Here is a 224,655-nt window from a genome sequence, read left to right as displayed (position 1 = left end):
ACGCGTGCGATTGAACAGCTTATTCCAGCTGACGGCTGGGAACATGACGAATTGGATGGTAACGCGGACGCACATATTCGAACTATGTTGCTTTCTCAGAGCGCCACTGTCCCTGTGACAAACGGCTCACTCGATTTTGGTCGCTGGCAATCCGTCCTGTTCGTTGAGTGTGACGGTCCGCGAACCCGATCGATCGACGTATCTCTCCACTGAGACTGTGTCAACAATACTCTCGATCGGCTTTTTACACTCCCCACAAACAGTGCTGTATGAGCGACCTTCGTATTCTCTTGACGAACGATGACGGGATCGACAGCCCCGGACTTACCTCATTGTATGATGAACTGAGTACGATTGCTGATGTCACTGCCGTCGCACCGGCAACCAATCAGAGCGGTGTCGGTCGATCAAGAACTGGCATTGGACACGGCGAACCAACGGTAACCATTGAGGAACATGAACTCGGGTATGCGATCGGCGGAACGCCTGCAGACTGCACCGCCGTTGGCCTCCGAGAACTCTGTAATCCGGATGCACTCGACGTTGTTGTCTCTGGCTGCAACGTTGGTCCAAACGTTGGCTCGTATATCATGGGCCACTCGGGAACTGTTGGTGCGGCTGTCGAAGCTGCATTTCTTGGCGTGCCGTCGATCGCAGTCTCAGCGTACGATTACGAGCGTTTCTTCCCAAACACTAACGATTACAGTGCACCCGCAGTTGCGACTAGGCGGATTGTCACAGAAGCGATCGAGCACGACCTCTTTTCAACGGTTGACGTGCTGAATCTCAATACCCGTGTAGATACTGAAACGACGCTCCGATCGACACAGCCGCTTGCAGACTATGATACCGCGATTGAGGCTAATGGTGATGGCGTTGGTGATTTTACGAATACGTATTGGGCTGCAAAACCGGTCGGCCCCGATGGGCTTCCTGAATTGGATACCTACAAAAATGTCTACCCGGAATGGAGCGATCGGGCAGCAGTTGTTGACGGCGTCTCAAGCGTGACACCACTGAGACTCCCACAAATTCCTGCCGATGGGAAGACGATCGCTGACGTTGTCACCGCATATAATAACGCAATTTAGCGGCTTATCCGAACGGCCCCATTCCGCCAAGACCACCGCCGCCACCGCCTTTTTGCATCTTCTTCATCATCCGCTGCATGTCTCCATCGCCCATTCCTTTAAATTGATTGAGCGTCTGGTCCATCATCTTATGCTGGCTCAAGAGCTCACGAACGGTTTCTTCCTCAGTGCCGGAGCCACGTGCAATCCGCTCAATCTGCGCTGACGTGACTGATTGTGGGTTCTCCATCTCTTCGTCAGTCATCGAGTCCATGATGACCTCGAACTGGCGCATTCGGTCTTGGGTGGTGTCCATGGCGTCATCCGGCAGCTGATCCATAATCCCACCACCAAATCCAGGGATCATATCGAGGACCTGATCGAGCGGTCCCATTCGGTTCATGGCCTCCATCTGTTTTTTCATGTCTTTGAGCGTGAAGCTCCCTTTCATGATATCTTCCGGATCCCAGTCTTCATCCTCGGCCTGCGTTTCCGCCATGGCTCGCTCTACACGCTCAGAGAGCTGTTTGAGATCGCCCATTCCAAGCAGCCGTGAGATGAAGCCGTTTGGCTCGAATCGCTCGATATCCTGTACGGTTTCACCAGTTCCGAGGAATGCGATCGACGACTCCGTCTCGTTCACTGCGGTAAGCGCCCCACCACCTTTTGCGGTTCCGTCCAGTTTGGTGATGATGACACCACCGACTCCAATCGACTCTTCGAACTCTTGGGCCTGTTGCTTTGCACCCTGCCCGATCGCTGCATCCAGTACAAGCAGACTTAGATCAGGGTCAACGACAGTGTCGATCTCCTCAATTTCGTCGATGAGATCGGATTCTAAGGCGTGTCGTCCAGCAGTGTCCACAATGTGAACCTCTGCATCGGCTGTCGCTTCGAGTCCCTCCCGTGCGATCTCCACTGGATCATTCCCATCGGGGTCGCCGTAGAAATCAACCTCCGCACGCTCACACATCTGCTTTGCCTGATCGTATGCGCCAGGACGGAAGGTGTCGGTCTGGATCACTGCCGGGCGTAGCCCCTTCTTTGAGAACCACCATGCGATCTTTGCGGCAGTTGTCGTTTTTCCGGATCCTTGCAATCCTGCAAGCATGATCGTCTGTGACTCCAGCGGAATCTCCGTTGAGTCACCAACGAGGCCAACCATCTCCTCGTAGACAATCTTCAGAACTTGGTCCCGTGCGGTCGTGCCTGCGACCGGTTCTTCATTCAGCGCACGATCTTTGATGCTGTCGGAGAGTCCCATCACCAAGCCTACATCAACATCAGCTTGCAAGAGCGATCGTTGAATCTGTTTAACGACCTCGTCGACATCCGCTTTGTCGATACGGGATTTCCCTCGGAGGTCGTCGAGAGTTCCGCGGAGGGAACTCCCAAGATCGTCAAGTACCATTTGGTCTTTCTACGCGGCCGAATTGGTAAAGCCTTGTTCGTCCGCCATCGAGGTATCCGGGGCGTTGGCCTCTCATCGAATAGGAATTCGATATGCTGATTTATTAGCGGACGACATAGCTACAGTTGATGACTGACCGATCCCGGTTCGATCGACGAGATGTACTACAGCTAACCGGTGCAGGATTGCTCACGTTCTCGCTTGCGGGCTGCACAGCAAGTGAAGCTGGAAGCGGCGAAGAGAGCGTTCCGCGTGGTGCCTCTAGTGACGATGATGCTGACGACAACGGTAACGGCAATGGTGACAGTGACGAGGCCGACGAGAGCGAAAATGGAGACGGTGAAGAGGACGTCGAACTTGTCGACGAGGAACCAGACTACGATGGCTGGTTTGACGACGTTGACAACTATGATGGTACACTTGATTTCACTGGAGAGGACACTGTCGAGGTAGTTGTTGGTGCTGGAGATGATGGGCTGTTATACGACCCTGCAGCGATCGAGATTGACGCTGGAACCACTGTCGTCTTCGAATGGACCGGCAACGGTGGCGATCACAATGTTGCTGCCAGTGACGATTCTTTCGAGAGCGAACTTGTTGGTGACGAGGGCCACACCTTTGAACACACATTCGATGACGAAGGCACATACACCTATCTCTGCACGCCGCACGAAGCGCTTGGAATGAAAGGTGCAGTCAACGTCGTCTAACGACCCGTTTCATCTACCTTATTATTTGTTTTAAATTGGTTGAGTGACACTGACCAATCATACGTGTTGTATCTGAGCGTTGGCGTTGTGTTCGGTGGCACGATATCGTACTGCTCAAGCATTGTTTGAAGTCCCGATCGGCCACCGAAGTCACCACGATACCAGAGACACAGCCGTGGTAATCGAGCGACATTTGTCTTTGGATCATACGTCACCTCCTGTTCAAGATACGATCGTGTTGCGACGTCTAGCTCGTCCGCAATCGAAGACGCCGTGTACGCGATGATTGGCGGACAGCTCACGGCACCACAGTTGATCGCAAAGTGGATTCTGTAGTCCCGGGTTTCGAGTGCCCACTCCGAAACAACATCTCTGTAGAACGGCCACCCGAGATAGCCGAGCCCAAGGCTCCACTGCTCACTCCGGATAATCCCATGTTCGATCTCGTCTAAACTTAGCTCAACACCGCCGATCGTGATGAATTGATCGCCAAAGAATGCCCGCTTTTTATGTAATCGCGTTCGATCGGCACGGAGCGCGAGCTGCACAAACGCATTGTAGATGTTGATCCAAAATGTTCGTGCTGCATCTTGATTATCGGTGAGCCCATCAATTGTCTCGCGATCGTATGTTTCCAACTCGTCGACGAGCCAGTCGGTCTCTTCGCGCTTTCGAACTGCCGCAAGGAGCCGATTCGATCGCTCTGCAAGCGACTGCGGATCGGTTGGATCTAACACTCCAGGGCCACGAATAGATGTCACTACGAACTCTACGTGATACGCTCTGAAAAAGTATCGCAGCGGGATTACTCGTCGCCAAGGAGGCGCTCGACTAGGAGCTCTGGGTCGAACCGCTCAATATCATTGTAGTCTTGTCCAACACCGAGGAACAGGATTGGTTTTCCAGTGACGTATGCGATCGAAATTGCGGCACCACCGGAGGAATCTGCATCTGCTTTCGTTAGTACTGTGCCATCAATCGCGGCTGCCTCATTGAACTTCTTGGCTCGCTGGACTGCGTCTTGTCCCGCAACCGCCTCATCGACAAACAGCGTCATATCCGGATCGACTACCCGATCGATTTTTGCCAACTGAGACATCAGATCGTCGCTCGTATGAAGCCGTCCTGCTGTATCACCAAGGACGATATCGATATCGTTTGATTCAGCATATTTAACCCCGTCATACAGCACTGCTGCTGGATCGCCACCCTGTTCGTGAGAGATCAGCTTTCGACCGAGATTATCTGCATGGGATTTGATCTGCTCGTTTGCACCTGCACGATAGGTATCACCGTTTGCAAGCACGACTGAGTAGCCTTGGTTTCCAAGGTATTCTGAGAGTTTTGCGATACTTGTTGTCTTTCCAACGCCGTTGACACCAGTGAACACGATCGTCACCGGTTTGTCTGCATCTGCAATGCGCTGATCGAAATCGAACTGTCCGACGCTGATAACATCCAACAAGGCATCCTTGAGCGCCTCTTCGACGAGTTCACCAGTTGTGTCGACCTGCTTTCGCGTCTCGCCGATCATCTTCTCACGGATTGTCTCAAGCATCTCCTCTGCAACACTCATCTCAACGTCGCTTTGAATGAGTGCCATCTCAAGCTCCCAGAGCGGGTCTTCGAGATCCTCTTCCTCGATGATGATCTTCCCAGTTGCAAACGCTGCCGCGCGCTTGAACGCGCTCGGCCCTGAGCTATCTTCACTGTCGCCGGATTCAGCATCCGTCTGCGTTGGCTCAGACGCCGGTTCTGGTTCCAGCTCTGGCTCTGGCTCCGGTTCTGACCCAGATCCTGTCTTTCCAGTTTCAGTGGCTGGTTCTGCCGTAGCGTCTACGGGTTCATCCGCTTCTGGCTCCAGCGCTGGCTCTGTTTTTGGTTCAGATTCGGTCTCAGATCCGGCTTCGACTTCGGCTTCAGATTTCTCTTCTGCCGTCTCCTCAACGTTCTTCCGGAACTTGTTCAGCTTGTCTTTCAGTCCGTCAAACACGGTTTACTCGTCCTGGTCTTCCTGTAGCTGTTGCATCTGCTGCATCTGCTGTTGCTGCATCTGCTGTTGCATCTGTTGGGCCTGCTGTTCGATCTGTGCGCTCTCCTGCTCGAGCTCGTCAATCTCGGATTCAACATCTGCGATCCGATCGTCCAGCGCATCCTGTTTCCGATGGAGCGTTTCGATCGCACCACCTTGGGCCTGCTCTGCAGCGTAGCCGCCACCGAGGCTCACGACAATCTCGTCAATGTCATCGACTTCTGCGCGGACGTATGCGCCACCGCCAAGCGGCACCTGCACGGTTGAGCCGCTTTCGAGGGTGTTGATCGCTTCGACTGCCTCGTCGATCTCCGACTGCTCGGTACGGAGGCCCTCAATATCTGTTTGCAATTCTTCGATTTCGGCGTCGATCGCTTGCAGCTCTTGGGACAACTGTTGAAGCTGCTGTTGACCACCGCCACCCATCATGCTGCGGACACACCCGTTATTTCGATCTGGGTTCGTTTGAGACCGTGCTCACTTCCGATCTGCGAAAGCACGTGCTCTTTTGCAACGTTTTCGTTTACTGCTTCGATCTCTTTCGTGAATTCCTGGAACCCACCACGGGCTTGGAACTTTCCGTTGACTGTAAATTGACTCATGTACGGCAAATGGGGTACAGAGCGGGAAGTATCTTCCTACTCTGTGCTGGTGTGAAAGCTATTCACATCCGTAGACGTCCATCAAAAAAGCGGTAGACTACTCGAGGTAGCCGAGTGTATCTTCGATCCGACCAAGCTCAGGGCCTGTCGTATCTTGGCCAACAATATAGCCGTTGTCGTTTGCAACTAACCCAGAGCCAATCAGTGGCCCACCGTAGTTGATTGTTCCAAGATCGGCGTACACATCAAGATGCTCTTCAAGAGCCTCAAGCTCTGGTTCTCGGGCTTTCGGATGGCATAGCACACCGCTGTTTGTAGCGACTGCAGCGGTTCCAACCGTCTTTACATCGCCAATATCTCCTCGGAGCACTGGGACATCGAGTGCATTCTTCACTGTCAGGACTGCTTCCCGCGTCAGGTCTGGATGGACATATGCGCCGTAATCATTCGCAAGCACGACGTTTCCTGCTGCGTTGATTCTCCCGGGGAGTTCGTGCACCTCAAGTCCCGTTTCATCCTCGATTGTCTCCATCTCGGTCGACGCGACGCGACTGGAGACGAGGAGGCCATTTTCGTTACCGACGGCTAACGCCCCGACTGTTCCGGAGCCACCGATCGTTGTTGGGACTGCATCGACCGAAAGCTCGTCGGCCATCTCCTCGATTACCTCGTCATCAATGTCCCGCCGGACGAGTAGACAGTCGTTGGTTGTCCGAGCAAACACACCGACGTACGATGAACCGGAAACGGAAGCACGTAACACGATTTAATTTATGCAGATTCTGCTTCGACGACTGCTTCGCCGTCCTCAACGAACCGTGCCGCACGGACACGGAGTTTGCTTGGCGGGTTCTGACGGCCGCGTTCCCAAACTGCCTCGTTGATCGATGGATCAAGGCGGACGTCGCCCTCCTCAACGGAGAAGTGTTTCGCGAGATGTTCGCGGATAATTCTCATTGCTGCGTCTGCGCGCTGTTGGATTGGCTTCTTTTTTGCGTCACGAAGCGGAACCGTTACAACACGTTCTTCGAAGTCGCTTGTACTCATTGTTCTTACTCGTCAGTGTCGCTTTGCCGCCAGTTACGCCGTTTTGGATTTCGTGTTACCTTCATGTCGGTCTTGAGCATGACCCACGTTGGGACACGCGTGTTCTGACGCTCGAGTTTTGCCAGACGTTTCTTTTTGGCCTTCGATTTTTTACCCATAGTGGGATATCCTACCCGCGGCCGGCTTAAAATCCTGTCCATCCCGTCTTAGCCGCGTCAGCCAAACACATGATCTCCTAACTCACTCCAGAATCATGGTTAGAACTTCTCTAATAACGATTCATAGAATCTGCTATCCTTCGCCTCTCCAGCAAGTTTCTCGACAATGAGCTCCGGTGTCGATCGCGCTAAATGATCCTTCTTCGGCGATCGATCGACCTGTAGCTCTCCATCAACCAGCCCTTTTGCGCGGATTCCATCGACGGCGATTGATACTGCTGCTGCATCCTGTATCTCCCCCGCAAGGTGGGAGACAAACACCGCAGTCGTATCTGTCTCGGTGAGTGCCTCAAGAATCCCCGCAATTATTTTTGCAGATGCACCGGGCTCAGTAATACTTTCCAGTTCATCAACAAGTACGAGCCGCCCGTCTGCACCATCAACCAACGAGCCAAAGTCACGAAGTGTTGATTCGAAAGCGCCTGCATCTAGTGTCCCTTGTGATTTTGCGTAGTAGTGTAGTTCGCTGAACCGTTGGATCTCTGCTCGCGCTGCGGGTACTGGCATCCCCATGTGCGCAAAGATCACAACCAAGCCGACCAAATCAAGTGTCGATGTCTTTCCACCTGAATTAACGCCAGAAAGGAGTGTTACGCCGGACACACTGTAATCAACCGGCTCGACATTGGTAAATTCGACATCAAGCAGTGGTGATCTACCTGCTTCAATTGTGAATCCACCGGTCGCTGTTACCGTTGGAAGAACGCAATCATAGTCGCGCGCAAACGTTGCAATTGCCTGCTCAACATCGATCTCAAGTGCCGCCCTGACAAGCTCCTCTACTGGCTCTTGAAGCGTCGCGAGTTCCGCTGCAAGCGTCGCTTTGAGTTTGTTCGCCCGACGATCGCGCTCTGCTGTTAATTCTGTTCGGAACCGACTGACGGCATCTTCACGATAGGTAACTGGGAACGTTGGTTCGCCGCCAAAGATCTGTTCTACGAACTCAGCCTCACCCTCATCCAACTGTAAGGCTGTTACCAACTCATAGCGTGCCTTTTCAATTGCAGCATCATACTCATCAGACAGCTCTCGTGCAAGCAGCGAATCGACTCGTGCACCCTGTTCGACTAGGGAGAGGAAATCTTGGCCTTGTATTGTGACGTCTTGCTTTTTGATCGCATCTCGGAGATGATTGTCTGCAACCGTGGTTGCGGTTCCTACTGCCGCATCAAGATCATCGACAGCCACATTCAATCGCGTCAGTTCTTCATCTCCGACGATCGTCCCGTCATCATGTACTCGAGAAAGCACATCTGCGAGTGTTTCGAGATCACACGCCGGCTCCATTCCCGTGATCCGATGTACTGCTGCTGCGGCTTCCAATCGACTGCGGTTGACTGCAAAAAATGCTAAGAGTCGCTCTGGTGCAACAAGTTCGGGTTGGTCAAGCGCTGCTGGCTCGACCGTCACATCACCGCTCCAATCAAGCCCTGCAAACTGCTCATCAAGGACGATGACCGTCGAGTATGACCGAGCAAGCTCGTCGATCGATCGTGCATCCTCCGCTGTTTCAACGGATATCTCCGGATAGCGCCGCTTTGCTTCGGCATACCGCTCACCATCACCCGTTGCTAGACATCGATCGCGGATACGAAGCCCTGTCGGGTCGGCTAACGGCTCTACACCCTGTAACGCGTCTCGGACTGCGTCCGATGGCTCACGCTCCATCGCTGTCTCAACGATTGCCTGTGCTTCGTCAATTCGGGACTGTACGCCACTGGGATAGAAGGTCTCTAATCGCTTTTTACCGTAGCGCGTCACCGCTCGCTCTTGAAGCAGTGAGAGCGCATCACCGTACAGTGATTTTGCCCGATCGGTCGCAAGAAATCCACCCGGGTCGTCATGCCGTCGTCTAATTGCTCCACGCGCAATGAGTGCTGCCCGGCCTTCAGAAATGCCACGGACGCGAGAGAGTGCAAGGACATCCCCTGTCTCAATAATCGTTTCCGGATCGTCTACTGCGGCAAGTGCGTCTGCGGTTTTCGATCCAATCCCGGGGATCGATTCGAGTTCCATTCGATTCTGAGTAGTTCGGGGTATCCCCAAAAGCTTGTGGGTATCTCACAGTTTGCACAGCTATACAATGCGCTTTTCTCATCCGCCCACCAACGACGGGCATGAACGCCACCGAGAAAGCAGCCGCCGTACGCGATGATCTTGCCGATCGGGACGGAGTTCTCATCGCATTTTCGGGCGGTGTTGACTCAAGTGTGGTTGCTGCACTGGCACACGACGTACTCGGGGACAATGCCGTTGCGTGCACTGCAAAAAGCGAGACGCTCCCAGAAGCAGAACTGGAAGATGCAGTATCCGTCGCAGCGGAAATTGGTATCTCACACGAGATTGTCGAGTTTTCTGAATTAGAAAATCCAGACTTCGTCGTGAATGACGCCGATCGGTGTTACCACTGCCGAACAATGCGGCTCGGAAAAATGTATGACGCCGCTCACGATCTCGGTATTGAGACGGTTTGTGATGGTACTAATGCATCTGACCCGGGTGAAGGCCACAGACCCGGGCTTCGTGCTGTTGAAGAACTTGAGATACGGTCACCCCTGCTTGAACACAATATCTCGAAAGACGAAGTGCGGGAAATCGCGGACGAGTACGCGCTGTCTGTTGCGGACAAACCATCGATGGCATGTCTCTCTTCTCGCATTCCAACCGGTCTCTCCGTCACAAAAGAACGGCTCTCCCGTGTTGAGAAAGCAGAGCGCATCCTTCGGACGTGGGGGTTCTCTCAGTTCCGTGTCCGAGATCATGATGGTCTCGCTCGCATTGAAATTGCTCGCGAGGAGTTCGCCGCCGCGCTCAACCCGGACTTTGTTGATGCTGCAAGAGAACACCTTTCTAAGGTCGGCTTCGATCATGTTACACTCGATCTGCATGGATACGAGACCGGTAGCGTAAGCCCTGCAAACGATGCATATAGTGAGCAAGAGGCAATCGATAACGTGTTTTCCCAAGAGTATCCAACACACTGAGCGTGATTCCTCTGTATAGTGAGTATTGTCAGTAAATGAATCACTCCAACACAGTCAAATAGGTTGCTGTATTTTACTCCCTGTGAACGATACGGGTGCGGGATCTGATCGCGTTACATTTTCTATCTCTGACAGTACTGTCACAATCAAGGATACACTTGGCGGCGGCTCATTACAGGTGGACGCTGACGGATTATCCACGGTCCAACCTGCGCTGACCGATCGGTTTTTATTCCCTGTTGATAATGCGATCTCGTTTGAGACGGAGAAACTTACATTCCAGTCACAAACCACAATTCGACTACGTGACGAGTACGGTGATGATCTTGGTTCGTTCTCTACGACTCCACGAGATCTCTCAAGAGGGACATATTGCCTCGATATTACTGCTGACATCAAAATCTATATCCGAGTCTGTGATGGTGCATTTTCAGCAGCATTCGCTGGTGGGTATCACTCTGATACTGAGTTCACAGTCACGTTCGACACTTCGACCAATATTGTACTTGGCGCTCGATCAAATCATACACTACCTGAGGCAACGATTACTGTTCCCGATTCACCTGAGTCGTTGGCTCGTGTACTCCCGTATCTTGGATCTTCAATTAAAGAATTCTCACCTGAACGATCCTGGCCGTCACTACGAGGGCATCCACCGCAAATAGAACATGGGTCTGAAATCTATATCCCTGAGCACCTCTCCAAACCGGACACCGGTATCCGAGTCACTGTCAAACCGTCGTATGCAGACTTATATCGCGTTACACCACTTGTATATTATTTCGGGGCCGACCTCGAACTTGGTGACGAGCCAGCACTGCATCTTGACCTAGGTTACGCTGAACCATTGGAAACACCCACACATTCGCTCACAGAAACTGTCAATCGACTACTGTCCAGCTGTTTCTATTTGGATACTATAACTCGAATCGGTGGATACTATTCACTTCCTCGACAGGAGTATGAGTACGTTGCAGAGAAACTTCCATTCTATCCAGAGAACCTCTCTGAGTTGACCCTCTCTGAACAACTTATGGAGTACTTAGAAGTTCCGTTCGATACTCTTGAACCATATCTTCCAAAGTGGCCTCTATCTGCTACGCTTCGAGAAGGCCCGGATGATATGGAACTATTACCATATTTGTGTAATGACCTCGCAAATATTCGTGTCGGCCAGAATTTAGATGCTTATACATCATCAAAATACAACAAATCATCTATTCATGGAACCACAGTCTCCCCTGCGACTGGAAAAACGCTTCTAACGACTGATTCCTATCGTACTGGGCTCTCATACACTGCAGTTGATCCGTCCGAATTTTCAGCCGTATTCGTGTTTACAGATACACACCGCGCAGAAACCCTTGAACAACTGTTTAGCACCGCACCAAACAGGTTCTCTGCCTTATTGGATAATCGTCGCACTATTATTACAGCACCAACCGTGGCTCAACTTCAGCGTGTTTTTCAGTCGGATGCTGATCTCATATATATTGATCATCCAATCTCAGATGGACTCGTACGATGCTCAGATGGGACTGTAGATCTATCATCAATAACTAGTGAACTACCTTCTGTCATTTCAGTTGTCAATGATACTGATCTCCAAAACCTCAGACAGCTGAACCATGTTGGTTTGCTTTGTGGAATGTCATTTAATCGACATCCGGATGTTGTTGACTTATTTTCAATGAGTGTGTTAATAGCCGCTGGTATCTCTGTCTCTCAAGTTGCTTCAAGCATTCCCGTCTCTTCTCAATTAATTGGAGCTACTACTCAACAGATTGTGCTCCAACCTGATGGAAGAGTTCCTGCAGAATTTGACCTTTCTCCAATCACAGACGACCTATTTGAACTTACAACAACGTCTTCGTTCACTAATCACCATCCGATTGGATCCGTCAAAATATTTGACCAATTCTTTGAGGAAGGCTCGTTCCAACTGATGGGAACTATCGCTTCGAAAACAGTAGCACTCTCGAACGAAGAGATACTACATATCCTTTCGGAATCACCGACCTCCACGTTCGCAAATATACCTATTTATTACCCGTACGATCTCTCCGTAGAATTTATTGAGCATGCAACACATTTTAAACAGAATGATATTCCGTCACTTGATATCTTGCACGAATGACTCTGTTATTATTTTGTAACATTTTCAGAAATAATTGATGTCTTTCCATTCTCTGAATTGACATCTAACTCATTGATCGCACAGTTTCCTTGCTCTTGCTCTGTCACAGTTGCGATGATGTCTAATCCGTTGAGCCATCCCATAATCAGGTACAGCGTTCCACCATGCGTCACGACAACTACTGTTTCATCTTCACTAAGAGAGTCCACAAGCCGATCGAACGCAGCCAACACACGGTCGCGTTGATCCAATAAGCTCTCACCGCTCTCCGGCCGAGCTGTTGCTGCCGTATAGCCCACCTCTGTCAACGCAAACTCCGGATAACCCAGAAATAACGCCCGATAATCAAGTCCTTGTAACGACCCAAAATCTCGTTCACGCCATGCGGAATCTGGCTCAACCGCAACGCCTGTTTCACGGGCGATCGGTCTTGCTGTTTCGAGCGTTCGTCGTAAATCCGAACTGATGAGCCGATCGACGCTGTATCGTTCGGCAAGCGCTGTTGCAAGCGTGGTTGCTTGTTCATGGCCGCGACCGCTCAGCGGGACTGGTGCCCATCCCTGAACTCGTCCGTCTGCGTTCCATGTTGTCTCTCCGTGTCGAACTAGCACGATCGTCGCCATACACTGTCTTCTCATGATATCGGTGTAATCTTTGCTCTACCGACGAGAGATTGAGTATGACTCCCGAGCCTATCTCAATCACCGTCTATTCCCGAGAGAACTGTCACCTGTGTGATGAGGCCAAACAGACGATCGAGCGGATCAGCGACGACACAAACACTGACATCTCGCTCACCGAAATTGATGTTGACACGGACCCAGCGCTCCAATCGGAGTACGGTGAGCGGGTTCCGTATATCTGTATCGACGATCGACCTGCCTACAAATTTCGTGTCGATGAAGCCGATCTGTATGATCGGTTTGAAAACGAGGGGGAGACAAAGACAGACTGATCGCTCTATCGGCTAATTCCCGGTCCACCGAAGGAGCGCGAGCGTGATCTCAAAGAGGGCAATCATCGTTAATGCGATAATGATTGGTGCCATTCCTGTTGGATCGACAGCAGTGAACGTGAATGCAACTCCCACGAACAACCCCCAGAAGATGAGCCGTTTGTCTTCGAGCCATTTTCGCGTCACAAGGCCCATCATAATTGCAAGCATGATGAATAGCGGGATCTGGAAAATCACGGCCATGTAGCCCATCAACGCAAGCATCATTGCAAACGTCTCTCGGAGGCCAAATGCAACTGCTGCTGCATCCTCTGTGTAGACGGTAAAGTAGCTAAAAATAAACGGTAAGATTATGAAATGTGCAAAGAGCACGCCAACAATCCCGAGAACGAGGCTCGTCGGGACTGATGCAAGGTAGTATTTCCGTTCATTCCGATAGAGCCCAGGCTTCATGAATCGGTATGTCTGATACACGAACACCGGGAGCCCAACCAACAACCCTGCAAGGCCTGCTACCTTCAGTTTTGTAAGAATAAACTCCAACGGGCCGTAAATTCGAGGAGCATTCACATTTGGCTGTGGGATGTGTGTGCCCCATAGGTAATTGATTGTATCTCCTGCCCATGGATATGTGATCAACATCGCAACCCCACCAAACGCGAAGACGACACCGAGACGCCGCATCATCTCATCAATGTGATCTGCGAGCGGCATCTCCTCATCTTCGTCGGGAGCTTCAAATAACTCTTCGTCGACGTCATCTGAACCTCCGGTTTCGGTTCCCGAATCGATCTCGCTTCCAACACCAACAGATGCTGTAGACCCACCGTCTGTTGATGTTTCTTCAGCGTCTACCTCCTCTTCGACATCTTCTGTGTCTTCGGAATCTTCTGGCTGGTCGGTTTCGTTTGTATCCCTTTCTGTGTTCGTACCGTTCACATCGATATCCCTTGCAGCCAGACCCACGTCGTCGTCACTCTCTCTACCTTCGGTGACTGTTTCCTCGCTTGTCTCTTCCGAGGAAGGCTGCTCCGACGAATCGTCGGATGAACGCTCTTTTCGATCACGATCGGTCGATTCGTCGTGGGGTGAGCGTTCCGACTTCTCTCCCATTCACTAGTGAATCATTCGTGATCCGTTATAGGCCTTTTCGGATTGATCTACGCTGATAACAATTCGAATACCATGCGACCCGAGAGAAAAAGTTGATAACAACGAGTCGGCTTTTTTCACATATGTCTAGCGCGCTCGGCGAAGATACACAGCAAACATTGCTGGAAGGTCGTGATACATTGTACGCGATCCTTCGATCCGCCCAGAAGGATCTTCAGAAAGTCTTCGTCGCATTTCTTATTGGATTTCTCGTTACGTTCTGGACGCTCCGAACGTACATTTGGGACTGGCTCAAAGCCATCACAGAATCTCGGATGCGCGCCGAGGTTGGACAGAGTTTCGAAATCATTGCGACAACACCGTTCGACGTTATCCTCTTGCAAGCAAAGATCGGACTTGTAGTTGGTATCTTTGTCGCACTTCCGGTTTTGTTGTACTTTTCGCGGGATGCCCTGAGAGAGCGAGGCTACTGGCCACAAGCACCGATTCCGCGTTGGAAGCTATTTTCAATTGGTGGATTTGCGATCTTGCTGTTCCTCGGCGGTGCTGCGTACGGCTTTAATGTCTTCTTCCCGTTCATGTTCGGCTTCCTTGCGGAGTTCGGTTTTGATGCCGGATTTGAACCGACGTATTCGATCGTCATGTGGACCGAGTTTATCGTTCTTTTGACAGTCTCCTTCGGGCTTGCTGCGCAGATGCCGCTATTCATTACCGCACTCTCATACGCGGAAATTGTTCCGTATGAAACGTTCCGAGACAAATGGCGACATGCTGTGCTCGGTATTTTCATCTTCGGTGCGTTCTTTTCGCCACCAGATCCGTTTACACAGATCATGTGGGCGGTTCCGTTGATCGTTTTGTACGGACTCAGCCTCTATCTCGCCAAGATTGTTGTCACCGCAAAACGCGGGAGCGAGCGGATTGATGTCAAGGCTGCAATCCGAGCACATTGGAACGTCCTTATCGGACTATTTGCGACCGGAATGGCTGTGGTCTACGGCTACCACGAATACGGTGGTCGAACCGCAACGAATGATCTCTTAGCCCGCGTTGGGAGCGACTACCGTATTCTCCCTCCTGACGCTGGCTTTGCATCCGCGGAAATTTCGTTGCTCATCTACGGTGCACTCCTCGGGTTGATATTCGCCCTCTTTGGTGTTGCTTACTACGTCTACGTTGCACTCGATGCCGCAACCCGAAGTCCAGAGAGTAACCTCGGTGACCCAACCGCGCTTGATCTGACAACGCTTGATGCTGCAGGTATCCAGGCTGCGCCCCCGGAAGCGTTTGCTTCACTCTCTGAAAATGAAGCGATGGGGTATGCATCCCAAGCACTGGAGAATGACGACACGGAGAAAGCACAAGCGATTATCGATCGGTTCGACGAAACTGAAGATCTCCGTGAGGATTCCAGTGACGAAAACGCGGACGGAGAGGGAGGTACCGCAGAAGAGACATCCGGCGAGTCTGAGAGCATCAGCGATCGAACCTCACGGGCAAGCGACACGTTCCTTGGTGAGTTTACCGACGGCGAGACCGACTCGGACGATATTGGCGGCTACTACAAAGATATCGTCTTTATTTTCGACAGCCTCCGATCGCGATCATTCCGTATCGTCGGAACATTCCTGCTCGCAATGGGTGGTATCTTTGCGTGGCTCTATGTGGGTGGACTTCGCGACGTCCGAGAGGACTTTTTCAGCCGGATGCCGGCCGAAGTAGTCTCCGGCGGCGATGGGACACATCCTGGGTTCGAACAAGGAACCGCAGTGCTGCTTGAGGGTTCTCCCGGTGACGCCGTTTCAGTTATTACGCTGCATCCGGTTGAGGCACTGATATTTATGGTCAAGTTCTCGGTGCTTGTTGCAATCTTTGTTACACTGCCTGTTATCGCGTACTATGCGTGGCCATCGCTCAGAGAGCTTGGGTTTGTCCGTGGCCATCAGCGATCGGTCTACATTTGGACTGGCGCACTTACGGCAGGGATGGTCGGTGGCTTTGCACTAGGATACTCGATTATCGCCCCGGTGACAATCTCGTTCCTCGCAGCTGATGCGCTCGCAGCGAACATGATTATCAGCTATCGGATTAACGACTTCATGTGGCTGATCATTTTCACCACGCTCGGCATTGGGTTCCTTGCGGATATCCCAATCATGATGGTACTTCTGAACAGTGCTGGTGTGCCGTACCGATCGATGCGAAAGCGCTGGCGTGAGGTCTTTATTACCATGCTGACATTCGCTGCGGTGTTTACGCCAGCGGACATCATGACCATGTTCCTTGTGACGATCCCGCTCTTGTTCGCGTATGCGGTAGGGCTGGGTGTGCTGTTCTTCATCACCTTCGGTGGCCGGCGCGACCTTGCGCCGCCGGCGGAGATCCTGGCCTGAGTGATGAACTGAGACAATAAAATAAAAAGAGCAGTTATTACACTACGATCCCCGATGTATGAGGGTGATACTGTCAAATTTGCTCTCAAGGCCTCCTGTAAGCCATTCGGCCTGTTCTACGGTGTGGTCTAGGTGATAATACATAAGAGCCAACATTCCTTCTTCCAGGACAAAATTCTCCTCAGATGAGGTGATTGGTTTTTGTTGAGTCGGCACAACGAGCGATAATCCAACCATAGAACCAGTATATCCGTTTGCTTCCACTTGTGTTCCTCTAAACAAGTCACTCGATTTGATTTCCCCATATTTCATCAGAACTCTAACAACTACCCATGTCTCGTCGTCTCGTCCCAGAGCGTCCAACAGTTCTTCTGCCCCTGTTCTCTCTGTTTCCATTCCGTCCGTTATCACCCCGTACATCCAATACTCGAGTTCAATTGAATCTTGAGTTGTGAGTCCGAGGCAACCGGTCGTTGATAGTGGTAGCATCAATCCTACACCTCGTAACACATCTCGTCGATCGTGGAGGGGCATACCATATCCATATACACAGATTGTGTAAAATTATCTATGATTGATATATACCAGTATATATCTGCGGTTTTTGGCTCCACAATTAACGGCTGTTTATAAACATGATCGCTGTCTTGTATCTTACTTGCTTTTGAGGGGAAGCAAATCTCTGAGAGATGGTGGCTTCGCTGAGGCCCTATTTTAGTATTTCCCTGCGTTCGATCGTTGGTAGCGTCCGATCGACTGGCATGACTGGGCCCACGTATTTCCGCTGCTCCGATCTCCGATTATTCTGCCCAGTTTCCACGCCTCAAAAAGAGTTGCCAGAATAAATAACAGCGAGAACGGAGCTACTGATCGCGTCGTCCAGTGACCGTTCCAACAATCCCTTTCAACGTATCAAGCGGTGCGGCGCTTCCAGCGACAATCTGGAGCATGTAGAGCGCTCCGATTGCGGCGACTCCACCCAACTGGACCAGCTGTTCTGGATAGACCATCACAACAATACCAAGCACGAAGAACGCCACCCGGAGCCCGTATTTTGGAGCTCGTCCAAAGGCGAATCGGTAATTAATTCCGTGGATGATCGAGATTGCCCCAACAAGTGCGAGCGCTCCTGCAGAGAGTGATGCGTAGTTGAACACTCCCGACACGATTTCCGGATGGTAAATAAAGGCGAATGGCAGGACGAAAAGCGGTGCCGAGATTTTTAATGCTTCCCGACAGCTTGTCCAAAAGCCTCCGCCGGAGATACCACATGTCACAGCCACACAGGTTGCGATTGGCGGCGTTAACCCTGCTAAGATCGCTGCGTAGAACACGAAGAAGTGTGATGCGAAGTCAGGGATAAAGAACTGATTGATCAGTGTTGGTGCGATCAGCAGTGCAACGATCGTGTATGCTGCAGTCGTTGGCATACCGAGGCCAAGTAGAATACAAATGATCATTGCAAGGATGACTGCAATCAGCAGTACACCACCGGAAAGCTCGATGAGTGTGAGCGAAATTGCGGTTGGAACACCGGTTGTCTGTAGAATATCAACAACACCGTTGATCGACGCGAGAATGATCGCCACCGGTGCTAAGACAATAACTCCCTCTCTCGCACCATCGAGCGTCTGTTTGATGGTGTCGATGAATGCGGTAATGATGCTTTCTCGATTGAGTGCTGCAGAAATAATTGGAATTCCAATCCCAAATAGGATCATCGATACCGAGGTGTAGAGTGCAGCCGTCATCACGGTCCACTGAAGCACGCCGAGAATGAAGATCAAGACTGCTAGCGGAACTCCATATTTGATCGCCTCGAGAACGATTTGTTGTGTCGGTAGTGGATCGCCAATCAATCCAGACATCGATGGATCTTCGATCTGTGGCGCTGCAACGTAGTGCACTGCAATAACGATCGAGACAACCAAGATGAATGCAGGGATCAGTCCTGCAATAATCACGTCAACGTAGGAGACGCCAGTGATCAGCGATGCCATGACGAATGCACCTGCACCCATCACTGGTGGAAGCACCTGCCCAGCAGTTGATGCAACCGACTCAATACCACCTGCAGTTTCCGGCTCGATACCGGCTTCTTTCATGAGTGGGATGGTAAATGAGCCAGTCATGCCTGCATTTGCCGTTTGGCTCCCGTTTACCGATCCAATCACTGCACTCGCGACAACTGCTGTTTGTGCGATTCCCGAATCAATGTATTTTGCCGATCGAACTGCAAGCCGAAGAATAAGATCAAATGCACCATACGCCTTCAGCAATCCGGCATACAAGAGGAACAGTGCAATCCATGCTGCGACAAGCCGGTTAAGGAACCCGAAGAATCCATCTACACTCACGACGAGAATACGGAGTATACGGGTTCCTGAAAGGCCAGGGTGATTTAGCGCTCCTGGTGCGAACATCCCAAACAGTCCGTATCCAATCCCTGCAAGAACCACCACAAGGAACGTCATTCCGAACGCTCGCCACGTAAGGAAAATCATTGCAGCCGTAAATGCAACTGCCATAACCAGTTCCGGCTGTGTTGCCCGGCCAACCGAATCAATTGCTACTGCTTGATAATTCGTGTATAGATACGCACAGGTGACAGTTGCAATTACTGCCGAGGAAAGCAGACCAAACAGATCGAGGTAGTTCCTGTTGTTGATTGGATCTGCAAGTTGCGAAATGACATATAACACGAGAATGCCACCCAAGAATGCAACCCCAAATTGCCCCCGTGGAATCAACTGTGTGCTTGAGTACCACATCACGCTCAACCAGAATGGTAATGACCCGTGAAGTAGTGCAAACCGAAGTCGATCGTCGACGGTTGAGGAGAGTTTCAAGATCCCCCCAACGAATACCGCCAACCCAAGCGCAACAATCACCGCTTGTATGGTACCTGGAAGGAACTGAGGTAATATCCAAAAGTTGAATATCCAAAATCCAACTGCAGCGACAAGTAACGTAAGCTGTTTGCGACCTCTACTTCCCTCTGCAAGAACCAGTGACTCGGAATCTGCGAGCAGTTGCTCATCATCTGTACTATCTGAACCGGGCGATACAGCCGTTTCTTTAGTTGTGTCTACCATCCGTCTGCGTCCCTAAATAAAGATTATTTGTTACTTATTCTGCTTCGCCACGAGTCCAGGAGTCGTCCCAAACGCCTTCATCTTCGAAGAAGTCTGCAACCCCTTCATGGATTTCAAGCTCCGGGATGACTGTCTCTGTCATAACCTCTGGCGAGTATTCGAGCGTTGTTGGGTCTGCCTCACGGAGCGTCTCCTCGTGTTCTATTGCAAGGCGGCAGACTTCACGGGTTGCCTCCGCAGGGATCTCTGGACTAAATGCCCACTGGCCTGCAAGGGCCCATCCTGCTGAGGTATCTGTGATTGCGTCTACATCCTGTTGGTAGCCGTACGGCTCGAAATCCTCGAGAAGGATTGCTCCAGGATGGTCATCAATCGTCTGAATAAAGTCATCATCAACCTCAATCAGGTTGAGGCGTTCATTACTTCGAACATCGACCTCTTGACACCAGCTCGCAAGGTCAACACCGTTTGAACCGTAGAGACAGAGTGCATCTACTCGGTCTTCCTCAACTGCACCTGGAATGTCATCTGTATCTACATTAGAGATCTCGTTTTGATCCCACATGTCAGCTTCACGAATAACATCCTCCGTCAGGAGGCGTGTACCGAAGCCAGGCTGGATTGGATAGATCGTATATCCACCCTCTCGAATATCCTCCGTGGATTCAATACCACTCCCTTCGAGTGCAACCCAGTGCATCTCCAACGAAGTAAACTGAAATCCTTGGTGGGGCAGACTCTCAACAGGCTCATCTCCGAACGGTCCTGAATCATTCAGCGCCTGTGACAACGAGTTGTTGTCAACACCCATCGCAGGAATCTGTCCTTCATCATACTCATACAGATTTGCAGTCCATCCATCTGTCTGCTGGACTGAAATCTCGACAATGTCGCTGTGCTGGCTCGCTGCTCGCGCGAGCGCCTGGCCAGCCTGTTGTGTAGAGGAACCCGAAGACGTTCCACCAATCGTGATGGTCGTCGTTCCATCATCGTCATCGCCTGTACAACCAGCTAACCCGATAACCCCCAGCGTCGCTGCGCCCTTGAGCATATCGCGCCGTGATGGCATGTCACCTGTAGGCATACGTATCCATCATATTCTTTCGTTGGTATAAGGGTGTCGCAGTTGATGAGATATTCCGCAACTAAACCCCTGTTTCAGCCGCTGTTCTCGCAAAAATTTCCAACTCACATTTTAATAAATAATTATATTGGCATTTATATCCCAATCTCATTCAGTCTCCCAGCGGTGGGTTGTCGCAAAATCGTGCATGATATTTCCGCTTGATTTTTTTGCTCGGGATCGGTAACGCTCCAGTTGTTCTCTGTACTGTGGGTCAGCAACCGCAATCATTTCCTCAGCACGCTCACGCGGACTTAACCCACGCAGGTCAGCAACACCGTGTTCGGTGACAACCACAGATAGATCATGTTCGGTATGATCCACGTGTGGTGTCATCGGCACGATCTTTGAGATGTCTCCACCTGCTGCGGTGGATGGAAGCGCAATAATGCCTAGACGGCAGTTCCGATTGAAGTCTCCCCCACCACCAATGCCATTAATCACATGTGTCCCATTGATATGCGTTGCATTTGCATTTCCGTACAGATCTACCTCGACTGCACTATTAATTCCGACAACACCAAATCGCTCGATGAGCGCCGCATTGTTCGAGATGTCTGCCGGTCGGAGCACAACATCCGTGGCATATCGATCGATATCCGCAAACAGCCGCTCCTGCCCATCCAGAGACAGCGCCAACGATGTCGCACTTGCCCCAGTAAGCAGTCCGCTATCGATGCTATCGAGCAGCCCATCTTGGAACACCTCTCCGAAGTAGATCACATCACGATCACCGAACTCGATCTCATCTAACGCTCCCATTAATGCATTGCCCATGCTGCCGACGCCAAACTGTAGATGGACGCGCTCTTTGAGCATTGGATTTCGTTCGAGTTCCGCCTCAAGGAACGATCCGAGATTCGCTGCAATCTGTAGGTCAACAGCGGTTGGATCGCGGAACTCGTAGGGAGTATCCGATCGATCGGTCTCGACAACTGCAATGAGCTTCTCGCTCGGGAACTCGATCTTTGGCGTTCCGATCCGATCGATCGGCCCACCAAGCGGAATTGGTGCTCGATCCGGTGGCAACGCCCGCGTGTACACATCGTGTACCTGTGCCAGCTCGATCGGTTGGGCATGATTTACTTCAACAATTAGTGCATCAGCGGCTGCAACAAACGCTGGTGTATTTCCGATTGAGGTTGAGGGGATCAACCAGTCTTCGCCGACCGCAACGGCCTCAACAATCGCAACATCCGGCTCACCAAAATCACCAAGCCGGACTTCATCGCCCACGCGAGAGATGTGTCGATCGTGGAACGCAACGGTCCCCTCGTTGATTGCATCGCGTACTTTGCGTCGGGTCTGGAATGGGTATCTTCGTGCGAGCTTACCTGCCTCGACGAGTGCATCATCAACTTCCGCACCAACACCACCACCGCTGATGACTGTGAGTTCCATCTCTCGATCATCCGCTGCGATCGATCGTGTCACGGATTTCGGGTAGCCAACACCACCAAAGCCACTGACCGGAATGACGGCATCCGTCGGGACGAGTGCTGCGGCTTTGTCCGCAGTACTGCGTGGAACCGCACCCTGAATCCGCCCATCTTGTGGGTCGAAACTCATTCGTCTGTTGGTGTTTGCGTTGTGTCCGGCTGCACACCAATTCCTTCCGGCCATCCAGGTGGCTGTGCGGCTGATGGCTCTGCATACGCTCGTTTGAGTACCATCGGTGTCCGCTCGAGCGAGAGCACCTTTGTTCCGTCTTGGTTGTATGCTCGCAGCTCCGTGGTCACAATCCCGACATGATCACGCGAACTACTCTCACGCTTTTTGATCACTTCGCTCTCTGCAAAAATCGTATCTCCATGATACACCGGTGCATGATGGCGAATCGTATCATAACCAAGGTTGGCGGTTGCGTTCACCGAAACATCAATTACGCTCATTCCAACGGCAAGTGCAATAACGAACGTTCCATCCACAAGCCGCTCGCCAAACTCCGTCTCCGCTGCATATGCTTCGTTGAAATGCATCGGATTGAGATTCATTGTGATGTTCGTCATCCACACATTGTCGGTTTCGGTAACGGTTCGGCCAAACGGATGTTTGTAGATATCTCCGACGCTGAAATCTTCGTAGTAGCGTCCGTGCCATCCCTCAACGAGCTGTTTTTTTGTATTGTTTTCGTCAGTCATTGTTTTTTTTAGTATGATCGTGGAAGCCCAAGGACGTTCTCCCCAAGGTAGTTGAGTGCCAGTTCCTGTGTTATCGGAACCAGTCGTGTCAGCCGCGCTTCTCGGAAGTATCGCTCAACGTCATATTCGCGATCGACACCTCTGCCACCGTGAACTTGAACAGCTGCATCTGCGGCTGCAAAGGCTGCTTCTGCGGAGAGGTACTTTGCAGTATTTGCCTGTGCGCCGACCGTTTTTCGATCGGCATCCGTCTGCTGGGCCGCATTGAATGTCACCTGTTTTGCACCCTGGATCTGTGCATAGGCATCTGCAAGCGGGTGTTGAAGGCCCTGATTCTGCCCAATTTTTCGACCGAACACCTCTCGTTCATTCGCATACTCGACGCCTTTTTCAATCGCTAACTCGCCCAACCCAACACACTCTGCAGCGATTACAAGCCGCTCTTCGTTCAATCCATCCAACACGTGGTAGAACCCCCGTCCTTCCTCTCCAATGAGATTCGACGCCGGAATCCGGAGGTCATCGTATGTTACGCGGAACGAATGGACAACGCCGCTTACGGTCTTGTCAATCTCTTCGAGTTCGATCGATCCGTTCTCACGACCGGCTTCAATATCAACTAAAAACAGCGACACGCCCTGCGTTTTTTTCTCCACATCTTCGCGCGGGGTTGTGCGCGCTGCGAGTACAAGATAGTCGCTCACGTCGATCCGAGAGGTCCACAACTTCTCGCCGTTGACAACGTATTCGTCTCCATCACGAACCGCCTCGGTTGTCATTGCGGTTGAGTCAGATCCCGCCTTTGGTTCGGTTAAACTGAAACATTGGATCCAAGCGTCACCACTTGCCACCCGTGGAAGCAGGTCTTGTTTCATCTCTTCGCTCGCGTATGCAACAAGCGGTGAGGAGTTGTAGATTGCCGCATGAACGGTCTGTGCACCGCTAAACCCTGCCCCGCTTGCAGCAATCTCGTTCATCATGACAACGGTTTCTTCGGTTCCAAGGCCTTTGCCACCGTACTCTTCGGGGACAAGCGTTCCAAGCCACCCTTCTGCCGCGAGTGTCTCAACAAAATCAAACGGATACTCTCCCTCTGCATCTTTCTGTCGCCAATACGCCTCGTCAAAATCCGAACACAGCGCGCTAATCTCTGTTCGAACCGACTCTTGTGTTTCGGTCAGTGAAATGTTATTTCGCCACTGCGTAACCATCATTTATAATAATCATGGTACTGTGATTTAGGCGGTTGGGTCCGAACAAAGGTTTCCGAGAAACCGATCGCGTGCTCACCGACAGATGCCGTACAGTGATTCGGTAACGGTCTCCCGATCGCTGTTTGAAAGCTCCTGGCAGACCGTGATTGCAGCCTGTTGCGTTTCTCTATCGATCGCGGCAGCAGTCGCTAACTCTTCAAATTTAGCAACAGTCTCGTCCCATGTGAGTGGGTTTTCCGGCTCTCCACGAGCGTATTCGGTGAACCGTTCATAGCTGTCTGTCTCCGTCTCGATCGTCACCCCCGCAGCCCAAACTTCCGGGAACCGAGATCGGGTCCGATCGGTTGTTGTGACGGACACGGTATCCATCAACTCCTTTCGGGATGGTGAATCAAGGGTGGACTGAGCCTCACGGAACGCTGCAAGCCCAACATCCCGCCCTGAAAGCGCCAACGCGGCGGCGAACGGCATACTGAACTGGCAGTCGACAAAGTTCTGCGGTCGCTGTTTTCTGTCGATTGGATCGCCAGTTAGTGTCACACCTGCTGCAGGAAGATCAACTGAAACAGCCGTGACGGTCGCCGGATCGATATTGTGTGTTGTTGCGAGCTCGATGAGTGCATCAATTGCGGCGTGCATATACCGACAGCAAGGGTATGGCTTCAACGCGGTCTCTAAGACCGCATCACCGGTCTGAATGTCATCAAGGATCGATGGAATCGGATCATCAGTATACCCAGCAAAGAACCCGTGTGTTCCTTCAATTGGTTTCTCGGAGCCACGGAAGCCGGATGCTGCAAGCGAGACTGCCTCGATCGCACGGCTCGCCGCAAGCCCCGGATGGAGCCGTTTGTTCCATGCACCGTTTTCCAAAAATTGGAGCGATCCAGCAACCTGGCTTCCGTTGATCCCAAACGCGGAGGTGAGCTCTTCAACTGATACCCCCCACAACCGACCAGCCGCAGCTGTTGCACCGAACGTTCCACACGTTGCCGTGATGTGGAAGCCACGACCATAGTGGCCGTCTGGATTGACCGCTTCACCCATTCGGCAGGCAACATCGTAGCCGACAGCGATCGCTGTCGTTAGCTCACTCGCCGAGGAGTTTGTTGCCTCTGCTGCGGCCATCGCAGCAGCAATAACTGGCGCTGCGGGGTGAGAGGATGAAGAACGGTGTGTATCATCAAAATCAAGACTATGTGCGTAGGTTCCGTTGAGCAGCGCAGCCCGATCGGGCGCAACCCGCTCGCCTGTTGGCAGCACCGTTGCACGGCCATCACCTGTCGCGCCGTTGCTCGATCCTGTGTCCCCTGTAAGCGCCTGCATGCCTGCAGTGACGCTCTCGGTTGAGCCTGCGATCGCTTCCCCACCGACCACAAGGCCAAGCCAATCAAGGGTTACCTTCCCGATTGTATCCGTCACCTCCGGTGTTAGCTCCGCAGGCGTGGTTTCAACTGCATGAGCTGCAAGCCTGGCTGCAATTGAGGGTTCGCTCATGGGAACGCACCCCGTGACCAGCCACCATCGAGCGCAAGCGTTTCGCCAGTTATGTAGCTCGATTCATCGCTTGCAAGGAAGGCAACTGCATCCCCTAACTCACCGGGCTCGCCAAGGCGTCGAACGGGAAGCTCAGCGGACCGCATTGCTTCCGCTTCGGCAACGCTCACACCCTCTTTTTCTGCTAGGTACTCGATTTTCTCGACCAACCGGTCAGTCATTATTCCCCGCGGACGCACACAGTTCACGCGCACCCCATCCGGTCCATACTCGTTTGCGAGACTTTTTGAGAGGCCATAGATGCCGGGACGAAGCGAAGCCTGAAACACGTCGCCTGCTTTTGGCTCCGCTGCTGTTGCAGAGACGATATTGACGATTGACCCACCGTCATCTGCGGTGAGATGGGGAAGCGCTGTTTTGAGCGTGAGGAACGTACTCCGCAGCACACGCTCATACACCGCGTCGAACTCTGACACACTCGTCTCTGCGATCGGCTGAACTGATGGCCCGCCGTGATTCGTCACCAGCACATCCAAGCCACCGAGCAGTTCAACGGCGGTTTCGACTGCCGTGACGATCCCGTCCTCGTCAGCTAAATCACACACTGTCGTCTGTACACGCCCTTTCTCTACACCTGTTACATTGCAGATTGATTCACGGGCTGCAGCGAGGTTTGCTTCGCTCCGTGAGGTAATCACCACCGTTGCGCCACCGGCAACAAGCGCTTCAGCGGCCGCCCGACCAAGCCCCTTACTTGCAGCGGTGAGCAGACATCGTGTTCCGTCTAGTTCTGGTGGCATTATTTTGCAACCGTTACTGGGAGGTCGCTCCGGAGAATAACGCCCTGTGTTACGCTCCCGAAGAGTGCTTTGCCAACCGGCGATCGTTCTCGACCTGCAATAACAATCATATCTACGTCTTCATCGGCAGCCACCTCGAGAATGCAGTCTACCGGCTCGCCTGTTGCCGTTCCAACACGCGTCGAGAATCCAGCCTCCGTCAGTGACTCATACGCCTCCTCGACCGACGCTGGCGTCCCCTGTATTTCAGCAAGTGACTGATTAATTTCGTCGATAACACTCCCTCCTGCTTCATCCCCTGGCGAGTCGATCGGTTCGTGTACATGCAAGAGTATGACTTCAACGTCATGCCCTCGTGGCAGGGATTGCACTGTATTGATTTGTCGTTTCGCTCGCTCTTTGTCGCTATCTACCGGTAGCAAGATTCGATACATACGTCGTAGATATATCGTGATTATATATCAAAGATGTGTCCGCGGCGACTCTGTGTGTAATACCAGTACTTTACACTGACGTTCTCAAGACATGTACTATGGACGTTATTCATACCGCGCTTTGGGTCTCAGATATTGACCGGACGATCGAGTACTACACCGAAGGCTTGGGGCTTGAGCACAATTGGGAGTTCACAAGCGACGGTGTTCGCAATGTCTACCTTGGTGGCGCACACGGCGAACTCCAGTGCAAATACGATCCTGATGGGGAGTACGAAACTGGGGGTGGCGGTGGTGTGGATCATATTGCGATTGGTGTCGAAAGCACTGATGAGGCTTTTGAACAACTAATCGAGCGCGAAGATCCACCAGTACATGAGCCACCAACGACACTGGAACAGATCTCTCGCCGTGTGGCATTCGTTGAAGACCCTGACGGCTATGTTGTCGAACTGGTTGAGCGCCTCGATTAAGTCGTGTCGTCAGGTGTCCAGTCACCGCCAACCCGATCGACTCCCATCAGCTGCTCTCCGGGATGTTCGGTGAATGCAACCTTGAGGTTTGGCTCTGGGACATCCCACTCCGCATGGAGATAGTTCATCGCGGCGAGTCCGAACGATCGTTTCATCTCAAACGATCGCCCCGATCGAATGTCCGCATCAAGGAAGGCGAGCGGTCCATCAACGGCCCGACCGATCGAAAGCGACTCCGCTGGGTGCGATCGAACAACAACGGCAACGTGACCTGCGGTTGTCTCCATCTCTTCAACGTACAATTGTGTGAGCATCTTGGTGCAGTTTCTGCGTTCTTGTTCCGTTAGATCGTAGGTTGTGTCAAGCTGAAGAAGCGGCATACTCTCTCTGGTTTGGCTGTGCACATGAGAATTTTCCTGACGGCAATAGCGATTATTCGACTGCTGCAGCGGTTCGTGTAACAGGTGGTTCAGTTCGGATAACGTAAATGATGAACCCGATCGCCAAACAACCAAACCCAGCAAGCAACAACCACGAGGCTTGATAGCCGTATATATCTGCCAGATAGCCAAATGCAGGTGGTGCAACAAGCGCACCTGATGTGAGCGACAACTGTCCACCACCAGTTGCGCTTCCCATCTCATCCGGCCCGACGAGCGTTGCCATACAAGAGTAGTAGACGCCGGTAAACCCAAGCACAAAAAAGCCAAGTCCAATGAGTGCGGCTGTTGCCGTAAGCACGGTATCACTGAACGCAACAACAACAAAGAGTATCACGCCAGCGATCGTTTGAATGAGCAGGATCGCGCCGATCGATTTTCGCGGCTCACCGGGCAGTACGTCACTGAGCCATCCAGTAAGAACACGACCAACGCTTCCAGACACTTGCAAGAGTGCAAGCACAACACCGCCATAGGCAACCGTCGCCCCGATCGACTCATCAATAAATAGAATTGTGTAGCCGGTTGTTGTGAACAGTCCTGCACCCAAAAAGAAGCCTGCAATGGTGAGCGATCGGTACGGTTTGTTCCGTGCTAATCCACCAAAATCGGGATATGATGCAGCGCCACTGCCGCCGCCATCTCGGTAGAATCCGAAGAAGAGCACTGCAGCAAGCAGCCCAAAAATCGCTGCGGTGATGAACCCTGCTTGCCAGAACAGTATCCCTGCAATCCACGTCACAAGCAACGCACTAATGCCGGAGCCTGCGGTGACACCGACCTGTTTGATACCCATTGCAAGGTTCTGTCGCCCGGCTGCAACGTTATCGAAGATTGCTTTGTTTGTCCCGGGCATCGCTGTGCCGTACAACGACCCAAGCAGAAATGCCGCAAGCAGTAACGCGGGGTATGACCATGCAACGGTCACTAACAGCGCCCCAACCGAGAGCCCAAGGATTCCAACGGTGAGCGTTCGACGCTCTCCGAACCGATCGGTCATCGCTCCAAGCGGTAACAAAAACACCGCATAACCAAGCGTGAGCGAGGTGACAACTAATCCAACCGCAAATCCAGAGAGTTGGAACTCATCTCGAAAAAACGGTGTCGCGGCAAAGACGGAGTAGTAGATGATGCTGGCGGCAACCTGCCAAAACAGAATCATCGAAACAAGACGCCACGTTGCCATCTATGTCACATCGCTTTGGCCACGTTGAAAGTAGTGGGTATCCCGGCAAACCATGACTGGCCTGTGTCGATCATATCGTTGATATATTCGCAGGATAATCCCTCAGTATGGCCAAAATAAGCGTTGAAATTCCAGACGAACTCTTAGCTGACCTCGATCGCCATGTGGGTGAGGACGGAAAATTCGTGAATCGGAGCGAAGCAGTCCGCGCATCGATCCGCAAGACGCTTGATCTGCTTGATGAGATTGATGAACGACACGGCCGCCTCCCGGACGACGTTGAACCGTAGACGAATGAGTAACGAGCACGCTACCCTTGTATTCGGACAGATCACGCTAATCGCGCTGTTTGTCACCGCGCTTGTCACTGCGCAGCTGACTGCGGCGAAACTGCTTGCATTTTCACTCCCGGTTGAGCTACCAGTTGTTGGTGCGTCCATCATTCTGCCCGGTGCAGCACTCGCATACGCGATAACATTCTTCGCATCTGATTGCTATGCTGAGCTGTACGGTCGTCGTTCCGCACAGATCATGGTCAACGTCGCATTTGCGATGAACTTTGTTGTGCTTGCGCTTGTCTGGTCAACGATCGCTGCACCGGGTGCAGACCCTGAGTTTGCAGCCCTTTTTGAGGAGGCGCTCGCACCGGCGGGAAACATTGTTCTTGGGAGTTTGCTTGCGTATATTGTGAGCCAAAACTATGATGTAATTGTCTTTCATCGGATCCGCGACGCAACAGACGGTGCGTACCTGTGGCTCCGAAATATTGTCTCGACGGGAACGAGCCAAGCGATCGACACCGTAATTTTCGTTTCGGTTGCGTTTATCGTCGCACCACAACTGCTTGGCGTTGGATTTGCGCTTCCATGGAGCGAGGTGATTGCACTCATTATCGGTCAGTATCTGCTCAAACTTGTGATTGCAGTTGCTGACACACCGTTTGTGTATGCAGTTGTTTCGGCGCTTCGATCGAAAACACCCTCAGCGTACAATTAGCGCTTCTCAATCACGTCCGCGAACGCAAACCGTGGCTTTACGTCGGTAATTCGAACGGTATGCGTCTCTCCGGTTTCCGTTTCGGGGACAAATACGGTAAAGTCCTCAACTTTCGCAATCCCGTCGCCTTCGCTTCCAACATCAATAATTTCGACCGCAATTTCATCTCCCGACCGAACCGGTGCGGTCAGGTAATGCTTTCCAACGAGATACAGCTCCGAAGATGAGTCACGGGAAGCATCCGGCTTAATCCGGCGAACATAGCGGAACTCGTTTTTCATGTCGTCTTCGAGCGCTTTGAGATCTTGTCCTTCGAACACCTTCACGGCGAGATCGCCACCAGTGCCAAGAAGCTCCATTGCCACTTCGAATGCTTGTCGTGCGAGATAGACCGATCGGGCATGATCCAGATTATACTCGCCAGTCATGTTCGGTGCCATATCCGAAAGGACAACATCAGCGCCGCTGTCACCGACCCGCTCTTTGAGCGCCGCTTTCGTCTCATCAACGGTCATGTCGCCCTTAATCGTGGTGACGGTGTGGGCATCGACATCTTTGATGCGTTGGAGATCGACACCGACGACCTTTCCGTGATCGCCAACTCGCTCAGCCGCAACTTCAAGCCATCCACCCGGTGCAGCACCAAGGTCAACAACCGTGTTTCCCGGGCCAAACAGTCCTGCATCCTCGTCAAGCTGTTTGAGTTTGTAGGCTGCCCGACTCCGGTAGCCCTCCTGTTTTGCTTTATTATAATAGTGATCGCGTCGTCCCATTGCCCCCGAATTTGCGGCGGAGCCGGTTAGCCGCTTCGCTCCATATACCCGTCTGTGAGGCGCTCACACGCGTTATGACAATCTTCCCTGATATCGATCGGAGCCTTCGATCGGTTCTATCGTAAACCCAAGGCGCTCGTAAAACGGCGTTACCTTCTCAGCGAACTCCGCAGAGAGCGTCTGAAACCGATCGGCACCATACCCAATAAGTGATCGACCAACACCATTCCCACGTCGCTGTGGATGGACCGCGATCGCGACAACGTGACCGCCTGCGGGTGTATCACGGAACACGGCTGTTCCGATGATCCGATCGTGTCGGAGCGCAACACAGACGACGTCCGTCTCCGATTCGATCGCTTCTCGAACCGCTTCCGGAGTGATTTCAAGCAGCGCACCCTCTATCAGCCTGAGTACCGCAACAACATCCTCCTGCGTCGCAGCTCTTGTTTGTGTCTCTGTCACACCGTACCTGCCGCCTGTGCAATCTCCGCTAAGAGCGCATCGATGCTTGGCCGATCGGCCGGTGCCGTCCCAACATAGGTGTACATGCTCCGTGGCTCGTCACGGAGATCAACAATGACCGCTTCTGGCATTCGGCCAATGAGGTTATGCAGGTTCCCAAGGAAGCCGAACCGAACTGGCTGCCCGTAGGCATCGGAGACGGTTGTATCCTCATCTGCAATGATCGGAAACGGAAGATCATAGCTTTCGGCCCATTCTCGGGCCCGCTCTACCGGCTCTGGAAGGACTGAAACCACTTCAGCATCCAACTGTTGGAACTCATCGTATCGATCGGCTACTGCTTGAACCTGCTTACGACAGTTGCCACAGAAATGGTCACGCTGGAACAACAACACTGCAAACGAGGCGTCAAGTGCGGAGAGCGAGAGTGGATTTGGTCCGTTGCCACCGTTTGGGAGCGCAAATTCCAGGGCAGCGCCGGAGATTTCTGTACTCATACCTGCTTTTTGTCTTTCTGATGGAAAAACCCATGCCAGGTGTGTACTCGCGTTGTCAGGCCCTTTGCGAGCCGCCCTTGATTAACCGAAGAATGGTCACGTGATCAACGGTGACTCGCTGGTCCTCAGGGACTGGCGTTCCGTCGACAAGCACGGTGACTTCTTGTGGACTCCACCCCGTTTCGCGGACAAGGTCTGCATACGTTGTCTCCGCATCCACTGTGAGCTCATGTGTGTCCTCACCAACAACATCCACCGTGACATCCATATGGGGAGTGTTTCTGCTGCGCACTAAAGCCGGTCGATTTCACCGATCGGCACCGTGTCTCGGGGAGTTTATGCACCGCCGAATCCCAACAGAAAGTATGACCGACGCTGAGGGAACACAAACTCCTGGACGGGAAATTTGGATCGAAAAATATCGTCCACAGACGCTTGCGGAAATCTCCGGTCAAGAAAAGATCATTGAGCGCTTACAGAGCTACATAAACCAGCAAGAACTACCGCATCTTCTGTTTTCAGGGCCTGCCGGCGTTGGAAAAACGACCGCAGCGACCGCGATCGCTCGTGAGCTCTACGCCGACAACTGGCGGGGAAACTTCCTCGAACTCAACGCGTCCGACGAGCGTGGAATTGATGTTGTCCGCGATCGAATCAAAAACTTCGCCCGTGCGTCTTTCGGCGGATTCGATTATCGAATTATTTTCCTTGATGAGGCAGACTCGCTTACAAGCGATGCCCAATCTGCGCTTCGTCGGACAATGGAGCAGTTCTCGGATAATACTCGATTTATTCTCTCCTGTAACTACTCGTCGAAAATTATCGATCCGATTCAATCTCGATGTGCTGTCTTCCGCTTTGCACCGCTCTCCGATGCAGCAGTTGGCCAGCAGATTGACCGTATTGCGGAGTCCGAATCGATCGAACTCACTGCGGATGGCCGAGAGGCACTCATTTACGCTGCAAGCGGAGATATGCGCCGAGGGATTAATTCGCTACAAGCAGCCGCGACAACCGGAGAAATTGTTGATGAAGAAGCAGTGTATGCAATCACTTCGACTGCGCGCCCAGAAGTCATTGAGGCAATGGTGACTGATGCGATTGCGGGCGATTTCTCAAAATCCCGATCGACGCTTGATACGCTGTTGACTGAGACAGGGATGGCTGGCGGTGATGTAATTGACCAACTGCACCGATCGGTGTGGGAGTTCGATCTTACTGAGCGGCAAGCGGTTCGACTCATGGAGCGAATCGGTGAGGCGGATTATCGAATTACAGAGGGTGCGAACGAACAAGTGCAACTAGAGGCGCTGCTCGCATCGCTCGCATTAGATGCATAAAAAGCGCCAATTCGCGACCCTTTTGGATCCGCCGTTCATATTTGTACGTATATGTCGTTGTCTCGCCGATCGCTGCTTCGCCGATCGTTTGCGTTTGCATCCCTTCCTGCACTAACCGCTACTGCCGGTTGTCTTGGTGGCCGTGTCGGTGATGTCTCCGGTGAGGTTGCGAGTAATGAAACCGCTGTAACTGTCACTGAGCACCAATCGTGGGCGTCTGGGACGCTGTTTCGCTACCGCGGAGCGCTCACCGTTCGTGGCTCGCTCACAAACGAAACCAGCGACGGGATCGACACACCAACGGTGACGACCGCATTTTACGGCGCTGGAGAGGAACCGATCGACGAGCAGGAGGCGCAGATACGGTTTCCGTCTGGCGAGGTTGCACCTGGTGAAACGGTTGGCGAGCAGCTTGATGCTGGTCAGACTGTTGAGTTCGTAGTCTCATTCGAACCCCCAGATGGTTCGCTCAGTCGGTATGAAATACGCGTTTTGTGACCGAAACCGATTAGCATCGATCGATCGAAAAATACGGTATGCTCTTGATTCTGTCTGATACACACAGTATAGATGGTCACCGTCTGACGGATCATCTCCGTAAGCAGGTTGCGGAGGCCGAAATGGTCGTTCATGCGGGTGACTTCATGCGTGCGTCTGTGCTTGATTCGTTTCTCTCCGTCAATGGCTCATTTTATGGCGTCTACGGCAACAACGACGATGCAGCGATTCGATCACGACTCCCTTCAGCACGAACAATCGAATACAATGGGTTTCAGTTTGCGGTGACACATACACGTCGCGGCGGTGAGACTGCGCTTACCATGTTTGGCCGAGAACGGAACGCTGACGCGGTTATTTTTGGACACAGTCACAAGCCGACATTCGAGCGGTCTGGGCTCCTCCCGCTCATCAATCCCGGCAGCCACGCGCAGCCACGTGGATACCGGCCAGGGTATGCAACGCTTGAACCGATGGGTGATGCACTCGCCGGAGGAATTCACACGCCTGATGGAGAGACGTTCGTTGAGTTTACAATCGAACCGTAGTGTTCCGAACGCCGAAACGCCTTTTATTGTCGCGGTGAAACGGCGGGTATGGTACTTGATCGTCTCGATCCGGTGTTCGTCGGGATCCTTGTTGTCTTACTGCTGTTCTTCTTCTTCGGGTACTTACTCGCCCGACGAACCGTGTTGGGGCTTCGCGAGGGGTATAAAAAAGGGCAAGAGTGACCTTCATACCGTATCGACAACGCTGGGTAGAATCGAATCCCCAATATATTGTGACTACTGATATCTGTATATGCTGTTACTAACTGCACCATGACCGGAATTGAAACGATTCTGACGTTTATTGTTGCAGCGATCGCGAGCCTCTTTATGACGTGGGCAATCGGCGCAGGATCATCGGGATCAACCCCATTTGCACCTGCGGTCGGCGCAAACGCAATTTCTGTGATGCGCGCGGGACTGATTGTCGGTGTCTTGGGGTTTCTCGGCGCGGTCTTACAGGGTGCGAATGTTACTGAAGCGGTTGGGGCAGAGCTCATCGGTGGTGTTACACTCTCCGCAACTGCTGCGATTATTGGGCTAATTACAGCCGCGGTGTTGGTTGCGATCGGTGTGTTTGCGGGCTATCCGATCGCAACCGCGTTCACCGTGACCGGTGCGATCGTGGGTGTCGGTATTGCAATGGGTGGTGATCCAGCATGGGTAAAATACGGTGAAATTCTCACCCTCTGGACACTGACGCCATTTGTCGGTGGTGGGATTGCGTACGCAACTGCACGTTTGCTTCGGGATGAGAGCATCCCTGAGCGACTACTTACTGCTGGGCTTGCAGGGATAATTGGTGTCATTATTGCCAATATTGGCTTTGCATTTCTTGGTCCATCAGATGGGCAAGGGTCAGTTGCTGGAACGCTCGGACCTGGCCTCGGTTTTTCTACACTCTTTGGTTTCGATGTTGGACGAATTGTGCTCACGCTTGCGATCGCAGCGATCGCTGCGGCTCTCTTGTGGCTTGATTTGGGTCGTAATCGGGAAGTCGGCCAGCGCCATTTCCTCCTTGTGTTGGGTGCGCTTGTCGCCTTCTCTGCTGGTGGGAGCCAGGTTGGCCTTGCGATCGGCCCACTTGTCCCACTGATAGGTGAAACATCAATCCCACTTATTGCACTCCTCGTTGGGGGTGGGTTTGGGTTGCTCCTTGGATCGTGGACTGGCGCACCTCGAATGATCAAGGCGATTGCGCAAGATTACGCATCGATGGGGCCACGCCGGTCGATCGCTGCCCTCATTCCATCGTTTGCGATCGCACAGGTTGCGGTTGCATTCGGTATTCCAGTCTCGTTCAACCAAATTATTGTGAGCGCGATCGTTGGCAGTGGACTTGCCGCTGGTGATGCGGGTGTGAGCCAGAAAAAGATGGTCTATACCGTATTAGCGTGGATTGGGTCGCTTATTCTCTCGTTTGTCATCGCGTTCGGTGTCTATTCGCTCATCACGCTGTTTTAGCCGCGCCTATGATTCGTCGACACCGTTCGATGCTTCGACCTCCTGTTCATCCAGTGGGTACTCTTCTGTCACGGTGACACGCGCTTTCAGAATCCGTGTATTATCGACTTCCTCGATTTCAATAATAATCCCATTGTATTCGAAGGTCTCACCCTCTTCAACAAGTCTGCCTGCCCGGTTGAATATGAACCCTGCAAGCGTCTCGAACTCCTCTCCCTCTGGGAGTTCGATCTCAAGAATCTCGTTTACCTCATCAATGTTTGTCTCACCGCGAATGATCGAGGTCTGTTCATCGATAACCTCGAATGCTTCCTCTTCGTCACCTTCGAGAATATCTCCGACAATTTCTTCGACCATATCCTCAAGGGTGACAAGCCCCTCCGTCGTTCCGAACTCATCAATCACGATTACCATCTGGAGCCGATTCTCTTGCATCTCCGTTAGCAGCTCATCAACGTTCTTTGACTCCGGAACGTGCAGTGTTGGCTTCACAACATTCATGATCTCACCGTTTCCTTCACCGTAGTACTGTTCGCGAACGAGATCACGGATATTCACGATTCCAACAACGTTGTCGAGATTTCCGTCATACACCGGCACGCGGACATGATCATATGTCACACAGGTTTCGATCGCTTCCTCAAGCGTTGAATCGACCTCAACAGCGGTCACATCAAGCCGGGGGGTCATGACCTCTTTTGCAATCGTCGAATTAAATCGAAAGATCCGGTTGAGCATTTCACGCTCTTCCTCTTCGATGACGCCCTCTCTTTCACCTGTTTCGATGATGTCTTGGATCTCATCACGTGTGACGTACGGAGATTCGATCGCAGTATCACTTCCGGTGAGTTTGTTGACGACCCGCGTAAGCCGATCGAATATGATAACTAACGGATACAGTGCGTACTCCGAGTATTTGAGCGGCTTCGAGATTCGCAGTGCCCATGATTCAGTGTGTTCAACAGCATAGGACTTCGGCGCGCTTTCACCGAACAGCAACACGATTGCGGTAATCCCAAACGTCGCTGCTACAACGGCCTGTCCTTGGCTCAGATAGATTGCAAACAGTGTCGTTGCGATCGATGACATTGCGATATTGACAATGTTGTTTCCAACAAGAATCGTCACCAAAAGACGGTGCGGATTGTCTTTGAGCGCTTTGACTGTATCTGCGTGCTTCACGCCCTCTTCGACCATCGAGTCGATGCGATGCTGCGGGAGCGAAAAGAATGCGATTTCAGAAGAGGAGAAGAATCCGGATAGTGCAATCAGCACGACGATCGACGCCGCCCCCATTATGGTCAACGTTCTATCATCAATATTGACACCCAGTGACTGCAACTGGATTGCGGTATCAGCCAGCCAGAGAAGCGTCGGTAAGAGCGACAAACCCATGTACCATAAACAGTTTCCCGCGGCTGAAATTAAGGATTGCCCTCGTGACCGACAATAAACGCCCTGTTTGTCTTCATTGTTATCGTAGACGAAGCGATTAGGTGTGTTCCCTTCCAATAGCCGGGTATGTCTACAGACGAGCCGTCGATTACGTTGTATCGACTTCAGGCGTGTCCCTACTGTGAACGTGTCGTTCGTACACTTGAACAGTATAATCTCACCTACCGATCGCGATTTGTCGAACCGATGCACTCGGATCGAAACGTTGTCAAACGTATCAGCGGCAAACGATCCGTGCCCGCAATCGTTGACACAGATACCGGTGTGACAATGTCCGAAAGCGGAAATATCGTTACCTATCTCGACCGAACCTACGGAAACGGAGGTGAGAACTGATGGTTGAGTTTGACGTTGTCGAGTTCGAGCCTGCAGATGCCCCTACGGCTGGTGAGGTTGCGCCTGACTTCACACGCCCGCTCGTCAACGACGAATATTGGGAGAATACGTCGCTTTCTGCGGTCACGGCAGATGGACCGACACTCCTTGTCTTCTACTCAATGAACGGTGCGTTCCCCGCAACCTACGTCTGGAACGAACTCCGCGATCGTGAGTGGAGCGATCTCCTCTCTGTTGTCGGTATCACAATTTCGACGCCGTACGACCACAAATCATTCCTTGACGATCGAAATCTCACGGATGTCTCGCTCTTTTCGGATCCCTCAAATGAGGTTGCAGCCGACTATGGGGTCGCCCATGATCTCGATGGAATGGCTGGTGTGAGCGAACCACGGCTCTCGTTCTTTTTGCTTTCCGAGGATCGAACGATCGAACACTCATGGATTGCATCCGAGTGGCCTGAATTCCCGGACTATGATGAGCTGGAAGCGGAACTCAAAGACGCACTATAACGAGCACACTGACAAACGCTACGCTTTTTCAGCCGAGAGAGTTAGAAACCCCTAATGGATTCAGAAGACACCCTTCCGTCTTCACTTCGCGCTGGGGCGGCCGCACTCACCGAGGGGGAGGCTGTTGTGTACCCCACCGAAACCGTCTATGGATTAGGTGTAGACGCGAGCAACGCTGCTGCGGTTGAAACGGTGTTTACGATTAAAAACCGGCCACACGACAAGCCGCTCTCGATCGGCGTTCCTGATCTTTCGACCGCCGAACAGTGGGCACGGCTAACCGACCGTGATCGAGCATTCATCGATCGGTTTCTCCCCGGTCCAGCAACCGTTGTCGTTGAACGGAACCCTGATCTGCCTGATGCACTCACGGACGGTGGCGATCGGATTGGTATCCGTATTCCCGACCACCCCATTGCACTTGAGCTGCTGGAACTGGTCAAGCCGCTCCCTGTCACCGCAACAAGCGCAAATAAAAGTGGGAAACCAAGTATTCGAAAGCCAACCGCGCTCCCACAGTCAATCCGTGAGCAGGTCGCGGTTGTGATTGATGGTGGAGAGACACCCGGCGGTGCAAGTACTGTTGTCGATGTGAGTCAGGGCGTTATTCATCGTCGTGGAGCTGATGCTGATGCGATCGAGGCGTGGCTCGCGGAATCATCGTTGTGATCCGTTGGTAAAACCATACAGCTACAACTCACTCGATAGTATGTGGGTGCATGTCACGAAATACACTCACTAACACGGCCATCTTTTCGCTCCTCGTTCCAGGGACTGTTGCTGGTGCAATTCCGCATCTGTTGGCAACATACGATCGTGAAAGTACGATTTTTTCTCACCCACTTGTTCGCGTGTGTGGTCGGCTACTGTTTGCGATCGGGCTCCTGTTGTATCTTTACACCGCATGGCTGTTTGTGAAAGATGGAGATGGAACTCCGTCTCCAACACATGAGACAACCGAACTCGTAACGTCTGGCATATATCAGTACACCAGAAATCCGATGTACATTGCGGTACTGTTATTGATTGGAGGCCAAGCCGTTCGGTATCGATCGGTCCATATCTGTTGGTGGCTCCTTGTTTGTGCACTGGGATTCCATCGACGAGTCATCGAGTATGAAGAGCCACACCTTTTCGAACTGCACGGTGAGGCGTATGAACAGTACTGTGAGACCGTTCCTCGATGGCTCCCGACCCCGTCAGAAGCCAAGCAGTGACGCCAGCGATCGGGTTTTGACCCCACACCGATCTCGATATCTACAGGAGTGACACCGATCGTCATCCACTCGTGGCGGCGGGCCGTCCATCGATCGAACTGTTCGGAGCACCCGGCGATAGGTCGCTGCGCGCCGTGTTGTTAGCGTAACCGTTCGCACGACTCCGTATGCAGGATACTCAACAAGCGCATACTCAATTGGTCTCTCTCGCTCCCACGAGAGTGCGTACGCTGCGGCAACTGCCCGAACCGACTGTGGCTCCCATACACCTGTTTCCGGTGGCTTTCCGGGCGATGCAAGCGTCGGAAGTGGGTGATCACAGAGGTCCTGCGTATCCGGCTCAAGAACCTTCGTGATTCGCCCATGACAATCCCGACCCTCCACAAACACAGCCGTCTGAGATGGCTCCGCGATCGCCGGCCAATACGCTCGTGTCGATAGCGATTCGACCCGATCAAGGTATACGTGTGGTTCCACGTCGATCGGCTCCGATCGGAGCGCCGCTGCATCTTGTTCGTGAAGCGTGTTGTAGCGATGACACAGTTGCTGTCTCCGCTTGGATTCGTCCGGACGTGACCAATCCTCCTCTTTGCGGGCATAGTACAACTGCCGAGGACAGTATGCTGCTCGTGCAAGCGAACTAAAACTAACACTCACCCTCCCACGCTCACTTTTATTACTACAATCACTGTCCGAGGACACAACACGCAGTCGCCACGTGTTTACATATAAAATTACGGCTAGAATGAGACGTCCGTTTCGAGATCTTCTGTCGCGTCTCTCAGTCCATCCTCGCGTGCCGTTCGAGCATGCGACTGCTCAAGATCGGAGTCAGTGAGCAGCTCGCGGAACTCGTCACGGAACCGATCGTTTGCACGCGTAGACTCGATATCGGCTGTTGCGACCGCAACATAGTGAGTAACGGTTTCGATATCCCTCTCCAATTCAGCTGCACATTCTTCGATCGTTCGATCTTCAACCAGCAGCCTTCGGAGCGTTGCAAGTTTAAATGGTGCATCCCGATCGCTGTCTCGAACTAAGTGCAGATCCATTCGTGCAGTGAAAACCTCCGCTTGCTCTGTACTGATTGCGTCCGCAATTTCAGTATCCGTTTGCTCATCGTAGTAGCCTCGAACAACGGCCTCAATGTCGTCGTCTGAGAGAGTTGATTCAAACGTGTAGCGATCGCGCATCATCGAAATGAGCGCTGGGACACGTTCGCTTGCAGCTTTTCGTTCGTCAGTAAGCGACCCTGGTGTCTCTTCTTGATTCTCAGTCACCGTCTCCGAACCAGTTGTATTAATGAAGAGATCTCGTAACTCAGCCGTCTTCTCGTCCATGGTTGCGTACTCACATCGTCGGAGTACAAAAATCTGCCCCCGCTCCTCAGTAGCTGGTGGGTAACCCGTCGTAAACCAAATAGTTCAAGAGGGTTAACGAGAGAACTGTGTCAATGGCAACCCAGACGGACTCTGTCGACCTTGTGGGCGATGAGGTTACTGCAAACATTGCTCGTGCAGCCCTCTTTGCTGCATTGATGGGTGGATTTGCATACGTTTCGTTTCCGAATCCGCTTGCAGTCGGTGTTCCTGTGACGCTTCAAGTACTCGGTGTCTTTCTCGCTGGAATCATGCTTGGGCCTGTTTGGGGCGCAGTTGCAATGATTCTCTATCTCGCTGCTGGTGCTGTCGGCGCACCGGTGTTCTCCGGTGGCGCTGCTGGGCTCGGGTTTCTCATTGGCAGTCCGACGCTTGGCTACTTGTGGTCGTACCCAATCGCTGCCGCAGTAATTGGTCTTGTTGTTCACCGAGGCGTCGATATCCGTGACTATGCAGCGGTCTCAATGCCAATTCTCGTTGGTGCAATGGTTGCAGGAACGACGATTATCTACGCGATTGGGACGATCGGCTTTGCAGTGGTCCAAAGCGTCTCACTCTATGAGGCATTCCTCATTTCTGCGGTTGCATTCATTCCATTTGAGGCACTCAAGATCGCTGCTGCGGTTGGGATTATAAAAAGCGATGCGATCGCTGCTGCCTAATTAATGATCGAGGTGCAATCGCTCACACAGCAGTTCGGTGAGACAACTGCTGTTGATACTGTCTCGCTCACAATCAACGACGGCGAGTTTGTGCTTATTACCGGTCCAAACGGCTCCGGAAAAACGACGCTTGTTCGACATTTCAATGGGCTTCGAACGCCAACTAGCGGTACTGTTCAGGTGAACGCAATGCCAGTTTCCGAAGACGTGGTGGCTGCTCGAACCGCGGTTGGCATGGTTTTTCAACATCCACAAGATGGGTTTGTTGCCGCAACGATCGGCGCAGATGTTGCATTCGGCCCGGAAAACTTGGGACTCTCTCACGACGAGATCAATCGCCGTGTGACAAACGCACTTGCAGCAGTCAATCTTTCGGACCGTGAACCAGACCGTATTGACTCGCTTTCCGGGGGAGAGATGGCTCGCGTTGGTATTGCTGGCGCACTTGCAATGGAACCGGACCATCTCGTGCTTGATGAACCATTCACTGGGCTTGACGAGCCGGCACGCCAGTCCGTCCTCGAACATCTCAAGACACTCTCAGAACGTGGGACAAGCGTTATTGTCGTTACTCACGATCTTCGAGACCTGATTGACTGTTGCGATCGAGTTATCGCAATGAATGCAGGCGCTGTTGCGATCGACTGCCCATCTACTGACGCTCGCGACGCGCTTTCGGATGCGGCTGTGTATGTGCCGCCAGTATCAGAACCAGAAGGAGAATCAGAGCCAGAATCATTATGATCGGCTACCGATCGGGACAGACGCTGTTTCATCGGCTTGATCCTCGATCGAAGCTCCTCTTTCAGATCGCGTTTGCGGTCGTTGCGTTTGCATACACAACACCACGTGGGCTCGTTGCGCTCACTCTTGTTGCCGCTGTTGTTGCACTGGCAGCGTCAATCTCTGTACGCCAAACACTCTGGTCGGTTCGGTTTCTCTTCCCGTTCCTCCTTGGGGCACCACTTATTGCGTCTCTTTCGGTCTTTCCACTCGAATTCACCCCTGCTGACGCTGTTGAGCCGGCGCTTTCCAGCTATCGTATCGTACTGATTTTCATCGTCTCTGCAGCATACGTCCGAACAACCCCAATCCGCGACTCTCGTGCGGCAATCCAACGGACGATTCCAGGCAAACCAGGGGCACTGCTTGGGGTTGGTGTTTCGCTTGTCTTCCGCTATCTCCCAATCCTTCGAACTGAACTGCTGTCGATCAGAGACGCGGAAGCGGCCAGACTTGGTTCTGAACGCCCGCTTCGATCGCGAATTGAACTGTTCACAACGGCTGCAGTCCGCCGATCGTTTGCGCATGCCGATCGGCTTTCGCTTGCGCTCTCGACTCGATGTTTTGCATGGAATCCGACACTTCCACGGCTCGTATTTACAAAACTTGATATCCCGATACTCCTGCTTTCGATCGTTTTTCTCAGTTTACCAGTTGTACTCCGGTGAACCAAATACGCCAACAACCGCATGAGTGCCCCATGGTTAGTGGGAAGATTTAACAGGATTGTATTCAGGTGATTAAGTATGATAGTTTTCCAAGCAGCGACCCGGGAGACGTTTTGGCTGATCGGGTCAACGGGCAAGGCGGTGTTTTACTACCTTGCGGCAGTCGCCATTCTTGTCTTTTTATACGGCGTGTATGCGCGGTTTATGAGATACACACAGGGAAGTGATGATCCGCTCGATCGACTGGGCGATCTCGGTACGCGGCTACGCACTGCGACGAAACTGGTTGCGACGAACGAGAAGCAGTTTGATCGGGATATCTACGCAGGTATCATGCATACGTTCATTCTCTGGGGGTTCCTCGTCCTTGTCGTTGCGACCGCGATCCTTGGGTTCGATATTGATCTGTATCGTCCACTCATGGGTGAGTCGTTCTGGGTTGGTGACTTCTATTTGGCGTACCAGTTCGTTGTTGATGCCTTCGGACTTCTGTTTGTGATTGGCGTAGGGATGGCGATCTATCGCCGCTATGTCGTTCACAACCACCGTCTGTGGGGTAAACACACCTCCTTAGAAGACGATCTCTTCGTCTGGGCGCTCTTTTTGCTCGGTGTTGGTGGCTTCCTCGTTCAAGCAATCTCGATGGTTGGACAGCCACAGCGTGCAACTGAGACGGTCAGTTTTGTTGGCTTTGCGATGGCTGAAGGCTTCCGTGCGATCGGTATGGATGCTGCACTGGCTGCCACACTGTATCCGTGGGTCTGGTGGCATCACTCACTGCTTGCGTTTGCATTCATCGCATGGATTCCGTACGCAAAACCGTTCCACATGATCTCCTCGTTCGGAAATATCGTGGTTCGTGATGAGAAGGCAGGCGCTCGGCTCCCGAGTGTTCCTGCAGACCTTGATCACGTTAATGCGGAATCAATTGATGATTTCACATGGAAAGAACTCCTTGACCAAGATGCCTGTACCAAATGTGGTCGCTGCTCGTCTGCCTGTCCAGCAAAGGCATCCGGTCGCCCGCTTGATCCACGAGATGTGATTCTCGATCTCAAAAGCTACCGTGAAGGATTAGATAATGGCGCAGAGCCAACACCAATTATCGCAGACGGCGGCAATTCGGTCATTGCCGCAGAGACGATGGAGTCATGTATGGCATGTATGGCGTGTATGGATGCCTGTCCGGTTGAGATTGAGCACCTCTCAAGCTTCACTCGGATGAATCGCCAACTCACTGACGAGGGCGCAATTAAGTCGAGCATGCAGGATGTCTTCGGGAATCTCATGCAGAAAGGCAATACATTCGGCGAGGCACCACGGAAACGGGCTGACTGGGCAGCCGAACTTGAGTTTGATATCCCAGATGCCCGCGAGACGTCGGTTGAGTATCTCTGGTACGTCGGTGATTATCCAAGCTACGATGAGCGAAATAAAAAGGTCGCTCGATCGCTCGCAACCCTTTTTGAGGCCGCTGGCGTCTCCTTTGGGATTCTATTTGACGATGAAAAATACGATGGTAATGACATCCGTCGCGTTGGTGAAGAGTTCCTCTATCTCGAACTTGCCGGCCACCACGTGGAGTCGTTTGAGGCGTGCGAGTTCGATCAGATCGTCTGTACCGACCCACACTCGTATAACACGATGAAAAATGAGTATCCAGAGATCGACTTTGCCGAGTTCGCTGATGACCCAATTATGCCGTTCGAGTATGACGAGTACTGGAATGCGGACGGAGACATACAGGTGTTACATTGGACGCAGGTTGTTGAACAGCTTGTTTCGGATGGTCGGCTTGGCCTTTCCGGCACGGAGCTAGATTATACTGTTACCTACCACGATCCGTGTCACTTGGGCCGCTACAATGACGAGTATGAGGCGCCACGCGCCCTGATCCGTGCAACCGGTGCAGAGCTTTATGAGATGCCGCGAAGCCACGACGACTCGTTCTGTTGTGGCGGTGGCGGTGGTGGTCTCTGGATGGATCTCGAAGAAGATGTCAAACCAAGCGAGGAACGCCTTAGAGAAGCGCTTGAGGACACCGAGGCTGGCGATCGCATTGAGAAGTTTGTCGTTGCATGTCCAATGTGTACAACGATGTTTGAAGATGGTCGTAAAACAGGCAACTTCGAAGACGCGATCGAGATCGTCGATATTGCAGAGCTACTGATAGAGGCGCTTGACGTCTCAGGATCGATCGAAACTGTGTCCCAATCTCAAACCGACTCCGACGATAGCTCCCCGCCTGCAACAGCAGACTAACGATACTGACACGGACTGTTATCTTCGAACGCGAACGCTCCCATCGCTTGTAACGCCGACGGTTAATGGTTGTTTTACTTCCCGACCGTCGATCGCACCTCCTGCAGCATCACTAACGACTTTCATCAGGTCTGGTGCAGTGTAGTTGACTTTGACACCTGCGGCATCACAGGCATCATACACCAACTTTGGCACATCATACAGATCGGTACCAGTGTCGATTGCGAGCCTCACGGGCGCGGACAACGCTTCGGCGAATGCAATCGTTTCATGTGCTTTTTGAATGTTTTCTCGCGCACTTGATTCAATACTTGAGACATTTGCACGGGATGTCCCAAGCATTCGTGCGATCGTCTGCTGCTTTGCACCCTGTTCGCGGAGTGCAAGCACTTCTGCCTGTCTTTTTGTTAATACATTTGTCTCCGGGTTAAATCCGATCTCAGAGAGCAATTCGCTTACCGTGTCTATATCTGTCTCAACCGATCGGTCTTCCCCGCCATCTCCCATACCCGCCCTATGAGATACACGCTGAAAAAGCTACAGTCCCGACTGTCCATTGGTCTCGCGGATATCCGCGATTGATGTTACTTGCCCCAGAAGTTCTCTCGACTTCCGAGCGCCTCACCACGCCGCCCTCGACCTCGACCTCGGCCCCGGCCACGGTTTTCGTCTCGACCCTGGTATCCTGTGGTCCCATCGGACTCGTCTTCCGCTTCGTCCTCCTCTTCCAGCGGGAGCCGCTCAACAATTGTCTTCGCCCGCGCGTGACTCGATTTTACCTGGTCGATACGGACTTTTGCACGGGCATCTGGAAGAATGCCGTCAACAAACACAATAAATCCATCTTCGGTTCGACCAACACCGGCACCGCTTTCATGGATATCTGTAACCGTCACAACAACCTCTTCACCGGCCTTTACCGGTTGTTGTTTCAGTTCGTGTATTGGTCGCTCATAGTGCTGACACCATTCTGCGCCACCTCGATCGCCGTAATGTTGACACCCCATTCCGTTGATTCGCTCTGAAAACTCCGGGCAGTCATCTGCCAATGGACACTCTGGCATGGAAAATGATACTCACGGGGTTGTCTTTACCTTTCCGTCTACGGCTGTTCGACAACTGCTCACATTACACGTGATACACCCGATGACGAGAGATATATTCCGTTAGACATCTAATTGATATCATGACCACCCGCGCTCCAGAACTGGCGCTTATTGTTGGGCTTGTTCTCGGTGGAACCATGTTTGCGACGGCCCTAGTGTTCAGCGGGAGCCTTTATCAAGCAGTGCTTGCAGGTGCTGTGCTCTGTTATCCGTTTGCGGCATATGCCGTTGTTCACGATGATGAGCCGACAACGGTGTTATTTCCACAACCAATTTTGATCGGTGGCGCAATTGCTGGGTTGCTTGTGTTACTTGATGTTGGACGTGTTGGAACACCACGTGCAATTATGTACGGCGCTTCGCTTGCGCTTCTCGTATTTCTCCCTGTTGCAGCATACAGCGTGGTATACGGGAGGGCACCCGTTTCTGCAGGTGTTGGGTTTGTTTCGACACTCATTCTTGGAGCCACGCTTCTTTGGGTTAATCCACTTGTTGGCGGCTCCCCATACGGTGCGATCGGCGGCGGCCTCTTGTTACTCTCCGGAATCCTTTACGCACACCACACTGGACCGATTTTCACTCCAACAACCAGAAAACAGCTTGTTATCGGCGGCATGCTTCTTGGCGGGTCGCTCCTTGTTGCTGGCTTTGTGCTGGCGTCTGTCCTTGCAACATGGGTTGCCTCAGCAATCGCTGCAATCGTTGCTCCCGCGGTCGGCTATGCGATTACGATCGATGCGGTTTGATCACAAAAACTCCCGAACTTCCGAGTACCACATATCGTGATGGTCAACCGCCTCGATCGCTTCTGCAATATCTACGGCAATTGCATGCCAGCACCGTTGTGCTGGATCTTGCTGGTCTAAATTGTATGATGAGTCCTTACACATACACCGACCCTCCTCGACGACATACTCATCACTGAATCCAACGACAACCGTAAAATCACGATATCGTTTCACTCGCTCTTCGGAAACCGCTTCGATCGCTTGTCGGCCACGATCGCCGTGTGCAGTCAAAATCGCCGACACAGCCTCCGGCGTCAGCGCTTTCTCCTCAATAAGTGGCGCTAACCACGGCTTTGTGTCGACCATATTCGTTCGTTGTTGTGCAGGTGGCAAAATACGTTCGATACGACGAACAAACCACGAACGGTGGCCTTTTCGCAGCGCATCGTCCAGATGTGATATGCGCATTGCGGAAGGTGGCCTTGAAATTACTGTGGCCGACGCACGAGATGGAGCACAAGATGGCAGCGGCGACAGCGTCTTTTTTAATCCTACACAGGAACTCAATCGGGATATTACGGTTGCTGTCCTTCGAGCATACCGCGATCGTGAACCACGTGCAGAGACATACCTTGATGCGATGGCTGCATCGGGCATTCGTGGTGTTCGTGCCGCAAACGAAGGCTACAGCGTTACCTGTGCGGATATTGATGTTGACGCGATCGACCTCGCAAAAGAGAATCTTGCTGGAAACGGATTTGATGGCGAAGCGATTCACCGAGACGTCAACGCAGTGCTCCACGACGGCTACTATGACATTGTTGACATCGATCCGTTTGGAACTCCAATGCCATTTGCGGACGCTGCGTTTGCAAATACCAGAGATCTTGTCTGTGTTACTGCAACTGACACTGCCCCACTCTGTGGGGCCCATCAAAAAAGTGGGATTCGAAAATATAGTTCGCTTCCGCAGAACACCGACTACCACCCGGAGATGGGTCTTCGGATCCTACTTGGTGCGCTCATCAGAACTGCGGCCCGATATGATACCGCAGCGACACCGATCTTGTCGCACGTAAGCCGCCACTACGTCCGGACGTATCTTGAGTTGGATAACCGGGCAACTCGTGCCGATCGAGCGATCGAACAGCTCGGCTTCATTCATCACTGCGAAGACTGCCTCGAGCGTGACCACGAATATGGGCTCTTTCCACAGTCAGTCCCCGAACACTGCCCACACTGTGACAGCAACCGGACACTCACTGCTGGACCACTCTGGCTCGGCCCAACCGCAGAAGCTGCGTTTGCTGGTGTCGTTCGATCGCATCTTAGCGAAGAGATGGGCACATACAAACGCGCACATCGGCTCTTAGAGACGATCGAAGGCGAAATTAACACACCAACACACTACGATCAACATAAACTCTGTGAGCTATGGGGCGTCCCAGCAAACAGTATGGACGAGTTTATTTCTGCGCTCCACGATGCAGGATATGACGCAAGCAACGCACACTACAGCGGAACGGCATTCAAATGCCCAGAGACGATTAAGACGATTGAGGCTGCTGCGGCACCAGAAAAAGACTGAGTAAGCAGTTGTTACCGCTTCGTCGGGTACGGAAAGACCCGGGTGCTTTTTTGTGGTACACACAAAACGTATGTCGTGTCAGTCGAGCGACCCTCTCTCTCCCCAGTTGATCTGCTCAAAACGATCGTTGATACTGCGGGTAATGCCCAGATTACGTTCCTTGCAGCGAGCGTCGCATACTACGCGTTTGTTTCGCTTATCCCCTCGCTGCTTTTGTTATTGATTCTTGCCTCTGCGATCGGTGGCGAGGCGTTTGCCACACAGCTACTTGAACTCACACAGGATTTCCTCACTCCAGCAGGACAGGAAGTGATTGAGGGGGCAATCGAAAACGCAGCTGGACGCGGTGGCGCAACAATCGTGAGCTTTGCTGTCTTAGCGTGGGGTACGCTCAAAGTATTTCGTGCGCTTGATACAGCATTTTTGACCGTGTACGGCCAGACAGAGACTGCCTCATTCATCGGTCAACTCCGTGACGCTGCAGTCTCTGCATTTTCGATCGGTGTCGGCATTGCGAGCATGCTTGTTATCGGTGCAGTCGTCGCTGCAGTTCCATTGGGTCCATTTAGTCGGATTGTTGGGATTGCCATCCTTCCACTCCTTTTGATTGGTGTCTTCCTTCCGATGTACCGGCAGTTCCCAAATCCACCAATCACTTTTAAAGAGGCACTGCCGGGGGCTGCGTTTGCAGCAATTGGCTGGACTGCTCTGCAGGCTGGATTTCAAATATACGCCGCAGGAGCGGCTCAGTATCAGGTGTACGGCGTTATTGGTGCAATCTTATTACTTGTCACCTGGCTCTACATTGCTGCAGTACTGATTATATTTGGCGCAGTGGTCAATGCAGTGCTCGCTGGAAATCGAAGCCTAGATGATTTTGATGACGATCACACATCTGGTACAATTTCTGCATCGGACCGGCAACTACAACAGGGACCGCTGCGACAATCAGAATACATGGCGAGCGAGCGAACGGACCGCGACTCGACGACTGGTGTAGGGGACCGATCGAGGCCGGACGATGAGCAGGATCGCGAATCGGTTTCTCCAGCCGGTGCACCAGATATCTCGGAACTGAACGAACAACTCTCTGAACTCCGCGCCGACCTTGATTCGTTTGAGTCAGATATTAATAACCGGACTATCAAAAAGCCGGAGGTCGAATCCGAGCTCAAAGGATACGTCCGAAAACGAATGCGTCGTGGACACGCCCGCGGTTGGGGACCGTACCTTGTGTTACTGTACGGTACGGCAATGACGCTTGGTGCATTCTACTACTTACAGAGTGACTGGGTTGCGATCCTCGCAATGCTCATTATTTTCCTCTCAACGCTTGGGCTGTACGTCATCTTTGTCGTTGTTGGTGTTGGATTGAACCTCGCTGGCGGTCCGGGCAGAATCCTTGATTTTGTCCGCGATCGACGCAACTAATTTCTGCGCTCACTGTCGCACTGTATGCTTCAATATACCGTCCTGTTTCATGTTGCCAGCAGTGTTCCCGAGGTACTGATCCCCGTTTTTGTTCTCATTACGCTATTGGGTGACGCTGTGCTTTTGTTTGCAGTGTTGTCGGTACTCTACTGGCTTGCTCCTGAGTCGATTCCTGACGCACGCCGAATCGCAATCACGATTGTTGGTCTTGCGGTTGCTGCACTTGCGGTGACACTGACAATTAAATCGGTTACTGCAGTTCCACGGCCTCCAACAGTTCCGGAGGCGCCTCTGTGGTTGCCTGAGTTTGCAACGACACTAATCCGCTCGGAAACGGCAATTGATGGATATGGCTTTCCCAGCGGTCATGCGATCGCTGCAACGGTTTTTTACGGTGGGTTTGCGCTACTGCTTCGCGTCTGGACACGTCGCCGGCGGTGGCTTGCTGCGGGAGCGTTTATTTTTGCAGTCGGTCTCTCCAGGGTTGTGATCCAAGTTCACAATCCGATTGACGTCGTTGCGGGTATTGGACTCGGCGTTGTACTGCTTGTATTCACTGCTCAGTTTGTTCTGCAGCCTGATCGATCGCTCTCACCGATGCCGTTGTTTATTCTTGCGGGGGCTATTGCAGTTGCTGGATTGGTTGTTTCAACATCCCAAGGACATCCGCGTGAAGCGACACAGGCTGCAGTGTCGATCGGGACCGCTCTTGGGGGTGTTCTTGTATGGATGCGCTACGGTACTCAGGCGGTGTTTGCACCACCGCTCCGGCTCCGTGAACTTGCGATCGTATTGCCACTCACCGGTGGATTATGGATTACTGCATACAGTGTTTCGCTCCCGATCGTTGTGACAATCTTCCTGAGCGCTGCCGCAATTGGCTGTATTATATTGGCACCGCTATTTGCTGGGTGGGTTCAAAAAAATCCGGTATCTTCGAATGTCGATGCGTGAATAGTAGTACGCCGAGTTCGTTCTGTGTTAGAACGTTTCGAGGTATCGATCGAGCTCCCACTGGGAGACTTCGATGATGTAGTCTTCAAACTCGGATTTCTTTGCTTCGACAAACTTCGGTCCGATGTGCTCACCAAGCGCACCGTAGATAACTTCGTCTTCCTCGAGTGCGTCGACTGCCTCACCGAGGTTCGTTGGAAGGGTCTCAATGCCGTATTCTTCGCGTTTCTCCTCATCGAAGTCGTAGATGTTCTCACGGACTGGATCCGGTGCTTCGAGATCATTCTCAATACCCTCAAGACCAGCGTGAATGAGCGCGGCGAATGCAAGGTATGCGTTACACGATGGGTCAGGGAAGCGAGCCTCAATACGGCTTGCTGCTGGCACACGTGCGGCTGGTTTACGGATCAGTGCTGAACGGTTACGATCGGACCATGCAATGTACACCGGTGCTTCGTATCCTGGAACAAGCCGTTTGTAGCTGTTCACTGTTGGGTTTGAAATTGCGGTGATCGCTGGTGCGTGCTCAAGGATTCCTGCAAGGAACGAGTGTGCGGTCTCGCTCAGGTTGAACTCATCATCATCGTCATGGAATGCGTTGTTGCCATCCTCATCAAACAGCGAGATGTGGGTGTGCATTCCTGAGCCGTTGATGCGGGCGATCGGCTTTGGCATGAACGTTGCGTGTAGATCGTGCTGTGCGGCGATCGCACGAACCACGGTTCGGAAGGTTCCGACGTTGTCTGCGGTTGCAAGGGCATCGTCGTAGGTGAAGTTGATCTCGTGCTGTCCCTGTGCCACTTCGTGGTGGCTTGCCTCAATCTCGAAGCCCATCGATTCGAGACCGTAGATGATGTCACGACGGACATCCTGTGCGAGGTCTTTTGGTGCGAGATCAAAGTACCCACCTGCATCGTTTGTTTTCGTTGTTGCACGCCCATCCTCATCCTCTTCGAAGAGGAAGAACTCCGGCTCCGGTGCCGCGTTGACCGTGTATCCCATCTCTTCTGCGCGTTTGAGCGTCTTTTTGAGGATATATCGTGGGTCACCCTCGAACGGCTCGCCTGTTGAGGTGTTGATTACATCACAAATAAGACGTGCTGCGGCGCTGTCTTCCTTTTTCCTCCATGGGAGAATCGCAAACGTTTCTGGGTCCGGTTTGAGACGCATATCGGACTCTTGGATACGAACGAACCCTTCGATTGAGGATCCGTCGAAATAGATCCCCTCAGTAAATGCTTTCTCTGCCTGACGTGCTGGGACAGAGACGTTTTTCACCGTACCGAGAATATCTGTGAATTGTAGCCGAAGGAAGTCGACTCCTTCTTCTTCAATTTTGTCAACTACTTCCTGCTCTTTAGCGGACAATCCACCATCAGTTACGATGTTTTCTTCCGTCATGTTCTGAACATTCCCAAAGAATACTGCCAGTATAAAGACCTTATCGCTTAGTGCAATAACCCCGAGTCTTGCTCAGAATTGGATATTCGTAAAATTCTAATGCCCCCAGTGTGACCTGAAGTGTAATGACGTACGAAAACCTGGACGCCAAGTTGATCAATGCACTGTTAGGCAATGGGCGAGCAAGTCTCAGAAGCCTTGGTGAAGAACTCGATGTTTCTGTCACAACCGTTTCAAATCATCTACGTGATCTTGAATCGGAGGGTGTTGTCAGAGGATATACACCGATCGTTGATTATGGTGCACTTGGATACGATGTCACGGCAATTATTCAGCTCAAAGTTGAGGGAAGTGCACTTCCAGAGATTACAGACCGGCTCCGTGAACAGAAACAGATGATCAGTGTCTACGAGGTGACGGGTGATTACGATATTATTGCGATCGGTAAATTCACAGACACCGACGGGATGAACGATCAAATCAAAGAGCTGCTAACTGATGTTGATATCCGCGAGTCGAACACAAGCGTCGTGCTCAATGCGGTTGCGGAGAATCAGCAGTTCGAACTCGACGCCACCGAGTAATTCTCGTTCAATTCGCTTAGAACTCGTCTTCGAACACAAACGTTCCGTTCCGTTGGACGACCTCGCCATCTACCTCGATGGTTGAGTCTTCGCTCATATCGACAATCATGTCAACATGCTCTGCAGACTCGTTAAGTTCATTCTCCTCACTAACCGTCTCTGGGTATGCGGCACCAACTGCCATGTGGACGGTGTCACCCATCTTCTCATCAAAGAGCATGTTGTAGGTGAACTGATCGATCGCTCGATTCATTCCAATTCCAAGCTCACCAAGATAGCGTGCACCATCATCAGTCTCTAAGATACCTGTGAGCAACGCTTCATTTCGTTCTGCGCTATGGGAGACAACTTGCCCATCCTCAAATGTTAGGCGGACACCTTCGATCTCACGCCCGTAGCGATAGAGTGGCAGATCAAAGTACACCGATCCGCTCACGCTCTCTTTGACTGGCGCAGTAAACACCTCTCCACCAGGGAGGTTCTTTTCACCGTAGTCGTTAAGCGTCGAATTTCCAGCAACAGACATCGTCAGGTCGGTCTCCTCACCCGCGGTGATTCTGACCTCATCTGCAGGGTCAAGAACCTCGACCATATTCGCTTGGAACTCCCGTTGTGTGTCCCAGTCGAGAGACACCGCATCCCAGACGAAATTTTCGTAGCCTTCGGTGCTCATTCCAGCTAGTTGTGCGTGACCGCTTGTCGGATACTGCGTGAGACACCAGCGTTTTGAGAGCCGCTCTTTCTGTACTGGCTTCATCGCACGGCGATAGGCTGCATTTGTCTCTGGCGGGACGTCACTTGACTCTGTTACATTCGACCCACCACGTGCAATAATAAACGCATCCGCATCCTCGTAGAATGAAAGTTGGTGCGCTGGTGTTTCGAACTCCTCGCTTGAGCGCAAATAGCCTCGATCGGCACGCCCCGAATTAGCAATCCAGATTGGATTGGCTCCGATATCTCCACACTGTTCATACAGTGCCACTGCGAGGTCTTCTGCTTCCGGAGGGAGTTGAATAACAACGTTGTCGCCAGCTTGCAGCGAGACCGAATGTTCGACGATCGTTTCCGCGTGCTCGCGGATTCGTGGATCCATGCCAAAGAGTGGCGAATACTGCCGTGAAGTCCTTTCGATCCCATCCCTCAGTTGCCCATAGTTCCGGGACCGCTGGCTATTTGCACCCACCAAGAGTGCACTCTGTATGATTGACCTTCGCAGTGATACGGTTACCAAGCCAAGCGATGAAATGCGCGACGCAGCTCGAAACGCCGATGTTGGCGATGATGTCTATCGCGACGATCCAACAGTAAACCAACTCGAAGCTGCAGCCGCCGCCGCAGTCGGCATGGAAGCCGCACTGTTTGTCCCATCAGGAACGATGGGCAATCAGATCGCAGTGCGTGTCCACACAGAGCGTGGTAATGAACTGCTTTTAGATTCAGAGTCTCACATCTACCGCTGGGAGCTTGCTGGTGCTGCACAGCTTGCACAGGTACAAACACGAATTATTGACTCAGGCGACCGTTGTGTCCCAACGCCTGCACAGATTCACGACAACTACGTAGCAGAGGATCTCCACCGTCCGGGGACTGGCCTTCTCACGCTCGAAAACACACACAACTACCGTGGTGGTACTGCGGTCCCAAAAGATGCGATCGATGCTGCAGCAACTGCGGCACACGAACTCGATGTCCCTGTCCATCTTGACGGTGCTCGATTGTTCAATGCTGCTGTTGCCCTTGAGACACCTGCTCCAGACCTGCTTGAGCACGTCGACACGGTTATGTTCTGTCTCTCGAAGGGACTGGGCGCACCGATCGGTTCCATCCTTGCTGGCCCACAATCATTCATTGATCAGGCCCGACGAACGCGAAAACTGCTTGGTGGTGGGATGCGGCAAGCAGGGATCATCGCTGCACCAGGACTGCTCGCGCTTGAGAACATCGACCGGCTCGGAGACGATCACAAACGAGCAACCCGCCTCGCAGCAGGGCTTGATGAAATCGCGGGACTCGCAGTTCCAACACCGGATACGAATATTGTTGTCGTTGACAGCAGCGATGCAGACCTCTCTGCGTCGGAGTTCGTTGCTGAGTGTGCTGGTGTGGATGTGTTGGGTGGTGCTTTTAACGAATACATCACACGGTTCTGTACCAACTGGGACGTAACTGATGCCGATATTGATGTAGCAATTGACCGAATTGATTCGGTTCTTCACTAACGGTTTGTTCTCGTTACTGAAGATGTATCTTCGGTGCCGTTTGACGCTGAAACGTCGGTAACAAATTCAAATCGTGCACCACCAACGTCTCCCGTATGAACGGTACAGTCCCAGCCATGTGCATCTGCAATACGCTCTGTGATGGCAAGGCCGAGTCCAGTTCCATCCTCCATCGTTGTGTATCCGGTCTCAAATATTCGTTCGATACTTTCTTGACCGATTCCAGGTCCATCGTCAGCAACGTAGAATCCACGTTCATTATCGATCGGCCCAATCGTCACTTTGGTTGTAGGACCTGCGTGTTCGATTGCATTCCGAAACAGATTCTCAAAGAGCTCTAATAGCCGCCCTCGATCGGCTTTAAGTGTGATTGTTTCGTCGATTTCCAACACTGCCTCTTTTGTATCGACGTTGTCCCACGCTTGGTTTGCGATTGAGAACAGATCGAGCGTGGTCTGTTCTTGGATCTCCGTACCTTTCCGTGCTAATAACAAAAGGTCTCCCACCAGTGTATCCATCCGATTAATTGCATCACTCACTTGCATAAGATATGCATCCTCGCCAGTCTCGCGCGCAAGTTCGAGATAGCCCGACGCAACATTGATCGGGTTTCGGAGGTCATGGCTTACAATACTTGCAAACTCATCGAGCTGCTTGTTTTGTGCTGTGAGCTCTTGTTCTCGCTCTTTTTGTGTTGTGAGGTCGGTGTAGATTGCATATCCATTGACATTTTCCGCATCGAGTTGAAGCGGAACAACGTGTAATAAAAAGTATCGCGAACCATCTGCAGCGATTCGCTCAACCTCCACTCGAACATTGTCACCGGCTTGCAACCGTCTATTTAGCCGGTCTGCCTCTGCCTGTTTTAACGGGTCATCTGTCGGCAGTATGAATTCGTCCAAACTCTTTCCAAGAACGGTTGTTTCCTCATATCCAAATACCCGCTCAAATGCGGTATTGACCCGTTTGATAATTGGCTCACCATGGCGATACTCGAATGCAACGCCTGCATCTGGGATGTTTTCAAACAGCGTTGCGAGTCGATCGCGTTCGGCGTTCCGTTTTTGTTCGGCAAGAATCCTGTCGAGCGTCTCTCGAACATGTGATGCTAACAACTCACCGAGCTCTTTATCTCGATCTGTGAACGCATCTGGATCGGTTGAAACTGCTTGAAAGACGCCAAACTCTCCAATCGGGATGCTTATTCCTGATCGATACTCCGCCTTCTGTGGATTTGACTTTGTATCTGTTGCGAGATCGCTCACCACTCTTGATTCACTGTTCCGATAACACCACCCGCATAGTCCCTCGGAAATATGCATTGGTGCTGCATCATCTGGCTGTGCATTTGTGGAGTACGCACGTGGGGTCAGGTACTCGCCATCGACATCCATCACAACGCATCGGTCGAACGAAAGAATTCGCTCTGCAATATCGACCATTGTCTCAAATGCATCCTGCTCCTCAATAACCGTTGCAAGCGTTGTTGCGCCTTCTTGTAGATTCTCGGTCCTTCGTCGGCTCTCCCGAAGTTCGCTTTCTGACTCAATGCGTGAGAGTGTGCCAACCGCATACGTTGCAAGGAGTTCTGCGAGTTCAAGATCACGTTGTGTGAAGCTATGGGTCTCAGCACCAATGACTTGCAGTACACCATACTTTCCAATAGGGACGCTAATGCCCGATCGGTACCGCTGGCGCGCGGGGGTTGCCGATGATTCGGCCCCTAAGTCGTGGATAAGTGTCGATTTCTTAGTTCTGTATGTTTCGCCAAGCTGGCCATATTTTAGTGGCCGTGGGCCAACCTCCTTGCTCACTGAAAACTTTGGAATGAACATCTCATTCTCAACAATTCCAAGATAACAGTCTTCGAACTCAAGCACGCGGTTTGCAACCTCACCAATACGCGTGTAGACCTCTTCGTGTGTCTCGGCAGTTATTAGCTCAGTTGCCGCTTCGTGGAGGCGATCGATCCGGGACTGTTCGTCCCGCTGATTCCGTACTGCAACTCGAACCTGTTCTACAGCCATTTCGATCTGAGACGGTCGTATCAGTGCATCAACTCGGTATGATTGACCGATCGAATCCACAGACTCATCCCCACAGTAGACGACTGGTGTATCCACGGTTGTCGTAAGCAATTCAGTCGTCACAATACAGTCTGCCTCGACGATTGTTGCCCTGTTTGCTGGTGGTGTTTTTGTCTTGACAGTAAATGCTGGTGACAGCGTTGTCTCAAGTGCCTCCTGAAGGTCTTCTGTTGTGAGTAGCAAGACATTCTGGATCCTGTCAGACATTCAGTGTTACCTACTGGCAGAAAGAATGTAAACCACTGTAATAACAGTTACGCCGCCGAGCATCATTTGACAGGCTTGGCTCGAAAGTTCTTTAGACGGTCATGAGCCAACTGTTGAGTAATGAGTTCACTAGAGGAGGAATACCGCCTCGATTATTTTGCGGAGGAAGGCTTCGAACGGAAGGAGTGTTCCTCCTGTGGGGCACACTTTTGGACACGCGACCACAGTCGGGAACTGTGTGGAGAGCCACCGTGTGAAGATTACAGTTTCATTGACAATCCCGGATTCGATGAGGAGTTTACGCTCACTGAGATGCGCGAAAAATTCCTCTCATACTTTGAGGGACACGATCACGCGCGCATTGATCCGTATCCCGTTGCTGCGAACCGGTGGCGCGACGATGTTCTTCTGACACAAGCATCGATCTATGATTTCCAGCCGCTCGTTACATCCGGACAGACTCCACCACCGGCAAATCCCCTAACGATTTCACAGCCGTGTATTCGGATGCAGGATATCGACAACGTGGGCAAAACCGGCCGTCACACAATGGCGTTCGAAATGATGGCGCATCACGCGTTCAACACGCGCGAAGACGCAAATAAAGAGTACGCCTACGAGGGCGAGGTGTACTGGAAAGACGAAACCGTCGAATACTGTGATGGATTCTTTGAGTCACTTGGTGCAAACCTTGATGAAATTATTTACATCGAGGATCCATGGGTTGGTGGCGGTAACGCCGGGCCTGCGATCGAAGTCATCTACAAAGGTGCCGAACTCGCTACACTCGTTTTCATGTGCATGGAGAAGGACCCTGATGGCGAGTATGAGATGAAAGATGGTAACCGCTACTCCTTCATGGACACCTACATCGTCGACACCGGCTACGGGCTCGAACGATGGACGTGGATGAGTCAAGGAACGCCAACCGTTTATGAAGCGGTCTATCCGGATACGATCGCATTCCTCAAAGAACACGCTGGGATCGAACACACCGACGAACAGGAAGCATTGATCCATCGTGCTGCAAAGCTCGCTGGCCGGATGGACATTGATGAGGCCGAAGATATGGAATCTGCGCGCAGTGAGATCGCCGATCGGCTCGATGTTCCAACCGAAGAGCTTGAGACGCTCATGGAGCCGCTCGAAGATATCTATGCGATCGCCGATCACTGTCGGACTCTCGCGTACATGTTTGGTGATGGGATTGTCCCATCAAACGTTGCAACTGGATACCTTGCACGAATGGTCCTCCGCCGCATGAAGCGGCTTGTTGACAATGTTGGCGTTGATGCGCCGCTTGATGAACTTGTAGATATGCAAGCAGAGCGACTCGGTTACGAAAACCGAGATACAATCCGCGACATTGTCCGTACCGAGGAGAGAAAATACAAAAAGACGCTCGAACGTGGCGGTCGAAAAGTCGAACAGCTTGCAGATGAGTATGCAAGCAGCGACGAGCCAATTCCTATCTCGGAACTGATTGAACTGTACGACTCACACGGCATCCAACCGGACATGGTCGAAGAGATCGCAACCGATCGAGGCGCAATCGTCTCAATTCCGGATGACTTCTACTCGCTTGTCGCCTCCCGCCATGATGATGTTACCAACGCAGGAGATACTGCCGAGGAGGACGAGCGACTTGTTGACCTCCCAAAAACCGAGAAACTCTACTACGATAATCAACAGCGGACCGAATTTGAAGCCATTGTGCTTGATGTTTTCGAGCGCGATGAGGGGTACGATGTTGTCCTCGATCAATCAATGTTCTACCCAGAAGGTGGTGGACAGCCAGCCGATCATGGGACGTTGACCACTGATGATGTCACCGCAGAAGTACTCGACGTTCAGATTCGCGATGACGTGATTCTACATCACACCGATCGCGACCCTGGGAAGGGTGAGTTTGTCCGTGGACAGATCGATATCGATCGTCGCCGCCGCCTCATGCGCCACCACACTGCCACACATATTATTGGACATGCCACCCGACAGGTTTTAGGAGATCACATTCGTCAGGCTGGCGCACAAAAAGGTACTGCAAGCTCACGGATGGATGTTCGCCACTACGAGCGAATCACTCGTCAGGAAGTCAAACAGATCGAGCACATTGCAAATCAACTCGTGATGGAAAATATCTCCGTCAAACAGGAGTGGCCACATCGAAACGAGGCTGAAAAAGCGCATGGATTCGATCTCTACCAGGGTGGAATTCCACCGGGAGCAAACATCCGCTTGATTCATGTCGGTGACGACGTGCAGGCATGTGGAGGCACACACGTCAGCCGAACTGGTGAGATTGGGACAATCAAAGTGCTCAAAACGGAGCCCGTACAAGACGGAGTCGAACGAATTGTCTTTGCGGCTGGCGAGGCTGCCATCGAGGCGACGCAACGAACTGAAGACGCACTCTATGACGCCGCAGACGTGCTTGACGTAACACCACTCGACGTCCCAGAGACTGCAGAGCGGTTTTTCACCGAGTGGAAAGAACGGGGCAAAGAGATCGATCGACTCACAGAAGAGCTCGCAGAGGCCCGTGCAGCCGCAGGTGCCGACGAAATCTCGATCGATGGTGTCCCAGTCGTCATCCAGCGCGTTGACAGCGATCCAGGAGAGCTTCGAGCGATGGCAAATGCGATCGTCGACGATGGGACTGTCGCTGTGCTTGGTTCCGGCGCTGGCGGCAGTGCACAGTTTGTTGTTGGCGCACCTGCTGATTCCGGTGTGAACGCTGGTGAGGTTGTTGGGCAACTTGCAGGCAAAGTGGGCGGAGGCGGTGGCGGCCCAGCCGACTTTGCACAAGGCGGGGGCCCAGACGTTGATGCACTCGATGAGACACTCGAAAGTGCTGAATCAGTCCTCAAACAGCTCCTAAACGCTTGAAACGGACACAGGTACCAATAATTTCCGAAGTCGACATACACTAACCACTGAACAACTAACCGCAACTGTGCCGACTGTCAACGTCTCAGACGCAGAGATTTATTATGAAGCAAGTGGTGACGCTGCGGAGACCGTCGTCTTTCTTGGTGAAATTGGTTTTGGTGCATGGGCGTGGGGATGGCAGTATCGTGCATTGACCGGGCCGTATCAGACAATTGTGTTTGACACACGCGGGTGTGGTCAATCGCAAACACACACAACGGAGTTCGATTTTGAGACGCTCGTCTCGGACCTTGTCTCGGTTCTTCGTGCAACAGACACTCGATCTGCACATCTTATTGGGTGTGGCCTTGGTGGGGCCGTTGCACTTATCGCTGCTAAGACAACAAACCGGGCCAAAACACTCACACTCATTGGAACCGCAGCAACCGGATCGGAGCTACCACTGTCGCGACTCGCTGCGGATCCACAGGACCACGCCGCACTCAGGGACTCAACAACCACCGCAGTATCTGCCGCTTTTGCGGACGAACAGCCGACTGTTATTGAGCAGATTATCGAGTGGCGATCGAGCGAAGATGCCTCACTCAAACAGTGGAGTGCACTTGCAGAAACGTGCTCTGCGTACGATGCAACACCATTGTACGAATGTACTGTCCCATCGCTTGTCTTGCATGGGGAAGTTGACCAGATTGTACCGCTTGAAGCCGCCAATGCGCTTGCGGACGGCCTCCCACGTAGTGAGTTGATTCCGATCGACAGTGCAGGACATCTTCCACAGATCGAACACTCTCGTGTCGTAAACGATCATATTCTTGGCTTTCTTGACGAACAGATTGAGGACGGATACTATTGACTAGAGATCGGCAGAAGTCGTTTCCGGCGCAAAGCACTTTATACCGGGGTACATATCCGTTGGTAATGACTAATTTGCGATTTGCACTATTGAATGCTGCCCACGATGGAGCCGACACGCGTCGAAACTTCCGTCGTGAACTAGATGCCGATCTTGTCGAATTTCATGCACCGGAAGGAGAACTCCCAACACACTTTGCATATGATGCGGTTGTCGTGACCGGCTCTCGATCGTCAGTCTACTGGGATGAGCCATGGATCGAGCAGCTCATCGACTACGTTAGTGATGCTGCAGCACGTGACATTCCAGTTCTTGGCGTCTGTTACGGGCATCAAGTGCTTGCAGAGGCGCTCGGTGGCGCTGTTGACGCAATGGGCGAGTTCGAGATTGGATACAATACAGTTGAGAAAGTCGCTGAGGACTCTCTTTTAAACGGTATCACTCGCGAGTTTACTGTCTTTACGACGCACGGCGACGCCGTTGTCGAACTGCCGCCGGATGCAACACTGCTCGCAGAGAACGAGTACGGAATTCATGCATTTAGAAAGGGTCACTGTTACGGTGTCCAGTTCCACCCAGAGTACGATCGCAACACAGCAGAGTCGGTTACCAAAGGGAAAGAAGAGCGAATTGGGTCCGATCGGGTCGCATCCGTGCTTGAAACCATCACTGCAGAGAACTACAACAAAGCCTGTGAGGTAAAATCGCTATTTGAGAACTTCACTGCGTATGTTCGTGAGTTACAGACAACCCATGCTGATACTGAAGCGACTGCCTGATTGAATAGTTTCCATGAGGCGTGTTAACTTCAGCCACACTTTTATATGACAAGCGAGTAGCTGTCGATGATGAGATGACGCCATCTACGCACGATCACACACCTGCACTCAGTTACTCACGCGAGGATGCGTGGTTGTTGCACGCAGCGCTGCTTTCATACCTCGATCGCGAAGCAGCATCTGGTCGTGATACAACACCAATCGCTCAGCTACTAATTTCGATCGAAACAGGACAATCAAAGTTTGATCGACATGAGCTGAAAATACTCCGAGATGCGCTTGTTTCACATATTACAGAGGCATCACCCCACGAACAGGCTAGATCTCGCGAACTCCTTTGCCAAATCAATAGCATACTGCGCACATAGTCCCTAAACACAACCGCAGAGATGTGTGCTTAAATAGCTCACACACGCAGTGAGTAACTAATGGGAATTGATCCAAACTTCGACACCAATCAACCAAAAGCGACCGCGGATGATTTTGCGGCGATGGAGGATGCAGGTGTTGAGTTCGATGACGAGATTGATGTCTGGGGGCTTATTGACCCGCCAGAGAAACTCGGTATTCACGGGACACACGTTGCGGTCGACTATGACATCTGTATCGCGGATGGTGCTTGTCTGGAAAACTGTCCGGTTGACGTATTCACATGGGTTGACACGCCAGACCATCCAGAGAGTGATACAAAAGTCGAACCAACCCGTGAAGATCAGTGTATTGACTGTATGCTCTGCGTCGATATCTGTCCTGTCGATGCGATCGATGTTGACGCGAGCCGGAAATAACGAGCCGCTACCGGACTACCAGACTTCGATCGATCCATTCTTGATATCCTCAACGCAGCCGCGGCAATCCGGATGCTCGCTATCATAACAGGCTGGTTTTCCATCAGTGTCGATCGGAACTGCACGTCGCTCCGCATGCCGACGACAGACGATCTTTGATCGGCCACGTTCATCAGCGGGGAGTGAATCTGCGGGGCCTGGCTGTGACTCGCCTGTGGCTTTCCCGTCTCGGTAGGCGTGTTTTGCTTCTTCGTAGCTGCGGCCCGCCTGTCGAAGCCGCTCGCGAAGAAACTCGCCAATCCGATCACTCATACTCGATGTTTGTCAGCGATCGCTATATGTCCGTTGGCTGCCTTTCGACAGCCGACTGGTGTTCACTTTCGCTCCGGTGACGGAATGTTTTATATGATTAAGAACCAACCTCCGTATGTCTCCCATCGAAAAACAACGTGGAGGCAGTGAGACCATGTCAGAATTGCGGACACACGCCGAAGAGATTGCGGAACAGTTCTCCGATCACCTAGAGATAACAGTAGACGACGTTGAGTCACAACTTGAGAATCTCGTTACACAGTACAAGGTTCCAGCTAATGAGGCTCGACGGAGCGTCATCAATAATTACCTTGATGAGGCTGGCCTCGATCGGGATGAAATTAGCCAAGGTGGTGCAAGCGAAATACTCGTTAACGATATCGACGAAGACGAACAGTGGGTCGATCTCACTGTCAAGCTTGTTGATCTCTGGGAGCCAGGTAGCGATGCCATCTCACAAGTTGGACTGATTGGCGATGAATCTGGAACAATCAAGTTCGTCTCCTTTGCCACCTCGGAACTCCCAAAGTTGGAAGAAGGCGCCGTATATAAGCTTGGAAACGTCGTTACTGATGAATACCAAGGGAATTATTCGGTGAAACTTAATCGGACAACCACCATCACCGAGCTTGATGAAGAGATCGAAGTAGGTGATAACAGTGCATCTGTGGAAGGCGCACTCGTTGATATCCAGTCGGGATCTGGGCTTATCAAACGCTGCCCACAAGAGGAGTGTACTCGAGTTCTACAGAACGGACGCTGTTCTGAGCACGGAAGCGTTGACGGAGAGTTTGACCTTCGAATCAAAGCAGTCTTAGATGACGGTGTAACGGTTCATGAAATCATCTTCAATCGCGAGCGAACCGAGGAACTCACTGGACTTACGCTCGAAGAGGCCAAAACAATGGCAATGGATGCACTTGACACGTCTGTCGTTGCCGACGAGATCCGTGGTGACCTTCTTGGACGATACTACCGCGTCACCGGCCCAACGTATGGCCGATACATACTTGCAAACGAGTTCGAACAGCTCGGCGCACCTGCCGATCTTGAATCCATCCTTATCAAAGCGAGGTCGATGTAAATGAGTTCAAACCAATCTTCCGATTCCGTCCCCACCCGTGAAGTTGCTCGCCGTGTATTTGCCCGTGAATTCAACGACGCAAGCTACACGTTCAAAGAATCCGATGACGAGCGTGCACCACTGTACTTGTTGTTGCCGACTGGTGAACGAGCAAACCGCGTTCTCGTTGTTGGAACACTCACTGAAACCGAAGACGTTGGTGACGAAAGTGAATACTGGCGTGGTCGCATTGTCGATCCAACAGGGACATTCTTTGTGTACGCAGGACAGTATCAACCAGAGGCAGCAAACACGCTCCGTGATCTCGAGACTCCTGCATACGTCTCGATTGTCGGGAAACCACGAACCTACGAAACTGATGATGGAACGGTCAACGTCTCACTGCGTCCGGAGTCGATCACTGCTGTTGATGCAGGCACACGCGATCGCTGGGTTGCAGAGACCGCACAACAGACGCTTGAACGAATCCAACACCTAGACGACGAAGGCAACGAGTACGGCCGGATGGCAAAAGAGCAGTACGACCTCCCACCCGATGAGTACCGTACAACGGCACTTTCTGCGCTCGAAAGCCTTGACGAAAGTGACTCAAGTCCAGATACACCAACACAGTCGACCGAATCTGTATCGGACCCGCAGTAGATCGGCTCTGTCTGACAAATAATTAAGTAACAGCAGCATATATCTAACTTCCAACAACATGGGCAACAAAAACAAGACAATCTCTTTTCGCGTCAACGAAGATACGTTTGAGACACTTCGATCGATCGCCGAAGAGCGCGACCTCTCACTTTCGGCTGTGTTTCGAGACTATGTCGATTCGCTTGTTGCACACGACGGTCGTGTCAATGTTGTCCCAGAGAATGAACTCCATCGTGACGGAGACGAGGAACCATTCCCACCAACTGTTGAGGTACCAAAGAGCTTCATCCGCGAGCATGAACGGCTCGAGCTTGAGGCCGACCATCTCAGAGAGCAACTTGATGAACACAAAGCATACGTAAACTATCTGCATCAACAGCTCTCTGCCGAAGCCGAAGACGAAGATGTAATCTTTTTAGAAGAGTTAGACGCCGAAACTGACGAGCAACCATACAGACTTGGATAGCGATCGCCTGCAGAGCTATCCTGTGAGATCGCGCTTTGCTTGTCGTGCTCGTTCTTGCATTTCGAGATTACTCTCTACGTCTGCAAGCGTTTCAACTGCTTCGAGCGTCCGTACGGACTGATCGAGAAACGAGAGGATATCGCCAGAATACGCGTACAACAGATACTCATCACCCATTACGTCCACGATTGCGTCCGGTCCAAGCCCCTGTGCTCGCAGTTCGAGCAAATAGTTGATAAACTTCCGTTCGGGACAGCCACAGTAGGGATTTGACTGACAATCACAGTCTAAGAAATCTTCTGCGAAATCCAGCACACGGTCGCGAGTCGCACTGTCGAGTTTCGCCAGCCCATCTCCTGTAAAGAGCACATCGAGCGTTGCACCGGCAAACGCGCTCTTTGGGAAGTTTGCCTCTACCTGCGAAGAGAGCTGTCTGTGATTTTTAATATAGATCTTGTCTGTGATCGCCACGAGTTACCAACTGTAGTTGGTCAAATACCAAAAAAGTCGCGCTCCGGACGATCGACACGATCGACACGATCGGAGCTGTTCAGGAGTGTGATACGCATACGCATCGCCGATCGGAGTCGTAACGTATTTGACTTTCAGCACGGTAGGATCAATTGCGTGTCCGGATTGGGGTAATGGTTATCCTTCAGCCTTGTGGAGGCTGAGACGTGGGTTCAATTCTCGCATCCGGACTCAATAACTCAGAGTAATATTGTTACAAACTTTGAGGGTATCTAAACCATCTAGTTACATATTCTAGTATTGCTAGTATGGCTCACCACTGTCCTACGTGTACTCGATCATTTGGTTCACGTCGAGGCCTAGCCGTTCATCACGCTAGTGCTCACGACGAAAAATTACCAAACAATGTTTGCCAATGGTGCGATTCAGACTTCTATTCACCACATCAAAAACGATATTGCTCCGATGAGTGTCGGAGATCGGTGCCAAGAAGCGGTAAGCACGCTCCAAACTATCAGGGTGCAAAAGAAACAGCCACATGTGAGATCTGCGCTAGTGAGTTTGATTACTATCCTTCTGAAAAAAAGGGACTCTACTGTTCGACGTGCGTTGAAACCGAGAATTGGCGGAACACTCCTGATTTGAGTGGTGAACACAATGGTAAATGGAACGGCGGCAAGCTCAAACTCGAGTGTGAGACCTGTGGCGTCCCTGTTCATCGCTATCCAAGCAATGTGGGCGAACATGGTGTCTTTTGTGGTACTGAGTGCCGATCGGCCTGGCTTTCAGAGCACTACACCGGCGAAAATCATCCACACTGGCGTGGTGGATCTTCGGGGACCAGCGCTTACGGACCGGGATGGGCAAAAATGCGCCGCAGAGCCCTCGAACGCGATGCGTATACCTGCCAACACTGCGGCACGACAAAAGAGGAACTTGGGCGAAATCCGGATGTTCACCACATCATTCCCGTTCGGGCGTTTGTTGAGATGCCGGTGATGATGGTCGAAGATGCACACTATCTTGAAAATCTCGTTTCACTATGTATTCTGTGTCACAGAAAAGCAGAGTTTGGAAAAATAAGTCAAAAAGAGCTCAAAGCGGCCTGCGTATAACGCTGTTATCTAATCGAGGTTATTGACGGATCGTCACGACGGATGAGCGATGCGCTTCCACCCGACTGAATAATATTGAATGCGGTCATCAGATCGGTTCGCGACACAATCCCAACTAATTCACCGTTCACGCTGATCACCGGTAAGCGACCAACGTTTGATTCTTGCATTGTTCGAAGCGCCAACATTGCATCTGCATCCGGTGTGACGCTTGTGATGTCTCTACTCATAATCTCTTCAACGAGGTATGCATCACGCTCGACGTCACGAACGCTTCGCGCATCTTCGAGTGCAACCATTCCAACCAGCTCACCATCTTGGAGTACTGGGTAGCCAGTGTGGCGCTCTTGGAACATTCGGTTCATCAGCTCCGAAACCGAGGTTCGGCGATCGACCGTTTTGAGCTGCTCTTTCGGCGTCATAATATCGCGAACGGTGACGTCTTGGAAGGCTGCTTTGAGGGTCGACTGCTGTGCTTCACCTGATGCAGCCATGTAGATGAATAGTGCAAGAAGGATGAGGAATAGTTGGAATGTAAACAGCCCAAAAATACCCATCAAGAACGCAAACACTTTGCCAACTTCTGCGGCCTGCTGCGTTGCTTTTGCGTGTGGCTGATTCCGTGCAAGAAGTGCCCGAAGCACTCGGCCACCATCCATTGGGAACCCTGGAAGCATGTTAAACACCGCAAGTGCAATGTTCATGAACGCCAAGTAACCAAGCACGAACTGCACTTCTGCAAGGCTGTCTGGTGTCACGACAAACGCAGCATATGATACAAGACCGACGAGAACACTCACGATCGGCCCTGCGATCGCAATATTGAACTCCTGTTTCCAATCTTCGGGCATCTCTTTAAAACTTGCAACACCGCCAAGGAGCCAGAGTGTGATCGACTCAATTTCAAGATCATACCGGAGCGCAGTGAGTGAGTGTCCGAACTCGTGAAGAAGGACGCCAAAAAATAACCCGAGCGCCGCTGCAGTGCCTAGAATCCATGGCGTGTTTCCTGTGGTCAACACTGCAGCGTCAAGAGTTCCCCCAAGCACCTGATTGATAAGTAGCGTTGTTTGTTCAACACTCCCACCGATGATCCACGCAAAAATCGGGAGGATCAATAGAAACGTCCAATTGAGTTGAATCGGAATCCCGAATGCGCTTCCGATTCGAATGCCACGCATAGCTACACCTACTCAGTCCAGAATATTAAACTCGGACATGTTTCTCCCGCTGTACGATCTTGCCGTGGAGCATTTCACAGTCAGCACTAAGTTTGGCCTCACCAAACGTCCGTCTATGAGCAATGGAAACACACCTGTAATTAAATCCGGTGATTCGATCGAATACACGCCCGTGAATGCTGCTTCTGGCCTCTCAAAAGGTGTCTTACTTGATGAGCGTGATGGTGCTCCTCACTTTGCACTTCGACGCTTCACTCTTGCGGCACAAAGCGAGGTTCCAGCGCATACGAATGAAGTTGAACACGAACAGTATGTTCTTGATGGGACATATCTCGTTGGCATCCGTGATCCAGAAACCGGTGAAGAGACCGAACACGTCGTTTCAGCCGGTGATGCAATCTTGATTCCTGCAGGCACCGTCCACTGGTATCGTAATGAAACCGACACGGCTGGTGCATTTCTCTGTGCGGTGCCCCATGGAGAGGATTCGATCGAACTCGTCACGGAGTAGGTTACACATTGTCACTCAGTTTCACACTCTCGGAGAGCCGAACGGCTGAAATACCTGCTATTCGTAGAGTCGATCGTGTCTCAGCAGGTCGCACAGGTTGGAACGCTATTTTTACACGGCTCTCGCGATCGCTACCAAGTGGTCGTCCTCCGTGATGGTGAGCGTGTCTTTCGTGGACAGCTTGAGGTAAAAGAGACAGATGCTGGCCCCCGACCTGCAAAGTTCAAAAAGAAGCACGGACCAACAGAGGAACCACGGCGTCCTGACGAGTTCATTGAACTTGCACGCAATGCCTCTCGAATCCGCATCTCAGAACAGACGTCAAAACATGGCCGGAAGGAAATCAAGGAGCTGCTTTCGGGGTATCAGCTTGATGCACTCGTTGTCCGAACCTGCCGTCTGTGTGCGCGCAACAGTCGGTATTCGCCGATTACGGATGAAACGGCGATCGACACTGACCACGAACAGATCTGTCCGGACTGTGCACTGCTCGAACTGGAGCGCGAGCTATCATATAAGGGTGAGTTCACAACGGCCGCACAGGAGCGGCTTGAAGAGCTCCTGTTGGACGTTCGTGATCTCCAACGGATTGTCAATCTACTTCAAGGACAACTTGACCCGGAACTCACAAAATTCGACGAAATATCTGCAACCGTTGATGATGTTAATCCGTTTCCAACAAGCGACCTCGACCTACACCCAAAACTAAAGAACTCGGTCACAAACAAATTCGAGACGTTACTGCCTGTGCAGAGTTTATCCGTAAGAAACGGGTTGCTTGATGGTGAAGACCAACTCGTAGTCAGTGCGACCGCAACCGGGAAGACACTTATTGGTGAGCTTGCTGGCATCAATCGTGCGCTCAACGGTCACGGCAAACTGCTGTTTTTGGTCCCGCTCGTGGCGCTTGCAAACCAAAAGCATGAGGACTTCAAAAAGCGGTATAGTCAGTTTGGACTGGATGTTACACTCAGGGTTGGCGCAAGCCGAATTTCGGACTCTGGAAGCAGTTTTGACCCATCTGCAGATGTTATTGTTGGAACCTACGAAGGGATCGACCATGCGCTTCGAACTGGCAAGAATCTTGGCGATATTGGAACGGTTGTCATTGACGAGGTTCACACGCTCAAAGAGCCAGAGCGCGGACACCGGCTTGATGGGCTTATCTCCCGGCTCAAATACTACACTGAAGATCGATCGAAGCGGTCAGATAGCTATGACGGTGCACAGTGGATCTACCTTTCCGCAACAGTTGGGAATCCACAGTGGCTCGCTTCAAAATTGGAGTCGACGCTGATTGAGTTCGAGGAGCGGCCCGTACCGATCGATCGGCACGTCACCTTCGCAGACGCATTAGAAAAAACACGGATAGAGAATCGGTTGGTCAAGCGGGCATTCGACCAAGAGTCTTCAAAAGGCTACCGTGGACAGACGATCATCTTTACGAACTCTCGACGACGGTGCCATGAGGTTAGTCGAAAGCTGCAGTACAACTCCGCACCGTATCATGCAGGCTTAGATTACAAACGGCGTAAACGCGTTGAAGAACAGTTCGCAGAGCAAGAGCTAGCAGCAGTGGTTACAACTGCTGCGCTCGCAGCAGGGGTTGATTTCCCAGCCTCACAAGTTATTTTTGACACGCTTGCGATGGGAATTGAGTGGCTCTCGGTTCAGGAGTTCAGTCAGATGCTTGGCCGTGCAGGACGGCCGGATTATCACGATCGCGGCACCGTCTACATGCTTGTCGAGCCTGACTGTTCATATCACAATTCAATGGAGATGACGGAGGATGAGGTCGCGTTCAAATTGTTGAAAGGCGAGATGGAAGATGTTCGGAACGTGTATGATGAACGTGCCGGCGCAGAGGAGACGCTGGCAAACATTGTCGTCGCTGGCAAGCGTGCAAAACGGCTCAACGATCGGATGCTCGGTGAGATCGACACGACACGATCGGTTGGCAAACTGCTTGAATGGGAGTTTATTGACGGGCTTCGGCCAACACCGCTCGGCCGTGCTGTGACTCGACATTTCCTCTCACCCGATGACGCTTTCCGGTACCTCGATGGAATCCGAAAGGGCTTAGATCCATACGAGATCGTCGCCGAACAGGAATTGGCTGAGGACGATCGGTAACGCTACTGCTCGATCTTTTTCACCACGCTGGCAGGGTTCCCACCGACGACAACACCCTCAGGGACATCTGTTGTGACAACTGCGCCTGACGCAATGACGCTTTGGTTGCCAACAGTCACACCCGGGTTTATCACTGCTTGCCCACCAATCCACACCGCATCGCCGATCGTGACGGGGTTCCCATACTCTAATCCACTGCTGCGCTCGGCTGCATTGAGCGGATGTGTTGCCGTGTATATGTGGACGCTTGGCCCGAGCATACAGTTGTCACCAATCTCGATCGGACACACATCGAGCATGACACAATCAAAATTTGCAAAAAAGGAGTCACCGACATGAATATTATATCCGTAATCGCATCGAAACGTCGGTTCAATAGAAATAGACTCACCAACGGTTCCAAATAGCTCTGTGATGAGCTTCCATCGCGTCTCCGGTTCATCCACTGTGGTCTCATTGAACGCTTCTGTGAGCGATCGCGCGTCCGCTCGCTCAGCCACTAAGTTAGGATCCTGCGGATCATACAACTCTCCTGCAATCATCTTCGATTTCTCACTCATCTATACAGATGCCTCTCATAACGAGATTTAGCGCAGCAATAAAATAGATCGGAACTGACGCAGAGCGTCGTGGGCCGACAGTTGAAAACCGATTCAGAGGGGCGTTCGTATTGGGTTGGAGTGTGTGTCAGTGACCGACGCTTACATTGCGCCGCCCATGCCACCCATGCCGCCCATACCGCCCATGCCACCCATTCCGCCGCCGGCTGGCATGTCGTCGTCATCGTCGTCGGTTGAGGCGCGGAGGTCGCCTGCTGCAATAACGTCGTCGATTCGGAGGATCATGACGGCTGCTTCGGTTGCTGATTCGATCGCTTGGGTTTTGACACGGAGTGGCTCCACAACGCCCTCGGCTTCCATGTCGATCACGTCGCCAGTGTATGCGTCGAGGCCGGCACCGAACTCGCCACCGTCGTGACGGGAGCGAAGTTCGACGAGCGAGTCAATCGAGTCGAGTCCTGCGTTCTCAGCGAGTGTGCGTGGGATGACTTCGAGCGCGTCAGCGAACGCTTCGACTGCAAGCTGCTCGCGGCCGCCAACGGAGTCTGCAAAGTCACGGAGCTGGAGTGCAAGCTCGGTCTCTGGAGCGCCACCGCCAGGCAGCACTTTCCCGTCTTCAAGCGTTGCGCGAACAACACCAAGGGAGTCCTCGATTGCTCGTTCGACTTCGTCAACGACGTGCTCGGTTCCACCGCGGACAACGAGTGTGACGCTTTTTGCGTCTTCAACATCTTCAACAAAGAGACGCTCGTCGCCACCGATATCTTTCTGTGCGACAGAGCCTGCGAATCCAAGATCATCCTCAGTAAGATCGTCGAGGTTGGAGATCACGCGGGCACCGGTCGATCGGGCAACTGCTTTCAGATCTGAATCTTTGACACGGCGGGCTGCGATGATGCCTGCTTCTGCAAGGTAGTGCTGTGCCATATCGTCAATTCCGTCGCCAACAAAGACAACATCGACGTCTGCATCAACGAGCTGGTCGACCATCTCCTGCAGCTGTGCTTCCTCTTGGTCGAGGAATTCTTGAAGCTGGCTTGGGTCCGTAACGTTGACTTCTGCGTCAATCTCTGTCTCTTTGACTTCGAGTGCACCGTCGAACACTGCAATCTTTGCATCCTCAACACCGTATGGCATATTGTCGTGGACACGCTCTTTACCGACGACAACACCTTCGATGAGCTCGGATGTATCGATCGAGCCGCCAACGACTTTCTCGACGTTGACATTCTCGATATCAATTCCATCATCGTCTTGGACTGCAAGGATTGCGTCAACGACGAGTTCTGCAAGAAGGTCCTTTGCGCCCTCTGCGCCTTTACCGGTCATTGCGGTTGAGGCGATTTGGAGGAGTTTTTCACGATCGTCTGCGCTCACGTCAATTGCTTGCTCTTCGACGATCTCTTTTGCTTTCTCAGCTGCTTGGCGGTATCCTTGTGCGATCGTGGTTGCGTGAATATCAGAATCAAGCAGTTCTTCTGCTTGGTCAAGCAGTTCACCAGCGATCACAACAGCGGAGGTTGTTCCGTCGCCAACCTCGTCTTCTTGGGTCTCTGAGACCTCAACAATCATATTTGCTGCCGGATGATCAATGTCCATCTCTTTGAGGATGGTCACACCATCGTTCGTAACAACAACAGAGCCGCCGGAGTCGACGAGCATCTTGTCCATTCCTTTTGGGCCAAGCGTCGTCCGAACGGACTCTGCGACGGCTTTTCCTGCGGAGATGTTCATCGTCTGCGCATCTTTCCCTGATGTGCGCTGGCTGTCCTCCGAAAGTACGATCATAGGCTGGTTACCCATACGCTGTCGCTGAGACATAATCATTCAATGATTGTTTGCCCTTCTATAAAAAAGCAACGCATTTTGAAACCAAAACCCCAAGACGAGGCCGTGGTGAGTGTTGACAATGATGAGGGATAGTGTATGGTATATGTTATCGTGGATTTCCGAGGTCTGGCCCGCCGGTGAGTTCGTTATGTTTGCGTTCAAGGAATGAATACACGGTACCGTGTGGTGCACCATCGAGAATCATTGAGACTGCCTGTCTGACGACATCCACTTCTTCCGCCTCACCAATGATCCCAAGTGTCGAACCGTAGATTACAACATGTGCACCGGTAAGCTCTTCCATCAGCTCGCGGGTTCGACCGTTCTCTCCAATGAGTCGGCCTTTTTGCCGTCGGAGATCGTTCTTATTTCGTGTTTGTGCGTCAAGATTTATCAGATCGAACATCCGGAGATCGCCATCAAGCAGTGTCAGTGCGGTTTGTGGTTTGAACCCACGGCCGATCGCACGGACAATATCCGGGGCTGTGAGTCCTTTCACAGGATCGCCAACAGTTTCGACGGCGACAGAGCCTGACTCCGAATCAATATCGAGTCGGACTTCCGCACGGGACTCAATCTCCCGCATCGTCTCCCCGCCCTCACCGATGAGGACACCGATCCGATCCTGCGGAATTGTGACGTGTTGCATGAGCAGAGTTACCCGTTGAACGGTTTTAAGGGTGTTCGTTAATTGGGCCGTATGTGATCAACCAACGCGGCCTAGTTTGTCGGGTCTGGATCCGGTGTCGTGACAAAGTCGTATAGCTCCTCACCTGCCGTCGGTAGCCCCTGTTTTGAAAAGAATGATGCGATATTTCGGCAATCACGCTCAAGGAAATCGTCCGCATTCGGGTGGTGGACTGTCACTGCTTGGCCAAGATCAATCACAACGAGTTCCCCGTCGTGGATAATCATATTGTACTCGGAGAGATCGCCATGGACAAGCCCTGCCCGGTATAGTCGACGCATGTACTCACGAACAACCTCATATGCGGTTTGTGGATTTTCGACGTTGACTTCTGCAAGCCGTCGCGCACGGTCGTCTGCTTGCCCAACAAGTTCCATCACTAAGACGTTCCGCTGGACGGCGATCGGCGTCGGGACACGAACGCCTGCTTTTGCCGCTCGCTCAAGATTTGCAAACTCCTTGCGTGTCCATGCAAGCACAACTTGACTTTTTTTGTTCCCAATTCCCTGAAACCGAGGGTCACCTTCGAGGTAGTCTCGCATCTGCCGGAAGTCAGAGGCACTGATACGATAGATCTTCACCGCGATTTCTCGATCGTCTTCACCTAGTGCCTCGTACACATTGGCTTCTTTTCCAGTTGAGATCGGGCCACCGAACGCGGAGATATACCCATCTTGGACGAGTTTATAAATGGCAGCATAGGTTGCATCATCAAAGACTGACTGTTCAACTTTTAGCCGCTCATTATCTTTTATTCGTTCGCGGAACTCATTGAACGATCGGTCACGCTTTCGAGCAATTCGGTCTGCTTCAGTATCTGTGACATCGATCTCTTCCCACTCGTCACCAAATCCATCAACAGCATCCGGTTCGATCATCCCGAACTCATCTGTCATCTACACACATCTATGGGATGGACTCTCAAAAGCGTCGGTGGTTGACTGGTGCTGTTGCTCTGGAGGTGACTGAATCAAAAATCGTATTTTTATTGAATGTGGCCTTCGCGTCGAAGTTGATCGGCTTCGGACTTTTCGTATCGCCAGCTGATATCGGCTTTCTCATCTTGCCAATCCCACGGCTCAACAAGGACAATATCGTTCTCTCGAATCCAGATCCGTTTCTGCATTCGGCCAGGGATCCTTGCGGTCCGCTCGACACCATCTGCACAACGAACTTTGACACGATTCGCGCCGAGCATGTTCGTAACCTCTGCGAACACCTCATCGTCGTTTGGCATTCGGAGATCACGTCGACTATCGTTCTCCGTCATGTGTGACAGGGTTCGTGACCCCACGGGTTAAATACGAGGGATATCGGACGCTTCCGATCGAAACCCAGAGGATTTATTTGGCCGTTCCGGCTGATAGCGGTATGAGCGCGATCAAAACCCTCGGTTACACGGGGATTGGTGGTATTGTACTCGTTATTTTTGGCGTCGCACTTGTCTCCGTTCAGGATCCCATTATTGGGGCTGGATTGATGCTTGCATTTGCGGGCGTTGCCCTTGTCGCTCGCGGCATTGCAACAAGTGTCATGAAACTGTTTGGAATGGCATAGTAGGGGCACGACTGTTAATAGTGCCGTCTGCCTACACTTGGTATGCCATCTGCTTCACGTAATCACCCGACGTTCGAGCAGACCGTCTCTTCGGATTTTTTTGCGGCCCTCTCGGAACCAGTAGTTATTGTTGACAAAAAAGGGGTCATCCGACATGCAAACGAGCACATACCGTCTGTCTTTGAACGTTCGGTTGACTCGCTTGTTGCAACCGCGATTCAGTCGCATCTATCCGTATCGTTCGATTTTCACGCGGATATTCTCACACCGCTTTCGGAGACAACCGCTGATGACCAACTGCAACTCCGGGTCGGGCTACGCAAAACTTCCACTAAGATCGGAATAACCGCAGTTTCGGTTGAGGACGGTGTAGCGCTCCTTTTTGCACCAGCTAACAATAATCCAATAGTAACTAATGCAATAAACCACCGTGAAGAGATGTATCGAACACTCATTGAGAGTTTTCCAAATGGAACTGTCCATTTATATGATGACTCACTTCGATTTACGCTTAGCGAAGGGCAGTTATTCTCTGAAATTGATTATGAACCATCCGATTTTATTGGTAAAACACTGGATGAAGTCTTCGAGACGAGCGTTTACGAAAAACTCAAACCAGTCTATCAATCTGCCATCGAGGGCCGATCGGAGTCGATCGAGTTAGATGTGCCTGCAGATGACCGCTCCTACCGAGTGATGTCCTCACCGGTCCGAAACGATGCTGGTGCGGTTGTCCAAGGGATGGTTGTGACTCAAGACATTACCAGCGAGATCGAGATGAGAGAACAGCTCGAGCGGGAAGAAAAACGATTTCACGAACTTGCAACCCACATCGATGAGGTCTTTTGGATTTCTACACCCGACAAATCTAAGATGCTCTATGTCAGCCCTGCATACGCGGATATCTGGGGTCGTTCCTGTGAGTCGTTGTTGAATGACGCTTACTCATTTCTTGATAATGTCCACCCAGACGACCGCGATCGGATTAATACCGCGATTGAGAAACAGACACAGAGAGAGTACGATGAGGAGTACCGAATTGTTCGACCCGATGGATCAATTCGTTGGGTTCGGGATCAGGCATTTTTGGTCCGAGAGGCTGGAGAGATTGTCCGGATTGTTGGGACAAGCAAAGATATCACCACCCGAAAGCAGTACGAACAGACATTAACGTCGCTTCATGACGCAACCCAAGAGATGATGTCTGCAGAAACAACTGTCGATATTGCTCGTATTACGGTCACTGCAGCATCGACAATTCTGAACCATTCGCTTGCTGGCTGTTATCTTTTTGATCCTACAAGCTACCAACTCTATCCTGCGTCTGTCACTGATGATGCAACCGAGTATGTGCAAGGTCCGGTTAGCGCTGAAAACGGCGACTCTGTTGCGTGGCGTGCATTTGAAAACAACGCCGTTGAAATCGAAGAACAGGTATCGGTTCCATCTGTGGTTGACGGGTCGACGACACTTTTTAATTATATTGTTGCAATCCCGGTTGGAAACGATGGTGTCCTCACCGTTGGCTCGACAGAAGATACCCCAGTGAATGGAGAACGGATGCAACTTGCAGAGCTACTCTGTGCGAACGCTGCTGCAGCAATGGCTCGTTGTGAGCGAGAAGAGACACTCCGACAACGCGAACGCACGCTTGAAACCAGAAACGAAGAGCTCGAGCGGTTACACCGAATAACTGAGGTCACACGATCTGTAACAAATACGCTTGTCCGATCGAACACCCGAACAGAAATCGAACAGAGTGTGTGTGCAACGCTTGCTGGCACTCGGACATACCAGTTTGCAAGAATGCTTCGGTACGATCGAATTGAAGCGGCACTTACAGAGGTTGAAACCGCAGGCATTGATCGCAGGCATACAACCACCGATGTTGATACTACAGCACGTGCACTGCGGGCTGCACAAACTGCAACAACGGTTGTTGAATCCGACATTGTTGGCTCAGTCTCACAGCCACGGCGGAGACACGCCCTCCGAAATAGATATGGTTCAGTTGCTGCGGTGCCACTACTCGATGGTTCACACGTATATGGGGTTTTAGAGATCTTCGCGGACCGAGCCAATGCGTTTGGATCCAGAGAGCGCGATGCACTCTCGGAAGTCGGTGAGACGATCGGCTATGCAATCGCATCTACCGAGCGACACGCGGCGATGATCAGCGATGAGCTGGTTGAAGTTTCATTTACAATATCTGACCCGGAATCAATATTTGCACAATTTGCACAGGCTGTTAATGGAACGATTACACACTCTGGTCTCATTGCGCTTGATGATGGTACCTCACGCATTTTCGTAACCGTTGAAACGACTGAGCACACTACAAATGAGCTTCTTTCTCGGTTGACTGATTTCGACCGAGTTTCCCATGCGACAGTTTTGCTCGAAGACCCAAAACCAACTGTTGCAGTTCATGTGACTAATATCGCATTATTTGACGTTCTGCTTGCGCATAGCGGCGCGCTTATTTCACTCACTGCAAACACAAGAGGATTTGATGCAACAGTGAGCATTCCAAGTGCAACGCTTGTGAGTGATTTTATCTCTGAGGTTGGAGGAGCATATGACTCGTTCACACTGACCGCAAAACAGCAACGTGAGCACCCTCCACGATCGATCGAAGATTTCCAAACTGCTCTCAGAAATGAACTTAGCACGCGTGAGTTGGATATTCTTCAAACAGCATACATCTCTGGATATTTTGAAACACCTCGTGCGGTATCTGGGTCCGAGCTTGCGGAACGGCTTGATATTACTGCGTCAACGTTTCACCGGACACTCCGACGTGGACTCAAATCAATGTTAGACGCATCGCTTACCACCTCATCTGAATAGTGATGCAATATATTGCACCGCACACAGTAGATGCTGCAATATCTGGCACAGTTTCTTTTACCAACTATCGCTAGTTGTAGTAATTGTCTCGATCATGGGACGAGACAGGGCAGAATCGGGCAGCCGGAACTGGCGTATCATTCCCCCCCCCCAGGAACCGGTTACAAGGCACCCAAAAACTCCCAGCGTGTCGGGCTACCCTTTGAGTTGCTTTCGACCGGGTTCGATAAGTGTGTCCAGATACCTCGCTAAGGCTCCCTTTGCATCCATTGGATGAAGTTCCCCAGATTCAAGATCCCCTTCAAGCGAGTCGTATGAGGTATATTCAAGGTCGCCACCGTATTTTTTTGGCCGTTCAATAACGATCGTTTCGAATCGTGGGAAGATATGATACTCAAATATCTGTAGCACTGGATTCTCGCGTTCATTCCCATCGTTGTCCGGCTCTGGATCTCCAGTCGGTGGACAGAACGCACTGTTTACTTTCTCTGTGATCGCATCAGTATCATCTTCCATTGAGATCGTTACGCCCTCGCTTGAGGACATCTTCCCAATACCGGTTCCAAGGTCGGCAATCAGCGGTGTATGGAGACAGGTTGGAGCGTCTTCGCCAATCGATGGAAGCGTGTCACGAGCAAGCATGTGGACTTTTCGCTGCTCCATCCCACCAATGGCGAGATCAACATCAAGATAGACAATATCAAGTGCCTGCATCAGCGGATACACCGCTTGTGAGACTTTCACTGAATCACCGCTTTTGATCTCTGCCATTGCGCGTTCTGCACGCGCAAGTGTGGTCTCTAATTCAAGGCCATGTAGGTCGAGCACGTACTCGCGATCGAACTGGAACTCCGACCCAAGCACAAACTCGGTTTTCTCTTCATCAAGGCCGTAGGCGATAAACTGCTCTTTCATTCGCTCTGCAGTTGCCTCAATCTCCTCAAACGTGCCCTTGTCGTTAAGGTACGCATGTACGTCTGCAAGCAGTACAGTAACCTCAAACCCAGCATCTTGGAGATCAATGAGCTTTGTCGCGGTTAGCATATGGCCAATGTGAAGGACGCCGGATGGTTCGTAGCCAACGTATGCTCGTTTTCCATCAGGGTCATCAGCCAGTTCGCGGACCTCCTCTTCAGTTACTACCTCGGAGGCGTTTCGCATAATCAACTCGTAGGCGTCCATACTGTTCGTTCAACTGCCTATCTGCATATGACTTCTGGATGTATGCTACCACCAATATGGGTGTCGCTACCCACGCTGCCCGTCTGCCCGGTGTTCGCTGATGATCTGATCAACCATACTGGATTTTTGTTCATGCTCACGTTTTTCAGCTCGGTCGTGCCACTCTGCAATTGCCGCTAGAATATCATCTTCTGGTGCGACTGCCAGCTCATCAATTTCTTGCAGTGAGACAGCTTCTGCTGGTGTAACCGGTATCTCTGCGTCAAACAGAAGCTCGGATGCAATATCGGATAGTCCGCCTTCCCGAATCACGAGCCGTGGTTTTACATCAACAAGCCGTTGGGCAGTGCTCTTTCCAGCACCGCTTGCATCGCGGAGGTAGATTACATCACCCGAAACAAGCCCATACTCTTCAGCGGTCGCCTCGATCGAACGTTTCGTAAACTGTTCGATGATCTTGACTGACACGAGATCTCTGCTTTCTGCCACTCCTGCGAAGTTTGAATGATCGAGCTTCCAGAGCCGTTTCAGCTGTTCAAGCTTTGTATCCAGTGTCTCTGCCCGCTCTCTTGCTTCATCCCGCTCTCGCTCGAGCCGTTCGGTCTCCCGTTTAAGCCGCGTCACTTCACGACGTTCGCGTGCTTCCTGACGCTCTTTGCGCTTTGCCTTTGTCAGCGCTTTCTTGTACTCCTCGATCGTTTCATCCCGGTCACTAAGCTTTGTTTTGAGTGTGTCTATGTGAGTACTGAGCCGATCGGCCTGCGTTTCTAGCTCACTGATTCGGCGCTGTTCGGGCGTCTGTTCGGGAGCGGATTCTGTCTGCTCAGAGGTCTCAGGCTCGTCGTCTTCCGTCCGCTCTCTGAGGACGGCTTCAACTGACTGCTCGCTTCCGATAACCTGTGCGATAATCTCTTCACGATCGAACTGCGTCGGTGTTTTTCGTGAAATCCGATTGAATTGATCTTCGTGGTCATCAAACGCATAAAGTGCTGCTGCGAGCGCATCCCGCTCATGATCGTTCTCGTAGTTCGCCTCGCGTGTTCGATGAAGCTTCTCATCGACAGGGATGTCTGCCGATGGATTCCAGCCAACCGCATCGAAACTCCGCCGGAACTTCTCAACCGTTTCAGGCATCGGATACACATCTGCTGCAACAATGACTGGCCGTCCACGCTCGATAATCCACTCAATAATCGCGGGTGTATCCGCAGTTCGGGTTGAGTGGAGGTCAAGCACTCTCCCGTCCAGTGAGACAATCGATACACCAGTTGTCGTTCCCGGGTCGATCCCAACAATAACGCGATCGCGGCGTTTGACAAGCGGGCGGTACTCGATCCCATCCAACCGTTCTCGTTCAATCTCGATCCGCGTATCGCCTGATCTGTTCTGCGATACCGGAAGTTCGTCCGGTGTTGCTTCAACGGTAAAGATAGCATTTGAATAGCCACCATACTTTTCGGTAACGGACATCTCGTAGCTGAGGCTTGCCTCGTCCAGTGCGGATTCAACTTCACGTGCTCGCTTTCTAACATTCCCATGGATTCGGCGAGTGTACCGATCTTGGCTCCAGCCACCTTTCCCGGTCGATCGGCCGCGGGAGACTTTGATCGTTGTTGTATTGGTAAATGCCGCGACCTCAGAGCCGACGTTTCCCGCTGCTAATCGAGCAGCAGCCTCTGCCTCCTTCATCGGCTTTTTTCCGTATGGAACACCGTGTCGTGAGGCCACACGGGAGAGCGGCTCCGGTTTCTCCGCACCGGTTACTTGGACAAGTGTTGTTTGTGAGGGTAACGATCGAAGAAAATGGACGAGCGCATTTTTGTCTTCAGCAAGCTCATAGGCATTGTCAGTGCCAATCAAATCTGGCTCACGTGTATTAATGAGCCGCATTAACTTTCGATATGAGACGACATCCCGCTCAACCTCATCTTCTGTGAGTATGACCAGGGCGTAGGAGGGCGCATCTCCACGAATGTCACCACTCTGGATGTCGACGCCAAAAACAACCGACTCAAGTGCGTTTGTCCGGGCGTTCACACGTGTCGGTAGGCACGGAGATGGTAAATACTCCACGCCGAAACTGGCTCTGCCCGACGGCTCATGCTGGTGGTGCAGCGTTCTTATTGTCTAATTGATCGCCGACAAGCAATTCGATACTTGTAATGAGCGATCGGTCCGCAGCTGTTGCCGACCAATCCCAGAATGCATCATATGGTCCAACTGTAGTCCCTGCTTTTCGAGGCTCGCCAGCACCACGAATTATCGGTATTTCGGACCGGATGGATGTGACTTCTCTTGGAAGATCAGGTGATATCGAGTCATTGCTATCGTAGGCAATGATCACACACTCGATATACGGGTCGCTGCGTAGCCGTCCACTCACTGCTTGTTTTGTTTCTGCCCATATTGGCTGTATTGCCGTCTTCAGACTGAGTGCCTCATCGATCAACTGACGGACTGTTGTTTCTGGTGCGAACACGAGAACCCGGATCTCACGGTCCATGTCGTCGTCTGATCACCGAAGTAATTAAACACTGCTAGGAGTGCTATATATCATGCTGGTGAACTATTTGCAGCGATCAGTTATTGGTCAGCATCTGGAAACGGTATCTCCAGTTTCTGTCCATCACTCGCAATAAATACCTCTCCAAGAAACGCGTCTGTTGCGCCATCCAATATTGGATCTGGATAGCCACCGTACCGAGATGAAATATGTGTGAGTGCAAGTCGTGTTACGTCTGCACGCTGCGCGATATTACCCGCCTCAAATCCGGTTGCGTGGCCCGTCTTCCGGGCACGTGTTTCGTTGTCATCAGCAAATGTGGCATCATGAATCAATAGATCTGCATGCTGTGCGATGTCAACCGTTGATTCGGTTGGGCGGGTATCCCCTGTGTACACTATTTTCCTCCCCGGGCGTGGGTCGCCAACAATTTCTTCAGGATCGATGACTCGCCCATCGTCTAACGTAACCGTCTCTCCACGGTGTAGCTGTCCGTAGGCTGGCCCTGGTGGGATATTCAATTTGTTCTCTGCCTTCTCACGATCGAATCGCCCTGGTCGATCGTCCTCAATAAGCGCGTATCCCTGTGACTTTGTGTGATGGTTCGTCTCAAAAACACGTACCTCGTACTCTTCCATTCGAACGGCTGTTTCGTTCGGATGCACCTCGTTGATCCGAATCGGAAAGCCTGGTTGGTGTCCACCAAGCCGTGTAAGCTGCTCGATGTGTCTGCTGGTCCCCGGAGGTGTATGGATTGTGAGGGTATCATCCCGCTCGTGAAAGTCCCAACTCTGAATTAAGCCCGGAATACCCAAAATATGGTCGCCGTGGAGATGCGTGACAAAAATATGTGAGACTGTAAAGCCTGTCGAGTAGCGCATCATCTGCCGCTGGGTACCTTCACCACAGTCAAACAGCAGCCGATCGCCCTCTCGATTAATCAAGATCGCACTGGGGGCTCGTTCAGTTGTTGGGACCGCCCCACTGGTCCCGAGAAACGTCACGCGTAAAGACATACCAATGCGTCGGGCCTCGACTCATAAACCGACTTCGATATTTCCGCTTGCTACCCGTTGTACGTGTACATTTCCTGATTATTGCAGATACGGTCTTGATAGAATCGACTGTTTCACTGCAACTGTTTGCAACCGTCTTGATGGCTTATTCGACTCCCAATCTTGTAGCAGGTGACGACTGATCGTCTCCTAATCGGGCATGACCGACTGGGCGATCGGGTCACAACGCAAGATATGAACCAAAATCAAACAATTATCGCAATACTACTTGCGGTTGTCCTGCTCTTATCTGCAGGAACTGTCGGTATTGTGTACGCAGGGCTTGGACCGCTGTCAAATGATAGCGGAGATGAGCTCCAAGGTACCGATCAGCAATCACTTGATGTAACGGAGGTAAGTGACGATGGAATCGTTATCACCGATGGCGATGCTGATGATGAGCGAGAGGATGACGATGCAACCGTTGATATCGATGGTGACTCATTCGATGTTTCTGATCTTGACGCACCAAATCGTGTCTTCGTTGATGACACGGTTACGGTGAGTGCAACAATCGAAAACCCAAACGATGAAAACACCACACAGCCAGTTGAGTTCCGTTTTGATGGTGACCTTGTCGATCGACGAAACGTTACAATCGAAGCAAACGAGTCACTAACTGTTGAGATCGAACTCAGCACGGAGGATGTCCCACCTGCGCGATACATCCACGGCTTCTTGACCGCAGAAAAAGGCGAGCTTGACACAATCCGTGTCATTCCATTTGCAGACATTGACTTCGACGATCAAGATAGCGACGGCACTGCAGTCGTTGTTGATTCTGTGACGCTTTCTGAGGGCGGCTTTGTTGCCATCCATGACGAGGATGATGACATCATTGGCGTTTCTGAATACCTCGATGCAGGAGACCATGAGGACGTGTCGATCGAGCTCTTCGATGCTGTTCCTGGTGCGGACTTTGAGCAGGACGAACTGGAAGAAGACACGACACTAACCGCCATGGCACATCTCGATACGAACGACAACGAGGAGTTTGACTTCGTTGAAGATGACAGCGAAGATACGCCATACCTCGACACCGACAACGATCCGATCGTCGATCAAGCAGAGATTACGATCGTCGATGAACATGAAGCAGACGACGCAGACGATGCGGAATCGGATGATTCGGATGATGGTAATGGAATTACAGTGACGGATACTGAGACAGAGGAGACAGAGACCGAGGAAACCGAGACGGAGGAGACCGAGACAGAGGAAACTGAGACAGAGGAAACTGAGACAGAGGAAACTGAGACAGAGGAAACTGAGACAGAGGAAACTGAGACAGAGGAAACTGAGACGGAGGAGACCGAGACAGAGGAAACTGAGACGGAGGAGACCGAGACAGAGGAAACTGAGACAGAGGAAACTGAGACAGAGGAGACTGAAACGGAGGAGACCGAGACAGAGGAGACTGAGACAGAGGAAACTGAGACAGAGGAGACTGAAACGGAGGAGACCGAGACAGAGGAGACTGAGACAGAGGAGACTGAAACGGAGGAGACCGAGACAGGGGAGACCGAGACAGAGGAGGACGAAGAGGATGAGGCGGACGATAACGGATCGGACGATGACGAATCAGACGACAACTAGTATACTACGCTAATATTTTCATCCACGATCGTATACCTTTTTAAGCGTTTACTGCCGAACCGACCGATTCTTACGCCCCAACCGCCGACTGTACTGTAATGGACGACCCGCTCTGGACGGACGCATATGCACCGTCGCTTTCGGAACTCCCACAGGCGGACCTTCGCGATCGACTCGATCGAACCGTGGATGAACCGATGAACCTCATCGTACAAGGGCCGAAAGGCGTCGGTAAAACCGCGGCTGTTCGCGCACTCGCTGAAGAGACACACGAGAACACCGAGGCAGACCTTGTCGAAATTAACGTTGCAGACTTTTTCGGACGGACAAAAAAAGAGATCCGGAACGATCCCCGATTCGAGCAGTTCCTTACTGGCCGGAGTCGGATGGCAAAGCGCGATATGATCAACCGCGTGCTCAAAGAATCGGCGAGCTACGCGCCGGTTTCTGGAACGTTCAAAACGATCGTGCTTGATAATGCGGAAGCGATTCGAGAGGACTTCCAACAGGCGCTTCGTCGGGTGATGGAACAACACCACCGAACGACTCAGTTCGTATTCACGACCAGACAGCCGTCAAAACTCATTGCACCGATTCAATCGCGGTGTTTCCCAGTTCCAGTTCGATCGCCAACCGTTGATGAAATTATTGGCGTGCTCGAACCGATCTGCGTCGCAGAAGAGATTGCGTACGACACTGATGGACTCGAATTCATTGCGAGTGCTGCCGGTGGAAACCTTCGAGAAGCAATTCTCACTGCACAAACGACTGCGATGGCTGCCGATGAAATAACGATGCAATCAGCCTACGAAACATTGGGTGACCTTGGCGACGACGAAACGATACTAAGTATACTTACTGATGCTCGAACCGGCGACCTGAAAAATGCACGAAAGACGATCGACACACTCCTCACTGATGAGGGGTACGATGGGCAAGATCTGCTATCCGAACTGCTTCGTGTAGCTCGATCGAAAGGAAACTTTGACACGGAAGAGACAATGCGACTGCACAAACTTGCCGGTGAGGCTGACCTCGATCTTGTTACTGGACTCGATGAAAAACTCCATCTTGTCCATCTGCTGGGTGCATGGGCTGTTGGCCGATCGGCACTCCGAGAATCGGAGATGCACCCACAATGAGCGTCGCTTCGTCACTGCAAACTGCTGTTGCACCTGGTGCATGGCGATACGCACTTGCCTGCTTCCTGCTTTCGGCTCCCCTCGCTGTTTTGTTTTTCCCACTTGGGTTCACCGTATTGCTTCTCGGTGTCGGTGCACTGTGGTTTCATCGTGACCCCGATCGAACACCCCCGGAAACTGGTATTGTTGCTCCCGCAGATGGGAAAATTTCAGTTATTCGTGAGGAAACCGACGATAAGGGTCGATCCCGAATCCGAGTTGGCGTTTTTATGAATGTTACCGATGTGCATGTCAATCGGGCCCCCACTGATGGTGTTGTCACCTCGGTCACACACCGACCTGGTGCATATAAACCTGCATTCTCAAAAGATTCCGATCGTAACGAGCGTGTTGTAATCGACTGTGGTGAGTACGAGGTTGCACTTATTGCTGGGTGGTTTGCTCGACGAATTCATCCATACGTTACCGCTGGTGAGACGCTTGTCCGTGGGCAACGAATTGGACACGTTTCATTCGGTAGCCGAGCAGATATTCTGCTTCCACCCACGTACGATCGTGACGATCTCTGCATTACAAACGGCGATCGCGTCTATGCTGGAACAACAGTAATCGTAGCAGAATAATCGAATCTCCCGATGTTGATCACTGTTACCACGGTTCGTTTTTTAATCCCAGTCCGTATGCAATGACGTTCGTTGTCACATGGAGAATTGGAGTCATGACGAGGACAACCGCGATGACACCGATCGTGAATGTCTCAATGAACCACGTCGGATCGACAAGGAATGCAAGCAGCAGCGCTCCGATGACGAAATCAAGCTGATCGAGACCGGGGAACGCTGCCCCTCTCTGACGCCCGCTTCGGCGCTTGATGAACGACGCACCAATGTCACCAAGCATTGCACCGAATGCAAGGCCGACAGCGACAAGCAGTGGGAAATCCGGCAGTTGCGCCCCCAGCGCAGCACTTGCAGGCGCGTTCACTGCGTTCAATCCCATTGCAAGTAGGAACCCAGCTAGTGTTCCAATCGCAGTTCCACGCCACGTTTTCCCATCACCGAGCAGGCGGGAGTCACCCATCATTCGTCCGCCATCGATCGGCTGGCCCCCACCAGCAAGCACCGCAAAATTGTTCGGAACATATGCGGGCAACATTACCCAGAACGCAACAGCAACAAGTGACCAAACCATGCGAGAATCGTTATTTTCCAGAGGATTTAATCACCCGTGATTCTCTTTTGAATACACTACGTCTGGATTCTCAAGGGATCCATTCTACGGACGGTGTTGTCTCGAAACCGTGGGAATCAACTAAGACCCCTGAAAACATATCTACAATCCAATGTCTACGTGGAAACGCGACTTTGCAAGTGGGCTCGTTGTTATCGTACCACTTGCTGTCCTGCTTTTTGTTATTAACTGGATGTTTGTCAGGATTGTTCGAATTCCGCTTATCTCAACGGTTGATCTCGCTGCGCTCAACGTCCCGGCTAGCCTCGTCCCGGCCGTACGGGCACTGATCGCACTTGCAGTGTTATCGACGCTCATCCTTGCAGTTGGATATCTTATGCGTACCACTGGTGGGCGAGTGTTAGAATCCGTACTTGATGACACTATCAACCGAGTCCCTGGTCTTCGAGTGATCTACAACGCGTCAAAACTTGCCGTCGAAACTGCACTCTCAGGCACTGACGATTTGCAAGCACCCGTTCGTCTTGAAACATGGCCCGGAATTCGTATGACTGCATTCAAAACCGGGAAGCGAACCCGAGATGGAAAAATTGTGCTCTTCATGCCGACCGCCCCAAATATTACGTCTGGCTTCGTCATTGAGGTCGAACCAGAGCGTGTTGAAGAAACTGGAGAAAAAGTTGAAGAAGCACTGACCAGAATTCTCAGTGCTGGATTCGCTGAATCTGCCCACCAAATTCCGGTTGAAGAAGAAAAGCATATCAGTGATATCGATGGTGTCTCTGACGATCGAACAACGGTCACACGACGAAATGCTGACGGTGAAACCACGTCAAACGATTAAAAAATACGCGTCTACTGATTCGATGTTTCCTGAGAGTCTAGCTCACACGTAGGTGAACCACTCGTCGTGGTCATCTGTCCGTCGCTCAACAAGGTCGAAGAACGCAGTCTGTAGGTCTTCTGTGACTGGACCGCGTGAGCCGGATCCGATTTCAACATTATCGACTTGGCGGATCGGCGTCACCTCGGCTGCAGAACCAGTGAAGAACAGCTCATCAGCGGTGTGGAGTTCACCTCGGCTAATGACTGCCTGATCATGAACCGTATACCCCATCTCTCTAGCAAGCGTGATCACGGTATCTCGAGTAATTCCATCGAGAATACTCTGTGAGAGCCCGGGAGTGAATATTTCGCCATCACGAACAAGGAAGATATTTTCCCCTGGCCCTTCTGCGACATTTCCTTCCTTGTTGAGGACGATCGCTTCTGCGCAGCCGTTTCGCCGCGCCTCCTCACCTGCAAGTAGGCTGTTCACATACAGCCCTGTTGTCTTTGCGTTCGTCGGAATCTGGCTTGAGGAGTGCTTTCGCCACGAGGAAACCATCACTTTAATTCCGTTCTCAAGCGCCTCCTCACCAAGATATGCGCCCCATGGCCAGCAGGCGATCGCAACATCAGTTGGACAATCACGCGGGCTTACACCAAGGCTATCGTAGCCATAGTATGCAATTGGGCGGATGTAGGCGCTTTTGAGATCCTGCCTTCGGAGCAACTCAAGCGTTGCTTCCGAGAGCTCCTCTTTTGTGAATGGAATCTCCATCTCGTACGGTTTACCGGATGCATAGAGCCGATCGAGGTGCTCTTCCCAGCGGAAAATAGCGGTCCCTTCTTCGGTATTGTATGCCCGTGCACCTTCGAAAACTCCCGTTCCGTAGTGAAGTCCGTGTGTGAGAACATGCGTTGTTGCATCTTCCCAGTCGACAAACTCACCGTTCTGCCAGATCGTATCGACATCCATCTCGTCGAATCCCATAGACGGGAGTTGGTGTCCTGTGGTATAAATATGCGAGAAACAAAATCATCATCAACAACCGTTTACGTTTACTCGGTGAGTGCTTCGACGAGTGCTTGTCCTTCCACGTAGACAAGATCGTTTGCCGCTGCATACGCTTTTGCGTCTGTTGGTGTCGTTGCAACACCAGTTGTGTGATCTAACATCTCACAGACGACGACGGCTGGTGGGAGATCTGCCTCTGCTGCAAGTGCAAGGCCAAGCTCTGTGTGTCCCTTTCGATCAGCCAACAGGTTTGGTGCGCCTCGGAGGAGATGAACATGTCCCGGCGATCGGAACGACTTTGCAAACACGTCGGGAGTATATTCTGCTGGCTCAATAATGGCTTTTTGCGCAGACGTAGCAAGCTCGGTAATTGTGAGCGCTCGATCGACGTCTGTAATTCCGGTGAATGTCTCTCTATGATTCACCGGGAGCGAAAATGACGATCTGCTATCGTATGCTAAATCGTGGCTCGATGCACTCGGATGATCAATTTCATCCTCAAGAAATGGCAGCCCAAATGAATCTGCGACATCGTCTGAGACTGCCACACAAATTAGGCCACCAGCATCTTTTCGTAGCCGAACAACGTCCTCAGGCGCAACGTCACTCGCGGGGTAGACAATATCCGTTTCTCCCTCCCGATCGTCAAAATCATGAATCAAAACCGGCTCTCCGGCTTCGAAGGCTGATACAGCATGTTTAACCGATGACTCTACGTGGTTCATTTCGGTTTGTGACTCGTACGTTGATTCCTGCATTAGTATGCATCTCCCACAGTTACTGTAATTGTCTCATCGTCAGCAAGCGACAGTGCATCTCTGAGTTTATCGGGTGCAATCAGTTCGATACTCTGCTCGTCGTGATGTGTTCTGTCAGGAACAATAATATGGACTGGACTGTACGTCTCACCATCCGGAGCGCTAATCGTTGCAGCATAACAGGTCGCCGCCCCAAACGTTCGATCGTCGCTTTCCCAGCTCTCGATTCCGACAGCAGCAATGGATGAAAGTCCAGCGCGAGTACGAACGCTTTTTTCATCTAACTCTACATTGAGTGTCCCAGCGAACGGCTCATAGCCAAGCTGTGTTTCGAACTGCTCCATATATCCATCAAGCGAAATATAATGTCTCCCCTCGCCCATCCCGCTTGTTACTGAACCAGTTAGCGTGAGTTCGCTCTCTGTCTCAAAAATTCGCTTATAATCGCTATACTCCGTTCGCAGTGCGCGCTCGCCGGACTCTGTTACTGTGACCCACTGCCCATCGCTCACGACCTCCCGATCAAGATACCCTGCTTTTTCAAGTCGCTGTAGACGACGGGATGCAGTCTGGTTTGAGGCCGCCAGCCGATCGGCCAGTCCAGAACAAGAAACTTTTGTGGGGCCGGTGAGGCCACCGTCGAGCGCAACCAGTTTGAGTGTTGCAAGTTCATCATGCCCAACGGCGGTCACTGATTCTGCCATACCTAATAGTAGTGACCCGCCACCATTAAGCATAGCGGATATGAGATGCATCTCATATTTGAGGACGGGGTCAACAAAAATGATACTGTTCTCAATTATGAATCCGGTGTTAGCAGTTATAATGCCGTCGATCGAGGCACTCCGTCGCCGCTGTTCGGAAGGGCCTTTAGGAGTGCGTGAAAACTCACGGGTATGTTTAGAGCGTTCCATGCTGCGGTCACGGAGGCGTTAACAGCTGCGCTCTCCGCTCGTGACCTTCCAACCGACGATCTCGGGCTTGAGGAACCACCAGAAGATCTCCCCGCTACGCTTGCATCAAGTGTTGCATTCCGCCTTGCAAGCGAAGTTGGAGCTCCGCCACCACAGATCGCCGCAGAGATTGCAGGCGAGATCGACGCTGCAGAGATTGCATATCTTGGCGACGTTACCACGCAAGGTCCATATATTAATTTTCACACTGACGAGGCATACCTTGCGGAGACGCTTATTGCTGGTCAAGAAACAACCTACGGTGCACTTGCGTCGAAAGACGAGCGCGTCGTTGTTGAACACACCAGTGCAAACCCAACTGGCCCAGTTCACGTCGGCCGTGCTCGGAATCCAATCCTTGGTGACGCGGTTGCGAACGTGCTCTCGTTTGCAGGGTACGATGTCGACCGCCACTACTACGTAAACGATGCAGGCCGTCAGATGGCTGTGTTCACGTGGGCGTATGAAACATTTGCGGAAGATGAGCTCGACGAAGAACCCGCGCGCGATCGGATAGAATACGATCTTGTTCGCTACTACCGCCGAGGAAATGCATATTTAGAGACTGCCGACCCAAACGATGTTGACGCCGCAGAAGCCGAAATCGCATCGATTCTTCAAGGGCTCGAAGCCGGTGATGAAGAAACATACGAACGTGTAAAAACGGTTGTTGATCAGGTACTTGGTGGCATGAAAGCCTGCCTGAGCCGACTTCCTGCAACGTTCGATCAGTTCGTCAAAGAGACTCAATTTATGTTGGATGGGTCAACAACTGACCTGGCCGATCGCCTCAAAGAGACGCCGTATGCAGTATATGAGGATGATGCGTGGCAGCTTGAATTGGATGAATTTGGGTTTGAGAAGAACCTCGTCTTCCTCCGATCGGATGGAACAAGTCTCTATACAACCCGGGACCTGGCCCACCATGAGTGGAAATTCGACAACTACGATCGTGCAGTGACGGTTCTCGGTGAAGATCATAAACTCCAAGCAGGGCAGCTACAAGCCGCATTATCCATCCTTGGAAATGATGTGTCACAGCTCGACGATGTTATCTACTCGTATGTCAACCTCCCTGATGGAAAGATGTCGACTCGCCGTGGGACTGGTGTGATGCTTGACGATCTGCTTGACGAATCGATCGACCGAGCCCGAAACGAGGTCGAGACACGGCTTGATGACCGAATCCGTGATGATAATCTCACCGAGGACGATATCGAACGCATTGCTCACCAGGTGGGTATTGGTGCAGTTCGATACGATATCGTCTCAAAACAACCAACAAAAGCAATTACGTTCGAGTGGGATCGTGCGTTGGACTTCGAGGCACAGTCGGCACCATATGTCCAATATGTTCACGCCCGGTGTTGTGGTATTCTTGCTGAAGCAGATACGACACCATCGCTGGAGGATATTGATCCTGCCGTGCTTACTGAACCTGAAACTGAACAGCTCCTTCGGACAATTGCACGGTTCCCTGCGATCGTCGAAGACGCTGCAGATGAGCTAAAACCGCATCGAGTCGCCACATACACGCGCGAGTTCGGGGAATCGTTCAATGCGTTCTACCGTGAGTGTCCTGTCCTTACCGCAGGCGAGCCTGAAATTCGTGATGCACGGCTCGCAGTTGTTTCGGCATCAAAACACACAATCGCAAATGCGCTTTCGATTTTAGGTGTCGCTGCACCGGAATCGATGTAACAGCCTTATCTAAACAACCGGCTCAAAAAGCCTCGTTTCTTTTTACGGTCCGAGTCAGATTCTGCTGCTGTTTCGTCTTTGTGCGGCTCTCCTGTCTCCGCGTCAGTGATCTCTGGTTGCGCCATGCGTTCTTCTGGCTCCTCTTCAGATCGGCTATGGAACGGAATTGCATCTTCGGGAACGTCCTCTTCAGCTGATTTTTCGGGCTCGGCAGGAGTTTGTGTGCTAGTGGCGTCTTGTTGAGCTTCAGTAGCTGGTGTATTCTCTGTTGGCGCGTTTGTGTGTGCGCTCTCAGAAGTTGTTTGCGTTGGTCGTGATGTCGCTCCTGCAGCGCTCGCCCACGCATCCATATCTAATTCAGCTTCTTCCTCTGCGTTGTCTTTATTCGCCGCTTCTACTGACTCCTCAGCAGTTTGTTCGGTAGTGTTTGATGGTGTTACTACAGGTGCACTTGTTTTTGTAAATACTTCGGGTGGCTCTGGCGGCTCTGGGATTTTTCGATCGGTTAGCTCTCTGGCAAGCGTTCGGTATGCACCGGCTGCGGCACTGTATGGCGCATACGTTGCAAGTGGCTCTGAGGCAGCGACGGACTCTTTGACAACTTCATCTTCAGGGATCATCGCAAGAATTGATGCTTGCAAGTGTGTCGAAACCGTATCTGAGACTGGAGTTCCTGGCTCCACTCGGGTAATGACGGCTCCAGCGATGTTTGCATTAAGTCGCCCTGCTAGCTGTCGCGTTTTTTCGGTGTCCGCGAGTGCATCCCGCTCTGCTGTGGAGACTAAGACAACCTCGTCAGAGACAGACAGTGGAACGCTGGTCTCGTGGCTGACGCCAGCACCAACATCGATTAGAATTATATCAACATCGGGAAACGCCTCCACAACCATTTTTAGACGGCTTGGATCTGCCGCAGCAAACGAGTCTAACGTCGTATTTCCAGGGATGACTAAGAGACCTTCTGGCCCCTCATATACTGCATCCTGAGGATCTGCCGTTCCAGCAAGAATATCGTGCAGTGATGTCTCCACATCTTGTATGCCAAGCGCTGCTCCCAAATTTGGCATGCCAATATCTCCGTCAATCACAACGACCGACACCCCAGCACCCGCAAGTGTCGCGCCAAGATTTGCCGTCGTCGTTGTTTTCCCAACGCCACCTTTTGCGCTGGCGATCGCGTACACCTGTGCCATATAATAGGGCTACCGCGACTGGCGTATAAAACTACGCTCTCTTTTTGACGCTACTGCGGAATTACGCACCTGAACAGGACGACTCAGCTATTGAGCCCGAAAGAATGCCTCTTACTCGTCTCGGCCACAGGTCAAAGCATACTTAGCTACCGCGCTTGGATATGTATCCAATGAGTACCGACGCCGATGAGCCAAGTGATGACCGACGGAGATATGAGTTCCAGAAAGTCATCGAAGAGCTTCAAGAGTATGAAGGCTCTGGCACACAGCTCGTCACAATCTACATTCCAGATGACAAGCAGGTCTCTGATGTCGTCGAACACGTCATCAAAGAGCACTCGGAAGCAGCAAATATCAAGTCAAAACAGACGCGAACAAACGTCCAAGATGCACTGACAAGTATCAAAGACCGGCTCCGCTACTACGATGTGTACCCACCAGAGAACGGAATGGTTCTCTTTTCAGGGGCAGTCAACAGCGGCGGCGGGCAAACAACAATGGTTACACGCGTTCTCGAGAACCCACCGGAGCCAGTTCAGTCTTTCCGCTACCACTGCGACTCTGACTTTCTCACCGAGCCGCTTGAGCACATGCTCACGGACAAGGGTCTCTTTGGTCTCATTGTCCTTGATCGCCGTGAAGCAAACGTTGGTTGGCTTAAAGGCAAACGAATTGAACCGGTCAAATCCGCATCTTCGCTCGTTCCCGGTAAGCAGCGAAAAGGTGGCCAGTCCGCACAGCGTTTCGCTCGACTGCGCTTAGAGGCGATCGACAACTTCTATCAAGAGGTTGCGGAGATGGCAAACGATCTGTTTGTCGCAAAACGCCACGAGATGGATGGTGTCCTTGTCGGTGGCCCATCCCCAACAAAAGATGAGTTCATTGACGGAGAGTATCTCCACCACGAACTGAGTGATAAAGTGCTTGGCAAGTTTGATGTCTCTTACACAGACGAATCAGGGCTTTCGGATCTCGTCGATGCTGCAAGCGAGGTGCTTTCGGACCAGGAAGTTGTCCAAGACAAACGCGAGATGGAGGAGTTCTTCGAGAACCTTCACACGGGCGAGGAAGCAACGTATGGGTTTGGCGCGACGCGACAAAACCTTGTCATGGGTTCTGTCGATCGGCTGCTCATTTCTGAAGATCTTCGCAAAGACGTTGTCGTGTACGACTGCAACGGGCAAAATGAGTTCGAAGTGATCGATCGGCGTCACGCAACTCCAGATCATGAGTGTGAAGATGGCTCTCCTTCGGAAGTTGTCGAACGTGAGGATGTGATTGACCATCTGATTAACCTTGCTGAACAGCGCGGTACTGAGGTCAAATTCATTTCAACGGACTTCGAAAAGGGCGAACAGCTTCATGACGCCTTCGGTGGTATTGCGGGAATTCTCCGATACTCAACTGGCGTCTAAAAAATAGCGAACGTTCCACAGATTATTTTGGCTGTAGTTGTTACTGCTTGATTTATTCTCTGATCGTACACGCTGACAAAATATGAATATGTGGTGATCCGCGGGCGATCACACTACGTTTTTTAGTTCCCGGGTCCGTCGCCGTTTCCGTTGCCATTTCTATCGCCTGGGTCGTCACCTGGTCCGTCGCCGTTTCCGTTGCCATTTCCATCGCCTGGGTCGTCACCTGGTCCGTCACCGTTTCCATCTTCATCACCCGGACCATCTCCTGGTTCGTCATCGTCGTCTACCGGATCATCGTCATCGTCGTCCACCGGATCATCGTCATCGTCGTCCACCGGATCATCGTCATCGTCGTCTACCGGATCATCGTCATCGTCGTCTACCGGATCATCGTCATCGTCGTCTACCGTATCATCGTCATCGTCGTCAGGTTCGTCATCTTCTAAATCAACGTCGTAGTCTTCGACTGGTTCTCCTCCTGCAAGCGTTTCGGCAGCGTCATTTATCTCTTCAGTCAGGTCATCGCTTACCTCTACGCCGTACCGATCGAAGAGGTATGCAGCCGTTGTCCACGTAACGTATGTGGTTGCCTCCTGTTCATCTTCATCATCTTCGTCGCCTTCTTCATCCTCATCGTTCTCACCGTTCTCATCGTTGTCACCAACTGGGTCATCATCCTCCTCATCATCTTCATCAACGGGTCCATTGTCGGCTTCATCGTCATCTGCAGACCCATCATCCTCCCACACAAGGAAGCGGTATGGAAGTTCAAGTCCGATCGCACGGCTTTCTTCGAGCAGCTGCGCATTTAATAGTTCGTCCGTTGCATAGACGATCGCTGTCGATGGAATCTCTACATCAGCGTCATCTGCTTCGTCGCTGTAATTGAGCGTTGTCCGAAGGTCGAACCCATCACTATCTTCGACTGCATCTTCAACCGCTTCGAGAACATCGTCAAAATCGCCGTCACCTTCGATTGTCTGTAGTCCATCAATTCCCGTAATATCGTCCGTCTCTACACCGTTTCCATTTGGCTCTGTCGGGTCATCATCACCGTTGTCATCTCCTGCTCCTGGATCATCATCGTTGTCGTCATCTTCTATCTGTGCTCCTGCGGCTCCTCCAAATGCGACTGTCGCACCGAGAATACCTGCTGCTTTGAGGAACGATCGTCGTCGACCGGTCGTCACTGACGGATCAGATGTTGTCATTATTTGCTCCATTCATGTCATCCACGCGCTATGTAAAGAGCGTCGTGGCGACACACCAATCAGTTACGTGGATCCGGTCATGCTTTGATGCCATCTACTGGCTCGCTCGCTCACGTATATACGTATTTTATACAACCGTTATGAATTTCACGTGTACCGACTGCTGTTTGATCACCACATCTCAACTCTTCAGTTTCTATCCACACAGGTCCGGCTCAGTTGATCATTGACCACTGATTATTCAGCCCACGATTGAAACTGCTCCCATCGCCGCTGAAGATCGTAGTGTGGCTCGATCGATTTGTTCTCAATAATCCGATCGATCAACAGATAGATGTCAACACCGTCTGCAATAATGTACTCACACAGCGCTTCGGCTGACTGGCGATTGAGTGCCAGTTGATTGAGCCTCCCAAGTAACAACGCAACCGCAATTCCGCGTTCACCTTCCGGAAATGAGGGTATCTCAGTGAACATCGCCTGTGCTGTAGTCTCACTTAACTCTCCTGGCTGAGTATATAAACATCGATCGCAGAGAAAAACAGACTTCGCCTCTGACCGGAGGACTGACTGCAGCTCTGTAGGAACGCGCCTCTGAATCAGTTGCTTGTCACAGTGCGGACAGTTCATATACGTCTGTACTAACTACGAGAATAAAAGCTGCATTCGTTGGTACGTCAATGTGCTGTGTCTACGCTCAGTCGGCCGAAACTGCGGCTTCTCGTTCCGCTTGTGCTTGCGCTTCTTTTTCGCGTTCCTCACGCTCTTGTTCTTCCTTTTTGCCCTTGATCTTTTTCAGGCGGAAGATCTCCTCGCGCTCTTGCTCTTCGAGTTTCTGTTCAATGAAGTCTTGGTTCTCGTAGAGATCTGGAAGCAATTTAAATTCAAGCGCGTTTACACGCCGTTTTGTCGTCTCAATCTCCTCGAGCATCTTTTTCATTGCCGTTTCAACCTCTGCTGCGAGGATGATTGTCTCAAGCAGCTCTTCGTAGGCATCTGCTGCCTCATCAATCCGTGCTGAGGAGCCAAGCAGTCCGTAGCCACGCTCGCTGAGGTTTTTCCTAACTTTGGTTGACTCAATCTGCGGCACGACAACACCCATGATGTTCTTCGACTGAGTTGTGATCTCTGGGTGTTCCTGCAGTGCAGCTGCAGCACCTCGAACAGCAACGTCACCCTCCATTGCGCGCGCCATGTTGAGTTTGCGCTGGGCAGTTTCGTAGTCGCTGTTGAGTTCCGATCGCACGTCTTGGGCCTGATCAAGGATGTCCATAAACTCCATGATGAGGCCGTCACGCTTCTGTTCTAGCGTGTCGTGACCTCGCTCGGACAGCTCAATGCGGTCCTCGATCGCCATTAGGTTCTTTCGGGTTGGTTTGACGTCCTCGGCCATCTCTTATCGCCCGCTTGTTCGGCAAGGAGGGTAAAGCTTTTCAGTTCGTCCGGCAGCCCACAGCCCGCTACTCTCCAAAGATGAGCGTCTTTACAGCGACGACGACCGTATCGTCATCTGCGATCGGTTCTCCAATATCGATATAGTCGCCGTCGGAAACAGCCACCTCATCAATAACTACAACCGGCTGCGATTCCGGCAGCACTCGCTGCAGTGTTTGCCCAAGCGCTTTCCCACAATTGTCTTTTAACGCAATCACGATCGGTTCTGTGGGTTCCGTATATGTCGCTGCGATCGACGCTGCAATCATATTGAGCCGGTCATATGAGAGAACGCCAATGGAGTCGATCGAGAGGACGAGTGGTGGCGTGTTTGACGCTCCTGGTTCCCCATCTGGTTGCAACATCGCCTCATATAGATCGGCTCCTCGATCGCGGGCAGCAGTGAGTGTTTCTGTGAGCTCTTTTTTTGTGCCGATCGAATCAATGGCACCAACACTCACAACCGGCGCGTCTCGGATTGGTAACAGTTGGCCTGTGATTGATTGGGTCCGCCCGGTCAGCTGTGTTGTTGCGGTTCCTGCACCGATCACTGTTGCGTGCTGATGTTCTCCGAAGCTTCTTACCGGCCATGAGTGGACTGTGCGATGGCGTTCAATTGCCGCCGCCAGCTCTACTCCAATGTCATTGTATGCAACCGTCTTCTCGTGTGTTTGCGTCTCGTACTCACCCATGAGTGCCCCAATACCGCCGCTAAACACGACTGTGTCGTATGATCGGGACGCTGTTGGAAGCTCACCGATTGCGATGGATTCCGTTATTGGCTCATATGGTGGTCCCACAAGCAGATCAACGACATACGCAGCCATTCGATCAGCAATCTGTCGCTTGTTGTTCTCAGTGAGTGTCTCTCCAATGCGTACCTCAAATCCGATTTCCGAAAGCAGTGGCTCGATCGATGGTGAAATAGCGGTGACGACACCATCAGTGTCAAAAGAAATGAGCCTGCCACCAATATTACAACACCGTGTCTCAACAACACGGTCGCCGACGAACACTGCTGCATTGGTTGTGCCACCACCGATATCGACGTTTACGACAGTGCTGTCCGTCTCCGCTGCATGCGCTGCTGCGCCCGAGCCGCGGCCTGCAAGTACCGCTTCGAGTGACGCGCCCGCGGCCGCAGCCACAAACTCACCGCTTTCCTTTGCGACGTGTTCGACAAGTGTCGTCGCATTTGCGCGGCGAGCGGTTTCGCCAGTCACAATGACCGCACCGGTATCAATCGCTGCGGCTGTAATTTCTGCCTCATTGAAACACTGCTGAACAATGTCTGCAACACCGGTAATATCAATTGTTTTGTGGTCACAAAGCGGTGTTTCAAACACCGGACTTCGGTACAGCACCTCTCGATCGGTAACCTGTCGCTTATTGTTACCAACCCCGCTTTCGACGGTGAGCCGACTGACAATCACTTGTGTTGTGGTCGTTCCAACGTCGATCCCAACACTCAAAAGCGACTCTGGACCCTCAGTGTGTATTCCGAACGTCACTGTTTCATTGCTTCATTGTTTCATTTTTGGAAGCTCCGATCGTCTTCGCGGAGATCGAGCCCGCTGGCGCGTTTCTCAAGCATCTCTGTGAGCAGCTCCGCAACCTGTGCTCCTGCCTCGACTGGTGGTAACCCACCTGCATGGATGTTTGAGATGACGGATTTCTTTGCGGTTGGTGTGCCTCGCTTTGGATTATAAACAAAATATGCACTCAGGCTCTCTGCAGTTGCTAGTCCTGGGCGCTCCCCGATTAGATTCACACAGGCCTCCGCACCTAGCTCTTCACCGATCGCATCCATCACATCAACGCGACCGAACTCAACAAATATCGGGGTCCCCGTCTCGATTCCACGCTGCTGTAATCCATCATTCAAACTTGCAAGTAGGTCCTTGGAGTTCGTCTCTACCGCTGTTGAACTCAATCCATCGCTGACAATGACTTGCACCTGTGGCTCGTTGATGCAGTCTGTTTTGAGCGATTCGATCGTCTCATCTGAAAGCGATCTCCCTAGATCTGGGCGTGCCAGATACTGGTCTTTATCGGCAACAGCGGTCTGAATCCGATACAATCCCAATTCCTCAATGAGATCGTCGCTTACCCGTGTCCAGACTGCATCGCGTGCGCGGCCATGATCTGCACGGAACGTCAGTAAATCGCTTGTTTTCGGACGTGGCCCTGAGCGACCGATACCGAGCCGTGAGGGATTTCGGTCAATAATTTCTTTGAGACGATCCGGGTCGATCGGTTCGGTGGGTGTGTTTGGTGTTGACATGAATTTATGTAAAGATCGTCGGGTCGCCTGCAGTTGGTGTGAGTGACCCATCTTTCCAGATGCCCATTGTTTCGAGCCACTCTCGGAACGGCTCGGTTGGTCCACAGTCAAAAATTTCCCATAACGCTGCTGCATCATGGTAGCTGTTCGACTGGTAGTTTAACATCACATCATCACCCATCGGAACAGTAATGAAGTAGTTGGCTCCGGCGGCGGTAAGCAGAACTGCGAGGTTCTCAATATCGTTTTGGTCTGCTTGAATGTGATTTGTGTAACAGGCATCGATTCCCATCGAGATACCATGGAGCTGTCCCATAAACACATCCTCTAACCCTGCTCGGATTACTTGGCGACCATCATACAGATACTCCGGTCCGATGAATCCGACAACTGTGTTGACCAAGAACGGTTCATACCGCTTTGCAAGCCCATAGCATCGCGACTCAAGCGTTACCTGGTCAACGTCGTGATGTGCGTCTCCGGATAGCTCCGACCCTTGTCCGGTTTCGAAGTACATGATATTCGGCCCTGTTGAGACGCACGCTTTTTTCCCAAGCTCATACGCCTCGTCTAACATTTCGACATCAACGCCGAACTCATCATTGCCTGCCTCAGTTCCAGCGAGGCTTTGGAAGAGCATATGCGCAGGTGCGCCCTCTCGAACAGCGTCCATCTGTGTCGTAATATGTGAGAGACAGCAGTTCTGTGTCGGGATATTCCATTCTTCAATAAATTCGTGTGTTGCCTCTAAAATCGCGGTTGTTGTTGCGACACTGTCTTCAACCGGATTGATCCCAATTACTGCATCACCGACCCCATAAGAGAGTCCTTCACGAGTCGAGTCAATAATCCGTTCAATAGTATCCGATGGATCGTTTGGTTGAAGTCGGAATGACAAGGTTCCCGCTTTTCCAACTGTGGTGTTACACCGTGCAGTCACTTCCATCTTCGACGTGACTAATACGAGATCCATGTTCGACATGAGCTTCGCTACTGCGGCGATCATCTCGCTTGTCAGCCCCGGGCGGATCGCGCTAATCTCTCGATCGCCTACGTCTTCGCGTACCAGATACTCACGCAGCTCCGCAACGGTCCAACCTTTTATCCGATCGTACACCGGCTCTCGAACGACATCTTGGATCACACGCGTAACTTCATCCTGATCGTACGGTACGACAGGGTTTTCTCGGAGTGTCTCAAGCCGCATCTCTGCTAGCGTCCGTTTTGCAGCGACACGCTCTGCATCTGAACCTGCAGCAATCCCCGCTAACTCATCGCCGGTCTTTGGTTCATTTGCCTTTGCTAACACCGTTTTGACGGTGTCGAACTCGAATGTATCACCCCCAACTGTAGTCTGAATCGACATGATATACCAAACCACAGTCTCGTGCTTAACTGCTCACCGTTCCTTACACAACTGCAGTTGTAGACGAGAAATTTCTGTAGTATTGTCACTCTCCGGCGTTCGATTTAAAAGAAAAATCCCGATTAGTCTGCGGTGACTTCCGCAGCGTCTTCGGTTTCGTCTTCGACGTAGTACTCTTCGATCAGCTCTTCATCAATACGGTTGAGCTCTGCCTTCGGCAGATCGCTGAGCAGTTCCCAGCCGATTGAAAGCGTTTCTTCGATCGATCGATCGGTATCGAAGCCTTGCTGAACGAACTCGTCTTCAAAGCGTTCTGCGAAGTCGAGATATTTGTTGTCACGCTCGCTGAGCGCTTCACGGCCAACAATGTTCACAAGGTCACGAAGGTCCTCACCCTCTGCGTATGCAGCATACATCTGATCGGAGACATCAGCGTGGTCTCCACGCGTTAGGCCCTCGCCGATACCGTCGTCCATCAGCCGCGAAAGGCTTGGAAGCGGGTTAATCGGCGGCCGGACACCTTGGCTGTTGAGGTTCCGATCGATGTAGATCTGCCCCTCGGTAATGTAGCCAGTTAGGTCCGGAATCGGGTGCGTATCGTCGTCACCCGGCATGGTGAGAATCGGAATCTGCGTCACCGATCCGTCACGGCCCTCAATTCGACCTGCACGCTCATACAGCTGTGCAAGGTCTGTGTACATGTATCCTGGATATCCACGACGGCCTGGAACCTCCTCACGAGCCGCACCGATCTCACGGAGCGCCTCACAGTAGTTCGTCATGTCCGTCAGGATCACAAGCACGTGGTAGTCTTTGTCGAACGCTAGGTACTCCGCGGTCGTCAGTGCAAGACGCGGGGTCACTGTTCGCTCGACTGCAGGGTCGTCTGCAAGATTCATGAAGACAACCGATCGTTCAAGCGCACCTGTGCGCTCGAAGTCCTCCATGAACTCGTTTGCCTCTTCTGCAGTGATTCCCATTGCACCGAAGACAACCGCGAACTCCGATCCCTCATCGTCTGTGTCGTCCTCAGGCACCGTTGCCTGACGAGCAATCTGGAGCGCAAGATCGTTGTGCGGCAGTCCGGATGCCGAGAAAATCGGCAGTTTCTGCCCACGCACAAGCGTGTTCATCCCATCAATTGCGGAGACTCCGGTTTGGATAAACTCCTCTGGGTACTCACGCGAGTATGGGTTGATTGCAGCACCGATAATATTTCGGCGCTCTTCGGGTACAATCTCAGGCCCATCGTCGATCGGTTGGCCCGACCCATCCATCACGCGTCCGAGGAGATCCTCGGTCACAGGTAGTTTTAGGGTCTCACCGAGGAATCGAACAGATGCTTTCCGATCGATACCGGTTGTTCCCTCGAAAACTTGGATTGCAACAAGCCCATCAGAGGACTCAAGCACTTGTCCACGGAGCGTTCGTCCGTCATCTGTTTCGATCTCGACCATCTCATCGTACCCGATCGGTTCGTCAACCTCGGCGTACACGAGTGGACCGCTAATCTCTGTGATCGTTTGGTATTCTTTCATTAGTAGAGCCCCCGAAGGTCGTCGGTAATATCGTCTTTCAGCTCTTCGACGTACTCGTTGTAGTCTTCTTGGACGCCGATACGGTTAATCCGTGGGACCGATTCGATCGCCTGAATTTCCTCGACTGGAACACCGTTATCGAGCGCTTTGAACGCTTCATCGTAGAAGGTTCGTGCTGCGGTCAGGATGAGGTATGTTTTCTCCGGTGGACAGAACGTATCCGTTGGGTGGAACGCGTTCTGCTGGAGATATCCTTCTCGAAGGTACCGTGCAACCTCAAGGGTGAGCTGTTGATCCTCTGGGAGTGCATCCTTCCCGACAAGCTGAACGATCTCTTGAAGTTCGCTCTCTTCGTCGAGGATGTCAATCGCCCACTGACGGATCTCTGCCCAGTCTTCAGTGACGTTCTCGGTGAACCATGGGTCGAGCTGCTCACGGTAGAGCGAGTACGACTCGTTCCAGTTAATCGATGGGAAGTGACGCCGCTCTGCAAGGTCTGCATCCAGCGCCCAGAACGTTTTCACAATACGAAGTGTGTTCTGTGTCACTGGCTCGGAGAAGTCCCCACCAGGTGGTGAGACCGCACCGATCGCAGAAACGGACCCTTCGGTTCCATTAATGTTCTCGAAGTAGCCTGCACGCTCGTAGAACTGCGAGAGACGTGCTGAGAGATATGCCGGGTACCCTTCCTCACCAGGCATCTCTTCGAGACGCGAGGAGATCTCGCGCATTGCCTCTGCCCACCGTGAGGTGGAGTCTGCCATCAGCGCAACGTCGTATCCCATGTCACGGTAGAACTCCGCAATCGTAATTCCGGTGTAGATACAGGACTCACGAGCCGCGACAGGCATGTTTGAGGTGTTTGCAATGAGCGAGGTCCGGGCCATCAGTGGGTTCCCGGTTTTTGGATCTTCCAGCTCTGGGAAGTCCTCAATAACCTCTGTCATCTCATTGCCACGCTCACCACAGCCAACATAGACGATAATGTCTGCGTCCGCATACTTTGCAAGCTGGTGCTGCGTGACTGTTTTTCCGGATCCGAATGGACCAGGAATTGCTGCGGTACCGCCTTTTGCGATCGGGAACAACCCATCAAGAATCCGCTGTCCGGAGACGAGCGGGGTTCGTGGGGTTTTCTTTTCGACGGCTGGTCGGGCTTTCCGAACGGGCCACTCCTGACGCATTGTGACTTCCTCGCCGTTGCCCAGTTCGACAACGGTTTCGGTCACGTTGAAGTTACCAGCCTCGATGGCAACAACCTCTCCGCCTTCGAAGTTCGGTGGTACCATGACCTTATGGTCGATACTGACCGTCTCTTTAACGATTCCCACAACGTCGCCTGCCTCGACCGTGTCGCCCTCAGAAACAGTTGGCTTGAATTCCCACTGTTTCTCGAGCGAAATCCCGGGTGCGTCAACACCACGGTCAAGGAACGGGCTCTTCATTTTCTCCTCTAGGACATCCAATGGACGCTGGACACCATCATAGATGGCATCAAGAATCCCTGGACCAAGGTCGACCGTAAGCGGCTCGCCCGTGTTTACAACGGGTTCACCTGGGCCGACGCCTGAGGTCTCCTCATACACCTGAATGGTCGTGAGGTTGCCCTCGATCTCAATCGCTTCACCCATTAGCCCTTCGTCGCCCACGTAGACGACGTCGTTCATCCGGGCATCGAGATCGCGAGCGGTCACGACCGGACCACTGACGCTTTGAATGACACCGCTTCCGTCGGTGTCGGTTTCTGTTGCTTGACTCATAATTAGTCTTCTTCCTCCATCAGATCGATACCGATGGCTCGTTTGATTTGATCCCGGAGACCGCCGCTGCCTGCGCCGCCACCAAGCGTGACGAGCGTTGGCTCAATGCTAGTCTCGACCGCCGTCCGAGCATTCCGTGAGAGGTGATCGAGATCATCGTTATACATTACAATGATTCCGACATCCTCGTCTTCGAGGACGCGCTCGACTGCGTCATCGAGGTCATCGTCCTTCTGTTCATCAGGAACATTTTCACATTTCCGTACGCCGGCAAGTCGGAACCCTGTCGTGAAATCCGGGCTCCCGATAACTGCGATCTCTTGGCTCATAGGATCACCAACTCCTCTTCAATTTCCGATTGACTCAACCCAGCTTCACGACCGCGTGCGATCGCACGGATGTTTTCGACCTCTCGCTCCTTTGCGAGGATGTACGCGACAACCGGACAGACAGACATTGGATATACATTTCCAAGCCGTTTTGAGTATGCTAAGAGTGCTTTTTCCAGCCCGCGCTCAAATGCAATCAGGCTGTCTGCAGTCTCAAGATCGTCGAGTACTGCAGATAGGTCTCGCGCATACTTGCTCTCTCGGAGATGTGTCACCAATTCATCTGGGCTCTGTACCAGCATATTCAGCTCGGATGGGCGGAATAGCTCCCCGCCATCGATATAGTACGCCGCGGGATCGAGATCTGCACCGCTTCGCGCAAGTCGAAGCGCGTTCCGGGCGTTACGGAAATCGATCTCCGCAACGAGGAACTCGCGATAGAGTTGGACTGGTTCGCTCCGTGGGAGATCACCGAGCAGGTGTTCGTAGAACGCTCGGTCAATTGCGTTCTCCAGCGGAACAAGCAGACCAGTCTCTTCATAGTCTGCGTATGCGGCTCCGAGGCCCGCCCCGAAGATGGTTCCCTGTAGGATGGTAACCACATCTTCGATCGTTTGTGCCTCAAGGAGACGTTGAATCATCCGATCGTTGAACTCTCCTGCAAGAATGAGATCTGTTTCAATCTCTTCTCTGGTTGTGCCTACGTATAGACCACGAATAATCGTCTTCGCGTTCCACGCATCGAACTTTCGCAGATACCGTGCGATCAGATCGTAGATCTGCCCTTCAGAGAATCCAAGCAGGTCATCGAAATGTTTCGCAAGGTTTCGGTTCAGTGCATACTCGATCAGATCGACACCTGAATGGCGGCTTCCGAGCGCATTAATTTCTGTTTCGTACTCAGTTTCTTCCATCCGACGAGCGATCTCTGCTGGGCTCATTCGGACCAGCTTTCGATACTCCTCGTCACTGAAAAGCGCTGCTCGCCGTGCACGAACACGGGCGTTGACGTACTCCGGGTTCGACGTGCCGCTTGTGCTCATTGGTTAAACAGTCGATCGCTGAGTTGCTTCAGATTGTCGTCCCAGACATCTTCAAGAACGGAGTCAAACGTGTTATTCACACGAACGCGCGACTCATCGCTCTCGACAACAACGCCGCCTAGGCAGTCACGGGTCCCCGCAACTTCGAAGCCGTCGTAGTCGTCAAGAATCGATTCTAGGAGTGCCTTGTCGGATTCTCGGCAGTACACAGAGACGTGCTCTGCATCTTCGAACTCAACTGCGGCTGCGTCAAGCAGCTCTCGCGTAAGTTCTTCCCGAGTATCCTCGTCAAGGTCTGCAAGCTGTGTCTCCACCTGCTCGCGGACCTCTTCAAGGACATTTCGGCGCGCTTCAAGTCGAGCCTGTTTCGCTTCGAGTTTTGCACTCGAAAGCGTCTGCTCGCGCTCTTGTTCGATCTGTCGTTCGATCGCTGCGCTGCGCTCTTCCAGTAACTCCTCAGCATCTGCTTCGGCGTTCTGGATGATCTCCGAGGCACGGTCTTCGCCATCCTCTCGGATTTCTGCCGCGCGCGCTTCGGCCTCCGTTTTGATGTCCGTAACAACTGTTTCCAAACTCATTGGTTGAAAGTGGGTGGTCGATTTAGACCAGGAACACGACGACCAGTGCGAGAATAACGATGGTTTCCGGAAGGACAGTAAGGATCAGTCCGTTAACGAAGAGATCCTCGTCCTCTGCCATCGCACCGACTGCGGCTGCACCGATTCCGCGCTCTGCGTATCCTGCACCGAGCGCAGCGAGACCGACACCGAGAGCGGCTGCTGCTTGTGGGTCTGTCAGCGTTCCTTCCTGCAATACTGTCGTCAATTCTGGGATAGTTTCGATCATATAGGTAGTCAGTCCGTTTTTCGGCTAGTTTGCTTCCGAACATCCGTATTTCACCGTAGAGTCATCATAAAACTTCCCAAAACATTCGAGCACGTGTGTGTAACGCCCGCTAACATGCGTTTATTCATGTTAGCGTGACACATGATACACTCCTCTCTATACGTACTCCCCTGTGTGGTGATAAAAATATGGCGCGGTGCGCTACTCGTCCGTGTAGCGGCGCTCGTGGCCGAACGGTTCGTATTTGTCGCCACCGCCTTCGTAGAATTTTCCGAAGAACTCCACGTACTCAAGACGGATTCCTTGCAATCCTGCGCTCGTAACACCCAGCGCGAGGACGATAATATGTCCGAAGACAAGAACCAACAGTCCTGCAATGAGGCCGATAACACCGCCTGCTGTGAACAGTCCAGGGAAGACAATATTCTGTCCTGCCGCCTGTGCTGCTTCCAGACTTCCTGGTGTCATGAGGAATGTGTAGCTTCCGTCCTCAAGGACAGCACCGAATGCAAGGAGGTTGACTGCGAGCGCCATTCCTGCCTTTGCAAGCAGCACTGCTGCAATCCGTGTGTACGAGAGGCCGTTCACAAGGACGTTGAGGAACTCCAGTACTTCCGCAAGCGATGCGGACGCAAGCAGGAAGAACCCGACAATGAACGCACCAAGCGCGATAATACCGACCGTTTCAGAGAACCCAGCAAACCCGATCGCCATCGGACCACCTGCAGCGAAGGTCTCAAAGAGGAACTCCGGCTTCGAGGACTCAAGATGCGTACTGAACACCCAGATCCACAGCCCGTTGAGAAGCAGGATCCATGATCCGGTTTCCTGGATTGCTTCCTTCGCGCCGTGGAACTCGAGGTCCTCGATGAACTGGAGGACGTATGCGATATTCAAGTGAAGTACACCAAAGAGCACGCTCACGACAAGCCAGCCGATCGCCCACTCAATGTCGCCTGGGAAGATCCCCTTGCTAATGTAGGAGATACCAATGTACTCAGGGAGCGGTTGGCTGATGATCGTCGTGTATTCGTACAAGTGGAGTCCAAACACCTCATCGTAGAGGAACCCGAACAACACCGTGAATGCACCCGCCCACATTGCAACGCCACCGAGACTTTTGATCCCGGCTGATTCATACTGGCTGTACATGAAGTAGCCGATCGCCAAGTAGAGCGCACCGTATCCGATATCCCCAATCATAAACCCGAACATGAGCGGGAACGTGAGGAAGACAAGAATTGTCGGATCAAACTCTTTGTACTTTGGTCGGCTCACTGCTTCCGTTAGCAACTTGAACGATTCTGCACCTTTTGGTGCCTTCTGGATCACCGGTGGCGTTTCCGAACTAGATGCGTGTCCGCCATCGGTTGCTACTTCTTCGCCACCCGCGACGTGTTCTGTGTGTTTGTGTGATCCATCCGATCCGAAGCTTGCAACTTCAAGCTCCTCAACAAGAACACTGTCGCCTACCGTTGCTTGGAGTGCAGACTCGAGCTCATCGAAGCGCTTTGTTGGAATCCACCCCTCTGCCACAAACGCATTTTTTGTCGTCGCAAACGAGAGTGGTGCCTCTTTCCGTTGTGCTTCAATCGTGAGTTTCTCCTCAACAGCAAGCAGGAAATCTGCCTCTTCGAGTTTAACTTCCTGGATCTCGCTTTCGACAGTGTTGAGCTTTGATTCGAGCTTTCGCTTCTTCTGCTCAAGCCCTTGGACGTATGCGCTCGGGCTTTCATCAGCGTTTGGGATGGTGTACGTCGTAAAGTCGACACCTACGAGTGCATCTGCAAGGGCATCTGTTGCACCTGGAGTCGGGTTTACGAATACTGCGATCGCACGGCCCTCACCAAAGATCTCGTACGCTTCAATCTCTTCGGATGCGCTGAGTGCCATCTCTACAGCATCTCGCTTTCCTTGTCCAACGGCAACCTCGAGAGAGTCATAGCCGCTCAACAGATCGAGATCGATACCAAGCGCTGCAAATGGTTTGACAGCCTCAATCTCTTCTTGGATCTCACGAATCTGGGTTCGAAGCTCATCACGCTCGTCATCTTTTTCATTGACTCGCGACCGCACAGCCTCGAGCTGTTCCTGTAATTTCGCTTCGTCAACACCGAAGGAACCCTCTGCATCATCTTCATCGATGTCAAGGATACTCTCAAGTGACCGAACCGTTACGAGCTGTTCTGCAGTTTGATCTGCACCCTCCAGTGAGGCTCCGGGTTCGAAGCCATCCCACGATTCGTCGTAATCACGAATGTGGACAAGATTTAGCTCGTGAACGGTCGCAATGACTTGCTCCAAAACGCCTTTGGATCCGGTCACCGAGACCTTGCTCATCTGTTCTGGTCTTAACACACTCATCAGTTATCGCTGTGCGTGAACCTCTTTTTTGAACTGCTCAATTGCGAATTCGACGGCGTCGTCAATTCGATCCTCGGCTTCAGCTTCAAGCGCTTCGCGCTCTGTTTCGCCAGCTTCGAGAATCTCGGTTCGACGGGCCTCGATCTCTTCACGAGCCTCTTCGAGACGATCGGATTCGAGTGCGTCTGCCTCCTCTCCGGCAGCGTCGCGGATCTCGTCAGCCTCATTTCGAGCCTCGGCGATACGTTCCTCGCGATCAGCTTCCGCTGCCGCGATAATGTCTTCGGCCTCCGATTCGGCCGATTTAATCCGTTCGAGAACCTCTGGTCTCGCCATACTCTTTGATCGTTTCGAAATTGTACGACCGCTGTATAAGGTGTTTGCGGAACTGTTCCGCGCATACAACCGTTCACATGGTTCCAAATCCGCACGCAAAACCGCAGGATTATGTGTTCGTAGCTGCTACATTGACCAATAATGGGTGTTCTTGAGAACAAAGCCCGTGCGCGGCTTTTTTACAAGTATCTCTCGAAGGTGTACGATACAATTAACCCGTTCATCTGGAACGATGAGATGCGTGATGAGGCGTTGGAACTGCTCGACATCCAGCCGGACGATCAGGTTCTTGATGTTGGCTGTGGAACCGGATTTGCAACACAGGGACTGTTGCAGTACACGGAGAACGTCCATGGGTTGGATCAAAGCATCCACCAGATGCAGAAGGCGTTCAAAAAATTCGGTAAGAATGACCAAGTCCGATTCTACCGTGGTGATGCAGAGCGACTCCCATTCAAAGACAACTCGTTCGATGTTATCTGGTCATCCGGTTCGATCGAATACTGGCCAAGCCCTGTGGACGCACTGGTTGAGTTCCGTCGCGTAGTGAAACCAGGACATAACGTTCTGGTTGTTGGTCCCGACTATCCGAGAACGACCGCTATGCAAAAAGTAGCAGATTCGATTATGCTGTTTTATGACGCAGAAGAGGCTGACAGGATGTTCGAAGAGGCTGGGTTTGTTGATATCGAACATCATATCCAGCAAGCATATCCTGGAAGCCCGAAAGCGATCACAACGATCGCTCGTGCACCAGACGAATAGCAGGGTCTGCGGTACGACCAAAGTTATTCTACGGTGGAACTCGTTTTCGCATAGTATTCGTCCTTGTACCACAGCTCAACTGTAACAGTGTCTCCTACTTGTGGCACCGGCTCATTTGTGTCTGCGATCGTAATTGTTGCGTCTTGCCCAGGTACCCATGTCGTATTGCTGGCAGTGTTAAACGGGCCGCTTGGCCCTGGTTTAAACCCCATCGTCGAAAAGTATGGAATTGTGGGCTGAAACGCGACTGGCTGATCAGAGACGCTTATTTCCAGCGTAAGCTCATCAACATCAATCGTCTCTGTTCCTGTGTTCGTAAATTGGAGCGTCCGTCCGACCACTTCAAGTTCAACAGGATGCTCTACCGCTTCAGCTCCTGTCGTCGTATCTGGGAGTGTCGAGGTAAATCCAACGGCAACTACGGAGACAACCCCTGCAGTGACGACAACGATCGCAACCAAGAGTATCGTTGCAAACACTGGGGCAACTGCACGAGACATAGCCGGTCTGAGTTCTGTAATGAGTTATAAACCCATGGCCAATGCGTATCCGTAATTACCGTGTACCAAGTGCGCGCGGCTCATTTGAATCGAGTTCAACAAACGCGGTATTTGTTCCACTTAGGACGGCAACAGTATAGGTCCCGCGTGGTTCTAATGCATACAGCTCACCGTCACTGTCTGTTTTTCCAACAACATCACTTTCCTCGGACCCCTGCCCAACTGTGACTGTTGCCTCCTCTACAGGCGCTCCACTATTTGAATCGACAACAGAAATCAACAGTGGACCCCCAACATAGGTCTGTTGGACTGTCACATTGAGGCCGCTCTGTGCCCGTGTCGTTTCGTTCGTTGGAACAACTTCTGACACTGTTTCTTGTCGGTGCTCTTTGAATACCTGCTCGGAGCCACCATCGACAAACGCGATCAGTTCACCAGTTTCCGTTGTAATACTTACTCTGACAGTTGATCCGGACCCATCAACACGAATCGTGCTGCTTTCGTTCCATATCTCCGGATAGCTTGCTTGCACAACGTCTTCGGCATCCTCAAGATCGATTGTTCCACCACCACGATCGCGGCGATCGGATCGAAGTACCTCTCTCGTGTAGGTGTCTCCGTCAATTGCACTGAGGACGATTCCATCATCACTGGTTTCTACGTAGATTCGATCGGGCTGCTCTGCACCTGTAAGTATCGCTGACCCATATGTTCTAACTGGTCCGGAAAACACTCCAAGACTTGACTCAATCCCTTGGCGGCGATTTGAGTCAATACTTGTTCCTGCCTCGTTTGCGGTAGTCACTAGCACACCCATTCGCTCTTCTAATGCTTCAGCTTCGTGGGTGATCTTCACAATCTCCGAGACAAACTGATGACTGTCTATTTCTTCCTCATTGTACTGGGTAATCGCTTGCTGTTGATTCTCTTCAAGCGTGATAATCTGTTGTTCGATCGTATTCAATTCGTCAAGAACCCGTCGCTGTCGTTCACTGTCGCTTTCAGCATCTGCAAGCCGTTTCTCAATTGACCCAAGCGTGATCTGTGCTGCAGTTCGATCGGTCTGTCCGATGATTGCCGGTCCTAAGTCGGCGTGCTCTCGATCTAATTCAACCCGGACAACCGAGTCCGGATCGTTTGCCAGTGTCCGTGTTTGGGTTATATTCTCCTCAATTTGTGCAACTGATGTGTCTGTTGTAAGTTGCGTTTCGGCATCAATAGGGGAGTCAGTGGAATCTGCCTCACCAACCGTAAGGGTAGGAGAAATATCTGTGAGTGATCCTGATGCCCCACCGACACCGAGCCCCACAAACAGAAAGAGGACGAAAATAAACGGGAATAATCTCATCTGGATCAAGCGTTGCACGGCAGTACCAAAAAATCCATCTACTACTGATCTACTCGAGTCGACTCTCACTCCTGACTGACAATCTCACGGTGCAGTTGCCTGATAGAAAGCGTTTTGCCAAGCGAATGTGAGTTTCCAGACATGCGGCGTATACCCCTCTTTGTTGCCCTCCTTGCAACTTTCGCCCTCTTTGGTGGCGTTGCTGTCGCAAGTTCTGCCGCGACGATCTCCGACGACACGTCCACGACGATGTCTTCCGAGCTAACTGTCTCTGATATCTCTCCGCAAACACAGATCAGTATCCAACTGAGTGCCGATCGAAGCGCCAGTTGGGAGGTTCAAATACAGTACGAGCTTGAGTCAGACGAAGAGATCGCTACATTTGAAGAGCTTGCCGAAGAGTTTGAATCCGGAAACCCTACCGTTGGTCCTCAAGTATCCACATTCGAGAATTTCGCAGCATTATCAGCATCCGAAACGGATCGCCAAATGGAGATCGAGTCCGTTTCCCGGTCTGCGTCTCTTGACGGGTCCGTTGGGACATTGACTCTGGAGTTTGTCTGGACTGAGTTCCTTTCAGAAGACGGATCGCGGCTGGTACTTGATGATGCATTTGAATTGGGTGAGGATGACCGGTGGCTCCGAACACTCGGAGATAATCAAGAACTACAGATTACCGCACCTGAAGGATACTCGATTGTCCGATCGTCCGTTTCATTTGAGGAGAATACCGTTGTTCAAGAAGGTCCACACGTCTTCGATCGGGAAGAACATATTTCAATGACGTTTGAGCAGAATACGATTGGCCCAGCAAATCCAGACGGGGTGTTTGGCACGTGGGGATTGCTGTTCGCAGGTGTCGTTGTTACTGTTGCTGTGCTTGTCGGCGCATTGCTTCTTCGCAACCGAAACACGCCAATTCCATTCATTTCATCGGACCAAACACAGTCCTCTTCCTCACGGAATGAACACGGCATGGACTCGACCGGAACACCGTCAGAGACGTCTGGTGAGCAGTCAACTGCGCCCCCAGATGTGGAAAATAAACCGGAGGAAGACCTCTCACTCCTCTCCGACGAGGAGCGTGTTGAGCGTCTTTTAGAACTGAATGGTGGCCGAATGAGGCAGGCAATGATCGTGAAAGAGACTGGCTGGTCAGATGCAAAGGTGTCGCAACTTCTCTCTGCCATGGAATCCGACGATCAGATTGAGAAACTCAGATTAGGTCGTGAGAATCTCATTTCACTCCCAGAGTACGATGCTGACAACCAGACCGACCAGTAACCTTGGGAAACTCTCACGTCAGAGTTAATCGGCCATTTCGAAACTGTTTACAGCCCAAGTGACCAACCCAAACGATGATGAAGGTTCTCGTCACTGTAAAAGAGGTTGCCGAAGTCGAGGAAGACTTTGTTCTGGATGGAACCCGGATCGATGATCGGTTCCTCGAATATGACCTCAACGAGTGGGACGACTATGCGATTGAAACCGCAGTCCAACTGGCTGAGGCAGGAGACGATGTAGAGGTTGTTTCTGCGACTATCGGCCCTGAACGATGCGAAGAAACCATTCGGATGGCACTTGCCAAAGGTGTCGATCGAGGGATTCGCGTGTGGGATGACACACTTGCATCGGTGGATCTCCTCGATGTCAATGCAAAAACCGAGATCTTCAACGCGATCATCGCCGAAGAAGAGCCGGATTTGATCCTTACCGGCGTTCAGGCACACGATGATTCCTTCGGTGCAACGGGAGTCTCTGTGGCCGACGCAGCAGGATATGAGTGGGCTGCTGTTGTCAATGCGCTTGATCTCGATGCAGACGCGGGTGTTGCTCACGTGCGGCGCGAGCTCGAGGGTGGTGTCGAAGAGCTGACTGACGTTGAGCTTCCTGCGGTGTTGACGATCCAGACTGGTATCAATGAGCCGCGCTATGCAAGTCTCCGTGGCATTCGGATGGCACAACGAAAGGAGATCGCACAGCAGACACTCGATGACCTTGGATTGGACGAGGGCGCGGTCGAGAGCCAAATTACCCTTACTGATATGTATGAGCCAGAAAGTGAGTCAGATGTTGAACTATTTGAGGGTGATGCAGATGCTGCAGCAGCTAGCCTTGCAAGCGTCCTCCGTGAGAAGGGGGTGGGTGCACAATGAGCGACGTTCTTGCAGTCGTAGATCATCGACGCGGACAGCTCCGTGATATAAGCTTTGAGCTTATCTCCGCAGGTGCTGATCTCGCAGCTGATCTTGGCGGCTCGCTACACGTTGCGGTCATCTCAGGGGATGTCGAGAAATTTGCTACCGAACTCGATCGGGAAGGCGTTGATACCGTCTACACGGTTGCTCACGGTGAGGAGTTCAATCACGATGTGTACGTGCAAGCAATTGAGGCGCTCTTTGACGAGCTTGCACCGACGGCGATACTGATGCCAAACAGCGTTAACGGGCTTGATTATGCGCCTGCAGTGGCAAATCGCCTTTCGCTTCCGCTTGTCACTGACGCGATCGGAATCTCTTATAATGAGACGCTCTCTGTCGCACGTGAGATGTATGGCTCAAAAGTCGAAACGACAGTTGACGTTGCTACAGAGCCGTTTGCAGTGACAATCCGTGGCGCAGAATGGCCGCAAGCAAAAGGAAACGGTAGTGCACCAGTTGAGCCGTTCGAGGTCTCGATCGATGAATCCGCTGTTCGATCGACGGTAACTGGATTCGAAGAGGTCGGTGGCGGAGATGTCGATATCACCGATGCAGATATTCTTGTCTCTGTTGGTCGAGGTATTGAAGACGAAGAAAATATTGAACTCATCGAAGAGTTGGCGGCTGCACTTGGTGCGACACTGTCTTCGTCTCGACCGATCGTTGATAATGGCTGGCTCCCAAAGAATCGTCAGGTTGGGCAATCAGGAAAAGTTGTCACACCCGACATCTATCTTGCAGTTGGTATCTCCGGTGCGGTTCAACACGTCGCCGGAATGAAAGGCTCTGATACAATTATTGCAATCAATACCGATCCGAATGCACCGATATTCGACATCGCGGACTATGGTATTGTTGGCGATCTTTTTGACGTGGTTCCAGTACTGATTGATGAATTTAGCAGCTAACTAGCGCGCCCAGTATCCATTTTGATCCGTCACCTACTTGCCGTTCACACCCGTAGATCCGACAATGGAGTATCTGGAATCACGGGTCGCGATGGTAAACGATCGGCTCGAATCCGTGATCGACGCTGTCGACCCGGATGCACTCTCCGATGAGCTAGGCCACGTCGTGCTCGCAGGAGGGAAACGGGTCCGTCCTGCAGTCACAATCTTAGTGTGTGAATCAGTTGGTGGCACCCCAGAGGATGCCGTGGACTTTGCGGTCGGTGTTGAACTTGTGCATAATGCATCGCTTGTGATTGACGACATTATCGATCGATCGGACATTCGCCGTGGAACACCGAGTGCATGGGCAGAGTATGGCTATGGACCTGCAATTATTGCAAGCGACGGACTGCTTGGAGAAGCGTTCTCGCTCTTTTCTTCGAATGAACAAGCAATGCAGATTGTTGCGGAGTCGATGGTTGAACTCGGCGAAGGAGAGGCAACAGAACTTGTTGCGCGACCAACGAACGAAGCGGAGTATATGACACTTGCTCGCCGGAAAACAGGTGCGCTGTTCCGTGCTGCAGCCGAGTTGGGGGCTGTTGCGGGCGGAGCGGATCCATTTACCGTTGAAACGTTTGGAGAGTACGCAGAACGCGTTGGTATCGCATTCCAAATCCGAGACGACGTGCTTGATGCAACTGCAACAGCATCTGACCTCGGCAAGCCAGCAGGACATGATGCTGCAATGGAGCGTCCATCGCTCGTCCAAATAACTGATCTCACCCCAGAAGAGGCAAACGAACGAGCAAAACATCAATCTGAGCAAGCGTTGGCCGCACTTGATGCAACGGGTGTATCCCAAACCGATGCACGCGGCTACCTTCGTGACCTTGCAGAGTTTGTGATTGTTCGAGAGCGGTAGTGTTTGATCACCGTTATCTATTGTCATACACATATTTGATCAGATACTGATTTTTCTATATCGAAGTGTTCATACTTACGTAATACACACATTCATGATATGAACAGAGCTGAGAAGGCAGCCCTTCAACTGCAGGCGGTTGCTGTCTTGCGGATGCTGAAAGAAACGCGAACGTATGATGAGCTTTCAGAGGTAACATCACTCCCAGCCGGCGATCTCAATCGGTACGTCAATGGACATGTCCTTCCTGGCACTGAACGAGCACGTGAAGTAGTCAACGGCGTTGGGCGTGATGCACTCTCGGACGAACTCGAAGCCCGAATTGAGTTCGATGATGAGGGATACGTGGATAACTCTGGTGCTGTTTTTGACCAGTCATTTCTCGACCTCGTTGCTCCTGTTGCTGCTGATAGCTTTGGATTCGATCGCCCCGACGTCATTCTGACTGCCGCAACCGATGGTATTACGCTCGGTGCAGCGATGGCAAGTTACTTTGATGCGAAACTTGCATACGCAAAAAAGTCAAAAGAGACCGCTGTCGAAGAGTTCATCGAAGCTCGACAACGCCTTGCGTCTGGAATTGAGCTGACGTACTATCTTCCTGCTCGGGCACTCTCCTCAGGGGATACTGTGCTCATTGTTGATGACCTCATCCGATCAGGTGAGACACAAGAACTACTTTTAGATATTGCACAACAGGCTGAGACTGACGTTTCAGGAGTATTTGCGCTTATTGCAGTTGGTGATAAGGGAATGAGTCGTGCACGGGAACTAACTGACGCCCCAGTTGGTGCACTATCCACCTTTGAATAAACACGTTCGTGTATATTTGTCTCTTTTATTGGTGTCTAATACGCAATTTTACACACGTTTATGGTAATGCTTAAGTGCATTTTCTCAAATATGCTCAAACGTGTACTATGGGGATTACTGATACCCTTTCAAACTACTTCAACGTGCAAGAGCGCGGTAGCGACTTTAGCACCGAGCTCATCGCCGGGCTAACAACATTCCTCACGATGTCGTATATCATCGTGGTGAACCCTGCTATTCTCTCTGCAGCGATCGATGTCGGAGAGAACACATTCCAACTCCTTGCGGTTGTCACAATCATTGCATCGATCGTTGCAATGCTTGTAATGGCATTCTATGCTGATCTCCCATTTGGGCTTGCTCCCGGAATGGGCCTCAATGCATTCTTTGTGGTCGTTGTACTTGAGCTAGGAATTCCATGGCAGACCGCATTGGCTGCAGTCTTCATTGAAGGTATTCTCTTCATTTTACTTACTGCCATTGGTGCACGTGAGTACGTAATTAAACTCTTCCCAGAACCAGTCAAACTCTCTGTTGCAGCCGGTATTGGTCTCTTCCTTGCGTTGATTGGTCTTGAACAGATGCGGATTATTACCGAAACAGTGAGTATCAACCCGGTCATTGCAACGGATCCAGTTGCGATACTTGCAGTCATCGGTATTCTTCTCACCTTCGCACTGTGGGCACGCGGTGTTCGTGGTGCGATCGTTGTCGGTATTCTCCTCACTAGTGTTGCAGCATATATTGCATCCGCAGTTGGTATCACTGCACGTGAGGGTGGTGGCGAACAAGGGCTCGTAGATACTGCCACCTTCGCACCAGGATTTGATGGCGTCACCTACGATCTCGCATCCTACGATATCACACCGCTTGCTGGTGCATTTATTGAGGGCTTCCAGAACATTGAAGCGCTCACGTTTGCCCTTGTCATCTTCACGTTCTTCTTTGTCGACTTCTTCGACACCGCAGGGACGCTTACTGGACTCGGACAAGCAGCAGATATGACAGACGAATCCGGGGACCTCGAAGATATTGACAAACCACTGATGGCCGATGCAGTCGGTACCACTGTTGGTGGTGCACTCGGAACCTCAACCGTCACAACATACATTGAATCCGCAGCCGGAATTGGTGAAGGTGGTCGAACTGGATTGACTGCACTGTTTGTCGCACTCTTTTTCTTGATTGCACTCGCAGTCGTTCCACTGCTTTCGGTTATTCCATCCTTTGCACCATACGTTGCACTCGTTGTTGTCGCGGTGATGATGCTCCGAAACGTCGTTGAGATTGCCTGGGACGATGTTACCCATGCAGTCCCTGCCGGCCTAACGATCATGATCATGCCGCTCACATCCTCGATCGCATACGGTATTGCAGCCGGTATTCTCGCCTACCCGATCGTCTCGCTTGCGGCTGGCCGGACTGATCAGATTCACCCATTCCAGTGGGTCATGGCACTCGCGTGTGTCGGCTACTTTGCGGTTCGATTCGGCGCGCTTGCCTAAGCGCACGCTACGCTTTTTTGACGTGCACAACTGTTGCACGTCCCCGCGGGATTCAAATGAGTCCGTGTCTTACTCATGATTGATGTCAGATCTTATTCTGTACGAAGTTGCTGGCTGTCCGTTCTGTGCAAAAGTCACAAGCAAACTCAACGAGCTTGGGCTTGCATACGAGTCGAAAATGGTTCCTCGATCGCACAGCGAGCGGACGGAAGTAAAAGAAATCAGTGGACAGACCGGTGTCCCTGTTCTCGTTGACGAGGCGAATGGTGTCGATGGGATGCCAGAAAGCGGTGATATCGTCGAATATCTCGACAAAACGTACGGAAACTAACCGTCGTTATTCTTCTGGTTCTGCGGCCCGTTCGCGAATCAGGTCACGGATCAGATCCGGATCATCAATTGCCGCAAGCTCTTCACACGAAACGATCGCTGTTCCGTCAACGGATTCGCGCTTCGATCGCTCTTTGGTAAAGTACACAGATCGTGTTCGAGTCACTTGCCCGATCGAGGACATGATCTTCGCCCGTTTTTCTGCGCTTTTTGTAAATGAGGAGTGACCAGTGAGCATACTTCCTTCGCTGCGGTCGCTATCTTCGCTCACAGCTTTAAACGGCGACCGGAGCGTCGGATGGACGTCAAATCCTGCTTGCGTGAGCACTGTGATCACGTGCTCATCTGCGGGGTCTATATCTGGATCTTCCGGTGTTGGATCAGCTTGTCTGACCTCTTCGGCACCGTCAAGCACCGAGACCGGATTTGAGAACGGCTGATCGAAGAGATCTTCAAGCTGGATTGCAACCTCAATCGAGGCATTCATCCCATCTTCGTATTTTGAGACGGTTCTGCGTGAAACACCTAGTTCGGAGGCAAGACGCCCAAGACTCCATCCACGACGTTCTCTTTCGTCCGAAAGGAGATCACCGTCAATACTAACGTACAACCCGCCCGGTGCGGCGTAGATCAGTGGCGGTACCTCCTCAATAAAGAGGTCATAAGCCGTTTCCGGGTGAAATACTGGGACTCCTTGTCTAAAATAGACTACGCCCGGTTTTAGATCTTCATCGCGTGTCCGAAGACCGATAACCATCGGTGTCGCCGAGAGATACTCTCCCAGACGGCGAAGCTCTGCACCGGTTTCTGCAGTGAGTGCGTCGATGTTGCCGAGTATCTTTAAGAGGATAAGATCCTCGCCACGACGCGCTGCGAGATCGAAACTCTTCGGTCTGACTGCACACCGATCGCTCACGAGGAACCCCGCATCCCCTAACATAGCAGCGATGTTTCCGACGAGAGCAGATCGTGCCATACCGCAACCTAAGCCTCTCCGTACATATATGTATTGTGCCAATCCCGTCAACAAACAGGACGCTCTCTTGCGATTTCGATATCCAAGCCGGTTTTTACACTGTATTAAGTCGAAACCGGTTTTTATACCCAACAGGTATTGTCTCCAATGACGATTATTGGCCTCGATGACACCGATTCACGTGTTGACGGGATGTGTACGACGTATCTCGCGACACAGATCGGCCGCAAAATCGAGGCTGCAGGCCACGCTGTTGACAACTACCGTTTGGTTCGTTTGAATCCTGCGGTGAAACACAAAACACGAGGGAATGCTGCACTTGCGATCGAGACGGACTGTCCGGTATCGAAGGCCGCATCAGTTGCGAAGCCGTTGATCGATCGCACTGCGATCGACACGGATCCACGAACAAGCCCTGGGCTTGTCATCGCTCCCGTCTCCTCAGAAAACGTCCCTCCCGAAGTTGCATCATTCAGTCGCCAGGCAGTTCGTGAGATTCACGATATTGAGACCGCCATTTCGCTTGCAGACACATATGGATATGACCACTACGCATGGGCTGGAGCTGGCTGTACCGTCGCCGGTCGGGGCCGAATCGGAGCGCTTGCAGCGATCGGTGCTGGCGCTGCATTCGAGGAGTGGACATACGAACATATCTCTTACCGTGAGTTCGATCGATGTGGGACACCCCGGAACATCGCGTACGACTCCGTATTTGCTGCAGCCGATTCCGGCTACCCAACGGTCTGGGATACGGTCGATCGTGAGGAGAATCAAGCAGTGTGTGTTCCGAGTGCACCGGGACCCATCCTGCACGGTATTCGTGGAGATGATCCCAAAGCATGCCAACGCGTTGCTGCACAGATCGACAGCGAGCGAGTTGACTGTGCGACGATATTTGTAACGAACCAAGGGACCGACGCACATCTGACATCGATATCGGCTGGTTCGCTTACACATGGCCGTGGATATCTCCTCAGTGGTGTCGTTGAGTCACCACCGGAAACGAAAGAGGGCGGTCACGTGTTTTTTCATTTCGCAACTGAGGAGTCAATAGAGCCACAGTCACTCGTGTGTGCTGCGTTCGAGCCAACCAAACGGTTTCGAACCCACGTCCGAAACCTGCGCGTTGGTGATGCGTTAACGGTTTGTGGAGAGTTCACTGAGGGAACACTCAAATTAGAAAAGTTTGCCGTTCGATCGCTCAATCAAACTGCAGCTGTCACCCCGCCGTGTCCGGACTGCGATCGTCGAATGAAATCCGCCGGTCGAAACGCTGGCTATCGATGCCGAAAGTGCGGGACAACTGCTCCAGGAAAAATTGAAACGTCTGTCAATCGCGAACTCGAAACTGGGTGGTATGAAGTGCCCCCGTGTGCTCGACGGCATATCGCAAAGCCGCTTATTCGTGGTGGGTTCGACGCACGAACACACCCTGAAAAATAAGAGTACCCTATGTTTTGAGGCCGCTTCCGGTAAGTGGTACAACCACATCGTCGCTCGGGTTGACAACACCACGATTGCGATATTCGTCCAATGCGGCAGGAGCGATCGCACACGTTGGCTCAGTGTAGAACCCATGGCTATGTAGCTGGTCTAACGCATGTTCGACCGCGTCCTCAGAGAGTGCAATCGCATCACCATTCGTCTCTTCGATCGCTGCTTGAATCTCCTCGTGACGAACCGGCGATTTAATCTGAATTCCATCCGCAACGGTGTTTGTTCCAGCTGTGTCACCGTGTCGTTCGTCTGCGATCGGGGCATAGCCTGCTGCCTGTGCACCCAAGAGCCGTGGTATTGAATCGGTCCATCCTGCATCAACTAACGCTTTGAATCCGTAGTATGCCCCAAGGAACAGTGTCCCGTGCCCAAGCGGGAGGACGATCGCATCCGGGACATCCCATGATCGCTGGAGTGCAATCTCGTACGCGATCGTGGCGGTTCCTGTAAAGAATGCCGGGTTCCATGCATGGCTTGCGTACCATCCGTCACCGTTTTCAACCGCTTCAATACATGCATCAGTCACCGCCTGTCTGGAGCCTGAAACACGGATTGGTGTCGCACCTGCTCGCTTGATTGCTGTGAGTTTTGACTGTTTGGCAGACGCTGGAACGTAGATTTTCGCGTCAATCCCTGCTCGTGCGGCGTACGTCGCGATCGCTGCCCCTGCATTCCCTGAGGAATCCTCAATAACGGTCTCAACCCCGAGACTGGCTGCACGCGAAAGTGTCGTTGTTGCACCCCTATCTTTGAAACTCCCTGTTGGGAAGACGTACTCCAATTTAAATTCCACATTCCAGTATGGTGCATCCACAAGTGGTGTCATCCCCTCTCCAAGCGTGACTCGCGGTTGTTCTGGAATGAACTCCGAGAACGACCATAATCCATCTCGGGTATCGAACGACGCTGGGTCCGGTGTGTTTCCTGTTGGTAACGGTTGTTCTGAATATGTTAGTACGCCACCGCAGGAACACTGCCACCGATCGACATATTCGGCCCCACACGCAAGACAGGTGAGCGTTGCACGATCCATTTCAGTACTCATCAACGTTTGTTCCTACAGAACAGACATATTCACCGGTTGCGACCTGTGGAAGCCGTCGCGATCGCCAAAAGATGCCGCTACTATCTGCAGTTACTCGTGCTTTTAATTCACCAAATGTATCCGTCACCTCAAACAGTGTCTGTCCGGGTCTGATCTGTTCGCCCAGTTCACATGTGTAGTGCACAAGGCCACCCACGGGTGACCCGTACTGATCGAAGCCTTTTGCACGCGTTTGTGCTGAGAGCGATACATCTCCATCGAGAAAACCGTAGTATCGAAGCACATTGAATATGCCATCAACACCAATCTGAATGCTTTCTTCATCCCATCCGACGCAGCCACCCAACTCCGGGTCGATCGTCGGGATTCCATTATCTGGCCCGACACGAGCAAGCTGCCCATCAGGGCCTTTTTGATCGATCACGAATCCAGTGCCGAACACCTTTGCGAGTCGGAGACAGTCCCCATGCATTCGGTGTCGCTGACCGCACCGAACACGTGTTTCGTTAATCATCTGGCTCGTCGATCCCTGATGAAGGTCTAAAATAAGATCCGCAGTCTGTGCAGCATCATAGGTTGCTGCCGCGATTCGCTCGCTTGTTGAGCCGTTTTCATTTCCGGGATATGTTCGGTTTGTTTTCCGATCGTCGATCGGGTTCCGGTGTTCCCCAACTTGGAAGCCATGATAGTTGACAATCCCAACAATCAAAATTTCTCCAGTCAGCTCGGTGGGGTCTAGCTGCGGGACCACCTGCGTCAATACACCAAGCCCATTGAGTTCGTCTCCATCACTGACGGCTTGAATATAGAGTCGCCGTCCGTCTTCCGCCCCATTAATTACGGCAACTGGAAGCGCTGCAGGGGTCCCATCCCGCAGTTCGCCAACTGTCAGCCGCCCGGTATCTATCTCTCCGGGTGCCGCGCTTGCAGTGCCAAGCGTGAGAGTCATTATCTTGATGATGAACGCAGCAACCTTAGGCGGTTCGATCGGTACTTCCCATGCCGGTTTCTTTTGTTCTGAAACGCCGATTTCGGTCTTTCTTCGATACTGGACGGAAGGCCATTATCCGATGAGGGACAGCCGGCCGGAGACAGATGGTAATGTATCTGATGCATAGCGGTCGTTCCTCTCGCTCGATCGGAGCGGCATATTTTCTCGTCTTCGGACCGGTGTTCGAAGTGTACGCCCAAACTGCAAATAAATTCGGTGGCAATTTGAAGGCAGACTACTAACTATTGGCTGTGAGTAACGATGTCCCCGATCGTCCACCAACGGCGATCCTGATTAACGAGCTGTCCGTTCCACGGAACGCTGCAATAGGTGTTGCTATTGGACTGTTTGTTGGGGCGGTTCTCTACATTGTGCGCATATTCGAGCTGTTAGGCCCTGTGTCTGGAACACGTGAATACCCGGTTCTTGGGCCTGAAGGATGGTTCTTACTGCTTGCATTCGTGTTTGCAATGTCAACCGCCCTACTGGTAACAATTGTTTTGACTATTATTTCTGGCTATCGGCTCAATAAATCAATGCAAAACGTAGAAGAATAGCGCCTATTTACCGAACGTTGTGTTCTAATCTGCGGTGCAGGCTTCACTCTTCCCGCCAGTTGCGTCTGCCGCAGGGGTTAGCTGATAGAGATTCTGTCTTGCATCAGCAAAGTAGACATCTTCATCGACAATTCCAATACCTTCCAGCCGCTCGAGCGCGTACCGCACCGTACGTGCAGAAAGCATTGATTCTTCGACAATCCCCTTCTGCGTCAGTGGCCCGTTGTATTCGAGTACTTTGAAGACCAATTTTGCGCTTGGTGGGAGGTCGTCAAGACTCTCTTCTGTAGTTCCAGCCATCATTACGAATCGAAACAGTGCAACTGCATAAAGCTTGAGGAACTGTGCCGTGGTAGTGTCACACTTTCAATGCGACTCTCGCTGCAAACGGTTATTGGTCGCTGCGCTGAAGCGTTATTTCAATCCGCGTACCACCTGAATCAGGCAACACCCGGTGTAGTTTCCCACCTAAATCCTCAACGACCCATCGGACAAGCCATAATCCGAGTCCGCTTCCATGTTCTAGTTGTGTGATACTCGCCGCTCCAGATACAATATCCCACTCTGCATCTGGGAGCCCGGGACCTGTATCAGCAACGGAAACCATCACTTCCGCTTCTGATACTGTTGCAATTTCGATCGTGACTGCTGGTTCTTCTACTGTATGCTCTATTGCATTCTCTACAAGCGCCTCTATTGCAAGTGCAAGCCGATCGTCAGCGTACATCTCGACGTGCGGATCACCAATCGCAGTAAAAGACACGTCTGTTGAAACACTGTTGACTGTTTTTACTGCTACTGATAATAGCTCATCTGCAGTCACCGCGCGCTTTTTGTATGAATCTCGGTGAAGAACGTCTTCAATCTGTCTTGCAGTCTCACCTAACTCGATAAGATCCTGCGCAGTATCTTGCACGCGGGCAGCATATGACCGTTGCTGTGGATTATCGATTTCGTCTACGAGCTCGTTAGTGAACCCAACAATCACGTTGAGATCATTTCTAAGATTGTGACGGAGGACGCGATTGATGACTTTATGATACTGCTTTCTGCGTTTTAGATCGGTAATGTCGGTGTAGATCCCGAAACTTCGATCCTCACCGTTTGCAGTGTATGGTACATTTCGGAACAAGAAGTCAAATCGGCCATCTTGGGTTTCAATTCCGATCTCTTCGACGGTCTGCTCATCAAAGACCGACTCTGTCTCTCCAACGAGTCGTCGTAGCTTTTTGTCTGCAACAGCGGTAAGTGGGATCTCGGTATCAGTATGCTGTGCTGCAGTTGCAAACTGCTCATATGCGGTATTTGTCGACCGAACACGTAGCTCACCATCCTGAGCCGTCACCTCATCGATCGGGTCTGGAATATTCTCGAATAAGTATGTAAACCGATCGCGCTCAAAAGAGGCCTGTTGTTTCGCAGAAACAAGGTCTGAAATATCTGTTACGGATCCAACAACGCTGTCGCTTGTCATCTCCGAAGAAAGTGGTGATAGGTCTACACGCACTGGGAGTGTTTGTTCACCCGGCAGTAACAGATCAACCTCGTACGTTCGCGTCTCCGTTTTTGATAATCCTGCAACCCGTTGAACGACCGACTCCCACGTCTGGGCTGTTGGGGCTGTGAATATTTCTCCGAGTGTGGTTTCAGATAGCGTATCTCGATCCGCTCCAAACTGTTCGACAAGCGGTTTTGTTGCCCGGCCAATCTGCCCATCGGTGTCCGCAACAAATACCATATCGTTTACGGTTTTCATAACCGTCTCGTACTCACGGAGTTCCTGTTCCCGAAGGGCTCGATCAAGTGCTGCGCTTGCATTCGCAGCCAACAGCTCTGCAAACTGCACATCTGATGCGTTGAACGCATTCACTTCGCTTGATCCAAGGCTCACAACACCGTGCTCGCCAAGCGGGAGAACAAAACCGGAGCCGATCGGATCGTGGATTGTTGGCTCGCCAGACTGACTCATTTGCTGATGCAGTTCTGATTCACCAGTTGTGTAGACACGGCCAGCAATTCCATCACCTGGCTTATATGCAGGTCGCTCTGGCATCAGGTCTTTGGTCACTGTTGAGACCGCAATCGGTTCTAACAGCTCTGTTTCTGGATTGTACAGTCGTACGGCATTAAAATCGAAGTCCAGGATCTCTTCGACAGCACGAACAACAAGGTCACATACCTCCTGCTGGCTGTGTGCTCGCATCAGCGCGCGCGTTGACTGCAATAGGTTGTTGAGCTTTCGCTCTCGTTCTTTCCGTTCACTGATATCACGCAGTGTCCCAACCGTTCCGCGGAACGAACTCTTTGCAGGCATCAGTGTCATTCTGTCATCGCATGGGATCTGCTCTCCGTCTGCGGTTATGATATCCAGTTCTAATGCTGTTTCACGCGGCCATTCGCCTGTCTCTTGAAACTGTGCAACGAGTTCTCGAAGGGCGTCCTCGGCGGCACGTATTGTCTCCTCGCTTTTGATAATATCTACGTACGAACCCACAACTTCTGTTTCATCATATCCCGTTAGTGTTGTAAATGCCTCATTGACAAACGAAAATATTCCTTCCTCGTCAAGAACGTACACTCCATCACTAACCGTTTCAATGATGGTTTCATACCGCTCTAGCTCCTGTTCTCGTCGCTTCTCAGCTGTGATATCCGAAAAGAAGACTGATAATCCATCATCCGAGGGATATGCACTCACCTCAAACCACGTCTCGAGCGGATCAAAATACTCCTCGAATCGTGTGGATTGTTGATTCTCCATCGCATCGTGGTATTCCTGATAGAATGCACGGGTTGCCGCATCTGGGAATGCATCCCACACGTTGTCTCCAAGCAGGCTCTCTGCATCACATTGTAGCAGCGTTTCAGCTTGATCGTTAAGATATGTGAAGTGCCACTCGCCATCTAGGGCAAAGAACGCTTCATCCACCCGAGAAAGTACTTCCTCTGTCTCTTGTTTTGCCTCAGTAAGTGCATTTTCGCGCTGTTCTTGTTGGAGTTCGTATGCAACCCGATCGCCAATGACGTCTATGAGCGTCTCATCCCAATCAGTGAACTCTCGGCGCGTATCCGTCCGATCGAAAAAACAGAGTGTTCCATAGGTGGTGCCATCAGTCCGCAGCGGTGTCCCAATATACTGTGCGATATTGAATTCTGTTGCAGCTAACCGATCAGCAAGGTCAGGTGTCTCTGTCTCGATAGACCCGATACAGAGTGGCGCACCCTGTTCAAGCGTCCGCTCACAGTATGTTTCTGAGAGCGGGATGGAGAGCCCAGCAGGAATCTCATCCGTTATTCCGGAGACGTGTTCGACGGTGTACTGTGTCCCATCAATGTTTGCGAGGACACCATACTCCATCTGAAGATATTTACGACCGAGTCGAAGCAGCTCAGCAATCCGATCGTCGTATGACAGCGCTGCATTCGAGCTAACCGTGTGCAGTGCCTGCAGCGCGTGTTTCTGTTGGCTGTCCTCAACACAATCTTGTTGTTGTGCAGCCGTTGATCGAATGCGTGCACGGAGCACTGTTGGGTCTATAACCGATCGGTCGGTTTGATATACCTCGGTTGCACCTGCTTCGAGCACTACGGCTGCGTCTATCTCTGGAGAAATAACTGCAAGAATTGGTCTGTTTGGGAACCGCTTTTGCTGAGCAGAGAGCTGTGACAGGTCTGCGTTCGATTCAATACAAATAATAGTACAGTTTACTCTCGCAAACACGGTTTCTCTGTCTGCCGTTACAACTGTTAGTTCAGATTCGAGTGCGTCGATTGCATTTCGAAGTTCGTCAACTGCTGTCTGTTCGCCAACACACAGAACAGTTTTTATATTTTCAGCTGTGCCCACGGGGACCTTCCCTCATATATTTTAGATATGACTCAGATCATAGATATAAATTCCTTTGTTAATCTTTATGTGCACAATACTCTCGGAGCCAAGCCGAACGGCTTTTCATGACGGCTCTCAGAACTACGTACATGGCGACAGAGACGGCAGCCTCCGGTCTCTCCGATCACATGCGCGGAGTGACCATCACGACGATTGCCTGTTTATCAGGCGTCGCAGCCGGTCTCGCTTCTGCCGCGTTCGTTGGGACGGACCCTGCGGCTGCGGGCGATACCATTGCAGTCGTGATTATGGCCGCGTTCATTTTTGTGCAGTATCCAATCTACAAATTGGTTGGTGTTGATCTCACAGAGTTCGGCATCAAAGACAACCTCTTCGTGTCATTTATGACATTCACACTGTGGTTCATCACCTTCGCAATCCTCCTGACTTCGGAGGTTCAGCTGTAGGATGGCGGACGACAGTATCGCAGTTGTTGACCTCGATCGCTGCCAACCGGACCGCTGTAACTATGAGTGTGCAAAATACTGCCCACCGAATCGAACCGGAAAAGACTGTATTGTCACACGAGAGGAGTATTTCGAGGAGGGTGAACCCTTTGAGGGTGATCCCGCACAGATCCGTATCTCGGAAGATATCTGTCTCGGTGAGACATGTGGTATCTGCGTTGAAAAATGTCCGTTCGATGCGATCGAGATTATCAACCTGCCGCAAGAGCTGAACGAGGATCCTGTTCACCGCTACGGTGATAATGCGTTTGCACTGTATGGACTTCCAGTTCCAGAACCCGGGAAGGTTACAGGTATTCTTGGCCCGAACGGGATCGGTAAATCCACCGCAGTGAAAGCGCTTGCTGGAGAGATCACACCAAATCTTGGTATCTATGACGAAGATCCGAACTGGGACGCAGTGCTCGATCGGTTCCGTGGAACGGAGCTACAAAACTACATCAACAAGCTGATTGCAGACGACATCACGGTTGCCCGAAAGCCACAATACGTTGATCAGATTCCAAAACAATTCAGCGGTAATACACGAGAACTTCTTGAGCACACAGATGAACGTGGTGTGTTGGACGAACTTATCGATCGGCTCAATATCCGTCCAGTAATGGACCAAGACATTGACTCAATCTCCGGAGGAGAACTCCAGCGGGTTGCGATTGCAGCATGTTTGGCCCGAGATGCTGATTTCTATTTCCTTGATGAGATTACACCGTATCTCGATATCGGACAGCGAATGACTGCTGCGCGGCTTATTCAAGAACTGGCCGCAGATGAGGAGTCGGATCGATCGATGCTTGTCGTTGAGCACGACCTTGCTATCTTAGACCTACTTGCGGACACCCTACACGTGGCATATGGTGAACCGGGTGCATTCGGTGTTATCACGCCGCCAAAATCCGTCCGTAACGGGATCAACGAGTATCTAAAAGGCTACTTAACGAATGAGAATATGCGGATCCGCCAAGAGGCAATCACATTTGAGGAGCACGCCCCACGTGAATCCTTCACTGGCCAACCGCTCGTCGAGTATCCATCACTATCGAAATCCTACGGCGAGGGTGAGTTCTCTCTTGACGTCGAGGGCGGCCTTATTTATGAAAGCGAAGTTCTCGGCATTGTCGGTCCAAACGGAATCGGTAAATCGACCCTTGCAAAGCTCTTTACCGGTGCCTTAGAACCTGATGAGGGGTCTGTCGATTTTGAACTAGACATCTCATACAAGCCACAGTACATTGAAATCGACCAGCCGATGCGTGTCGATGCGTTCTTGTCAACAATCACCGACGAGTTTGGCTCCTCGTATTGGAACACCGAGGTTGCAAACCCACTCCAGCTCAACCGAATCATGGAGCAGAACCTCACGGACCTCTCCGGCGGTGAGCGCCAGCGTGTTGCGATCGCAGCGTGTCTCTCACAGGATGCGGACCTTTACCTGCTTGATGAGCCATCCGCACACCTTGACGTTGAACAGCGTGTCCAAGCGACAACCGCGATCCGACGCTACGCGGAAAACCACGATGCGACAGTCATGGTCATTGACCACGATATCTATATGATCGATCTGTTGGCCGATCGACTCATGGTCTTCGATGGCGAGCCTGCCCACCACGGTCATGCAACCCCACCACAAGGGATGCGTGATGGAATGAATGAGTTCCTTGCAGATCTTGATATTACCTTCCGCCGTGATGAACGAACAGGGCGTCCACGGATCAACAAACCGGAGAGTCAGAAAGATCAGTCACAGAAGCGATCGGGCGAATATTACTACTCAGTATAGCTGCTGTGTTTAGTCGCTTGCTTCTTTTTCACCGCGATTCCGTAGTGCACGTCCACCTGGAAGAATTTTGAGGAGCTTTGCGACGTATCCAAATTTGAATAACCCGAACTGAGTGAGCACCCCAAGGACAAAGAGTCCGACAAACACCGGTGCGGTTGGCTCGAAAAATAACGGCTCCATTGTTACATTCGCTTGTGCGGCCAACAGCTGCTCTGCAGTGATTGACTGCGACGCCAAAAGAGATCCCACAAATGCTGTGATGACGACCATCATTGTCTTCGTGAGAACCAATCCAAGCAGTGCTGAAAACATTGCAACAGCAACCGCGACACCGATCTCAACATACCATGCTCCGGTGACAAATAGCGGTACAACGACTGTTAATCCAACAAACAACCCAACAAGGAGAGAGATACCACCCACTGCGAACGAGAACAGCAGGCGAGTGAGCAAAACTCCCGCCACAATTCCACCAAGGACTGCGACGACGATCGCAACTGGTGAACCTAACCCTGCCGCCGCACCAACTGTTGGAGCAACAAGATAACCAGTTCCGCCACCGACCGCCATCCCCGTCACTGCAACGCCGTAGTTAGAGAGCGCCGCCCCAACGAATAGTAGCACTAACCCACCGAGTATCAGTGCGATCGAAATAGCATCCATCGTAGTTACCAGTTATCCATTACTCACATATAGTTTGTGTGCAGGATGCTCGCTCATCTATTCAGGAGCATCTCGTTGACACTGCCGTTTGAATTACGCTCCGAGACCACTGACAACCAGCAAACGCTAGAGACCTGTGTAATTCACACAATCATTTTATAAAACAGCGTCTTGTTACCGGATAAGCCGGCTACAACTGCCGCAAAGGTTCTCCTCTTTTACGTCGACTTCCCGAACAGTTGGCGAGAACGACATGACACATTTTGAGTTGTCACAGTGTTCGAGTCCGAACGTATGACCAATCTCGTGAACAACCTCTTTTCGAACTCGATCGGCGAAAACATCTGCCGCTGGCTTCGATGTGATGCCACCATCGGAGGAGGTTTGTAGCCGATATGTCGAAATGACAGATCCATTTCCGTTCAGATACGCAAGCCCAAATACGTAGTTTCGTCTTCGGTAGTAGAGGTCTTGAACGGTGATTCCAATATTTTTATCACCTGATCCGATACGACTGACAAGGTCAATAAACTCCTCTGCACGGTACTGGTTTCGACTTCTGTCGAACGCACCGTCAGGGATTGATTGGGTATCGTGGACCGTTACGTCCACGTCGTACACGGATCGGAGTGCCGCAGACGACTCCCGCTTGACTTGGGCGGGTACATCCCCGATCGGCACGATATCGACGAGCATGCAAACGAATATGAACGGCCGACTCTTAAGTTTCCCGCCGTGGGAATCCATTCACGTCGTGCGATTGTCGAATATCTGTCACAGTATAATCGGCTCTTGGAGGTTGGGATCGGCCGACGCACAGACGTCGCAGAGGGCCTCATCGAGGCAGGATGTACTGTCGTCGCCACTGATATCTATGATTTTGAGGTCCCCTCCCCGATCGAATTTCATCACGATGACCTTGTTGAACGAAGTACCGCATCTGAAATTCCCACATACTACGATGTCGATGTTTTGTATGCACTGAATCTTCCTGGTGAACTACACCGTCCGTTCTTGGTACTTGCCGACCGACTCGATGTACGGTGTTACTTTACGACACTTGGATTTGAGCCGCCAGAAGTAAATACCGAGCAGATAACACTTCCAGCATATCGGAGTCCACTCTACGTTGTTGTGCGATGAGTGTCCTTTCGACAGTCATTGTTCCAGTATTATGATGCCGGAGAGCAACCGTTTTGAGGGTACACGACAGAGAGTCGACCAATGCGTGCGGACACTGTTGTCTTAGATATTGATGGCGTCCTTGTAGATGTTGCTGACTCATATCGTCAGGCGATCGTTGACTCGATCGATAACGTGTATGGCGAAACAATCAACAAAGACGAGATTCAGTTGTTTAAAAATGCAGGTGGCTTTAACAACGACTGGGAGCTGACGTACGCGGCTGCACTGTATGTCCTTGCTGTTGATGAAGGCGCATCTGTGTCGATTGCAGCATTCACCGATTCGATACACACTGCCGGAGGTGGACTCACTGCCGCAGAATCTGTAACAGATACACTTGATGCAGACACTGCTGCAATTTTCGATCGCTGGGATCCAGAGCAACTCAGAGCTGTGTTCCAAGCACTGTACCTCGGCGCTGAACTCTACACAGAACTGGAGGGTGGTGAGCCACCAATCGAGACTGCGGGATTCATTCACGACGAGCCTGTTATTCTCTCTGCTGAGACCCGAGAGACGCTGACAGAAACATATAACATTGGTGTTGTCACAGGCCGCCCGCGATCGGAAGCACTGATCGCACTTGAACGGGTTGGCCTCGCAGTTGACTCGATGTACCGATTTACGATGGATGATTGGGAGCATGGAAAACCACATCCACATGCGCTTACAACGGTCGCCGATCGCTTCGGCAGCGAAGAGGTCGTTTTTGTTGGCGATACGCTTGATGATATTGAAACGGCAGTGAATGCTGCCAACGCCGATCCTGATCGAAGCTATGCTGGTGTTGGCGTCCTCACTGGTGGACTAACTGGTGAAGAGGGAACTGCCGCCTTCATTGACGCGGGCGCGAGAGCAGTACTGGACTCCGTAAACAATCTCCCTTCGGAGCTTGAGTCACCATGAGTCCGTTTCTCAAATTCCTTCTGCTCATGCTGGGGATCGACCTTGTCGGCTTTATTATTGCTGCAGGCATACCGGATCCGTCAATTCGACTCTACATCGTTGGGGGGACGCTTCTTGTTTCACCGCTTATCTCATTCTATGTTGTGTACGGAACCGAGCCTGACGCACTCATGAGCGCATTCGGAAAATAGGGGCCTCGATACCGGGGTCCTTCGCCGCTCGCGCAAGGCTTAGGGGGCAACCACACAGAGTATCTGTATGCGAATTGCACTACTTGGCGGTACTGGAGATATTGGTGAAGGACTTGCGCTTCGGTGGGCGTATCACACAAATCATGAAGTCCTAATCGGCTCTCGTGATGTCGAAAAAGCGCGAACAAAAGCTGGCGAGTATGAGACTGAACTCGACAGCCGTGGTGTTGATGTGAAAATTAAAGGGTTCGCAAACGAGATGGCTGCTGATCGAGCCAAAGTGATCGTTCTTGCGGTCCCACCATACCACGTTGCAGATACCGTCTCATCGATCGCTGATGTGCTCTCTGACGGTGATATTCTTGTCTCACCAGCAACCGGTATGAAACGAGACGAGGACGGATTCCACTACCACCGTCCAGGTGCTGGAAGCGTTACACAGCTTGCAGTTGATGCAGCCCCGGATGGCGTCTCTGTAATCGGGGCGTTCCACAACTTAGCAGCAGGCCGGCTTGCAAATTTAGATGCAGACCTTGGGATTGACACGTTGGTTGTTGGTGACGATGACGATGCAAAAGAGATTGTCTCTGATCTGGCTGAAGGAATCGATGGGCTCCGAGCCGTTGATGCAGGATCGATCGCAAACGCTGCCGAAGTGGAGTCTGTAACGCCGCTTCTCATCAATGTTGCAATGAACAATCCCGGCCTCCACGATCTCGGGATCGAATTTAAATAATTTATTCTATAATTATACGTGATTTAGTACAATTTTATTACTCTGCAACAAATTGTATCGTTGCTTCTCCGTTGAATTCGTTGATCCGGGTATCAAATTCGACTGTAATCAAGTGCGTCTCTCCCGTTCCAAGGGAGACTCCGCCTGACTCTGTTTGGTGTTTGTTCCCACCAACGATTCCATCCTCTGATTCGTTGCGTAAAATGAGTGGACCGTCAAGTGACCCTCCACCGATCATATCTCGGCCCTCATAAGCGTCAGCATTGGCAAGAATCTCACCATTGTGGTCTGCATTGACAAATAACGTTATATCTTGCGTCCCATTATTGGTAATTTTAAATAAGTCTTTGAACTGCGTGAATGCATTTTGATTGAGACGATCGAACGTGAGCTCAATCATTCCCTCACCATCATCAGTAATGCTAACATACTCGTTTACATCGCCCTCATAATCTTCGTTTGGGGCAAATGCGAGGTATGCTGATTTATCACCTGCAACTTCGACGGTAACCGAACGTTCTGCTTGCACCGTAGAAAATGCACCTGTTCCAGTTGCAGCGGTTGTGCCTGCAACAAGGGCTCCAAAGCCAACTAATAGCTTACGTCTACTGGTCATCAAATCATATCTTGCCCTCTGTCCTAATGGTATTGAGCCACGTGAAACAGTTCAGGATTGGCTTGAAATACATTTTACATGTTTTTCACATCTCTTAGATCGCTTCTCATCCCGACCTACTAAAATACTCTAATAAATACAGATCAAGACAATATCGATTGGCAACGGCCCCTATTCTATTTATTCCATACAGATCGTAACGAAGTTCTGTAGAATCTGTAATCCTGTCTCTCCGCTTTTTTCCGGGTGGAACTGTGTCCCAAACACGTTGCCCGCTTCGTTTGCAACGATCGCCGGGAACGTCGACTCATACTCGCTTGTGGCGACAACTGCATCCTCGGAGTCAGGGACTGCGTAGTATGAGTGGACAAAGTATGCATATTCACCGTCAATACCGTCTGCGATCGGATGGTCGCTGGTGACCGTCAGGTTGTTCCACCCCATGTGTGGTACCTTTAGATCGCCACTGAATCTGACGTTTGTCCCTGGGATGAAATTCAACCCCTCTACGTCACCTTCGCCCGCGTGAGCTGCCTCTTCGCTTGACCCAAGCAGCATCTGCATGCCAAGACAGATCCCAAACACTGGCTGGCCGCGATCGACTGCTGCTTCGAGTGCGTCACGGTATGGTCCTGCATTATCCATCCCTTCGCGGAAGGCCCCGACACCAGGGAGGACAATCCCATCCGCAGCTTCGAATACGGCTGGATCATCCGTGATTGTCACCGTTGCGCCGACCCGTTCGAGACCACGGGTAACGCTTCGGAGGTTTCCAAGCCCATAATCAACAACCACAATATCCGCCCCTGCGGTTTCAGTAGCCTCTGCTGTCGTAGACTGGTGACTCATATCTGTAGTTATGTGCAGCGGCGTCAAGTCGCTTGCTGTTTCGGCGGTTTTCCGATCGGTCGTAAGAAGAGGACCGCGAGTTGCGTTGTTATTTTAACATCGAGTTCGCCATCCGGTTCGGGAATCCAAAGATGAGCTCCCGCCAGCTTCGAACTTCTTCGTCCGATCGAAGTCGTGATCGGAGCCGTTGACTGAACAGCTCAACGCTGATAATCAGGATGAAGATACAGAACAGCGTTGCCATCATGTTTGTGAAGTTCAAAAGCCCTCGTTGGGACTCCACAACAAGGCCAAGTCCACCAGCACCGACAACACCGACGGTTACTGCGATCCGGACGTTGATCTCGAGGATATACAATGTCCACGCAATGAACGAAGTCTTCACTTGGCTTAACATCCCGAAAAAGACAATCTGTGGCTGGTTTGCACCTGTTGTCTGCATTGCCTCAATGGAGCCTTCTTCGATCTCTTCAAGCTCATCCACAAAGAGACGACCAAGATTACCGATCGTATCGAACGCAATTGCAAGCGTTGCTGAAGTCGGCCCAAGCCCAGCGAACGGAATGAAGATCAGCGTCCAAACAATCGCTGGAATTGCGCGGATGAACGACATCGTTCCACGGAAAATAAAATTGAATGGGAACGGCGTCACACGCTCGGAACCAAGCACGCCGAACATGAGTGCGATCGGGAACCCCAGAATGGTTCCCACGACACCCATTGCGAGCGTGATTCCAGCCTCTCCAAAGATCGAGAAGATGCCAAGCTCTTGGAAGAAGAACGTGTACAGCTGTGGAGGCCAATTAAACAGTAGGCCACCAATCTCTGGATTGTACAGTAGTTCTTCTCGACGGATGAATGCAAGGTACTGCCCAACGTCGAGGAATGGAATAAACCCAAAGACAAACGTAATCGGGAAGAACTCCCGAAGCGATCCAACAAAGTATGCGATACGTACATCGCCACCGAGTAACTCTGTGGCAGACATTCCCTGGATCAGTACAAATAGAATAAATCCAAGCAATCCTGCCCAGCCAATCGCCCGTCTTCGTCTCGTCTCCCGAATTTTCTCAAACTGACGGTTTACCTCTGCACTTGCGTTTTCCAATCGAGTTGGTGACTCTGTCCCACCGTCGGTTTCCACCCGCTCGTCTCGGCTCACGGTGTCGCCTCCTGATCGGAATCAGCCACTGTACGATCGGTATCTTGTGTGATGAACATACCTTCAGTGTCGATATCGCCGTAAATCTCGTCGATCGCATCGATTGTGAGTTCATCAAGATAGCCGTCGAACACTTTCTTTCCATTTTGAAGCCCGATGAACCGTTCACCAAACTTTCGTGCAATGTTCACTTGATGGAGGCTGATAAATGTCGACAATCCCTTATCTTTTGAAGCAGTTTTAAGATATTGCATTACATCCTGCGCACTGCCAGGATCCAGGCTTGCTACCGGCTCGTCCGCAAGAAGTACGTTCGGCTCTTGGACAAGTGCCCGTGCAATCCCCACGCGCTGTTGCTGCCCACCGCTCATTCTGCGTGCTTTCTGCTGTGCTTCTTCAAGCAATCCAACGGTATCAAGCGCCTCAAGTGCTTGTTGCTTTTCGGATTTGTCTTGCAGCTGAAGCACACTTTCGAGGAAACCCGACCTGTTAATACCGCCTGAGAGGGCGTTTGAATATGCAGTCATATCTCCAACAATGTTGTGCTGTTGGAAGATCATGGCAACCTCTGGCCGCGGGGCAGTCATCGGTCGTCCATCAATACGTACCTCACCTTCTGTCGGTGTTGTAAGCCCGCTCATACATCGGAGGAGCGTTGATTTACCCGACCCGGAGACGCCAAGAATTATGACGAACTCTCCTGCCGGAACTTCAAACGAAACGTCATCAAGGGCAACGGTGTCGCCGAAACGCTTCGTGAGCCCATCAATTTCAATCCTGCTCATAATATAGAGTTCTACAAATAGACGTGGATGGTGCTGTTATTAGAGTTCCTCGAAATCGAGACCGAGCTCGTTTGCGAGGTCGCTGATTGGTGCGTAATCACTGTGGTCTGCTGGCTCAATCCCGTCGAACCATAGCTCGTGATCTGCAAATGTCGATAGTTGTTCTTGTTCTTCTTCGGTTAGTTCATCTTCATCTTTGTCGAGGATCTCTGGATCCATACTGAGATCTTCTGCGAGCGCAACTGGATCGTGCTGGAATGCGTCTGACTCTGCCTCGTGCATGAGGTCCTCAAGTTCGTATCGAAGGTCCTCATCCCAATCGGCGTTGACGACGATCGGTGCACGCGGGATCGGGTCAGATACGGCGAGCAGTTTGAGTTCTGGATCTCGTGAGCCAGCACCATCGTACTCCGCGGAGATATCTGCGAAGTCTTCGGAAAGCTCATCGAACTGCTCTTGTGGGACGTGCGGTGCAGTTGAGAATGCACCGGTTCCTGCTGCCATAATGTCCGGATCCTGGACCAACTGCTCACGAGCGGTGTCGTGATCTGATGGACGCCAGTCGAAGTCGTTTGGACTTCCGTCTGGTGCACCGCCAACATCGAGTCCTGCTTGGCTGAGCATAAGCATTGGTGCAAGCGTCCCTGAAACGGAAGTTGCACCCGCGGTTGCAATCGTCTCACCTTCGAGCTCTTCCAAACTGTCGATTCCGCTGTCAACTGTCGTTGTGATTAGCGAGTAGTACAGTTCGGATCCAAACGCCAGTCGCATTCCGACAACATCGATATCGTCCGGAATCTGTGCAACAGCACCCGGGGAGGTGTCTGCAAACATTCGATCGTTTTCATCCGCACGCTGGAGCGCTTGGACGGTTGCCGCGTAGTCTGCGGTTTCCTGTCCTTCGATCGTCACTCCAGTCTCTGCCTCCAAGTAGTTGAAGAGCGGTCGGTACTGGGTCGCGATATCGACTGCCTCTTCTGCTGGGTTCATAACCCACGTGATTGTGGTCTCATCGTCGTCTGAAGAGCCCATACAACCTGCAAGTGCGAGTGTTGCACCTGCCCCCGCTGCGGTCAAAAAGTTACGTCTTGAGTGTCCGAATGTGGCACGTTTGTCCGTCATTCGTTTAGGACTCTGAAGCCATAGTGAATAATGTTTCGTAATCGTACTATATAGAAATACAAAACTATATATAATAAACCATCTCTTCGCTGTTACCCGTTTAATTGGCTTGAGATGGCTGGTTTTGATTGTTCTGGATAGTGTAAACTAGTAGCATTCTCTACGATAGCATAGATTTTTAATAAACTCTTTAGAACTCACCAAGTCGGGATTGTCCGTTTCCGGTCTGTTCTGACGTTGTCGATTGTGCGATTTCTACTGCTTTCGTAATAGTCTCTGTGAATGTTTTACGTTGGCTTCGATCGTACAATGTTGCTGCGGGATGCACCGAAATTAACAGTGGATACGTTTGCTCGCCAATCCGGACATCGACGAACGAGCCTGCTTCTTTTGTCACCGCAACCGATCGACCGAGTACATGCTGGCTTGGAACTTTCCCAAGCGTCACAATGAGTTCGGGATCGACCGTCTGGATCTCTCCGTCGAGATACTCACGGCAGTTTGAGAGCTCTTCGGTTTGTGGGTCACGGTTCTCCGGCGGCCGACAGCGCACGCAGTTGGTAATCCGAACCTCATCACGAAGTACCCCTGCATCGATGAGCGCATCCGTAAGTACGGTTCCCGATCGACCAACGAAGGGTTCTCCCTGTGCATCCTCATTTGCGCCCGGGCCTTCGCCAATAAAAAGGATGTCTGCATCCTCCGGCCCAACACCGTTTACGATCTGTGTTCGAGAGTCGACAAGCGCAGGGCACCGCTCGCAGTCTGTGACACAAATCCCATCGAACGTACTCATATCTCTAGTGATGTGAGCCGGCGATAAAGTACCGTGGTTGTGCGTTGGATTATTCGATCGCCCGTCGATGTGCACGAGCCATCATCCGTGCGACTCGGATCGGCTCCGGTCTCCCACCTGTAGGCGCAAACCGCCTGCTAACCTGCGTTGCGGTCTCCATGTTGATACCCGCAAATCGAAGAAACAGTGTTTCGTCACCAATTGTCCTTTCAATCCGATCGGGTAGCTTCCGATACTGATCGAGTCGCTGTTGCTTCTCGATACCATCGAACTCACGATCGATCGCGGCTGTAAGACCATCACTCTCTTCGAACGACACCGAAATCGTTGGTGTCTTGGTCACTGTTGAAACGTGTTCGATATCGATAATATTGAACCACGCGGGCGCGATCCCAGAGAGGAGTATCCATCGTACATCTGGTCGTGCTAGCTGCGTAACCAACCGGACAACGGCGGCTGTTGCGTCTGTACCACCGACCGTACAGGTTTCAAAAATAGCGCCATCGACGACTCGATCAGCACGGACAACAACACCACACAGATAGCTTCGCTTGGGGCCATCAGAGGCAGCAATCCCAAGCGCACGACTCCCCGACTTAATCTGCGTCACAGCCACCTCAGTCTTTCATTTCTTTCAGTCGATCCAACAGTTCGTCGTTCGAGGCACCCATCTCGAAGTCCATATCTCCTTCGTGGACGCTCTCGCCAGTTTCCACCCCTTCTTCGTCTTCAAAATCGGTATTGAACTCCTGATTCTCCTGTTCGGACTCGTCGTAACTTCCGAACCCCATACAGTATATAATAACATGCTGGACGTGAAAAATCCAGTGTGTGATATGTTTATATGAATGGTTCAGTTTCTTTTGCCGCCCACCGTATGCTTTTGCCATGAGAATCTAAAGGGTAGATATGGAACCGATCAATGTCACCGCAGATGCCCCATCGTTTACGTGCAATGCATATCTCCTTGACGGCGAGGTAACTGCACTAATTGACGCTGGCTCAATGGATGGCGTTGTTGATGCCATCAAAGAGCATGTCGACGCCGTGGACGTGCTTGCACTGACCCATCAGCACACCGACCACGTTGGCGAGATTGATGCTGTTGTTGATGCATTCGATCCTGCAGTTTATTCGTATGACTCACACCCACTCCAGACACACGGGATTGAAGATGGAGATACGATCGAACTGGGCGATGAGACGTTTGAGGTTGTCTATACACCGGGACATGCGACAGATCATGTCTCGTTCGTCGGTGAAACGGTGCTGTTCAGCGGCGATGTTGTTGTTTATAATGACGGTGCCTTCGAGGATGGCAGTTTTGGGCGTACCGATATGTCGGGACAATCGCGCGAGCGATTGATCGAGAGCCTTCGAATTCTTCTTGACCGCCTCCCGGCGTCTATTACAACGCTCTGCGCAGGTCACGGTGACGTGTTCCACACAGACCCTGACGGTGACTCTGTTCGAGATGTTGTTGAGCGAGCGCTCGGACGTGCAGAGCGCCGAGAGCCAAAGTACCCGAACGAGTGAGAGAGGTCTCTCGTGCGGGCTGCTGTCAAATAAAAATCGGAGTGGGTGTTTAGACCGCGCGGCGTTCTTTTGCTTTTGGTCGAAGGCGTGCGTAGCCACACTTGCGGCAGCTTTTTGCGCGCGGTGCATTGCGTGCGTTACAGCGCATACAGATCTGTCGATCGAGTGTCCGTTTTTCAGCGTGCTTGTTACTCGGCATACACGCTACTATCGGGGGTTTCCGTATAACGCTTGCGAGAACTGCTCAGTAGAGTTGCGTACTTATGCGCCAGCGGCTTGCAGTGCTTCTTCGATATCTTCGCGCTGTGTCACACCAACGAATCGATCGACAACGCCATCATCGTTCTCGATGACGAGCGTTGGGAGCGATCGAACCTGATACTGGTTTGCAATGTCTTGTTCTTGATCGACGTCTACCTTCTCGAATTCGACGTCTTCGTAATCCGCTTCAAGCTCTTCGAGAATTGGGTCTTGCGTTTTACACGGGCCACACCAGTCGGCGTAGAAATCTTTGAGTCGAACAGTCATGAGTCTGTACAGTGGATTACTGAGCGTTGTTCATAAGGATTTCTTCACCAGCTAATCGTGTTGTTCATGTTCAGTATCAAATACCTAAGCCGAAACGTTTAGATTCCCCACGAACAGAGGAGACAATATGAGCAGTGGACAAAACTCCGGCGGGCTGATGTCCAGCGCAGGGCTGGTTCGATACTTCGATGCCGAGGACCGAAACGCAATCGCGATTAATCCAAAAACGGTGATGGCGTTCTGTGTTCTCTTTGGCGTCTTTATCCAGCTTTTGAGCTTGACGATCGCATAACATCCGTTTCATCCGCCGTCCATATTCGTTATACCCTGCCCATTCCAGAAGCGATAGCTGCTGGTGAACGCGGCCTTTTTCCACGTCTACCACTCAGTATCGGTAATGACGGCTGAAACTTCGAGCGGGACAGATGCCGACCTTCGTGCTGGTGTTATTGCTGTCCAAGGAAATGTTAGCGAACACGCCGCCGCAATCAAACGCGCCGCCTTTGAAAACGGCTTCTCAGTGATCGTCGAGCAGATTCGACAGGCTGGGGTTGTTCCGAACTGCGATCTGCTACTGCTACCTGGTGGTGAGTCAACAACGATCTCGCGACTTCTCAAGCGTGAGGGCATCGATGCAGAGATTAAACAGCATGTTGCTGCTGGTAAGCCAATCCTTGCAACGTGTGCTGGATTGATTGTTTCCTCGAGTGACGCAAAAGACGATCGCGTTACAACGCTTGATATTCTTGATGTGACCGTCGATCGAAACGCATTCGGTAGACAGAAAGATAGCTTTGAGGCACCGCTGTCGATCGACGGTATTGATGATCCGGAGACGCCGTTTCCTGCGGTCTTCATCCGTGCACCACTTATCGACGCTATCGGAGATGATGTTTCGGTGCTTGCATGGTGGGACGAAAATCCTGTTGCTGTCCGACAGGGGCCTGTGCTTGCAACCTCGTTTCATCCTGAGTTGACACCAGATGATCGACTGCACCGGCTTGCATTCTTTGCTGAGGAAATCATAACTGATTCGCCAGTGCATCCGGAAACAGACGTATGACCAACAACGGAGATACGCAACAGGAGGTTCTGGATGAGCTGTTTGCAACGATCGAATCACGGAAATCCGAACTCCCTGAAGGTTCGTACACGACGAAACTATTCACCCATGAGAAAGGCGAAAACTACGTTCTTGAAAAGCTTGGCGAGGAAACAACGGAGCTCATTCTGGCTGCCAAAGATGACGACAGAGAGGAACTGCAGTATGAGGCCGCAGATCTTCTCTACCATCTCCTTGTCTTGCTATCGATGAAAGACCTCGACGTCGATGATCTGCGTGAAGAGCTTGCATCTCGGTTCGGTTGAACTGATATTCGTGAGCGAAACCTGTTAGGGGCGACGCGTTTTTCACGCCGACGGATCAATATCGCGGCAATGGATGCCGTAACTCTTGGCCCTGCTGGAACCTATTCCCACCGTGCGGCCAGTGCTGTTGCTGATAACGTATCGTTCAGAGAGTCCGTCACTGCGATCGTGCAAGCGGTTGCTGATGGCTCATTTGAACGCGGTGTTGTGCCGATCGAGAACTCGATCGAAGGAAGCGTTACTGAGAGCCTCGACGCACTCTCGGAGTATGACGTAAGCGTTGTCTCCGAGATTGTGACTCCGATCCGTCACGCACTGCTTGCACAGTCTGGCAACTTCGAGACGATCGCCAGCCACTCACAAGCGCTTGCACAGTGTCGAAGCTATCTTGAGGCGGAGTATCCAACGATTCGCCAAGAGGCTGTTGCAAGCACCGCTCGTGGTGTCGAGCGGGCACGAAACGATCCAACGGTCGCTGGCATTGGACACCCCGACAACGCTACAAATGGGAAAGCGCTCCAAGTGATTGCGGAAGACATCCAAGATCAAAGCTCAAACGTTACTCGATTTTTGGTCGTTGCCCCTGCATCGGAGCGATCGGACGCTGGTGGTAAAACGACAATTATTGTGTATCCAAACGTGAACTACCCAGGACTTCTCCTCGAACTGCTTGAGGCATTTGCGAACAGAAATATCAACCTGTCACGTATCGAGTCGCGTCCAAGCGGTGAGCGGCTTGGTGACTACCTGTTCCATCTTGACGCGGAAGGTGGTCTCTATGAAGGCCGCACCCAAGAGGCGATCGCAGAAATCGAAGATATTGCAGATGAAGGATGGGTTCGTGTGCTCGGTTCATACGACACTCGCCATGTACTCTACTGAGTGCTGTTATTGAATACTGTTCTCTTTGTGGCGACAAGATTGAATAGTCTGCCGACCAAACTGTAATCTGTATGCCAGACAAACGTGATCCATTCCGTGAACTCGATGAGTTCCTTGAACGAATGAACGAACAGTTCGGTGGTATCGGACGATCGTTCGACACCGGCATCCGATCGGATATCCGTGTCGATGTTGCAGATCACGGCGAAGATATTGTTGTGACTGCGGACCTTCCAGGGTTTGATCGCGACGATATTGAAGTTCGACTTGATAATGGAACGCTCGTAATTGATGCGGTGTCGGAAGTTAGCGATGAGAGTGAAGAAGAAGATGACGGTATCACGTACCACCGGCGTGAACGACAACAGCGATCTGTGAGCCGTCGACTTGGACTTCCAACAGAGGTTGTTGGCGAGGATACTGCAGCCGCATATAACAACGGCGTTCTGACTGTTACGCTTCCAAAGCAGGCACCTGAAGCGGCAAGCGGAAAACGTATCGATATTGAGTAATCGCCAAAATTCACCCTCTCTTCAGTATCTTTTAAGCCGATAAAACCGCGTTATACGCTCTCTAGTGTGCGAATTGTTATTCACAATCCTATACTATTTAAGCTCTCAGCAGTCGAATGTATATGCGGTGAATTAATCCTATGATGCGACGCTCAGCACCGTTTGATGAGATTGAACAGTTCTTCGAACGCATGAGCAGAAACTTCGAGCAGATGGGTGTCTCCCCTACAAGTTGGAACACCATCGATATCGATATCGCCGATTACGACACAGAGTATGTTGTGATGGCGGATGTCCCTGGTTTTGACCGTGAGCACATCGATCTTCGCCTTGATGATGACATGCTCACCATCCGTGCAACGCGAGACCATACTGATGAATCCGAGGGCCACAGCGAAACTGGCCTCTACCTCCAGCGTGAGCGTCACGCTGAGACGCTCAACCGCCGTATCCGTCTCCCTGAGCCGATCGACGCCGAGACGACAACTGCAAACTACACAAACGGCGTGCTCACAGTGACGATCCCAAAACTCGCTGTCGAAGAAGACGAAGATAGCGGTCACCGCATCGACATCAGCTAATCGCTGTTGACGAACTGCTCAGTCCGTACGACTGTTTCACTCTTGGATGTCGATCGCCGGCCGACCCGGCGTGGCCTTTTTACTAACTGACTGTTCCGCTGCTGCTGCCTCAATGACTGTAACTGGTGCTTCAAACTCACGCTCGATGAGCCACGCTGCGGCTTCAAGTGCATCGTACTCGTCTGTCCGTGCAAGACCGACAGAGAGTGCTTCTCGTTCCGCTTGGAGATCTTGCCCATAGGATGCCGCTGCATCGCCCTGTGATCGGATTTCAGGTATTTGCATAATCTCGGAGATCACATTTGGCGCATCGCTCTCGACTGCGATTTCAAGCGCTTGGTACTTCCACTCCGGTGCGACCACAACATCAATCTGTTTTGGATTGTCGATCCCCGCAACATCGATAATCTGTCGAACGTCTTCACGAGTGTTTTGGACCAACCGCCGCCGCTTTTCGGCGAACGATCGATCGGCATCGCTTGTTGGCCACGCAACGTCCACAATGTAGCCGTCACCACCCAACGTCTCGTGCAGTGACTCCGCAATGTGTGGTGCAACCGGCGCAAGCAGTTGGACGACCGTGTTAAGTCCATACTCGAACGTCTCCGCATGTGGATCTGTGTACTCCGCATACTGCCGGAGGGTTCGGACTAACCCTTGCGCTTCACGCAGCGCGATGTTGAACGTCAGCGAATCGTACTCTTCAGTTGCGACCGCAATCGTTGCATCAATCTCCGCTCGAACATACGCAGCAACCGAATCATCGTCACCGGCTGCGGTTGCAGGATCGAACGAGTTGACCAGGTTCCAGAGTCGTGTTAAGAATACGTACGTCGATCGAACGCCCTCTTCAGTCCAATCAAATGCACGCTCCGGTTGGGCTGCTTGCATGATGAAGAGTCGGGCAGTGTCTGCACCGTACTCTTCGATAATCCGCTGTGGAGAGACAACGTTCCCTTTTGATTTGGACATCTTTGAACCGTCCAACTGGACCATCCCTTGTGCTAACAGATTGCTGAATGGCTCTCTGTGTTCAAGCCCTTCTGTATCCGAGAGCACTTTGGTGATAAATCGGCTGTATAAGAGGTGCATGACCGCATGCTCAATGCCGCCGACGTACTGATCGACCGGCATCCAATCGTTCGATCGATCGAGATCGAATGGAACATCCGAACGGTCAGGAGAGACGTACCGTAGGAAGTACCACGAGGAATCCACGAACGTATCCATCGTATCTGTCTCTCGAACTGCGTCGCCACCACACTCAGGGCAGGCGGTATGTTTCCACTCATCCGCTGCGTCGAGTGGATTCCCCGTTGTATTGATGAATGCCGGTAGCTCTACAGGGAGCTCTGACTCCGGCACTAACACCGGACCACAATCATTACAGCGAACAACTGGGATTGGTGTTCCCCAGTAGCGTTGTCTGGAGATTCCCCAATCGCGAAGTCGGTACTGTGTCGTCTTCTCAGCAACGTCCGTGTCTGCTGTGATCTCATCTCGTGCCGTTTCACTGTCTAGCCCATTGTACGAGTCAGAATTAACAAGAACACCATCATCGGTGTAGGCCCCCTCGCTCACATCGGGAACCGCATCTTCGCTTGGTGCAATGACGGGGATAATCTCTACGCCCATCTTTGAGGCGAATGCGTGGTCGCGTGTATCGTGACCTGGTACGCCCATCAGTGCACCAGTTCCGACATCTGAGAGAACAAAGTCCGCGACGAAGACCGGAATCTCCTGACCGGTTACCGGGTTTGTCGCAGTCAGTGATGTTTTGATACCGTTTGGCTCATCCCCATCTGGATCTGCCTCATGGTGAACGAAATGATGTATCTCATCATCTTCTGCAGCCAACGTCTGGCTAATCGGGTGGTCCGGTGCAAGCGCAAAGAACGTCGCGCCGTAAATCGTGTCGACACGCGTTGTAAATGCCTCAACTGGTCCATGGCCTTCTACATCGAATGTGAGTTCAGTTCCGTATTGGCGGCCGATCCAATTGCGCTGCATCTGACGGACTGATTCCGGCCAGCCGTCCAACGCTTCGAGATCATCGAGCAACTCATCTGCGTACTCGGTGATTTTCAGGAACCACTGTTCTAACTCCCGCTGTTCGACTGGATTGTCACAGCGCCAACAGAGTTCAGCTTCACCCTCGACCTGTTCATCTGCGAGAACAGTCTCACAGTCAGGACACCAGTTGACCTCTGCATCCCGTTGTTCGACCAACCCTTCTTCGTAGAGCCGTCGGAAGAGCCACTGATTCCATTTATAATACTCAGGCGTGCACGTCGTAATCTCGCGCTCCCAGTCATAGCCGAAGCCCATCGACTCCATCTGTCCACGCATTGTGTCGATGCAGTCGAACGTCCAATCGCGTGGATTGGTATCTCGCTCTTTGGCTGCGTTCTCCGCAGGAAGCCCGAATGCATCCCACCCCATCGGATGCAGCACATTATCCCCTTGCATTCTGCGGAATCGGGCATATGCATCCGTTATTGTATAGTTCCGGACATGGCCCATATGGAGTTTTCCAGACGGGTACGGGTACATTCCGAGGACATACGTCGGATCCGACACCGAATCTGGTGTCCGATAGACGCGATCGTCATCCCACGCCGCCTGCCAGCGCTGTTCGACCGATTGGTGGTCGTAGCCGTCTTGGTTCATTGATTTATATATACGTCGTGCCGTTTCCGTTCTATACCTTTCCATCGAACTTCAGTCACGGTCATAAAAATCACGATCGAAGTTGGAGTGCCCTCAAACCGATCGCTGCACGGCAAGTGTGTGAATGCGACACTCGGTATAAAATATAACAGCAAGCCAGTCGTGTTACCCAACAGTTTTTACGGATATGTTCGATCGGGGTCTGGAAGTTCGTCGAGATACCGCGCAGTCTCAAAAATGACTCCGTTCAGTTCCGCTGCGGTATCAAAATAAAAAAACTCGACCCCTGCATCAGTGTCTTCGGGCCCAAATGTTCCGCTCTGGATGACGCCCATTCCTGCACTTTCGAATTCGTCGATTACGGAATCAACATCATCGAAGGCGAAACAGCCGACGTGGTGAAGTCCCTCGCCGTGTTCATCGAGATGTTCGGTATAGATGCTCTCACCCTCCAGCGGCTCGATTAGCTCTACCATTGTATCCGCCACCTCTGTCAGCGCCAGCGCCATCGAGTATTCGTGGGACTCACCGTGATACGTTCGATCAGTGAGTTTTGGTGGTTCAAACCGGTAGATCTCCCATGGTTCGACGCCAAGCAGGCCGCCGAACCGATCCATCCCATCCTCCAGATCCTCAACGACGAAGGCGATCTGTGTTATTTCGGGGATCTCTACCTCCAACTGTGGTACATCACTATTTAACATTACATTATGTGGGTGTGCTCGTTTAGCATTTATATTTTCAGACAGTTTGGTATCCGGATGCTATCGTAATTCTTCCTTTCCAACGAAACCAGTGTCATTCACCTACAGATCGGCTTCGACAACGTTATTTCCAAACGAGGCGCTGGTTGAATGACCGTCTTCCAATCCTGCTGCTCGCAGCCGACATCGTGTTTCAAGGGCCTTTGCATCCAGTACGATCGGTTCGATCGCAGCTTGTGGTGCTTGGTGGAGCCGGCCAACACTTGCCCGTTGTATCACATCCCATTGAAGCTGTTTGGCAGTCTGTGCAATATCGGTATCAACGGTCTCTGGATGTTGATTGAGCTTTCTTTCAAGCTGCCTCACAAACTCGAAACACTGACCTCTGACATATCGGCAGTCCGTATATTCGTATGGTTGTGCTGCTGATTGTTCCCATGTTGTGATCACTGCTTTACACTCATTAGCAACCGAGAGATACCACTCGCGTCTATTGATTACATCCGCAAATATGATTCTCCGAATTGTGGTATCAAGCCGGCTATGGAGGGCAAAAATAGTATGGAGGGCGCTGGCAAGAACCATACTATTTGTGCTTTTTGTGTCAGTATAGTTTTTCTGGGGCTACCTCTCTCTTACATCCCATTATTTGGATGGATCACAAATACGGTTAACCGCTCGGATAGCGTACACTCTATTATGGCGCTTGATATAACCACTGCAGTCCGTGAAGAGCTTCCAGATGTACCACTATATCGTACCGTGACGAAGCCCCAAGGCGATCTGCCTAATATGGAGATGGATATTGTCGGCTGGTTGATGATCGCTATCTTAGCGATATTTGTGCTCCCACTGCTTCCGGTTCTTGCAGTCTTCTGGGGACTCTCAAAACTGACCGAGTTCGTTGCTCGACAAGTACGTTGAAAATACACTTCTTCGAAAAAGTCGGGTTCTACTGATTGAGCCCAATCAGATCGAACGGATAGCCGTTCTCGTTTTCAGCCGCATGCTCGTAGACGACGTGAGCGGCCGCAACATCCTGAATTGCGAGTCCTGTTGAGTCAAAGACAGTGACGCCATCGGATCCGATCCGTCCATCCTTCTCGCCAACAACGATCTCCCCAATCTCTCCGTAGATATCCTCATCCGAGAGAATACCCTCGCTCCACGGGACATTGATTTCACCGGAGTGTGTCGTCTGCTCGTAGTCGTCGATAACGAGTTTTGCATCGAGAAGAATTTGGTCTGCAAGCTCGTGTTTTCCTTCTGCATCAGCACCCATTGCGTTGATATGTGTGTGCTCGCCAACATCCGATTTTGAAACGATCGGTGACTCGACTGGGGTCACTGTCGAGAGCACATCACAGGACGCTGCCTCACTAATTGTGCCTGCACGAACATCGAAGGTATCGTCAAATGCATCAATAAACGCGGCAACCCGTTCTTCATCAAGATCGGAAATAACAACTTCGTCGATTGGCCGAATCGTCGAAATCGCCTGTAGTTGTGTATATGATTGGACACCGGCACCGATGATACCCATTGAGGTTGCGTCCTCCACTGCTAGATGATCCGTTGCAACTGCTGCTGCGGCACCAGTTCGAAGCATTGTCAACTCTGTCCCATCCATGATCGCCAGTGGGAACGCATTTTTCGGATCCGAATATATCATCGTTCCAAGCACTGTTGGAAGATCATATTTGTCGTTATTGTCGGTGTGAACATTTACCCATTTGATCCCTGCGGCGTCCCACTCACCAGCATCGAGATATGCGGGCATCGATCGGAAATCACCGTTGTACTGTGGCAGATCGATGTACGATTTTGGCGGCATCTGTGCATCGCCACGTTCGTAGGCCGCAAATGCGTCTTCGATCGCCGGAATCAGATCGGCCATTTTTGCGTTTTCGTTGACATCCGCACTGTTGAGCAGCAGCGTCTCCATGTGCGCACTATTTGCCGGTTGATATTTAATTCCTGTAGATTCTATGGAGCGATCACCAATGATGCCTCTGGCTCTAACAGCAACACTCAAAAAATATGTGATCGATAGCAGTACAGCGCAACGAATGTGCAGTGCCCCTTTCGTGGTTACATTGCACCGCCCATGCCGCCCATACCACCCATTCCACCCATGCCGCCGGCTGGGTCATCGTCGCCGTCTCCTTTTGTGGAGAGGTCGCCTGCGGCGATGATGTCGTCAATCTTGAGGACGAGGTTTGCGGCTTCTGCTGCGGATGCTACTGCCTGCTCTTTGGCGTGTGCTGGCTCGACAATGCCTGCCTCGAAGGTATCTTCGACATCACCGGAGAAGGCATTTAGGCCTGCACGTTTGTTGCCTGCTTGGTGTTCTGCACGAAGATCAACGAGCAGATCGATCGCATCAAGGCCTGCGTTCTCTGCAAGGACGCGTGGAACAAGCTCAAGCGAGTCTGCAAATGCTTCGACAGCGAGCTGCTCGCGGCCGGAGACGGAGTCTGCGTAGTCACGGAGTCGTGATGCAAGCTCGACTTCGATTGCGCCACCCCCAGCGAGGACGCGCCCGTCAGAGACGGTTGTTGCGACAACGTCGATCGCATCCTGCATACCGCGTTCAAGCTCCTCGACAACATGGTCGGTTGAGCCACGAATGAGTAGTGTCACACCGTGGATCTCATCGCCTTCACCTTCGACGTAGAAGAGTTCGTCCTCGTCGTCGCGGGTGACTGAGCCGTTTCCAAGGTCATCTGCAGTGAGACTGTCGAGATCGGAGACGATTTTTCCGCCAACAACGTTTTTGAGGAATTTGAGGTCGGATTTCTTTGTTCGGCGAACTGCAAGAATACCCTCTTTTGCGAGGTAGTGCTGTGCGAGGTCATCGATTCCTTTCTGACAGAAGACGACGTCAGCGCCTGAGTCAACGATCTGTTGAACTTTCTGTTTGAGCTGCGTTTCCTCCTGGTCAAGGAACTTCTGGAGCTGGTCTGGGCTTTCGATCGAGACCTGCGTATCAACATCTGCTTCTTCAACCTCAACTGGCTCGTTGAGAAGGAGGATGTCCGCGTCCTCAAAGTTCAGCGGCATGTCATCGTGGACCGGGTCTTTGTTGATGACTGCGCCTTTGAGAAGGTCGGACTCACGTGCGGAGCGTCCTGTTTGGGTTTCGATCTTGAGATTTTCGAGGTCGACAACCGAGGAACCGTCGTCTGCATCAACAGTGATCTGCTGAACTGCTTCAACGATGAGCTCTGCAAGAACCTCGCGATCGAGGTCTGCGCTCTTGCCAGTCATCGAAGTTTCTGCAACCTTCTTGAGGAGCTCGGTGTCGTCAGAGTCGACGCGGTCTGCGATATTGTCGATCTCTTCGCGAGCCTTCTCGCTTGCCATGTGGTAGCCTTTAATGACTGCTGTTGGGTGAATATCCTGCTCAAGGAGGTCCTCTGCGTTTTTCAGGAGTTCACCAGCGATCGCAACAGCGGTTGTTGTACCGTCGCCTGCTTCGTCCTCCTGTGTCTCTGCGACCTCGATAATCATCTCTGCGGTTGGATTGTCGATGTCCATCTCGGTGAGGATGGTCACACCATCGTTCGTGATGGTGACATCGCCCATCGAGTCGACAAGCATCTTGTCCATCCCTTTTGGGCCGAGTGTCGATCGAACCGCATCAGCAACTGCGCGCGCTGCTGAGATGTTGTACTCTTGGGCGTCACGGTCTTTGACGCGCTGAGAATCCTCTCCGAGAATGATCATCGGTTGTCCTTGCATTCGCTGGCTCATAGTCATCACAATGATTGTTTGTGATTCTATAAAAAAGTATCGTATATGCGTAGTTAGACTGGTGGGTCCTACACGACCTTCAACCGAAAAAATCGTACGCAGTCTAACGATTAGTCGTATTTTATGTTAGGTGTTAACAATGCACTTTTATTTCACAGAGCACGCTTTTATATACTCTATTACTGACTAAGAGAAATACTCGAGAGCTTTTCGGCAGTACGTCACGTCATGCTTCTGTTCAAAGCCATGGCTAGGCATTTTAACACGTATAAAATAGGGTTTAGATAGCCTCTAACGGATGACTTCGTTAATCATCTAATTCGTCTGGATCTGTAAGAAACTCCGAACCGAGATCGTCTGCCTCCGGCTCTGGTGGCTCATCGTCTGCCCCAAGCGTCTTCAACTCTTGTTTGTTGAGCCGGCTTTCCAACTGTGCACGCTTGTTGCGCCCTTTCCGCTCCCGGCCGGATTTTGTGTCTGGCATCGTCACTTGTGGTAACACCACCCATGGTAATTAACTTTTCCACGAACTGTATTTATTGTGCCGTCGTACACGCGCTGAAGTATCATTCAAACACCTTTATCGAGTTTTGATTGCAAGGATTGCAAACACGACTGCTGCACCACCCTCACTCACTTTTGCAGCGAGTGCAACAAAATCATCCTGGAGGTGGCTAATTACAGAACCGATTCCATCATCATCATGGCCATGTCGGTGACCACTATCATGATCGTTGTGATCATGAGCATGATCATCGTCATGTCCATTGTGGTCGTGGCCGTGATCATCTCCATTATGTGTGCTACTATCATGACTATGTTCACTGTGATCATGTGTATGTAGATCCACTCCTATCGTAGATTCAAGCATACCAAATACGTGTACATCAGCATATGTCGCAATGTACAGCACCATCATCATTGAGAGAATCAGATATGTTACAGATGGCTGTAGCATACCACTAAGCATTGCCGACAATACAATGAGGGGTAGTGCACCGCCTAGAAGCATCAGTACAGTGTATCCAGCAATACCGTCGCTTGTTAACACCTGATACAACTCAGAGAGCCCACCGATGAAATGAATAAGAACTGTTACACCCAGCAAGCTGAGTGCAACGTATAGGAGTCCCTTTGGTTGGTCTTCAAACATTTTCTCTTCGTTATATGACTGCCTCGTTCATTACTAATCTGGTCCAACTATCGAAACGCAGTCGCTAGTCTATATTAACAAACAAGACAGGTGTGTCAGCATTTGTTTTCGAAGGGGTCCTGATAATATCTATTTTATTGTAGTTCCTGTACCACACCTGAGTAGAGAGGCAACTACGTAGTTTGTAGGTTGTCAAAAAACGCCAGGACAGGGATTTGAACCCTGGATCCCAAAGGGAACACGCTTTCCAGGCGTGCGCCTTACCACTCGGCCATCCTGGCTCCCAACAAAAGATACCGCCTTGCGTATTTTAAGTCCTTCCTTTCTGCATCAGGCGATATTCGGTGGCATATGTCACGACAGTAGTTATCGTGCCAACAGTGACTCCTCCAAAGAGTACTCCCCAGATGCCGATCGGAAGCGGTTCTGCAATAATCATGTAGGCCTGTGCGAGAACACCGAAACTCATTCCACCAATAATACCCCACAACAGGCTGGATTTTGTGCGTGGATCCACGGCTAGTACGTTGCTATTCGAATGTTGCGATCGCTTCAATTTCGACGCCGGCACCTTTTGGAAGGGCACCAACCTCAAGCGCGCTCCGTGCTGGTGGTTCATCATCGAAGTAGGTCGCGTATGTTTCGTTCATCTCCTCGAAGTCTTCGATATCGTTGAGAAACACCGTCATTTTTAGAATTGCACTCGAGTCGAGCCCCTCCGCCCCTAGGATCGCCATAATATTATCGAGCGACTGCGCAGTTTGGGTCCCGATATCTGCATCATCGAGCAGTTCTCCATCCGGCGTCAGTGGTATTTGCCCTGCAGTGAATAGGAGTGATCCATTTGTTGTTGCTTGGCTGTATGCGCCAACTGCACCTGGTGCATCGTCTGTGCTGATAATTCGTTTCATACTCTATCTCCTCGTGGGGGTTTCTTAATTGCTTCCGAATGTATCCCACACGTTTCAGTAGTTGGATAGTATCGTGCCACTACAACTATTCATGGGGAATTGGAATCTGCACATATGGCAGCACATAACACTGATCAGGTCGCTATCTCTCGATGTCGACGCTGCGGGTACGAAGCAGAATCAGGCAGCGACAGTTGGAACCGTATCGATTCCCCACCGTTTACCGGAATTACCCAGTGTCCTGACTGTGGGAGTACTGACGTGCTTACTGGACGCTAGCGATAGCTACTCCAGTACTTCAACTGTATAGCCATTTGCTTCCAACGTTGCCAGTAGCTCTGCGACGTGCTCTTCTCCACGTGTCTCAAGTTCAATCTCTACCTCGGTGTCGCTCATTCCAATTCGGCGAGAGGTTCGATCGTGATGGATCGCATAAATATTCGCCTGTTGTTCAGCAATGATGTCAATAAGCCCGTGGAGTGACCCCGGACGGTCTTTGAGCACGGTTCGAATCTTTAGATACCGGCCCATTTGGACAAGCCCTCTGACAATGACTGTGGTGAGAACGTTCATATCGATATTCCCTCCACACAGTGCTGGAACGATCGTCTCATCCTCTTCATATGACACGGCACCCGAGAGCAGCGCGGCAAGCGCGACCGCACCTGCACCTTCAACGAGGGTTTTTCCACGCTCTAACAGGAGCGTGAGTGCAAGCGCAATCTCCTCATCAGTTACTGTGACCACCTCATCAACGTGTTTTTCAATGACTGAAAATGGTTGTTGACCAACTGCACGTGTGGCAATCCCATCGGCAATTGTATCCACCTCATCAATCTCATATACAGCCCCTTTCTGCAGCGATGTCGCAACACTTGAGGCACCTTCTGCCTGTACGCCAACAACGCGAACATCTGGTTTCTTGGCTTTGATTGCTGTTGCAATACCGGAAATGAGTCCACCGCCACCGATCGGAATGATAACGGTCTCAACGGTCGGACACTGTTCGAGAATTTCGAGTCCGATCGTCCCCTGTCCCGCCATTACGTACGGATCATCAAAGGCGTGAACATAGGTTCGGTCCTCATTGGCTTCGATCTCGTGAGCTTTCGATTGCGCATCGTTGTAGTCCTCGCCGTGTAAGACTACTCGTCCACCGTACCGTTTTGTTGCTTTGACTTTCGAGATCGGCGCGTGTTTGGGCATGACGATTGTCGAATCAACCCCTGCGCGAGTTGCTGCAAGGGCAACACCCTGTGCATGGTTGCCAGCACTTGCAGTAACAACTCCTGCAGCCTTCTCAGCCTCACTGAGCGTCACGATCCGATTCATTGCACCCCGTATCTTGAACGAACCCGTCCGCTGGAAGTTCTCCAATTTGAGATGTACGTCTGCTCCAGTTTTGTCTGAGAACGTGTATGACTGTTCAAGCGGTGTCTTCCGAGCAACTGATTTGATTCGCCCTTGGGCCGCTTCAATATCCGATAGAGAGAGCATACCGGTTCTCTTTTGAGCAATTGCTAATGGTTTTCGATGAGTAATTCATGCAAGCAGAGTAGTCCGATCGCTCGGGGAAGTCAATTGAGGGGGAAAGGGGGAATGCACGCGTGTGACGTGCAACTATCCGATGGGCTTAGACCTATATAAAGATGTGGCACGCAGAGTGAAAGTAAAAACCGCAAGACTGCGGCGTTGTAAACCAGTTGTATGACGCTTGTCAGCCACCTGTCTGCGGTTGCTATTCACATACATTTTATATTATTACAACATTTTGTTCAGTTAGATATGTTGTTACAGAGTCAACAAATGTTTGCGCGTGCGGCCAGCTGTTCTCCTCACAATTGAGCCGATTAGGATCACCAATGTACACGTCCGCTGTCGCGGGGCGGTCTGCGACTGGAACCGACTGTCGAGTATACAATTCATCAGTAACACCTTCATATTGATCCAGGAGACCGACCGCATCTGTCTGTAGTATTCGACCATGGGTTTCGCCCCCGGGCATTAGTGTTGGATACTCACACTCAACACGATGTACTCCTTTGAGAACTGCTTGACCGTCGAACGAGAATGGTTCGTCATCAAGTACTTGTTCAACAGTCGAGGCTTCGGTCAGTGTTCCATAGACAAATATGTCCACCTGTGCTGTTTTACAGATGATCACAATGGGTGTATCGCTTCTCTCTGGATTCGATAGCATCAAACAACTACTCCTCAAAGTACCCTCATGCAGTGGGCGCGACTGAAGGCCGTCTGGAAGCGGATATTCGGGCTTGCTTGGCCAGTGATGGCAGAGCAGACGTTTCGGACGTTGATGCGGACGGTTGACATCATTATTGCTGCCCTAATTTCGCCTGCAGCGGTTGTTGCGATCGGGTTAGCTGATCTTTATGCTCGCTTTCCCCTTCGAATTGGACTCGGAATGGGTGGTGGTGCGATCGCACTGTCGAGCCAAGATACTGGTAGCGGCGCACAAAAAAACCGGAGTGAAGCGATAACCCAAGCGCTTTTGATCGGGACGCTTGCAGGGATTCCATTTGTTGTGTTCGGATTTCTCTTGGGTGAGTTTGCAATTGGGCTATTTCCGGCGAGTGAGGAAGCGGTTCAGCTTGGTGCAATCTACCTTGCAATTATTTTTGCAACTGCCCCATTCAGGCATATCGCACTTATTGGCGCTCGTGCGCTGCAGGGAACTGGTGACACCAAAACGCCGATGTACGTTAACGTGTTTGCTAACTCGTTGAATATTGGCGGCTCCGTCCTGCTCGGGTTAGGATTGTTTGGCGCGCCCACGCTTGGTGTTGTTGGGGTTGGGATCGCAACGTCGGTTGCAAACGTTGTGACCGCTGTACTACTGTTGGTTGTCATCTATCGACCTGCATCGTCAATCAACCTCGTTCGCCCACGTGATTGGACGATCGCAAAGCAACTGGTTGTGATTGCAACCCCACGAATGGCGGAAGGATTTGTCGCGGAGGTTGCAGAGTTTCCATTTAATGCGTTGTTGCTTGGGTTCGGTGATTCGGTCAATGCCGGGTTCCAAATCGGGAGACGTGTCTATCAGCAAGTGACCGGGCCGCTTGCCCGTGGATATAATGTCGCTGCAAGCATCGTTGTTGGACAAGCGCTCGGCGATGGTGACCCAGCAACTGCTCGATTTAACGGATGGGCGGTTGCATCGCTGAGCGTCCTCACTGTTGGTGCAATCGGCTTGCTCCTTGCGTGGCAGGCAGAACCGGTGGTACAACTCCTTGGCAGCGGAGATGGCGAAGAACTGTTCTATGCAACACAGTTCGCCGTTGTCTACGGCTTGTCTGGCCCTGTTCTTGCGCTCTTTGTCGGTGTGTCAGGATCGCTGCAGGGTGCAAGTGAGACGCGCATTCCATTTATTGCCCGGCTCACAGGTATGTTTGGATTCTTTGTCGGATTTTCATACCTTGCAGTGGTCGTGCTTGAGTGGGGTATTGTTGGTGCCTACGTTGGCATCTTCCTTGCATATCTGTGGATGGCCGCGTTTGTGGTCATCGCATTCCAGTACAGTGGGTGGGCAGATAGAGCGACACGGATGATGCGCGATCGCGGTAGCGTTGCAAGCGATGACTAAACACTACGTTCTTTTTTATTCCAATACGTCTAATTTTCCATCCTCTGTGCGATGTCGCGACTGAATAACTTCGAGAATTTGAGGATGTTTGTACAACACTGTGTGCTCTCTGACGAATGATTGAAATGCTGTGTCGTCACCACCTGTGAATTCGTAACAACAAGTATTGTGAGCGACTGGTCTGCTGACTACCGCTCGTCAATCGGAACGAACGCTGCGTCCATCTCACCAACGTACCGTGCACGTGGCCGAATTAATCGGTTATCTTCCCACTGCTCGAGTATGTGTGCGATCCAGCCACCAACACGACTGACTGCGAAGATTGGAGTGTATAGATCGATCGGGATACCCATGACGTAGTACATCGAAGCAGAGTAGAAATCAACATTCGGCGCAATGCCTTTTTCTTCAACAATATACTCTTCAATTTCAACAGACATATCGTACCATTTTGTCTCGCCTGCTGCCTCTCCAAGCTCCTCACTTTTTGCGCCGAGGATCGTTGCTCGTGGATCTTTTACACTGTAGACACGGTGTCCGAACCCTGCAACCCGACGGCCATCATCAAGTGCATCCTCAACCCATGTAATTGGATCTTTGTCGCTCTCGTCGATCTCTTTGAGCATCCGCATCACATTTGCGTTAGCACCGCCGTGAAGTCCACCTGAGAGCGTGCCGACCGCCGACGTCACTGATGCATGTAGATCCGCAAGCGTTGAAGCGGTAACCATCGCAGAGAATGTCGATGCGTTGAGCCCGTGATCCGCATGAAGAACCAGTGCCATATCAAACGTTTCGGCAAGCACATCGTCCGGTTCCTCGTTATTGAGCATGTAGAGGAAGTTCGCAGCATGGCTGAGGTCTTCTCGTGGTTCAACTGGCTCGTTGCCGTTCCGAAGTCGATCGTATGCTGCAACCGCTGTTGCTGTTTTTGCGGTGATTCGGCGGCTTTTTCGGATGTTTGCTTCGTGGTCTGTCACATCCGCATCTGCATCATCATCGAACGCTGAAAACGAGGAGACGATCGTTCGAACTGCGGCCATTGGGTCCTCATCTGCCTCAGCTAACTCACGAATAACCGAACGCACGCCATCGTTAAGTTCACGCTCGGCAGCCATTGCCGCGGAGAACTCATTGAGCTGTGCGCGCGTCGGTAGTTCGTCATGCCACAGGAGATACAGCGTCTCTTCGTAGCTCGCATCTGCGGCGAGATCTTCGATCGCATAGCCCCGATATACGAGTTTACCCACATCCCCGTCAATGTAGCTCAGATCAGATTCCGCGACAAGCACGCCTTCCAAGCCCCGTTTCAGCTCGTCTGTCATATACAAAAGATTCCTGCGGGGTTCAAAAAAGCGTTATTGTTTAGGAACAATGTATGTTACCAATTTGCGCACCTGATTCTGATGGCTCGCAAAAGGCCCCACAAGTATTTATATTACAACAAAAAATCAACATAATATGATTGCCTTCCACGCGGTCCATCTGGTTGATTCTCCCCGTCAGTGGTTCTGATGCACTGGGAACCGAACCGCCAGCTTCAGCTTCGCATCATCACTGCAGTTGTCTTGATTGCACTCCTTCCATTCGCGTTCGTCTACACATTTGTGTTTGCAATGAATACGATCGGCATCGTGCTACTGGAAGCGCTGACTGAGCGGCCATGGCCCGGTGAATTTTATATTGATCCAGTGTTCCTTTCGATTCTTGTTGTTGGTGGAATCGGTATCCAGCTCCGGTACGGCTCAAACCGAATGCTCTCTTCACTCAACGCCCGTGTTGTTGATGCGAATACATATCCGTCGCTTCATGCACGTGTAACACGACTTGCGTGGCAAGCTGGTATTCCGGCACCAACCGTCGCAGTCGCCAGAAATAGCACACCAAATGCGTTTGCAGTTGGATCTGTTCGAGGTCCCGGAACAGTCGTTGTTACGACTGGCCTGCTTGAGACACTGACTGATGAGCAGCTTGATAGCGTCTTAGCGCACGAAATCGCACATCTCGCAAACCGAGATGCAACAGTGATGACTGTTGCGTGGATCCTTCCAACGATTACCTACTACCTTGCGTTGGCCGCAGGCTATGTTCTGTATGGGCTTGCACGTATTTTTGGCAGTGGAGGAGTTCGCAGCCGCGGTAGTGGTGATGGCCGCGCAATTGTGGTTGCGATCGGCGCAATCATTATTTCCGCACTGGTGACGCTTGCGATCTCTGCACTGTTTTGGGCTGCAAGCGTACTCATGCACCGTGTCATTTCCCGCTACCGAGAGTATGCTGCCGATCGTGCTGCAGTATCACTCACTGGTGACCCGCTTGCACTTGCCTCCGCACTTGAGACGATTGATGGAACAATGAGTGAAATTCCAGATGCTGATCTTCGCGCACTTGATGGTGGCACAGAGGCGCTGTATTTTGCACCACTGGAAGCGCGAACGTTTGATTCCGCAGAGCTTGTCAGCACAGATATCTTCCCAGATACGCATCCGAAAACGCGGTCACGGATTCAAAACCTTCGATCGCTCGCAGGGGAGGTCACATGAACCTCACACGAAGAGACCTCCTCTCAAGCATTGGTGTCGGTGCGATCGCATCCCTTGCTGGATGTGGATATCAAGCTGCTGGTGGTGAGCGCGTGTGGGAGTCCCGTCAACAGATTGCGCACACAACTACCATTGTTGCTGGTGAAACGGCCTTATTTGGAGCTAGACAGTATAGTGGTCGCCAATTCGATTGGGACCGAGAACAGTGGTATGATGCCGAAGAGACAGTCCTCACAAAATATGATCCACACGGATACGACGGCTCTTTTGCACGCTTTGAGCCGCAGTATGCAATACCACCAGTTGTAACAGATTCATATGTGTTCATCGGGGGCTCCACTGGTGAAGTTGTTGCTGTCAACAGCACTGAGTCTGAGTTCGGCGATGTTACATGGCGATATCAAACTGATCAAGACATACATACGCTTGTCGCTACTGAATCGATCGTTGCGTGTTACACCGCAGACGAACAACTACTCGCACTTGACCCTACCAGTGGCAACGAACGCTGGCAAACACGTGTTAACAGCCGATCAGAGCTAAACTGTGTTGCAATCGGTGAACAGGTGCTTTTTGTAACTGTCGATGACAATACGGTTCACATTGCTTCGATTATGGATGGAGATGAACAGTGGACTGCACAGTATCTGCAGCCAGCAGCTGATTCACATCATGAGCTTATTGACGTGGCTGTACATGATGACACACTTATTATCTCATTGCACAACCCGGACACCGAGACAGATACTATTCTTGCAATAAACAGTACAGACGGCTCTGTACGGTGGTCAATAGAGCCGATGCCACAAGCGATCGGCGCTGCGCCAATCGTAACTAGCGAGCACGTTTACGTCCCCGTTCGACGCGGGCTCATTACGTATGGATTCACTCATGGAGAACATCGTTGGGATCTCGACGCAACCTACCGGCGTCAATCATCTGTTGTTGCCGATCGGAGGGGAGTCTATTTGTTTGCCCAAATTGATGGCCGACCGAACCCCCGGTTGCTGGCTCTTTCACCAGGTGGTGAACACCGCTGGGATACGTACCTTGGTGATGATTTTTCGCGTATTGGTGCACTATATCTCTGTGGTGAGACACTTATCACACGGGCTAGTAGTCGGTTTTATGGCTTTAGAACAACACCCGGACGGCGTCTTTCGCTGTGGTAGTACCTATTGTATCTATGTCGCCACGACAGTGATCTGTCGCTTCCGATCGATCGCATCTTCCAACTCTTCTGCGATTGCAGAGCCACGCGATACTTGAATGTCGCCGCCACGGCCAACGGTCGCTGTAAAGAGATACTCCCCATCTGCACGAACTTCAACGGTCTCGCCGACGTGTTCATCCATCCGAATTACAACATGGCGTGAGGTGATCTCCGGTTGGACAACGTCTCCCTGTGGCTCCATTGACTGTGTTTTCGGTCCAGAACCTGCAACCCCACCAGCGCTTTTCGGCTTCTCGCTGTGGGTTCGAACATCGATGCTAATTCCGAGTCGATCCTCAATATCAGAGATGCGGCCCCCGCCTTTCCCGATTACATATGAGATGTCATTTTCGTCAACATAGACGACTGCCGTGTTTTGGCCTTTGAGTTCGACTTCTACGTGCCCGCGTGCAGCCGATCGAATCTCACGTTCGATCTCTTTCTTTGCAATCCGATCGACACCGGTATCATCCGTCTCGTCTTCGTTGAGTGGGACGGTGACAACCTGTCGGTTAAACGTGTAAATTTCGTACTCTGGGCGGCCGGTCTCAAAGTCAGTAACCTGAATCACTGGCCGTGCAAGGTCCTCCGCTGTGAGCCCTGCAGGAACCTTCACCTCAGTCTTGACGTTGTAGACGGTGTGAACTTGTCCCTCTTCGATGTACACAACGGTATCGACGACCTGTGGAATCATCCCCAGTTCGACGCGACCAATGAGCCGCTGGAGTGCGTCGATCGCCCGCGTTGCGTGGACAACCCCAACCATTCCGACACCAGCAAGGCGCATATCCGCAAACACACCGAAGTCCTTGGTTTTTCTGACCTCATCGTAGATCGTGTAGTCCGGGCGAACAAGCAAGAGCGAGTCCGCTGTCTTCTCCATATCGCCGGCCAATGCAGTGTATTGGGTGATTTCCGGACCAACTTGGAGGTCACGCGGCTTCTCCATCGTTTTGACCGCATAGTCGTTTTCGTTGAGGAACTCTGCAACTGCCTGTGCGAATGTCGATTTCCCTGCACCCGGAGACCCGGCGATGAGAACACCACGTTGGCGTTCGAGGAACCGATCGCGGAGCTCATCTGCGAACTCATAATCGTCCAAGGTTGTTTTTGCGATCGGTCGAACCGCGGTGATCTCAATCCCATCCGAAAACGGCGGTCGTGCGATCGCGATTCGGTAGTTTTTGTACTGGACGATGTTCATTCCGGGCTCGGAGAGTTCAATGAACCCCTCTCTGCTTTTTCGGGCAAGCGTTTCGATCGCATCTGCCCACTCTTCCATCTGTTCGTCCGTTGAGGCCGTGTCTCCGATCGTCTCATAGCTCATCCCGCTGAGTGCACCACGCTTTGCCTTTGGCTTGGTCCCTGCTTTCAGGTGCACAGACATCGTTTCCTCGGTGAAGTATTCCGAAATCGGTAGCTCCTCATCGCCGCGGATTCGTGGCTCAACGTATTCGACACTGAGGCCTTTCGCTTTCCCAACCTCCGATTGAACAACATCGCTTGTAAGCAAGGTTGCATTGTGGTCTTCTGCGAGGTCGCGGATCAGTGCGTCAATATCGCCTTCACCTGCACCCTGCTGTTCATCTGCTCGTGGGCGCCGGCCGATGTATTTAATTTCGATCGTGCCGGCGTCAACAGCGTCGGTGAGCTTTTGCAGCTCGGATAACCCATCCCACCCGCTGTCATACCCCGCGTTTGCTTGTGCTTCGAGTTCACCGATGACTGCTTCGGGGACCAAAATTGTCGCCCCATCGTAGCGCCCGTCATCGATTCGCTCAGACACGCGGCCATCAATAACCGCGCTCGTGTCCGGGACTATATTCATACGCCTTTTTTATCCGGCAAACGCATAAGGGTGTTCAACCAGTCTGTTCACCACCAGACACGTTGGTTCGTTGCCACTGAAGCTTTTATATACTGGCTGGGATGCTCAGACGTGAGCGAACTAACCGAGCTAACTGTCGATCTTGTATCGATTCCAAGCCACGAGGATGCGTCTGCTGCAGGGGATTACATCGAGTCATGGCTTCAGGCAGAGACTGATGCCGCGGTTACTCGTGATACAGCCGGAAACGTCATTGCACGTCGATCGCCTGACAATCCGACACAGTCTCTTGCCTTGATTGGTCACCATGATGTCGTCCCACCCGCTCCTGAACAGTTTGACGACGACGGATACGTTGTCGAAACCCGAGATGGCCGGATTTACGGCCGCGGGACCGCCGATATGAAGGGCGCGGTCGCAGCTGCAATGCTTGCCTTCCGGGATGCAGCGCTCTCGGACGCAACTGAACTTGTATTCGCAAGCTTTGTTGGTGAAGAGATCGGTGGAACTGGTGCGCGTGCGGCGATCGACGATGGGTTCTGTCCGGAGTATGCGATCGTTGCGGAGGGCTCGACAAACTACTCCGGACCTGGGGTCACTGATGTTGTTGTTGCACACCGTGGGCGACGGGCTTCGACGCTTGTTGCACGTGGTGCCGCAGCGCATGCAAGCGAGCCTGAAGCCGGCACCAATGCGATCTATCGTGCCTGTGATGCAGTCGACACTGTTCGTGGGCTATCGGTCCCAACTGCAACGGTTCTCGGCCATGAAATTGATGGGAGTGTTGTTGTTACCGAAATTGAAGGTGGCTCCGCGTGGAACGTCATTCCGGATACCTGCACCGTCACGATCGACGAGCGAACGGTTCCCGGTGGCTATGCTGAGTTGGCACAGACTGAGTCGATCGATGGCGTTGAGTGGGACGTTGAACAGGATCTACCGCCGATGGCCTGTGATGATGAAGCGTTTGCGGAGCTCGTTCTCTCCGCAGCACAGGATGCCCAAGAGGGTTCACCACAACTTGTCACGAAACCGCATGCAACGGATGCTGGCTGGCTTGCACAGAACGGAACGACGTGTCTGGTTTGCGGTGCATCTGAGCCTGGGCAAGCACATACAAAAAATGAGAGCGCGTCGATCGAGGTAGTCGAACGCTGCTACCGAATTTATAAAACAAGCGCTGAGCGCTTCTAACGCTCTTCGTCCTTCTCCGGATACCTTGGATTCTTACGCTTTCCGCGCACAAGAACCAACAATGGCAACAAACGCCTCCACAGACGCACAGATCGACGCGTATGATCAGCTCTGTGCTGAGATTCAACAGATTAGTGCGGTCCAGAGTGCCTCAGGTGTTCTTTCATGGGATCAGCAGGTTATGATGCCGTCGGGTGGGACGCCTGCACGATCGAAACAGCTCTCCACACTTTCGTCGCTTTCGCATGAACTGCTTGTCGATGGTGATGTCGGGTCGCTCCTTGACGAGTTGGAAGCAACGGAACTGTCGGATGAACAGGCGGCAGTCGTCCGCGAGGTTCGGCGACAGTACGATCGTGCAAACCGTGTTCCAACCGAACTGGTTTCAAAAATTTCGGAAACGACAAGCGAGGCGCTCAATGCATGGGAGTCTGCAAAAGCGAACGATGATTTCGAGCAGTTTGCGCCACACTTGGAGACGCTTGTTGAACTGAAGCGCGAGTACGCTGCATACATCGACCCCGATGCAGACCCATATGCAGTGCTCTTTGCGGACTACGAACCATGGCTACCGCTTTCGCAAGCCGAATCTATCCTCGAAGAGCTCCGAGAGACGCTTGTTCCGCTCATCGAGGAGATCAGAAACTCTGACGCAGACGTAACAACAAATGCATTCTCCGGAACGTATCCTGAGTCTGTTCAGGAAGATCTCTCGCGTGATGTTTTGAGTATCCTTAACTACGACTGGGATCGCGGTCGTCTGGATGTCTCATCACACCCATTCACCTCTGGCAACCAGTTTGACTGCCGTGTCACAACTCGATTCGATGAAGCGGATCCGTTAGGTGCACTTACCGCAACAATTCACGAATTCGGGCACGCGTGGTACAACCTTGGACTCCCACAGGATCACTTCGGGACGCCGCTTGGCGAATCACGTAATCTCTCCGTGCATGAATCACAGTCGCGGCTCTGGGAGAACCATGTTGGCCGATCGCAACCGTTCTGGGAGCACATCCTCCCAACAGTCAAAGAACACTTCGATGGCACTGACGATCTTACCGCGGCAGCGGCCTACGAATCCGCAAACCAGGTGTATGAGGATAATTTCATCCGCGTTGAGTCGGACGAGCTTACATACCACATGCACATCATCATCAGGTTTGAGATCGAGCAGGAGCTCATTTCTGGCGATCTTGATGTTGACGATGTCCCAGAGCGATGGAACGATCTCTACGAAGAGTACCTTGGCATCCGACCGGAGACTGATACCGTTGGCTGTCTCCAAGATATCCACTGGAGCCATGGAAGCTTTGGCTACTTCCCAACCTACTCGCTCGGGAGTGTCATGGCTGCACAGCTGTTTGCTGCGGCTGAAGACGAACTTGGGAATCTTGATGAGCAGTTCCGCGCCGGCGAATTTGACGCGCTTACACTGTGGCTTCGTGAAAACATCCACCAGCACGGTCAGCTGTACAAAACGAACGAGCTTGTTGTCGAAGCAACTGGCGAAGACTTCACCGCGGAATACTTCCTTGACTACGTCACTGAAAAATACGGTACCTTGTACGAGCTCTAAACACTGCTTTGATCTTGCGTTTTAATTGATCGAACAGGCTTATGATCAACTGTATATCCATCCGCTGTTTCAGCTACATCCGAGATGGTGTATAGTTGCATTCCACGTTCTTGCTTTGTCACAACCTGCGTCTCATAATTTTCTGCCTCGTATGCAGGGGTCTCGCTCTCTGCTCGCTGTTGTGCGACAAACTCTTTATGAGCGACGAGGCGATCGCGTGCCACGGTTTCCGACAATTCCACAACAGACTCGATGCGGTCTGAGAAGCGATCGACATAGGATTCACGCAGCTCCGAACCGATCGAATTTCGTCCCGATACCATCGCTGCAAGCGTTGTTGTCCCTGTTCCCCAGAACGGATCTACTACGGTATCACCGTATATGGAATACATGTGGATGAGTCGATACGGAATCTCAAACGGGTACGCACCTGTCCGTTCCCGTGCATCAGCGTCGTCTCCTACCTGTGTCGCCCCTCGAATATCCGTCCAAACATCTGAAAACCAACGATTACGTTCTTCCCAAAAATACGCTGCCTGATACCGATCGGATGCATTTGGCTCGAACGATCTGGTGACACGACCGTTTCGGAAAATGAGTATATATTCGTGTTCGTGAGACACGTATGCGTTTGGTGGGACCATTCCTGAGCCCATGAATTTTGTTCCCCTGTTTGTCGGCTTTCGCCAAAGGATATCAGGGAGGACAGTGAAATCACGCGATTTAAAGGCTTGGATAATTCGTGCGTGATTTGCAAATAGTTGGAAGGAGTTGTCGATCGATCGTGTTGCATCACCAATATTGATACACGCAATACCGCCATCAACCAAGATCCGAGATACCTCGTCCCACACACGATCGAGTTCGGCGTGCATCTGCTCACATGCTACTTGGCCGTTGCCTGCTGATAACGCATCACCGACGCTTGGTGACAGCTCTGTAAATAAGTCGTCCCATAATTCAACCATGGGGTACGGAGGTGAGGTGATGACAAGCTCAACAGAACTGGTTGGCACTGCCGATAACGAACGAGAATCACCCACAAATACGCGGTGATCTGTCTGCACGTCACACATATATCTGGTCAGTTAGTTAACTCTTGCCGATAGCATGCAGTTGCTACTCGGAGACTTCGAGCCAGTCTGTTGAGAGACCACTCTCTCTGAGGTCCCACTGCTGGTAGACAGACCCATTTTCTTGTTTAAGCTCGATAACTGCGTCAAACAGTGGCTCGATCAGTTTTACATATCGAGCATCTCGATCAGTCTGAATGTGGACATGTCCCATCCCGTGTACACTTCTGATTCGATCGGTAACAAGCCTGAGGAATCGGAACACAATCTCTTGATCATACGACTCGAAGAGCGGGATGACAGAGTCAATACACACGCGAAGGGCTGCGGGTGCAAGTCTCCCGTGTGCGGCTTCTATCTGAGCAATCTGTTCTGAGAGTTCAATACCAACTGCGCCAATATCTTCAGCATAGGCCTCTCGTTTTGATGGGCGTGTAAGGGATTGTTCTTGTGCTGATGTGACTGCACTGCCACGTGCTAGCTGTGTATATTTGATCACCCCCAGACTACTGTCAACTCGTTCAGATGCGGTATATTTGAGACGGTTTTCAACTATTGTTGTCGGGTCTATGGTAACAAACAGACGGTGTCGTGGCCCCGCGTCATCTGATCCAAGCAGTGACGTACATGCCTTTGGATGTGCAGTATGACGACTTTTACCAACAATAAGTAGATTAGAGCCTGTTCGCTTCAGGTTGTCTAACTCGGTGATGAGACCTACCGCTCGGGACTCTGCAGATTGACGGTCCGAGCCGTCTGGTCGCATCGTTTCATTTGTGAATCACGTGATATGTTGATAAAGGTTGTGCTGACGGTCACCGGTAGTCGGACGAGAGTAAGATACATAACCTCTTGTGATAACATATTCAGCAGACAGGCCGCAGTTATATGTTAGCCGATAGCACCCCACCAAGTGGGACAATACTTGTTGCAGAAGATGAGCCAGGGCTCAGAGAGCTGTATCGAATCTGGCTCGGCAACAAATGGAATGTACGGCTTGCAAGCGATGGTGAAGAAGCCATCAAAAAGTTTGATTCGGACATTTCCGCGGTTCTACTAGATAAACGGATGCCTCATGTGGACGGCACAGACGTCGCAACAGAGATCAGAGCACAGTCTCCGTGCCCGATCGCAATGATTAGTGCCGATGTTCCCACAACAGATATTCTTTCAGGCCCTCTCGATGCATACTTATGTAAGCCAGTAACCAGCGAGACTGTGTCGATCGCTGTCGATCGGTTGTTGGCACTTCGTACATTCAATTCCTGCGTCCGAGAGTATTTTGCCCTCTCAATGAAATTACAGGCAATTGAACAAGAATGTGGTCCACGCCCCCATGAGAATGATCCAACATATCAGGAGGCAAAAGATCGTGTTGCATCACTTTCGGCTCACGTTAGCGAGTTGATCGATGATGCTGACGATCCGTCTCCAGAAATCTCGGCACTATTACATGAGTTTACACGATAACTGAGCGGTTCGCCGGTATCTTTTTGCTCTTGGTACGTAATTTCATGGATAGCTGAATGTCACAGAATGATCCTGGCGTCGTCGCTGAGCAACTAGACGGGAGTGATAGCGTCAGGTTCGATACTATTGGTAACGAAACAATACAAGTCTCTGATCGCATCGAGCGAAGACAGTATCATTTTACTGCGGTTCCTACGGTATCACTTACGACTGCAGATATTACTAGATTCCAATTCCCCGTTGACAATGCTGTTGCTACGCAGATTCGCTCAATTAACCTTTCAACAGTCGTGAGTATTTGTGTCCGTGATGACACCGGCCAAATGGTTGCTCAAACCGGCCATTTCGCTTCTGAGGAGTTGCCCGCGGATACGTACAGTATAGAACTTTGCACTCCAATCAAACTATACCTTCGTGTCACTGCTCCTGTGACCATTTCTTCAACGTGTGCAGAAACCACGGTTTCGTTTGGATCAGCAACACCTGTTGTAATCGGTGCGCGATCGAAGCATGAACGGCCTGCAGCAACGATCACTACAACAAGCGACCCACATGATTTGATGGCTGTAATGTCTACCTTTGGGTCTGCGCTTAAAACAACGTCCCCTGAGCGATCATACCCAACGCTCAGAGGACACCCGCCAACGATCAAACGTGGAGATGAGCTTCTTATTCCAAGCGGTCTTCAACCACCCAATACCGGAATTACAATCGAAATACCTCCTGATTTCAAGTATCTGTACCCTATCGCACCGCTTGTATACTACCTTGGTGCAACCGTTAGACCCGCAGATACACCACGCATAGTTACAGAAACGGGATTTGAGTACGAATTAGGGGACGGCCTTGCATTTGAACAGACTATTGAAGAACTCCTCAAACAGACCTTTTTACTTGACTGTGTCACCCGAACTGAAGGATTGTATCCCGTTACGTTGCATGAGCGATCAGCGATTGAATCCGTTGTCAATCTTGATTTCCAAACGCTCTACGATGAGTCAATTGCGTCCCGTTTAGAACAGTATCTCTCCATACCATATACTGTGGTAGAACCATACGTTCCTGCATGGAAACTTACTACACATATTGATCCTGTTCCGGATAGTATGGAGATGCTCCCATTCTTGGTGAATGATCTTGCAATTCTTCGGACACCAACTACGACAACACCCGTGTCAAGCAAGCCAACTGATTCCGAAATCGTCGCAGACTTTCTTCGAGATAAACCACTAGACGCAGGAGAGTTCACGCGGCACAGTGGGAGCTCTTCTGCAAGTCACCTTTCAAACTCATTTGTTCAACCAGAGACAACAGATTCACTTGAACAGGCCTGGATCGGGGAGGAAACACCGATCGGTGCGAGTAAACCAACGCTTGCAGCGTACCAAAACCGACTTGATCGGGCAGTGATGGACGGCGATATCTCAATCACCGTCGTCTGCAATGATCCACAGATGGTACAGGAACATGCCATTGTTGATGCTGTATACGGATCACGTGCAGATCTCCCATTCGAAATTTCTTTGTATCAAAACCTCACTTGCGATGGACTCCGTGATGTGTTGGTTGAAGATTCAGATTTTCTACATTATATTGGACATATTGAAACAGATGGGTTCAGATGCACTGATGGTCTATTTGATGTACGATCACTCTCTACGACCGGTATTGATTCATTCTTTCTTAATGCCTGCCAGTCATACGACCAAGGAATGGCCTTACTTGATGCGGGCGCCATTGCAGGTATCGCAACACTCACTGACGTCATAAATAGTGGCGCAGTACAAATTGGTTCCACAATTGCAAAACTACTCAATAGTGGTTTTCCATTTCGTCCAGCGCTTGATATCGCAAGAATAGATAGTGTGAGTGGGACTGACTATATTGTTATTGGAGATGGCGGTTTAACCATTGCACAGCCTGTTAGTGGTATACCTATCATTTTTAATATAATTGAAACAGAGTCTTGTTTAGATGTAAGCTTTGAATCTTATACAACCCACACTGAGGGAATGGGGACACTCATGTCTCCAGGTATTAAAAATAATAAAAAACACTATTTAAGCTCAACTACCGGTTGTAAATATCAGCTTGACACACCAACAATTGATTCTCTGTTATCCACAAACGAGATCCCTATTTTGTTCAATCATCAACTATATTGGAGCAACGATATTAATTCTATTCAGGATCTTACGGTCCAGAAATAATGGTGATCGGTCCCGCTGCTGCATTCCCTGCTTGTGTCAGTAGCAACAGCATCATAAACACTGCGCCGATCATTCGTGGGTGGTCCGCCAAGTACGATTTCATCGTTGATTCAGACATTACAATTTACTAATAACGCGGATTTGATATGAAATTATTCGAATGTTTATGATACTTAAAATAATTAATTAAATCGTAATTGAAAGAATTAACATGTCAATGGCAAGCAAACCATGTAAAAGCCGATACGCGGTCTCCAAATCGGTTTTTGCCCATCACGAGTGACCAGCAACTATTAGTTGGCACAATCGTAGCAACCAGTAGGTCTTGTATGATACGTCAGCGGCTTGGTGCCTATCGTGAACGTGTTCGATCGGCCCTCATTGCTGCGTTTCAGGAGTCACACACGCCGCATCAGATCGGTCTCAGCTTTGCGATCGGTATTTTCATCACGGCGCTGCCAACACTCGGAACCGGACTTGGGGTATTTGTGCTTCTCGCGTACGCGTTTTCGTGGATCAATAAAGTCGCCCTGTTTAGCTCTGTTGTTGTACTCAATCCGATCGTAAAACCACTCGTCTACCTTGCGAGCTATCGAATTGGCTCCGTTCTTTTTTCACCGGAGCCGGTCATTTTGTTCGACATCACACTCATCGATGCCGCAATCAATATCATGCGCCGATTGTTGATTGGAAATTTGATCATTGCGTTCGCGCTTGCAGTTGGCGGTTACTTTGTTGTCCGCCGGTTAACAATTGAGTATCGGGACCGAGACATTGAAATTATCGAGGTCGTTCTTGAGGAACCGCGTACCGAAGAGCGATAATTTACGTTTAGGTTGATATTTCTCCGGCTTCTACGGTCGGTATGCTCCGACGCTTTCGTGAGTTTGGTCCGGTATTGTTGGTCCCACTTGCATGGTTGTTCGCACTCTTTGGACTTCTTGGGACGCTAAGCACGCACGCTGTGTTTGTTGGTCATGTTGTGATGGCAATCTTGTTGGGGCTGTTTTCAGTCACTGGACGAACAGAAATGAAAACTGGTACACTCCGTGTGTGGTGGCTCATCATCACTGTTGGATTTGTTATTACGACCACCGGTGCGATCGGTCTCTACACTGAATCACAACTGCTACAGATTCTATCGCTGTACGGATGGATGCTCTTACCAACTGTTGGCTACCTATTCACCGGCACTGCTGTCAGTGAGGGAAAGTGGATCTACTTCGGTGGAGCGGCACTATCAGTTGTTGGCCTCTGTCTGTACTCACTCAATGTCGTGTTTACTACTGTTGGTAGTACCGCCACCATTGGTGGTGTCGGAGCAGTTCTCATTGGACAGACCGCTGGTATCGTCGATGCAGTATATCGGTACTGATTGTCGTCTCTTCCCTCAGCTTTATGTTCGATTGTGGGCCCACAGAACCCGATGACTCCACTCTCTGCTACGTGCTTTTCGCGACGGTCGTTGATTCGCCACTGTCTGGCGCTCTGTTCGATCGCGCTGTGCTCCATTCAACAGGATGCGATCAAAACGGTTTCCCCACATTCCTCGGTCGATCCAAAGCACGTCGGTATGTGCTATCGAGCAACAGTTGACAGAATTGTTGATGAGACACACGTTGTTCTGTTAGTGGAACTGGAGCAGGAGACCATTGCACAGTATGCTGTGCCACGCAGTGAACTTCCAACAGTTCAGGAAGGCGATCGGGTGTTTGTTGTTGGCAAATCCGACTCACTCGTACTGATTAGAATCAATCCACAAATACGTACCATATTTGACTAAACCACTCTGTGATAGTTCAGTATGTACAAGTAGACGGTTCGCGAGTGTCTACCACATGAACCGTAAGATACTGATACTCGCTGTTGTTGGCATACTCGTTACTGGTGGATGTCTTGGCGGTGAGATATCCATGGGAGGTGAATCTGGTGTCGAGGATGACAATCAATCCACTGAACCAACACCAGCCGATGAGTCGGTTGCCGGAGCAGTTGATGGTGAGGTGCAGTTCCATCATATTGATGTCGGACAGGGGGATGCAACACTCATCGTGACTCCATCTGGCGAAACAATTCTTATTGACACTGGCGATTGGCGACAGGATGGACAGCATGTAATTTCGTACATGGAGTCACACGACATCGATCGCATTGACCATCTCGTTGGGACACATCCACATGCGGATCACATTGGTGGTCACGCCGCTGTTATTGCACATTTTGAGGACGAACTGGATGGTATTGGTGCAGTCTATGACTCCGGCGTTGCGCACACCTCACAAACATACGAGAACTATCTCGATGCCGTTGAAGCATACGATGTTGAACTGTTTATCACTGAAGAAGGCGATCAACTACCAATCGAAGACGATGGTGTAATTGCCACAGTACACAACCCACCAGCGGGTGATTCTGGAACCGATCTACACTACAACAGTATTGCACTTGCAATTTCGGTTGGAGAGATCACATATCTCACAACTGGTGACACAGAAGCCGACGCCGAGGATCGAATGGTCTCTGAGTGGGGTGACGAGATTGAAGCCGATATCTACCACGCAGGGCACCACGGCTCTTCTACATCCTCGAGTGAACCATTTATGAACGCTGTCCAGCCGGATTTTGCAATTATTTCAAGCGGTTTTGAGAGCCAGTACGGACATCCACATGACGAAGTACTTGAGCTCTTTGCGGAGATGGATATTGAGACATACTGGACTGGTATTCACGGTGATATTGTCTTCACCACGGATGGTACCTCGATCGACGTCACTTCGACTGATGATGCGACAACCGACCCTGCGGAGATTCTTGAGCTCAAACCTCGCGATGATGACAGCGAACGGATTGGTGCGATCGGCCACCACTTCGATATCTCAACCCCAGCCCTTGCATACCCATGACCACACATGTATACACAGGTGTCGTTGACCGCATCGTTGACGATACAACGGCGGTGATCCTTCTTGAGCGAAATGGCACGACGATCGAACAACTCGACGTGCCAAAAGAGACACTGCCCACAGATGGACAACATGAGGGGGCGGTGTTTGAAATCACGGTTCGGTTTGCAATCGAATCGATGGAGTATCTCCCTGAGACGGAGGTCGATCGGAAGCAAGCGGCACAAGACCGACTTGATGGGCTCTCGAAACGATTGGGTGAGTCAGATGACGATGCTGAATCAACTGAGTCTCAGTAGTTCATGCCCTTCCAGGCAGTCGATCGAGAAGGGTGCCTGCAATAATATCAAACACCCCAAATGCGATGGCAACGCCTGCCAAAACAAGCGGAGACAGCCCAAGACCAACTCCGGGGAGCGCTTCAACAACGCCGATCGCACCGATCGCGATAACACCGATCGCAACTGTCGTTGGCACATTTTTTTGACGAGCAGTAATCCAACCGAATAGCCCGATGAGCAGTATTCCGGCAGCAGCGTATACGAATGGCAATAGGAGCGAGAGGACTGCAAGAAACACACCTGCAATAATCGCCCCATAGCCGGATCCACGCAGTCGCGTGAGCCCGCTCGTTGTGGTCTCTGTCATCTCTGCTGTACCAATTGGATTGGATTCATAAAGCGGTTGTCTGTCTCACTATCCACCATCTGCTGGGCTATTCGTTGAGAACGGCTGCTGGAACGGTGGATACCCCGTTCGACCTGTTGGTCGTACTACCTTTTTGGTGGATGGAGTCTATCTTTGCTCACAAGGCTTTGATCGCCAGCTACCGCCCGAGAGACCGAGAATAGATCGACTACCTCCGTTCGTTTTGTCTGTGTTGTTTCTGTAATAATCCGATTGTCTGCTTTAGTCTGTCTGGCAGTTTCCCTCGACGAACACAGCAGCCCAGTCGATGTGGAGGTGTATTTTTAACATCGTATAAAAACGGACACACCGCTGCGATGGTTCGTGGAGCATTCACGTATTCCACTGGACGGTTGCAAGCCGATTTTTGATTACCGTCCGGTAAAGTAGTTAAGCGCCTGATTCTCGGGTCCTATTTCGACGATCGGGTCGTCATCACAGTTGGCGCACCATGGTGGCATCTCGACGTCTGCATACACCGTCTCACATCCGCCACAGACGAAATACCGGAGTCCTAACACAGTAGTCGATTAGTGGTGTTTGTTCAAGTCGGTGTCGCACGCGGGGTGCATTGGGACGGTCACTCAGCCTAATAATCATCTGCCGAGCGGCTAGTCGTTTCTCCAGTACTGCTTCGGGAAACACTGCCCTGAGAAAGAACCGACTAGCAGTTACTGCACTCCTGTTTGTATCCTGGTGGCAGTCGCTCGCAATATATTCCCACTGGTTGGAAATACGATCGAGCACCGAGCCTGTTCGCTTACTCCGGCGGCTGTCGACCAATAACCGCATAAAAGGGATCTGTCTGCGGCTGGGCGACGATTCGCTCCGTTTCGCTGAACCCTCCGGCGGTATAGTACGCCTCGACGAGTGCCGCTCGTTCGTCCATCGATCGGGTTCGCCAAGCACGGATCGCTTTTGTCGGAAACATACGATTGGTGAAACTCACGATCGCAGAGCCGTTCGGCGTCAAGATACGCCCAAACTCGCTGAACAGGTCACCAGGGTACTGCAGATACTGCACTGACAGGGCACAACAGACGATGTCGAACGAGTTCTCGCTAAGTGGAAGTGTTTGGTCGTTATTGAAATCCTGCACAAAATACTCGTCTAAACGGTCGTTCGCTTCGAGCTCGGCCTTGTTGAGCCCTTGGCCAACAACGTACTCCAGTTGAACATCCGGGAGAAACGAGATCCAGCTACTCATTGCATCGAATACACGATCACCTGGCGTGAGCTTTGATTCGTATACTGTTGTTAGCCGAGACGTGAAGCCATCGTCTGCGTGAGTGACAAACCGGGGTAACTCGTAAAACTGTCCGTCGTCATCGGTGTCGATTTTTTTCCGATCGACGTCTGATAAAACTCTCGGCACAGTGACTTAATATAGGGTTTAGAGAGTCAAGTACGCACTGGCTGCTGATCATGGCGTCGCGTTTCGGAAGGTGAAGAACAACTGATGACGATCGGCTCGTGATTCCGAACCGATCGCTGTTGCTCGCCTTTCTACTGTCAGTATTCAAACATAGCGAGTACTTCCACTATTCACGTTGTTCGCAGGAAAATGCCGCCTCCCGGATTTGAACCTCAGTCATTCCGTTCGCTGTCGCTCACTGCACTCCTTGATTCAAATACGCTCACGAACCAGATTCGCGGCCGAAAGCTCACTCGCTCCGCTCATTCGTGATGTCGGCCGCAGAAATATGCCGCCTCCCGGATTTGAACCGGGGACAGCTCGATCTTCAGTCGAGTGCTCTCCCAGTCTGAGCTAAGGCGGCTCGCATTCGAACGAAAGCCGATGAAGAACAAAAGGATTTCGAAACACGGCGGTCGGGTTGGAGGGTTCCGATTGCCTGACGCTTCACATGCGCACACGTACTGTTTGAATGACGACGGACATCGTTTTTTATCTCCAGAACAAACCTGTGCTGTGTCCGCAACGACAAGCCACCAACCAACCCACCGAGAAGCGTTGTGGGAACTTGAAGCAGCCTTCGATCGTGGCGATCTGATCACGCTGTTTGGCTCTTGCACCGTCACATACGACGGACGGGCTTCATCGGAACTTGGTGAGGGCGATCGACTCGTGATTCTCAAACCGGATGGGAGTGCGCTTGTTCACACCGACGAAAATCAAAAACCGGTTAATTGGCAGCCACCGGGCTGCACACACCATGCTGCGGTCCGAAATGGACAGCTTCGAATTCGAAGCACACGCACAGCTCCGGATGAGACCCTTGCTATTCACTTCTCTCGGATCAGTCAGCTCTCTGCGTACAGTGTTACTGGTGGTCGATCGGTTGACCTGCTTGGAAGCGAAGAGGACCTCAAACAGTTTCTACTCGAGAATCCCGATCGAATTGAGCCTGGTTTTGAGCCAACTGAAACCGAACGACAGAGTTCGGCTGGACCGATCGACATCTTTGGGTACGATCGAGATGGGACGCCAGTTGTTGTTGAGCTGAAACGCCGCCGTGTCGGTCCGAGTGCTGCCGGACAGCTCGCACGATACCTCACCGCAATCCGCGAGGAAGTTGGCGAGGCGGTAGCTGTTCGTGGGATCCTCGTTGCACCCTCGATCACCGATCGAACCGCAGCACTGCTCGAAGCGGAGGGATGTTCGTTTGTTGCGCTTGACCCAACAGATCCCGATCGTTCCAACTCAACAGCAGATTCTGGCGTGTGAGTCGCTCACACCCAACAAAATCGCCGGGCGGCATCGAAGGCTTTATTCAACACACGAGCATTTGCCTTCACAAGTAACTATGTCAGACAAACCGGCCTCTATGTACCGGCAGATCGACAAACCGTCGTACACGCGACGTGAGTATATCACCGGTATTCCAGGATCAAAAATTGCACAGCACAACATGGGCGACCTACAAGCGGACCCAGAGGACTACCCTGTCCAAATTAGCCTTGTTGTTGAAGAAGCCGTTCAGCTCCGACACGGATCGCTTGAATCTGCGCGTCTATCGGCAAACCGTCACCTCCTCAAAACGCTTGGTGAGGGACAGTACAAAATGATTCTTCGGAAGTTCCCACACCAGGTCCTTCGTGAGAACAAACAGGCAACCGGTGCCGGTGCAGACCGTGTTTCCGACGGAATGCGACAATCATTCGGAAAGATCGTTGGCACTGCAGCACGTGTCCCGAAAGGCGACCCAATCTTCACCGCATACTGTGATGTTGACCAAGCGCCTGTCGTCAAAGAAGCGTTCCGCCGCGCATACAACAAGATGTCTCCACCATGCCGGATCGTCGTCGATCGCGGTGAAGAGCTTCTCGTCGCATAAGACACCATTGGCCGGTAAACCGGCTTTCTTTTTATTGGCTACACCAACAGAGAGTGTATGCTTCGGCTCGCGGTTACGACAAACGCTGAAACGTTCGATCGAATGCGCAGGCCGCTGACTGATCGAAATATCGCAGCCGAGCATCTCCCGGCGAAGGGACGGACGTTTGATCTGACAACACCGCCAACCCAACAGTTCGACGTCGGATTTGTCTACCCATCCCGAATTTTTGAGGGTGCCGTCATTGACGCGCAGTATGAGATTCCATGGGTGAACGATCGAGCAGCTGTTCTCACCTCACGGAACAAAGCAGGCGTCATTGCTGCCCTCAATGCGGCAGGGATCAGTGTCCCGGACACCCTCATCGTCTCAAATCCGACGTCTCCAGCAGCGATTCGAGAGACAATTGCTGAAAGCACGCTTTCGTATCCGATCGTTATCAAGCCAAACTCCACAACACAAGGGATTGGGATTGCAAAACTCGAGGATGAAGATTCGCTGTTTGGTGTGATCGACTATCTGAACCTGCTTCACGATTTCAATGCAACCGGTGACAAGAGCTTTCTCCTCCAGGAGTATCTCCCCGATGCGAAAGACTACAGAGTTATGATTCTCGATGGCGAGTATGCTGGTGCTGTTGAGCGACAACTCCCTGAATCAAAGCGTAGGGATGGCCGCTGGAAACACAATGTCCACCGTGGTGCGGATGCCAGCGGTGTTGATCTTCCGCCGTCACATCGCCAGATCGCAGAGCAGGTCGCAGAACACCTTTCGATCCCATATCTTGGTGTCGATCTGCTTGTGACGGAGGACAGAGTTGTTGTTGGTGAAACGAATGCTCGGCCGACGATCGATACGGCAACAAAGTATGACCCCGGCTTTTACGATCGCTTGGCGTCGCTCATTGAGCGGACTGCCAATCAAAAATAGGAGTTTCTATCGGACGTCGATCGACGCCGAATCGTCTGCCTTCTCGAATGTTACTTCAAGCACACCGTTGTTGAATGTTGCTTTTGCAGAGTGCTCATCAACTCGAACCGGAAGGTGGACTCGCTCATCGTATTCACGTCGATTGCTTGCGGCACTAATTGTGAGCGTTTCACCGTCACACTGGAGGTTGAGTTCGTCTTTCTCGATGCCCGGAAGGTCTGCAACAAGTCGGATATGGCCCTCTTCTTCGTACACATCGACGTGTGTTTCGGAAGCAAATCCAGAGCGGTCCTCAAAGCCGCCAGCCATTCCGTGCATCATCCGCTCGATCTCGTCGAAAATGTCACCGAATGGATCGTCGCGGTCGTCTCTATCCATGTCAACCTGTACGGTTCTGTCCATCAAAAGGTTTCTGTCCCAGCCAGTTTCGTTGAAACCGACATTATAAACTATTCAGAACGTGACGGCCGATTTTAAGTATCTGGGCCACTCTTTTTCAGATATGAGTAAATCCTACCTAGCTGCAGGCGAGGACGTAGCCGAAGATGAGGTGGTCCGAGTCGGTTTGAACGGCTTCGGCCGCATTGGACGAAACATCTTCCGAGCGGTTTTAGAAAACCCTCACGTTGAGCTTGCTGGAATCAACGACGTCATGGACCCAGAAGATATGCGGTATCTTGCAAAGTACGATACCGTTATGGGTCGACTCGATGGTGTTGAACTCGAAGACAACACGCTTTCAATTGGTGACACCTCCGTACCGCTTTTTAACATTCAGAGCCCAGCAGAGCTCCCATGGGACGATCTTGACGTGGACGTCGCGCTTGAGTGCACCGGTATCTTCCGAACAAAGGATGACGCAAGTGCCCATCTCGAAGCGGGTGCGAACAACGTTATTATCTCCGCACCGCCAAAAGGCGAAACGCCTGTAAAACAGCTTGTTTACGGTGTAAATCACGATGAGTACGAAGGCGAAGAGATCATTTCAAATGCGTCGTGTACGACAAACAGCGTAACGCCAGTCGCGAAGGTTCTGGACGAGGAGTTCGGAATCCGATCGGGAACGCTCACAACGGTTCACGCATACACTGGTTCACAGAACCTCATTGACAGCCCGAAAGCAAAGCAGCGCCGTGGCCGCGCTGCCGCAGAGAATATTGTCCCAACAACGACTGGTGCGGCACAGGCTGCAACCGAGATTCTCCCACAGCTTGATGGCAAGCTCGACGGCATGGCAATTCGCGTTCCAATTCCAAACGGGTCGCTCACCGAGCTCGTCGTTGATCTTGAAGCGAGCGTTACTGTTGAAGATGTAAACGATGCATTCCGCGCAGCTGCAGACTCGGGTCCACTTGCGGGTGTGCTTGGCTATACGGACGATGAGGTTGTCTCTTCAGATATCGTTGGACTGCCATTCTCATCATACGCCGATCTCAACTCAACAGACGTTGTCGGCGACGACGGTGACGGCCTTGTGAAAATCCTCACCTGGTACGACAACGAGTACGGCTTCTCGAACCGAATGCTCGACATGGCAAACTACGTCACAAACGAAGCATAAGTTTCGCCACTGTCGCACCGTTTTTTCACACACTCACACGAAAATAGATTGACTGACACCTATGTCCACATTCAATACACTCGACGACCTCGACAGCAACCAGCGCGTGCTTATCCGTCTTGATCTTAACTCTCCAGTTTCGGACGGTTCCGCACGAGATAATCGACGATTCGATCGCCATGCAGAAACAGTCCGTGAGCTTGCAGACGCGGGGCACCGTGTTGTCTGTATGGCTCACCAGGGTCGCCCCGGAAACGACTCGTTCATTTCATTGAAAAGCCACGCAGATATTCTTTCGAGTCACATCGATCGCGATGTACAGTTTGTTGCAGATACCTATGGAGCGGATGCGATCGAGGCAATCCGATCGCTCGAAAACGGCGAGGTACTCCTCCTTGAAAATACGCGAATGGTCGAAGAAGAGCTTCCGGAGGAAGACCCGGAAGTCAAAGCAGCAACTGACTTTGTCGAGACGCTTGCCGCTGAATTTGACGCATACATCAACGATGCGTACTCTGCAGCGCACCGAAACCATGCGTCACTTGTCGGCTTCCCGCTCGTCCTTCCCAGCTACGCTGGCCGTGTCATGCAGTCGGAGTACGAAGCAAACACCGCAATAGCAGAACGCGAGTTTGACGGCCGGGTAACGATGGTTATCGGTGGCACCAAAGCAACCGACGTCATCGGAGTCATGAACGCAATTGGGGACAAGATCGACACCTTCTGTATGGGTGGCATTGCCGGAGAGCTGTTCCTTCGTGCTGCTGGACACAACGTTGGCTACGACATCGACGACAACGATCTCTACGACACCCAATGGGAGAACAACAAAGCAACGATCGAATCATTGCTTGAAGAACGCGGTGACCAGATCGAACTCGCTGTTGACCTTGCCTACGCGGACGGAAACGATGAGCGCGCAGAGGTGGAGGTGGCCGCGATCGAAGAGAAAGACAAGTCATATCTCGACATTGGCTCGACAAGCGTTGCCCAGTATGATCCGATCATTCGAGACTCCGAAGCAGTGTTTGTCAAAGGTGCACTTGGCGTCTTCGAGGATGAGCGGTTTGCCGTTGGGACAAGCGGGGTCCTCGAAGCGATCGCAGAGACGGACTGTTTCTCGGTTGTTGGTGGTGGTGACACCTCACGTGCGATCGAACTCTACGGCATGAGTGAGGACGACTTTTCGCATGTGTCGATCGCCGGCGGTGCATACATCCGCGCACTCACTGGCGACCCACTGCCTGCTGTCGAACTGCTCATCGACGCTGCAAACTAGTCGAACAGTCCGTTATTTTGCCATTGGCTTGATGTAATTTGTGCACGTATCGATAGCCATCGCTATGAAACTTGGAATTATCTCAGATACACATGACGATCTGTCGCTCACGAAACAAGCGGTAGCACGTTTTGAAAATGAGGGCGTCAGTGCTGTTATCCACTGTGGGGATTTCATCGCTCCATTCACTGTTGAAGAGTTCAACACTGACAGCTTTGATTTTTATGCCGTTCGTGGAAACAACGACGGAGAGTGGGCACTCTGGTCAACGATCGACCAGTTTGGCACCTATATGGGTCACTGCGGTGAACGGACGTTTGATGGCGTTTCGATCGCAGTGTATCACGGGACGAACGCCGTGTTAACAAACGCACTTGTTGACTGTGGAAAATACGACTATGTTTTTCATGGACATAGCCATGAGCATGCCATAGAAAGATGTGGGGAGACTGTTCGTGTCAACCCTGGTGGGATTCCGCTTGATTTTGCCGATGATGCATTCCATATTGCGATCGTCGAGACGGAACAATCAGGCACAGACGCCGTGAAGCATTATCAAATAGGGTAAGGCACTCAGTCGTCTGCAGAGTGTGGCACAACGCGGCGGCGTGGCCCATCGAAGAGGCTTTCAAGCCCAACACCGAGCCGATCGTCCGTAATTGCCATGCTATCTTCTTGCGTCTCTCGGCCAGTGAGCGCACGAATTGCGTCAATGTTCTCCGGTACCACATCCGCTTCCTGATGGATTGATTGGAAGAGATACAGATCGTTCCCTTCAACGGCGATCGACTCATCCCAGATACAGTTCTCCCACAGATCTCCGCGTGGGCGGCCAGTGTCCATCGCAAACTCTTTGAGCTTTCCAGTGCCATCAATGCCGGCTACTTCGGGGACCAGAAACAGTCGCGATTCATCCGAAAGCAGCTGCCGAACCTCCGCAACCGTTGGCTGTGACGCAAGTGTCACGTTCACGCTGTGAAGGTGCATCAGCGTTGCTGGTACTTTCACCCCAACTGTATCAATATCTACATCCGGGTAGATCGTCTTCACATCCGGTCCGTGGTGAGATGGAACGGTAACCGGATCCGGAAGGATGTCATTGATCGGGCCACGATCGACCTGTCCTGGATCACCGCCACGTCGGATGAGTGTCACGCGGGCTTTCTCGACACCGTACTCCTCTTGAAGCGGCGCAAGCAGCCGAGAAAGACCGGTCGTGTTACAGGAGACAACACGAACGATGTCTGCACCCTCCGCCTTATCATAGTTCGCACGAGCAACAAAACTTGTATCCACCGCGTCGGCGCTTTCGCCACCCTGTAGAATTGCCGGTGTGTCGTACGTTTCGTACAACTCGCAGTTTGCTTCACCAACTCCTGATGGTGTTGCGTCGACGATGACATCGCTTGCAATAATGAGGTCTTCTACTTCTCCCGCAAGGTCAATTCCAGCATCGGTGAACTGGTCCGATCGTTCAGGAATCGCAGCATACAACGGGTAGCCTTTCCGCACTGCGGCCTCTGCTTCGTAGTTCGGACGGGTCTTCGCGACACCGGTGAGTTTCATGTCGGGCTGGGCACGGATCGCATCAGCCACGCGTTTCCCGATGGTTCCGTAGCCGTTGACGCCGACGCGTATCATATATACTTCTCCCATACCACTGGATATAATCTTTTCGAGCTTTTTTACCAGAAATTAACTCTCCGACGAGTAACGTATTGTCACATATTTTCTGTATATGTTCGTGTTTACCACTGGCAGCTTCTTCGAGAAGAAACCCCTATCTTCGGGGGTTGACAACAGCAGTGTATGACGGACCAGTCGCCGCTACGACTCGCAGCCCAAACGGCAATCTCTCAGTGTATGAACCTCAGCGCAGATGAGTCCTGTCTCATTGTCACTGATGACAAACGACAGCCGATCGGTGAGGCATTGTATGACGTTGCTTGTGAGATTACACCTGATGCCTCAATTATTCGGTACCCTCCAAGTGAACAACACGGAGAGGAGCCCGCAGAGCCCGTGGCGACAGCAATGGCCGCTGCTGATGTGTTTCTTGCACCAACGACGAAGAGCCTGAGTCACACTCGTGCGCGTGGTTCTGCAAATGATGCGGGTGCACGTGGTGCAACGCTTCCAGGGATTACGGAGGACGTATTTGTAACTGGTCTTGATGCGGATTATGAATCGATTGCAGAGCACTCCGCCGCAATGCTCGCGCAGGTCAAAGACGCAACCGAAATACGAGTGACCTCTCCACAAGGGACCGACATTACCTTTGAGCCAGGCAGTAGAGAATGGTTCTCCGACACAGGAATGGTTCATGAGCCAGGACAGTTCTCAAACCTTCCTGCTGGCGAGGTGTTTGTCAGCCCAGAGAACGTCAACGGGCGATACGTTGTTGATGGGACCATGATGCCATATGGCCTTCTTGATGATGGTCAGGAACTCGTCTTTGAGGTTGAAGATGGTTACGTAACATCGATCTCTGATGACGACGTACGGGCACAGGTCGAAAACGGAGCAGCGTCGGTGGGGCAGGACGCCTACAATCTTGCAGAACTTGGCATTGGAACTAATGTCGGTGTTTCCGAACTCGTTGGCTCTGTTCTCTTGGACGAGAAGGCTGCTGGCACGGTTCATATTGCGATCGGAGACGATGCCGGAATTGGTGGCGATACGGACGCTCCGCTGCACCTCGATGGAATCCTCACCGAGCCAACCGTCTATGTTGATGGTGAAGCGATCGATCTGCCGCAGCCGTGAGCCATCGTAACGAGCAACAGTGCAACGACGACAAGCGCGCTTTTTTACACGCGGGCCGGCTACGCGCTTAGTATGAGCGATATTCACGCCGGCGATCGGGTCGCACTTGTCTGCCCATCCTGTTCGCCATACGACGAAGCGGTCCATGAGGTACTCAAGCCAGGCGGGCACACGACAGTCCGCTGCACTGAGTGTCACCATGTCCACAAAGCACAGATCGATGTCGCACAGGACATCGAAATCTCAGTTATTGTCTCGCACGATGATGATTCGTTCCGCACACGGCTCGAAGCGGATCCAAACGAAACTGTCGAGACCGGTGACGAGTTCATCGTCGACACTGAGGAAGCAATCCACCAAGTTCGTGTTACTTCGATCGAACTTGGTCAGGACCGACGAACCGAACACGCACAGATGGATGAGGTCCGAGCAGTGTGGACACGCGTTGTTGACAACGTGAGTGTCAATGTGACACTTCATCCAAAAGATGGCAGCCGCGACGATACACGAAGTATCTCCGTGCAGGTGCCTGGCGACTACGAGTTCCGTGTTGGTGACACAGAATCATTCGGTGATGATGAGTTCACTATTGAGGGGCTCTACGTTCGTGGCGATGCATCCGGATACAACTTCGATAAGTTCGACCACGAGGGCGATATGGTGTTTGCCAAAGATCTGAAACGAATCTACGCACGCGACGAAACGACCACTGCTTGGTCTGCGTGGTAACACGATATCATGCCAACTGACGATCGAACCGGCTTTTCTCACGATCAGCTGTTATTGCTCTCTGTCTGTCGCCGATGTGGTGTGATTGATGCATTGACAACTAGCGCCGGCACCGCCGAAGCTGTTGCTGCTGAAACAGGGATTGAAACTGCTGCAGCAGACACGCTCATTGGGTCGCTTGAGAGAATGGGATTTGTCAAAGATGTCGCCGGCGAGTATGAGATTACAAATCGTGCGCTTGGATTCCTGGCAAAGCGTGATCCGCGATCGATCGGGCCGCTGTCACACGAACTTGATCTCCTTGATCTGTACGTGGAACTTCCCGATCGGCTCGTGTCTGGAGACGAACCGACGTTTCCACCGTACTGGACGGAGAACCGTGTTGGTGCGCATGCGGCAACACCGGAGACAACCGTTCGAGCAACCGTCACTGCTGCACTCCGAGAATACCCCACCGCGGAATCTGTGCTTGTCTTACACGGCGAATCCGGCACATATGCGACCGAGTTTGCTGCTCGTGGAGTTGCGGTTACAATGACTGCTACGGAGGATATCCTTGAGTTTGTCAAGCCACAGCTCTCTCACAGTGACATCACACTCTGTACGGATGATTTGTCTGGGATTCAGTCTTATTCTGTTGACATTGTTGTCGGAATTGGCTTGTCAGCACAGTGTACTGTCGACCAACTCACCACGGAACTCAGCGCATGCCGTCGAGTGCTTGCTGATGATGGGCTTGTTGTACTCGTCGAGACGCTCGCTGATCGATCTCCGAACCCCACTCACCAGACGCTCCGTACGCTCGCAACGACAGGCGGTGTATACACCGAAGCTGCGTTCAGGAGCTGTTTTGCGGATGCTGGATTTGTGTACGAAACAACAAACCCAGTCCCTGGAACCGATCAGTTTTCGCTTGTTGGGCGTGAGCGTGCGGTTAATACCGCTCGATAACGGAGTCTAGCTAATGGATCGATCAACACTCCGGGCCGATATGATCGACAGTCTTGAGCACACGCTCTCGCGTCCGCTTTCGGCTTCAGTGCTCTCTGCCCTCCGATCGGTTCCCCGAGATGAGTTTGTTCCTGACACTCCGTATCATAACCGGGCGAGCGAGTTTGAGGGAACTCGTGTACTTGCGCCACAAACAGTCGTGCAACTTCTTGAGGCACTAGATCTTTCTGCGGGAGACTCCACGCTCATCGTCGGTTCAGGTGTGGGATACACTGCAGCAATGATTGCAGAGATTGTTGGCGAAACCAACGTCCATGCGATCGATATCGATCGAACACTTGTCTACGCGGCACGAGATAATCTCTCGCGTGCCGGATACGATGGTGTGCTTGTCGACTGTGTAGATGGGGCAAACGGACTCCCACAGTATGCACCATACGACCGAATTGTTATCGAAGCTGCCGTCCTCAAACCACCACAAGCGCTTTTATCACAGCTGTCGGAACACGGCCGGATCGTTTATCCAGATAATCCTGGACACCCAGAGCAGTCGATCGTCGCAGCAGATCGATTCACACGTAATTTCGAGCAGCTGGACACATTTGGCACTGCACAGTTCCGCCCGCTGCTTGTCGCAGGTGAGTCTACTCGTGGCCCGGAACGAAACCGCATGCACAGAGAAGATGCAGAGTTTGCAACCCAAGGCTACTTTGCCAAACACGGATGGGAACAAGAGTGGATCGACTGGGATAGCCATCTGTAGTTGTACTTAAAACCGATCGGAACCGGTGTTATTAGATGTATTCAACGCGTAGTATTCTGCGTGTCTGAACGCGAGTCTGCTGGGAAACAGCCTGAACCGGAGTCGATCGATCTCCAAGAGCTGTCGATCAAAGAGCGGATTGTTATTGCAACGTTTCAACGCCCTGCAGTTGGACTGCTACTCATCATTTTACTGCTTATCGCGTTTACCTTCTTTATTACGTTCTTGATGTATATTGCGTACTTTGTCCTCTAATTTGTCGATCGAAATCTCCGTGTACTTTTATTGATTCTTGTGGAGAAGATGGTATATGGCTGCCACACAGGGTCGCCGTCTTGGAACTGCAATTATCAGTATCGTGACGTTGTTGTATGGACTCACGTGGATTGTTGCTGGGCTGGCTTCTCACAGCCAATCCGTTATTGGTTCGTTTGGCCCATTCGTTGGTATTGCAGTGGTGCTTGTTGCTGTGGGATTGTGGCTGCACCATCCAGTTGGGTTCTTTTTTACGCTTGCGTTGTACGGGGCTGGGACGCTTTGGACGTTGACCGCGGTTGCAGATGGCGAGACCGACCAGGTTCTCAGCGCTATTGTTGGGATGGTTGTTGTTGGGTATTTACTCTCCATTCGAGCCCAGTTCACCCCGCAACAATCTGCCACAGATACGGATATCGGTACAAACGAATCGTGATGACTATGCGATCGTTTGTGTCTCAACGTGCATCGGGTGTGGCGTCTCAACCACGGTCCAATCATCAACGATCGCTCCATCAACACCATACTGTTGGAGCACACGTGCGGTCTTGGTATCTGGGACCGTCCAGGCATTGACTTGTAGCCCAGATGCATGTGCTTTTTCGATTCGTTCAGGTGTGACCAGCTCATACGCTGGATGAACCGCGTCACAGCCAAGGGATTGTGCAATTTCAATCTGGCTCTCCCATTCGGAGTCGAATAAATAGCCACACTCGATCGTGTCAGTCGTAAACTCCGTCAGCGCGTGTGGAATGAATGATGAGACGATGATCCGATTTGAGATGGTCTCGACGAGTGATTCTATTTCTTCAGCCATCCCGCCGTGTTTCACTTCAATATTAATCCCAACTTCCGATGGAAGTATCGAGAGAACGTCGGAGAGACGTGGAATCGTTGCGGTTGAGTCCCCAATGGTGACTGAAGATAGTTTGTGCCATGGGACCGCTGGCACTGCTCCATCCAGCCGTGTCAGTCGGCTCAGTGCTGTATCATGAAATACAACAAGCTCTCCCGTCTGACAGCGCTGCACGTCTAGCTCAATCATATCGACGTACTCGCTCGCTGTTTTGAATGCAGTGATGGTATTCTCAGGTCCATACACCGGACAGCCACGATGGCCGATGATCTCCATTACGCGCGACTATCCATCGTAGCTATATAATGTCAGCTATCATACGAATACTGTGAGCTATATAGTCGATCGGTGCAGTTCATACAGCACGCCCCTCTATTGAATTTAATATGTAACCACACTGCTAAGAGTCGTTGTTTGTTCGAAGAAAAAACGCCCGAGCCGGGATTTGAACACGGGTCACGACCGTGACAGGGTCGTATGATGGGCCACTACACCACTCGGGCAAGCACATGGCAGCAGTCAATCTGTGGTAGATTGAAAAGCGCCCGAGCCGGGATTTGAACCCGGGTCACGACCGTGACAGGGTCGTATGATGGGCCACTACACCACTCGGGCGCGCTCTTGCTGCATTCTATCGTATCCGGGTTATACAAATAAGACTTACCATCCGACACCGGTGTGTGCTGTGATACCGTCACACCGGTTCATAACTCATATATCCTCTCGGTACCTGTCAATAGATGTCACGCAAGCAAATCCCATCCGGAGCCCCGGCCGTCGGACACGCTTAACAACTGTTAAATGGATGCATCGTATAGACCGCTGTAGTATCTCGTGACAGCAGTTTCTTCCCCTAGTCAGAACCCATGGTAGACGTAAGCCAACACGAACTTGTTCCAGAACACATCCTGCTCGACGATGATTCGGAAGTCGAGGAGGTTCTCGAGGAGTATAACATCAAAAAGACGGATCTCCCAAAGATCAAACGAACCGATCCAGCGCTTCCTGATGAGGCTGCGCCCGGTGACGTCATCAAAATCATCCGGGACTCCCGAACGACCGACAAAGCGATTGTCTATCGGCTGGTGATTCAATGAACCGATCCGATCGCCGCGTCATCTCTCGGGAATACTTCTCGGATGACCGTCTTGCAGAGCACCACTTCCGATCGTTCAACAACTTCCTCATGCGCGGTATGCAAGAAGTCGTTGACGAGAAAGCAACGATCGACACCGACATCGGCGATAAAGAAGGCCAAGAGCCAGTGTATGTCGAACTCGGCGACATCCGTATCCTCACACCGCGTGTGCGTGAGGCAGATGGGTCTGAAGAGCTTCTATACCCGCAAGAAGCTCGTCTTCGGAACATTACCTACGCCGCACCAGTGTTCATGGAGATGTCGATCATCCGTGGTGGTGAAGAAGAGCCTGAAACCGTTGTTGACTCAACGGAGACCAAAGTCGGTCGAATGCCGATCATGGTTGGCTCAGAGAAATGTAACATCACCGGATTCAACGATCAAGAGCTCATCGAAATCGGTGAAGATCCAGTCGATCCGGGTGGATACTTCATTGTCAACGGATCCGAGCGCGTCCTAATGACAAGCGAGGATCTTGCGCCAAACAAGATCCTTGCAGAGTACGACACGAAGTATGGCGACGAGATCCAAGTTGCAAAAACATTCAGCCAGCGACGTGGATACCGCGCACTCGTTCTCTGTGAACGAAACCGTAGCGGACTGCTTGAAGTTTCGTTCCCGTCCGTTTCGGGAAGTGTGGACTTCATTACGCTCGTTCGTGCGCTCGGACTCGAGTCCGACGAGGAGATTGTTCACCGTGTCTCCGACGATCCGGAGATTGTGAAGTTCATGCTCGAGAATCTGGAGGAAGCAGACGTCCAGACCCAAGAGGAGGCGATCGAAAAACTCGGAAAACGCGTTGCCTCTGGGCAGGGTAAAAACTACCAGCTCAAGCGGGCAAACTACGTGATAGATCGATATCTCCTTCCACACCTTCACGAAGATGGTGTTGAAGAGGAGGATGTGCGGATCAACAAAGCGTTCTATCTCTGCCGAATGGCAGAAGCATGCTTCGAGCTTGCACTCAAACGCCGTGAGTCCGACGACAAGGATCACTACGCAAACAAACGACTGAAAGTGTCTGGCGATCTAATGAAGGATCTGTTCAGAACGGCACTCAACAAGCTCGCCCGGGACGTGAAGTACCAGCTCGAACGTGCAAACATGCGTAACCGGAACCTTACCGTAAATACGGTGGTTCGATCGGACGTGTTGACCGAGCGACTTGAGCATCCAATTGCGACCGGAAACTGGGTCGGTGGTCGGTCCGGTGTGTCACAGCTGGTTGATCGAACGGACTACATGGGTGTTCTCAGTCACCTTCGTCGGCTCCGATCGCCACTGTCGCGATCGCAGCCGCACTTCGAGGCACGGGACCTTCACGCGACCCAGTGGGGTCGTATCTGTCCGTCAGAGACTCCTGAGGGACCAAACTGTGGGCTTGTGAAGAACTTCGCACAAGCAATGGAGCTGAGTCAGAATATCGAGGACGAACAGTCGCTCAAACGAGAGCTCGCGTCGATGGGTGTAGAGGGCATTCCAGGCGTGAACCGAACAACCCCAGCGGACGACTAATCATGGCGCAAGCACGAGAGGCGAAAGTATACGTCAACGGTAGTTTGGTCGGGACCCATCCTGACCCAGAACAGCTCGCAAAACAGATCCGAGAAGCACGCCGACGTGGCGATGTATCCGAGATGGTCAACGTCTCGGTAAAGGGGCGCACAAAGGAGGTCATCATCAATGCAGATGCCGGCCGAGCACGCCGTCCACTCATTGTTGTTGAGAACGGCGAACCACTCCTCGGCGATCAAGAGATTGCTGCAGTAGAAGCCAATGAACTCGAATTTGAGGACCTCGTGGAACGGGGCTACATCGAGTTCATCGATGCAGAAGAGGAAGAGGACATCTACGTTGCCGTGGACGAAGATGAGGTAACGGACGACCACACACATCTTGAGATCGATCCACAACTGATCTTCGGAATTGGTGCAGGAATGATTCCGTACCCGGAACACAACGCGTCACCGCGTATTACCATGGGATCCGGGATGATGAAACAGTCGCTCGGTATTCCATCGGCGAACTACCGAATTCGTCCGGATACGCGTCAACATCTGATGCACTATCCGCAGCTAGCGATGGTAAAAACCCAGACCACAGAGCAGATTAACTTCGACGAGCGGCCTGCAGCACAGAACTTCACGGTTGCTGTCATGTCGTATGAAGGGTTCAACATTGAGGATGCGCTCGTCATGAACAAAGGATCTGTGGAGCGAGCACTTGCACGATCGCACTTCTTCCGTACCTACGAAGGTGAGGAACGACGGTATCCTGGTGGACAGGAAGACCGATTCGAGATTCCAGACCAAGATGTCCGCGGTGCACGCGGGGAAGATGCGTACACACATCTTGACGAAGACGGGCTTGTCAATCCCGAAACCGTTGTTGATGAGAACTCGGTTCTGCTTGGCAAGACAAGCCCGCCGCGGTTCTTAGAAGAGCCGGACGATATGGGTGGACTCTCCCCACAGAAACGCCGTGAAACGTCTGTCACAATGCGATCGGGCGAAGATGGTGTTGTTGATACGGTTACACTGATGGAGGGTGAAGATGGCTCGAAGCTCTCGAAGGTCAAAGTTCGGGATGAGCGAATTCCAGAGCTTGGAGACAAGTTCGCATCCCGACACGGACAAAAAGGGGTTGTGGGGCACTTGGCACCACAAGAAGATATGCCATTCACCGCAGACGGTGTTGTTCCTGACCTCGTGCTTAATCCACACGCACTCCCATCACGGATGACAGTCGGGCACGTGTTAGAGATGCTCGGCGGCAAGGTGGGCGCACTTGAAGGTCGTCGTGTTGACGGAACGCCATTCCAAGGCGAGAGCGAACACGAACTTCGGAGCGCACTCGAAGAACATGGATACAAATCCTCCGGTAAAGAGGTCATGTATTCGGGTGTCACTGGCGAGAAGATTGAGGCTGAGATCTTTGTGGGCATTATCTTCTACCACAAACTCTACCATATGGTCTCAAACAAACTCCACGCACGATCGCGTGGACCAGTGCAAGTGCTGACACGACAGCCAACAGAAGGTCGAGCCCGTGAGGGTGGACTGCGTGTTGGTGAGATGGAGCGTGAGGTGCTTATTGGACACGGCGCTGCAATGGCGCTGAAAGAACGACTGCTTGACTCATCGGATCGTGAAGAGGTGTATATCTCCGCAGATACCGGAATGGTCGCAGTTGAGGATCGAGAACAGCGACGGATCTATGATCCGATCACTGGCAACGAAGACAACATTCACAAGATCGAGGTTAGCTACGCGTTCAAACTCCTCCTTGACGAGATGAAAGCACTCGGTATTCGACCAACGCTCGAACTCGTGGACGCGGTCTAAACTGGAGGAACTCACTACATGTCAATTCAATCACCAAAAGAGATTGGCGGCATCAGCTTCGGGCTGATGGACCCAGAGACGTATCGAGATATGTCCGCAACAAAAGTCATCACTGCGGACACGTATGACGACGACGGCTATCCGATCGACATGGGTCTTATGGACCCACGTCTCGGTGTCATCGACCCGGGACTCGAGTGCCGAACGTGTGGACGACACTCCGGTTCGTGTAATGGCCACTTCGGTCACATCGAACTGGCAGCACCTGTTATCCACGTCGGGTTTACGAAACTTATTCGACGGCTGCTTCGATCGACATGCCGTCAGTGTGGCCGACTCGCACTCAATGACGAGCAAAAAGAGGAATTCCGCGATCGGCTTGTTCGTGCAAAAGAACTCAATGAAGATCCGAATGATGTGCTGAAAGCGGCCGTTCGACAAGCACGAAAATCCTCAACCTGTCCACACTGTGGAGAGCCACAGGCAGACATCAAACACGAGAAGCCAACAACCTACTACGAGGTCCAAAACGTCCTCTCTGGTGATTATTCCGAACGCATTGCAGAGGCAATGCAGCCGGACCCAGATGATGAGGACGACGTTGGACTGTCTCCACAGGACCTTGCTGATAAGGCCGAGATCTCACTTGAACGTGTGAACCAGATGCTCGCTGGTGAGTTCCGTCCACGGAAAGATGATCGCCGATCGCTTGAGAAAGCGCTCGGGATCGATCTCACTGAGGAGGATATGAACAAACTGATGCCATCCGATATTCGTGACTGGTTCGAAGATATTCCGGATGAGGATATCGAGGTTCTGGGCATCAATTCGGAGAAATCCCGCCCAGAGTGGATCATTCTCACAGTCCTTCCAGTTCCACCAGTAACTGCCCGTCCATCGATCACGCTTGACAATGGGCAGCGATCGGAGGATGACTTGACACACAAGCTTGTGGATATTATTCGTATCAACCAGCGGTTCATGGAGAACCGGGAAGCGGGTGCACCACAGCTGATTATCGAGGACCTGTGGGAACTGCTACAGTACCACGTAACGACGTTCATCGATAACGAGATTTCAGGAACGCCACCGGCACGGCACCGATCGGGCCGCCCACTCAAAACACTCAGCCAACGGCTGAAAGGGAAAGAAGGCCGATTCCGAGGGTCGCTCTCCGGTAAACGTGTGAACTTCTCGGCACGTACTGTTATTAGTCCCGACCCAACACTCAGTCTGAACGAGGTTGGTGTTCCGGATCGCGTTGCGACTGAGATGACGATCACGATCAACGTGACAGAACGGAATATCGAAGAGGCCCAACAGTATGTCAGCAATGGGCCGGAAAACCATCCGGGTTCAAACTATGTCAAACGGCCTGATGGTCGCCGGCTAAAAGTCACAGAAAAGAACTGCGAAGAGCTTGCAACAAAAGTTGAAGCTGGGTGGGAGGTAAACCGACATCTGGTTGACGGTGATATCGTTATTTTCAATCGGCAGCCATCGCTGCACCGGATGTCCATTATGGCGCATGAGGTTGTTGTCATGCCGTACAAAACCTTCCGTCTGAACACCGTTGTGTGTCCGCCATATAATGCTGACTTCGATGGTGACGAGATGAACCTGCACGCATTACAGACTGAAGAAGCACGCGCAGAAGCGCGTGTTCTCATGCGTGTGCAAGAGCAGATTCTCAGTCCGCGATTTGGAGAAAATATTATTGGTGCAATCCAGGATCACATCTCTGGAACATACCTACTCACGCACGAGAACCCACAGTTCTCCGAAACACAGGCACTTGACCTGCTTCGTGCAACCCGTGTCGATGCGCTTCCAGATCCGGATGGCGAAGATGAAATGGGATCGCCATACTGGACTGGGCAGACGATTTTCTCGCTGCTCCTTCCAGGGGACCTAAATCTTGAGTTTACCTCCTCAACCGGTGACACCGTCATTGTTGAGAACGGACAACTGCTTGAGGGAACGATCGATGAAGATGCAGTCGGTGCGTTCGGTGGCGAAATCGTAGACACGCTCGTCAAACAGTATTCTGAGCGACGCGCACGAATATTTGTTAATGAGATTGCATCGCTTGCAATGCGTGCAATCATGCACTTCGGATTCTCGATCGGGATTGACGATGAGTCGATTCCACCCGAGGCTGACGAACAGGTTGATGAGGCAATCAGAAACGCATACGAGCGAATTGGGGGTCTAATCCAAACGTATGAAAACGGCGAACTTGAGTCGCTACCTGGGCGAACCGTTGACGAGACACTGGAGATGAAGATCATGCAGACGCTCGGCAAAGCACGTGACTCTGCTGGTGAGATTGCAGAGGATCACTTCACAGAGGATAACCCAGCTGTGGTCATGGCTCGCTCGGGTGCCCGTGGTTCGATGCTTAACCTGACGCAGATGGCTGGCTGTGTTGGCCAGCAGGCAGTTCGGGGTGAGCGGATCAACCGCGGATACGAAGATAGAACGCTTGCGCACTACAAACCGCACGACCTCTCCGCAGAAGCACATGGGTTCGTCGAGAACTCATATCGTGGAGGACTCACGCCACGTGAGTTCTTCTTCCACGCAATGGGTGGCCGTGAGGGACTTGTGGATACAGCAGTTCGTACGTCGAAATCCGGATATCTCCAGCGCCGTCTGATTAACGCACTGTCCGAACTTGAGGCACAGTACGACGGAACGGTTCGTGACACGTCTGATACGATCGTTCAGTTCGAGTACGGAGAGGACGGAACCTCACCAGTTCGAGTCTCTTCATCCGAGGACTTCGACATTGATGTCGACAGCATCGTTGATCGTGTTGTCGAAGCGGAGTTCGAATCAGCGGCTGAAAAATCGGCATTCCTCGACCGCCAAGAGCCACCAACGAACCTTTCAGAGTATGGTGAGCCGCGTGGCTACGAGGAGGTGGAATCAGATGACTGAGTACGATTCAATCACGAGAAATATTGAAGCAGTTGTGGAGGATACAACACTTCCACGGCGACTCAAAGATCGTGTCTATAAAACGATCGATGAGCGAGGTGGAGTGACGACCGAGCAAGCGGACGAAATTGCCCGTGCAGTTCAATCGCAGTACGAAGATACTCGCGTTGACCCACTCGACCCTGTCGGGACCGTCTCTGCACAGTCGATCGGCGAACCGGGAACGCAGATGACGATGAACACCTTCCACTATGCAGGTGTTGCAGAAATCGACGTTACCCAAGGGCTTCCACGCCTGATTGAGCTTGTTGACGCGCGCAAAACACCGGACACACCGATGATGACGGTCTATCTCGATGACGGGTACGCAACTGATCGCGAGCGTGCACACGAAGTTGTGTGGGCGATTGAGTCCACGAAGATTCTTGCACTCGGTGACGTTTCGACGAACGTCGCAGATATGATTGTCCGAGTTGACCTCAACAAGGACACCCTCCTCGAGCGATGGCCAACCGTTGGTGATTCGGATGTCATTGCAGCCGAGATTGCAGAGACGATCGAAGACGCACTTGGTGTCAACACTCGTCAAAATGGAACCGCAATCGAGTTTGGACCAAACGAGCCGAGCTACAGAGAGCTACTTCAGCTTGTTGAACAGCTTCGTGATGTCGTCTTCAAGGGAATCGAAGACGTGACGCGTGTTGTGATCCGTAAAGAACAGCTTGAGGACGATGAAGAGGAGTTCGTACTCTACACTGAGGGCTCCGCATTTGGTGACGTGCTCTCAATCGAGGGTGTTGATGCAACACGGAGTACCTGTAACAACATCCATGAGGTGTACAAAAACCTCGGCGTTGAAGCAGCCCGTGAAGCAATCATCAACGAGACGGTGAACACGCTCGAAGAGCAGGGTCTTGATGACGTGAACGTTCGCCATATGATGCTTGTTGCAGATATTATGACGAACCGTGGAGAAATCGAGTCGATCGGTCGACACGGAATCTCCGGATCGAAAGACTCTGTACTTGCACGAGCAGCATTCGAGGTTACAGTCAACCACTTGCTGTCGGCTGCAATTCACGGTGAAGCAGACGATCTCAATGGTGTCATTGAGAACGTCATTGTTGGAAAGCCAGTCTCGATCGGTACTGGTGACGTCAAACTTCGCATGGGCTCAATTAGCACTGACGGTGGACAGCCGTCAGACGACTAGCCAATGCGACTTACGCTCTCAGACGAGGCACGCCGGTTTATCGGACTCTTTGACGAGGAAACGGGCGTAAGCCCACGCGACTGTCTCGTCGGGAGCGATCGGCTCGTGTTTGTGATACCTGCTGGCAAAATGGCAGATGCGATCGGCCCAAATGGTCGAACGGTCCGGCGTGTTGAGCGAAAAGTCGATCGGACGATCGAACTTGTCGAGGATGCAGACACTGCGGCGGCGTTTATCAAGAGCGCACTTGCACCGGCTGCAGTTCGTGGCATGACCATCTCAAATCAGGACGGACAGGTCGCTTTTGTGGAAGTAGATGAAGCAGACCGGGGCGTAGCAATTGGCGCTGGCGGGAAAAATATCGAAACGGCCCGAACCTTAGCGAAGCGGCACTTTGATATTGACGATATCCAACTCACCTGAGTGATATTGCAGCGACGGGTTCTCTATCTATTTTGGGGCCGTAAACCCGTGCTCTAACCGTTATCGTGTTTTCTAAGACTGCCTCAGATCTGATTAGCGACCCCTAAGAAGCGATTTCAAGACGTTTTACCAACCCTAAAGAGGGATGCTTAAGTAGCTCCGTTTTGAAGTCATAGCTACTATGGCAAACGGAAAATACGCCGCCCGTATGCTCAAAAAAGACCGGCAGAAACGACGCTGGTCTGACTCTGAGTACGCTCGACGAGAGCGAGGGCTCAAAAAGAAGTCCGACCCCCTCGAAGGTGCACCACAAGGCCGCGGTATTGTTTTGGAAAAAGTTGGTATCGAGGCAAAACAGCCGAACTCAGCAATCCGAAAATGTGTTCGTGTCCAGTTGATCAAGAACGGAAAGCAGGTGACTGCCTTCTGTCCTGGTGACGGTGCAATCAGTTTCATTGACGAGCACGACGAGGTCACGATCGCTGGTATCGGTGGTGCGAAAGGTCGTGCAATGGGTGACCTTTCAGGTGTCAACTACAAAGTCGAGAAGGTCAACGGTGTCTCAATGATCGAACTCGTCCGCGGAAACGCAGAGAAACCGGTGAGATAAGATGTCGGAAAGCGAAGCTCCGGAACCGGAGGCGCCAGCCGATAGCGAAGAAGCAACAGAGAACGCACTCTTGTTTGGCGTCTGGGACGTTTCAGAGATCGAATACACCGATCCAAGTACCCAGCGATACCTCAACGTGACGCCGATCGCACACACGATGGGTCGCCACGCGGGCAAGCAGTTCAAAAAGTCGGATGTGTCGGTTGTTGAGCGACTTATCAACCGACTTATGCAGACCGAGGAAAACACCGGCAAGAAACAGAAATCGATGAAAATCGTCCGTGAGGCGTTCGAAATCGTTCACGAGCGAACCGAAGAGAACCCAGTACAGGTTCTGGTTCGTGCTGTTGAGAACGCAGCCCCACGAGAGGAGACGGTCCGCCTCAAATACGGTGGTATTTCGGTTCCAAAAGCAGTCGACGTTGCACCGCAGCGACGTGTCGATCAGGCACTGAAATTCATCGCACAGGGTACCCAAAGCGCAAGCTACAAAACACCAACGAGCGCAGCTGAAGCGCTTGCACAGCAGCTTATCGGTGCGGCAAGCTACGATGTTCAATCGCACGCAATCTCGCAGAAAGAAGAGCGAGAGCGTGTCGCAGCAGCAGCCCGTTAACCGCTTTTCTCTCTTTGTTTTTCGAGCCAACATCCTTTAGCCTCGGCCATCCCAATGCTGGGTATGTCACGCCGTTTGAGTCGTCGGGCCCTCCTTGCAGCAACCGGTGGGGTATCTCTTGGTGTTTCGATCGCTGGCTGTCTTGGTACTGGAGACGGAAACGGTACCGATGAGCAGGGTCAAGCCACGGAGTCCGGTGATGACTCTGCTGATGAGGAGTTGACACCGACGATCGACGAGCAGTATGACCTCACTGTTGAACACGATATCACGATGTGGGAGCAGTACGATCCGGACTGGAGCGCACCAACGACAGAACCAACATCGGTTGATTTTGAACAGGAAATCGTTGTAGAGAATCTCGAAATTCCATGGGATCTCGCATTTGCACCGAATGGAGATCTGTTTATTTCCGAACGAACCGGACGAATTGTACAGTACAGCGCAGACGAACTCCAAGCAGTTGCCTCGCCAAGCGATATTATTGATAGTAGTTCAGCGGCCCCCGGAGATACAGAGCCTGATTGGTGGGCCAGCGGCACCGAGGGTGGGTTGATGGGTATTGCAGTTCACCCAAACTATCCTGATGTACCGCTGTTGTACGCATTTTACACCTACGATACAGACAATGGCAATCGGAATCGACTTGTCTACTACGATGTCTCTGCAGATGACCCTGATGAGACAGCAACGACAATCATCGATGACATCCCTGGAGATACAGTCCACAACGGCTGTCGGATTGCCTTTGGACCGGAGAACTACCTATGGATCACGATGGGTGATGTCAATGATGAGGCAACACTTGCGGCACGATCGTCAGATGAGGAACCTCCGTATGAACCGGTTCCACAGGATACAGGATCGTTACTTGGGAAAGTTCTACGAATCAAACCGAACGGTGAGCCTGCCCCGGACAATCCTGACTTTGGAGACGGTGCGGACCCCAGAATCTTCAGCTACGGGCATCGGAATCCACAAGGAATCAGCTGGCTCCCGGATGGGACGCCGATAATCACAGACCATGGAGCATCCGCGCGTGATGAAGTGAAGATTCTTCGTCCCGGAAGCAACCACGGCTGGCCAACTGTGAGAGACAGTAGCGAGTATTGCGAAACCGAGTACGACCGTCCCGTAATTAATACCGGTTCCGGTGAGACGTGGGCTCCGAGTGGCTGTGTCTTCTACACTGGCGATGCAGTTTCTGCATGGCAGAACCGACTGTTGATTGGAACGCTTCGCGGTGAGCATATCAATGTTGCAACAATCTACGACACTGACTGGGATGAACCGCTGGCCGATAATGGTGTTCGGTACGACGCCGACTGGATGGATCCTGACTGGAGTGCAACTTCGCACAAATTCTTTGAAAACGAGTTTGGTCGGATCCGTCACGTTGAGCAAGCGCCTACTGGAGACGTGTATGCGATTACATCAAATCGGGATGGCCGATCGGACGGAGCGTTCCCAACAGAACAAGACGATGTGTTGATGCGATTGGTACCAACTGAGGAGTAAGTACGCGTCCTTTTAATCGGCTGCGGGTGCCCCAGTGTTTGTTGCATACGCCCGTGTGACGTCGACCAACGACTTTCTGTACTCGCTTGGTGTTGGATCTTCGTTGAGTGATCGAAACTTCTCTTTGAAATTCTCTAAATCGACAGTGGGCGCATCGTCTGCGGCGGCGTGTGCTAAATCATACAAACGATGATCGGTCGCTGCAATTTCATGCCGCTCAAGCAGTGCAAGCGCAAATGCTGCGTTTACCGCCGTAATCTCCGGATCCGGCCCAGGAACCGTCGGTTTTGAGTCCGGATGTGGGCTTGGTTGTGGTCGGTTGGCAATCGCCTTTGCGAGCTGTGACTCTAAAAATGCGACTAGCTTCGTTGCAGGTGCCAAACTGAGTGTGATGTCATCCGCATAGATATCTTTCATGTGATTCGCAATCTGATAACAGTGAGTGAGCTTTCGCTGTTCAACTGCTTTGCCAGTGAGTCCAAGATAGAGTGCCTCTTCGATCGATTGAACGTGTGATGGATGCTCCTCTTCGAACCGTGCCATATGCGAATATTCGTGCAGTGCAAGCTCCCGTGCCATCACACTTGTTGCAGCTTGCCGAGAGATATTGAGGACGTGATATGATCGATAGTGTGCTGCCCATGTTCGTATTTCTGGATCGTCGCGTACGTGCACGCGAACCGGCAGTGAAAGGTCATACTCTGTTGTAAACACGTCGGCAGCACTTAGAAATGGGTCAGGCGAGACGTGCCCGAACACTCGGACATCCATGTGTACTATTACCACGACCTTGTTACGTATTACTCTTGTGTGCCTACCGATGCCATGTACATCTAGATACGTTGATAGAAAATACACATACTCTTGCGGTATCTGTGGTAGTAATTTTCTTATTTAGTAGTAGTCTATAGCTGTCATCAGTTTCAGTTCGTTGACCAATACTGTGCGATACTGTTACACACATATTGCAGAGATGGGGTGGTATCACCCTTGTATTCGGGAGATTCGCCGAACAGAGAAACACTATCCTTTTCACCCTGCTACCGGTAAAGGTCAGTATAATGGGCCGACGAAAGAAGATTGTACAAGAATGTGAGAAGCTGATGGATAAACCGGAGAACATCCGGAACATTGCCATCGCAGCTCACGTTGACCACGGTAAAACGACGCTTTCTGACAACCTCCTTGCTGGTGCTGGCATGATCTCTGATGATACAGCAGGTCAACAGCTCGCAATGGACACAAAAGAGGACGAGCAGGAACGTGGGATTACCATCGACGCAGCAAACGTTTCGATGACTCACGAGTGGGAGGGAACAAACCACTTGATCAACCTTATTGACACCCCAGGTCACGTTGACTTCGGTGGCGATGTGACACGTGCAATGCGTGCAGTCGACGGTGCGCTTGTGGTTGTTGACGCCGTTGAAGGCGCAATGCCACAGACCGAAACAGTCGTCCGTCAGGCACTTCGAGAGGGTGTCAAGCCGGCACTGTTTATTAACAAGGTCGATCGCCTCATCAATGAGCTTCAAGAGGGGCCTGAGGAGATGCAGCAGCGCCTCCTTGACGTCATCCGTGACGTAAACGAGCTCATCCGCGGAATGACTGAAGACAAAGACTACGACTGGACAGTCTCCGTCGAAGACGGTACTGTTGCATTCGGGTCTGCACTCTACAAATGGGGTGTCTCGATGCCATCGATGGAGGAAACCGGAATCTCCTTCGGTGAGGTCATCGACATGGAACAAAGCGGACAGCGCCAAGAACTCCACGAGGCAACACCGCTTTCCGACGTTGTGCTTGATATGGTTGCAGAGCACTTCCCGAACCCACTCGACGCACAGCCACGACGTATCCCAACAGTCTGGCGTGGTGACAGTGAATCCGAACTCGCAGAGTCGATGCGTCTTGTTGACGACGAGGGAGAGGTTGTCTTTATGTCAACCGACATCTCGATGGACCCACACGCAGGAGAGATCGCAACCGGACGTCTCTTCTCCGGAACGATCGAGAAAGGTCAAGAGCTCTACGTCTCAGGAACTGCAGGCAAAAACCGTGTGCAGTCGGTTGGTATCTTTATGGGCGGAGAGCGCGAGGAGGTTGACCGTGTCCCAGCAGGGAACATCGCAGCAGTCACCGGCCTTCGCGACGCGATTGCAGGATCGACCGTTTCATCCGTTGAGATGACGCCGTTCGAATCGATTGAGCACATTTCCGAGCCGGTGATCACGAAGTCCGTCGAGGCAACGAAGATGGACGACCTTCCAAAACTTATCCAGATTCTCCAGCAGGTCGCAAAAGAGGATCCAACGATCCGAATTGAGATTAACGAGGACACTGGTGAGCACTTGATTAGCGGACAGGGTGAACTTCACCTTGAGGTTATTACCCAGCGTATCCGTGACAACCAAGGTATTCCAGTCCACACTGGTGAGCCGATCGTTGTCTACCGCGAGCAGCCACAACAGCAGTCCCGAGAGGTCGAGGGTGTCTCGCCAAACCGCCACAACAAGTTCTACATCACTGCAGAACCACTGAGCCAAGACATTGTCGACGAGATCAAACTCGGAAACGTATCGATGGATATGCCGGAGCTCGAACGTCGTGAGGCGCTTCAGGAAGCTGGCATGGATAAAGACCCCTCACAGAACGTCGAACACATCTTCAAGACAAACATCCTCATTGACGATACGAAAGGTATCCAGCACCTCAATGAGACGATGGAGCTTGTAATTGAGGGACTTGAGGAAGCGCTCGATAACGGCCCACTCGCAGCAGAGCCAGTTCAAGGTGCACTGCTTCGGCTCCACGACGCACGTCTCCACGAGGATACAATCCACCGTGGTCCGGCACAGGTTATTCCTGCGGTCCGTGATGCGGTCCACCGATCGCTCATCGATGGTCGAATCAAACTCCTCGAACCGATCCAGAACGTCCGTATTGATGTTCCATCCGAATACATGGGATCGGCATCCGGCGAGATCCAGGGACGCCGTGGACGCGTCGACGACATGTACCAAGAGGGTGACCTCATGGTGATCGAAGGTATCGCACCTGTTGAAGAGATGATTGGATTCTCCTCCGATGTTCGATCCGCAACAGAGGGTCGTGCATCCTGGAACACCGAAAACGCGGGCTTCCGTGTGCTCTCGGATAACCTCCAGACCGACAAGATCATGGAAATCCGCGAGCGCAAAGGAATGAAGCTCGAACTTCCAGCGTCGATCGACTACATCTAAGCGCCCGAACTCTACCAGATCTGTTTTCTATTTTTGATCGGGTATAACACTCTGCCCCCTGAAGCTACGGTTCGTTACATTGGAGTCCGGTTTTTATTCTGGTGATCAGTTTGTGGAAGAGATTACCTTTGTGCTGTGGTACCGTACGGATTCGTTGGCAGCATCTGTCTTCGACGAAGCCTTATAGCTCACGGCAGAACACTGACGTAGTATGTGGAAGGAATCGCCATCCGCCACCCGACGTATCGCTTCGGAGGTATCTAGTGACTGCTTTTCGTCGGGCACAACAACAGCAACAGCGGATGCGGTCCTGGTGGGGGTGCACGAATGAGTTCTCCAGATTCAACGGAAGCACAGACGCACACGGTTCGACTCGAACTTGTTGACGAGCCGGGTGAGCTACTCCGGGCGCTACAGCCGATCTCGGACAACGGAGGCAATCTCATGTCGATCTACCACGAACGTGGTAATCTCACACCACGTGGGCATATCCCTGTGGAGGTTGACTTTTCGTGTACACCACATCGGTTCGAAACAATTGTTGAAGCGCTTCGAGATGCAGGTGTGAATGTCATGCAGGCAGGTACCGAACGATACGATGAGGAGCTCACCGTGTTGCTCGTTGGCCACCTTGTTGACACTGACCTCTCTGATACACTCAAACGGATTGAGGGCTGTGCGAATGCATCACTGAACGACTTGTCTCTCTCTGGACGCGAGGGAACAGATGAACAGTCAAGTGCACTCCTTCGGCTTGCAACCCGTGCAGGGACAACTGAAGATACACTTGGGGCACTCCGTAAAATTGCAGCCGAAAAAGACTTACACGTCATTGAACCGCTTACGGAGGTGGTACAATGAGCGGACGACTTGCAGTATTGGGTGCTGGGGCTGTTGGCCGATCGGTTGTCGAACTTGCCGAAGAGTATGACTACACAGTAACTGCAGTAGCAGATTCACAGAGTGCAGCGATCGACGCTAAAGGCCTTGACCCAGAGGCCATCTTTACCCGGAAAGATGCTGACGGAACCGTTGGTGATGAGAATCCAGAGGCTGCACTTGATGCATCATACGACGTGCTTGTTGAAGCAACACCAACGACCCTTGGTGATGCGGAGCCTGGATTTGCCCATGTGAAGGCAGGGTTAGAACATGACCGACACGTTGTCCTCGCGAATAAAGGGCCAGTTGCAGAACGGTACGGAGATCTCATGGAACTAGTCACTGCAAGCGATGGTGATATCCGATTTGAGGCCACCGTTGGCGGTGCGATTCCTGCGCTGTCGACGATCGAAGACTTTGGGCCCGGACACATCACTGCAGCGCGTGGAGTGCTCAATGGGACCGCAAACTTCATCCTCACACGGATGGCCGCTGAAGGGCTCGACTATGAGCACGTTCTTGCGGAAGCCCAAGATATGGGCGTAGCGGAAGCTGACCCAACGTTTGATGTTGAGGGAACTGATGCAGCGCTCAAATGTGTCATCTTAGCAAATGTTCTCAGTCAAGGTGAACAGGAATTCGCGCTCGACGATGCAACTGTGGACGGTATTACAAATGTCCCCGGTGCTGCACTCGATCTTGCAGCAGACGACGGCCGAACAGTTCGATTGATTGGTGAGGCGTCACGCGATGGCATTCGTGTTGGACCACGGCTGATTCCTGAGAACTCAGCGCTTGCAGTTAGCGGGACACGAAATATCGTTCAATTAGACACCACGCATGCTGGACGGCTCAACATTAGTGGTCGTGGTGCCGGTGGTCCCGAGACAGCCACCGCGGTGCTTTCTGACGTAGGCCGATTATTATAATACGGTCTGCAGCGGCGATCAGTTACTATTTCTGTCACTTTTGAGCGGAGCAGACAAGTTCAGTCATCCGAACGGTATGCTTATGCTACACATACGTCACCGACCCACAAACCGCAAGACGGCGTTGACCTCGTCGGGGCGACGTATCGAAATGGTTTTAGGGTAAACAGACGAAAGAATCCCCACAGAGCGCCTTAGCGCGTGACTTACCCATGAGCGACGACAAACCACACCAAAACTTGGCTATTATCGGCCACGTTGACCACGGAAAAAGTACACTCGTGGGACGACTCCTGTTCGAGACAGGATCCGTTCCAGAGCACGTAATTGAACAGCACCGCCAAGAGGCGGAAGAAAAAGGCAAAGGTGGATTCGAATTCGCCTACGTTATGGACAACCTCGCAGAAGAGCGAGAGCGTGGTGTCACCATTGACATCGCACACCAGGAATTCGACACCGACAAATACTACTTCACCATTGTCGACTGCCCAGGTCACCGTGACTTTGTGAAAAACATGATCACTGGTGCATCGCAGGCAGACAACGCGGTTCTCGTCGTCGCAGCAGACGACGGTGTCGCACCACAGACACGCGAGCACGTCTTCCTCGCACGAACGCTCGGCATTAACGAGCTCATCATTGGTGTCAACAAAATGGATGTTGTTGACTACAGCGAAGACACCTTCGAAGAGGTCACTGAGGAAGTCAAACAGCTCCTCAAACAGGTCCGCTTCAGCGACGAAACCACGTTCATCCCAATCTCCGCATTCGAGGGTGACAACATCTCAGAGCGAAGCGAAAACACAGGCTGGTACGACGGCCCAACGCTTCTTGAAGCACTTAACGACCTTCCAGAGGTTGAGCCACCAACGGACGCACCACTGCGTCTTCCAATCCAGGATGTATACACAATCTCGGGAATCGGTACCGTCCCAGTCGGACGTGTCGAGACCGGTGAGCTGAAAACAGGCGACAACGTCTCCTTCCAGCCATCCGATGTCTCCGGAGAGGTCAAAACTGTTGAGATGCACCACGAAGAGGTGCCAAAAGCAGGCCCAGGTGACAACGTTGGATTCAACGTTCGTGGCATTGGCAAAGACGACATCCGCCGTGGTGACGTCTGTGGTCCAGCAGACGACCCACCAAAGGTCGCAGAGACCTTCAAGGCACAGCTTGTTGTCATGCAGCACCCAAGCGTGATTACCGCAGGTTACACGCCTGTCTTCCACGCTCACACCGCGCAGGTCGCATGTACGGTCGAGTCGATCGATCAGAAACTCGACCCAGCATCGGGTGAGGTCGCAGAGGAGAACCCAGACTTCATCAAGTCCGGTGACGCAGCGATCGTCACTGTCCGCCCACAGAAACCGCTCAGCATCGAGCCATCAGGCGAGATTCCAGAACTCGGCAGCTTCGCAGTCCGCGACATGGGTCAGACCATCGCGGCTGGTAAGGTGCTCGAGGTCAACGAGCGATAAATGCAGCAAGCACGCGTTCGCCTCGCGGGCACAAGCCCGGAGGATCTCGACGACATCTGCAGCGACGTTCGCGAGATCGCGGAGAAGACAGGTGTGAACCTGAGCGGGCCGATCCCGCTTCCAACGAAAACGTTGGAGATCCCCGCGCGCAAGTCGCCGGACGGAGAAGGTACGGCTACGTGGGAGCACTGGGAGATGCGCGTTCACAAGCGCCTCGTCGATATCGACGCGGACGAACGTGCGCTTCGACAGCTCATGCGTATCCAAGTACCGAACGACGTGAGCATCGAGATTGTCCTCGAAGACTGATTGAGGTCATACTCACACCCGTTCGCTGTACTATAGCGGACTCGCGCCGCTAAGGTGCATCGCGCTACAATATTCTTTTTGTTTTATTCATCTGAGTGATAACGTTGGCAATCGATTTTAGGGACTGAGACCGTACATGGTGTATGAGCCGGAGTCCCACGCTCGAAGTCCTCCTCATCTGTACAATCGTTTTTATAATCCAGTCACTGATTGGAGTGTTTAGCGCTGCTCTTGCGACTGGGCTGTTCGCACTTGCACCGCCGTTTGTCGTGAACCCGTGGGGTCTTATTACAAGTGTGTACGCACATAGCGGCGTTGGACACTATACTGCAAATATGATCGCTCTCGTGTTGTTTGGGCTTCTTGTTGAGCGACGGACTACCCGAGCTCGATTTCACGTGTTCTTTTTGAGCGTGGGCGTCCTTGCAGGAGTCTCTGAAGTGTTTATTAGTGGCGTCATTGGTGGTCCAGCTGGTGTCATTGGTGCGAGTGGGGCAATCTTTGGATTGCTGGGATACCTACTCGCTGGCAACATCGTTTCACAGGCTGTGTTCCGCTCTATCGAGCTCAGTGGCCGCGCACAGTTTGGACTCTTTGTGGTGATTGCACTGCTTGTGACGATCGCAACCGGCCGCCCTGGTGTGGCACTGATTGCGCACTTCACAGGGCTTATACTCGGTCTACTTGCAGGCTATATCGGGCTGCTAGATGTTCGTCAACCCGTATCTGAACGGCCAATACGGTAAAAAAACAGAAACTACAAATATTCTGGTTGGCACAGTACCAGTGCGGGCTTGTAGATCAGTGGCAGATCGCTTCCTTCGCAAGGAAGAGGCCCCGGGTTCAAATCCCGGCAAGTCCACATTGTCTATTTATTTTACGTGGGTGCGCGGCAAATTAGTTACGTTCGATACGGAGATATGTATCTACTGTACTGAGTACGGTTTTAACAACAGCAGCGCTGAACGATCCAACGATCAGCAGGCCAGTCTCTTCGGTAAGTCCGACTCTTAATACCGATCCATGTGTGTACGAATCCAGCGCGTACGCAAATTCGCCCAGCTCATACAGATGCTCTCGTGCCGCATCTCCGAACACAATCTCAATACCAGTATCCTTGGCGATGAGGGGTAGTTGCCCCGCATCTTTTTGTGCTGAGAACTCACCGGTGGCAAAGAGTACGTCTAACGACCGCGGCGTGTAGATACCAAGACAGTCCAAACTCCCATCGAGTTGGCTATCAACTGCGGTGACAAACGACTCTGGGGCCTCGTGAAGCAGGTCTGTGGCATTTTGGTACGGAGGCGTTGTCTGAACTGACATGCTCGACTCCACCATATTCGTAGCATCCATACACTAAGTCTGAACAGTTAGTAGTTTGTTATGTATCGATTGTAAGACATTCACGACTCACAGCCAACTGCTACCGCGATGTAGTATCAGAATACGGCCCCGAATACCGACCCTACGGATTTGGCAGCGGCTTCCTACAGCTTCCGTGATCATCGGTAACTGGCTGTTTACAATGGCTGTTGATAGGTTAGCGTACAGTAACGTATGTCAACAGATTCAACCAAGAATACGGACGAGCGCGGCCTGATCTCCCGGCGTGGTATCATCCTCATGGGGGCGAGTGTAACATCGCTCGGAGCGATCGGTCTATTCAGTGCATCACAGCCTGCACTTGCAGCTGAAGGCTCTGTAATTGAAGCAGAAGATGCAACACTCACCTCTCATGATGGAAGCATTGCTGAGCTCATTGTTGAACCAACACTCGATGTTGAATGGGAAGGATTCAATTCAGCAGAGACAGATGCAGAGATGGAGATTACATTCAGTACAGATGGGGAAGATGATATTGCAATTGAAAGATCGGAGACCCTATCAGGATATACTGGTAGTGACGAATTTGATTTCGATGATGATGGTGACGACATTGACCTACTTGAAACTTGGAGCGAAGAGACGTTTGAATCTGAAGTTGATGCTGATGAGACAGAAACGACAGTAACGGTCACGTTCGGGATCTCAACTGAGGACGCGTCAGCGACTGATACAACCGAATTTGATGTTGTTGTCAAAAATCAACCTGCGGATGTTGACATTGGTGGTACAGTCGAGACCACTGCAACATCGGACAACGAAGTGGAAGACGAATAGAGAGACATGTTCTACAGCCGTCGACAGTTGTTACGGACCGTTGGGGTAACCTCCGGCACGATACTGGCTGGTTGGTCACTATCAGCGTCAAAACCAGCGGCTGCGACGGTTTCAGTCTCTAATTTCACAGCCAAAGATACGTCTATTACGACGAAAGATGGTCGTATCTCGGAACTCCTTGTCTCTCCGATGCTTGTTTTTTCGTGGGAAGGCGCGACTGTGGATTCAGTGCTCTCGATCGAACTCGTTGCGGAAAATATGGGTACTGGTGCCCAAGCAACTGTAGAGCATTCTGAAAAAACGGTTGAGAAGACACATGGGACAGCAACAGTTGAGGGCGATACTGTCGACTTGCTAGAGACTGATGCATTTTCTGTGGATAATTTTACAAGCGATCGATGTACAAAAGAATCAGAGGTTGCGTTTCATTTAACAACAACACTCACACCGCCGCAAGCCTCGACAAGTATTGCTGAGACGAATATACAGACAACCGCAACTGTTTCTGTAACTAAAGATCCACCTGGGAATTCATGTGGTGGCGGAAACGGTTCTGGTGGTGGTCCCCCGCACGATGATGACCCCGACCGCGGTCCGCCGAATTAGAACGTTTTGTACTCACTTCTTACTCATGTCGTGCGGGAGACACTCCTGCTCTCAATATCCTGCTTGCACTTTTGTCACTTCGGCCACCGCTTTTGCGGTTGTTCCTTCTTTAAGCCCCAACAACTCATCTGAGACGGTATCGAGCCGATCGACAACGACCGATTTATTTGGAATCACAGCGGGCTGTTCGATTGCAAAGTTCGTAAGCGCAACATGCGCGTATGTGTTGACTCTCTCGTCTTCATCATCCAAGACGGCAAAGAGCCGCATCGATGTCTGTGGGAATCGCTGTGGGTCAACCGCCAGTAGATTTCCTGCCGCAATGCATGCCACAGTCCGCACCCGTGCAGCTGGCGCGGTGAGTGCATTTGCCAGCGATCGGTCTGCACGACTCACTTGTTGTGTATGTCTTGCACCAACTTCTGCGATCACTGCGAGCGCTGCGGTTCGGAGGGTTATGTCCGTTGTATCGAGGCGGTTGATCGCTGGTTTGAGTCCTTTTGCTGCAGCGGTTTCATTCTCATTTGCAACTTGTGCCAACGATCGAAGCCCAAGATATGCTTGTTCAGGATCATCGGCAGTTGCACACATCACAAACCCATCTGACCATGTGACAAACTCCTGTGGTCGGCGATACCCAAGCCACTCTATCGTGTCGCTAATATCTCTACGAATCGCGTCATCGGACGTTTCAAAAATAGAAAGCAGATCACCGATTCGATCACCGGCACGGGCTGGATCGATAAAAACAAGCTCCGCTACCCGTGCAACGTATTCGTCAGCGGAGAGCGTCTCAGGTGGCCCTGTAGCATTTTGGATGCCTGTATCTGTTATTGTCTCTACTGTCGGTTCAGGTTCTTGTGTACTGCCTCGGTAGGTGTCTGGTGGTGTTGTGACAGACACGTCAGTCACAGCGTCAATTGGTGGTAGAACTAACTGCGATGAGCCAGCACTACTCATGGCTACCTCACCCGTCGCTTCATCACGCCCAGAACTGCAATCGGAATTAGAGTTAGAATCTACCATTCACAGTGACACCCAGTCTCTAGTAAATTTCTTTGAGCCATGGGAATTAAACCTTCGTCAGACAGTATCGAATCTGAGAATTACAGGCCCTATTCGGACTTAGATTCCAATAACAGGTCGATGGGTGTCTATCCCCTGAGCGCTTCTACAGGGCGGAGTGTTGCCGCTTTATACGCAGGATATAACCCTGAGAGCAGACACACAATCACACCAAATACAAATGCACCGAAAAGATACACCGCATTTGAGGCGACAAGCACAACATCAAATCCGATCGGTGCAATAAACACAAGGCCAATCGCTGCAAGCCCTGCAAACAGTGCGCCAAAGAGTCCACCAATCACCCCTAACAAAACAGCTTCTGCGAGGAGTACGCGAAGTACATCTCCTTTTTGTACACCGACTGCACGGAGGACACCAATCTCTTGTCGCCGCTCAGTTGTGCTCATTAACATTACATTGAAAATACTCACGCCAGCGACAACCAGCGAGATACCGGCGATTCCGAGCAAGAACTGATTAAGTAGCGAAAAGAACTCATCGATCGTCTCAAGAATGCTTGACAGCTCAAACACGGACACACGCTCCTCTCGACTGTTGAGCTGTGTTCGTACGCGCTCTGCAATCACACTTGCAGACTCACCACTCTGTGCTTGGACGACAATCTGGTCATACGATCGTTGTGCGAACGCAGCTTCAGGAAGGATAACGGCACTGTTTGGATTCACTGGCGTAAGCAACTCTTCTGACTCAAGGATTGCAATCACACGATAGCGACTCGATTCGACTTCGATCGCACTCCCAATACGAAGGTCAAGCGTCTCTGCAACGTCCCCGCCAACGATTGCTCCTTGCCGATGTCGATCGGGGATTGTGCCTTCGCGTGCAGTAAACAGTGCAGCAGGGTTATCTGCACCATACACCTGTCCAAATGTCTGCCCACCGCTTGCAGAGAGTAATCCGCTTGTCGTGAGCAACGGTACTGCAGTCCCATCTGTCCCCACCGCTCTTGTAACCGCATCAACATCACGGATGTCGAGTCCGGTTACCCCTGCATCTTCATTTGGTGTAATGATGAGCTGATTCCCAATTCCGCCAAGTTCCGCACTGGCAGAGAGTGCAAGAATATTCCCAAACAGCCCAAGAGATGCAATTGCAAACACCCCGATCAACACGCCGAGTGCAGCAAGTGCTGTCCGAAGTGTATTCCGAGTGAGATTCCGACGAGCCATTTTTACTGCAGGAATAAGACGCTTCAGTTCGTGTTGCAGTCGCTCCGCAGTCGTGGTTGAACCACTAGCCACGATGTATCACTCCATCAATCAGCTCAATCGTCCGATCGGCGTATGTCGTCACAACCTCATCGTGCGTAACCGCAATAACACTCACTCCAGCATCGCACACCCGTCGAAACTCATCCAAAATCGTATGGCCTGTGTCTTGGTCAAGATTCCCCGTTGGTTCATCCGCCAGCACAATTGTCGGCTCGTTAATCAGCGCCCGAGCGATCGCCACCCGCTGTTGCTGCCCTCCCGACAGCTCATCCGGTGTGTGAGTCAGCCGATCGCCTAACCCAACCCGTGTGAGCAACTGTTCGGCTCGGCCGGTTGCGTCCCTCCCTGTGTCAAACATTGTTGGGACACAGACGTTTTCTGTGGCCGTGAGCGACGGAAGGAGGTGGAAGTCTTGGAAAACAAAGCCGATCGATTCTTTTCTGGCAGTGGTTCGTTCACGCTCGGAAAGCGTTGTGACATCTCGGTCGTGTATTCGAACCGCTCCGCTTGTTGGCACGTCAAGCAGTCCGAGAATGTTCAACAGTGTACTCTTTCCACTCCCGCTTGGACCGACAATTGCGAGGAACTCACCCGCTTCAATTGCGAGATCAACCCCCGCAAGTGCATCGATCGTCTCCCCGCCAGTGTTGTACGTTTTGACAACGTCCTGAAGTTCGATCGCTGGTGCATTGTCTTCGACAACAGGATGTGTCTGTGTTTGTTCTTGCGTCATCGTCGTCGGATGTAGACTGCAGTGATTGCGCCGCCAGCAACGACACCAAGGCCGGTGAGCCAGAATCCAACTGATCGCCACACTGTCGACCCTGTTGTATCACTCCCCGACGGTGACTCATACGGAAGCGAAAACGTCTGTGTCTCGATTGCACCATCAACACGGAATGTAACATCTACAGAGACGTTTGTTGTAGCTTCTGCGTCGATCGTCGCAGTCACATCAAATGGTGCGAACTCACCTGGTTCTAGTGTCCCAACAAAGTAGTCGCGCTGTGGATAGGCCGGAGAAACGGTCTCCGTATCAGCAACCGCAACCACAACCCCCGTCACCGTCCCACCAGTGGGGTTGCCGAGGTTTCCAGAGATTCGTGTTGAACCATCAATTTCCTCGATTGAAGCGCCTGTGAGTGTTACATCGCCTGCATCAGGCCGATGCTCGTACTGAAGCGTCTGCTGCTGTGACGTTGCAGCCGTTTCAAACGACACCGAAAACGTTACTGTACCTGCAGGCACACGTCGGAGGTCGACGTCGGCAGTGGTTGATGCTCCCGGTTGTACCGATTCTTCAACCGCGATCCGTGGAAGGTCACCATCAGCAGTGCGTGGCGTAACAACGATCGACGTAACTGGTGCGTTCCCAAAGTTCGTTAGCACCAATTGTTGCCCGCCAGCCCCCATCGATGACGGTTCATCAGCCTCATCGCCACCGCCTGGCTGTCCTCCCAGGAGCGCATCAAGACCGAACCCACCGGGGACACCCGTTGGTTGGTCGAAACTTGTGTCTCCGGTTGGTGAACTCCCAGTGTCGGATACACGAACGCCGAGGTCTGTCACTAGCTCGGAGGCAGCGTAGCTCACCGGTCGCTCTGCAACAGTTACTGATCCGGCGCTCGTCGTGTATCGTACCTCTACGACGGCTTCCGCTTGGCCAGCCGTCTCTGGAATGAACACCAACTCCCTGTCAACGACATCCCCAGGCGCAAGCGAGGTGATCGACCGCTGCGTCGAACGGTCCGTGACACCGTCACCACGGACTGTGAGTGTGATATTTCGGAGTTGATCATTTGTCGGATTCCCAATCGACACCGGAAGCGTTGTTTCGGCCCCAACTACTGGATCGATCGATCCGACATCGAGCAATGGAGGGGCACGCTCAACACCGATCGTAAGCGGGCGGGTCGCAGTGACGTCCGCTCCGTTTTCATCAGTTCCGCGAACGTCAACCGTAAGCTCACGAACACCGGATTCAGTAAACGTCACCGTTACTGGAATAGTGAGGGCCCCTCCTTGGCTCAATGTACCAAGTGTCGTCACTTGTTTGAGCTCGGTTCCTGACTCATCAACAATTGCGACAGAATCCAGCTCAACAGCACTTGGACTCCCGCCAGCAAGTGACACCGTCACATCGACTGTTGTTGGTGAGTCAATGACTGTCGTTTCCGACTGTGGGGTTGCATCTGAAATGACGATCCGTGCATCCGGCACTGCTGTCACCACTGTCACTACTGAACATAAAGAGAGGAATACGATCGCTGTGAGGACCAACCGGCGCATTAGCTACCGTAGGTTTCGGCTGTGGTTATACGTGTCGTCAAAATGGATATTCTGCGTACTATACTTCGTGTGTTGCGTCTTCTGGGTCTTCAACTACTTCGAGGCCACGATTGTTCACCGCATACGGATCAAGGCCAACCTCCTGCAGGAACTGTTTATATAACCGCTCACATGTCTCTGCATCTTTCTGTTTGTCCGAGGCGTGGTCACAGAGTTTGATGAGGTTTTCAGGAACTTCGTTCTCGTGGACAATCCAGTGATTAATGAGATCTGAGAGCCGCCGGATTGGGCTCGTAAAGTGACCATAAATGTCAAAATTAAGCGCGTGGTGTCCACCGAACGGGTCGTTCATATACTTTGCTCGCGGCATGACTTTCAGCACTGCACGCTGGATCTTATTGAGTGCACGACCCGGCGATTCCTCAAGCGCAGCGTTCACAGCAATTCGTGGATCATCCCACGAGCCGCCTGGAATTGAGACACCTTCTAACTCTTGAATCTCTCTGAGTGCATCATTCCACTGGTCAGGTGTTGGCTGTGGATGGACGCGGTACATCGCTTCGACACCACGATTCCACATCAGTTCGTGGGTAACTGCTTTATTGGCTTTCAGCATACACTCTTCGACGATCGTATGTGCTCGATCGCGGGAGGGATTCAGTACAAGCGAGCCGTCCGCTTTTCGTTGTTCGTGCATCTGATCTGCAAGCTCATAGACGAGGGCACACTCAGCAGAGAGTGGCTCGCCTTCCGCATCAATTCTGTCCTCAGTCTGTGAGTAGGTGAGCCGCTCGTCACTGTGGATCACCGATTTATAGATACTGAGCTCCTCAAACGAGAGTGTCTCTTGGCTAATCTCCATCTCGACTGTGTGCGCGAGCCGATCCTCCTGTGGAACCAACGAACAGACCGTTTCTGCGAGCGTGGGTGGGAGCATATGGATCGTGTATGCGGGGAGGTACACCGTGTTGCATCGTTTTACTGCTTCTTCCCACATCTCGGAGTCGGGGTGCACATAGTGGCTCACATCTGCAATGTGGACCCAGAGCGTGTACGTTTCCTCGTTCTTTCGGATGCTGATCGCATCATCAAAATCCTGTGCGTCGATCGGATCTGTGGTCCACGTCGTGAGGTCGCGAAGATCTTTTCGGTGATCTAACTCCGCTTCGATCTCTGCTTGTACGTCTTCTGTTCGCTTTCGGGCCTCGACAAGCACATCAGACGGGAAGCGGTCGCGAATCTCAAACTCCTCAAACAGCTCTTCGCGCTTATTCTCCAAATGGCGGGCCATCTCTTCGGTGATCTTCACGGGGCCCTGGCCTTCCGCTGTTCCAGCGTAGGCCTGTTCATCAGTCATACCGGGTACAATGGGTGTAAGATAGAAAGGCGTGTCGGGGTTGGTGTCTCAGAACCCAAGTACCGATCGCAAGGCAAGCCCACCACCACCTACCCACACGATTGCAAACAGAAGGAGTCCGATCATGATTGGAACGAGCGAGAGACCAAACTCCCGGAGTGCAGTTCGTCGAATAGAAGCATCCGAAACAATAAATGGAGACCCACCTTCGATCTGTACTTTTGCCTGTCCAACGTCTGCCCCAGGATATGGAGTTGGTTCACCAATCACGGTCACAATCTCACCAGGTTCAACATGTTTCTGCGTAAATCGTTGTGCTCTCCCTGTTGGGAGCGATAGCGGTCCCAACGAAAATCGCGAATTCTGTCGGTCAACGTCATCATTTGTAGCGATGAACCGCTGGATACGTTCCGGTGGTGTTTTGCCACTGAGAATGTCGGTTTCAAAACGCTGTTTAAGTGAAAATCGAGCTTGATGTGGGTCGACACGAACCGCTACACCGCCGGTCTCAACTGCAAATGGAACTCCTGCGGAGCCCTCACTTATTGTCTGCCATGTTCGTTGTTTTCCTTGCTGTCTCCGTTCGCTGACCTCATATGCAACAACAACTGCTTCTTCATCAGTGAATGGTGTTGGAAGCGGCTCGTCGATCGCTGTCACAGATCCCTCTATGCAGACGCGATCGTCATCATCGCTGATCGAAAAGCCATCTGTTGGACGCATCCGAAGGAGTGCGAATGCGATCAGTGAGTGTTGAACGCCGTAAAGAATCAGTCCAATGCCGGTGAGCACCGCGATTGCAGCCAACACGAGTGGAACTGAGAGGCTGTCGCCGAGTCCGAGTAGCAGCACGATCGAATTTTGGAGGGAAAATATCATTTGATATTCCTTTTTTAACCATCTGCAAAATGGTACTGATTTGGTGCGCGACAGCCACTGCCTACAGCGGCGCTTTGGCTCTGTTAGCCAGTTCAACTGAGGCATAATACTGGCACTCATTTGGCTTGTATCCGGTCGAAAGCTGCGCTCAACGCGGTAGTTACTACCTACAAATGCGACGCTATCACTTCACCATCAATATACTGTCACTGTATGTGCTATATTGCGACTAACAATGACCACTGTTGCAGTCCTCTCGCACATGGTAGATTCCAATACCAGACGCAAACTTATCCTTACAAGCGGTGTGACGCTTGGTGCACTGAGCGGCTGCCTTGGACTGTTTGACGACGAAAACGGAGACGGAAACGGAAACGGTTCCGACCCAACCGAACAAACACAGGATGAGCAAGGAGAAACTGAAACAGAAACGCCAACGGAGGAGCCATCGGAAGACGATGCTGATGATGATTATGAGGACGACAACGGTGACCATGAGGATGAGGATGATGAAGACGATAAAGATGGCGACGAGGATGAGAAAGACGAGGAAGATGATGAGAAAGACAAACCTGATGTAAAAGACGGTGTCTCGATAGAGGCAGTCGACTACGACAAACGAAAAGGTAAGGTCAAATTCAAAGTCTACAACAAAACAGGACACAAGGTTGAGCTGACGTGGGAAGAGTACGACGGTGACCAGAAGGGATCGCTCAACGTCGAAAAAGAAAGCTACGACACGTTCTGGGCGGACGCCCACGATGAGTCACTAAAGATTGTAGTCTACTTCGATGGCAAAGAGATCGATTACGCTGAAATCGATATAAAAAACTTCTATATCGAGAGCAATATCCGAATTGAAGCGATCGACTACGACAAACACAGACACAAAGCGAAATTCCGCATTTACAACGACACCAAAAACGACGTTGATGTAATGTGGAAAGAGTATAACGGTGATCAGAAGAGCCACACCCGTGTTGGCCGAAATGGGAACCGCACGTTCTGGGCGGATATGAAAGGCGACTCAATGAAGTTGGTACTGTACTCCGACGACAAAGAGATCGACTACGCCGAGATCGACACTGGCGATTATAAAAAGAAACCGGATGTCGAGAACGAGGTGGAGATCCACCCAGACTGCTATGACAAATCGGACAAGAAAGCAACGTTCAAAATCAAAAATGCAACAAGCCACCACATCGAAGTGACGTGGAAAGAGTACGGCGGGAAACACGAAGAGACGGTCAAAGTTCGAATGAACGACAACCGCCATATCCACGTGCCGATGAAGGACAACGGCGACGAAATGAAAGTTGTACTCTACTTCGACGGCAAGGAGATTGACTACGCTGAACTTAGCAAAGACCACTACTGCGACGAGTACGCCGCCTAACTATTCGGCTCAGTGCAGTTGGTCCCTGCCTGACGTTTCGGAACCTCGCTCATGATCTCGTTTATTATTTGATCTACATTTCACTCCATTTTTATTTTTCTGACTCTGACTCAGAGCTTGGTTCTTTAACAGAGCCATACAGTTCCTCAACGCGAGAAAAATACCGCTCAACGAACTCCTCTTGCGTCAGTCCCCGTATTTCAATATCAGTGAGCATTGACTCTAATTCATCGCGTGGCTGATGGCTTAGCTGTTTAAAACAGGCTTTACAGAGATGTTCAAACTCTTTGCCATGTCGTTCCCATCTGTTACCCTCTTTATCATACTCGCGGGCGTCAGCACGTGACACGGTCTCTCCACAGGCAATACAGACAACTGTTTTTTTGTCCCGACTCCCCCGGGAACCCCACATACTTTCGGTATCGGTTCCGGTCCACTTAGCGTTTGTCCGATGTCGCTCGGCAGTGAAGAACGCGCGTTTTATTCGACCGGCGACCGATCGATCGATATGGACGTAAAATCCCGACATCATCTTCGGAGCGATGCCATCTCGGAACTACAAACAGCAGTCTCAGAGGGGCTTGGCGTGGATATTGACGGCGACAGTTTTGAGCTTGTTGAGCTCGAGGACGACAGATTTGATGTCGTGCTGGTTGATGGGCAGCCGCTTGTATTCTACGTTGATAATGAGCCGTTCCTTACTGTAGCCGGTGCGAACGCGTTCCCACCGGAACGCGGAATCGTCACTGTCGATGCTGGTGCCATCTCGTTTGTTTCCAACGGTGCCGACGTGATGCGTCCGGGCATCACAAAGGCAGATGCTGCGATCGAGTCGGGTGACCTAGTTGCGATCGTCGAAGAAACACATGAAAAAGTGCTTGCGATCGGTCGTGCCACGACAAGCGGTGATGACATGGTTGGCGACTCCGGAAAAGTCGTTGCGTCGATTCACTACGTCGGCGATGAACTATACGAACTGTCGGTCTAATCGACAGCGCTACACGACTCGGTGAGTGAGTACTCGGGCTACTCCGCAGCGTCAATACTATCGGATTCGTACGCATCTGCGTATTTTTCGAGCGTCATTTCGTATCCGCGACGTGCCGTCTCGTACGTTTCGAGAAGGTCTGCGATCGGCGTCTCCGTTGCATCAACGCGAAGATCGTTGTAGAACTTTGAATATGCGGTATCTTCGGTCTCGACGACTTTGAGCGCGGCACTCTGTACAGGGAGGTCCTCGCGTTTATCTCCACCCTCTGTATGCCCTGCTTCGAGCGCGTCAATCAAGCGCAATGCGAGCGGCTCCTCGTCAAATGCCGTCGACTCATAAGTGTTCGCTGTTTCGGCAATGACGGCTTCACCTGTGAGTAGATTTCCTGCAACGGTGTAGTTTTCACCCTCAATGTGACCGTACCAATCAATACACTCCGCTCCAGAGAAGACGAACGTCCCGTCTGCATCAACGCCATGGAGCTGTCGGTTCTCACGACCGTCGTCCGCATTCAAAAGCGCCTCAAGCGCATCTTCAACAGCCAATCCATCATTGAGATATTCGACTCCTTTCCGGCCAAGATCGACGTTTACGAGGCTCTGTGTCGCGACTGCACCATTCTCTGAGGCAAACGGACAGAGCGTTCCAACACCAGGAAGCCGAGTTGTGACCGCAACACCAAAGCGAAGCTGTCGGTTTCCATCCTCATCAGTGTAGGGCTCTCGAACGCAGATACTGAATGTCATACTAAACGATCTATTTGGTCGGTGCAAAAAGCTCGCTGTCGCGGCTCGATCAACCGCAACTGCGCATGTCTGACGTAAGAACTAATGTCTGACCCTCACTGTACCCTGTTATGGGCATCATGAGCAAGATCCTCGGAAGTGGCGGCGAGCGCTCCACAGATGACTACGTCGAACTCGATCTCGACGACTTTGACGCCGCAGACGGCCACACCGGGGTCTCCGTCCGTATCGCAGAGATCAACGACAAACAAGACGTCATTGCCATCAAAGACGCGGTCTACGATGGCGACCTTGTGATCGCAGATATTACCCGACACAGTACAAGCGACCGAACGATCGAACATATCATCGACGAACTCCGACAGGTTGCCGCGGAAGTCGACGGTGACATCGTCCAGAAAGGTGATGATCAACTTATTATCACTCCAACTGGCGTTCGAATCTCACGAAAGAAACTCAGCTAACGATCGCTGAAGCGGTCTGTTTCTGTCATCGGTCAAACTCCGTTAGCTCCGGCTCGGCATCGTGATCAATTTCGGCGTGTACTTCGTGGAACGCTCGCTGATATCGCCAGATCTTCTGGAACAGGATCGCACCAAACACGGAGATAAAAAGCGTTGCATAGACAACAAAGGCACTCAGGCCTGGAAGCCCAGTGTACGTTGCAATAATTCCGGTTCCCAACCCGACCGTTGAGTTATACGTTGCATGGATTACTGCTGCAATGAGTAAACCTTTGACAATAATTGGCCCTCTGTTCTCACGGTTGAATTTTGCTAATCCAAGGTAATAGCCTGCAAATGCGGAGTATACAACGTGTCCTGGGCCTGCAAATGCCCTAATTGCAGTTATCTCTCCACCTGCGGTGAATGCGCTTACCCCAAGTGAGAGATCGGTAAGCATTCCTGACTGCTGGAGATTCTGAATAATGTAGAGCGCATTTTCAATGAACGCAAATCCGAGCCCTGCGATCGCACCATACACTGCACCATCCAGTACGGAGTCAAACCGAGAGTCATTGTAGGCGTAAAGCCGGACTGCAAGCAGTTTGACCGCTTCCTCTCCGGGACCAACAACGAGGAAAAAGAAGAGGATAAGACCGATCGAGCCAAGCGGCTCAAACACCCCTCGGAGCTCTGTATTCACGATCGCTGCGAAAGTCGCCGTCAAAATAGAGAGCAGGAACGTCGCCACAAGCAGCGAGAGCGGTTCTTTCGTTGTCACATCCGAATAGTAGACATATGCCGCGAGTCCGAACGCGGGCACAACAGAGAGGACGGTAAGGATTCCAAGCGCCGGGTTCAATACTGTGGAAAGGCCGATCGTCGCAAAGATCGAAATCAGGATTACGAACGCAGTGAGAAGCACAAGTGCTTTTGCTGTTCGCGTGAGCAGCCAATATAGCGCAACCGACAGGCCATCAAGTGAGGTCCGTTCCTCCCACGTTGCAATATCATACAGGTCACGTGTTCCGTCGGATGCGGACTCAATCGGGTCTCGTCGCTCTGCCATCGTGTTAATATTCGGGTGCTGATACCTAATTCCTTCCCGCTTGCAGACGTGATCTGGTACGTTCAAAAGGATCGACAACCAACCGTCTGTATGCACTTTGATCAACGGACACAGAAAGCGCTCCGGAAGGTTGGCCTTGATCGAGACGACATCCGCCGAGCATCTGGGCTTGTCACGGAGGCAGTCCAACAAGACGCAGAGAAACTTATGGCATTCTTTGGCGATGGTGGGCAGTTCTACTCCGATATGGAGATGGCACATAGTGCCGCAGACATCAACGAACACGCTGTTGCGTATCTTGATCTCTTTACACATGGCTCCGATATGCGTGGCTACCTTCGATTTGATAGCTGGGGAGTCCCAGTCGAGGATGGACGGATCCTTACAGAGAACAAAGTTGAGCTAACACTTGGCCCAACCGTGAACGATCGGGTCCGGTTCGCTCGCTCGGAGGACGACTTCTAACATGTCCGCTCCGACCGTTCGGATTCGTGGCATCTACACAACTGCACTCACTCGCGCATTTCTTGATGCAGACCTCAACGTCGTCCAACCATCCGATCCAATTGAGCGTCGATTTAATGAGGCGCTCCCGGTTGCGGCCGCCGATGTTACCATCGAGACGACCGCCGATCGACAGGGCATTTCCATCGTTGGACCTCGTGATGAGGTTGACGCCGTCTCAGATGTTGTACGTACACTCGGCCGAGACACCTTTGTCTGGGAGAGCGAACTTGGAGTCGGCACGATCGCAGATGGGGAAGTGACTGCAACCGCTGGTGGCGGTGCAGTCGTTGAGTTTGGTCTGGATGCGTCCGCCGCCCCTGGTGAGTTAGATGCGAAAGGGTATCTCCCATTTACTCGAGTTGCTGAACGTATTACCCCTGGCGATATGGTCCGTGCCCGTGTTGTCTCCGGTGTCGCACCGTGGAGTCAGAAACGACCGCTCTTGGACACACGGATCGAGATTGACACGGGACTTGCAACCTTGCGTCCTGGCTCAGAGGGGATCTCCGTTGACACACGTGATGAGGCTGCAGGCCGCGAACTTGTTGGCATGACGGAGCTCCTTGGACAGACGCCACCGGAGGGATGGGGGATTCGATGGTCTCATGAAGCAACCACAGCCGATATGGAGACGCTGAGGGTTGCGCTTGAGTCTGCAATCGATCGCGCAACGACGATCGAAGACACTGCCGCGGTTACTGACAGCGGGCTACTCGATGCAGACGAGACGCCAAAGATACGCGTTCCCGGAGAGACAACGCAGTGGGTATGGTTCGGCTGTGAAACACGGACTGCGCTAGATGAGAAACGACGAGCAGTCACTGCGACAATGAGCGGCCACCATCGTATCAAAGCTGGATCGGATGCTGCGAGCGCTGGTGTTGACTTTGTTGAAGCACTGTGTGAGGTTGATGGATCCGAAGCGTTTCCATTTTCAACCGTCACTGATCAGTTCGGACCAACTGTCGGCGATACCGTGTCGATCGGCCATGGAAAGCCTGATGGCCGGCTCATCAACCTAGGAGACGGAACTGTCACCGAACGTGATGCGGATGGGACGCTCGCGGTCAAACGTGAACTCTCTGGCGGTGGAACATATGATGCGCTTGACGTTCCTCGTGCGGCGGGCGATACCGCGCTAACGAAGTTCCGCGAAGGTCGATGGTGGTACCCAACTGTGTATCGGGATGCCGATGGAACGGTCAAAGGGACCTATGTTAATATTTGTACGCCAGTCGAATGTTTCCCAGATATCGTTCGATATGTCGATCTCCACGTTGACGTAATCAAGCATGCAGACGGAACTGTTGAACGCGTTGATGATGATGAGTTGGATGCAGCAGTTACCGCAGGATACATCTCCGAACCGCTCGCAAAAAAGGCTCGATCGGTTGCAAGTGCGCTCGAAAACGCGTTATAATTCGGTTAGAAGTGCTCCGCGGAGTCCGTTGAAAAGCGTAGGTCCCCACCACGACCACCTTCGACGGTATCTGCACCCATATCTCCAGTTGATGGTACCTTTATTTGTACGTCAGTGATCTCTTCGAACTCATAGTAGAGATCCCGTTGAATGTTCTGTGCTGTGATATTTGAGATCCCACAGCCAGAGCAGGTCCCGCCCAACTCAACGACAACCTGTCCAGTTTCTGGGTTTGCCTCACGGACGACGCTTGTCCCGCCGTGCATCTGGATGATCGGCATCTGTTTAACCATCCAGTTTTCAACCCGCGATTTGAGACTCTCTTCGCTCATTACTTGCTCTTGGAACCGGAGCTATGGGTAAGTTATGGTTTTCTCCATGTAGATGTGCTTGTGAGAAAGTATCACACGATCGTTCACGGGTCAGACTCTTTGGTGTAGTATTTCCAGCCAAGGGCCCCTACTGTCCCCGCGCTGATCGCACTCAGAAGTGTAAATCCAGGGACACCATCTGTTGTCTCTGCAGGGGATTCACTCGCTTCCGTTGAGGGTGGTTCTATATCTGTCTCTAGATCTTCAAAGAGCCACACACCAGCATCGGTGTTTCGTATCCCAGTGCTACTTGCGACAAAATACTCCTGTTGTACGCCAACCTGTGCGGTCCAAAAGCTTGCTATATCGTCATTTCGCCAGTGATACAGCTCATCCGGATTGTGTGGCTCGCTGATATCGTGCACTCGGACGCCTCCCTCATACCACGAACTGTAGAGGATTCCATTTCGAAGTTCAAAATTATGCGCGGTTGTCCATGTGCCACCGCTTGTTGGGTCCGGTGTTGGTGGTGCATCAATCGAGCTAACATGCTCCGGTGCGGTTGGATCAGAAAGCGTGTAGATATCGATGCCACCAACGTCTCCGCGTCTCTCACTGTCCGTTTCGATCGTCCATGCCTCACGTCCAACAATAAGTAGATCCAACTGCTCATCTGTGACCGCATAGTGTGAGTTTCCGGGGAGTGTGGTCTGCTCTTCCCGAATGTCGGCTTGATTAGTAATCTCTGCGAGCGCTTCAGGCTCGTGATCGCTCACATGGCCGACGTATGTTGGGTTCGACGGATCTGAGACATCCACAAGCCACGTCCCTGCATCCCAGTATGCAAGACATGCAACGTCGTTCGTCACAGTGACGTCGTGTAGATACCGCAGAATTGGTGCAACGTCTTCCCATACTTCGTCATATTCGAGAACTGACCAGTATCCAACTTCTCTGAGTTCATCGCGATCGTCACCGAGTGAAACGATCGAAAGCCCGTTTTCGGCCATCGTATTCGCACAGAGATACGCGTGTGTCTCGGTCAGATAGCAGTTGTGTATGTGATACCCAGTTTCGTACACGGTGAGTGTTTCCGGCGATTCCGGTTCGGAGACATCCACAAGGAGGGCGGCCTCAACTGCGTCCGATGTCAGTGTTGCTGGCCCCACAACGAGGAGTCGATCGCCTGCAACCTTGACATCATAAATATACTCCATCGGACCTGCTTCATGAGTCGCAAGCAACCCTGTTTCATGCGCACGTAGCTGTGGGTCTGTTGGATCTTGAATGTCAACGATCGCATAGCCATCAGTCGTCGCAAGGTACACCATCTCTCCGTCCGCAGAAACAACTGCCTCTGTTGTCCCCTCAACTTCGAGAAAGCCCAGTGCGTCGGACGGTGGATCTGAACGTGAGCCTACTGTCGCACCTGCCTGACCGATCGTCGCTGACAACCCTGCACAGATACCGACGGTTTGGAGGTATGTCCGACGGTTCATATACTCGCTCAGGGTCCAAAACGCAAAAACTCGACGGCGACCTGCTTACAGCCGCTCTCGATCGCCGGTTCCCGCAGTGATCGCACTTGCAACAGCACCCTCCACAACAACCTCATCACCCAGTGAGGTAAGTTGGATCTGTGGGATATTGATGAACACCATCTCCTCGAGCTTCTCACGGAGCGGCTCAACGACAAGTGCTGGATTATTGAGTGCAACGGCACCGCCGATCGATACAACAAGCGGCGCGTATGCATGAATAATATTTGCTACACCCATCGCATTCCAATGTGCAACTTGGTCAATAACGTGGTCTGCAAAGTCGTCGTCACCGGCATGCGCAAACACATCGACCGCCGAAAAGTCAGGGTCCTCTATCGGGAGCGCAGTCTCGATCGGGTCATCCTGATGAAGCCGTTCTGCATAACGTGGAATATTGTTTCCAGAACAGTAGGCTTCCCAGTGGCCCTCAAGTCCGCAGCCACAAGTCATGACGCCGTTTGGATCAAGCGTCATGTGGCCAACCTCTCCGGCGTTCCCGTCCCATCCTGCAAGCACGTTCCCATCAACACAAACACCGGCACCAACACCCGAAGAAATTGTGAGATATACCATATCATCCGGATTGCGTTCCGAGTGGAATCGCTCACCAATGACACCCGCGTTAGTGTCGTTATGCAGATATACACGGTCTGTCTCCAGCAGTTTTGAGATCGGCCCAGTGAGTGGAATACGATCGATTGTATCCGGTAGGTTCGCCGGGTTTTCAACTGCGCCTTCTGCGAGGTCTAGCGGACCGATTGACCCGATACCGCAGGCGACCGCTTCGCTTGGGTCGATGCCTGCCTCTGCACACGCTTTTTTAATGAGGCTTAATACAGCCTCAGTCACTGCAATTCCTGTCGGGCCACGAGGTGTCCGATCCCGCGCACTGGCTAACACCGTCGCCGACTCGTTCGCGACGACCGCACGGACATTTGTTGCTCCGAGGTCGACGCCCACGTAGTAGGCCATTATATCAGTAGCATTTCTGCCAGCACTTAATAAAGCCGTTTCTCACTCGTGTGTGAGTGAACGCAAAAAACCCGTTATTTCGTATCCGATCGGACAAACGTGACCGGACATGGTGCGGAGAGCATAACCTCTTGGGCTGTACTTCCGAACACTGCTTTTCCGGTTGGCGATCGCCGGCGTCCGCCAACAATAACTCGATCTGCATCGGTCTCTTTTGCAAGTTCAACAATCTGTTCGCCGTGTGGGCCA

At 51.8% G+C, this 224,655-nt stretch carries 241 protein-coding genes and 5 tRNA genes (2 of these 246 only partly in view); 120 read left to right on the top strand and 126 right to left on the bottom strand.

Annotated elements, in window-relative coordinates; all coding sequences use genetic code 11:
- Both AArcSt2_RS02975 and surE read left to right on the top strand, forming a co-directional pair.
- A protein-coding gene (locus AArcSt2_RS02975) for a secondary thiamine-phosphate synthase enzyme YjbQ (protein WP_174652579.1) crosses the window boundary here: on the top strand, nt 1–213 show its 3' portion. Its footprint begins 168 nt before the window's first position; 213 of the gene's 381 nt are visible here — the last part of the coding sequence; its start codon lies off the left edge, out of view; it ends in the stop codon at nt 211–213.
- A 56-nt stretch (nt 214–269) separates the two neighbouring features.
- Complete coding sequence (surE, locus tag AArcSt2_RS02970) at nt 270–1,091, top strand: 5'/3'-nucleotidase SurE (RefSeq protein WP_250582815.1); 822 nt, start codon at nt 270–272, stop codon at nt 1,089–1,091.
- Nucleotides 1,092–1,095: 4 nt separating this feature from the next.
- Here the strand turns inward: surE and AArcSt2_RS02965 are convergent, their stop codons facing one another.
- The gene (locus AArcSt2_RS02965) at nt 1,096–2,481 is read right to left on the bottom strand and encodes a signal recognition particle protein Srp54 (RefSeq protein WP_174652585.1); all 1,386 of its coding nucleotides are present in this window, start codon (nt 2,479–2,481) and stop codon (nt 1,096–1,098) included.
- 128 nt (nt 2,482–2,609) lie between these two features.
- On the opposite strand from AArcSt2_RS02965, the gene AArcSt2_RS02960 reads away from it, so the two are divergent.
- Nucleotides 2,610–3,191, top strand: coding sequence for a halocyanin domain-containing protein (locus AArcSt2_RS02960; protein ID WP_250582813.1), 582 nt, complete (start codon nt 2,610–2,612; stop codon nt 3,189–3,191).
- On the opposite strand, the gene AArcSt2_RS02955 is transcribed toward AArcSt2_RS02960, so the two are convergent.
- The 8 genes from AArcSt2_RS02955 to AArcSt2_RS02920 form a co-directional block, all read right to left on the bottom strand.
- On the bottom strand, nt 3,188–3,952 hold the full coding sequence (locus AArcSt2_RS02955) for a DUF547 domain-containing protein (protein WP_250582811.1): 765 nt from the start codon (nt 3,950–3,952) through the stop codon (nt 3,188–3,190). The genes AArcSt2_RS02960 and AArcSt2_RS02955 overlap by 4 nt on opposite strands.
- A gap of 44 nt (nt 3,953–3,996) precedes the next feature.
- Nucleotides 3,997–5,184: a signal recognition particle-docking protein FtsY gene (gene ftsY, locus AArcSt2_RS02950; RefSeq protein WP_250582809.1), complete on the bottom strand. Its 1,188-nt coding sequence runs from the start codon at nt 5,182–5,184 to the stop codon at nt 3,997–3,999.
- Between the two features lie 3 nt (nt 5,185–5,187).
- Nucleotides 5,188–5,649, bottom strand: a complete 462-nt coding sequence (gene pfdA / locus AArcSt2_RS02945) for a prefoldin subunit alpha (protein WP_174654521.1) — start codon at nt 5,647–5,649, stop codon at nt 5,188–5,190.
- The gene (rpl18a, locus tag AArcSt2_RS02940) at nt 5,649–5,825 is read right to left on the bottom strand and encodes a 50S ribosomal protein L18Ae (protein ID WP_174652589.1); all 177 of its coding nucleotides are present in this window, start codon (nt 5,823–5,825) and stop codon (nt 5,649–5,651) included. Before rpl18a ends, pfdA begins: the two co-directional genes overlap by 1 nt.
- Before the next feature lie 97 nt (nt 5,826–5,922).
- Nucleotides 5,923–6,588 carry a translation initiation factor IF-6 gene (locus tag AArcSt2_RS02935; protein WP_250582807.1) on the bottom strand — a complete coding sequence of 222 codons (666 nt, stop codon included), beginning with the start codon at nt 6,586–6,588 and terminating at the stop codon, nt 5,923–5,925.
- Nucleotides 6,589–6,596: 8 nt separating this feature from the next.
- A complete protein-coding gene (locus AArcSt2_RS02930; RefSeq protein ID WP_174652591.1) occupies nt 6,597–6,872 on the bottom strand; it encodes a 50S ribosomal protein L31e in 276 nt (91 codons plus the stop codon).
- A gap of 5 nt (nt 6,873–6,877) precedes the next feature.
- On the bottom strand, nt 6,878–7,030 hold the full coding sequence (locus AArcSt2_RS02925) for a 50S ribosomal protein L39e (RefSeq protein WP_174652592.1): 153 nt from the start codon (nt 7,028–7,030) through the stop codon (nt 6,878–6,880).
- Between the two features lie 99 nt (nt 7,031–7,129).
- Nucleotides 7,130–9,106, bottom strand: a complete 1,977-nt coding sequence (locus AArcSt2_RS02920) for a MutS-related protein (protein WP_174652593.1) — start codon at nt 9,104–9,106, stop codon at nt 7,130–7,132.
- A 101-nt stretch (nt 9,107–9,207) separates the two neighbouring features.
- Between AArcSt2_RS02920 and larE the strand changes: the two genes are divergently transcribed.
- Complete coding sequence (gene larE, locus AArcSt2_RS02915; RefSeq protein WP_174652594.1) at nt 9,208–10,074, top strand: ATP-dependent sacrificial sulfur transferase LarE; 867 nt, start codon at nt 9,208–9,210, stop codon at nt 10,072–10,074.
- A gap of 82 nt (nt 10,075–10,156) precedes the next feature.
- Nucleotides 10,157–12,211, top strand: a complete 2,055-nt coding sequence (locus AArcSt2_RS02910) for a hypothetical protein (protein WP_250582805.1) — start codon at nt 10,157–10,159, stop codon at nt 12,209–12,211.
- 8 nt (nt 12,212–12,219) lie between these two features.
- Here the strand turns inward: AArcSt2_RS02910 and AArcSt2_RS02905 are convergent, their stop codons facing one another.
- On the bottom strand, nt 12,220–12,834 hold the full coding sequence (locus AArcSt2_RS02905) for a histidine phosphatase family protein (RefSeq protein WP_174652596.1): 615 nt from the start codon (nt 12,832–12,834) through the stop codon (nt 12,220–12,222).
- A gap of 56 nt (nt 12,835–12,890) precedes the next feature.
- Here AArcSt2_RS02905 and AArcSt2_RS02900 point away from each other — a divergent pair, with 56 nt between their 5' ends.
- Entirely contained in the window at nt 12,891–13,166 is a 276-nt protein-coding gene (locus AArcSt2_RS02900) for a glutaredoxin family protein (protein WP_174652597.1), read from the top strand.
- Between the two features lie 12 nt (nt 13,167–13,178).
- On the opposite strand, the gene tatC (AArcSt2_RS02895) is transcribed toward AArcSt2_RS02900, so the two are convergent.
- On the bottom strand, nt 13,179–14,279 hold the full coding sequence (gene tatC, locus AArcSt2_RS02895; protein ID WP_174652598.1) for a twin-arginine translocase subunit TatC: 1,101 nt from the start codon (nt 14,277–14,279) through the stop codon (nt 13,179–13,181).
- 122 nt (nt 14,280–14,401) lie between these two features.
- On the opposite strand from tatC (AArcSt2_RS02895), the gene tatC (AArcSt2_RS02890) reads away from it, so the two are divergent.
- Nucleotides 14,402–16,672, top strand: coding sequence for a twin-arginine translocase subunit TatC (gene tatC / locus AArcSt2_RS02890; RefSeq protein ID WP_250582803.1), 2,271 nt, complete (start codon nt 14,402–14,404; stop codon nt 16,670–16,672).
- Between the two features lie 42 nt (nt 16,673–16,714).
- On the opposite strand, the gene AArcSt2_RS02885 is transcribed toward tatC (AArcSt2_RS02890), so the two are convergent.
- The 9 genes from AArcSt2_RS02885 to AArcSt2_RS02845 all read right to left on the bottom strand — a co-directional run bounded on the left by AArcSt2_RS02885 (nt 16,715) and on the right by AArcSt2_RS02845 (nt 26,976).
- Nucleotides 16,715–17,206: a hypothetical protein gene (locus AArcSt2_RS02885; RefSeq protein ID WP_250582801.1), complete on the bottom strand. Its 492-nt coding sequence runs from the start codon at nt 17,204–17,206 to the stop codon at nt 16,715–16,717.
- Between the two features lie 329 nt (nt 17,207–17,535).
- Nucleotides 17,536–19,767, bottom strand: coding sequence for a TRAP transporter permease (locus AArcSt2_RS02880; protein ID WP_250582799.1), 2,232 nt, complete (start codon nt 19,765–19,767; stop codon nt 17,536–17,538).
- A 34-nt stretch (nt 19,768–19,801) separates the two neighbouring features.
- Nucleotides 19,802–20,851 carry a TAXI family TRAP transporter solute-binding subunit gene (locus tag AArcSt2_RS02875; RefSeq protein ID WP_250582797.1) on the bottom strand — a complete coding sequence of 350 codons (1,050 nt, stop codon included), beginning with the start codon at nt 20,849–20,851 and terminating at the stop codon, nt 19,802–19,804.
- 147 nt (nt 20,852–20,998) lie between these two features.
- The gene (locus tag AArcSt2_RS02870) at nt 20,999–22,459 is read right to left on the bottom strand and encodes an acetyl-CoA hydrolase/transferase C-terminal domain-containing protein (RefSeq protein WP_250582795.1); all 1,461 of its coding nucleotides are present in this window, start codon (nt 22,457–22,459) and stop codon (nt 20,999–21,001) included.
- Nucleotides 22,456–23,031 (bottom strand): MaoC family dehydratase, encoded by a 576-nt coding sequence (locus AArcSt2_RS02865; protein ID WP_250582793.1) that lies wholly within the window; start codon nt 23,029–23,031, stop codon nt 22,456–22,458. Before AArcSt2_RS02865 ends, AArcSt2_RS02870 begins: the two co-directional genes overlap by 4 nt.
- 8 nt (nt 23,032–23,039) lie before the next feature.
- Nucleotides 23,040–24,242: an acyl-CoA dehydrogenase family protein gene (locus AArcSt2_RS02860; protein WP_425493643.1), complete on the bottom strand. Its 1,203-nt coding sequence runs from the start codon at nt 24,240–24,242 to the stop codon at nt 23,040–23,042.
- A gap of 75 nt (nt 24,243–24,317) precedes the next feature.
- The gene (locus tag AArcSt2_RS02855; protein WP_250582789.1) at nt 24,318–25,742 is read right to left on the bottom strand and encodes an MmgE/PrpD family protein; all 1,425 of its coding nucleotides are present in this window, start codon (nt 25,740–25,742) and stop codon (nt 24,318–24,320) included.
- Nucleotides 25,739–26,542 carry an SDR family NAD(P)-dependent oxidoreductase gene (locus AArcSt2_RS02850; protein ID WP_250582787.1) on the bottom strand — a complete coding sequence of 268 codons (804 nt, stop codon included), beginning with the start codon at nt 26,540–26,542 and terminating at the stop codon, nt 25,739–25,741. Before AArcSt2_RS02850 ends, AArcSt2_RS02855 begins: the two co-directional genes overlap by 4 nt.
- Entirely contained in the window at nt 26,542–26,976 is a 435-nt protein-coding gene (locus AArcSt2_RS02845) for a universal stress protein (protein ID WP_174652606.1), read from the bottom strand. Before AArcSt2_RS02845 ends, AArcSt2_RS02850 begins: the two co-directional genes overlap by 1 nt.
- Nucleotides 26,977–27,074: 98 nt before the next feature.
- On the opposite strand from AArcSt2_RS02845, the gene AArcSt2_RS02840 reads away from it, so the two are divergent.
- Nucleotides 27,075–27,449 carry a VOC family protein gene (locus AArcSt2_RS02840; protein WP_174652607.1) on the top strand — a complete coding sequence of 125 codons (375 nt, stop codon included), beginning with the start codon at nt 27,075–27,077 and terminating at the stop codon, nt 27,447–27,449.
- On the opposite strand, the gene AArcSt2_RS02835 is transcribed toward AArcSt2_RS02840, so the two are convergent.
- Nucleotides 27,446–27,829, bottom strand: coding sequence for a tautomerase (locus AArcSt2_RS02835; protein WP_250582785.1), 384 nt, complete (start codon nt 27,827–27,829; stop codon nt 27,446–27,448). The two genes, AArcSt2_RS02840 and AArcSt2_RS02835, sit on opposite strands and share 4 nt — an antisense overlap.
- Before the next feature lie 52 nt (nt 27,830–27,881).
- The gene (locus AArcSt2_RS02830) at nt 27,882–29,075 is read right to left on the bottom strand and encodes an MFS transporter (protein WP_250582783.1); all 1,194 of its coding nucleotides are present in this window, start codon (nt 29,073–29,075) and stop codon (nt 27,882–27,884) included.
- Between the two features lie 107 nt (nt 29,076–29,182).
- Here AArcSt2_RS02830 and AArcSt2_RS02825 point away from each other — a divergent pair, with 107 nt between their 5' ends.
- Nucleotides 29,183–29,365, top strand: a complete 183-nt coding sequence (locus AArcSt2_RS02825) for a ribbon-helix-helix domain-containing protein (protein ID WP_250582781.1) — start codon at nt 29,183–29,185, stop codon at nt 29,363–29,365.
- Between the two features lie 4 nt (nt 29,366–29,369).
- Nucleotides 29,370–30,071 carry a queuosine precursor transporter gene (locus AArcSt2_RS02820; RefSeq protein ID WP_250582779.1) on the top strand — a complete coding sequence of 234 codons (702 nt, stop codon included), beginning with the start codon at nt 29,370–29,372 and terminating at the stop codon, nt 30,069–30,071.
- On the opposite strand, the gene AArcSt2_RS02815 is transcribed toward AArcSt2_RS02820, so the two are convergent.
- The 4 genes from AArcSt2_RS02815 to samp2 form a co-directional block, all read right to left on the bottom strand.
- Nucleotides 30,068–30,844, bottom strand: coding sequence for a 23S rRNA (uridine(2552)-2'-O)-methyltransferase (locus AArcSt2_RS02815; RefSeq protein ID WP_174652612.1), 777 nt, complete (start codon nt 30,842–30,844; stop codon nt 30,068–30,070). The genes AArcSt2_RS02820 and AArcSt2_RS02815 overlap by 4 nt on opposite strands.
- 72 nt (nt 30,845–30,916) lie before the next feature.
- Nucleotides 30,917–31,309, bottom strand: a complete 393-nt coding sequence (locus AArcSt2_RS02810) for a GNAT family N-acetyltransferase (RefSeq protein WP_250582777.1) — start codon at nt 31,307–31,309, stop codon at nt 30,917–30,919.
- Nucleotides 31,306–31,806 (bottom strand): peroxiredoxin family protein, encoded by a 501-nt coding sequence (locus AArcSt2_RS02805; protein ID WP_250582775.1) that lies wholly within the window; start codon nt 31,804–31,806, stop codon nt 31,306–31,308. Before AArcSt2_RS02805 ends, AArcSt2_RS02810 begins: the two co-directional genes overlap by 4 nt.
- Nucleotides 31,807–31,861: 55 nt before the next feature.
- A complete protein-coding gene (gene samp2 / locus AArcSt2_RS02800) occupies nt 31,862–32,074 on the bottom strand; it encodes a ubiquitin-like small modifier protein SAMP2 (RefSeq protein WP_174652615.1) in 213 nt (70 codons plus the stop codon).
- Between the two features lie 97 nt (nt 32,075–32,171).
- Here samp2 and AArcSt2_RS02795 point away from each other — a divergent pair, with 97 nt between their 5' ends.
- The 5 genes from AArcSt2_RS02795 (at nt 32,172) to AArcSt2_RS02780 (ending at nt 35,656) form a co-directional block, all read left to right on the top strand.
- Nucleotides 32,172–33,146 (top strand): replication factor C small subunit, encoded by a 975-nt coding sequence (locus tag AArcSt2_RS02795; RefSeq protein ID WP_250582772.1) that lies wholly within the window; start codon nt 32,172–32,174, stop codon nt 33,144–33,146.
- A 51-nt stretch (nt 33,147–33,197) separates the two neighbouring features.
- Nucleotides 33,198–33,644 (top strand): DUF3426 domain-containing protein, encoded by a 447-nt coding sequence (locus AArcSt2_RS02790; protein WP_250582770.1) that lies wholly within the window; start codon nt 33,198–33,200, stop codon nt 33,642–33,644.
- Nucleotides 33,645–33,682: 38 nt separating this feature from the next.
- The gene (locus AArcSt2_RS02785; RefSeq protein WP_250582768.1) at nt 33,683–34,192 is read left to right on the top strand and encodes a metallophosphoesterase; all 510 of its coding nucleotides are present in this window, start codon (nt 33,683–33,685) and stop codon (nt 34,190–34,192) included.
- 48 nt (nt 34,193–34,240) lie between these two features.
- On the top strand, nt 34,241–34,375 hold the full coding sequence (locus AArcSt2_RS16675) for a DUF7859 family protein (protein ID WP_302928080.1): 135 nt from the start codon (nt 34,241–34,243) through the stop codon (nt 34,373–34,375).
- Between the two features lie 90 nt (nt 34,376–34,465).
- Entirely contained in the window at nt 34,466–35,656 is a 1,191-nt protein-coding gene (locus AArcSt2_RS02780; RefSeq protein ID WP_250582766.1) for an inorganic phosphate transporter, read from the top strand.
- Between the two features lie 6 nt (nt 35,657–35,662).
- Here AArcSt2_RS02780 and AArcSt2_RS02775 read toward each other — a convergent pair whose 3' ends face one another.
- Nucleotides 35,663–37,051 (bottom strand): hemolysin family protein, encoded by a 1,389-nt coding sequence (locus AArcSt2_RS02775; protein WP_174652620.1) that lies wholly within the window; start codon nt 37,049–37,051, stop codon nt 35,663–35,665.
- A gap of 126 nt (nt 37,052–37,177) precedes the next feature.
- On the opposite strand from AArcSt2_RS02775, the gene AArcSt2_RS02770 reads away from it, so the two are divergent.
- From AArcSt2_RS02770 to AArcSt2_RS02755, 4 genes are read left to right on the top strand one after another with little or no spacing between them, the layout of a single operon-like run.
- Nucleotides 37,178–37,447, top strand: coding sequence for a glutaredoxin family protein (locus AArcSt2_RS02770; RefSeq protein WP_174652621.1), 270 nt, complete (start codon nt 37,178–37,180; stop codon nt 37,445–37,447).
- On the top strand, nt 37,447–37,959 hold the full coding sequence (locus AArcSt2_RS02765; protein WP_250582764.1) for a redoxin domain-containing protein: 513 nt from the start codon (nt 37,447–37,449) through the stop codon (nt 37,957–37,959). The genes AArcSt2_RS02770 and AArcSt2_RS02765 overlap by 1 nt, the downstream gene beginning before the upstream one ends.
- A gap of 54 nt (nt 37,960–38,013) precedes the next feature.
- Nucleotides 38,014–38,628 carry an L-threonylcarbamoyladenylate synthase gene (locus tag AArcSt2_RS02760; RefSeq protein WP_250582762.1) on the top strand — a complete coding sequence of 205 codons (615 nt, stop codon included), beginning with the start codon at nt 38,014–38,016 and terminating at the stop codon, nt 38,626–38,628.
- Between the two features lie 50 nt (nt 38,629–38,678).
- Nucleotides 38,679–39,176, top strand: coding sequence for a methyltransferase family protein (locus AArcSt2_RS02755; RefSeq protein WP_250582760.1), 498 nt, complete (start codon nt 38,679–38,681; stop codon nt 39,174–39,176).
- Here the strand turns inward: AArcSt2_RS02755 and AArcSt2_RS02750 are convergent.
- The gene (locus tag AArcSt2_RS02750; RefSeq protein ID WP_250582758.1) at nt 39,159–39,833 is read right to left on the bottom strand and encodes a CRISPR-associated protein Cas4; all 675 of its coding nucleotides are present in this window, start codon (nt 39,831–39,833) and stop codon (nt 39,159–39,161) included. The genes AArcSt2_RS02755 and AArcSt2_RS02750 overlap by 18 nt on opposite strands.
- 83 nt (nt 39,834–39,916) lie before the next feature.
- Nucleotides 39,917–40,516: a conditioned medium-induced protein 4 gene (locus AArcSt2_RS02745; RefSeq protein ID WP_250582756.1), complete on the bottom strand. Its 600-nt coding sequence runs from the start codon at nt 40,514–40,516 to the stop codon at nt 39,917–39,919.
- Nucleotides 40,517–40,629: 113 nt separating this feature from the next.
- Between AArcSt2_RS02745 and AArcSt2_RS02740 the strand changes: the two genes are divergently transcribed.
- From AArcSt2_RS02740 to AArcSt2_RS02725, 4 genes are all read left to right on the top strand, one after another.
- Nucleotides 40,630–41,217, top strand: a complete 588-nt coding sequence (locus AArcSt2_RS02740; protein ID WP_174652627.1) for a biotin transporter BioY — start codon at nt 40,630–40,632, stop codon at nt 41,215–41,217.
- Between the two features lie 3 nt (nt 41,218–41,220).
- A complete protein-coding gene (locus tag AArcSt2_RS02735) occupies nt 41,221–41,961 on the top strand; it encodes an energy-coupling factor ABC transporter ATP-binding protein (protein ID WP_250582754.1) in 741 nt (246 codons plus the stop codon).
- Nucleotides 41,958–42,668, top strand: coding sequence for an energy-coupling factor transporter transmembrane component T family protein (locus tag AArcSt2_RS02730; RefSeq protein ID WP_250582752.1), 711 nt, complete (start codon nt 41,958–41,960; stop codon nt 42,666–42,668). The genes AArcSt2_RS02735 and AArcSt2_RS02730 overlap by 4 nt, the downstream gene beginning before the upstream one ends.
- A 78-nt stretch (nt 42,669–42,746) precedes the next feature.
- A complete protein-coding gene (locus tag AArcSt2_RS02725; RefSeq protein ID WP_250582750.1) occupies nt 42,747–44,930 on the top strand; it encodes a (Fe-S)-binding protein in 2,184 nt (727 codons plus the stop codon).
- 18 nt (nt 44,931–44,948) lie between these two features.
- Here AArcSt2_RS02725 and AArcSt2_RS02720 read toward each other — a convergent pair whose 3' ends face one another.
- Nucleotides 44,949–45,437, bottom strand: coding sequence for a Tfx family DNA-binding protein (locus AArcSt2_RS02720; RefSeq protein WP_250582748.1), 489 nt, complete (start codon nt 45,435–45,437; stop codon nt 44,949–44,951).
- A gap of 77 nt (nt 45,438–45,514) precedes the next feature.
- Entirely contained in the window at nt 45,515–45,994 is a 480-nt protein-coding gene (locus AArcSt2_RS02715; protein WP_174652632.1) for a TRAM domain-containing protein, read from the bottom strand.
- Nucleotides 45,995–46,116: 122 nt separating this feature from the next.
- On the opposite strand from AArcSt2_RS02715, the gene AArcSt2_RS02710 reads away from it, so the two are divergent.
- Complete coding sequence (locus AArcSt2_RS02710) at nt 46,117–46,782, top strand: hypothetical protein (RefSeq protein ID WP_250582746.1); 666 nt, start codon at nt 46,117–46,119, stop codon at nt 46,780–46,782.
- Here the strand turns inward: AArcSt2_RS02710 and AArcSt2_RS02705 are convergent, their stop codons facing one another.
- Nucleotides 46,783–47,130 carry a hypothetical protein gene (locus AArcSt2_RS02705; RefSeq protein ID WP_174652634.1) on the bottom strand — a complete coding sequence of 116 codons (348 nt, stop codon included), beginning with the start codon at nt 47,128–47,130 and terminating at the stop codon, nt 46,783–46,785.
- A gap of 94 nt (nt 47,131–47,224) precedes the next feature.
- Here AArcSt2_RS02705 and AArcSt2_RS02700 point away from each other — a divergent pair, with 94 nt between their 5' ends.
- The 3 genes from AArcSt2_RS02700 (at nt 47,225) to AArcSt2_RS02690 (ending at nt 50,737) form a co-directional block, all read left to right on the top strand.
- A complete protein-coding gene (locus tag AArcSt2_RS02700) occupies nt 47,225–48,352 on the top strand; it encodes a tRNA (guanine(26)-N(2))-dimethyltransferase (RefSeq protein WP_250582744.1) in 1,128 nt (375 codons plus the stop codon).
- Nucleotides 48,353–48,427: 75 nt separating this feature from the next.
- A complete protein-coding gene (locus AArcSt2_RS02695; RefSeq protein WP_250582742.1) occupies nt 48,428–49,783 on the top strand; it encodes a YihY/virulence factor BrkB family protein in 1,356 nt (451 codons plus the stop codon).
- 24 nt (nt 49,784–49,807) lie between these two features.
- A complete protein-coding gene (locus tag AArcSt2_RS02690; protein WP_174652637.1) occupies nt 49,808–50,737 on the top strand; it encodes a phosphatase PAP2 family protein in 930 nt (309 codons plus the stop codon).
- 27 nt (nt 50,738–50,764) lie between these two features.
- Here AArcSt2_RS02690 and glnA read toward each other — a convergent pair whose 3' ends face one another.
- On the bottom strand, nt 50,765–52,138 hold the full coding sequence (gene glnA, locus AArcSt2_RS02685) for a type I glutamate--ammonia ligase (RefSeq protein ID WP_174652638.1): 1,374 nt from the start codon (nt 52,136–52,138) through the stop codon (nt 50,765–50,767).
- 125 nt (nt 52,139–52,263) lie between these two features.
- On the opposite strand from glnA, the gene lrp reads away from it, so the two are divergent.
- On the top strand, nt 52,264–52,722 hold the full coding sequence (gene lrp / locus AArcSt2_RS02680) for an HTH-type transcriptional regulator Lrp (RefSeq protein ID WP_250582740.1): 459 nt from the start codon (nt 52,264–52,266) through the stop codon (nt 52,720–52,722).
- Between the two features lie 16 nt (nt 52,723–52,738).
- Here lrp and AArcSt2_RS02675 read toward each other — a convergent pair whose 3' ends face one another.
- The gene (locus tag AArcSt2_RS02675) at nt 52,739–53,818 is read right to left on the bottom strand and encodes an aminopeptidase (RefSeq protein ID WP_250582738.1); all 1,080 of its coding nucleotides are present in this window, start codon (nt 53,816–53,818) and stop codon (nt 52,739–52,741) included.
- A 106-nt stretch (nt 53,819–53,924) separates the two neighbouring features.
- On the opposite strand from AArcSt2_RS02675, the gene AArcSt2_RS02670 reads away from it, so the two are divergent.
- A complete protein-coding gene (locus tag AArcSt2_RS02670; protein ID WP_250582736.1) occupies nt 53,925–54,944 on the top strand; it encodes a threonine aldolase family protein in 1,020 nt (339 codons plus the stop codon).
- Here AArcSt2_RS02670 and AArcSt2_RS02665 read toward each other — a convergent pair.
- Nucleotides 54,941–57,238 carry a GAF domain-containing sensor histidine kinase gene (locus tag AArcSt2_RS02665; RefSeq protein ID WP_250582734.1) on the bottom strand — a complete coding sequence of 766 codons (2,298 nt, stop codon included), beginning with the start codon at nt 57,236–57,238 and terminating at the stop codon, nt 54,941–54,943. The genes AArcSt2_RS02670 and AArcSt2_RS02665 overlap by 4 nt on opposite strands.
- Nucleotides 57,239–57,358: 120 nt before the next feature.
- Between AArcSt2_RS02665 and alaS the strand changes: the two genes are divergently transcribed.
- The 5 genes from alaS (at nt 57,359) to AArcSt2_RS02640 (ending at nt 62,550) form a co-directional block, all read left to right on the top strand.
- Nucleotides 57,359–60,127, top strand: a complete 2,769-nt coding sequence (gene alaS / locus AArcSt2_RS02660; protein ID WP_250582732.1) for an alanine--tRNA ligase — start codon at nt 57,359–57,361, stop codon at nt 60,125–60,127.
- 67 nt (nt 60,128–60,194) lie between these two features.
- A complete protein-coding gene (locus tag AArcSt2_RS02655) occupies nt 60,195–60,983 on the top strand; it encodes an alpha/beta fold hydrolase (protein WP_250582730.1) in 789 nt (262 codons plus the stop codon).
- A gap of 65 nt (nt 60,984–61,048) precedes the next feature.
- Nucleotides 61,049–61,762, top strand: a complete 714-nt coding sequence (locus tag AArcSt2_RS02650) for a type 1 glutamine amidotransferase (RefSeq protein ID WP_250582728.1) — start codon at nt 61,049–61,051, stop codon at nt 61,760–61,762.
- A gap of 74 nt (nt 61,763–61,836) precedes the next feature.
- The gene (locus AArcSt2_RS02645; RefSeq protein WP_174652645.1) at nt 61,837–62,130 is read left to right on the top strand and encodes a DUF7853 family protein; all 294 of its coding nucleotides are present in this window, start codon (nt 61,837–61,839) and stop codon (nt 62,128–62,130) included.
- A 60-nt stretch (nt 62,131–62,190) separates the two neighbouring features.
- Nucleotides 62,191–62,550, top strand: coding sequence for a 4Fe-4S dicluster domain-containing protein (locus tag AArcSt2_RS02640; protein WP_250582726.1), 360 nt, complete (start codon nt 62,191–62,193; stop codon nt 62,548–62,550).
- A gap of 15 nt (nt 62,551–62,565) precedes the next feature.
- Here AArcSt2_RS02640 and AArcSt2_RS02635 read toward each other — a convergent pair whose 3' ends face one another.
- Nucleotides 62,566–62,862: a DUF7091 family protein gene (locus tag AArcSt2_RS02635; protein ID WP_250582724.1), complete on the bottom strand. Its 297-nt coding sequence runs from the start codon at nt 62,860–62,862 to the stop codon at nt 62,566–62,568.
- A 154-nt stretch (nt 62,863–63,016) separates the two neighbouring features.
- On the opposite strand from AArcSt2_RS02635, the gene AArcSt2_RS02630 reads away from it, so the two are divergent.
- Genes AArcSt2_RS02630 through AArcSt2_RS02620 form a run of 3 tightly spaced genes read left to right on the top strand, consistent with a single transcriptional unit; the run spans nt 63,017 to nt 65,054 of the window.
- Nucleotides 63,017–63,946: a replication factor A gene (locus AArcSt2_RS02630; RefSeq protein ID WP_250582723.1), complete on the top strand. Its 930-nt coding sequence runs from the start codon at nt 63,017–63,019 to the stop codon at nt 63,944–63,946.
- Nucleotides 63,947–64,588 (top strand): RPA family protein, encoded by a 642-nt coding sequence (locus AArcSt2_RS02625; RefSeq protein WP_174652649.1) that lies wholly within the window; start codon nt 63,947–63,949, stop codon nt 64,586–64,588.
- Nucleotides 64,589–64,646: 58 nt separating this feature from the next.
- Entirely contained in the window at nt 64,647–65,054 is a 408-nt protein-coding gene (locus tag AArcSt2_RS02620) for a DUF8146 domain-containing protein (RefSeq protein ID WP_250582721.1), read from the top strand.
- A 15-nt stretch (nt 65,055–65,069) separates the two neighbouring features.
- On the opposite strand, the gene AArcSt2_RS02615 is transcribed toward AArcSt2_RS02620, so the two are convergent.
- Nucleotides 65,070–65,525, bottom strand: coding sequence for a DUF5814 domain-containing protein (locus tag AArcSt2_RS02615; protein WP_174652651.1), 456 nt, complete (start codon nt 65,523–65,525; stop codon nt 65,070–65,072).
- 482 nt (nt 65,526–66,007) lie between these two features.
- Between AArcSt2_RS02615 and AArcSt2_RS02610 the strand changes: the two genes are divergently transcribed.
- Nucleotides 66,008–66,640 (top strand): HNH endonuclease, encoded by a 633-nt coding sequence (locus tag AArcSt2_RS02610; RefSeq protein ID WP_250582719.1) that lies wholly within the window; start codon nt 66,008–66,010, stop codon nt 66,638–66,640.
- 5 nt (nt 66,641–66,645) lie between these two features.
- Here AArcSt2_RS02610 and AArcSt2_RS02605 read toward each other — a convergent pair whose 3' ends face one another.
- Nucleotides 66,646–67,821, bottom strand: a complete 1,176-nt coding sequence (locus AArcSt2_RS02605) for a CBS domain-containing protein (RefSeq protein ID WP_250582717.1) — start codon at nt 67,819–67,821, stop codon at nt 66,646–66,648.
- Between the two features lie 115 nt (nt 67,822–67,936).
- On the opposite strand from AArcSt2_RS02605, the gene AArcSt2_RS02600 reads away from it, so the two are divergent.
- Both AArcSt2_RS02600 and AArcSt2_RS02595 read left to right on the top strand, forming a co-directional pair.
- A complete protein-coding gene (locus AArcSt2_RS02600; RefSeq protein WP_250582715.1) occupies nt 67,937–68,332 on the top strand; it encodes a cupin domain-containing protein in 396 nt (131 codons plus the stop codon).
- Nucleotides 68,333–68,407: 75 nt separating this feature from the next.
- Nucleotides 68,408–70,465 carry a DEAD/DEAH box helicase gene (locus tag AArcSt2_RS02595; protein WP_250582713.1) on the top strand — a complete coding sequence of 686 codons (2,058 nt, stop codon included), beginning with the start codon at nt 68,408–68,410 and terminating at the stop codon, nt 70,463–70,465.
- 2 nt (nt 70,466–70,467) lie between these two features.
- On the opposite strand, the gene AArcSt2_RS02590 is transcribed toward AArcSt2_RS02595, so the two are convergent.
- From AArcSt2_RS02590 to eif1A, 5 genes are all read right to left on the bottom strand, one after another.
- Nucleotides 70,468–71,025 (bottom strand): maltose acetyltransferase domain-containing protein, encoded by a 558-nt coding sequence (locus AArcSt2_RS02590; RefSeq protein WP_250582711.1) that lies wholly within the window; start codon nt 71,023–71,025, stop codon nt 70,468–70,470.
- Nucleotides 71,026–71,166: 141 nt separating this feature from the next.
- Entirely contained in the window at nt 71,167–72,813 is a 1,647-nt protein-coding gene (gene thsA / locus AArcSt2_RS02585) for a thermosome subunit alpha (protein WP_174654528.1), read from the bottom strand.
- Between the two features lie 148 nt (nt 72,814–72,961).
- A complete protein-coding gene (locus AArcSt2_RS02580; RefSeq protein WP_250582709.1) occupies nt 72,962–73,504 on the bottom strand; it encodes a KH domain-containing protein in 543 nt (180 codons plus the stop codon).
- A 71-nt stretch (nt 73,505–73,575) separates the two neighbouring features.
- On the bottom strand, nt 73,576–74,439 hold the full coding sequence (gene rio1 / locus AArcSt2_RS02575) for a serine/threonine-protein kinase Rio1 (RefSeq protein ID WP_250582706.1): 864 nt from the start codon (nt 74,437–74,439) through the stop codon (nt 73,576–73,578).
- Nucleotides 74,440–74,528: 89 nt separating this feature from the next.
- Nucleotides 74,529–74,813: a translation initiation factor eIF-1A gene (gene eif1A, locus AArcSt2_RS02570; RefSeq protein WP_174652659.1), complete on the bottom strand. Its 285-nt coding sequence runs from the start codon at nt 74,811–74,813 to the stop codon at nt 74,529–74,531.
- A 101-nt stretch (nt 74,814–74,914) separates the two neighbouring features.
- Between eif1A and AArcSt2_RS02565 the strand changes: the two genes are divergently transcribed.
- Together AArcSt2_RS02565 and AArcSt2_RS02560 are read left to right on the top strand one after the other, a co-directional pair.
- Nucleotides 74,915–75,100, top strand: a complete 186-nt coding sequence (locus tag AArcSt2_RS02565) for a DUF7470 family protein (protein WP_250582704.1) — start codon at nt 74,915–74,917, stop codon at nt 75,098–75,100.
- Between the two features lie 42 nt (nt 75,101–75,142).
- Nucleotides 75,143–77,950: a bacterio-opsin activator domain-containing protein gene (locus tag AArcSt2_RS02560; RefSeq protein ID WP_250582702.1), complete on the top strand. Its 2,808-nt coding sequence runs from the start codon at nt 75,143–75,145 to the stop codon at nt 77,948–77,950.
- 195 nt (nt 77,951–78,145) lie between these two features.
- Here AArcSt2_RS02560 and AArcSt2_RS02555 read toward each other — a convergent pair whose 3' ends face one another.
- From AArcSt2_RS02555 to rnz, 4 genes are all read right to left on the bottom strand, one after another.
- Nucleotides 78,146–79,132, bottom strand: coding sequence for a tyrosine--tRNA ligase (locus tag AArcSt2_RS02555; protein ID WP_250582700.1), 987 nt, complete (start codon nt 79,130–79,132; stop codon nt 78,146–78,148).
- A gap of 66 nt (nt 79,133–79,198) precedes the next feature.
- On the bottom strand, nt 79,199–81,169 hold the full coding sequence (locus tag AArcSt2_RS02550) for a DUF460 domain-containing protein (RefSeq protein WP_250582698.1): 1,971 nt from the start codon (nt 81,167–81,169) through the stop codon (nt 79,199–79,201).
- A 61-nt stretch (nt 81,170–81,230) separates the two neighbouring features.
- A complete protein-coding gene (locus AArcSt2_RS02545; protein ID WP_250582696.1) occupies nt 81,231–81,635 on the bottom strand; it encodes a hypothetical protein in 405 nt (134 codons plus the stop codon).
- An 80-nt stretch (nt 81,636–81,715) separates the two neighbouring features.
- On the bottom strand, nt 81,716–82,651 hold the full coding sequence (rnz, locus tag AArcSt2_RS02540) for a ribonuclease Z (RefSeq protein WP_250582694.1): 936 nt from the start codon (nt 82,649–82,651) through the stop codon (nt 81,716–81,718).
- A gap of 171 nt (nt 82,652–82,822) precedes the next feature.
- On the opposite strand from rnz, the gene AArcSt2_RS02535 reads away from it, so the two are divergent.
- The 3 genes from AArcSt2_RS02535 (at nt 82,823) to AArcSt2_RS02525 (ending at nt 86,051) form a co-directional block, all read left to right on the top strand.
- Nucleotides 82,823–84,286 carry a DUF7282 domain-containing protein gene (locus AArcSt2_RS02535; protein WP_250582692.1) on the top strand — a complete coding sequence of 488 codons (1,464 nt, stop codon included), beginning with the start codon at nt 82,823–82,825 and terminating at the stop codon, nt 84,284–84,286.
- Nucleotides 84,287–84,384: 98 nt separating this feature from the next.
- Complete coding sequence (locus AArcSt2_RS02530; protein WP_250582689.1) at nt 84,385–85,428, top strand: AAA family ATPase; 1,044 nt, start codon at nt 84,385–84,387, stop codon at nt 85,426–85,428.
- A complete protein-coding gene (locus AArcSt2_RS02525; RefSeq protein ID WP_174652668.1) occupies nt 85,425–86,051 on the top strand; it encodes a protein sorting system archaetidylserine decarboxylase in 627 nt (208 codons plus the stop codon). The genes AArcSt2_RS02530 and AArcSt2_RS02525 overlap by 4 nt, the downstream gene beginning before the upstream one ends.
- Before the next feature lie 25 nt (nt 86,052–86,076).
- Here AArcSt2_RS02525 and AArcSt2_RS02520 read toward each other — a convergent pair whose 3' ends face one another.
- Nucleotides 86,077–86,619, bottom strand: coding sequence for a CDP-2,3-bis-(O-geranylgeranyl)-sn-glycerol synthase (locus tag AArcSt2_RS02520; protein ID WP_250582687.1), 543 nt, complete (start codon nt 86,617–86,619; stop codon nt 86,077–86,079).
- Nucleotides 86,620–86,770: 151 nt separating this feature from the next.
- Here AArcSt2_RS02520 and AArcSt2_RS02515 point away from each other — a divergent pair, with 151 nt between their 5' ends.
- On the top strand, nt 86,771–87,463 hold the full coding sequence (locus AArcSt2_RS02515) for a DUF502 domain-containing protein (protein WP_174652670.1): 693 nt from the start codon (nt 86,771–86,773) through the stop codon (nt 87,461–87,463).
- Between the two features lie 42 nt (nt 87,464–87,505).
- Here the strand turns inward: AArcSt2_RS02515 and AArcSt2_RS02510 are convergent, their stop codons facing one another.
- From AArcSt2_RS02510 to AArcSt2_RS02500, 3 genes are all read right to left on the bottom strand, one after another.
- The gene (locus tag AArcSt2_RS02510; protein WP_250582685.1) at nt 87,506–88,435 is read right to left on the bottom strand and encodes a branched-chain amino acid transaminase; all 930 of its coding nucleotides are present in this window, start codon (nt 88,433–88,435) and stop codon (nt 87,506–87,508) included.
- 68 nt (nt 88,436–88,503) lie between these two features.
- Nucleotides 88,504–89,217 carry a 3,4-dihydroxy-2-butanone-4-phosphate synthase gene (ribB, locus tag AArcSt2_RS02505; protein WP_425493638.1) on the bottom strand — a complete coding sequence of 238 codons (714 nt, stop codon included), beginning with the start codon at nt 89,215–89,217 and terminating at the stop codon, nt 88,504–88,506.
- Nucleotides 89,217–89,921, bottom strand: coding sequence for a CTP-dependent riboflavin kinase (locus AArcSt2_RS02500; protein WP_250582683.1), 705 nt, complete (start codon nt 89,919–89,921; stop codon nt 89,217–89,219). Before AArcSt2_RS02500 ends, ribB begins: the two co-directional genes overlap by 1 nt.
- A 192-nt stretch (nt 89,922–90,113) precedes the next feature.
- Between AArcSt2_RS02500 and argS the strand changes: the two genes are divergently transcribed.
- Nucleotides 90,114–91,871: an arginine--tRNA ligase gene (gene argS, locus AArcSt2_RS02495; protein ID WP_250582681.1), complete on the top strand. Its 1,758-nt coding sequence runs from the start codon at nt 90,114–90,116 to the stop codon at nt 91,869–91,871.
- A gap of 5 nt (nt 91,872–91,876) precedes the next feature.
- On the opposite strand, the gene AArcSt2_RS02490 is transcribed toward argS, so the two are convergent.
- Entirely contained in the window at nt 91,877–93,064 is a 1,188-nt protein-coding gene (locus AArcSt2_RS02490; protein ID WP_250582679.1) for a nucleotide-binding protein, read from the bottom strand.
- A 170-nt stretch (nt 93,065–93,234) separates the two neighbouring features.
- Between AArcSt2_RS02490 and prf1 the strand changes: the two genes are divergently transcribed.
- The gene (gene prf1 / locus AArcSt2_RS02485) at nt 93,235–94,479 is read left to right on the top strand and encodes a peptide chain release factor aRF-1 (RefSeq protein ID WP_174652676.1); all 1,245 of its coding nucleotides are present in this window, start codon (nt 93,235–93,237) and stop codon (nt 94,477–94,479) included.
- A gap of 122 nt (nt 94,480–94,601) precedes the next feature.
- Here prf1 and AArcSt2_RS02480 read toward each other — a convergent pair whose 3' ends face one another.
- The 14 genes from AArcSt2_RS02480 to ahaH form a co-directional block, all read right to left on the bottom strand.
- Nucleotides 94,602–95,693, bottom strand: a complete 1,092-nt coding sequence (locus AArcSt2_RS02480) for a DUF302 domain-containing protein (RefSeq protein ID WP_250582677.1) — start codon at nt 95,691–95,693, stop codon at nt 94,602–94,604.
- Nucleotides 95,694–95,930: 237 nt separating this feature from the next.
- A complete protein-coding gene (locus AArcSt2_RS02475; RefSeq protein ID WP_250582675.1) occupies nt 95,931–96,323 on the bottom strand; it encodes a DUF6276 family protein in 393 nt (130 codons plus the stop codon).
- 67 nt (nt 96,324–96,390) lie between these two features.
- Nucleotides 96,391–97,086: a V-type ATP synthase subunit D gene (locus AArcSt2_RS02470; RefSeq protein WP_174652679.1), complete on the bottom strand. Its 696-nt coding sequence runs from the start codon at nt 97,084–97,086 to the stop codon at nt 96,391–96,393.
- A 67-nt stretch (nt 97,087–97,153) separates the two neighbouring features.
- Entirely contained in the window at nt 97,154–98,638 is a 1,485-nt protein-coding gene (locus AArcSt2_RS02465) for an ethanolamine ammonia-lyase reactivating factor EutA (RefSeq protein ID WP_250582673.1), read from the bottom strand.
- A 20-nt stretch (nt 98,639–98,658) separates the two neighbouring features.
- Nucleotides 98,659–99,411: an ethanolamine ammonia-lyase subunit EutC gene (gene eutC, locus AArcSt2_RS02460; protein WP_174652680.1), complete on the bottom strand. Its 753-nt coding sequence runs from the start codon at nt 99,409–99,411 to the stop codon at nt 98,659–98,661.
- 4 nt (nt 99,412–99,415) lie between these two features.
- Complete coding sequence (locus AArcSt2_RS02455; RefSeq protein ID WP_250582671.1) at nt 99,416–100,777, bottom strand: ethanolamine ammonia-lyase subunit EutB; 1,362 nt, start codon at nt 100,775–100,777, stop codon at nt 99,416–99,418.
- Nucleotides 100,778–100,899: 122 nt separating this feature from the next.
- On the bottom strand, nt 100,900–102,315 hold the full coding sequence (locus AArcSt2_RS02450) for an ATP synthase subunit B (protein WP_174652682.1): 1,416 nt from the start codon (nt 102,313–102,315) through the stop codon (nt 100,900–100,902).
- Nucleotides 102,315–104,075 (bottom strand): ATP synthase subunit A, encoded by a 1,761-nt coding sequence (locus AArcSt2_RS02445; RefSeq protein WP_250582669.1) that lies wholly within the window; start codon nt 104,073–104,075, stop codon nt 102,315–102,317. Before AArcSt2_RS02445 ends, AArcSt2_RS02450 begins: the two co-directional genes overlap by 1 nt.
- 2 nt (nt 104,076–104,077) lie before the next feature.
- Nucleotides 104,078–104,404 carry a V-type ATP synthase subunit F gene (locus AArcSt2_RS02440; RefSeq protein WP_174652684.1) on the bottom strand — a complete coding sequence of 109 codons (327 nt, stop codon included), beginning with the start codon at nt 104,402–104,404 and terminating at the stop codon, nt 104,078–104,080.
- A complete protein-coding gene (locus AArcSt2_RS02435) occupies nt 104,401–105,447 on the bottom strand; it encodes a V-type ATP synthase subunit C (RefSeq protein WP_250582667.1) in 1,047 nt (348 codons plus the stop codon). The genes AArcSt2_RS02440 and AArcSt2_RS02435 overlap by 4 nt, the downstream gene beginning before the upstream one ends.
- A complete protein-coding gene (locus tag AArcSt2_RS02430) occupies nt 105,444–106,025 on the bottom strand; it encodes a V-type ATP synthase subunit E (protein WP_174652686.1) in 582 nt (193 codons plus the stop codon). Before AArcSt2_RS02430 ends, AArcSt2_RS02435 begins: the two co-directional genes overlap by 4 nt.
- A gap of 22 nt (nt 106,026–106,047) precedes the next feature.
- Complete coding sequence (locus AArcSt2_RS02425) at nt 106,048–106,293, bottom strand: hypothetical protein (protein ID WP_174652687.1); 246 nt, start codon at nt 106,291–106,293, stop codon at nt 106,048–106,050.
- Between the two features lie 201 nt (nt 106,294–106,494).
- The gene (locus AArcSt2_RS02420; RefSeq protein WP_250582665.1) at nt 106,495–108,633 is read right to left on the bottom strand and encodes a V-type ATP synthase subunit I; all 2,139 of its coding nucleotides are present in this window, start codon (nt 108,631–108,633) and stop codon (nt 106,495–106,497) included.
- A 27-nt stretch (nt 108,634–108,660) separates the two neighbouring features.
- Entirely contained in the window at nt 108,661–108,993 is a 333-nt protein-coding gene (gene ahaH, locus AArcSt2_RS02415) for an ATP synthase archaeal subunit H (protein WP_174652689.1), read from the bottom strand.
- A gap of 141 nt (nt 108,994–109,134) precedes the next feature.
- Between ahaH and AArcSt2_RS02410 the strand changes: the two genes are divergently transcribed.
- Nucleotides 109,135–109,758, top strand: a complete 624-nt coding sequence (locus AArcSt2_RS02410; protein WP_174652690.1) for a methyltransferase domain-containing protein — start codon at nt 109,135–109,137, stop codon at nt 109,756–109,758.
- A gap of 23 nt (nt 109,759–109,781) precedes the next feature.
- Here AArcSt2_RS02410 and AArcSt2_RS02405 read toward each other — a convergent pair whose 3' ends face one another.
- Together AArcSt2_RS02405 and AArcSt2_RS02400 are read right to left on the bottom strand one after the other, a co-directional pair.
- A complete protein-coding gene (locus AArcSt2_RS02405; RefSeq protein WP_174652691.1) occupies nt 109,782–110,258 on the bottom strand; it encodes a type IV pilin domain-containing protein in 477 nt (158 codons plus the stop codon).
- 55 nt (nt 110,259–110,313) lie between these two features.
- Complete coding sequence (locus AArcSt2_RS02400) at nt 110,314–111,606, bottom strand: DUF7094 domain-containing protein (RefSeq protein WP_174652692.1); 1,293 nt, start codon at nt 111,604–111,606, stop codon at nt 110,314–110,316.
- Nucleotides 111,607–111,747: 141 nt separating this feature from the next.
- Between AArcSt2_RS02400 and AArcSt2_RS02395 the strand changes: the two genes are divergently transcribed.
- The 7 genes from AArcSt2_RS02395 (at nt 111,748) to AArcSt2_RS02365 (ending at nt 118,271) form a co-directional block, all read left to right on the top strand.
- The gene (locus AArcSt2_RS02395) at nt 111,748–112,890 is read left to right on the top strand and encodes a helix-turn-helix transcriptional regulator (protein WP_250582663.1); all 1,143 of its coding nucleotides are present in this window, start codon (nt 111,748–111,750) and stop codon (nt 112,888–112,890) included.
- A 77-nt stretch (nt 112,891–112,967) separates the two neighbouring features.
- The gene (locus tag AArcSt2_RS02390; protein ID WP_174654532.1) at nt 112,968–113,762 is read left to right on the top strand and encodes an electron transfer flavoprotein subunit beta/FixA family protein; all 795 of its coding nucleotides are present in this window, start codon (nt 112,968–112,970) and stop codon (nt 113,760–113,762) included.
- Nucleotides 113,759–114,715 (top strand): electron transfer flavoprotein subunit alpha/FixB family protein, encoded by a 957-nt coding sequence (locus AArcSt2_RS02385; RefSeq protein ID WP_250582660.1) that lies wholly within the window; start codon nt 113,759–113,761, stop codon nt 114,713–114,715. The genes AArcSt2_RS02390 and AArcSt2_RS02385 overlap by 4 nt, the downstream gene beginning before the upstream one ends.
- Nucleotides 114,716–114,779: 64 nt before the next feature.
- Nucleotides 114,780–115,622: a polyprenyl synthetase family protein gene (locus AArcSt2_RS02380; protein WP_250582658.1), complete on the top strand. Its 843-nt coding sequence runs from the start codon at nt 114,780–114,782 to the stop codon at nt 115,620–115,622.
- Between the two features lie 99 nt (nt 115,623–115,721).
- Nucleotides 115,722–116,435, top strand: coding sequence for a phosphoribosyltransferase family protein (locus AArcSt2_RS02375; protein ID WP_174652696.1), 714 nt, complete (start codon nt 115,722–115,724; stop codon nt 116,433–116,435).
- 107 nt (nt 116,436–116,542) lie between these two features.
- Nucleotides 116,543–117,940 carry an NCS2 family permease gene (locus tag AArcSt2_RS02370; RefSeq protein ID WP_174652697.1) on the top strand — a complete coding sequence of 466 codons (1,398 nt, stop codon included), beginning with the start codon at nt 116,543–116,545 and terminating at the stop codon, nt 117,938–117,940.
- A gap of 82 nt (nt 117,941–118,022) precedes the next feature.
- Nucleotides 118,023–118,271, top strand: a complete 249-nt coding sequence (locus AArcSt2_RS02365) for a glutathione S-transferase N-terminal domain-containing protein (RefSeq protein WP_250582656.1) — start codon at nt 118,023–118,025, stop codon at nt 118,269–118,271.
- A 6-nt stretch (nt 118,272–118,277) separates the two neighbouring features.
- Here the strand turns inward: AArcSt2_RS02365 and AArcSt2_RS02360 are convergent, their stop codons facing one another.
- Nucleotides 118,278–119,246: a transcriptional regulator gene (locus AArcSt2_RS02360; RefSeq protein WP_174652699.1), complete on the bottom strand. Its 969-nt coding sequence runs from the start codon at nt 119,244–119,246 to the stop codon at nt 118,278–118,280.
- Nucleotides 119,247–119,393: 147 nt separating this feature from the next.
- Here AArcSt2_RS02360 and AArcSt2_RS02355 point away from each other — a divergent pair, with 147 nt between their 5' ends.
- On the top strand, nt 119,394–120,692 hold the full coding sequence (locus tag AArcSt2_RS02355) for a tRNA(Ile)(2)-agmatinylcytidine synthase (protein WP_250582654.1): 1,299 nt from the start codon (nt 119,394–119,396) through the stop codon (nt 120,690–120,692).
- A gap of 7 nt (nt 120,693–120,699) precedes the next feature.
- Here AArcSt2_RS02355 and AArcSt2_RS02350 read toward each other — a convergent pair whose 3' ends face one another.
- Both AArcSt2_RS02350 and AArcSt2_RS02345 read right to left on the bottom strand, forming a co-directional pair.
- The gene (locus AArcSt2_RS02350) at nt 120,700–121,791 is read right to left on the bottom strand and encodes a pyridoxal-phosphate dependent enzyme (protein WP_250582652.1); all 1,092 of its coding nucleotides are present in this window, start codon (nt 121,789–121,791) and stop codon (nt 120,700–120,702) included.
- Nucleotides 121,781–122,740, bottom strand: coding sequence for a succinylglutamate desuccinylase/aspartoacylase family protein (locus AArcSt2_RS02345; protein WP_174652702.1), 960 nt, complete (start codon nt 122,738–122,740; stop codon nt 121,781–121,783). The genes AArcSt2_RS02350 and AArcSt2_RS02345 overlap by 11 nt, the downstream gene beginning before the upstream one ends.
- Nucleotides 122,741–123,033: 293 nt before the next feature.
- Here AArcSt2_RS02345 and AArcSt2_RS02340 point away from each other — a divergent pair, with 293 nt between their 5' ends.
- Nucleotides 123,034–123,339 carry a DUF7536 family protein gene (locus tag AArcSt2_RS02340; protein ID WP_174652703.1) on the top strand — a complete coding sequence of 102 codons (306 nt, stop codon included), beginning with the start codon at nt 123,034–123,036 and terminating at the stop codon, nt 123,337–123,339.
- Between the two features lie 24 nt (nt 123,340–123,363).
- Here the strand turns inward: AArcSt2_RS02340 and AArcSt2_RS02335 are convergent, their stop codons facing one another.
- Nucleotides 123,364–123,639 carry a MarR family transcriptional regulator gene (locus AArcSt2_RS02335; protein ID WP_174654534.1) on the bottom strand — a complete coding sequence of 92 codons (276 nt, stop codon included), beginning with the start codon at nt 123,637–123,639 and terminating at the stop codon, nt 123,364–123,366.
- A gap of 91 nt (nt 123,640–123,730) precedes the next feature.
- Nucleotides 123,731–127,186, bottom strand: coding sequence for a PAS domain S-box protein (locus AArcSt2_RS02330; protein ID WP_250582649.1), 3,456 nt, complete (start codon nt 127,184–127,186; stop codon nt 123,731–123,733).
- Nucleotides 127,187–127,317: 131 nt separating this feature from the next.
- Between AArcSt2_RS02330 and AArcSt2_RS02325 the strand changes: the two genes are divergently transcribed.
- A complete protein-coding gene (locus AArcSt2_RS02325) occupies nt 127,318–127,635 on the top strand; it encodes an EMC6-like membrane protein (RefSeq protein WP_174652705.1) in 318 nt (105 codons plus the stop codon).
- Nucleotide 127,636: 1 nt separating this feature from the next.
- Entirely contained in the window at nt 127,637–129,472 is a 1,836-nt protein-coding gene (locus AArcSt2_RS02320; protein WP_174652706.1) for a ribosome biogenesis/translation initiation ATPase RLI, read from the top strand.
- 9 nt (nt 129,473–129,481) lie between these two features.
- Here AArcSt2_RS02320 and AArcSt2_RS02315 read toward each other — a convergent pair whose 3' ends face one another.
- Complete coding sequence (locus tag AArcSt2_RS02315) at nt 129,482–130,135, bottom strand: phosphate ABC transporter permease (RefSeq protein ID WP_250582647.1); 654 nt, start codon at nt 130,133–130,135, stop codon at nt 129,482–129,484.
- Between the two features lie 174 nt (nt 130,136–130,309).
- A complete protein-coding gene (locus AArcSt2_RS02310) occupies nt 130,310–130,831 on the bottom strand; it encodes an archaemetzincin family Zn-dependent metalloprotease (protein WP_174652708.1) in 522 nt (173 codons plus the stop codon).
- Nucleotides 130,832–130,870: 39 nt separating this feature from the next.
- Between AArcSt2_RS02310 and AArcSt2_RS02305 the strand changes: the two genes are divergently transcribed.
- The 4 genes from AArcSt2_RS02305 (at nt 130,871) to npdG (ending at nt 133,153) form a co-directional block, all read left to right on the top strand.
- Nucleotides 130,871–131,278, top strand: coding sequence for a UPF0146 family protein (locus AArcSt2_RS02305; RefSeq protein WP_174652709.1), 408 nt, complete (start codon nt 130,871–130,873; stop codon nt 131,276–131,278).
- Between the two features lie 81 nt (nt 131,279–131,359).
- On the top strand, nt 131,360–132,226 hold the full coding sequence (locus tag AArcSt2_RS02300; protein ID WP_250582645.1) for a TIGR01548 family HAD-type hydrolase: 867 nt from the start codon (nt 131,360–131,362) through the stop codon (nt 132,224–132,226).
- Nucleotides 132,223–132,417 carry a DUF7534 family protein gene (locus AArcSt2_RS02295; protein WP_174652711.1) on the top strand — a complete coding sequence of 65 codons (195 nt, stop codon included), beginning with the start codon at nt 132,223–132,225 and terminating at the stop codon, nt 132,415–132,417. Before AArcSt2_RS02300 ends, AArcSt2_RS02295 begins: the two co-directional genes overlap by 4 nt.
- Nucleotides 132,418–132,484: 67 nt before the next feature.
- The gene (npdG, locus tag AArcSt2_RS02290; RefSeq protein ID WP_250582643.1) at nt 132,485–133,153 is read left to right on the top strand and encodes an NADPH-dependent F420 reductase; all 669 of its coding nucleotides are present in this window, start codon (nt 132,485–132,487) and stop codon (nt 133,151–133,153) included.
- A gap of 37 nt (nt 133,154–133,190) precedes the next feature.
- On the opposite strand, the gene AArcSt2_RS02285 is transcribed toward npdG, so the two are convergent.
- The 8 genes from AArcSt2_RS02285 to AArcSt2_RS02250 form a co-directional block, all read right to left on the bottom strand.
- On the bottom strand, nt 133,191–133,769 hold the full coding sequence (locus AArcSt2_RS02285; RefSeq protein WP_250582641.1) for a hypothetical protein: 579 nt from the start codon (nt 133,767–133,769) through the stop codon (nt 133,191–133,193).
- A 180-nt stretch (nt 133,770–133,949) separates the two neighbouring features.
- Nucleotides 133,950–134,618, bottom strand: coding sequence for an imidazole glycerol phosphate synthase subunit HisH (gene hisH / locus AArcSt2_RS02280; protein WP_250582639.1), 669 nt, complete (start codon nt 134,616–134,618; stop codon nt 133,950–133,952).
- Between the two features lie 88 nt (nt 134,619–134,706).
- On the bottom strand, nt 134,707–135,780 hold the full coding sequence (gene phnE / locus AArcSt2_RS02275) for a phosphonate ABC transporter, permease protein PhnE (RefSeq protein ID WP_425493637.1): 1,074 nt from the start codon (nt 135,778–135,780) through the stop codon (nt 134,707–134,709).
- Nucleotides 135,777–136,565, bottom strand: a complete 789-nt coding sequence (locus AArcSt2_RS02270; RefSeq protein WP_174652715.1) for a phosphonate ABC transporter ATP-binding protein — start codon at nt 136,563–136,565, stop codon at nt 135,777–135,779. The genes phnE and AArcSt2_RS02270 overlap by 4 nt, the downstream gene beginning before the upstream one ends.
- A gap of 39 nt (nt 136,566–136,604) precedes the next feature.
- Complete coding sequence (locus tag AArcSt2_RS02265; protein ID WP_250582637.1) at nt 136,605–137,687, bottom strand: phosphate/phosphite/phosphonate ABC transporter substrate-binding protein; 1,083 nt, start codon at nt 137,685–137,687, stop codon at nt 136,605–136,607.
- Between the two features lie 190 nt (nt 137,688–137,877).
- Nucleotides 137,878–138,483, bottom strand: coding sequence for a uracil-DNA glycosylase (locus AArcSt2_RS02260; RefSeq protein WP_250582635.1), 606 nt, complete (start codon nt 138,481–138,483; stop codon nt 137,878–137,880).
- Between the two features lie 49 nt (nt 138,484–138,532).
- The gene (locus AArcSt2_RS02255; protein ID WP_425493642.1) at nt 138,533–139,084 is read right to left on the bottom strand and encodes an endonuclease dU; all 552 of its coding nucleotides are present in this window, start codon (nt 139,082–139,084) and stop codon (nt 138,533–138,535) included.
- Between the two features lie 16 nt (nt 139,085–139,100).
- Nucleotides 139,101–139,274, bottom strand: coding sequence for a DUF5786 family protein (locus AArcSt2_RS02250; RefSeq protein WP_174652718.1), 174 nt, complete (start codon nt 139,272–139,274; stop codon nt 139,101–139,103).
- Nucleotides 139,275–139,392: 118 nt separating this feature from the next.
- Between AArcSt2_RS02250 and AArcSt2_RS02245 the strand changes: the two genes are divergently transcribed.
- The gene (locus AArcSt2_RS02245; protein ID WP_174652719.1) at nt 139,393–140,019 is read left to right on the top strand and encodes an MBL fold metallo-hydrolase; all 627 of its coding nucleotides are present in this window, start codon (nt 139,393–139,395) and stop codon (nt 140,017–140,019) included.
- A gap of 49 nt (nt 140,020–140,068) precedes the next feature.
- Here the strand turns inward: AArcSt2_RS02245 and AArcSt2_RS02240 are convergent, their stop codons facing one another.
- Together AArcSt2_RS02240 and trxA are read right to left on the bottom strand one after the other, a co-directional pair.
- Complete coding sequence (locus AArcSt2_RS02240; protein ID WP_174652720.1) at nt 140,069–140,218, bottom strand: 50S ribosomal protein L40e; 150 nt, start codon at nt 140,216–140,218, stop codon at nt 140,069–140,071.
- A 62-nt stretch (nt 140,219–140,280) separates the two neighbouring features.
- Nucleotides 140,281–140,547: a thioredoxin gene (gene trxA, locus AArcSt2_RS02235; protein ID WP_174652721.1), complete on the bottom strand. Its 267-nt coding sequence runs from the start codon at nt 140,545–140,547 to the stop codon at nt 140,281–140,283.
- Between the two features lie 127 nt (nt 140,548–140,674).
- Between trxA and AArcSt2_RS02230 the strand changes: the two genes are divergently transcribed.
- The 6 genes from AArcSt2_RS02230 to AArcSt2_RS02205 all read left to right on the top strand — a co-directional run bounded on the left by AArcSt2_RS02230 (nt 140,675) and on the right by AArcSt2_RS02205 (nt 143,890).
- Complete coding sequence (locus tag AArcSt2_RS02230; RefSeq protein WP_250582631.1) at nt 140,675–140,839, top strand: preprotein translocase subunit Sec61beta; 165 nt, start codon at nt 140,675–140,677, stop codon at nt 140,837–140,839.
- 105 nt (nt 140,840–140,944) lie between these two features.
- Nucleotides 140,945–141,610 carry a pyridoxal 5'-phosphate synthase glutaminase subunit PdxT gene (gene pdxT / locus AArcSt2_RS02225; RefSeq protein ID WP_250582629.1) on the top strand — a complete coding sequence of 222 codons (666 nt, stop codon included), beginning with the start codon at nt 140,945–140,947 and terminating at the stop codon, nt 141,608–141,610.
- Nucleotides 141,607–141,915 (top strand): phosphoribosyl-ATP diphosphatase, encoded by a 309-nt coding sequence (gene hisE / locus AArcSt2_RS02220; RefSeq protein WP_174652724.1) that lies wholly within the window; start codon nt 141,607–141,609, stop codon nt 141,913–141,915. The genes pdxT and hisE overlap by 4 nt, the downstream gene beginning before the upstream one ends.
- A 69-nt stretch (nt 141,916–141,984) precedes the next feature.
- Nucleotides 141,985–142,797: a prephenate dehydratase gene (gene pheA, locus AArcSt2_RS02215; RefSeq protein ID WP_174652725.1), complete on the top strand. Its 813-nt coding sequence runs from the start codon at nt 141,985–141,987 to the stop codon at nt 142,795–142,797.
- A 71-nt stretch (nt 142,798–142,868) separates the two neighbouring features.
- Nucleotides 142,869–143,309: an Hsp20/alpha crystallin family protein gene (locus AArcSt2_RS02210; RefSeq protein WP_174652726.1), complete on the top strand. Its 441-nt coding sequence runs from the start codon at nt 142,869–142,871 to the stop codon at nt 143,307–143,309.
- Nucleotides 143,310–143,449: 140 nt separating this feature from the next.
- Nucleotides 143,450–143,890, top strand: a complete 441-nt coding sequence (locus AArcSt2_RS02205) for an Hsp20/alpha crystallin family protein (protein WP_343233284.1) — start codon at nt 143,450–143,452, stop codon at nt 143,888–143,890.
- A gap of 36 nt (nt 143,891–143,926) precedes the next feature.
- On the opposite strand, the gene leuS is transcribed toward AArcSt2_RS02205, so the two are convergent.
- The 3 genes from leuS to AArcSt2_RS02190 form a co-directional block, all read right to left on the bottom strand.
- Entirely contained in the window at nt 143,927–146,560 is a 2,634-nt protein-coding gene (gene leuS, locus AArcSt2_RS02200) for a leucine--tRNA ligase (RefSeq protein ID WP_250582627.1), read from the bottom strand.
- Between the two features lie 179 nt (nt 146,561–146,739).
- Entirely contained in the window at nt 146,740–147,264 is a 525-nt protein-coding gene (locus AArcSt2_RS02195) for a VOC family protein (protein ID WP_174652729.1), read from the bottom strand.
- Between the two features lie 102 nt (nt 147,265–147,366).
- Entirely contained in the window at nt 147,367–147,849 is a 483-nt protein-coding gene (locus tag AArcSt2_RS02190; protein WP_250582625.1) for a hypothetical protein, read from the bottom strand.
- Between the two features lie 114 nt (nt 147,850–147,963).
- Between AArcSt2_RS02190 and AArcSt2_RS02185 the strand changes: the two genes are divergently transcribed.
- Complete coding sequence (locus AArcSt2_RS02185) at nt 147,964–148,188, top strand: DUF7535 family protein (protein ID WP_174652731.1); 225 nt, start codon at nt 147,964–147,966, stop codon at nt 148,186–148,188.
- Nucleotides 148,189–148,216: 28 nt separating this feature from the next.
- On the opposite strand, the gene AArcSt2_RS02180 is transcribed toward AArcSt2_RS02185, so the two are convergent.
- The 7 genes from AArcSt2_RS02180 to AArcSt2_RS02150 form a co-directional block, all read right to left on the bottom strand.
- Nucleotides 148,217–149,209 carry an ornithine cyclodeaminase family protein gene (locus AArcSt2_RS02180; RefSeq protein ID WP_250582623.1) on the bottom strand — a complete coding sequence of 331 codons (993 nt, stop codon included), beginning with the start codon at nt 149,207–149,209 and terminating at the stop codon, nt 148,217–148,219.
- A 146-nt stretch (nt 149,210–149,355) separates the two neighbouring features.
- The gene (gene thsB, locus AArcSt2_RS02175) at nt 149,356–150,993 is read right to left on the bottom strand and encodes a thermosome subunit beta (RefSeq protein WP_250583134.1); all 1,638 of its coding nucleotides are present in this window, start codon (nt 150,991–150,993) and stop codon (nt 149,356–149,358) included.
- A gap of 334 nt (nt 150,994–151,327) precedes the next feature.
- Nucleotides 151,328–151,504: a hypothetical protein gene (locus AArcSt2_RS02170; RefSeq protein WP_484549541.1), complete on the bottom strand. Its 177-nt coding sequence runs from the start codon at nt 151,502–151,504 to the stop codon at nt 151,328–151,330.
- A 96-nt stretch (nt 151,505–151,600) separates the two neighbouring features.
- Nucleotides 151,601–152,173 carry a hypothetical protein gene (locus AArcSt2_RS02165; protein WP_174652733.1) on the bottom strand — a complete coding sequence of 191 codons (573 nt, stop codon included), beginning with the start codon at nt 152,171–152,173 and terminating at the stop codon, nt 151,601–151,603.
- Between the two features lie 200 nt (nt 152,174–152,373).
- Nucleotides 152,374–152,454: transfer RNA gene (locus AArcSt2_RS02160), tRNA-Ser, on the bottom strand.
- A gap of 29 nt (nt 152,455–152,483) precedes the next feature.
- Nucleotides 152,484–152,690 carry a DUF7981 family protein gene (locus AArcSt2_RS02155; RefSeq protein ID WP_174652734.1) on the bottom strand — a complete coding sequence of 69 codons (207 nt, stop codon included), beginning with the start codon at nt 152,688–152,690 and terminating at the stop codon, nt 152,484–152,486.
- 13 nt (nt 152,691–152,703) lie between these two features.
- Nucleotides 152,704–153,084, bottom strand: coding sequence for a Rid family detoxifying hydrolase (locus AArcSt2_RS02150; protein WP_174652735.1), 381 nt, complete (start codon nt 153,082–153,084; stop codon nt 152,704–152,706).
- Between the two features lie 114 nt (nt 153,085–153,198).
- Between AArcSt2_RS02150 and AArcSt2_RS02145 the strand changes: the two genes are divergently transcribed.
- Entirely contained in the window at nt 153,199–153,363 is a 165-nt protein-coding gene (locus AArcSt2_RS02145) for a hypothetical protein (RefSeq protein ID WP_174652736.1), read from the top strand.
- Between the two features lie 6 nt (nt 153,364–153,369).
- Here the strand turns inward: AArcSt2_RS02145 and ilvA are convergent, their stop codons facing one another.
- Both ilvA and AArcSt2_RS02135 read right to left on the bottom strand, forming a co-directional pair.
- Nucleotides 153,370–154,581 carry a threonine ammonia-lyase gene (gene ilvA, locus AArcSt2_RS02140; protein WP_174652737.1) on the bottom strand — a complete coding sequence of 404 codons (1,212 nt, stop codon included), beginning with the start codon at nt 154,579–154,581 and terminating at the stop codon, nt 153,370–153,372.
- Between the two features lie 256 nt (nt 154,582–154,837).
- Nucleotides 154,838–155,224: a gamma-glutamylcyclotransferase family protein gene (locus AArcSt2_RS02135; RefSeq protein WP_250582621.1), complete on the bottom strand. Its 387-nt coding sequence runs from the start codon at nt 155,222–155,224 to the stop codon at nt 154,838–154,840.
- A gap of 87 nt (nt 155,225–155,311) precedes the next feature.
- On the opposite strand from AArcSt2_RS02135, the gene AArcSt2_RS02130 reads away from it, so the two are divergent.
- Entirely contained in the window at nt 155,312–156,688 is a 1,377-nt protein-coding gene (locus AArcSt2_RS02130; protein WP_174652739.1) for an MATE family efflux transporter, read from the top strand.
- Nucleotides 156,689–156,876: 188 nt separating this feature from the next.
- Here AArcSt2_RS02130 and citZ read toward each other — a convergent pair whose 3' ends face one another.
- Nucleotides 156,877–158,013, bottom strand: a complete 1,137-nt coding sequence (gene citZ, locus AArcSt2_RS02125) for a citrate synthase (protein ID WP_250582619.1) — start codon at nt 158,011–158,013, stop codon at nt 156,877–156,879.
- 189 nt (nt 158,014–158,202) lie between these two features.
- Between citZ and AArcSt2_RS02120 the strand changes: the two genes are divergently transcribed.
- Both AArcSt2_RS02120 and AArcSt2_RS02115 read left to right on the top strand, forming a co-directional pair.
- Nucleotides 158,203–159,231 carry a M48 family metalloprotease gene (locus AArcSt2_RS02120; RefSeq protein ID WP_250582617.1) on the top strand — a complete coding sequence of 343 codons (1,029 nt, stop codon included), beginning with the start codon at nt 158,203–158,205 and terminating at the stop codon, nt 159,229–159,231.
- Nucleotides 159,228–160,403, top strand: coding sequence for an outer membrane protein assembly factor BamB family protein (locus AArcSt2_RS02115; protein ID WP_250582615.1), 1,176 nt, complete (start codon nt 159,228–159,230; stop codon nt 160,401–160,403). Before AArcSt2_RS02120 ends, AArcSt2_RS02115 begins: the two co-directional genes overlap by 4 nt.
- 12 nt (nt 160,404–160,415) lie before the next feature.
- Here the strand turns inward: AArcSt2_RS02115 and AArcSt2_RS02110 are convergent, their stop codons facing one another.
- The gene (locus AArcSt2_RS02110) at nt 160,416–162,272 is read right to left on the bottom strand and encodes a PINc/VapC family ATPase (RefSeq protein ID WP_250582613.1); all 1,857 of its coding nucleotides are present in this window, start codon (nt 162,270–162,272) and stop codon (nt 160,416–160,418) included.
- 111 nt (nt 162,273–162,383) lie between these two features.
- Here AArcSt2_RS02110 and AArcSt2_RS02105 point away from each other — a divergent pair, with 111 nt between their 5' ends.
- Together AArcSt2_RS02105 and AArcSt2_RS02100 are read left to right on the top strand one after the other, a co-directional pair.
- Entirely contained in the window at nt 162,384–163,466 is a 1,083-nt protein-coding gene (locus AArcSt2_RS02105) for a M20 family metallopeptidase (RefSeq protein ID WP_250582611.1), read from the top strand.
- 61 nt (nt 163,467–163,527) lie between these two features.
- Nucleotides 163,528–165,045, top strand: a complete 1,518-nt coding sequence (locus AArcSt2_RS02100) for a carboxypeptidase M32 (protein ID WP_250582609.1) — start codon at nt 163,528–163,530, stop codon at nt 165,043–165,045.
- Here AArcSt2_RS02100 and AArcSt2_RS02095 read toward each other — a convergent pair.
- Both AArcSt2_RS02095 and AArcSt2_RS02090 read right to left on the bottom strand, forming a co-directional pair.
- A complete protein-coding gene (locus tag AArcSt2_RS02095; protein WP_425493636.1) occupies nt 165,042–166,112 on the bottom strand; it encodes a DNA-methyltransferase in 1,071 nt (356 codons plus the stop codon). The genes AArcSt2_RS02100 and AArcSt2_RS02095 overlap by 4 nt on opposite strands.
- A 52-nt stretch (nt 166,113–166,164) precedes the next feature.
- On the bottom strand, nt 166,165–166,884 hold the full coding sequence (locus tag AArcSt2_RS02090) for a DUF7504 family protein (RefSeq protein ID WP_250582605.1): 720 nt from the start codon (nt 166,882–166,884) through the stop codon (nt 166,165–166,167).
- Nucleotides 166,885–167,006: 122 nt separating this feature from the next.
- Here AArcSt2_RS02090 and AArcSt2_RS02085 point away from each other — a divergent pair, with 122 nt between their 5' ends.
- Together AArcSt2_RS02085 and AArcSt2_RS02080 are read left to right on the top strand one after the other, a co-directional pair.
- Complete coding sequence (locus tag AArcSt2_RS02085; RefSeq protein WP_250582603.1) at nt 167,007–167,588, top strand: response regulator; 582 nt, start codon at nt 167,007–167,009, stop codon at nt 167,586–167,588.
- A gap of 56 nt (nt 167,589–167,644) precedes the next feature.
- Nucleotides 167,645–169,798 (top strand): hypothetical protein, encoded by a 2,154-nt coding sequence (locus AArcSt2_RS02080; protein WP_250582601.1) that lies wholly within the window; start codon nt 167,645–167,647, stop codon nt 169,796–169,798.
- On the opposite strand, the gene AArcSt2_RS16670 is transcribed toward AArcSt2_RS02080, so the two are convergent.
- Nucleotides 169,782–169,916: a DUF7503 family protein gene (locus AArcSt2_RS16670; RefSeq protein ID WP_302928043.1), complete on the bottom strand. Its 135-nt coding sequence runs from the start codon at nt 169,914–169,916 to the stop codon at nt 169,782–169,784. The genes AArcSt2_RS02080 and AArcSt2_RS16670 overlap by 17 nt on opposite strands.
- 211 nt (nt 169,917–170,127) lie before the next feature.
- On the opposite strand from AArcSt2_RS16670, the gene AArcSt2_RS02075 reads away from it, so the two are divergent.
- Genes AArcSt2_RS02075 through AArcSt2_RS02055 form a run of 5 tightly spaced genes read left to right on the top strand, consistent with a single transcriptional unit; the run spans nt 170,128 to nt 173,000 of the window.
- Complete coding sequence (locus tag AArcSt2_RS02075) at nt 170,128–170,622, top strand: DUF2062 domain-containing protein (RefSeq protein WP_250582599.1); 495 nt, start codon at nt 170,128–170,130, stop codon at nt 170,620–170,622.
- A gap of 41 nt (nt 170,623–170,663) precedes the next feature.
- A complete protein-coding gene (locus tag AArcSt2_RS02070; RefSeq protein WP_250582597.1) occupies nt 170,664–171,173 on the top strand; it encodes a hypothetical protein in 510 nt (169 codons plus the stop codon).
- Between the two features lie 51 nt (nt 171,174–171,224).
- Complete coding sequence (locus tag AArcSt2_RS02065; RefSeq protein WP_250582595.1) at nt 171,225–171,581, top strand: DUF3006 domain-containing protein; 357 nt, start codon at nt 171,225–171,227, stop codon at nt 171,579–171,581.
- A 55-nt stretch (nt 171,582–171,636) separates the two neighbouring features.
- A complete protein-coding gene (locus tag AArcSt2_RS02060; protein WP_250582589.1) occupies nt 171,637–172,701 on the top strand; it encodes a ComEC/Rec2 family competence protein in 1,065 nt (354 codons plus the stop codon).
- Nucleotides 172,698–173,000, top strand: a complete 303-nt coding sequence (locus tag AArcSt2_RS02055; protein ID WP_174652753.1) for a DUF3006 domain-containing protein — start codon at nt 172,698–172,700, stop codon at nt 172,998–173,000. The genes AArcSt2_RS02060 and AArcSt2_RS02055 overlap by 4 nt, the downstream gene beginning before the upstream one ends.
- Before the next feature lies 1 nt (nt 173,001).
- Here the strand turns inward: AArcSt2_RS02055 and AArcSt2_RS02050 are convergent, their stop codons facing one another.
- The 4 genes from AArcSt2_RS02050 to AArcSt2_RS02035 form a co-directional block, all read right to left on the bottom strand.
- Complete coding sequence (locus AArcSt2_RS02050) at nt 173,002–173,349, bottom strand: hypothetical protein (RefSeq protein ID WP_174652754.1); 348 nt, start codon at nt 173,347–173,349, stop codon at nt 173,002–173,004.
- A 410-nt stretch (nt 173,350–173,759) separates the two neighbouring features.
- The gene (locus AArcSt2_RS02045; protein WP_174652755.1) at nt 173,760–173,909 is read right to left on the bottom strand and encodes a hypothetical protein; all 150 of its coding nucleotides are present in this window, start codon (nt 173,907–173,909) and stop codon (nt 173,760–173,762) included.
- 239 nt (nt 173,910–174,148) lie between these two features.
- Nucleotides 174,149–174,763, bottom strand: a complete 615-nt coding sequence (locus AArcSt2_RS02040; RefSeq protein WP_250582587.1) for a methyltransferase domain-containing protein — start codon at nt 174,761–174,763, stop codon at nt 174,149–174,151.
- Nucleotides 174,764–175,092: 329 nt separating this feature from the next.
- A tRNA-Phe gene (locus AArcSt2_RS02035) sits at nt 175,093–175,166 on the bottom strand.
- A gap of 152 nt (nt 175,167–175,318) precedes the next feature.
- Between AArcSt2_RS02035 and nucS the strand changes: the two genes are divergently transcribed.
- From nucS to AArcSt2_RS02020, 3 genes are all read left to right on the top strand, one after another.
- Nucleotides 175,319–176,074, top strand: a complete 756-nt coding sequence (gene nucS / locus AArcSt2_RS02030; RefSeq protein ID WP_250582585.1) for an endonuclease NucS — start codon at nt 175,319–175,321, stop codon at nt 176,072–176,074.
- 79 nt (nt 176,075–176,153) lie between these two features.
- Nucleotides 176,154–176,684, top strand: a complete 531-nt coding sequence (locus AArcSt2_RS02025) for a 50S ribosomal protein L16 (RefSeq protein WP_174652758.1) — start codon at nt 176,154–176,156, stop codon at nt 176,682–176,684.
- A gap of 57 nt (nt 176,685–176,741) precedes the next feature.
- Complete coding sequence (locus tag AArcSt2_RS02020) at nt 176,742–177,614, top strand: ATP-grasp domain-containing protein (protein WP_250582583.1); 873 nt, start codon at nt 176,742–176,744, stop codon at nt 177,612–177,614.
- A gap of 6 nt (nt 177,615–177,620) precedes the next feature.
- Here AArcSt2_RS02020 and AArcSt2_RS02015 read toward each other — a convergent pair whose 3' ends face one another.
- Entirely contained in the window at nt 177,621–177,992 is a 372-nt protein-coding gene (locus AArcSt2_RS02015; protein WP_250582580.1) for an Hsp20/alpha crystallin family protein, read from the bottom strand.
- Between the two features lie 124 nt (nt 177,993–178,116).
- Here AArcSt2_RS02015 and gap point away from each other — a divergent pair, with 124 nt between their 5' ends.
- The 3 genes from gap to AArcSt2_RS02000 all read left to right on the top strand — a co-directional run bounded on the left by gap (nt 178,117) and on the right by AArcSt2_RS02000 (nt 181,022).
- The gene (gene gap, locus AArcSt2_RS02010) at nt 178,117–179,175 is read left to right on the top strand and encodes a type I glyceraldehyde-3-phosphate dehydrogenase (protein WP_250582579.1); all 1,059 of its coding nucleotides are present in this window, start codon (nt 178,117–178,119) and stop codon (nt 179,173–179,175) included.
- Between the two features lie 61 nt (nt 179,176–179,236).
- Nucleotides 179,237–180,454: a phosphoglycerate kinase gene (locus AArcSt2_RS02005; protein WP_250582577.1), complete on the top strand. Its 1,218-nt coding sequence runs from the start codon at nt 179,237–179,239 to the stop codon at nt 180,452–180,454.
- Between the two features lie 64 nt (nt 180,455–180,518).
- Entirely contained in the window at nt 180,519–181,022 is a 504-nt protein-coding gene (locus tag AArcSt2_RS02000; protein WP_250582575.1) for a metallophosphoesterase, read from the top strand.
- A 5-nt stretch (nt 181,023–181,027) separates the two neighbouring features.
- On the opposite strand, the gene AArcSt2_RS01995 is transcribed toward AArcSt2_RS02000, so the two are convergent.
- Complete coding sequence (locus AArcSt2_RS01995; RefSeq protein ID WP_174652764.1) at nt 181,028–182,095, bottom strand: type II glyceraldehyde-3-phosphate dehydrogenase; 1,068 nt, start codon at nt 182,093–182,095, stop codon at nt 181,028–181,030.
- Between the two features lie 168 nt (nt 182,096–182,263).
- Between AArcSt2_RS01995 and AArcSt2_RS01990 the strand changes: the two genes are divergently transcribed.
- From AArcSt2_RS01990 to AArcSt2_RS01965, 6 genes are all read left to right on the top strand, one after another.
- A complete protein-coding gene (locus tag AArcSt2_RS01990; protein WP_250582573.1) occupies nt 182,264–183,220 on the top strand; it encodes an aminopeptidase in 957 nt (318 codons plus the stop codon).
- Nucleotides 183,221–183,292: 72 nt separating this feature from the next.
- Complete coding sequence (locus AArcSt2_RS01985) at nt 183,293–183,949, top strand: HVO_0476 family zinc finger protein (RefSeq protein WP_250582570.1); 657 nt, start codon at nt 183,293–183,295, stop codon at nt 183,947–183,949.
- Between the two features lie 9 nt (nt 183,950–183,958).
- Complete coding sequence (locus AArcSt2_RS01980; RefSeq protein WP_250582568.1) at nt 183,959–184,900, top strand: SAM-dependent methyltransferase; 942 nt, start codon at nt 183,959–183,961, stop codon at nt 184,898–184,900.
- 13 nt (nt 184,901–184,913) lie between these two features.
- The gene (locus AArcSt2_RS01975) at nt 184,914–185,663 is read left to right on the top strand and encodes a protein-L-isoaspartate O-methyltransferase family protein (protein WP_250582567.1); all 750 of its coding nucleotides are present in this window, start codon (nt 184,914–184,916) and stop codon (nt 185,661–185,663) included.
- Nucleotides 185,664–185,723: 60 nt separating this feature from the next.
- Nucleotides 185,724–185,918: a hypothetical protein gene (locus AArcSt2_RS01970; protein WP_250582564.1), complete on the top strand. Its 195-nt coding sequence runs from the start codon at nt 185,724–185,726 to the stop codon at nt 185,916–185,918.
- Nucleotides 185,919–185,973: 55 nt separating this feature from the next.
- The gene (locus tag AArcSt2_RS01965; protein WP_250582562.1) at nt 185,974–186,354 is read left to right on the top strand and encodes a hypothetical protein; all 381 of its coding nucleotides are present in this window, start codon (nt 185,974–185,976) and stop codon (nt 186,352–186,354) included.
- 3 nt (nt 186,355–186,357) lie between these two features.
- Here the strand turns inward: AArcSt2_RS01965 and AArcSt2_RS01960 are convergent, their stop codons facing one another.
- The 3 genes from AArcSt2_RS01960 to AArcSt2_RS01950 form a co-directional block, all read right to left on the bottom strand.
- A complete protein-coding gene (locus AArcSt2_RS01960) occupies nt 186,358–187,050 on the bottom strand; it encodes a glycerophosphodiester phosphodiesterase (RefSeq protein ID WP_250582559.1) in 693 nt (230 codons plus the stop codon).
- A gap of 154 nt (nt 187,051–187,204) precedes the next feature.
- A tRNA-Asp gene (locus AArcSt2_RS01955) sits at nt 187,205–187,277 on the bottom strand.
- Between the two features lie 39 nt (nt 187,278–187,316).
- Nucleotides 187,317–187,389 (bottom strand) — tRNA-Asp (locus AArcSt2_RS01950).
- A gap of 251 nt (nt 187,390–187,640) precedes the next feature.
- Here AArcSt2_RS01950 and AArcSt2_RS01945 point away from each other — a divergent pair.
- The 9 genes from AArcSt2_RS01945 (at nt 187,641) to AArcSt2_RS01905 (ending at nt 198,579) form a co-directional block, all read left to right on the top strand.
- A complete protein-coding gene (locus AArcSt2_RS01945; RefSeq protein ID WP_174652772.1) occupies nt 187,641–187,871 on the top strand; it encodes a DNA-directed RNA polymerase subunit H in 231 nt (76 codons plus the stop codon).
- Nucleotides 187,868–189,427, top strand: a complete 1,560-nt coding sequence (locus AArcSt2_RS01940; RefSeq protein WP_174652773.1) for a DNA-directed RNA polymerase subunit B'' — start codon at nt 187,868–187,870, stop codon at nt 189,425–189,427. The genes AArcSt2_RS01945 and AArcSt2_RS01940 overlap by 4 nt, the downstream gene beginning before the upstream one ends.
- Before the next feature lie 2 nt (nt 189,428–189,429).
- Nucleotides 189,430–191,256 (top strand): DNA-directed RNA polymerase subunit B, encoded by a 1,827-nt coding sequence (rpoB, locus tag AArcSt2_RS01935; protein ID WP_250582557.1) that lies wholly within the window; start codon nt 189,430–189,432, stop codon nt 191,254–191,256.
- Nucleotides 191,257–191,274: 18 nt separating this feature from the next.
- Nucleotides 191,275–194,199 (top strand): DNA-directed RNA polymerase subunit A', encoded by a 2,925-nt coding sequence (locus tag AArcSt2_RS01930; RefSeq protein ID WP_250582555.1) that lies wholly within the window; start codon nt 191,275–191,277, stop codon nt 194,197–194,199.
- Entirely contained in the window at nt 194,192–195,412 is a 1,221-nt protein-coding gene (gene rpoA2, locus AArcSt2_RS01925) for a DNA-directed RNA polymerase subunit A'' (protein WP_250582553.1), read from the top strand. Before AArcSt2_RS01930 ends, rpoA2 begins: the two co-directional genes overlap by 8 nt.
- 3 nt (nt 195,413–195,415) lie before the next feature.
- Nucleotides 195,416–195,835: a NusA-like transcription termination signal-binding factor gene (locus AArcSt2_RS01920; protein WP_174652776.1), complete on the top strand. Its 420-nt coding sequence runs from the start codon at nt 195,416–195,418 to the stop codon at nt 195,833–195,835.
- A 181-nt stretch (nt 195,836–196,016) separates the two neighbouring features.
- Nucleotides 196,017–196,445 (top strand): 30S ribosomal protein S12, encoded by a 429-nt coding sequence (locus AArcSt2_RS01915; RefSeq protein WP_174652777.1) that lies wholly within the window; start codon nt 196,017–196,019, stop codon nt 196,443–196,445.
- A gap of 1 nt (nt 196,446) precedes the next feature.
- Nucleotides 196,447–197,061 carry a 30S ribosomal protein S7 gene (locus AArcSt2_RS01910; RefSeq protein WP_174652778.1) on the top strand — a complete coding sequence of 205 codons (615 nt, stop codon included), beginning with the start codon at nt 196,447–196,449 and terminating at the stop codon, nt 197,059–197,061.
- Between the two features lie 63 nt (nt 197,062–197,124).
- On the top strand, nt 197,125–198,579 hold the full coding sequence (locus tag AArcSt2_RS01905) for a PQQ-dependent sugar dehydrogenase (RefSeq protein WP_250582551.1): 1,455 nt from the start codon (nt 197,125–197,127) through the stop codon (nt 198,577–198,579).
- A gap of 12 nt (nt 198,580–198,591) precedes the next feature.
- On the opposite strand, the gene AArcSt2_RS01900 is transcribed toward AArcSt2_RS01905, so the two are convergent.
- Nucleotides 198,592–199,350, bottom strand: a complete 759-nt coding sequence (locus tag AArcSt2_RS01900) for a DUF5781 family protein (RefSeq protein WP_174652780.1) — start codon at nt 199,348–199,350, stop codon at nt 198,592–198,594.
- A gap of 290 nt (nt 199,351–199,640) precedes the next feature.
- Between AArcSt2_RS01900 and AArcSt2_RS01895 the strand changes: the two genes are divergently transcribed.
- The 7 genes from AArcSt2_RS01895 to AArcSt2_RS01865 all read left to right on the top strand — a co-directional run bounded on the left by AArcSt2_RS01895 (nt 199,641) and on the right by AArcSt2_RS01865 (nt 206,281).
- On the top strand, nt 199,641–201,821 hold the full coding sequence (locus AArcSt2_RS01895) for an elongation factor EF-2 (protein WP_174652781.1): 2,181 nt from the start codon (nt 199,641–199,643) through the stop codon (nt 201,819–201,821).
- A gap of 327 nt (nt 201,822–202,148) precedes the next feature.
- Complete coding sequence (locus AArcSt2_RS01890; protein WP_250582549.1) at nt 202,149–202,682, top strand: amino acid-binding protein; 534 nt, start codon at nt 202,149–202,151, stop codon at nt 202,680–202,682.
- Nucleotides 202,679–203,632, top strand: a complete 954-nt coding sequence (locus AArcSt2_RS01885) for a homoserine dehydrogenase (RefSeq protein WP_174652782.1) — start codon at nt 202,679–202,681, stop codon at nt 203,630–203,632. Before AArcSt2_RS01890 ends, AArcSt2_RS01885 begins: the two co-directional genes overlap by 4 nt.
- Before the next feature lie 212 nt (nt 203,633–203,844).
- Entirely contained in the window at nt 203,845–205,110 is a 1,266-nt protein-coding gene (tuf, locus tag AArcSt2_RS01880; RefSeq protein ID WP_174652783.1) for a translation elongation factor EF-1 subunit alpha, read from the top strand.
- On the top strand, nt 205,111–205,419 hold the full coding sequence (rpsJ, locus tag AArcSt2_RS01875; protein WP_174652784.1) for a 30S ribosomal protein S10: 309 nt from the start codon (nt 205,111–205,113) through the stop codon (nt 205,417–205,419).
- A gap of 143 nt (nt 205,420–205,562) precedes the next feature.
- Entirely contained in the window at nt 205,563–206,165 is a 603-nt protein-coding gene (locus AArcSt2_RS01870) for a rhomboid family intramembrane serine protease (RefSeq protein ID WP_174652785.1), read from the top strand.
- A gap of 44 nt (nt 206,166–206,209) precedes the next feature.
- Nucleotides 206,210–206,281, top strand: a tRNA-Ala gene (locus tag AArcSt2_RS01865).
- Between the two features lie 35 nt (nt 206,282–206,316).
- On the opposite strand, the gene AArcSt2_RS01860 is transcribed toward AArcSt2_RS01865, so the two are convergent.
- Complete coding sequence (locus AArcSt2_RS01860) at nt 206,317–206,742, bottom strand: hypothetical protein (RefSeq protein WP_174652786.1); 426 nt, start codon at nt 206,740–206,742, stop codon at nt 206,317–206,319.
- A 234-nt stretch (nt 206,743–206,976) separates the two neighbouring features.
- Here AArcSt2_RS01860 and AArcSt2_RS01855 point away from each other — a divergent pair, with 234 nt between their 5' ends.
- Entirely contained in the window at nt 206,977–207,579 is a 603-nt protein-coding gene (locus AArcSt2_RS01855) for a hypothetical protein (RefSeq protein ID WP_174652787.1), read from the top strand.
- A 6-nt stretch (nt 207,580–207,585) separates the two neighbouring features.
- The gene (locus AArcSt2_RS01850) at nt 207,586–208,185 is read left to right on the top strand and encodes a hypothetical protein (RefSeq protein ID WP_250582547.1); all 600 of its coding nucleotides are present in this window, start codon (nt 207,586–207,588) and stop codon (nt 208,183–208,185) included.
- Nucleotides 208,186–208,236: 51 nt separating this feature from the next.
- Here AArcSt2_RS01850 and AArcSt2_RS01845 read toward each other — a convergent pair whose 3' ends face one another.
- The 6 genes from AArcSt2_RS01845 to AArcSt2_RS01820 all read right to left on the bottom strand — a co-directional run bounded on the left by AArcSt2_RS01845 (nt 208,237) and on the right by AArcSt2_RS01820 (nt 215,010).
- Nucleotides 208,237–209,145 (bottom strand): adaptin, encoded by a 909-nt coding sequence (locus tag AArcSt2_RS01845; RefSeq protein WP_250582545.1) that lies wholly within the window; start codon nt 209,143–209,145, stop codon nt 208,237–208,239.
- 194 nt (nt 209,146–209,339) lie between these two features.
- Nucleotides 209,340–210,515 (bottom strand): ABC transporter permease, encoded by a 1,176-nt coding sequence (locus AArcSt2_RS01840; protein WP_250582543.1) that lies wholly within the window; start codon nt 210,513–210,515, stop codon nt 209,340–209,342.
- The gene (locus AArcSt2_RS01835) at nt 210,508–211,218 is read right to left on the bottom strand and encodes an ABC transporter ATP-binding protein (protein ID WP_174652790.1); all 711 of its coding nucleotides are present in this window, start codon (nt 211,216–211,218) and stop codon (nt 210,508–210,510) included. The genes AArcSt2_RS01840 and AArcSt2_RS01835 overlap by 8 nt, the downstream gene beginning before the upstream one ends.
- Entirely contained in the window at nt 211,215–212,774 is a 1,560-nt protein-coding gene (locus AArcSt2_RS01830; RefSeq protein ID WP_250582541.1) for a COG1361 family protein, read from the bottom strand. The genes AArcSt2_RS01835 and AArcSt2_RS01830 overlap by 4 nt, the downstream gene beginning before the upstream one ends.
- A 58-nt stretch (nt 212,775–212,832) precedes the next feature.
- On the bottom strand, nt 212,833–214,131 hold the full coding sequence (locus tag AArcSt2_RS01825; protein WP_174652792.1) for an RNB domain-containing ribonuclease: 1,299 nt from the start codon (nt 214,129–214,131) through the stop codon (nt 212,833–212,835).
- A gap of 48 nt (nt 214,132–214,179) precedes the next feature.
- Nucleotides 214,180–215,010, bottom strand: a complete 831-nt coding sequence (locus AArcSt2_RS01820) for an E3 ubiquitin ligase family protein (RefSeq protein WP_250582539.1) — start codon at nt 215,008–215,010, stop codon at nt 214,180–214,182.
- Nucleotides 215,011–215,245: 235 nt separating this feature from the next.
- On the opposite strand from AArcSt2_RS01820, the gene AArcSt2_RS01815 reads away from it, so the two are divergent.
- Nucleotides 215,246–216,406, top strand: a complete 1,161-nt coding sequence (locus AArcSt2_RS01815) for a hypothetical protein (RefSeq protein ID WP_250582537.1) — start codon at nt 215,246–215,248, stop codon at nt 216,404–216,406.
- A 91-nt stretch (nt 216,407–216,497) separates the two neighbouring features.
- On the opposite strand, the gene AArcSt2_RS01810 is transcribed toward AArcSt2_RS01815, so the two are convergent.
- The gene (locus tag AArcSt2_RS01810; protein ID WP_250583132.1) at nt 216,498–216,818 is read right to left on the bottom strand and encodes a DUF7562 family protein; all 321 of its coding nucleotides are present in this window, start codon (nt 216,816–216,818) and stop codon (nt 216,498–216,500) included.
- Between the two features lie 96 nt (nt 216,819–216,914).
- Here AArcSt2_RS01810 and AArcSt2_RS01805 point away from each other — a divergent pair, with 96 nt between their 5' ends.
- Entirely contained in the window at nt 216,915–217,394 is a 480-nt protein-coding gene (locus AArcSt2_RS01805) for an RNA-binding protein (protein WP_250582535.1), read from the top strand.
- A gap of 38 nt (nt 217,395–217,432) precedes the next feature.
- Here the strand turns inward: AArcSt2_RS01805 and AArcSt2_RS01800 are convergent, their stop codons facing one another.
- Nucleotides 217,433–218,143 carry a DUF1028 domain-containing protein gene (locus AArcSt2_RS01800; protein ID WP_174652797.1) on the bottom strand — a complete coding sequence of 237 codons (711 nt, stop codon included), beginning with the start codon at nt 218,141–218,143 and terminating at the stop codon, nt 217,433–217,435.
- Nucleotides 218,144–218,253: 110 nt separating this feature from the next.
- On the opposite strand from AArcSt2_RS01800, the gene AArcSt2_RS01795 reads away from it, so the two are divergent.
- A complete protein-coding gene (locus tag AArcSt2_RS01795) occupies nt 218,254–218,607 on the top strand; it encodes a cell division protein SepF (protein ID WP_174652798.1) in 354 nt (117 codons plus the stop codon).
- Nucleotides 218,608–218,632: 25 nt separating this feature from the next.
- Here AArcSt2_RS01795 and AArcSt2_RS01790 read toward each other — a convergent pair whose 3' ends face one another.
- The gene (locus tag AArcSt2_RS01790; RefSeq protein ID WP_250582533.1) at nt 218,633–219,655 is read right to left on the bottom strand and encodes a PrsW family intramembrane metalloprotease; all 1,023 of its coding nucleotides are present in this window, start codon (nt 219,653–219,655) and stop codon (nt 218,633–218,635) included.
- A gap of 90 nt (nt 219,656–219,745) precedes the next feature.
- Between AArcSt2_RS01790 and AArcSt2_RS01785 the strand changes: the two genes are divergently transcribed.
- On the top strand, nt 219,746–220,120 hold the full coding sequence (locus AArcSt2_RS01785; RefSeq protein ID WP_250582531.1) for a DUF7532 family protein: 375 nt from the start codon (nt 219,746–219,748) through the stop codon (nt 220,118–220,120).
- A gap of 1 nt (nt 220,121) precedes the next feature.
- On the top strand, nt 220,122–221,582 hold the full coding sequence (locus AArcSt2_RS01780; protein ID WP_250582529.1) for a ribonuclease FAU-1 family protein: 1,461 nt from the start codon (nt 220,122–220,124) through the stop codon (nt 221,580–221,582).
- 5 nt (nt 221,583–221,587) lie between these two features.
- Here AArcSt2_RS01780 and AArcSt2_RS01775 read toward each other — a convergent pair whose 3' ends face one another.
- From AArcSt2_RS01775 to AArcSt2_RS01760, 4 genes are all read right to left on the bottom strand, one after another.
- Nucleotides 221,588–221,914, bottom strand: coding sequence for a NifU family protein (locus AArcSt2_RS01775; RefSeq protein WP_174652802.1), 327 nt, complete (start codon nt 221,912–221,914; stop codon nt 221,588–221,590).
- Between the two features lie 83 nt (nt 221,915–221,997).
- The gene (locus tag AArcSt2_RS01770) at nt 221,998–223,392 is read right to left on the bottom strand and encodes an LVIVD repeat-containing protein (RefSeq protein WP_250582527.1); all 1,395 of its coding nucleotides are present in this window, start codon (nt 223,390–223,392) and stop codon (nt 221,998–222,000) included.
- Between the two features lie 45 nt (nt 223,393–223,437).
- Nucleotides 223,438–224,406 carry an ROK family protein gene (locus tag AArcSt2_RS01765; RefSeq protein WP_174652804.1) on the bottom strand — a complete coding sequence of 323 codons (969 nt, stop codon included), beginning with the start codon at nt 224,404–224,406 and terminating at the stop codon, nt 223,438–223,440.
- A gap of 74 nt (nt 224,407–224,480) precedes the next feature.
- Nucleotides 224,481–224,655 carry the final stretch of a universal stress protein gene (locus AArcSt2_RS01760; protein ID WP_250582525.1) on the bottom strand. 284 nt of this gene lie beyond the right edge of the window, so 175 of the gene's 459 nt are visible here — the last part of the coding sequence; the start codon falls outside the window, past its right edge — the gene reads right to left on this strand; it ends in the stop codon at nt 224,481–224,483.

The sequence above is a fragment of the Natronocalculus amylovorans genome (genome assembly GCF_023638035.1).
Classification (GTDB): domain Archaea; phylum Halobacteriota; class Halobacteria; order Halobacteriales; family Haloferacaceae; genus Natronocalculus; species Natronocalculus amylovorans.
This window is presented reverse-complemented; position numbering and strand designations above follow the sequence as displayed.

Coding starts and splice junctions, on each gene's coding strand:
- AArcSt2_RS02490 (WP_250582679.1), bottom strand. CDS start 93,064: ATGGCACAGGTGTACGCGATCGCCAGCGCAAAAGGTGGCGTTGGGAAA.
- AArcSt2_RS02700 (WP_250582744.1), top strand. CDS start 47,225: ATGCGCATTGCGGAAGGTGGCCTTGAAATTACTGTGGCCGACGCACGA.
- AArcSt2_RS02640 (WP_250582726.1), top strand. CDS start 62,191: ATGGGAATTGATCCAAACTTCGACACCAATCAACCAAAAGCGACCGCG.
- AArcSt2_RS02795 (WP_250582772.1), top strand. CDS start 32,172: ATGACCGACGCTGAGGGAACACAAACTCCTGGACGGGAAATTTGGATC.
- AArcSt2_RS01765 (WP_174652804.1), bottom strand. CDS start 224,406: ATGGCCTACTACGTGGGCGTCGACCTCGGAGCAACAAATGTCCGTGCG.
- AArcSt2_RS02735 (WP_250582754.1), top strand. CDS start 41,221: ATGATCGAGGTGCAATCGCTCACACAGCAGTTCGGTGAGACAACTGCT.
- ahaH (WP_174652689.1), bottom strand. CDS start 108,993: ATGGCGAGACCAGAGGTTCTCGAACGGATTAAATCGGCCGAATCGGAG.
- AArcSt2_RS02210 (WP_174652726.1), top strand. CDS start 142,869: ATGCCAGACAAACGTGATCCATTCCGTGAACTCGATGAGTTCCTTGAA.
- AArcSt2_RS02115 (WP_250582615.1), top strand. CDS start 159,228: ATGAACCTCACACGAAGAGACCTCCTCTCAAGCATTGGTGTCGGTGCG.
- AArcSt2_RS01975 (WP_250582567.1), top strand. CDS start 184,914: ATGGATCGATCAACACTCCGGGCCGATATGATCGACAGTCTTGAGCAC.
- rpsJ (WP_174652784.1), top strand. CDS start 205,111: ATGCAGCAAGCACGCGTTCGCCTCGCGGGCACAAGCCCGGAGGATCTC.
- AArcSt2_RS02880 (WP_250582799.1), bottom strand. CDS start 19,767: ATGGTAGACACAACTAAAGAAACGGCTGTATCGCCCGGTTCAGATAGT.
- gap (WP_250582579.1), top strand. CDS start 178,117: ATGAGTAAATCCTACCTAGCTGCAGGCGAGGACGTAGCCGAAGATGAG.
- AArcSt2_RS02180 (WP_250582623.1), bottom strand. CDS start 149,209: ATGGAGACGCTGCTGCTCAACAGTGCGGATGTCAACGAAAACGCAAAA.
- AArcSt2_RS01835 (WP_174652790.1), bottom strand. CDS start 211,218: ATGACGCAAGAACAAACACAGACACATCCTGTTGTCGAAGACAATGCA.
- AArcSt2_RS02430 (WP_174652686.1), bottom strand. CDS start 106,025: ATGAGTTTGGAAACAGTTGTTACGGACATCAAAACGGAGGCCGAAGCG.
- AArcSt2_RS01780 (WP_250582529.1), top strand. CDS start 220,122: ATGTCCGCTCCGACCGTTCGGATTCGTGGCATCTACACAACTGCACTC.
- AArcSt2_RS01820 (WP_250582539.1), bottom strand. CDS start 215,010: ATGATATTTTCCCTCCAAAATTCGATCGTGCTGCTACTCGGACTCGGC.
- AArcSt2_RS01845 (WP_250582545.1), bottom strand. CDS start 209,145: ATGAGTAGTGCTGGCTCATCGCAGTTAGTTCTACCACCAATTGACGCT.
- eutC (WP_174652680.1), bottom strand. CDS start 99,411: ATGTCAACACCAAACACACCCACCGAACCGATCGACCCGGATCGTCTC.
- AArcSt2_RS01785 (WP_250582531.1), top strand. CDS start 219,746: ATGCACTTTGATCAACGGACACAGAAAGCGCTCCGGAAGGTTGGCCTT.
- AArcSt2_RS02925 (WP_174652592.1), bottom strand. CDS start 7,030: ATGGGTAAAAAATCGAAGGCCAAAAAGAAACGTCTGGCAAAACTCGAG.
- AArcSt2_RS02715 (WP_174652632.1), bottom strand. CDS start 45,994: ATGCCAGAGTGTCCATTGGCAGATGACTGCCCGGAGTTTTCAGAGCGA.
- AArcSt2_RS02960 (WP_250582813.1), top strand. CDS start 2,610: ATGACTGACCGATCCCGGTTCGATCGACGAGATGTACTACAGCTAACC.
- rpoA2 (WP_250582553.1), top strand. CDS start 194,192: ATGACTGAGTACGATTCAATCACGAGAAATATTGAAGCAGTTGTGGAG.
- AArcSt2_RS01855 (WP_174652787.1), top strand. CDS start 206,977: ATGTCAACAGATTCAACCAAGAATACGGACGAGCGCGGCCTGATCTCC.
- AArcSt2_RS02725 (WP_250582750.1), top strand. CDS start 42,747: ATGATAGTTTTCCAAGCAGCGACCCGGGAGACGTTTTGGCTGATCGGG.
- AArcSt2_RS02230 (WP_250582631.1), top strand. CDS start 140,675: ATGAGCAGTGGACAAAACTCCGGCGGGCTGATGTCCAGCGCAGGGCTG.
- AArcSt2_RS02295 (WP_174652711.1), top strand. CDS start 132,223: ATGAGTCCGTTTCTCAAATTCCTTCTGCTCATGCTGGGGATCGACCTT.
- AArcSt2_RS01770 (WP_250582527.1), bottom strand. CDS start 223,392: ATGAACCGTCGGACATACCTCCAAACCGTCGGTATCTGTGCAGGGTTG.
- AArcSt2_RS02870 (WP_250582795.1), bottom strand. CDS start 22,459: ATGAGTTTCGACCCACAAGATGGGCGGATTCAGGGTGCGGTTCCACGC.
- AArcSt2_RS02765 (WP_250582764.1), top strand. CDS start 37,447: ATGGTTGAGTTTGACGTTGTCGAGTTCGAGCCTGCAGATGCCCCTACG.
- AArcSt2_RS02500 (WP_250582683.1), bottom strand. CDS start 89,921: ATGGCAGAATCAGTGACCGCCGTTGGGCATGATGAACTTGCAACACTC.
- surE (WP_250582815.1), top strand. CDS start 270: ATGAGCGACCTTCGTATTCTCTTGACGAACGATGACGGGATCGACAGC.
- AArcSt2_RS02265 (WP_250582637.1), bottom strand. CDS start 137,687: ATGACGGACAAACGTGCCACATTCGGACACTCAAGACGTAACTTTTTG.
- AArcSt2_RS02455 (WP_250582671.1), bottom strand. CDS start 100,777: ATGTCGATTCAGACTACAGTTGGGGGTGATACATTCGAGTTCGACACC.
- AArcSt2_RS16670 (WP_302928043.1), bottom strand. CDS start 169,916: ATGTCTGAATCAACGATGAAATCGTACTTGGCGGACCACCCACGAATG.
- AArcSt2_RS02165 (WP_174652733.1), bottom strand. CDS start 152,173: ATGTTTGAAGACCAACCAAAGGGACTCCTATACGTTGCACTCAGCTTG.
- AArcSt2_RS02480 (WP_250582677.1), bottom strand. CDS start 95,693: ATGACAACATCTGATCCGTCAGTGACGACCGGTCGACGACGATCGTTC.
- AArcSt2_RS02020 (WP_250582583.1), top strand. CDS start 176,742: ATGCTTCGGCTCGCGGTTACGACAAACGCTGAAACGTTCGATCGAATG.
- AArcSt2_RS02470 (WP_174652679.1), bottom strand. CDS start 97,086: ATGGCCGAGGACGTCAAACCAACCCGAAAGAACCTAATGGCGATCGAG.
- AArcSt2_RS02475 (WP_250582675.1), bottom strand. CDS start 96,323: ATGAACTGTCCGCACTGTGACAAGCAACTGATTCAGAGGCGCGTTCCT.
- AArcSt2_RS02855 (WP_250582789.1), bottom strand. CDS start 25,742: ATGAGCGAACCCTCAATTGCAGCCAGGCTTGCAGCTCATGCAGTTGAA.
- AArcSt2_RS02260 (WP_250582635.1), bottom strand. CDS start 138,483: ATGAGTACGTTCGATGGGATTTGTGTCACAGACTGCGAGCGGTGCCCT.
- tatC (WP_174652598.1), bottom strand. CDS start 14,279: ATGGGAGAGAAGTCGGAACGCTCACCCCACGACGAATCGACCGATCGT.
- AArcSt2_RS01815 (WP_250582537.1), top strand. CDS start 215,246: ATGACCACTGTTGCAGTCCTCTCGCACATGGTAGATTCCAATACCAGA.
- AArcSt2_RS02405 (WP_174652691.1), bottom strand. CDS start 110,258: ATGTCTCGTGCAGTTGCCCCAGTGTTTGCAACGATACTCTTGGTTGCG.
- AArcSt2_RS01915 (WP_174652777.1), top strand. CDS start 196,017: ATGGCAAACGGAAAATACGCCGCCCGTATGCTCAAAAAAGACCGGCAG.
- AArcSt2_RS01920 (WP_174652776.1), top strand. CDS start 195,416: ATGCGACTTACGCTCTCAGACGAGGCACGCCGGTTTATCGGACTCTTT.
- AArcSt2_RS02830 (WP_250582783.1), bottom strand. CDS start 29,075: ATGGCAACGTGGCGTCTTGTTTCGATGATTCTGTTTTGGCAGGTTGCC.
- AArcSt2_RS02365 (WP_250582656.1), top strand. CDS start 118,023: ATGTCAGATCTTATTCTGTACGAAGTTGCTGGCTGTCCGTTCTGTGCA.
- AArcSt2_RS02395 (WP_250582663.1), top strand. CDS start 111,748: ATGCGGCGTATACCCCTCTTTGTTGCCCTCCTTGCAACTTTCGCCCTC.
- AArcSt2_RS02250 (WP_174652718.1), bottom strand. CDS start 139,274: ATGGGGTTCGGAAGTTACGACGAGTCCGAACAGGAGAATCAGGAGTTC.
- AArcSt2_RS02005 (WP_250582577.1), top strand. CDS start 179,237: ATGTCCACATTCAATACACTCGACGACCTCGACAGCAACCAGCGCGTG.
- AArcSt2_RS02100 (WP_250582609.1), top strand. CDS start 163,528: ATGGCAACAAACGCCTCCACAGACGCACAGATCGACGCGTATGATCAG.
- pheA (WP_174652725.1), top strand. CDS start 141,985: ATGGATGCCGTAACTCTTGGCCCTGCTGGAACCTATTCCCACCGTGCG.
- AArcSt2_RS02320 (WP_174652706.1), top strand. CDS start 127,637: ATGGCGGACGACAGTATCGCAGTTGTTGACCTCGATCGCTGCCAACCG.
- AArcSt2_RS02805 (WP_250582775.1), bottom strand. CDS start 31,806: ATGAGTACAGAAATCTCCGGCGCTGCCCTGGAATTTGCGCTCCCAAAC.
- AArcSt2_RS02270 (WP_174652715.1), bottom strand. CDS start 136,565: ATGAGCAGGATTGAAATTGATGGGCTCACGAAGCGTTTCGGCGACACC.
- AArcSt2_RS01810 (WP_250583132.1), bottom strand. CDS start 216,818: ATGTGGGGTTCCCGGGGGAGTCGGGACAAAAAAACAGTTGTCTGTATT.
- AArcSt2_RS02325 (WP_174652705.1), top strand. CDS start 127,318: ATGGCGACAGAGACGGCAGCCTCCGGTCTCTCCGATCACATGCGCGGA.
- AArcSt2_RS02335 (WP_174654534.1), bottom strand. CDS start 123,639: ATGGCTGGAACTACAGAAGAGAGTCTTGACGACCTCCCACCAAGCGCA.
- AArcSt2_RS02775 (WP_174652620.1), bottom strand. CDS start 37,051: ATGGGTTTGTCGCTCTTACCGACGCTTCTCTGGCTGGCTGATACCGCA.
- AArcSt2_RS02760 (WP_250582762.1), top strand. CDS start 38,014: ATGGATTCAGAAGACACCCTTCCGTCTTCACTTCGCGCTGGGGCGGCC.
- AArcSt2_RS01870 (WP_174652785.1), top strand. CDS start 205,563: ATGAGCCGGAGTCCCACGCTCGAAGTCCTCCTCATCTGTACAATCGTT.
- AArcSt2_RS02965 (WP_174652585.1), bottom strand. CDS start 2,481: ATGGTACTTGACGATCTTGGGAGTTCCCTCCGCGGAACTCTCGACGAC.
- AArcSt2_RS02740 (WP_174652627.1), top strand. CDS start 40,630: ATGGCAACCCAGACGGACTCTGTCGACCTTGTGGGCGATGAGGTTACT.
- AArcSt2_RS02240 (WP_174652720.1), bottom strand. CDS start 140,218: ATGCCGAGTAACAAGCACGCTGAAAAACGGACACTCGATCGACAGATC.
- AArcSt2_RS02090 (WP_250582605.1), bottom strand. CDS start 166,884: ATGCGACCAGACGGCTCGGACCGTCAATCTGCAGAGTCCCGAGCGGTA.
- pfdA (WP_174654521.1), bottom strand. CDS start 5,649: ATGGGTGGCGGTGGTCAACAGCAGCTTCAACAGTTGTCCCAAGAGCTG.
- AArcSt2_RS02665 (WP_250582734.1), bottom strand. CDS start 57,238: ATGTCTGACAGGATCCAGAATGTCTTGCTACTCACAACAGAAGACCTT.
- AArcSt2_RS01825 (WP_174652792.1), bottom strand. CDS start 214,131: ATGACTGATGAACAGGCCTACGCTGGAACAGCGGAAGGCCAGGGCCCC.
- AArcSt2_RS02930 (WP_174652591.1), bottom strand. CDS start 6,872: ATGAGTACAAGCGACTTCGAAGAACGTGTTGTAACGGTTCCGCTTCGT.
- rnz (WP_250582694.1), bottom strand. CDS start 82,651: ATGTCTTTACGCGTGACGTTTCTCGGGACCAGTGGGGCGGTCCCAACA.
- AArcSt2_RS02120 (WP_250582617.1), top strand. CDS start 158,203: ATGCACTGGGAACCGAACCGCCAGCTTCAGCTTCGCATCATCACTGCA.
- AArcSt2_RS02520 (WP_250582687.1), bottom strand. CDS start 86,619: ATGGTTTGGTCACTTGTTGCTGTTGCGTTCTGGGTAATGTTGCCCGCA.
- AArcSt2_RS02445 (WP_250582669.1), bottom strand. CDS start 104,075: ATGAGTCAAGCAACAGAAACCGACACCGACGGAAGCGGTGTCATTCAA.
- AArcSt2_RS02055 (WP_174652753.1), top strand. CDS start 172,698: ATGACCACACATGTATACACAGGTGTCGTTGACCGCATCGTTGACGAT.
- AArcSt2_RS02865 (WP_250582793.1), bottom strand. CDS start 23,031: ATGACTGACGAAAACAATACAAAAAAACAGCTCGTTGAGGGATGGCAC.
- AArcSt2_RS02530 (WP_250582689.1), top strand. CDS start 84,385: ATGGACGACCCGCTCTGGACGGACGCATATGCACCGTCGCTTTCGGAA.
- AArcSt2_RS02360 (WP_174652699.1), bottom strand. CDS start 119,246: ATGGCACGATCTGCTCTCGTCGGAAACATCGCTGCTATGTTAGGGGAT.
- AArcSt2_RS02385 (WP_250582660.1), top strand. CDS start 113,759: ATGAGCGACGTTCTTGCAGTCGTAGATCATCGACGCGGACAGCTCCGT.
- AArcSt2_RS01800 (WP_174652797.1), bottom strand. CDS start 218,143: ATGACATTCAGTATCTGCGTTCGAGAGCCCTACACTGATGAGGATGGA.
- AArcSt2_RS02085 (WP_250582603.1), top strand. CDS start 167,007: ATGTTAGCCGATAGCACCCCACCAAGTGGGACAATACTTGTTGCAGAA.
- AArcSt2_RS02440 (WP_174652684.1), bottom strand. CDS start 104,404: ATGAGCCAAGAGATCGCAGTTATCGGGAGCCCGGATTTCACGACAGGG.
- AArcSt2_RS01790 (WP_250582533.1), bottom strand. CDS start 219,655: ATGGCAGAGCGACGAGACCCGATTGAGTCCGCATCCGACGGAACACGT.
- AArcSt2_RS02110 (WP_250582613.1), bottom strand. CDS start 162,272: ATGAATATAGTCCCGGACACGAGCGCGGTTATTGATGGCCGCGTGTCT.
- AArcSt2_RS02195 (WP_174652729.1), bottom strand. CDS start 147,264: ATGTTAAATAGTGATGTACCACAGTTGGAGGTAGAGATCCCCGAAATA.
- AArcSt2_RS02355 (WP_250582654.1), top strand. CDS start 119,394: ATGACGATTATTGGCCTCGATGACACCGATTCACGTGTTGACGGGATG.
- AArcSt2_RS01980 (WP_250582568.1), top strand. CDS start 183,959: ATGCCAACTGACGATCGAACCGGCTTTTCTCACGATCAGCTGTTATTG.
- AArcSt2_RS02410 (WP_174652690.1), top strand. CDS start 109,135: ATGGGTGTTCTTGAGAACAAAGCCCGTGCGCGGCTTTTTTACAAGTAT.
- AArcSt2_RS02885 (WP_250582801.1), bottom strand. CDS start 17,206: ATGCCCCTCCACGATCGACGAGATGTGTTACGAGGTGTAGGATTGATG.
- AArcSt2_RS02300 (WP_250582645.1), top strand. CDS start 131,360: ATGCGTGCGGACACTGTTGTCTTAGATATTGATGGCGTCCTTGTAGAT.
- AArcSt2_RS02770 (WP_174652621.1), top strand. CDS start 37,178: ATGTCTACAGACGAGCCGTCGATTACGTTGTATCGACTTCAGGCGTGT.
- AArcSt2_RS02075 (WP_250582599.1), top strand. CDS start 170,128: ATGATACGTCAGCGGCTTGGTGCCTATCGTGAACGTGTTCGATCGGCC.
- AArcSt2_RS02000 (WP_250582575.1), top strand. CDS start 180,519: ATGAAACTTGGAATTATCTCAGATACACATGACGATCTGTCGCTCACG.
- AArcSt2_RS02630 (WP_250582723.1), top strand. CDS start 63,017: ATGTCAGAATTGCGGACACACGCCGAAGAGATTGCGGAACAGTTCTCC.
- AArcSt2_RS02675 (WP_250582738.1), bottom strand. CDS start 53,818: ATGGATCCACGAATCCGCGAGCACGCGGAAACGATCGTCGAACATTCG.
- AArcSt2_RS01860 (WP_174652786.1), bottom strand. CDS start 206,742: ATGTCAGTTCAGACAACGCCTCCGTACCAAAATGCCACAGACCTGCTT.
- AArcSt2_RS02515 (WP_174652670.1), top strand. CDS start 86,771: ATGTCTACGTGGAAACGCGACTTTGCAAGTGGGCTCGTTGTTATCGTA.
- AArcSt2_RS02425 (WP_174652687.1), bottom strand. CDS start 106,293: ATGATCGAAACTATCCCAGAATTGACGACAGTATTGCAGGAAGGAACG.
- AArcSt2_RS02905 (WP_174652596.1), bottom strand. CDS start 12,834: ATGGCGACGATCGTGCTAGTTCGACACGGAGAGACAACATGGAACGCA.
- rpoB (WP_250582557.1), top strand. CDS start 189,430: ATGGCGCAAGCACGAGAGGCGAAAGTATACGTCAACGGTAGTTTGGTC.
- citZ (WP_250582619.1), bottom strand. CDS start 158,013: ATGACAGACGAGCTGAAACGGGGCTTGGAAGGCGTGCTTGTCGCGGAA.
- AArcSt2_RS02605 (WP_250582717.1), bottom strand. CDS start 67,821: ATGCGTGGCATTCGAATCGGAAGCGCATTCGGGATTCCGATTCAACTC.
- AArcSt2_RS02345 (WP_174652702.1), bottom strand. CDS start 122,740: ATGACTCTCACGCTTGGCACTGCAAGCGCGGCACCCGGAGAGATAGAT.
- tatC (WP_250582803.1), top strand. CDS start 14,402: ATGTCTAGCGCGCTCGGCGAAGATACACAGCAAACATTGCTGGAAGGT.
- AArcSt2_RS01850 (WP_250582547.1), top strand. CDS start 207,586: ATGTTCTACAGCCGTCGACAGTTGTTACGGACCGTTGGGGTAACCTCC.
- glnA (WP_174652638.1), bottom strand. CDS start 52,138: ATGACGGAAGAAAACATCGTAACTGATGGTGGATTGTCCGCTAAAGAG.
- AArcSt2_RS02710 (WP_250582746.1), top strand. CDS start 46,117: ATGACCACCCGCGCTCCAGAACTGGCGCTTATTGTTGGGCTTGTTCTC.
- AArcSt2_RS02070 (WP_250582597.1), top strand. CDS start 170,664: ATGCTCCGACGCTTTCGTGAGTTTGGTCCGGTATTGTTGGTCCCACTT.
- thsB (WP_250583134.1), bottom strand. CDS start 150,993: ATGATCATTCTCGGAGAGGATTCTCAGCGCGTCAAAGACCGTGACGCC.
- AArcSt2_RS02245 (WP_174652719.1), top strand. CDS start 139,393: ATGGAACCGATCAATGTCACCGCAGATGCCCCATCGTTTACGTGCAAT.
- AArcSt2_RS02380 (WP_250582658.1), top strand. CDS start 114,780: ATGGAGTATCTGGAATCACGGGTCGCGATGGTAAACGATCGGCTCGAA.
- AArcSt2_RS02790 (WP_250582770.1), top strand. CDS start 33,198: ATGTCGTTGTCTCGCCGATCGCTGCTTCGCCGATCGTTTGCGTTTGCA.
- AArcSt2_RS01985 (WP_250582570.1), top strand. CDS start 183,293: ATGAGCGATATTCACGCCGGCGATCGGGTCGCACTTGTCTGCCCATCC.
- pdxT (WP_250582629.1), top strand. CDS start 140,945: ATGACGGCTGAAACTTCGAGCGGGACAGATGCCGACCTTCGTGCTGGT.
- AArcSt2_RS02050 (WP_174652754.1), bottom strand. CDS start 173,349: ATGACAGAGACCACAACGAGCGGGCTCACGCGACTGCGTGGATCCGGC.
- AArcSt2_RS02285 (WP_250582641.1), bottom strand. CDS start 133,769: ATGACCAGTAGACGTAAGCTATTAGTTGGCTTTGGAGCCCTTGTTGCA.
- AArcSt2_RS02670 (WP_250582736.1), top strand. CDS start 53,925: ATGATTGACCTTCGCAGTGATACGGTTACCAAGCCAAGCGATGAAATG.
- AArcSt2_RS02875 (WP_250582797.1), bottom strand. CDS start 20,851: ATGCCTACAGGTGACATGCCATCACGGCGCGATATGCTCAAGGGCGCA.
- AArcSt2_RS02580 (WP_250582709.1), bottom strand. CDS start 73,504: ATGCAACACGTCACAATTCCGCAGGATCGGATCGGTGTCCTCATCGGT.
- AArcSt2_RS02705 (WP_174652634.1), bottom strand. CDS start 47,130: ATGGTCGACACAAAGCCGTGGTTAGCGCCACTTATTGAGGAGAAAGCG.
- AArcSt2_RS02370 (WP_174652697.1), top strand. CDS start 116,543: ATGGGGATTACTGATACCCTTTCAAACTACTTCAACGTGCAAGAGCGC.
- AArcSt2_RS16675 (WP_302928080.1), top strand. CDS start 34,241: ATGGTACTTGATCGTCTCGATCCGGTGTTCGTCGGGATCCTTGTTGTC.
- AArcSt2_RS01930 (WP_250582555.1), top strand. CDS start 191,275: ATGTCAATTCAATCACCAAAAGAGATTGGCGGCATCAGCTTCGGGCTG.
- AArcSt2_RS02130 (WP_174652739.1), top strand. CDS start 155,312: ATGCAGTGGGCGCGACTGAAGGCCGTCTGGAAGCGGATATTCGGGCTT.
- AArcSt2_RS01830 (WP_250582541.1), bottom strand. CDS start 212,774: ATGCGCCGGTTGGTCCTCACAGCGATCGTATTCCTCTCTTTATGTTCA.
- AArcSt2_RS01960 (WP_250582559.1), bottom strand. CDS start 187,050: ATGGAGATCATCGGCCATCGTGGCTGTCCGGTGTATGGACCTGAGAAT.
- AArcSt2_RS02150 (WP_174652735.1), bottom strand. CDS start 153,084: ATGAAACGAATTATCAGCACAGACGATGCACCAGGTGCAGTTGGCGCA.
- AArcSt2_RS02650 (WP_250582728.1), top strand. CDS start 61,049: ATGACTAATTTGCGATTTGCACTATTGAATGCTGCCCACGATGGAGCC.
- AArcSt2_RS02840 (WP_174652607.1), top strand. CDS start 27,075: ATGGACGTTATTCATACCGCGCTTTGGGTCTCAGATATTGACCGGACG.
- AArcSt2_RS02745 (WP_250582756.1), bottom strand. CDS start 40,516: ATGGACGAGAAGACGGCTGAGTTACGAGATCTCTTCATTAATACAACT.
- AArcSt2_RS02450 (WP_174652682.1), bottom strand. CDS start 102,315: ATGAAAGAATACCAAACGATCACAGAGATTAGCGGTCCACTCGTGTAC.
- AArcSt2_RS02390 (WP_174654532.1), top strand. CDS start 112,968: ATGAAGGTTCTCGTCACTGTAAAAGAGGTTGCCGAAGTCGAGGAAGAC.
- AArcSt2_RS02185 (WP_174652731.1), top strand. CDS start 147,964: ATGGCGCTTGATATAACCACTGCAGTCCGTGAAGAGCTTCCAGATGTA.
- npdG (WP_250582643.1), top strand. CDS start 132,485: ATGCGAATTGCACTACTTGGCGGTACTGGAGATATTGGTGAAGGACTT.
- AArcSt2_RS02690 (WP_174652637.1), top strand. CDS start 49,808: ATGCTTCAATATACCGTCCTGTTTCATGTTGCCAGCAGTGTTCCCGAG.
- AArcSt2_RS01900 (WP_174652780.1), bottom strand. CDS start 199,350: ATGGATGTCCGAGTGTTCGGGCACGTCTCGCCTGACCCATTTCTAAGT.
- AArcSt2_RS02565 (WP_250582704.1), top strand. CDS start 74,915: ATGAGCGCGATCAAAACCCTCGGTTACACGGGGATTGGTGGTATTGTA.
- AArcSt2_RS02645 (WP_174652645.1), top strand. CDS start 61,837: ATGACGCCATCTACGCACGATCACACACCTGCACTCAGTTACTCACGC.
- ribB (WP_425493638.1), bottom strand. CDS start 89,217: ATGCAGGAATCAACGTACGAGTCACAAACCGAAATGAACCACGTAGAG.
- AArcSt2_RS01885 (WP_174652782.1), top strand. CDS start 202,679: ATGAGCGGACGACTTGCAGTATTGGGTGCTGGGGCTGTTGGCCGATCG.
- AArcSt2_RS02590 (WP_250582711.1), bottom strand. CDS start 71,025: ATGAGTGAGAAATCGAAGATGATTGCAGGAGAGTTGTATGATCCGCAG.
- AArcSt2_RS01965 (WP_250582562.1), top strand. CDS start 185,974: ATGGCTGCCACACAGGGTCGCCGTCTTGGAACTGCAATTATCAGTATC.
- AArcSt2_RS02785 (WP_250582768.1), top strand. CDS start 33,683: ATGCTCTTGATTCTGTCTGATACACACAGTATAGATGGTCACCGTCTG.
- AArcSt2_RS02720 (WP_250582748.1), bottom strand. CDS start 45,437: ATGGGAGATGGCGGGGAAGACCGATCGGTTGAGACAGATATAGACACG.
- AArcSt2_RS02755 (WP_250582760.1), top strand. CDS start 38,679: ATGTCACGAAATACACTCACTAACACGGCCATCTTTTCGCTCCTCGTT.
- AArcSt2_RS02625 (WP_174652649.1), top strand. CDS start 63,947: ATGAGTTCAAACCAATCTTCCGATTCCGTCCCCACCCGTGAAGTTGCT.
- AArcSt2_RS01910 (WP_174652778.1), top strand. CDS start 196,447: ATGTCGGAAAGCGAAGCTCCGGAACCGGAGGCGCCAGCCGATAGCGAA.
- AArcSt2_RS01890 (WP_250582549.1), top strand. CDS start 202,149: ATGAGTTCTCCAGATTCAACGGAAGCACAGACGCACACGGTTCGACTC.
- AArcSt2_RS02525 (WP_174652668.1), top strand. CDS start 85,425: ATGAGCGTCGCTTCGTCACTGCAAACTGCTGTTGCACCTGGTGCATGG.
- AArcSt2_RS02600 (WP_250582715.1), top strand. CDS start 67,937: ATGAGCAATGGAAACACACCTGTAATTAAATCCGGTGATTCGATCGAA.
- thsA (WP_174654528.1), bottom strand. CDS start 72,813: ATGATCGTACTTTCGGAGGACAGCCAGCGCACATCAGGGAAAGATGCG.
- AArcSt2_RS02375 (WP_174652696.1), top strand. CDS start 115,722: ATGAACAGAGCTGAGAAGGCAGCCCTTCAACTGCAGGCGGTTGCTGTC.
- hisH (WP_250582639.1), bottom strand. CDS start 134,618: ATGAGTCACCAGTCTACGACAGCAGAGGCTACTGAAACCGCAGGGGCG.
- AArcSt2_RS01990 (WP_250582573.1), top strand. CDS start 182,264: ATGACGGACCAGTCGCCGCTACGACTCGCAGCCCAAACGGCAATCTCT.
- eif1A (WP_174652659.1), bottom strand. CDS start 74,813: ATGACGGAGAACGATAGTCGACGTGATCTCCGAATGCCAAACGACGAT.
- argS (WP_250582681.1), top strand. CDS start 90,114: ATGTTTAGAGCGTTCCATGCTGCGGTCACGGAGGCGTTAACAGCTGCG.
- AArcSt2_RS02560 (WP_250582702.1), top strand. CDS start 75,143: ATGCCATCTGCTTCACGTAATCACCCGACGTTCGAGCAGACCGTCTCT.
- AArcSt2_RS02815 (WP_174652612.1), bottom strand. CDS start 30,844: ATGGGACGACGCGATCACTATTATAATAAAGCAAAACAGGAGGGCTAC.
- ilvA (WP_174652737.1), bottom strand. CDS start 154,581: ATGCTCTCTCTATCGGATATTGAAGCGGCCCAAGGGCGAATCAAATCA.
- AArcSt2_RS02730 (WP_250582752.1), top strand. CDS start 41,958: ATGATCGGCTACCGATCGGGACAGACGCTGTTTCATCGGCTTGATCCT.
- leuS (WP_250582627.1), bottom strand. CDS start 146,560: ATGAACCAAGACGGCTACGACCACCAATCGGTCGAACAGCGCTGGCAG.
- AArcSt2_RS02555 (WP_250582700.1), bottom strand. CDS start 79,132: ATGGACGCCTACGAGTTGATTATGCGAAACGCCTCCGAGGTAGTAACT.
- AArcSt2_RS02205 (WP_343233284.1), top strand. CDS start 143,450: ATGATGCGACGCTCAGCACCGTTTGATGAGATTGAACAGTTCTTCGAA.
- AArcSt2_RS02780 (WP_250582766.1), top strand. CDS start 34,466: ATGACCGGAATTGAAACGATTCTGACGTTTATTGTTGCAGCGATCGCG.
- AArcSt2_RS02310 (WP_174652708.1), bottom strand. CDS start 130,831: ATGCTCGTCGATATCGTGCCGATCGGGGATGTACCCGCCCAAGTCAAG.
- samp2 (WP_174652615.1), bottom strand. CDS start 32,074: ATGGATGTCACGGTGGATGTTGTTGGTGAGGACACACATGAGCTCACA.
- AArcSt2_RS01895 (WP_174652781.1), top strand. CDS start 199,641: ATGGGCCGACGAAAGAAGATTGTACAAGAATGTGAGAAGCTGATGGAT.
- prf1 (WP_174652676.1), top strand. CDS start 93,235: ATGAGTACCGACGCCGATGAGCCAAGTGATGACCGACGGAGATATGAG.
- AArcSt2_RS01940 (WP_174652773.1), top strand. CDS start 187,868: ATGAACCGATCCGATCGCCGCGTCATCTCTCGGGAATACTTCTCGGAT.
- AArcSt2_RS02315 (WP_250582647.1), bottom strand. CDS start 130,135: ATGGATGCTATTTCGATCGCACTGATACTCGGTGGGTTAGTGCTACTA.
- AArcSt2_RS01905 (WP_250582551.1), top strand. CDS start 197,125: ATGTCACGCCGTTTGAGTCGTCGGGCCCTCCTTGCAGCAACCGGTGGG.
- AArcSt2_RS02435 (WP_250582667.1), bottom strand. CDS start 105,447: ATGAGCACAAGCGGCACGTCGAACCCGGAGTACGTCAACGCCCGTGTT.
- alaS (WP_250582732.1), top strand. CDS start 57,359: ATGAGTTCACTAGAGGAGGAATACCGCCTCGATTATTTTGCGGAGGAA.
- AArcSt2_RS02835 (WP_250582785.1), bottom strand. CDS start 27,829: ATGCCGCTTCTTCAGCTTGACACAACCTACGATCTAACGGAACAAGAA.
- AArcSt2_RS02920 (WP_174652593.1), bottom strand. CDS start 9,106: ATGGAACTCGAATCGATCCCCGGGATTGGATCGAAAACCGCAGACGCA.
- AArcSt2_RS02860 (WP_425493643.1), bottom strand. CDS start 24,242: ATGGTTACGCAGTGGCGAAATAACATTTCACTGACCGAAACACAAGAG.
- AArcSt2_RS02170 (WP_484549541.1), bottom strand. CDS start 151,504: ATGCCAGACACAAAATCCGGCCGGGAGCGGAAAGGGCGCAACAAGCGT.
- AArcSt2_RS02620 (WP_250582721.1), top strand. CDS start 64,647: ATGGGCAACAAAAACAAGACAATCTCTTTTCGCGTCAACGAAGATACG.
- AArcSt2_RS02080 (WP_250582601.1), top strand. CDS start 167,645: ATGTCACAGAATGATCCTGGCGTCGTCGCTGAGCAACTAGACGGGAGT.
- AArcSt2_RS02420 (WP_250582665.1), bottom strand. CDS start 108,633: ATGAGCAAGGTCTCGGTGACCGGATCCAAAGGCGTTTTGGAGCAAGTC.
- rpl18a (WP_174652589.1), bottom strand. CDS start 5,825: ATGAGTCAATTTACAGTCAACGGAAAGTTCCAAGCCCGTGGTGGGTTC.
- AArcSt2_RS02065 (WP_250582595.1), top strand. CDS start 171,225: ATGACTCCACTCTCTGCTACGTGCTTTTCGCGACGGTCGTTGATTCGC.
- lrp (WP_250582740.1), top strand. CDS start 52,264: ATGACGTACGAAAACCTGGACGCCAAGTTGATCAATGCACTGTTAGGC.
- AArcSt2_RS02015 (WP_250582580.1), bottom strand. CDS start 177,992: ATGGATAGAGACGACCGCGACGATCCATTCGGTGACATTTTCGACGAG.
- AArcSt2_RS02350 (WP_250582652.1), bottom strand. CDS start 121,791: ATGAGTACTGAAATGGATCGTGCAACGCTCACCTGTCTTGCGTGTGGG.
- AArcSt2_RS02900 (WP_174652597.1), top strand. CDS start 12,891: ATGACTCCCGAGCCTATCTCAATCACCGTCTATTCCCGAGAGAACTGT.
- AArcSt2_RS02635 (WP_250582724.1), bottom strand. CDS start 62,862: ATGAGTGATCGGATTGGCGAGTTTCTTCGCGAGCGGCTTCGACAGGCG.
- AArcSt2_RS02820 (WP_250582779.1), top strand. CDS start 29,370: ATGAGTAACGAGCACGCTACCCTTGTATTCGGACAGATCACGCTAATC.
- AArcSt2_RS01775 (WP_174652802.1), bottom strand. CDS start 221,914: ATGAGCGAAGAGAGTCTCAAATCGCGGGTTGAAAACTGGATGGTTAAA.
- AArcSt2_RS01945 (WP_174652772.1), top strand. CDS start 187,641: ATGGTAGACGTAAGCCAACACGAACTTGTTCCAGAACACATCCTGCTC.
- AArcSt2_RS02845 (WP_174652606.1), bottom strand. CDS start 26,976: ATGTATCGAATCTTGCTACCGGTAGATAGCGACAAAGAGCGAGCGAAA.
- trxA (WP_174652721.1), bottom strand. CDS start 140,547: ATGACTGTTCGACTCAAAGATTTCTACGCCGACTGGTGTGGCCCGTGT.
- AArcSt2_RS02850 (WP_250582787.1), bottom strand. CDS start 26,542: ATGCCACCAGAACTAGACGGAACACGATGTCTGCTCACCGCTGCAAGT.
- AArcSt2_RS02025 (WP_174652758.1), top strand. CDS start 176,154: ATGTCAGACAAACCGGCCTCTATGTACCGGCAGATCGACAAACCGTCG.
- AArcSt2_RS02510 (WP_250582685.1), bottom strand. CDS start 88,435: ATGGGATTCGACGAGATGGATGTCGATACGATCTGGCAGAACGGTGAG.
- AArcSt2_RS02190 (WP_250582625.1), bottom strand. CDS start 147,849: ATGGTTCTTGCCAGCGCCCTCCATACTATTTTTGCCCTCCATAGCCGG.
- AArcSt2_RS02545 (WP_250582696.1), bottom strand. CDS start 81,635: ATGGACCGTGAGATCCGGGTTCTCGTGTTCGCACCAGAAACAACAGTC.
- AArcSt2_RS01805 (WP_250582535.1), top strand. CDS start 216,915: ATGGACGTAAAATCCCGACATCATCTTCGGAGCGATGCCATCTCGGAA.
- AArcSt2_RS02060 (WP_250582589.1), top strand. CDS start 171,637: ATGAACCGTAAGATACTGATACTCGCTGTTGTTGGCATACTCGTTACT.
- rio1 (WP_250582706.1), bottom strand. CDS start 74,439: ATGACAGATGAGTTCGGGATGATCGAACCGGATGCTGTTGATGGATTT.
- tuf (WP_174652783.1), top strand. CDS start 203,845: ATGAGCGACGACAAACCACACCAAAACTTGGCTATTATCGGCCACGTT.
- AArcSt2_RS01995 (WP_174652764.1), bottom strand. CDS start 182,095: ATGATACGCGTCGGCGTCAACGGCTACGGAACCATCGGGAAACGCGTG.
- hisE (WP_174652724.1), top strand. CDS start 141,607: ATGACCAACAACGGAGATACGCAACAGGAGGTTCTGGATGAGCTGTTT.
- AArcSt2_RS01795 (WP_174652798.1), top strand. CDS start 218,254: ATGGGCATCATGAGCAAGATCCTCGGAAGTGGCGGCGAGCGCTCCACA.
- AArcSt2_RS02825 (WP_250582781.1), top strand. CDS start 29,183: ATGGCCAAAATAAGCGTTGAAATTCCAGACGAACTCTTAGCTGACCTC.
- AArcSt2_RS02145 (WP_174652736.1), top strand. CDS start 153,199: ATGGCAGCACATAACACTGATCAGGTCGCTATCTCTCGATGTCGACGC.
- larE (WP_174652594.1), top strand. CDS start 9,208: ATGAACGCCACCGAGAAAGCAGCCGCCGTACGCGATGATCTTGCCGAT.
- AArcSt2_RS02400 (WP_174652692.1), bottom strand. CDS start 111,606: ATGAGATTATTCCCGTTTATTTTCGTCCTCTTTCTGTTTGTGGGGCTC.